At 63.7% G+C, this 196,837-nt stretch carries 192 protein-coding genes, 2 tRNA genes, 5 pseudogenes and 1 riboswitch; of the genes and pseudogenes, 89 read left to right on the top strand and 110 right to left on the bottom strand.

The annotated features are described in order from the left end of the window. Positions 1-270: pseudogene (locus IQ16_RS32270) on the bottom strand (IS110 family transposase); the annotation flags it as partial. Between the two features lie 160 nt (positions 271-430). On the opposite strand from IQ16_RS32270, the gene IQ16_RS32260 reads away from it, so the two are divergent. Then, a complete protein-coding gene (locus tag IQ16_RS32260; protein ID WP_018645159.1) occupies positions 431-781 on the top strand; it encodes a hypothetical protein in 351 nt (116 codons plus the stop codon). 197 nt (positions 782-978) lie between these two features. Here the strand turns inward: IQ16_RS32260 and IQ16_RS32255 are convergent, their stop codons facing one another. Together IQ16_RS32255 and IQ16_RS32250 are read right to left on the bottom strand one after the other, a co-directional pair. Further along, the gene (locus IQ16_RS32255; RefSeq protein ID WP_020607981.1) at positions 979-1,434 is read right to left on the bottom strand and encodes a hypothetical protein; all 456 of its coding nucleotides are present in this window, start codon (positions 1,432-1,434) and stop codon (positions 979-981) included. A 183-nt stretch (positions 1,435-1,617) separates the two neighbouring features. Next, a complete protein-coding gene (locus IQ16_RS32250; RefSeq protein ID WP_018645161.1) occupies positions 1,618-3,036 on the bottom strand; it encodes a TAXI family TRAP transporter solute-binding subunit in 1,419 nt (472 codons plus the stop codon). A 262-nt stretch (positions 3,037-3,298) separates the two neighbouring features. On the opposite strand from IQ16_RS32250, the pseudogene IQ16_RS32245 reads away from it, so the two are divergent. From IQ16_RS32245 to IQ16_RS32230, 4 genes and pseudogenes are all read left to right on the top strand, one after another. After that, positions 3,299-4,542, top strand: a pseudogene (locus IQ16_RS32245) (MFS transporter). 105 nt (positions 4,543-4,647) lie between these two features. Then, positions 4,648-5,841, top strand: coding sequence for a M20/M25/M40 family metallo-hydrolase (locus IQ16_RS32240; RefSeq protein WP_018645162.1), 1,194 nt, complete (start codon positions 4,648-4,650; stop codon positions 5,839-5,841). 120 nt (positions 5,842-5,961) lie between these two features. Further along, on the top strand, positions 5,962-7,050 hold the full coding sequence (locus tag IQ16_RS32235) for a mandelate racemase/muconate lactonizing enzyme family protein (RefSeq protein ID WP_026312329.1): 1,089 nt from the start codon (positions 5,962-5,964) through the stop codon (positions 7,048-7,050). A gap of 279 nt (positions 7,051-7,329) precedes the next feature. Beyond that, positions 7,330-8,478, top strand: a complete 1,149-nt coding sequence (locus tag IQ16_RS32230; RefSeq protein ID WP_018645164.1) for an amidohydrolase — start codon at positions 7,330-7,332, stop codon at positions 8,476-8,478. A 44-nt stretch (positions 8,479-8,522) separates the two neighbouring features. Here the strand turns inward: IQ16_RS32230 and IQ16_RS32225 are convergent, their stop codons facing one another. The 8 genes and pseudogenes from IQ16_RS32225 to IQ16_RS47540 all read right to left on the bottom strand — a co-directional run. Further along, positions 8,523-8,813 (bottom strand): hypothetical protein, encoded by a 291-nt coding sequence (locus tag IQ16_RS32225; protein WP_145831959.1) that lies wholly within the window; start codon positions 8,811-8,813, stop codon positions 8,523-8,525. A 124-nt stretch (positions 8,814-8,937) separates the two neighbouring features. Further along, positions 8,938-11,439 (bottom strand): two-component system VirA-like sensor kinase, encoded by a 2,502-nt coding sequence (locus IQ16_RS32220; RefSeq protein ID WP_145831958.1) that lies wholly within the window; start codon positions 11,437-11,439, stop codon positions 8,938-8,940. Then, positions 11,436-12,419, bottom strand: a complete 984-nt coding sequence (locus IQ16_RS32215; RefSeq protein WP_026312330.1) for a cytochrome-c peroxidase — start codon at positions 12,417-12,419, stop codon at positions 11,436-11,438. Before IQ16_RS32215 ends, IQ16_RS32220 begins: the two co-directional genes overlap by 4 nt. A gap of 42 nt (positions 12,420-12,461) precedes the next feature. Then, positions 12,462-12,629: a hypothetical protein gene (locus IQ16_RS45285; protein ID WP_158646955.1), complete on the bottom strand. Its 168-nt coding sequence runs from the start codon at positions 12,627-12,629 to the stop codon at positions 12,462-12,464. Next, positions 12,619-13,239, bottom strand: coding sequence for a DUF1127 domain-containing protein (locus IQ16_RS32210; protein ID WP_035667115.1), 621 nt, complete (start codon positions 13,237-13,239; stop codon positions 12,619-12,621). Before IQ16_RS32210 ends, IQ16_RS45285 begins: the two co-directional genes overlap by 11 nt. Positions 13,240-13,524: 285 nt before the next feature. Next, the gene (locus tag IQ16_RS32200; RefSeq protein WP_018645170.1) at positions 13,525-14,250 is read right to left on the bottom strand and encodes a response regulator; all 726 of its coding nucleotides are present in this window, start codon (positions 14,248-14,250) and stop codon (positions 13,525-13,527) included. A 425-nt stretch (positions 14,251-14,675) separates the two neighbouring features. After that, positions 14,676-14,882, bottom strand: coding sequence for a hypothetical protein (locus IQ16_RS46725; RefSeq protein WP_244635946.1), 207 nt, complete (start codon positions 14,880-14,882; stop codon positions 14,676-14,678). 269 nt (positions 14,883-15,151) lie between these two features. Continuing rightward, a pseudogene (locus IQ16_RS47540) lies at positions 15,152-15,343 on the bottom strand (c-type cytochrome); the annotation flags it as partial. A gap of 396 nt (positions 15,344-15,739) precedes the next feature. Here IQ16_RS47540 and IQ16_RS32190 point away from each other — a divergent pair. The 3 genes and pseudogenes from IQ16_RS32190 (at position 15,740) to IQ16_RS32180 (ending at position 19,074) form a co-directional block, all read left to right on the top strand. After that, complete coding sequence (locus tag IQ16_RS32190; protein ID WP_018645172.1) at positions 15,740-17,176, top strand: sodium:solute symporter family protein; 1,437 nt, start codon at positions 15,740-15,742, stop codon at positions 17,174-17,176. Continuing rightward, on the top strand, positions 17,173-18,387 hold the full coding sequence (locus tag IQ16_RS32185) for a sialidase family protein (RefSeq protein ID WP_208751651.1): 1,215 nt from the start codon (positions 17,173-17,175) through the stop codon (positions 18,385-18,387). Before IQ16_RS32190 ends, IQ16_RS32185 begins: the two co-directional genes overlap by 4 nt. Before the next feature lie 4 nt (positions 18,388-18,391). Continuing rightward, positions 18,392-19,074 (top strand): annotated as a pseudogene (locus IQ16_RS32180) (SDR family NAD(P)-dependent oxidoreductase). Here IQ16_RS32180 and IQ16_RS32175 read toward each other — a convergent pair. Further along, positions 19,071-20,255: an MFS transporter gene (locus tag IQ16_RS32175; protein WP_026312333.1), complete on the bottom strand. Its 1,185-nt coding sequence runs from the start codon at positions 20,253-20,255 to the stop codon at positions 19,071-19,073. The pseudogene IQ16_RS32180 and the gene IQ16_RS32175 sit on opposite strands and share 4 nt — an antisense overlap. Positions 20,256-20,279: 24 nt before the next feature. Beyond that, the gene (locus tag IQ16_RS32170; RefSeq protein WP_018645174.1) at positions 20,280-21,665 is read right to left on the bottom strand and encodes an FAD-binding oxidoreductase; all 1,386 of its coding nucleotides are present in this window, start codon (positions 21,663-21,665) and stop codon (positions 20,280-20,282) included. A 113-nt stretch (positions 21,666-21,778) separates the two neighbouring features. Between IQ16_RS32170 and IQ16_RS32165 the strand changes: the two genes are divergently transcribed. Beyond that, positions 21,779-23,362 carry a winged helix-turn-helix domain-containing tetratricopeptide repeat protein gene (locus IQ16_RS32165; RefSeq protein WP_018645175.1) on the top strand — a complete coding sequence of 528 codons (1,584 nt, stop codon included), beginning with the start codon at positions 21,779-21,781 and terminating at the stop codon, positions 23,360-23,362. Positions 23,363-23,550: 188 nt separating this feature from the next. On the opposite strand, the gene IQ16_RS32160 is transcribed toward IQ16_RS32165, so the two are convergent. From IQ16_RS32160 to IQ16_RS32100, 14 genes are all read right to left on the bottom strand, one after another. Then, positions 23,551-23,739, bottom strand: a complete 189-nt coding sequence (locus IQ16_RS32160) for a hypothetical protein (protein ID WP_018645176.1) — start codon at positions 23,737-23,739, stop codon at positions 23,551-23,553. Positions 23,740-23,789: 50 nt separating this feature from the next. Continuing rightward, positions 23,790-23,963, bottom strand: a complete 174-nt coding sequence (locus IQ16_RS45935) for a hypothetical protein (RefSeq protein WP_018645177.1) — start codon at positions 23,961-23,963, stop codon at positions 23,790-23,792. Positions 23,964-24,040: 77 nt separating this feature from the next. After that, on the bottom strand, positions 24,041-24,244 hold the full coding sequence (locus IQ16_RS32155; RefSeq protein ID WP_035667118.1) for a hypothetical protein: 204 nt from the start codon (positions 24,242-24,244) through the stop codon (positions 24,041-24,043). Positions 24,245-24,423: 179 nt separating this feature from the next. Then, positions 24,424-24,669: a hypothetical protein gene (locus IQ16_RS32150; RefSeq protein WP_018645179.1), complete on the bottom strand. Its 246-nt coding sequence runs from the start codon at positions 24,667-24,669 to the stop codon at positions 24,424-24,426. Between the two features lie 22 nt (positions 24,670-24,691). Then, positions 24,692-26,170 (bottom strand): radical SAM family RiPP maturation amino acid epimerase, encoded by a 1,479-nt coding sequence (locus tag IQ16_RS32145; RefSeq protein ID WP_018645180.1) that lies wholly within the window; start codon positions 26,168-26,170, stop codon positions 24,692-24,694. Between the two features lie 216 nt (positions 26,171-26,386). After that, a complete protein-coding gene (locus tag IQ16_RS32140; protein ID WP_018645181.1) occupies positions 26,387-26,950 on the bottom strand; it encodes a cyclic nucleotide-binding domain-containing protein in 564 nt (187 codons plus the stop codon). Positions 26,951-26,962: 12 nt separating this feature from the next. Then, positions 26,963-29,869, bottom strand: a complete 2,907-nt coding sequence (locus IQ16_RS32135; protein ID WP_018645182.1) for an NHLP bacteriocin export ABC transporter permease/ATPase subunit — start codon at positions 29,867-29,869, stop codon at positions 26,963-26,965. Then, positions 29,866-32,091, bottom strand: coding sequence for an NHLP family bacteriocin export ABC transporter peptidase/permease/ATPase subunit (locus tag IQ16_RS32130; RefSeq protein WP_018645183.1), 2,226 nt, complete (start codon positions 32,089-32,091; stop codon positions 29,866-29,868). The genes IQ16_RS32135 and IQ16_RS32130 overlap by 4 nt, the downstream gene beginning before the upstream one ends. A 12-nt stretch (positions 32,092-32,103) precedes the next feature. Beyond that, a complete protein-coding gene (locus IQ16_RS32125) occupies positions 32,104-33,372 on the bottom strand; it encodes an NHLP bacteriocin system secretion protein (protein ID WP_018645184.1) in 1,269 nt (422 codons plus the stop codon). A gap of 110 nt (positions 33,373-33,482) precedes the next feature. Beyond that, positions 33,483-33,671, bottom strand: coding sequence for a hypothetical protein (locus IQ16_RS32120; protein WP_018645185.1), 189 nt, complete (start codon positions 33,669-33,671; stop codon positions 33,483-33,485). A 290-nt stretch (positions 33,672-33,961) separates the two neighbouring features. Further along, positions 33,962-34,693 carry a sulfite exporter TauE/SafE family protein gene (locus IQ16_RS32115; RefSeq protein WP_018645186.1) on the bottom strand — a complete coding sequence of 244 codons (732 nt, stop codon included), beginning with the start codon at positions 34,691-34,693 and terminating at the stop codon, positions 33,962-33,964. Between the two features lie 551 nt (positions 34,694-35,244). Further along, positions 35,245-37,014 (bottom strand): hybrid sensor histidine kinase/response regulator, encoded by a 1,770-nt coding sequence (locus IQ16_RS32110; protein ID WP_035667120.1) that lies wholly within the window; start codon positions 37,012-37,014, stop codon positions 35,245-35,247. A gap of 155 nt (positions 37,015-37,169) precedes the next feature. Next, positions 37,170-37,820 (bottom strand): response regulator, encoded by a 651-nt coding sequence (locus IQ16_RS32105; RefSeq protein WP_026312337.1) that lies wholly within the window; start codon positions 37,818-37,820, stop codon positions 37,170-37,172. Positions 37,821-38,021: 201 nt separating this feature from the next. Then, complete coding sequence (locus tag IQ16_RS32100; RefSeq protein WP_026312338.1) at positions 38,022-39,092, bottom strand: lactonase family protein; 1,071 nt, start codon at positions 39,090-39,092, stop codon at positions 38,022-38,024. A gap of 301 nt (positions 39,093-39,393) precedes the next feature. Between IQ16_RS32100 and IQ16_RS32095 the strand changes: the two genes are divergently transcribed. The 3 genes from IQ16_RS32095 to acnA all read left to right on the top strand — a co-directional run bounded on the left by IQ16_RS32095 (position 39,394) and on the right by acnA (position 44,406). After that, entirely contained in the window at positions 39,394-40,278 is an 885-nt protein-coding gene (locus IQ16_RS32095) for a GntR family transcriptional regulator (RefSeq protein ID WP_145831966.1), read from the top strand. Between the two features lie 117 nt (positions 40,279-40,395). Continuing rightward, a complete protein-coding gene (locus tag IQ16_RS32090) occupies positions 40,396-41,715 on the top strand; it encodes an MFS transporter (RefSeq protein WP_018645192.1) in 1,320 nt (439 codons plus the stop codon). Between the two features lie 21 nt (positions 41,716-41,736). After that, positions 41,737-44,406, top strand: a complete 2,670-nt coding sequence (acnA, locus tag IQ16_RS32085; RefSeq protein ID WP_018645193.1) for an aconitate hydratase AcnA — start codon at positions 41,737-41,739, stop codon at positions 44,404-44,406. A gap of 76 nt (positions 44,407-44,482) precedes the next feature. Here the strand turns inward: acnA and IQ16_RS32080 are convergent, their stop codons facing one another. Further along, the gene (locus IQ16_RS32080) at positions 44,483-45,076 is read right to left on the bottom strand and encodes a TetR/AcrR family transcriptional regulator (protein ID WP_018645194.1); all 594 of its coding nucleotides are present in this window, start codon (positions 45,074-45,076) and stop codon (positions 44,483-44,485) included. Between the two features lie 121 nt (positions 45,077-45,197). On the opposite strand from IQ16_RS32080, the gene IQ16_RS46715 reads away from it, so the two are divergent. From IQ16_RS46715 to IQ16_RS32060, 3 genes are all read left to right on the top strand, one after another. Beyond that, the gene (locus IQ16_RS46715) at positions 45,198-46,763 is read left to right on the top strand and encodes an NAD(P)H-dependent oxidoreductase (protein WP_018645195.1); all 1,566 of its coding nucleotides are present in this window, start codon (positions 45,198-45,200) and stop codon (positions 46,761-46,763) included. Continuing rightward, a complete protein-coding gene (locus IQ16_RS32065; RefSeq protein ID WP_158646954.1) occupies positions 46,763-47,581 on the top strand; it encodes a DUF3108 domain-containing protein in 819 nt (272 codons plus the stop codon). The genes IQ16_RS46715 and IQ16_RS32065 overlap by 1 nt, the downstream gene beginning before the upstream one ends. An 86-nt stretch (positions 47,582-47,667) precedes the next feature. Next, on the top strand, positions 47,668-48,531 hold the full coding sequence (locus IQ16_RS32060; protein WP_018645197.1) for an oxidoreductase: 864 nt from the start codon (positions 47,668-47,670) through the stop codon (positions 48,529-48,531). 173 nt (positions 48,532-48,704) lie between these two features. Here the strand turns inward: IQ16_RS32060 and IQ16_RS32055 are convergent, their stop codons facing one another. Together IQ16_RS32055 and IQ16_RS32050 are read right to left on the bottom strand one after the other, a co-directional pair. Next, positions 48,705-48,926, bottom strand: a complete 222-nt coding sequence (locus IQ16_RS32055; protein ID WP_026312340.1) for a hypothetical protein — start codon at positions 48,924-48,926, stop codon at positions 48,705-48,707. A gap of 201 nt (positions 48,927-49,127) precedes the next feature. Next, positions 49,128-50,303, bottom strand: coding sequence for an OpgC family protein (locus IQ16_RS32050; RefSeq protein ID WP_018645200.1), 1,176 nt, complete (start codon positions 50,301-50,303; stop codon positions 49,128-49,130). A gap of 798 nt (positions 50,304-51,101) precedes the next feature. Here IQ16_RS32050 and IQ16_RS32040 point away from each other — a divergent pair. Next, positions 51,102-52,085 (top strand): helix-turn-helix transcriptional regulator, encoded by a 984-nt coding sequence (locus IQ16_RS32040; protein WP_018645201.1) that lies wholly within the window; start codon positions 51,102-51,104, stop codon positions 52,083-52,085. A 238-nt stretch (positions 52,086-52,323) separates the two neighbouring features. On the opposite strand, the gene IQ16_RS32035 is transcribed toward IQ16_RS32040, so the two are convergent. Continuing rightward, positions 52,324-52,722, bottom strand: coding sequence for a hypothetical protein (locus tag IQ16_RS32035; protein ID WP_018645202.1), 399 nt, complete (start codon positions 52,720-52,722; stop codon positions 52,324-52,326). A 15-nt stretch (positions 52,723-52,737) separates the two neighbouring features. Next, positions 52,738-52,938: a hypothetical protein gene (locus tag IQ16_RS46710; protein ID WP_026312341.1), complete on the bottom strand. Its 201-nt coding sequence runs from the start codon at positions 52,936-52,938 to the stop codon at positions 52,738-52,740. 372 nt (positions 52,939-53,310) lie between these two features. Here IQ16_RS46710 and IQ16_RS47685 point away from each other — a divergent pair, with 372 nt between their 5' ends. Both IQ16_RS47685 and IQ16_RS32015 read left to right on the top strand, forming a co-directional pair. Then, positions 53,311-53,868 (top strand): hypothetical protein, encoded by a 558-nt coding sequence (locus tag IQ16_RS47685; protein WP_430648220.1) that lies wholly within the window; start codon positions 53,311-53,313, stop codon positions 53,866-53,868. A 365-nt stretch (positions 53,869-54,233) separates the two neighbouring features. After that, the gene (locus IQ16_RS32015) at positions 54,234-54,434 is read left to right on the top strand and encodes a hypothetical protein (RefSeq protein ID WP_018645206.1); all 201 of its coding nucleotides are present in this window, start codon (positions 54,234-54,236) and stop codon (positions 54,432-54,434) included. On the opposite strand, the gene IQ16_RS32010 is transcribed toward IQ16_RS32015, so the two are convergent. Together IQ16_RS32010 and IQ16_RS32005 are read right to left on the bottom strand one after the other, a co-directional pair. Then, positions 54,431-55,600, bottom strand: a complete 1,170-nt coding sequence (locus IQ16_RS32010; RefSeq protein ID WP_018645207.1) for an NAD(P)/FAD-dependent oxidoreductase — start codon at positions 55,598-55,600, stop codon at positions 54,431-54,433. The two genes, IQ16_RS32015 and IQ16_RS32010, sit on opposite strands and share 4 nt — an antisense overlap. 92 nt (positions 55,601-55,692) lie before the next feature. Further along, complete coding sequence (locus IQ16_RS32005) at positions 55,693-57,198, bottom strand: FAD-dependent oxidoreductase (protein ID WP_018645208.1); 1,506 nt, start codon at positions 57,196-57,198, stop codon at positions 55,693-55,695. Between the two features lie 192 nt (positions 57,199-57,390). On the opposite strand from IQ16_RS32005, the gene IQ16_RS32000 reads away from it, so the two are divergent. Beyond that, positions 57,391-57,906, top strand: coding sequence for a YciE/YciF ferroxidase family protein (locus tag IQ16_RS32000; protein WP_018645209.1), 516 nt, complete (start codon positions 57,391-57,393; stop codon positions 57,904-57,906). Between the two features lie 78 nt (positions 57,907-57,984). Continuing rightward, the gene (locus IQ16_RS31995) at positions 57,985-58,500 is read left to right on the top strand and encodes an inorganic diphosphatase (protein WP_018645210.1); all 516 of its coding nucleotides are present in this window, start codon (positions 57,985-57,987) and stop codon (positions 58,498-58,500) included. Positions 58,501-58,723: 223 nt separating this feature from the next. On the opposite strand, the gene IQ16_RS31990 is transcribed toward IQ16_RS31995, so the two are convergent. Both IQ16_RS31990 and IQ16_RS31985 read right to left on the bottom strand, forming a co-directional pair. Then, a complete protein-coding gene (locus IQ16_RS31990) occupies positions 58,724-59,440 on the bottom strand; it encodes a hypothetical protein (RefSeq protein WP_018645211.1) in 717 nt (238 codons plus the stop codon). A gap of 510 nt (positions 59,441-59,950) precedes the next feature. Beyond that, the gene (locus tag IQ16_RS31985) at positions 59,951-60,799 is read right to left on the bottom strand and encodes an exopolysaccharide biosynthesis polyprenyl glycosylphosphotransferase (protein WP_080648112.1); all 849 of its coding nucleotides are present in this window, start codon (positions 60,797-60,799) and stop codon (positions 59,951-59,953) included. Positions 60,800-61,133: 334 nt separating this feature from the next. Here IQ16_RS31985 and IQ16_RS31980 point away from each other — a divergent pair, with 334 nt between their 5' ends. Then, complete coding sequence (locus IQ16_RS31980; protein WP_018645213.1) at positions 61,134-62,408, top strand: O-antigen ligase family protein; 1,275 nt, start codon at positions 61,134-61,136, stop codon at positions 62,406-62,408. A gap of 69 nt (positions 62,409-62,477) precedes the next feature. On the opposite strand, the gene IQ16_RS31975 is transcribed toward IQ16_RS31980, so the two are convergent. Together IQ16_RS31975 and IQ16_RS31970 are read right to left on the bottom strand one after the other, a co-directional pair. Then, positions 62,478-63,818: a glycosyltransferase family 4 protein gene (locus IQ16_RS31975; RefSeq protein WP_018645214.1), complete on the bottom strand. Its 1,341-nt coding sequence runs from the start codon at positions 63,816-63,818 to the stop codon at positions 62,478-62,480. After that, positions 63,815-64,480, bottom strand: a complete 666-nt coding sequence (locus IQ16_RS31970; protein WP_018645215.1) for a class I SAM-dependent methyltransferase — start codon at positions 64,478-64,480, stop codon at positions 63,815-63,817. The genes IQ16_RS31975 and IQ16_RS31970 overlap by 4 nt, the downstream gene beginning before the upstream one ends. Positions 64,481-64,866: 386 nt before the next feature. On the opposite strand from IQ16_RS31970, the gene IQ16_RS31965 reads away from it, so the two are divergent. Both IQ16_RS31965 and IQ16_RS31960 read left to right on the top strand, forming a co-directional pair. Further along, complete coding sequence (locus IQ16_RS31965) at positions 64,867-66,360, top strand: oligosaccharide flippase family protein (RefSeq protein WP_018645216.1); 1,494 nt, start codon at positions 64,867-64,869, stop codon at positions 66,358-66,360. A 116-nt stretch (positions 66,361-66,476) separates the two neighbouring features. Continuing rightward, a complete protein-coding gene (locus IQ16_RS31960) occupies positions 66,477-67,493 on the top strand; it encodes an acyltransferase family protein (protein WP_051123027.1) in 1,017 nt (338 codons plus the stop codon). 15 nt (positions 67,494-67,508) lie between these two features. Here IQ16_RS31960 and IQ16_RS31955 read toward each other — a convergent pair whose 3' ends face one another. The 3 genes from IQ16_RS31955 to IQ16_RS31945 all read right to left on the bottom strand — a co-directional run bounded on the left by IQ16_RS31955 (position 67,509) and on the right by IQ16_RS31945 (position 71,465). Then, on the bottom strand, positions 67,509-68,786 hold the full coding sequence (locus tag IQ16_RS31955; protein ID WP_018645219.1) for a polysaccharide biosynthesis/export family protein: 1,278 nt from the start codon (positions 68,784-68,786) through the stop codon (positions 67,509-67,511). Then, positions 68,783-70,387, bottom strand: a complete 1,605-nt coding sequence (locus tag IQ16_RS31950) for a nucleotide-binding protein (protein ID WP_158646953.1) — start codon at positions 70,385-70,387, stop codon at positions 68,783-68,785. The genes IQ16_RS31955 and IQ16_RS31950 overlap by 4 nt, the downstream gene beginning before the upstream one ends. Before the next feature lie 85 nt (positions 70,388-70,472). Next, complete coding sequence (locus IQ16_RS31945; RefSeq protein ID WP_145831956.1) at positions 70,473-71,465, bottom strand: hypothetical protein; 993 nt, start codon at positions 71,463-71,465, stop codon at positions 70,473-70,475. Positions 71,466-71,990: 525 nt separating this feature from the next. Here IQ16_RS31945 and IQ16_RS31940 point away from each other — a divergent pair. Both IQ16_RS31940 and IQ16_RS31935 read left to right on the top strand, forming a co-directional pair. Further along, a complete protein-coding gene (locus IQ16_RS31940) occupies positions 71,991-73,271 on the top strand; it encodes a WecB/TagA/CpsF family glycosyltransferase (protein WP_080648116.1) in 1,281 nt (426 codons plus the stop codon). A gap of 9 nt (positions 73,272-73,280) precedes the next feature. Then, entirely contained in the window at positions 73,281-74,501 is a 1,221-nt protein-coding gene (locus IQ16_RS31935; protein WP_080648117.1) for a glycosyltransferase family 2 protein, read from the top strand. 16 nt (positions 74,502-74,517) lie between these two features. Here the strand turns inward: IQ16_RS31935 and IQ16_RS31930 are convergent, their stop codons facing one another. Both IQ16_RS31930 and galE read right to left on the bottom strand, forming a co-directional pair. Beyond that, positions 74,518-75,456, bottom strand: coding sequence for a glycosyltransferase family 2 protein (locus tag IQ16_RS31930; protein WP_051123028.1), 939 nt, complete (start codon positions 75,454-75,456; stop codon positions 74,518-74,520). A 238-nt stretch (positions 75,457-75,694) separates the two neighbouring features. Further along, positions 75,695-76,771 carry a UDP-glucose 4-epimerase GalE gene (gene galE / locus IQ16_RS31925; protein ID WP_018645225.1) on the bottom strand — a complete coding sequence of 359 codons (1,077 nt, stop codon included), beginning with the start codon at positions 76,769-76,771 and terminating at the stop codon, positions 75,695-75,697. A gap of 546 nt (positions 76,772-77,317) precedes the next feature. Here galE and IQ16_RS31920 point away from each other — a divergent pair. Continuing rightward, positions 77,318-78,127 carry a LuxR C-terminal-related transcriptional regulator gene (locus IQ16_RS31920; RefSeq protein ID WP_244635944.1) on the top strand — a complete coding sequence of 270 codons (810 nt, stop codon included), beginning with the start codon at positions 77,318-77,320 and terminating at the stop codon, positions 78,125-78,127. Between the two features lie 121 nt (positions 78,128-78,248). On the opposite strand, the gene IQ16_RS45930 is transcribed toward IQ16_RS31920, so the two are convergent. The 5 genes from IQ16_RS45930 to IQ16_RS31895 all read right to left on the bottom strand — a co-directional run bounded on the left by IQ16_RS45930 (position 78,249) and on the right by IQ16_RS31895 (position 85,461). Beyond that, a complete protein-coding gene (locus tag IQ16_RS45930) occupies positions 78,249-78,425 on the bottom strand; it encodes a hypothetical protein (RefSeq protein ID WP_018645227.1) in 177 nt (58 codons plus the stop codon). 829 nt (positions 78,426-79,254) lie between these two features. Continuing rightward, positions 79,255-82,404: an efflux RND transporter permease subunit gene (locus IQ16_RS31910; protein WP_018648624.1), complete on the bottom strand. Its 3,150-nt coding sequence runs from the start codon at positions 82,402-82,404 to the stop codon at positions 79,255-79,257. Beyond that, entirely contained in the window at positions 82,401-83,477 is a 1,077-nt protein-coding gene (locus IQ16_RS31905) for an efflux RND transporter periplasmic adaptor subunit (protein WP_018648625.1), read from the bottom strand. Before IQ16_RS31905 ends, IQ16_RS31910 begins: the two co-directional genes overlap by 4 nt. Continuing rightward, positions 83,474-84,523, bottom strand: a complete 1,050-nt coding sequence (locus IQ16_RS31900) for an efflux RND transporter periplasmic adaptor subunit (RefSeq protein WP_018648626.1) — start codon at positions 84,521-84,523, stop codon at positions 83,474-83,476. The genes IQ16_RS31905 and IQ16_RS31900 overlap by 4 nt, the downstream gene beginning before the upstream one ends. 68 nt (positions 84,524-84,591) lie before the next feature. Beyond that, positions 84,592-85,461, bottom strand: coding sequence for an ATP-binding protein (locus IQ16_RS31895; RefSeq protein ID WP_244635942.1), 870 nt, complete (start codon positions 85,459-85,461; stop codon positions 84,592-84,594). Positions 85,462-85,552: 91 nt separating this feature from the next. Here IQ16_RS31895 and IQ16_RS31890 point away from each other — a divergent pair, with 91 nt between their 5' ends. Then, the gene (locus tag IQ16_RS31890; RefSeq protein WP_430648219.1) at positions 85,553-86,323 is read left to right on the top strand and encodes a TetR/AcrR family transcriptional regulator; all 771 of its coding nucleotides are present in this window, start codon (positions 85,553-85,555) and stop codon (positions 86,321-86,323) included. Between the two features lie 35 nt (positions 86,324-86,358). Here the strand turns inward: IQ16_RS31890 and IQ16_RS31885 are convergent, their stop codons facing one another. Genes IQ16_RS31885 through IQ16_RS31875 form a run of 3 tightly spaced genes read right to left on the bottom strand, consistent with a single transcriptional unit; the run spans position 86,359 to position 87,781 of the window. Beyond that, on the bottom strand, positions 86,359-87,003 hold the full coding sequence (locus IQ16_RS31885) for a TetR/AcrR family transcriptional regulator (protein ID WP_018648629.1): 645 nt from the start codon (positions 87,001-87,003) through the stop codon (positions 86,359-86,361). A gap of 8 nt (positions 87,004-87,011) precedes the next feature. Next, the gene (locus tag IQ16_RS31880) at positions 87,012-87,530 is read right to left on the bottom strand and encodes a hypothetical protein (RefSeq protein ID WP_018648630.1); all 519 of its coding nucleotides are present in this window, start codon (positions 87,528-87,530) and stop codon (positions 87,012-87,014) included. After that, positions 87,527-87,781 carry a hypothetical protein gene (locus IQ16_RS31875; RefSeq protein ID WP_018648631.1) on the bottom strand — a complete coding sequence of 85 codons (255 nt, stop codon included), beginning with the start codon at positions 87,779-87,781 and terminating at the stop codon, positions 87,527-87,529. Before IQ16_RS31875 ends, IQ16_RS31880 begins: the two co-directional genes overlap by 4 nt. Positions 87,782-87,933: 152 nt before the next feature. Here IQ16_RS31875 and IQ16_RS31870 point away from each other — a divergent pair, with 152 nt between their 5' ends. The 8 genes from IQ16_RS31870 to IQ16_RS31840 are packed head-to-tail and all read left to right on the top strand — an operon-like array spanning position 87,934 to position 92,368. Further along, positions 87,934-88,134, top strand: a complete 201-nt coding sequence (locus tag IQ16_RS31870) for a hypothetical protein (protein ID WP_018648632.1) — start codon at positions 87,934-87,936, stop codon at positions 88,132-88,134. After that, on the top strand, positions 88,131-88,286 hold the full coding sequence (locus IQ16_RS45925) for a hypothetical protein (RefSeq protein WP_018648633.1): 156 nt from the start codon (positions 88,131-88,133) through the stop codon (positions 88,284-88,286). The genes IQ16_RS31870 and IQ16_RS45925 overlap by 4 nt, the downstream gene beginning before the upstream one ends. Before the next feature lie 18 nt (positions 88,287-88,304). Beyond that, positions 88,305-88,523, top strand: coding sequence for a hypothetical protein (locus tag IQ16_RS31865; RefSeq protein WP_026312948.1), 219 nt, complete (start codon positions 88,305-88,307; stop codon positions 88,521-88,523). 58 nt (positions 88,524-88,581) lie between these two features. Continuing rightward, positions 88,582-88,863, top strand: coding sequence for a hypothetical protein (locus IQ16_RS31860; protein WP_018648635.1), 282 nt, complete (start codon positions 88,582-88,584; stop codon positions 88,861-88,863). After that, positions 88,860-89,486: a PepSY domain-containing protein gene (locus IQ16_RS31855; protein WP_244635940.1), complete on the top strand. Its 627-nt coding sequence runs from the start codon at positions 88,860-88,862 to the stop codon at positions 89,484-89,486. Before IQ16_RS31860 ends, IQ16_RS31855 begins: the two co-directional genes overlap by 4 nt. Positions 89,487-89,525: 39 nt before the next feature. Continuing rightward, a complete protein-coding gene (locus tag IQ16_RS31850) occupies positions 89,526-90,698 on the top strand; it encodes a DUF3734 domain-containing protein (protein WP_145831955.1) in 1,173 nt (390 codons plus the stop codon). A 29-nt stretch (positions 90,699-90,727) separates the two neighbouring features. Then, a complete protein-coding gene (locus IQ16_RS31845) occupies positions 90,728-91,519 on the top strand; it encodes an acetoacetate decarboxylase (RefSeq protein WP_018648638.1) in 792 nt (263 codons plus the stop codon). Between the two features lie 60 nt (positions 91,520-91,579). Then, positions 91,580-92,368, top strand: a complete 789-nt coding sequence (locus tag IQ16_RS31840) for a 3-hydroxybutyrate dehydrogenase (RefSeq protein WP_026312949.1) — start codon at positions 91,580-91,582, stop codon at positions 92,366-92,368. 502 nt (positions 92,369-92,870) lie between these two features. Here IQ16_RS31840 and IQ16_RS31835 read toward each other — a convergent pair. Further along, a tRNA-Gln gene (locus IQ16_RS31835) sits at positions 92,871-92,945 on the bottom strand. A gap of 261 nt (positions 92,946-93,206) precedes the next feature. Between IQ16_RS31835 and IQ16_RS31830 the strand changes: the two genes are divergently transcribed. Next, positions 93,207-94,985, top strand: a complete 1,779-nt coding sequence (locus IQ16_RS31830) for an acyl-CoA dehydrogenase family protein (RefSeq protein ID WP_018648641.1) — start codon at positions 93,207-93,209, stop codon at positions 94,983-94,985. Between the two features lie 94 nt (positions 94,986-95,079). Here IQ16_RS31830 and IQ16_RS31825 read toward each other — a convergent pair whose 3' ends face one another. Next, a complete protein-coding gene (locus tag IQ16_RS31825; RefSeq protein WP_020608168.1) occupies positions 95,080-96,318 on the bottom strand; it encodes an MFS transporter in 1,239 nt (412 codons plus the stop codon). Between the two features lie 306 nt (positions 96,319-96,624). Here IQ16_RS31825 and IQ16_RS31820 point away from each other — a divergent pair, with 306 nt between their 5' ends. The 8 genes from IQ16_RS31820 (at position 96,625) to IQ16_RS31785 (ending at position 105,806) form a co-directional block, all read left to right on the top strand. Further along, positions 96,625-97,383 carry an enoyl-CoA hydratase-related protein gene (locus IQ16_RS31820; protein WP_018648643.1) on the top strand — a complete coding sequence of 253 codons (759 nt, stop codon included), beginning with the start codon at positions 96,625-96,627 and terminating at the stop codon, positions 97,381-97,383. A gap of 273 nt (positions 97,384-97,656) precedes the next feature. After that, entirely contained in the window at positions 97,657-99,312 is a 1,656-nt protein-coding gene (locus IQ16_RS31815) for a bifunctional metallophosphatase/5'-nucleotidase (protein WP_018648644.1), read from the top strand. Between the two features lie 134 nt (positions 99,313-99,446). After that, positions 99,447-100,376 carry a histone deacetylase family protein gene (locus IQ16_RS31810; RefSeq protein WP_018648645.1) on the top strand — a complete coding sequence of 310 codons (930 nt, stop codon included), beginning with the start codon at positions 99,447-99,449 and terminating at the stop codon, positions 100,374-100,376. Between the two features lie 74 nt (positions 100,377-100,450). Then, positions 100,451-100,702 (top strand): exodeoxyribonuclease VII small subunit, encoded by a 252-nt coding sequence (locus tag IQ16_RS31805; protein ID WP_018648646.1) that lies wholly within the window; start codon positions 100,451-100,453, stop codon positions 100,700-100,702. A 584-nt stretch (positions 100,703-101,286) separates the two neighbouring features. Further along, a complete protein-coding gene (gene dxs, locus IQ16_RS31800) occupies positions 101,287-103,215 on the top strand; it encodes a 1-deoxy-D-xylulose-5-phosphate synthase (protein WP_026312950.1) in 1,929 nt (642 codons plus the stop codon). Positions 103,216-103,252: 37 nt separating this feature from the next. Next, positions 103,253-103,807 (top strand): nucleoside 2-deoxyribosyltransferase, encoded by a 555-nt coding sequence (locus tag IQ16_RS31795; protein ID WP_018648648.1) that lies wholly within the window; start codon positions 103,253-103,255, stop codon positions 103,805-103,807. A gap of 24 nt (positions 103,808-103,831) precedes the next feature. Further along, positions 103,832-104,566, top strand: coding sequence for a TlyA family RNA methyltransferase (locus IQ16_RS31790; RefSeq protein WP_018648649.1), 735 nt, complete (start codon positions 103,832-103,834; stop codon positions 104,564-104,566). Beyond that, positions 104,559-105,806, top strand: coding sequence for a class I SAM-dependent RNA methyltransferase (locus IQ16_RS31785; RefSeq protein ID WP_018648650.1), 1,248 nt, complete (start codon positions 104,559-104,561; stop codon positions 105,804-105,806). The genes IQ16_RS31790 and IQ16_RS31785 overlap by 8 nt, the downstream gene beginning before the upstream one ends. Positions 105,807-105,811: 5 nt before the next feature. Here the strand turns inward: IQ16_RS31785 and IQ16_RS31780 are convergent, their stop codons facing one another. Then, entirely contained in the window at positions 105,812-106,411 is a 600-nt protein-coding gene (locus tag IQ16_RS31780) for a hypothetical protein (RefSeq protein ID WP_026312951.1), read from the bottom strand. A gap of 221 nt (positions 106,412-106,632) precedes the next feature. Between IQ16_RS31780 and IQ16_RS31775 the strand changes: the two genes are divergently transcribed. After that, positions 106,633-107,691 (top strand): class I SAM-dependent methyltransferase, encoded by a 1,059-nt coding sequence (locus IQ16_RS31775; protein WP_035668628.1) that lies wholly within the window; start codon positions 106,633-106,635, stop codon positions 107,689-107,691. A gap of 30 nt (positions 107,692-107,721) precedes the next feature. Here IQ16_RS31775 and IQ16_RS31770 read toward each other — a convergent pair whose 3' ends face one another. Continuing rightward, positions 107,722-108,105 (bottom strand): bleomycin resistance protein, encoded by a 384-nt coding sequence (locus tag IQ16_RS31770; protein ID WP_018648653.1) that lies wholly within the window; start codon positions 108,103-108,105, stop codon positions 107,722-107,724. Positions 108,106-108,237: 132 nt separating this feature from the next. Here IQ16_RS31770 and IQ16_RS31765 point away from each other — a divergent pair, with 132 nt between their 5' ends. Then, positions 108,238-108,879 (top strand): carboxymuconolactone decarboxylase family protein, encoded by a 642-nt coding sequence (locus IQ16_RS31765; protein ID WP_244635939.1) that lies wholly within the window; start codon positions 108,238-108,240, stop codon positions 108,877-108,879. A 149-nt stretch (positions 108,880-109,028) separates the two neighbouring features. Further along, positions 109,029-109,802 carry an enoyl-CoA hydratase/isomerase family protein gene (locus IQ16_RS31760; protein WP_018648656.1) on the top strand — a complete coding sequence of 258 codons (774 nt, stop codon included), beginning with the start codon at positions 109,029-109,031 and terminating at the stop codon, positions 109,800-109,802. A 34-nt stretch (positions 109,803-109,836) separates the two neighbouring features. Here the strand turns inward: IQ16_RS31760 and IQ16_RS31755 are convergent, their stop codons facing one another. After that, entirely contained in the window at positions 109,837-110,472 is a 636-nt protein-coding gene (locus tag IQ16_RS31755) for a hypothetical protein (RefSeq protein ID WP_018648657.1), read from the bottom strand. Positions 110,473-110,643: 171 nt separating this feature from the next. Beyond that, positions 110,644-111,513, bottom strand: a complete 870-nt coding sequence (locus IQ16_RS31750) for a DUF1194 domain-containing protein (RefSeq protein WP_018648658.1) — start codon at positions 111,511-111,513, stop codon at positions 110,644-110,646. Between the two features lie 327 nt (positions 111,514-111,840). Further along, a riboswitch (Fluoride riboswitch) is annotated at positions 111,841-111,916 on the top strand. A gap of 52 nt (positions 111,917-111,968) precedes the next feature. On the opposite strand from IQ16_RS31750, the gene IQ16_RS31745 reads away from it, so the two are divergent. The 7 genes from IQ16_RS31745 to IQ16_RS31715 all read left to right on the top strand — a co-directional run bounded on the left by IQ16_RS31745 (position 111,969) and on the right by IQ16_RS31715 (position 117,228). Further along, positions 111,969-113,219: an MFS transporter gene (locus tag IQ16_RS31745; RefSeq protein ID WP_026312953.1), complete on the top strand. Its 1,251-nt coding sequence runs from the start codon at positions 111,969-111,971 to the stop codon at positions 113,217-113,219. Positions 113,220-113,235: 16 nt separating this feature from the next. After that, positions 113,236-113,625, top strand: a complete 390-nt coding sequence (crcB, locus tag IQ16_RS31740; RefSeq protein WP_026312954.1) for a fluoride efflux transporter CrcB — start codon at positions 113,236-113,238, stop codon at positions 113,623-113,625. Between the two features lie 6 nt (positions 113,626-113,631). Continuing rightward, complete coding sequence (gene crcB / locus IQ16_RS31735; protein ID WP_018648660.1) at positions 113,632-114,057, top strand: fluoride efflux transporter CrcB; 426 nt, start codon at positions 113,632-113,634, stop codon at positions 114,055-114,057. Between the two features lie 2 nt (positions 114,058-114,059). Then, the gene (locus IQ16_RS31730; protein WP_018648661.1) at positions 114,060-114,401 is read left to right on the top strand and encodes a DUF190 domain-containing protein; all 342 of its coding nucleotides are present in this window, start codon (positions 114,060-114,062) and stop codon (positions 114,399-114,401) included. Between the two features lie 45 nt (positions 114,402-114,446). Next, positions 114,447-114,752, top strand: a complete 306-nt coding sequence (gene clpS / locus IQ16_RS31725) for an ATP-dependent Clp protease adapter ClpS (protein ID WP_018648662.1) — start codon at positions 114,447-114,449, stop codon at positions 114,750-114,752. 125 nt (positions 114,753-114,877) lie between these two features. Then, positions 114,878-115,888 (top strand): ABC transporter substrate-binding protein, encoded by a 1,011-nt coding sequence (locus IQ16_RS31720; protein WP_018648663.1) that lies wholly within the window; start codon positions 114,878-114,880, stop codon positions 115,886-115,888. Positions 115,889-115,923: 35 nt separating this feature from the next. Further along, on the top strand, positions 115,924-117,228 hold the full coding sequence (locus IQ16_RS31715; protein ID WP_026312956.1) for an FAD-dependent oxidoreductase: 1,305 nt from the start codon (positions 115,924-115,926) through the stop codon (positions 117,226-117,228). Between the two features lie 72 nt (positions 117,229-117,300). Here IQ16_RS31715 and IQ16_RS31710 read toward each other — a convergent pair whose 3' ends face one another. The 4 genes from IQ16_RS31710 to fabI form a co-directional block, all read right to left on the bottom strand. Beyond that, entirely contained in the window at positions 117,301-118,491 is a 1,191-nt protein-coding gene (locus tag IQ16_RS31710) for an adenylate/guanylate cyclase domain-containing protein (protein WP_018648665.1), read from the bottom strand. Between the two features lie 79 nt (positions 118,492-118,570). Then, the gene (gene aroC / locus IQ16_RS31705; RefSeq protein ID WP_018648666.1) at positions 118,571-119,659 is read right to left on the bottom strand and encodes a chorismate synthase; all 1,089 of its coding nucleotides are present in this window, start codon (positions 119,657-119,659) and stop codon (positions 118,571-118,573) included. Positions 119,660-119,848: 189 nt separating this feature from the next. Then, positions 119,849-120,448: a histidine phosphatase family protein gene (locus tag IQ16_RS31695; protein WP_018648667.1), complete on the bottom strand. Its 600-nt coding sequence runs from the start codon at positions 120,446-120,448 to the stop codon at positions 119,849-119,851. Between the two features lie 12 nt (positions 120,449-120,460). After that, on the bottom strand, positions 120,461-121,276 hold the full coding sequence (gene fabI / locus IQ16_RS31690; RefSeq protein ID WP_018648668.1) for an enoyl-ACP reductase FabI: 816 nt from the start codon (positions 121,274-121,276) through the stop codon (positions 120,461-120,463). A gap of 172 nt (positions 121,277-121,448) precedes the next feature. Between fabI and IQ16_RS31685 the strand changes: the two genes are divergently transcribed. Beyond that, positions 121,449-121,937 carry a sigma-70 family RNA polymerase sigma factor gene (locus tag IQ16_RS31685; RefSeq protein WP_011085414.1) on the top strand — a complete coding sequence of 163 codons (489 nt, stop codon included), beginning with the start codon at positions 121,449-121,451 and terminating at the stop codon, positions 121,935-121,937. Positions 121,938-122,037: 100 nt separating this feature from the next. Next, positions 122,038-122,808, top strand: coding sequence for an anti-sigma factor family protein (locus tag IQ16_RS31680; protein WP_018648669.1), 771 nt, complete (start codon positions 122,038-122,040; stop codon positions 122,806-122,808). Between the two features lie 323 nt (positions 122,809-123,131). Here IQ16_RS31680 and IQ16_RS31675 read toward each other — a convergent pair whose 3' ends face one another. After that, the gene (locus IQ16_RS31675) at positions 123,132-124,094 is read right to left on the bottom strand and encodes a DnaJ C-terminal domain-containing protein (protein ID WP_018648670.1); all 963 of its coding nucleotides are present in this window, start codon (positions 124,092-124,094) and stop codon (positions 123,132-123,134) included. A gap of 108 nt (positions 124,095-124,202) precedes the next feature. Further along, positions 124,203-124,610 (bottom strand): RT0821/Lpp0805 family surface protein, encoded by a 408-nt coding sequence (locus tag IQ16_RS31670; RefSeq protein WP_018648671.1) that lies wholly within the window; start codon positions 124,608-124,610, stop codon positions 124,203-124,205. Between the two features lie 113 nt (positions 124,611-124,723). On the opposite strand from IQ16_RS31670, the gene pdxH reads away from it, so the two are divergent. The 3 genes from pdxH to IQ16_RS31655 all read left to right on the top strand — a co-directional run bounded on the left by pdxH (position 124,724) and on the right by IQ16_RS31655 (position 126,672). Further along, positions 124,724-125,365: a pyridoxamine 5'-phosphate oxidase gene (pdxH, locus tag IQ16_RS31665; RefSeq protein WP_018648672.1), complete on the top strand. Its 642-nt coding sequence runs from the start codon at positions 124,724-124,726 to the stop codon at positions 125,363-125,365. A 50-nt stretch (positions 125,366-125,415) separates the two neighbouring features. Beyond that, positions 125,416-126,168, top strand: a complete 753-nt coding sequence (locus tag IQ16_RS31660) for an SDR family NAD(P)-dependent oxidoreductase (protein WP_026312957.1) — start codon at positions 125,416-125,418, stop codon at positions 126,166-126,168. A gap of 213 nt (positions 126,169-126,381) precedes the next feature. Continuing rightward, on the top strand, positions 126,382-126,672 hold the full coding sequence (locus IQ16_RS31655) for a hypothetical protein (protein ID WP_018648674.1): 291 nt from the start codon (positions 126,382-126,384) through the stop codon (positions 126,670-126,672). 258 nt (positions 126,673-126,930) lie between these two features. Here the strand turns inward: IQ16_RS31655 and IQ16_RS31650 are convergent, their stop codons facing one another. Both IQ16_RS31650 and IQ16_RS31645 read right to left on the bottom strand, forming a co-directional pair. Next, positions 126,931-127,164, bottom strand: a complete 234-nt coding sequence (locus tag IQ16_RS31650; protein ID WP_080648185.1) for a hypothetical protein — start codon at positions 127,162-127,164, stop codon at positions 126,931-126,933. Between the two features lie 205 nt (positions 127,165-127,369). Continuing rightward, on the bottom strand, positions 127,370-128,347 hold the full coding sequence (locus tag IQ16_RS31645; RefSeq protein WP_018648677.1) for a magnesium transporter CorA family protein: 978 nt from the start codon (positions 128,345-128,347) through the stop codon (positions 127,370-127,372). A 327-nt stretch (positions 128,348-128,674) separates the two neighbouring features. Between IQ16_RS31645 and IQ16_RS31640 the strand changes: the two genes are divergently transcribed. Next, a complete protein-coding gene (locus IQ16_RS31640) occupies positions 128,675-129,361 on the top strand; it encodes a L,D-transpeptidase (protein WP_018648678.1) in 687 nt (228 codons plus the stop codon). Between the two features lie 36 nt (positions 129,362-129,397). Here the strand turns inward: IQ16_RS31640 and IQ16_RS31635 are convergent, their stop codons facing one another. After that, positions 129,398-130,480 (bottom strand): extensin family protein, encoded by a 1,083-nt coding sequence (locus IQ16_RS31635; RefSeq protein ID WP_018648679.1) that lies wholly within the window; start codon positions 130,478-130,480, stop codon positions 129,398-129,400. 65 nt (positions 130,481-130,545) lie between these two features. On the opposite strand from IQ16_RS31635, the gene IQ16_RS31630 reads away from it, so the two are divergent. Together IQ16_RS31630 and IQ16_RS31625 are read left to right on the top strand one after the other, a co-directional pair. Next, positions 130,546-132,174, top strand: a complete 1,629-nt coding sequence (locus tag IQ16_RS31630; RefSeq protein ID WP_018648680.1) for a fatty-acid--CoA ligase — start codon at positions 130,546-130,548, stop codon at positions 132,172-132,174. A 269-nt stretch (positions 132,175-132,443) separates the two neighbouring features. Next, on the top strand, positions 132,444-133,298 hold the full coding sequence (locus IQ16_RS31625) for a DUF1499 domain-containing protein (protein ID WP_018648681.1): 855 nt from the start codon (positions 132,444-132,446) through the stop codon (positions 133,296-133,298). 137 nt (positions 133,299-133,435) lie between these two features. On the opposite strand, the gene IQ16_RS31620 is transcribed toward IQ16_RS31625, so the two are convergent. From IQ16_RS31620 to IQ16_RS31605, 4 genes are all read right to left on the bottom strand, one after another. Next, the gene (locus IQ16_RS31620; protein WP_018648682.1) at positions 133,436-134,359 is read right to left on the bottom strand and encodes an MBL fold metallo-hydrolase; all 924 of its coding nucleotides are present in this window, start codon (positions 134,357-134,359) and stop codon (positions 133,436-133,438) included. Between the two features lie 166 nt (positions 134,360-134,525). Further along, positions 134,526-135,740, bottom strand: coding sequence for an acyl-CoA dehydrogenase (locus IQ16_RS31615; RefSeq protein ID WP_018648683.1), 1,215 nt, complete (start codon positions 135,738-135,740; stop codon positions 134,526-134,528). A gap of 131 nt (positions 135,741-135,871) precedes the next feature. Further along, on the bottom strand, positions 135,872-136,948 hold the full coding sequence (ribB, locus tag IQ16_RS31610) for a 3,4-dihydroxy-2-butanone-4-phosphate synthase (protein WP_018648684.1): 1,077 nt from the start codon (positions 136,946-136,948) through the stop codon (positions 135,872-135,874). 190 nt (positions 136,949-137,138) lie between these two features. Then, the gene (locus IQ16_RS31605) at positions 137,139-138,869 is read right to left on the bottom strand and encodes a cation:proton antiporter (RefSeq protein WP_018648685.1); all 1,731 of its coding nucleotides are present in this window, start codon (positions 138,867-138,869) and stop codon (positions 137,139-137,141) included. 67 nt (positions 138,870-138,936) lie between these two features. Between IQ16_RS31605 and IQ16_RS31600 the strand changes: the two genes are divergently transcribed. Together IQ16_RS31600 and IQ16_RS31595 are read left to right on the top strand one after the other, a co-directional pair. Continuing rightward, positions 138,937-139,464: a DUF3124 domain-containing protein gene (locus tag IQ16_RS31600; protein ID WP_018648686.1), complete on the top strand. Its 528-nt coding sequence runs from the start codon at positions 138,937-138,939 to the stop codon at positions 139,462-139,464. A gap of 86 nt (positions 139,465-139,550) precedes the next feature. Further along, positions 139,551-140,783, top strand: coding sequence for an aminotransferase-like domain-containing protein (locus tag IQ16_RS31595; protein ID WP_018648687.1), 1,233 nt, complete (start codon positions 139,551-139,553; stop codon positions 140,781-140,783). 8 nt (positions 140,784-140,791) lie between these two features. Here IQ16_RS31595 and IQ16_RS31590 read toward each other — a convergent pair whose 3' ends face one another. After that, positions 140,792-141,064: a helix-turn-helix domain-containing protein gene (locus IQ16_RS31590; protein WP_018648688.1), complete on the bottom strand. Its 273-nt coding sequence runs from the start codon at positions 141,062-141,064 to the stop codon at positions 140,792-140,794. Positions 141,065-141,221: 157 nt separating this feature from the next. Here IQ16_RS31590 and IQ16_RS31585 point away from each other — a divergent pair, with 157 nt between their 5' ends. Continuing rightward, positions 141,222-141,674 carry a hypothetical protein gene (locus IQ16_RS31585; RefSeq protein ID WP_018648689.1) on the top strand — a complete coding sequence of 151 codons (453 nt, stop codon included), beginning with the start codon at positions 141,222-141,224 and terminating at the stop codon, positions 141,672-141,674. A gap of 153 nt (positions 141,675-141,827) precedes the next feature. Further along, on the top strand, positions 141,828-142,058 hold the full coding sequence (locus tag IQ16_RS31580; protein ID WP_026312958.1) for a hypothetical protein: 231 nt from the start codon (positions 141,828-141,830) through the stop codon (positions 142,056-142,058). Between the two features lie 67 nt (positions 142,059-142,125). On the opposite strand, the gene IQ16_RS31575 is transcribed toward IQ16_RS31580, so the two are convergent. From IQ16_RS31575 to IQ16_RS31555, 5 genes are all read right to left on the bottom strand, one after another. After that, complete coding sequence (locus tag IQ16_RS31575; protein ID WP_018648691.1) at positions 142,126-142,944, bottom strand: aldo/keto reductase; 819 nt, start codon at positions 142,942-142,944, stop codon at positions 142,126-142,128. 147 nt (positions 142,945-143,091) lie between these two features. Continuing rightward, on the bottom strand, positions 143,092-144,666 hold the full coding sequence (locus IQ16_RS31570) for an alkaline phosphatase D family protein (RefSeq protein ID WP_018648692.1): 1,575 nt from the start codon (positions 144,664-144,666) through the stop codon (positions 143,092-143,094). Between the two features lie 261 nt (positions 144,667-144,927). Then, complete coding sequence (locus tag IQ16_RS31565) at positions 144,928-145,347, bottom strand: hypothetical protein (protein ID WP_018648693.1); 420 nt, start codon at positions 145,345-145,347, stop codon at positions 144,928-144,930. A gap of 108 nt (positions 145,348-145,455) precedes the next feature. Continuing rightward, complete coding sequence (locus IQ16_RS31560) at positions 145,456-146,457, bottom strand: NAD(P)H-dependent flavin oxidoreductase (RefSeq protein WP_018648694.1); 1,002 nt, start codon at positions 146,455-146,457, stop codon at positions 145,456-145,458. Positions 146,458-146,521: 64 nt separating this feature from the next. Then, entirely contained in the window at positions 146,522-147,259 is a 738-nt protein-coding gene (locus IQ16_RS31555; RefSeq protein ID WP_018648695.1) for an SDR family oxidoreductase, read from the bottom strand. A 161-nt stretch (positions 147,260-147,420) separates the two neighbouring features. On the opposite strand from IQ16_RS31555, the gene IQ16_RS31550 reads away from it, so the two are divergent. Further along, a complete protein-coding gene (locus IQ16_RS31550) occupies positions 147,421-147,885 on the top strand; it encodes a winged helix-turn-helix transcriptional regulator (RefSeq protein WP_018648696.1) in 465 nt (154 codons plus the stop codon). A gap of 183 nt (positions 147,886-148,068) precedes the next feature. On the opposite strand, the gene IQ16_RS31545 is transcribed toward IQ16_RS31550, so the two are convergent. From IQ16_RS31545 to IQ16_RS31535, 4 genes are all read right to left on the bottom strand, one after another. Then, the gene (locus tag IQ16_RS31545; RefSeq protein WP_018648697.1) at positions 148,069-149,682 is read right to left on the bottom strand and encodes a DHA2 family efflux MFS transporter permease subunit; all 1,614 of its coding nucleotides are present in this window, start codon (positions 149,680-149,682) and stop codon (positions 148,069-148,071) included. Further along, entirely contained in the window at positions 149,679-150,857 is a 1,179-nt protein-coding gene (locus tag IQ16_RS31540) for an HlyD family secretion protein (RefSeq protein WP_026312959.1), read from the bottom strand. Before IQ16_RS31540 ends, IQ16_RS31545 begins: the two co-directional genes overlap by 4 nt. A 193-nt stretch (positions 150,858-151,050) precedes the next feature. After that, on the bottom strand, positions 151,051-151,209 hold the full coding sequence (locus IQ16_RS45920) for a hypothetical protein (RefSeq protein ID WP_167526369.1): 159 nt from the start codon (positions 151,207-151,209) through the stop codon (positions 151,051-151,053). A gap of 23 nt (positions 151,210-151,232) precedes the next feature. Then, entirely contained in the window at positions 151,233-151,607 is a 375-nt protein-coding gene (locus IQ16_RS31535; RefSeq protein ID WP_018648700.1) for a PRC-barrel domain-containing protein, read from the bottom strand. A gap of 133 nt (positions 151,608-151,740) precedes the next feature. Here IQ16_RS31535 and IQ16_RS31530 point away from each other — a divergent pair. The 7 genes and pseudogenes from IQ16_RS31530 to IQ16_RS31500 all read left to right on the top strand — a co-directional run bounded on the left by IQ16_RS31530 (position 151,741) and on the right by IQ16_RS31500 (position 156,859). Beyond that, positions 151,741-153,529 (top strand): annotated as a pseudogene (locus IQ16_RS31530) (thiamine pyrophosphate-requiring protein). A gap of 3 nt (positions 153,530-153,532) precedes the next feature. Continuing rightward, positions 153,533-153,760, top strand: a complete 228-nt coding sequence (locus IQ16_RS31525) for a hypothetical protein (protein ID WP_018648705.1) — start codon at positions 153,533-153,535, stop codon at positions 153,758-153,760. Between the two features lie 80 nt (positions 153,761-153,840). Beyond that, the gene (locus tag IQ16_RS31520) at positions 153,841-154,392 is read left to right on the top strand and encodes a DUF4142 domain-containing protein (RefSeq protein ID WP_018648706.1); all 552 of its coding nucleotides are present in this window, start codon (positions 153,841-153,843) and stop codon (positions 154,390-154,392) included. Positions 154,393-154,495: 103 nt separating this feature from the next. Beyond that, positions 154,496-155,386, top strand: a complete 891-nt coding sequence (locus IQ16_RS31515) for an SDR family oxidoreductase (protein ID WP_018648707.1) — start codon at positions 154,496-154,498, stop codon at positions 155,384-155,386. Positions 155,387-155,457: 71 nt separating this feature from the next. After that, positions 155,458-156,033 (top strand): phosphatase PAP2 family protein, encoded by a 576-nt coding sequence (locus tag IQ16_RS31510; protein ID WP_018648708.1) that lies wholly within the window; start codon positions 155,458-155,460, stop codon positions 156,031-156,033. After that, positions 156,030-156,377: a DUF3147 family protein gene (locus IQ16_RS31505; RefSeq protein WP_018648709.1), complete on the top strand. Its 348-nt coding sequence runs from the start codon at positions 156,030-156,032 to the stop codon at positions 156,375-156,377. The genes IQ16_RS31510 and IQ16_RS31505 overlap by 4 nt, the downstream gene beginning before the upstream one ends. Next, positions 156,377-156,859 carry a DUF3147 family protein gene (locus IQ16_RS31500; RefSeq protein ID WP_018648710.1) on the top strand — a complete coding sequence of 161 codons (483 nt, stop codon included), beginning with the start codon at positions 156,377-156,379 and terminating at the stop codon, positions 156,857-156,859. Before IQ16_RS31505 ends, IQ16_RS31500 begins: the two co-directional genes overlap by 1 nt. A 148-nt stretch (positions 156,860-157,007) precedes the next feature. Here IQ16_RS31500 and IQ16_RS45915 read toward each other — a convergent pair whose 3' ends face one another. After that, positions 157,008-157,166: a hypothetical protein gene (locus IQ16_RS45915; RefSeq protein WP_018648711.1), complete on the bottom strand. Its 159-nt coding sequence runs from the start codon at positions 157,164-157,166 to the stop codon at positions 157,008-157,010. Between the two features lie 172 nt (positions 157,167-157,338). Here IQ16_RS45915 and IQ16_RS31490 point away from each other — a divergent pair, with 172 nt between their 5' ends. Beyond that, entirely contained in the window at positions 157,339-157,587 is a 249-nt protein-coding gene (locus IQ16_RS31490) for a hypothetical protein (RefSeq protein WP_018648712.1), read from the top strand. A gap of 159 nt (positions 157,588-157,746) precedes the next feature. On the opposite strand, the gene IQ16_RS31485 is transcribed toward IQ16_RS31490, so the two are convergent. The 3 genes from IQ16_RS31485 to IQ16_RS31480 form a co-directional block, all read right to left on the bottom strand. Next, a complete protein-coding gene (locus tag IQ16_RS31485; RefSeq protein ID WP_018648713.1) occupies positions 157,747-157,953 on the bottom strand; it encodes a hypothetical protein in 207 nt (68 codons plus the stop codon). Positions 157,954-158,033: 80 nt separating this feature from the next. Next, complete coding sequence (locus IQ16_RS47350; RefSeq protein WP_018648714.1) at positions 158,034-158,165, bottom strand: hypothetical protein; 132 nt, start codon at positions 158,163-158,165, stop codon at positions 158,034-158,036. 118 nt (positions 158,166-158,283) lie between these two features. Further along, positions 158,284-158,478, bottom strand: a complete 195-nt coding sequence (locus tag IQ16_RS31480; RefSeq protein WP_026312961.1) for a hypothetical protein — start codon at positions 158,476-158,478, stop codon at positions 158,284-158,286. A gap of 93 nt (positions 158,479-158,571) precedes the next feature. Between IQ16_RS31480 and IQ16_RS31475 the strand changes: the two genes are divergently transcribed. After that, positions 158,572-159,078 carry a DUF4142 domain-containing protein gene (locus IQ16_RS31475; RefSeq protein WP_018648716.1) on the top strand — a complete coding sequence of 169 codons (507 nt, stop codon included), beginning with the start codon at positions 158,572-158,574 and terminating at the stop codon, positions 159,076-159,078. Positions 159,079-159,084: 6 nt separating this feature from the next. Here the strand turns inward: IQ16_RS31475 and IQ16_RS31470 are convergent, their stop codons facing one another. Next, positions 159,085-159,384, bottom strand: a complete 300-nt coding sequence (locus tag IQ16_RS31470) for a hypothetical protein (RefSeq protein ID WP_018648717.1) — start codon at positions 159,382-159,384, stop codon at positions 159,085-159,087. 279 nt (positions 159,385-159,663) lie between these two features. Here IQ16_RS31470 and IQ16_RS31465 point away from each other — a divergent pair, with 279 nt between their 5' ends. After that, entirely contained in the window at positions 159,664-165,960 is a 6,297-nt protein-coding gene (locus IQ16_RS31465; RefSeq protein ID WP_018648718.1) for a HAMP domain-containing protein, read from the top strand. Positions 165,961-165,973: 13 nt separating this feature from the next. Then, entirely contained in the window at positions 165,974-167,464 is a 1,491-nt protein-coding gene (locus tag IQ16_RS31460; protein WP_018648719.1) for an HWE histidine kinase domain-containing protein, read from the top strand. Here the strand turns inward: IQ16_RS31460 and IQ16_RS31455 are convergent. Next, on the bottom strand, positions 167,461-167,682 hold the full coding sequence (locus IQ16_RS31455; RefSeq protein ID WP_026312963.1) for a hypothetical protein: 222 nt from the start codon (positions 167,680-167,682) through the stop codon (positions 167,461-167,463). The genes IQ16_RS31460 and IQ16_RS31455 overlap by 4 nt on opposite strands. Positions 167,683-167,821: 139 nt before the next feature. Between IQ16_RS31455 and IQ16_RS31450 the strand changes: the two genes are divergently transcribed. Further along, the gene (locus IQ16_RS31450) at positions 167,822-168,091 is read left to right on the top strand and encodes a hypothetical protein (RefSeq protein ID WP_018648721.1); all 270 of its coding nucleotides are present in this window, start codon (positions 167,822-167,824) and stop codon (positions 168,089-168,091) included. A gap of 95 nt (positions 168,092-168,186) precedes the next feature. Then, positions 168,187-168,414: a hypothetical protein gene (locus tag IQ16_RS31445; protein ID WP_018648722.1), complete on the top strand. Its 228-nt coding sequence runs from the start codon at positions 168,187-168,189 to the stop codon at positions 168,412-168,414. A gap of 120 nt (positions 168,415-168,534) precedes the next feature. Here IQ16_RS31445 and IQ16_RS45910 read toward each other — a convergent pair whose 3' ends face one another. Together IQ16_RS45910 and IQ16_RS31440 are read right to left on the bottom strand one after the other, a co-directional pair. Then, positions 168,535-168,711 carry a hypothetical protein gene (locus IQ16_RS45910; protein WP_018648723.1) on the bottom strand — a complete coding sequence of 59 codons (177 nt, stop codon included), beginning with the start codon at positions 168,709-168,711 and terminating at the stop codon, positions 168,535-168,537. Positions 168,712-168,729: 18 nt separating this feature from the next. Then, positions 168,730-168,951 carry a hypothetical protein gene (locus IQ16_RS31440; RefSeq protein ID WP_018648724.1) on the bottom strand — a complete coding sequence of 74 codons (222 nt, stop codon included), beginning with the start codon at positions 168,949-168,951 and terminating at the stop codon, positions 168,730-168,732. A gap of 115 nt (positions 168,952-169,066) precedes the next feature. Here IQ16_RS31440 and IQ16_RS31435 point away from each other — a divergent pair, with 115 nt between their 5' ends. Then, positions 169,067-169,261, top strand: a complete 195-nt coding sequence (locus IQ16_RS31435) for a DUF3072 domain-containing protein (protein ID WP_018648725.1) — start codon at positions 169,067-169,069, stop codon at positions 169,259-169,261. A gap of 90 nt (positions 169,262-169,351) precedes the next feature. Next, entirely contained in the window at positions 169,352-169,627 is a 276-nt protein-coding gene (locus IQ16_RS31430; RefSeq protein WP_018648726.1) for a DUF6496 domain-containing protein, read from the top strand. A gap of 12 nt (positions 169,628-169,639) precedes the next feature. Here the strand turns inward: IQ16_RS31430 and IQ16_RS31425 are convergent, their stop codons facing one another. Continuing rightward, complete coding sequence (locus IQ16_RS31425) at positions 169,640-170,002, bottom strand: hypothetical protein (protein WP_026312964.1); 363 nt, start codon at positions 170,000-170,002, stop codon at positions 169,640-169,642. A gap of 244 nt (positions 170,003-170,246) precedes the next feature. Beyond that, positions 170,247-171,788 (bottom strand): Do family serine endopeptidase, encoded by a 1,542-nt coding sequence (locus IQ16_RS31420; protein WP_026312965.1) that lies wholly within the window; start codon positions 171,786-171,788, stop codon positions 170,247-170,249. A 207-nt stretch (positions 171,789-171,995) separates the two neighbouring features. Between IQ16_RS31420 and IQ16_RS31415 the strand changes: the two genes are divergently transcribed. Next, complete coding sequence (locus tag IQ16_RS31415; RefSeq protein ID WP_018648729.1) at positions 171,996-172,832, top strand: universal stress protein; 837 nt, start codon at positions 171,996-171,998, stop codon at positions 172,830-172,832. 19 nt (positions 172,833-172,851) lie between these two features. On the opposite strand, the gene IQ16_RS31410 is transcribed toward IQ16_RS31415, so the two are convergent. The 9 genes from IQ16_RS31410 to IQ16_RS31370 all read right to left on the bottom strand — a co-directional run bounded on the left by IQ16_RS31410 (position 172,852) and on the right by IQ16_RS31370 (position 182,031). Further along, positions 172,852-173,046: a hypothetical protein gene (locus tag IQ16_RS31410; protein ID WP_018648730.1), complete on the bottom strand. Its 195-nt coding sequence runs from the start codon at positions 173,044-173,046 to the stop codon at positions 172,852-172,854. A gap of 241 nt (positions 173,047-173,287) precedes the next feature. Continuing rightward, positions 173,288-174,025, bottom strand: coding sequence for a ribulose-phosphate 3-epimerase (rpe, locus tag IQ16_RS31405; RefSeq protein ID WP_018648731.1), 738 nt, complete (start codon positions 174,023-174,025; stop codon positions 173,288-173,290). Then, positions 174,022-174,957 carry a CbbX protein gene (gene cbbX / locus IQ16_RS31400; RefSeq protein WP_018648732.1) on the bottom strand — a complete coding sequence of 312 codons (936 nt, stop codon included), beginning with the start codon at positions 174,955-174,957 and terminating at the stop codon, positions 174,022-174,024. The genes rpe and cbbX overlap by 4 nt, the downstream gene beginning before the upstream one ends. Positions 174,958-175,056: 99 nt before the next feature. After that, positions 175,057-175,464 carry a ribulose bisphosphate carboxylase small subunit gene (locus tag IQ16_RS31395; protein WP_018648733.1) on the bottom strand — a complete coding sequence of 136 codons (408 nt, stop codon included), beginning with the start codon at positions 175,462-175,464 and terminating at the stop codon, positions 175,057-175,059. Between the two features lie 12 nt (positions 175,465-175,476). Then, positions 175,477-176,937: a form I ribulose bisphosphate carboxylase large subunit gene (locus IQ16_RS31390; RefSeq protein ID WP_145831950.1), complete on the bottom strand. Its 1,461-nt coding sequence runs from the start codon at positions 176,935-176,937 to the stop codon at positions 175,477-175,479. Between the two features lie 34 nt (positions 176,938-176,971). After that, positions 176,972-178,057, bottom strand: coding sequence for a class II fructose-bisphosphate aldolase (fba, locus tag IQ16_RS31385; protein WP_018648735.1), 1,086 nt, complete (start codon positions 178,055-178,057; stop codon positions 176,972-176,974). A 12-nt stretch (positions 178,058-178,069) separates the two neighbouring features. After that, positions 178,070-180,088 (bottom strand): transketolase, encoded by a 2,019-nt coding sequence (gene tkt, locus IQ16_RS31380; RefSeq protein WP_018648736.1) that lies wholly within the window; start codon positions 180,086-180,088, stop codon positions 178,070-178,072. A gap of 16 nt (positions 180,089-180,104) precedes the next feature. Continuing rightward, positions 180,105-180,980, bottom strand: coding sequence for a phosphoribulokinase (locus tag IQ16_RS31375; RefSeq protein ID WP_018648737.1), 876 nt, complete (start codon positions 180,978-180,980; stop codon positions 180,105-180,107). Positions 180,981-180,993: 13 nt separating this feature from the next. After that, positions 180,994-182,031, bottom strand: a complete 1,038-nt coding sequence (locus IQ16_RS31370) for a class 1 fructose-bisphosphatase (protein ID WP_018648738.1) — start codon at positions 182,029-182,031, stop codon at positions 180,994-180,996. Between the two features lie 120 nt (positions 182,032-182,151). Between IQ16_RS31370 and IQ16_RS31365 the strand changes: the two genes are divergently transcribed. After that, a complete protein-coding gene (locus IQ16_RS31365) occupies positions 182,152-183,129 on the top strand; it encodes a LysR family transcriptional regulator (protein ID WP_018648739.1) in 978 nt (325 codons plus the stop codon). Between the two features lie 11 nt (positions 183,130-183,140). Here IQ16_RS31365 and IQ16_RS45275 read toward each other — a convergent pair whose 3' ends face one another. The 6 genes from IQ16_RS45275 to IQ16_RS31340 all read right to left on the bottom strand — a co-directional run bounded on the left by IQ16_RS45275 (position 183,141) and on the right by IQ16_RS31340 (position 187,594). Beyond that, entirely contained in the window at positions 183,141-183,296 is a 156-nt protein-coding gene (locus IQ16_RS45275) for a hypothetical protein (protein WP_158646951.1), read from the bottom strand. Positions 183,297-183,373: 77 nt separating this feature from the next. Further along, positions 183,374-183,583, bottom strand: coding sequence for a hypothetical protein (locus IQ16_RS31360; protein WP_018648741.1), 210 nt, complete (start codon positions 183,581-183,583; stop codon positions 183,374-183,376). A 138-nt stretch (positions 183,584-183,721) separates the two neighbouring features. Then, on the bottom strand, positions 183,722-184,141 hold the full coding sequence (locus IQ16_RS31355) for a hypothetical protein (protein WP_026312966.1): 420 nt from the start codon (positions 184,139-184,141) through the stop codon (positions 183,722-183,724). A gap of 158 nt (positions 184,142-184,299) precedes the next feature. Then, positions 184,300-185,493, bottom strand: a complete 1,194-nt coding sequence (locus IQ16_RS31350; protein ID WP_018648742.1) for an MFS transporter — start codon at positions 185,491-185,493, stop codon at positions 184,300-184,302. A gap of 52 nt (positions 185,494-185,545) precedes the next feature. Further along, positions 185,546-186,166 (bottom strand): TetR/AcrR family transcriptional regulator, encoded by a 621-nt coding sequence (locus IQ16_RS31345; protein ID WP_018648743.1) that lies wholly within the window; start codon positions 186,164-186,166, stop codon positions 185,546-185,548. 474 nt (positions 186,167-186,640) lie between these two features. Continuing rightward, on the bottom strand, positions 186,641-187,594 hold the full coding sequence (locus IQ16_RS31340) for an N-carbamoyl-D-amino-acid hydrolase (RefSeq protein ID WP_026312968.1): 954 nt from the start codon (positions 187,592-187,594) through the stop codon (positions 186,641-186,643). Between the two features lie 232 nt (positions 187,595-187,826). Between IQ16_RS31340 and IQ16_RS31335 the strand changes: the two genes are divergently transcribed. Beyond that, a complete protein-coding gene (locus IQ16_RS31335) occupies positions 187,827-188,051 on the top strand; it encodes a hypothetical protein (protein ID WP_018648745.1) in 225 nt (74 codons plus the stop codon). Positions 188,052-188,254: 203 nt separating this feature from the next. Continuing rightward, positions 188,255-188,581, top strand: coding sequence for a hypothetical protein (locus IQ16_RS31330; protein WP_018648747.1), 327 nt, complete (start codon positions 188,255-188,257; stop codon positions 188,579-188,581). Positions 188,582-188,615: 34 nt separating this feature from the next. On the opposite strand, the gene IQ16_RS31325 is transcribed toward IQ16_RS31330, so the two are convergent. The 4 genes from IQ16_RS31325 to IQ16_RS31310 form a co-directional block, all read right to left on the bottom strand. Further along, entirely contained in the window at positions 188,616-189,887 is a 1,272-nt protein-coding gene (locus IQ16_RS31325; protein WP_020608175.1) for an MFS transporter, read from the bottom strand. Positions 189,888-190,170: 283 nt separating this feature from the next. Next, the gene (locus tag IQ16_RS31320) at positions 190,171-191,529 is read right to left on the bottom strand and encodes a sigma-54-dependent transcriptional regulator (protein ID WP_018648749.1); all 1,359 of its coding nucleotides are present in this window, start codon (positions 191,527-191,529) and stop codon (positions 190,171-190,173) included. After that, positions 191,526-193,313, bottom strand: coding sequence for a sensor histidine kinase (locus IQ16_RS31315; RefSeq protein ID WP_035668642.1), 1,788 nt, complete (start codon positions 193,311-193,313; stop codon positions 191,526-191,528). The genes IQ16_RS31320 and IQ16_RS31315 overlap by 4 nt, the downstream gene beginning before the upstream one ends. Positions 193,314-193,581: 268 nt before the next feature. After that, a tRNA-Pro gene (locus IQ16_RS31310) sits at positions 193,582-193,658 on the bottom strand. 68 nt (positions 193,659-193,726) lie between these two features. On the opposite strand from IQ16_RS31310, the gene IQ16_RS31305 reads away from it, so the two are divergent. From IQ16_RS31305 to IQ16_RS31295, 3 genes are read left to right on the top strand one after another with little or no spacing between them, the layout of a single operon-like run. Next, positions 193,727-194,716 carry an L-threonylcarbamoyladenylate synthase gene (locus IQ16_RS31305; protein ID WP_026312969.1) on the top strand — a complete coding sequence of 330 codons (990 nt, stop codon included), beginning with the start codon at positions 193,727-193,729 and terminating at the stop codon, positions 194,714-194,716. A 15-nt stretch (positions 194,717-194,731) separates the two neighbouring features. Further along, a complete protein-coding gene (locus IQ16_RS31300) occupies positions 194,732-196,159 on the top strand; it encodes an FAD-binding oxidoreductase (RefSeq protein ID WP_018648751.1) in 1,428 nt (475 codons plus the stop codon). After that, positions 196,156-196,629 (top strand): GNAT family acetyltransferase, encoded by a 474-nt coding sequence (locus IQ16_RS31295; protein ID WP_244635936.1) that lies wholly within the window; start codon positions 196,156-196,158, stop codon positions 196,627-196,629. Before IQ16_RS31300 ends, IQ16_RS31295 begins: the two co-directional genes overlap by 4 nt. A gap of 35 nt (positions 196,630-196,664) precedes the next feature. Here IQ16_RS31295 and IQ16_RS31290 read toward each other — a convergent pair. Next, positions 196,665-196,837 (bottom strand): integrase core domain-containing protein (locus IQ16_RS31290; RefSeq protein WP_145831711.1); only part of this gene is annotated, 173 nt, incomplete at its 5' end.

Genomic DNA, 196,837 nt, shown 5'->3' with positions numbered 1-196,837 from the left:
TTTGCTATAAGGGCGGACATATTTGGCCGGCATCAACCTGGCATCGTGACCTAGCGATGCGAGTTTGCGGCTCAAATGATGTGCGCCGACGCAGGCTTCCATGCCGATCAGGCAAGGCTGCATATTGGCGAGCCGCGCCTCCACCTGGCCACGCGACCACTTTTGCCGCAGCACGATGGCGCCGCGCGTATCGTGGCCCACGACGTGGAACGAGTTTTTGCCGATATCGATGCCGATCACGGCGATCGCAGTACTGGGTGTCTGGGACATGGCGTGCTCCTTGTCTTGGCGCCCCTGGCCAGCTTATCGCTGGCGGGGCAGGAGCACGGCCGGACCATCCCATTAGCAGACCACGTCGGATTTCGCGAGCGTTGATCAATCAGCACAACCCGATATACGGTCGCAGTCAGTCGGCGGATGAAGAGGTGTCATGAACAGCCAGGAATTCGTTGAAGCCATCAAGCGCTATGTGGGGGATGCCGCAATCGAAGATACAGTAGCCCTCCTGAAGAACCCGCCGGGCAGAAACGTGCCACGGGAACAGCGCGTGCGCTCGGAATGGTACAAAAGCCTGCGAGCGGGAGACGCCGATAACGTCAATGGCGTAATTGCGACAGCGGTCCATCAAACGCTGTTCGGGCTTCTGGCGGTGCTCGACGGCGTGCGATCCGTCGACAACGAAGGGGGGCGCTTCGAGCTAACCTATGTTGGTTCGACGCGGGTTGTGCTCAATGACCAGCAGGCCATAAGTCTACACGATCTCTTAAACGCCTTGAATTGAGCTGCTCGGGGTGCCACGAGCATCGTATACTTTCTCGTATCGCTCAGGCGCAATGTCCACTTCTGGCCCGTTGCCGACCTCAGCCCAGAGCGCGGCGATGTCAGCTTCCGAGCGGCGATCCGACTGAGATCATGTTGGTCGCCGAAGGCAGCCTATGACCCTGAGTGGACTTGCGTTTGCGGCTGTATCGAGCCCCATCACCTACGTAGCCAAGAGAAGATGTCCGCTCCAATGAGTAGGTTGAGACCGGCCAGAGCGACAATGAAAGCAAGCATTATTACGATCGTTGCAAGAGCCACCTTGGCTCCAAGGCCGAATCTCCCTTCTTTTTTGATGCCGTAGCTTGCCGCCAGCCGTGTGATCATCAATGCCCAGAGCGGTACCCATGCGAGATTCGCCAATCCGTCTAAAAGTGGAGGAAAGCCAATCTGCGAATTAGCAAAACCATATGTGAAAAGTAACGCAGCCAAAAAGATATGCGCGACCAATGCGATCAGATAAGCCTGCCAAAAAAGGAGCCGCCGCTCGAAATATTTGATCATGCCTCCATAGATCAGAGGAAAGAACAACGAGCCTGCAAGGAAGCGCAAAATGGCGGGACTATCAGGATATGGCAGCATTGCGAGTATGAAGCGCTCGATCTGAAAATGCACTCAATAGTATGTTGTCGAAATAAGTAAATACTAAAGTTGTTCGGGGAAGAGTGGCGGCGCTCGAAGGACATGGGCGGTCGACGAGACCGCTTCTGGCCCAGACGCGACCTTCAACCGCCTCTGCTCTTTGTCCAGCTGTTGAGGCATGAGCAGACATCCGGAGCACGCAACTAGCCCGACGCCTCACCCTCGCGGCGCCGTTGCGGCGCCTCGAACGGTTTCGAAATTGGCGCGCTGCAGCGTGGCTCGTCTCTCCGCGATGGCATTGCTCAACAGCTCAAGCACCAGCCCAAATGCCGCGAGTTCTTCTTCCTCGATAGCGCCATCATCGTAGCATTCGAGCGTTTCACGGATGATCGCGTCGGCCTCGCGCTGCAGGGACAGAAGCTCCTGGTTGGAGTCCGCGGTTCGCGCGCTGGAAACCATGGTCAGGATTCGCTTGCGATGGCTGGTGTTTTCCTCCCTTTCGTCGCGATTCAAATAGCGACGAAGCCAGGCGATCGCCGAACCGATCCCGGAGAGAAGGAGGAGGCCGAACCAGAAGTAATCGCCATACCGGTCGAGGAAGGTGCGTTCATTGCCGTCGATCACCGCCGCCGCCCCCCGATGTACCGGCAGCTCGGTGTCCTTCTCGAGGTCCGGCTTGGTGATGTGGGCGGCACCCGGCACCTGCCTCGCGATCGCCTGACGAACGGCAAAGAGCTGCCGAAAAAACGCGGCCACCGTGGTTTCAGACAGGGTCTTTTTTGCCACGATGAGGTGACTGACGCTGACCGTCTCAACCTTGTCGCCCGGCCAGGCTGGATCCGCATTGAAGACGCTGGGCGGAATCTCCTCCGATTCATACCGGGGGTGCTTCAGGGCGATCGCTTCCGACGTCTCGATGGCGAGAAATTTCGGCTCGCCACGTGTGCGCGCCGTTGCAGCGACGGCGTCCGAAGTGATCTTGCTGTCGAGCGGCCCGACCGCCATGAATGCATCGAGGCTCGCATCGCGCGCCAGTTCCTCGATGCGGTCCGTGCCAAAGTGCGTCATCGCGACCTTGTCCGGCGCTACGCCGGAGCTGCTCAGGACCACCCGCAGCAAGGCGGCGTTCGCCGCGGTCCGCCCGATGACACCGACATGGCGTCCGGCGAGATCGGCGACTTCCTTGATTTTCGGCGAGTGCTTCCTTTTCGAGTTCTTGCCCGCAGGTCCGGACGGCGCCCAAAGCACAACGAAGTTCTTGCGCACGACCGCGACGGCCTGTGCCTCGGCGGGCATCTCCAGGTCGCCGCGGCCGACGGCCAGGTCGGCCTTGCCAGCGGCAAGCAGGGCAAGAGACTCTGCCGCGCCCTCGGTTTTGATCGGGGACAGCCGGACAGTTCGGCTCTCGCTGCCGAAGGCATCGGCCATCGCCTGGACGACCTTGTCATCGTCGCTGCCCGGCGGCCCGACGGCAATCCGGAGCATGTCCGGCCGCAACGCGTAATAGAGCGCACCCGTTGCGGCCCCAAAAACAAGAAATCCAACTGCGAGGGCCAGCAGTAGGGAATTGCTCCTTCTCCGCTCTCGGCGGGCCGCGTCACCGGTCGTCTGACTTGTACTCTCGGACGAAGACATTGCCGCTGCCGCAGATCAGGGCGCTTGCCGCTTCCAAGCATACCGCGTTTTCCCGAGAACAACGTCTTGGCTCCCCGCTTGGTTCACATTGGCTGAAGCCTGAAATCGCCGGGCAAGCCCCTGCCAGAACGATCCCCGGCCCGTTTCTGGACTGATCTGCCCTCACCTCTGGTCGGCTCTGCGTCGACGCGCACCTCCCGCTGTTGGCACGCGTCCTCCAATCGTGTAACCGCACCAAAAAGCTTGTCGGGACGGATGCTCAATGGGTGATTCCAGTGATAACGCGGGCGATGCCAGCCGCGCGCTGATCTTCGCGCTGGTCGCGCTCGCCTGCGGGCACATGCTCTCGACCTTGCTGCGCACGATTCCGGCCGTCAGCCTCGACCTGATGGCGGCGGATTTCCGCATCGAGCCGCAGGCGCTGGCGAGCCTGACCTCCGTTTATCATTTCGCCTTCGCGGCCTCGCAGATCCCGGTCGGCGCGGCGATGGACCGGTTCGGCGTCCGGCCGGTGTCGCTCGGCCTGCTGGCGGGAACCGTGTTCGGCGCGGTGGCCTCGGGGTTTGCGACGGGACCTGCGAGCTTTGCGGTCGGGCAGTTCATGCTGGGCGTCGCGACCTCGGGCATGCTGATGTGCCCGATGACGCTCGCGGCCAAGCAATTGTCCGCCGCGCGGTTCGGATTGTGGTCGGGCGCGATCCTGTCGATCGGCAATATCGGCATGCTGCTGTCGTCGAGCCCCCTCGCCTTCGTGATCGACAATTTCGGCTGGCGCGCCGGGTTCTGGATCTCAGCTCTCGGCGGCATTCTCGTCGCGCTCGCGGTGTTCGTGCTGGTGCCGAGCCAGCCGGCCGAGCACAAGGACGACTCCTCGCCGCTGTCGCAGATGATCGAGGTGGTCAGGCTCGGCCTATCGCGGCCGCTGCGCGGCGTGATCGCGCTGGCGCTGGTGTCGCTGGCGAGCACGCTGGTGCTCCGAGGCCTGTGGGGCGGGCCATGGCTGATGGAGATCAAGGGACTGACGCGGTCGAGGCCGGCAACCAGCTCGGTGCGTTCACGCTGGCGATGATCGTGGGCCCGTTGCTGGTCGGCATGATCGACCGCAGGCTCGGCCGCCGTCGCGAACTGGTTGCCGGTACGCACGCGGTCGCGGCGCTGCTGCTCGCGCTGATGGCACTGGGAGCGCCGCACTTTCCCGTTGCATGGCTGTTCGGCGTGACCGTCATGCCGCCGTCCTACGATCTGGCACTGTTCGTGCTGATCGGCCTCTTCACCTCCGCGCAGCCGCTGCTGTTCGGCATGTCCAGGCAGCTCGTCGACGCGCAGGTCGCAGGCAAGGCACTCGCGGCCGTCAACCTCGCGTTCTTTCTCGGCACCGCACTGATGCAGTCCGTCACCGGCGCGGTGGCGGCGCTCGCGGGGCTGCCGGCGGTGCTGCTGTTCATGGCGGCCGCGCTGGCGTTCGGCGTGCTGATCTTTTTGACTTATACCTCGTCGCATTCGTAGGATGGGTAGAGCGAAGCGAAACCCATCAGCAGCGTTCGTTGAGTTGATGGGTTTCGCTGCGCTCTACCCATCCTACGCATTCGCGCATCAAGGGAATTCCAGTCCATGCCTGTCGACCACAAAGCCGCCACCGATCGTCTCATGCGCTTCCTCGCCGTGGAGGGCGTCACCGGACAGGAGGCGGCGATCGGGCGTGAGCTCACCGCCGCGCTGAAGCAGGCCGGCGTGCCGGCAAAGGCGATCCGGCTCGACGATGCCAACACGCGCATTCCCGTGCCGACCGAGACCGGCAACCTCATCGTCGACCTGCCCGGCCGCGGCGCGCTGCACAACCAGCCGCGCATCATGTTCATGACCCACATGGACACGGTGCCGCTGTGCGCCGGCGCCAAGCCGAAGAAGTCCGGGCGCAAGATCGTCAACGAGGCCAGGACCGCGCTCGGCGGCGACAATCGCTGCGGCTGCGGCGTGCTGGTGACGCTGGCGGCAGAATTGGCAAAACAGAAGCTCGATCATCCGCCGATCACGCTGCTGTTCTGCGTGCGCGAGGAGAGCGGGCTCTATGGCGCGCGCCACGTCAAGCTGGACGAGCTCGGCTCGCCGGTGATGGCGTTCAACTATGACGGCGGCTCGGCCTCCAACGTCGTGATCGGCGCCGTCGGCGCCGACCGCTGGACCGTCGAGATCTTCGGCCGCGCCTCGCATGCGGGCGTCGCGCCCGAGCGCGGCATCTCCTCGACCATGATCATGGCCCTCGCGCTCGCCGAGGTGAAGGCCGGCGGCTGGTTCGGCAAGGTGGTGAAGGGCAAGCAGCAAGGCACCAGCAATGTCGGCCCCGTCACCGGCGGCGAAGGCCGCCCCGCGGGCGATGCCACCAACGTCGTCACCGACTACGTCCATGTGCGCGGCGAATGCCGCAGCCATGACGGAAAATTCTTCAAGGAGATCACCAAGGCCTACAAGGCCGCGTTCGAGAAGGCGGCCAAGAAGGTGACGAACGCACAAGGCAAGTCCGGCAAGGTCAAGTTCAAGGCCGAGACCGACTATTATCCGTTCCGCATGAAGGAGAACCTGCCGGTGGTGAAGCGCGCGATCGAGGCGGTGGCTGCGGTCGGCGGCACCCCGAACGTGCGCGCCGCCAATGGCGGCCTGGACGCCAACTGGATGGTCCGCCACGGCATTCCGACCGTGACCTTCGGCGCCGGCCAGAACGAGGCGCACACGGTCGACGAATGGATCAATCTCGACGAATACGACCGGGCGTGTGCGCTGGCGTTGCAGGTTGCGACGATGCGGTGAGAATGTGAGCGCGTAGGATGGGTAGAGCGTTAGCGAAACCCATCGCTACTTGCGAAGATGAAGATGATGGGTTTCGCTTCGCTCTACCCATCCTACAAGAAGAAAAAACAGGGAGGCCACATGGCGCGCATCGCAAGCATCGAGACCGGACTCTACCGGATCCCCCTCCCCGTCACGCTGTCGGACTCCACGCATGGCGAGATCGCGGCGTTCGAGCTGATCACCTGCCGCATCCGCGATGCCGACGGCGCTGAGGGCGTCGGCTACACTTATACGGTCGGGCGCAATGGCGGGGCTGTCGCCGACATCCTCGGACGCGAGATTCCGCCGCTGGTCGAAGGGCGCGAGGCCGACGATACCGAGGCGATCTGGCATCATGTCTGGTGGGCGCTGCATTACGGCGGGCGCGGCGGGCCGACCGTGCTGGCGCTCTCCGCGCTCGACATCGCGCTGTGGGATTTGAAGGCGCGGCGCGCGAAGCTGCCGCTGTTTCGCCTGCTCGGCGGGTTCGATGCACACGTGCCCTGCTATGCCGGCGGCATCGACCTCGATCTCTCGGTCGAGGCGCTGCTCAAGCAGACCGACGGCAATCTCGCGAAGGGGTTTCGCGCCATCAAGATGAAGGTCGGCCGGCCCGACCTGAAATCCGACGTGGGGCGCGTCGCCGCCATGCGACAGCATCTCGGCGACGGCTTTCCGCTGATGGCGGACGCCAACATGAAATGGACGGTCGAGGAAGCCATCCGCGCCGCCCGCGCGTTCGTTCCTTACGATCTCACCTGGCTCGAGGAGCCTGTTATCCCCGACGACGTCGCGGGCCATGCCCGCATCATGCAGGAGGGCTGTGTGCCGATCGCGGCGGGCGAGAATCTGCGCTCGCTGTGGGAGTTCAAGAACTACATCGCCAGTGGCGCGGTGTCCTATCCCGAGCCCGACGTCACCAATTGCGGCGGCGTCACCGCCTTCATGAAGATCGCAAGGCTGGCGGAGGCCTTCAACCTGCCCGTCACCAGCCACGGCGCGCACGACATCACTGTGCACCTGCTCGCGGCCTGTCCGAACCGGTCGTATCTCGAGGCGCATGGGTTTGGGCTGGACAAATATATCGAGCACCCGCTGGTGCTCGAGGACGGCAAGGCGCTGGCGCCGGACCGTCCGGGCCACGGCATCGGCTTCGACTGGAAGGGGCTGGCGAAGCTGGCGGCGTAGGAGTGGGCTCACCTCTCCCGCTTGCGGGAGAGGTCGCGCCGAGGGCGCGGGTGAGGGCTCTCTCCTCGTTCGGAATCCCTCCGCAGAGACACCCCCACCCCAGCCCTCCCCCGCAAGCGGGAGAGGGAGTGCACCTTCTTCGCGGCAGCTACCGAGACTCATTGCACGCCGAGCAACGCGCATTGCTGCACGCGGGGCATTCGCTGGCGCTTGATGCGGCGGCCCGATATTCGGCTATGCTGGCTGCAAGCCGGCCCTCCCAGCGAAAGATCCCCTGCCTTGACACCCGAACTGCACCAGAAACTGACCGCGTGGCGCCGGCATCTGCATGCCCACCCCGAACTGTCCCTCCAGGAGAAGGCGACCGCCGCCTTCGTGCAGGACAAGCTCACCGAGCTCGGCATTCCCTTCGAGGCTGATGTCGGCGGCCACGGCATCGTCGCGACCTTGACGCGCGGATCGGCGCAGGGCCGCGTCGGCCTGCGCGCCGACATGGATGCGCTGCCGATCACCGAGGACACCGGCCTGCCCTACGCCTCGAAGACGTCGGGCGTGATGCACGCCTGCGGCCATGACGGGCACACGGCTTCGCTGCTCGGCGCGGCGGCCCTGCTCGCCGCCGATACCGACTGGAGCGGCACGGTCCACTTCATCTTCCAGCCGGCCGAGGAAGGCTATGGCGGCGCGCGCACGATGGTCGCGGACGGGCTGCTCGAGCGCTTTCCGATGCAGCGGGTGTTCGGCTTTCACAACTGGCCGGGCCTTCAGGCCGGCAGCATCGCGGTCCATGACGGCGTCGTCATGGCCTCCGGCGGACGCGTCACCATCACCATCGAAGGCCATGCGGGACACGCCGGCATGCCGCATCTGACGCGCGATCCGGTGATGGCGGCGGGCCATCTGATCGTGGCGCTGCAATCGATCGTCTCGCGCAGCGTCGATCCGCTCGACACCGCGGTGCTCTCGCTGTGCACGATCGAGGGCGGCACGGCGCCGAACCAGATCGCGGGCAAAGTGGTGATCCGCGGCACGCTGCGGTTTCATCGCGAGGAGATCAAGGACACCATCCTGGGCGGGATCGAACGGACCTGCGCCGGCATTGCCACGAGCTTCGGCGTCAAGGTCTCGCCCGAGATCGTCATGGGCGTCGGCGTGGTGATCAACACGCCGGCCGAGGCCGATCTGGCGCGCCTCGCCGCGGAGAAGGTGCACGCGCCCGTTCGCCGCGACCTCGCACCGAGCATGGCCGGCGAGGACTTCGCCTTCTACCTCAAGCATCGGCCCGGCGCCTTCGTCTGGATCGGCAACGGCGAATTGCGCGACGGCGCCGAGCTGCACGGCCCGCGCTACGATTTCAACGACGCGATCCTTCCCGTCGCCTCCAGCTGGATGGCCGAGGTCGCCAAGACGGCGCTGAGCGCGAACTAGCATGCTAGGGCGGCGGGCCTGACGCTCGCCGCCCTCCCGCATGATCAACAGCCGCGACAGATGACCAGCTTGCGATCGATCTCCTCGTCGAGACGTCGCAGCTCGGCGTCGACGGGCAAGGCCTGCACAGGCGCGAGCAAGTCGCTGGGCCGCGGCTGCCGGTGTCCGACGGGAGCTTGCCGGAACAGGTCCGCGAACCTTGTCGGGGCGAGACTGCCGGGCGGGACGATCGTCGAGCGGGCGCCTGCGCGCGCGCCTTCTCCCGCCCTGAGGCTCGAAACCGGCCAGAACAACACCGTAGCTGCGACGATGGTCACACCAAGTCTGATCGACATCATTCTTCTCCTATCGCGGTGACATTTGCGAAGCCGCGCCTGTGCTGGATAGGAGATGCCGGCTACCCGGCCATGTCGCCGCGACGCTATCGCGTTACGGCTGAAACCGCCTGCGGATCATGCTTCAGGAAACTCCGGCTATTCGCCTCGATCTGCCGCCCGTCGCGGACGAGGCGAGGCTGCGCGCCAGCACGCCGGCAAGCTCCGCCGACACCAGCGGATGATGAACGAGCTCGGTGATGCCCGACGTCTCGAGCGAGGGCATCGCCAGATCGCGTGTCGAGGGCGCCGCCAGGATGATCGGCAGAGCCGGCGCGGCATCATGCAACGCCGCCGCGACATCGAGCGAGGAGCCTCCGGGCAGATGACATACCAGCGCCGCGTCGAAGCGGGCGTGCGCGGCCCGGCAGGCGGTGATGGCTTCCGCAAGCCTGGTGAAGCCGACGGGCTCATAACCCAGCGCCGCGAGGATCTCCTCATAGCGCAACAGGCGGTGGCGATCGGTGTCGATCACGAGCACGGTTTCGCCGGCGCCAAGGAGCGCCGGATCGGAGCCGTGTTGAGCCGGCTGCGGCTCGTCGGACTCGCCCGACGGCAGCCAGACGTCGAAACGCGTGCCGGCGCCCGGCCGGCTCCGCACCGCGATCGCGCCGCCATGTTGCTCGACGATCTCGCGCACCGTCGCGAGCCCAAGGCCGTTGCCGTCCGGGCGGGTGGTGAAGAACGGCTCGAAGATCCGCTCCAGCGTCGCCTCGTCCATGCCGGGACCGGGATCGGAGACGGAAATGACGATGAAGCGGCCAGGGCCGACGTCACTGCGCCCGACCGGCAGCGGACTTGCGAGATCGCATGTCTTGATGCGGAGCTCGATGCGGCCGGGCTCCTTCATCGCCTGCGCCGCGTTGTTGCAGAGATTCAGGATCACCTGCTGCAATTGGCCAGGCTCCCCGGTCACGACGGACGCTTCGGCCGTCTCGCTCACCTCGAGCCTGACATACGAAGGCAATGACGCGGCGAGCAGCGACCTGGTTTCGTCGATCAGGGTCTTGACGCACACGCTCTCCCGCCGGCCCTCGCCGCGGCGGCCGAAGCTGAGAATCTGCTCGACCAGCTCGCGCGCCCGCTCGCCGGCCCGGCGGATCTCGGCGAGGCTCGCGGCGGGCCGGCTTCCCGACGGTATCCGCGCGTCGGCCATTTCGGCGTAGCCGAGAATTGCACCGACGATGTTGTTGAAGTTGTGGGCGATGCCGCTGGCAAAGGTTCCGATGGTCTCCATGCGGCGCGCCTGCTGCAGGCTCGCCTGGAGGCGCTCCTTCTCACCCTCGAGCCGGGCCCGCCTGATCGCGTTGCGAATCGCATCGAAAGCCATGCGGAACAGCGAGACCTCGGACCAGTATCTGAGTGCGCCTCCATGCAGGGCGTCGAAGCCGAGAATGCCATCGCGGCTTTTCTGGGCCGACATGATGCAGAGCCAGCCGCTCACGCCGGCTTCGGCGAGCAGGTTCATCGCCTCGTGGGGATGCGATGCGCTCACCTTGGGGATGTAGACGATGCCGTCGTCGCCGCCGTCGGATCGCGACGCGAGGCTCAGCACCCGTTGCGGCCAGCCCTGTTCGAACCCGACGCCGTCGCGGGACCACCGATAGCTGTGCGTCGTCGCGCCGACCTCGCAGACAAAATAGGCACGGTCCGCGCCGATGCATCCGGCAAGCTGATGGAGCGCCATCTCGACATCCGCGGCGATCCGCTCGCTGCTGGAATTGATGAACAGCATCGAGATGTTGGCGATCACATGCTCGAACGCGGCGCGGCGGCGCAGCGTCATGGCCCGTTTGCGGAGCAGCATGCCGAAATAGATGATGCCGGAGAGCAGCAGCAGCGAGGTGATGTATTGCAGCAAACGCGTCTTGCGCGCCGAGGCGCGCGCGGCGTGCTGGCGTTTCAGGATGACCGCCAGCATGGCATCCTGCTCGCGGTTGCTGGAATCGGCGACGAGCGTCTTCAGGATGGTGTCGATATCGGGCAGCAGGTCATGCAGCATCTGACCGTGGGTCAGCAGCGCCCGGACCGAATCCTTCTCCGCCGGCGGCGGCTGCAATTGCGCCAGCTCTTCCAGGCGGTGCTCGACCTGGCGCGCAGCGGCGTCCGAGGTATCGAGCGTCAGGCGCAGCATGGCGGCCGCCAGCGCGGAGGCGGCCGTCACCAGCGGCCGGGAGTCCGATTCAGCCAGCTTGTCGCTGAACAGGCCGAAATAGGCAAAGGAGTTCTGCAGCAACGCATTCCTGCTCTTGAACCGCTCGATCAGGCTCTCCTGCCGGCCGGCCCGCGCCGACAGGACGTCGATGGCCCTCGTCTGCTCGGCGTCGAGGCCCGCCGTGTCGCGCAGCCGCGTCAAGGCATCGTCATAGGCATTCACCATCTGCACCAGCGCGTCGTAATTGCGCGACAGGCCGGCGCGCGCGGTGAGGACTTCCCTGGTCATCCCGCGTTCGAACCGGGTGAAATCCCCGAGCGCCTCCAGCTGGCTGTCATAACGCGCCGAATTGACGTTCAGCCCGTTCAACAAGAGCCAGGTGAGAAGCGCGAGCACGAACGCGACACTGACAACGGCAGGAGCTGATTTCATGGCGAGCCACCGACGGGCGCACCGCGCCAGGTCCCGGTCAGGCTGTTGAGGAAGGCGACGAGCGCCCTGGCCTGCCGGTCCGTCAGCGTTGCGTTCAACTGCGCCAGCGCCATCTTGCGAACCGCGTCCTCCAGCGTCGGCGCGCTTCCGTCATGAAAATAGGGGGCCGTCGTCGCGACGTTGCGCAGGCTCGGCACGCGCAGGATTTTCGGCTCGGGCGACGCCAGCGGGTGGAATATGCCGTGCCGCTCGAACAGATTGCCGCCGACGTTGACGCCCTGGTGGCAGGCCGAGCACCCCAGCGATTTGAACAGGCGGTAGCCGTCCAGTTCCTCGGCCGACAAGGCTGCGTCATCGCCCTCCAGCCAGCGATCGAACCTGCCGCCCGGCGTGAGCAGCGTGCGCTGATAGCTTGCGAGCGCGTCGACAACGTCGCGGCCATCGGGGCGCCGACCATAGGCCACCACGAAACGATCGCGCATGTCGGGATCGGCATCGAGCTTTGCGGAGATCTCCGCCGCGCTGCTGCCCATCGTGTGCCGGCTTTCCAGCGATGCCTTGATGTCAGCCTCGACGGTGCGGAATTTTCCTTCCCAGCTGAAACGAAAGCTGAGCGTCGAATTGAAGACGGTGAGCGTGTTGAGCGCGAGCTCCACCCCGTCGAGATCGACATCGTGCCGCCTCTGGCTCGCGCCGTTGGTCGCGACATCGTGGCAATACTGGCAGGAGCGGGAATTATCGTGCGAGAGCCGGCGATCGCCGAACAGCCTCTCGCCGAGCGCCGCCTTCAGCGGATCGACGGCGGGCGCCGGCGGAATCGGCGTGATCGGCTCGCCGCGGTCGAGCACCGGTGCCGGCGGCGACTGCGACGGCGCGGGCGTGACTTCCAGGCAGCACAGCAAGACCGCGCAGATCGCGATCACCCCGCCCCGATAGCCGGCGCCTGGCCCGGCTCCACGAAATCCATTCAATAGTCGCACTGCCAGTCATATGGGGGTGGAAGCGGAAGCGACGGCGTCCGCTCAACGGCTTTTGATGGAAGCGCGATGATTTCGTGAACGTGGCCATCGCCAGACGAGGGGACGCAGGCCGAACATGCCGGCCTTGAAGCCGTCCGACATCACCGAGCGGCAGGCAGCGTGGCACACGCCCAGCCCGGCGAAGGCGAGGTAGACCACGTCAGCAATCACGACAGTACCTCACCATCCGCTCGACGTCCGACCGGCCGCGGATGCCGAGATCGCGCAATGTCCGGTCGTCGAGTTCCGTCAAGGCCGCAACGGCCCTCCTGATCTCGCGCTCCCGGCGCAAATGCGCCAGCAGAACCGTCAGCGTTTCACCGGCCGACCGCAGCCAGCTCCAGCGCCGCTCCGGCTGCACGTCGGGCGGCAGGACGCGATCGAACTTGACGACGTTGCCGCTGCTGCAGGGTCCGCGCCCATCGCCGTCCGGCACCGGCTTCGCCGGCTCGTCGGCTTCCGGATACGGCTCCCACTCCCGCCGGGCCGCGAGGATTGCATGAACCGGCATGGAAGCGGACGGATGCAATGCGGCGCCATAGAGGGCAAACCCTTCCATGAAGGCAAAGGCCACCGACCGGAACAGGCTGACCTGCGAGCCCGGCGCTGCAGCTTGCAGCGTCGGGGGCGAACGGGTCTCCGCGTGGCCCAGCCTCGTGGTACGGTCAGGACCGAGACGAGCCATGCCGCGGCCATCGGACCAAGCGACCCGCCCCTGCCCGCCGGGCTCCGCGTCATCCGGCCGAACGGAACGGACCACACTGCGAGAATGCGTCTTCATCGTAAATCTCCCACACGCTGTTCGTGGGAGGCAATGTGCAAGGCCGGCGTTACAGCGAAATCACCGTCATCGGCAAAGGGGTTACAGTTGCAATCCGGCGGCCGCGCTTCTGCCTGAGCGTGACCTTTTCGGAAAGCCTCTGCGTCCTTTGCGCTGGCGCGCCCCTTCGGGTCCGGACCATGTTCTAAAGCGCGATGAGATCAGGATGAATCGCCATCGCGCTTTAGGTTATTGTTTGAGCATGATCTTTTCGGAAAACCGCTGCACACTTTTCCGGATCATGCTCTAGAACGGTTCTACGGGAACCGCGAAGACATAGCCGACGCCGCGCTCGGTCTGGATGACGCGCGGCGCACTCGGATCAGCCTCCAGCTTGCGCCGCAGCCGCAGCACCTGAACGTCGATGCTGCGATCGAAGATGTCCTCATGGATACGGGTCGCCTGAAGCAGATGCTCGCGGGTCAGCGGGCGTTGCGGCGCCTCGAGGAAGGCCAGCAACAGGGCATACTCCCCCTTGCTGAGCGCAACCGGCGCTTCGCTGGGATCGATGAGCTTGCGGCCGCGCCGCTCCAGCTTCCATCCGCCGAAGCGATAGCCCCCGCGCTCGGGGTCGCGGGCGCGCGCGGCCCGGCCCATCTCCTGTCGCCGCAACACCGCCCGGACACGCGCCAGCAGTTCCCGCAGCGAGAACGGCTTGATGATGTAGTCGTCGGCGCCGAGCTCGAGCCCGACGATGCGGTCGATCTCATCCGGGCGATGACCGGTCGTGATGATGACCGGCACGTCTGAATGCGAACGGATTTCCCGCAGCAGATCCAGACCGTCCTCTTGACCGAGGCGAAGGTCGAGAATGATCAGGCTGGGCTGACTGGCTTCGAGATAGTGATTCAGTTCAGACCTGCTGGACGCCGCCCTGGTCGGGACATTGTGTTCCTCCAGATATCTGATCACCATCTGTCGCAAGGTGGGATCGTCGTCGACGACGACGATGTGGCCAACATCTGCAAGCATACTTCTCTCTCAAAATCTGTCGTCACCAACAGAGTCGCATCATAAGATTTGCAATCACTCGAATAGTACAGGGGACTGCCAAAACCTCGCTGTGCGCGACGGCGTCCATAGCGCCTTGATGACGCTGTAACCCGGTATTTCTGCGGCCAAGTGCGCCGGATATCGCAGACGTGAAGCATTGTGATCCCAGCTAATGCTACTTTTGAGCGATTCCAGTATCCGCGCCTGCATGACTGTTCGCCGGTGACGAAGGGACTGTTCGGCGGTGACGACGGACCGCGTCGCTGACGGCGATGGCGTGCATCTTCCCGGTGCGCGGCGTCCCCTGCAGCCGCGCTGCCATGCGCTCGCGTGTTCAGCGTGCACATACGTCGCGAACGTGCAGCCGGGCGAGACCGGCCGCACCGATCATTCGCCGGGATGCGTCAGGAGCGGGTCAGACCCACGAGATACTGATAGATCGCAGCGAGCTCGTCGTCGTCCATCCGCCCGATCGGCCGCCACGGCATTTGCTCGCTGAGCCGGTGTCCGTTCGGATCGACACCCGTGCGCATGGTGGCGATGAACTGCGCCTGGCTCCACTCCCTGACGACACCGAGGTCGGGCCCGAGCGGCGGCAATTGTCCGGGCACGCCGCCCGCGAGATCCTTGCCGTGACATTCACGGCAATCCTGATAGGACAGCAGGTACCTGCCGTAACGGGCCGTCGGCCCTTCGGCGGCGCGATGATCACACCGGTGAACACCGGCTTGGCATCCGGCAGCAGTCCGGCGCCGAGCATTGCCAGACCCAGCAGGCTGAAGCGATCCGGAGGCTCCGGCGTCTGCACGCCGCTCGCGGGCAGGCTGCGGATATAGGCGATCACGGCATGGGTGTCCTCGTCACTGAGCCGGCCGGCATTGGTGAAGGACATGATCGCGAGCCATCGCCTGCGCGCGTCGACGCCATTGCGAATGGCGCGAAAGATCTGGCCGTCGGACCAATGCTTCAACGCTCCTGCAGGGGTCAGGTTCGCGGGCACGAAGGAGCCGATGGGAAGCGGGAGGTCCCTGCCGACGTCGCCGCCACCCGACAGCACGCCGCTGTTCGAGTGACATCCGGCGCAGAAGCTGTCGGCGACCGCCTCGTCGCTCCTCGCCCTGGGTCTTTATCTTCTGGTCGCGCGTCCCGCCGACCGTCGTCTGCAATCGCGGACGATCGATGCCGGCGCGGCAATCCGAAGCCCGACGCACTCCTGAGCCGTTCGACTGGCGGCGCATTCCCGGTTCCGGCAAGTCCCTGGTCTGCTCTCTGCAACCCTTTGAACATGCTGCGGCAATGCACTCCCAATGGGGCGCATCCGCCGCCATGCCCAGCCCGTGCGCTTGACGCATCGCGTCCGCGCAGGTCTAATGAGCTTATAGAACAATTGTTCGCATTCCGAACAACGCAAATCTGCGCAAGGCGGGCTCACAACACCGCATCCGCGTCACCCGAGGAAACGTCACCGATGCAAGCCATCCTCAATGGCGACAGCACGCTCATCGTCGCGATGATCGTCGTCTACATCGCATTCACATCCTGGCTCACGCTCAAGCTGCGCAGCCGGACCAGCGACCAGTTCATGACCGCCGCCCGCGCCATGCCGGCCGTGGTCGTCGGCGTGCTGATGATGTCCGAGTTCGTCGGCGCCAAGTCGACCGTCGGCACGGCGCAGGAAGCGTTCCAGTCCGGCATGGCGGCGGGGTGGGCCGTGCTCGGCGCCTCGATCGGCTTTCTGCTGTTCGGCCTGTTGATGGTGAAGAAGCTCTACAATTCCGGCGAATACACCATCTCCGCCGCGATCGCGCAGAAGTACGGCAAGTCGACCATGCTCACGGTGTCCGTGATCATGATCTACGCGCTGCTGCTGGTAAATGTCGGCAATTACGTCAGCGGCGCGGCCGCGATCGCGACAGCGCTGCATGTCAGCCTGCCGGTCGCGATGTGCATCATCGCGGTGGTCTCGACCTTCTACTACGTGTTCGGCGGATTGAAGGGCGTCGCCTGGGTGACGATCCTGCACAGCGCCTTCAAGGTCGTCGGCATCCTCATCATCTTCGCGGTCGCGATGTCGCTGACCGGTGGCATCGCGCCGATCCAGGCCAAGCTGCCGGCCTATTACTTCACCTGGGACGGCAAGATCGGCTTCACAACCATCTTCGCCTGGACCTTCGGCACGGTCGGCGCGATCTTCTCGACGCAGTTCATCGTGCAGGCGATCTCCTCGACCCCGAGCGCGGACGACGCCCGCAAGGCAACGTTCTATGCGGCGGCGTTCTGCCTGCCGCTGGGCTTCCTGCTCGCCCTGATCGGGGTCGCCGCGAAATATCTCTACCCCGACATGAACAGCCTCTACGCGCTTCCGGTGTTTCTGGAGAAGATGCCGCCGCTCGCCTCCGCCTTCGTGACGACCTCGCTGGTCGCCTCGATCTTCGTCAGCGTCTGCACCGTCGCGCTCGCGATCGCATCGCTGGTGGTGCGCGACTTCTACGTCCCCTATTGGAAGCCGACGCCGGAGCGCGAATTGAAGATGACGCGGGTGTTCTCGGTGGTGATCGGCATCGTGCCGCTGGTGTTCGTGTTCTTCATTCCGGAGATCCTGAAACTGTCGTTCTTCACGCGCGCTCTGCGGCTGTCGATCACCATCGTGGCGATGATGGGCTTCTACCTGCCGCTGTTTGCCAGCAACCGCGGCGCCACCGCCGGCCTGATCGGCGCGGCGGTTTCGACCACGGTCTGGTACATGCTCGGCAACCCCTTCGGCATCGACAACATGTACGTCGCGGCCGCAACGCCGCTGGTGGCGATGGCGATCGAGCGCATGGTGCTGGGTCGCGCTCCTGCCGCTAACCAGGCGCCGCAGGCGGCGCAACCCAATGCATTCGTGGAAAGGACTTCGACATGACCGTCGCGACCGAGATCGTGAGCTCCGACATCGAGATCGCCGCCGACGGCATCGTTCGCCAGGCCGCGGGCGATCCCGACCGGTTCGACGCCTTCATTCCCTCCCCTTGCGTGCAGAACCACGCCGCCAATCTGATGCCGCTCGCGAGCGGCGATCTCGCCTGCGTCTGGTTCGGCGGCACGCAGGAGGGCATGTCGGACATCTCGGTCTATTTTTCGCGCCTGCCCCGCGGCGCCACGCAATGGTCTCGGGCCGAAAAGCTGTCGGACGATGCGGGACGTTCGGAGCAGAACCCGGTGCTGTTTCCCGCCCCCGACGGCGCGCTGTGGCTGATGTGGACGGCGCAGCTTGCCGGCAACCAGGACACCGCCCTGATCCGCCGCCGCATCTCCCGCGACAATGGCAAGACATGGGGCCCGATCGAGACGCTGTTTCCCGAGCAGCGCGGCCGCGGCACCTTCATCCGCCAGCCGATCGTGGTGCTCGACAATGGCGACTGGCTGCTGCCCGTGTTCTACTGTCACAGCACGCCGGGCCGGAAGTGGAACGGCGACGAGGACACCAGCGCGGTGAAGATCTCGTCGGATGCCGGCAAGACCTGGCGCGATGTCGACGTGCCCGGCAGCCGCGGCTGCGTGCATATGAGCATCGCGCGGCTCGACGACGGCTCGCTGCTGGCGCTGTTCCGCAGCCGCTGGGCGGACAACATCTACCAGAGCAGGTCCTCCGATCACGACCGCACCTGGTCGGCGCCAACGCCGACCGTGCTTCCCAACAACAATTCCTCGATCCAGCTCACGCGGCTCGGCAACGGCCATCTCGCGCTCGTCTTCAACGATTCCAGCGCCAGGGACGCGACCGGGCGCCGCCTTTCGCTGTACGACGAGATCGAGGATGATCTGCCGCCGGTGCTCGCCGGCGACGGCAGCAAGGCAGACGGCCGCACCGCGTTCTGGGGCGCGCCGCGGGCGCCGATGACGCTGGCGGTCTCCGCCGATGGCGGACGGAGCTGGACCAGGCGCGATGTCGAGACCGGCGACGGCTATTGCATGACCAACAATTCGCGCGACCAGACCAATCGCGAGCTGTCGTACCCGTCCGTCAAACAGACCGCCGACGGCGCGATCCACATGGCCTTCACCTTCCATCGCCGCGCCATCAAATATGTCCGCGTGACCGAGCCATGGGTGACGCGCGCCGCACGGGGCTGAGGCCATGGACGAGAGGCCTCACGCGCTGGTGACGGGCGCAAGCTCGGGGATTGGTGCCGCGATCGTCGAGCAGCTGCTGCGCGACGGCTGGCGGGTCACCGGGATCAGCCGCCGCCTTGCGACGTTCGACCATCCGGCGTTCGATCATCTGTCGCTCGACCTCGACGATGTCGACGGCATTGCCGACGCCTTGGCAGGCATCGCGCCGACCGCGCTGGTTCATGCCGCGGGGCTGCTCAAGGTGGGTGCGCTCGGATCGCTCGACCATGACGACGGCGCGGCGATGTGGCGGCTGCATGTCGACGTCGCCGCGCGCCTCGCCGACGCACTGGCGCCGCGCCTGCCGGACGGCGGACGCATCGTCTTCATCGGCAGCCGCACCGCGTCGGGCGCCGCGGGCCGCGGGCAATATGCCGCGACCAAGGCGGCGCTGGTGGCGCTGGCGCGGTCCTGGGCGCTCGAGCTCGCGCCTCGCGGCATCACGGTCAACGTCGTCGCCCCTGCCGCAACCGAGACGCCGATGCTGAAGGATCCCTCGCGCGCCAATGTCACGCCGAGACTGCCGCCGATCGGTCGCTTCATTCGCCCGGAGGAAGTCGCCAGCGCCGTCGCCTTCCTGCTCTCTCGACGGAAGCGGCCGCCATCACCGGCCAGCAGCTCGTCATCTGCGGCGGCAGCTCGCTCTAAGTGGGAGCTCGAACGCTCCGGGCCGGCCGATAGCGGCCGGCAACGATACGGCGGAAGAGCCACAGGACAACGGGACAAGCCAGGAGCGCTGCGGCGCCGAAGTCGAGCGCGGCGCTCGCAGAGCCGAACGACGTCGAGAGCTTGCCTCCGATGGCCGGTCCGGCCAGCATGCCGGCGTAGAAGACCGTGTAGAATAGTCCCATTCCAATCGGCCGCATTGTCTGGTCGAGCACGCGCGCGGGCAGGCTCATGATCGGCCCGGCAGGCAGGCCGCAGAGGATTCCAAGCGCAACGATGATGGGAAGCACCATGCCGCTTCGCGACAGAAGCAGCGTCAGGACGGCGAAGGCAATGCAGCCCGTCACGAGGATGGCCTCGCCGCGCCTGGTCCGATCGGCGAGGAAGCCGCCGAGCGGAACCGAGAGGGCGGCGAGCCAGAGCACGATACTGACGGTCGATCCGGCCGCGGCACCGGACCAGCCCTGCTCGACAAGCATCGACGGACCGAAACTGAAGATCATCGCAAAGCCGATATTGTAGAGGCACCAGATCAAGCCAGCGGCAATCACGGCGCAGATCGTGTCGGCGGTCAGGCTGCCGCGCTCGCCGTCCGCCGCGACGGCCGTATCAGGCGCGCGATAGACCAAGGCGATGACGCCAAGCCCGATCAGGATCAGCCCTGCGACGGCAAGATTGACGGCATGGAGCCCGAGCTCTGTGCCGATTGCTGGCAGAAGCATCAGAGAGAGCGCGATGCCGGCCGGCCAGGAGTTGATGAAAATGGCCATCGCGGTGGCGATTTCCCGGCCGGCAAACCAGTCCGCAACCATCTTGGTCATCAGAACGTTCAGGAGAACACCGCCGATGCCGGCGGTCAGCCGGCCCGCGATCTGCACGCTCCATGACGTCGACGTGGTCATCAGCAGTTCACCGGCCAGCATCATCAGGAGCCCGGCGAGGACCGTCACCTTGTCGCCATAGCGGCGGCCGATCGCGCCGCCAGGCAGGGCAAGCGCGGTGCCCGGCGCAAAATAGAGCCCGATCAGAACGCCGATATCGGCCAGGCTCGCGCTCAGGCTTTGGCTAAGCTGTGGCGCGACGGCGGCGACGCTCTGGAACTGAAAGGCGATGGTGGCACGAGCGACGAACAGAGCAGCAAGAATGGTCCAGCGGCTTCGCATTTGGGGTCGCTCCGATGCCATCAATTATGTCGTCGGCGGGATATTCTGGTTCAAGCGGAAGAAATTGGTCGGGTCGTATTTGGCTTTGAGCGCGGCCAAGCGCGCATAATTCTCGCCATAGGCGTCGCGGACGCGATCCTCGCCCTCATCGCCGAGATTGTTGGCGTAGACGCCGCCGGTCGAATAGGGCCTGACGGCGCTCCACAGCTCGCGCGCCCAGCGCATGTTCGCATCGTCGTCGGCCGGATCGTCCCAGATCGCGACCGGAAAGCAGTCGAACGCTGCATCGCGGTTTGCGTAAGGCGAGTCGGATGCCGGAACCCGCGCGATTGCGCCGCCGACGTGCTGGAAGACCAACAGCGAGGAGGTATTGGGCGCTCTCGCATAGGCGTCGAGCAGCGCATCGACTGCGCCCGCACCGATCTCGCGCAGGAACTGCGCCTTCCAATAATACCGACGTCCCCGCGGAAACAGGGCATCGCCGCCCGACTGGATCTCGAGATAGGGCACAGTTGCGAGGCGCGTCTCGACGGGCGAGCCGAACTTGATGATCGGTGAAAGGGCTTGCTCGCCGTCAAGAAGCGAGCCGACATGGCAACCGGCGATACTGAAGAAACGCTCGCCCGACGGCAGCGTGACGAGGGCCGCATCGACGTTGACCTCGTCGGCAGCGTTTCTGGCGAATTCATCGTAGAATCGCATGGCCTCGCGCGCCTGATCGTAAGGATGAAGCGCCGACGCGACGAGCAATGACGTGCCGATGGAATGCAGTCGGTATTCGAACGCAGTCACGATGCCGAAATTGCCGCCGCCGCCTCGGAGGCCCCAGAACAGGTCGGAATGTTCGGTCGCGCTGGCCCTCAAGATCTTCCCTTCGGCTGTCACCACTTCAGCTGCGATCAGGTTGTCGCAGGTCAGCCCGTATTTTCGCCCGAGCTTGCCGAAGCCGCCGCCGAGCGTGAGCCCGGCGATGCCGGTGTCGCTGTTGACCCCCATGGTGGTCGCCAGACCGTGCGCCTGCGTGGCACGATCGAACTCGCCGAGATCGAGGCCTGCCTCTGCGCGCGCGGTGCGACGGACCGGATCGACGTCGATGCGTTTCATCCGCGACAGGTCGATGACCATGCCGCCATCACAGACCGAGAGACCAGCGACATTGTGGCCTCCGCTACGAACGGCCACCGGGAAACGGTGGGATCTCGCGAACGTCACGGCCTCAACCACATCCTGCGCATCCGCGCAGTAGGCGATCACGGCCGGCTTCTTGTCGATGGCGCCATTCCAGACCTTGCGCGCCTCGTCGTAGCCGGCGTCCCCCTTGAGGACCACCTTGCCTTTGAGCCGCAGCTGTAGGGCGGACCAGGGTTCGGCGTGCGATTGGCCCATCAGATCGCTGTCCGGCTGCTCCATCCGATTTGCTCCTCGCCGCTGATGCACTGCGATCATCTCACGGAGCGCCGGGTCGTTTCCTGAATCGAACCGGAAAAAGTTGCAAATTTCGCCAAAAATGGTGTCTCTAGGCCATGGCGACGATCTACGAGTTTGGTCCCTTTCGTCTCGAGACAGACGCCGGCACGCTGTTTCGCGACGCCGAACCGCTGGCTCTCGGCGGGCGAGCGGTCTCACTGCTTCGGCTGCTGCTGGAGCAGGCTGGAAAACCGGTTGCCAAGGACGCGCTGATGGAGGCGGCCTGGCCGGGGCTTGCTGTCGAGGAAAGCAATCTGACCGTACAGATCGCGGCGCTGCGCCGGACGTTCGCAGACTTCGAAGGCGGCAGTGGCTGGATCGAGACCCTGCCGCGCCGCGGTTACCGCTATGTCGGCCCGCCGGCAGCGGCCCTGTTCGATGGCAGCCGGCAAACGCTGCTCCCGTCTGCTCCCTCCGACAAACCGTCGATCGCCGTGCTGCCGTTCTCGAACCTGAGCGGCGATCCGGCACAGGATTACTTTTCCGACGGAGTCACGGAAGACGTCATTACGGAATTGTCGCGTTTCCGCTCGCTGTTCGTCGTGGCCCGCCATTCCAGCTTCGTCTACCGCGCACGGTCGTCCGACATCAGGGAGGTCGGCCGCCAACTCGGCGTACGCTATGTGGTGGAAGGGAGCGCACGCCGGATCGAGAAACGGGTGCGGGTGACCGTCCAGCTTCTGGACGCCGCGAGCGGCTTCTCCCTTTGGACGGAGCGCTACGACCGCGAGCTCGAAGACATCTTCGCCATCCAGGACGAAATCGTCGGCAGGATCGTCTCGGCGCTGCCCGGCCGCGTCGAGGACGCAGGCCGCGAGATCGCAAGGGGCAAACAGACCTCGAACATCACGGCCTATGATCTCGTCCTGTTGGGGAACGAGCGCTGGCGTCAGTTGACCGTGACGAGCATGGACGATGCGAGAGGTTGCTTCACAAGAGCCGTCGGGCTCGATCCAGCCTATGCCCGGGCTCACGCCAATATCGCCTGGACGATCGTCTGCGCCGCGTTCCTGGAATCACCCGCCGCGCCTTCGCTGGATGATGCGCGTCACGAGATCGAGATCGCGCTCGATCTCGATGAGAACGATGCCTGGTCGCACGGCGTCTTCGCCCAGCTTCTTTTCCTGCAAAACCGTGACCAGGAGGCCGAAACTCATTTCAAGCGGGCTCTGGCGCTGAACCCGAACGATGCCGACGTCGCCGCCGCCTTTGCCAACATCCTGGTCTATTGGGGACATTGGCGGGATGCGCTCGCATGGATCAGATCGGCCAAACGCCTCAACCCGTTTCCACCCAATATCTACCACTGGTATCACGCGCTGGCGCTCTATTCGGCGCGCGACTACGAACAGGCGATCAAGGTGCTCAGGGAGGCGCGATCGAGTGATCGCTGGTCCCACGCGCTCCTTGCAGCGTGCTACGCGCAAACCGATCGACCGAGTGAGGCGGACGTCGAGGTGCGTGCCTTCATTCGTGAGCGAGGTCTGGAATTGAGTGAGCGCGGTGAAGCGCTGCCGGTCAACACGCTCGAACTCGCCCGGACGCGCGCCGCCAGGTATCGAGACCCCGTCGACCGCGACCATTTCCTCGACGGCTTACGCAAGGCCGGCCTGAGTGACGGGCGCGCCGATGTCGCATAGCGGCGTGGAACGTCCTGAAACTCAGGTCACGTGTGCGCCGCCATTTGTTGATGGGCGGCCAACCCGTACTCACACAACGAACTGCTGAGCTGTCGCGCGATGCGCGCATTTTTCGGCGTAGCCCGTCCCGAAAATGAGCATCGTCGCACAATCATAGGGCTTAGCTGCGCTGCGGCCAGGTCCCAAGATTAGATCGTCTTGTTGTATGTGCTGCCGGTCATGACGGCCGGCCAAAGGCCGCCCGACACGTCGTCCAGCGCGCCATCGGCGACGGCATCCTTCTCCGGCGTCGAAGAGATGGTGTTCTGCACGGCGTCCGTGAGGCTCTCGCCGGGTACGGCGTCCTGTTTGGCGGTCGCGTCCTGCTTGCTCGTCATGTTCAATCTCCGTTTCCAGACAACTCCATGCAATTTTACGCGAACGCTTCTCAGCCGCCGTCGTTGCGCGGCGGCACGCGGCCGCCGGACACCTCGTCCAGCGAGCCGTCGCTGAGAGAATCCTTTTGTGACGAAATCCGGGACGGCTTGCTCTGATCGTTGTCCCCAAGGCTGTCGCGAGCTTCTGCCCCCACCTTCGAATGCGCATCCTGCTTGCTGGTCATGTTCAATCCACTTTCATCAATGTTGATTGCTAGCCGCTGTTACTTCAAGCCGCCGTTGGATTCAGGTGCTTTCCAGGTCAGCCCCCCTTGCCGTAGACGCTATTGGCGGCAGTCGCAGTGCTGCTGAACGGCCAAGTGCCGCCTGACACATCCTCCAGCGAGCTGTCGCCGAGTGCGTCAGAAGTCGCCGAGATTTGGGACGCCTGGTTCTGCGCGCTGTCCTTGAGGCCCTCGCCCGGTTCGGCTTGCGCGTTCGAATTGGTGTCCTGCCCGCCTGTCACATTCAATCTCCACCTTCGCAAATGCTGATCGGCTAGACCCTAGGTTGAAACCGTACGCTCAGCTCATTTCTGGAACATTTCGACAGGTACCAAAAATGGTTTCGTAGCCCCGTCTCTGGTCGCTCTCCACGCACTAAAGCGCAATCGCCCGAGACCTCCGCTCTGAACCCCTGGTCCAACTATCGCACCATCAATTTTCCGCCATTGACCAGCATCGCACCCGTAATCTCTTCAAGAGTCTCGTCGGTGAGCCCCCCGGACACATCCCCACCGCGAACGTCGTCGATATCCATCTCGGTGAATTCGAACCCCTTCATTTTCGCGAGGCCGATGATCTGCCTGGTGTCGCCACTGCGAATGATGGCTTCCGCGGATGCATCACCGGCAACGCTCATTAGAAATTTGGTCCATTGGTCGATTTTCATGATCTTCTCCGTGGCTTCCGGTTCAATTTGACAAAAGCCTGTCTGGTTCTCGCGGGTCCTCCTCCAGCACACCAAGATGGAATAGTTCTTCCAGCGTAGCCGTAGCCGTCTCTCGCGTGACGCCGCACTCCCGATCGAGAAGGGTTACAATGGCGCTTGCGTTGTGCCTTCCCGAAGCAATCAATTCTCCAAGCCGTGCCATTGAGGGCATGTCGGATGTATCTTCGAAACGTTGTCGCAAACGCCGTCCGATCAGAGCAAATCCCGTACTGATCGATTCGCATCGCAGATGGCTCGGAAAGCGCAGAACGGGCAAATCGCTTGCTGTCCTCGTCATGTGGCGAGACATCATATCTTCGACGATCCGCGCCACATCGCCGCCCGTCTCGAAGCTTGCCTCGTCGTAAACACGGTATCCCATCGGCCAGCGATGATCGGGCGCGCATGGGCTGACCAGCCTGATGGTGCGCTCCGTCAGGTTGAACTTGAAGCCAGACTCGCAGGACGGCGTGCTGATCACGGGCGGGCCGGGCTGATACTTGCGATACCTGGCCACGTTGTCACGGGCCCGGCCCGCAAAATTCACGTATCGAGCGTCCGTTGCTCCCTCGTTGCGCAGGCCGAACAGAACAGGAAGTGTCTCCTCCGGCGAGAAGGCGGCGTGAATCTTCGCAAGTGCGCCAACGCTCAGGACCGAAAAGCGCACCCGATAGGCCGGTGAGATCGCGAGCAGGCGCCTGGTGCGCTCGACATCTCGCGTTGGAATCGCCGTGCTTGTGAATGGCACGTCACCAAAGGCAGAGACGAAATCGGCGACGAAGCGTTCGTAATGTGGGTTGTCGAAAGGCTCCGTACCGCTATAGCAGATGGTCCGCCGGGCCGCTGGGCCGGCCAACACGCCGATAACCTCGAGGATTTCGCGCCAAAGCCGGGCGTGCTCAGGCGTGTACTGGAATACATCGTCGAGCTTTGGCGGCGACAACGAGCAGAACCAGCATCCGACAGAGCAACCGCGCGACAGTTCGAAGCTCGCCGGAATGTGCGGGTTGGGCGTAAGTGACACGCCGATCTCCAGGTTCGCCCGATAAATCTGGCGTTGACGCCAGCGGACAAAGCGCGGATCGGCCGGCTGGCCCGCAGCGCATGCATCCAGGAGATGTTTCGATCCTCGCCTTTGGAAGTCGCGGTACCGGACCCAAACTTGCAGAGAAGCAGATTCATCGCGGCCGGAATACTCCGGGTCCCATATCGGGCGCACGACCTCGGGATCGACTCGCAAACCGAATGTCGCGCCAACGCAGTCCGGGTTCTGGGCATAGGCGGACCTGAACTTCGGGTCCGCATGCCAGCGTTCCTCGAAACGCTTGATATCGCTGAACGGGGTGACGTCATCGGCCGCCGGAGGCTGCAGGCCGGCCAATTCAAACAGCTGCATCATCCTCTCGGACGTCTCGTCTGGCGCCTGAAAATCAGTTGGGATCAATACGGCCGAAGAGTTCATGAACACCGTCCGCCACTAAACGATCTACGCTTTCAGTTTATATGAACTAAACTATAAGATGCATGCGGGTAGTGGGAAAATGGTTTCTCGACGTTACTCTTTGGCTCATGCGCTTGAGCGTGAAAGGTACCGCTGCATTCATTTGCGGGCGATACGGCAGATGTCGTATTTCGTCGTCGGCAAGGGGGAAATCTCGAAAACGCCCAGCCTTCGACCTCAGGATCTGGCGTCTTTCATCGCGACGTGCTCGACAAGCTTGAGCAGACGGTCAAATCTCTCGCCCGCGATCGACACCTGGTCGAGCACCGCAGGATCAAGCTCGTCCTTCAAACGCGTCGTCTCGTCACCGAGACCGCTGTCCTGCTCACCGTAGGCCATCCGGCGCTCGGTGGCACGCAGGCGGTCCGACAGCAGGATGGCGAGCGCGCGATAAAAGCGGCTGGCGAAGGCGTTGTCGGCCGCGAGCTTGCGCAGCAGCATCTGCTTGTCCAGGAACAGTGCGACCGACTCGACCTTTGCCGCCACGGTCGCGGACGGTAGCGCTGAATCAACCAGCGACATCTCGCCGACGAAGTCGCCCGCACCGACCTGGGCGATCTCGCCGGCCCCGGCGACGCTGACGGCCATGCGCCCCTGCAGCACCAGGACGATCGCATCGGTTGCCACGCCTTCCTGGATCAGCACCTCCTGTTGCCTGATGCTCCGGCGGGCGCCGGCGCGGGCCATCCAGTCGATGTCGGAATCGTTCAGCACGCCGAAGATGAAAAGGACCTTGCGCATGATCGGTGCCCCCTAGACCAGTTGACGTTCCGCGAAATCCGCAAACAGGCCCGGCTGCGCCATCAGCTCGGCAAAGGTGCCGGTCTGCGCGATCCTGCCGCCGTCGAGCACGACGATGCGGTCCGCCGACTGAACCGTGCTGAGCCGGTGCGCGATGACGATGCGGGTCAGATTGAGCCGCGATATCGAATCGCTGACGATGGCCTGGGACTGGTTGTCGAGCGCGCTGGTGGCCTCGTCCATCAGCAGGAGCCGCGGCCGATGCGCGAGCGCCCGCGCGATCAGCAATCGCTGGCGCTGGCCGCCCGACAGCGTGCTGACGCCCTCCGCAACCAGGGTCTGCATGCCCATGGGCATGGCCTCGAGGTCGCGGTCGAGTCCCGCCAGCCGCGCGATCTCCCAGGCCTGGTCGATCGACAACTGGGCCGCGCCGCAGATGTTGTCATAGATGCTGCCAGAGGCGAGCCTGGAGTTCTGCAGGACGACGCCGACATCGCGGCGCAGCAGTCCAAGGTCGATGGTCTCGAGCGACTTGCCGTCGACGAAGATGACGCCGGACGCCGGCTTCTCGAATCCGAGCAGCAGCCGGAACAGCGTCGACTTCCCGCTGCCCGAGGGGCCGACAATGGCGAGATATTCGCCCTTGCGCACGCTGAGGCTGATATCGTCGAGGATCAGCGGTCCGCTGTCGCCGTAGCGGAACGAGACGTTGGCAAACTCGATCGCGCCGCTGATCTCCCCGACCGACTTGCGGTCGTCGCCGATCTCGGTCGCCGCCGCGATGATCGGCGTCAACCGCTCGATCCGGGGGATTGCGACCAGCAGCTCCCCGATCGCCGCCGCCCACTCGCCGATCGCAGCGAGCGCGAGGCCGAACGCCGCGTAAAACGCCAGGAACGTGCCGAGATCATGCTGCAGCCTGAGGCTCGACACGTTCTCGGCGAGGGCAAAGATGAGCAGCGTCGCCAGCGCGGGAAACGCCGCCTCGAGGCTCTTCTGGAGGTTTCCCAGCCGCTGCGAGGCGATGAAATTACGCTTCTGCTCGCAGAAGCGTTCGACCCAGATCGCGAGCGCGTGCATGGTCGCATTGGCGATCCGCAGTTTCCCGACGCCGGTGAGAAACTGCAGGACCAGTCCCTCCAGCCGCCCCTGCAGATAAAGGCTGGCGCGCTCCTTCGGCAGCCGGGCGAGGTTGATCGCCACCACCATGGCAACGCGCAGCCCTGCGAGGACAGCGGCGACCATGCCCAGCCTGAGATCGAGGTACAGCATCACGGCGAAGCTGAAGGCGCAGGAGATCAGCGCCAGAAAGCCGCGAACCGCCCGGCCGGTGACGATGCTGCGTACGGCTTCGATGCCGAGCGCCCGGTCCGCGAGATCGCCGACGGAGAAGTCACGGAAGAAGGCGGCCGGCATCCGCAACAGGCGGTCGACGATCGCCGACTGCAAGGCAAAGTCCAGCCGGCTCTCCAGCCGGAGCATGGCGATGCCCTGCATCAACTGAAACCCGCCTGACACCAGCGTGACGACAATGAGTGCGATGGTGCAGATCAGGACCTGGTCAGCCTCGGCGCGCGGGAGCACGGAATCGATCAGCAGCTTGACGACCAGCGGGCTCGCCAATGCGAGCAGGCCGAGGCAGAGGGCGGCAAGCGTGATCCGCAGGACATCGGCCCGGACGGTCGCGGCGACGAACGTCAGGAGATCGCGGATCCCCAGGGCGCGCGACGGCAGCGGGCGATAGAACATCATCGCCTCGGGGGCGAGTTCGGCGGCGATCGCGCGCGTCAGCTCGCGGCGCGCTCCGGTCGCGGGATCGACGATGATGTGGCGGCCGCCCGCCGCCGGCAATACAGCGACCGCCCGCCGCTCTTCGCCGAGGCATGCGACGAACGGGCCGGAGCTGTTGGTCCACCAGTCGGCCCGCAGCAACAGGCGTCGTGCGCGCACCTGCGAGGCCCGCGCGATCCGCATGGCGTCGGCGAGATCGTCGCGGCCGGTCAGCATGCCGGGCGGAGCCTTCAGCGAAATGCCCATGACGTCCGCGACCTCGCGGCAGGCGGTGAGCAGACCGCTCGCGCCGACCGCACCGGCCTGCAACGATCCCGGTCCGGCAGCGATGATGCCGGCGAGGCGGCTGACGATGCCGGTGGTCCGCAGCCGGCTGAGATCCGATCGCAGGCGCAGGCGCTCGGCCTCGGCACGAGCCTCCTCGTCGAGCTTGCGACACAGGCTCGTCATGACGCCTGCGTGAAATCGATCGAGCGCGGCCCAGATCTCGTCGAACGGAAACGCCGCGCTCTCCCGAACCTCCAGCGTCGCCTCCTCGCGGGCGACGATCCACGTTCCCGGCGGCATCGGAATGGGACATTCTCGCGCGCCATAGGACTCCGGCATCTCCATCACGCCGAAGGTGCCATGCACGATTTCGATCCAGCCGACATGCCGGCCGGCGAGCCGCAGAACGTTGCCGGATGCCAGGGCATGGCGCGAGCCGATCGCCGCCTGCTGCACGACCGCGCCCGGAGGAGACGTCGCGATGATGTCCGACACGCGCGCGGCCCAGGCGTCGATGGCGTTGCGATCGCCGAAACGGCCACGGTGGTCGATCACGATCTCGGTGTCGAGACCGCCGACCGCCACCACCGCCGCTGGTGCCCCGCTCGGATCGCTGATCGCGGGCAGGCCGAAAACCACGCCGCCCTGCTCGATCCGGAACAGATGGTGCCGCCGGCTCGGCTCGCCGTTTGCGCCCTGCCTGACGGCGAACAGGTCGACATAGCCGCGCACGACATGCAGGACGAGATCGACGTCGTCGACCGGCAACGGCCGGTGGCTCTCGAGCGCCACTGGCGTGGACGCCGTGATCCGGTGGCGAGGCACGGTTTCGAGCGACGGCGGCTGGTAGGCGCTGCTCATTCGCCCGACACCAGCTGGACATATTCACCGCCCTCGGCGAGCAGCTCCTGATGCGTGCCCCGCTGCACCACGCGTCCGTTGCTCATCACCAGGATCTCGTCACAGTCGCGGATCGTGCTGAGCCGGTGCGCGACGAAGATGCAGGTGCTTCCCCGGCGCCGGAGATTGTCGTCGATCGCCTTCTCGACGATCGGGTCCAGCGCCGAGGTCGCCTCGTCGAGGATCACCACGGAGGGATTGCCGGCCAGCGCGCGTGCGATCTCGAGCCGCTGCCGCTGGCCGCCGCTGAAATTCCTGCCATCCTCGGCGACGTGGCAATCGTAATTGCCGGCGCGGACCGCCACCCCCTCGTGGACCAGCGCATCCTTGAGCGCCCGGGACACGCCCGCCTCGGCCACGGTGTCGTCCCAGAGCGTGAGGTTGTCGCGGGCCGTGCCTTCGAACAGCAGGATCTCCTGATCGACATAGGCGACGGAGTTGGTGAAGATCTCCTGAGGGATCTCGGCCAGCGACCAGCCGTCGATGCGAATGTCGCCGGACCACGGCCGGTAGAGGCCGCTGATCAGCCGGCCGATGGTGGATTTGCCGCTGCCCGATCCGCCAACCAGCGCCACCCGGCGGCCGGGCTCGACGAGCAGCGAGAAATCCTCGATCAACGGCGGCTCGAGCGCGGAATAGCCGAACGAGACGTCCTTCAGCTCGACCCGTCCCGACAATTTCGCGGGCATGCGCGCAGGCGCGCGCTCGATCGGCACCAGCGGACGCGCGGGATAGTTGAAGACATCCTCGATCCGGAACAGATTGCCCTTGATCGCCAGGAAGGCCGAGGCCTGCTGCACAAGCGCGTTGACCGGCTCGACCAGGCTCGCGAGCAGCGCCTGCAGGGCAACGAGGCCGCCGATGGTCAGCGCGCCGTCGACGATGCGCAAGCCGCCGAAACCGAGCACGATCGCGGTGGTCAATCCGGTCAGGAAGATCGGGCAGACGTCGAGGAAGGTGGCGTGGACGCCGAGCTCGCGCTCGGCGTTCAGCACCTTGGCCTGAAACCCAGCCCAGCGCGCGAAGGCATCGTCTTCCAGGCCGCCGGCCTTGATCGTTTCGATGGTACGGATGATCTCGATGGTGCTGCCGTTCAGCTTGGCGCGCTCGATGACCAGCTTGCGGTTGAGATCCTCGCGCTGGCGGGCGACCAGCCTGAGGACGACGACGTTGAGCAGCGCCATGGCGATGCTGATCGTGGCCAACGGCGTGTCGTAGAACGCCATCGTGACGGCGATGAAGACGATCGAGATCAGGTTCAGCGCATTGGCAGCCACGCCGTTGGAAAGCAGCTGGGCGATCTGCTCGCTGGCGGCGATGCGGTTGGCGAGATCGCCCGAATGACGCTGGGTGAAGAACTCCATCGGCAGGGTCAGGACGTGCCACAGCAACTGGCTGACCATCGTCACCGTCAGCTTGGTCTGGATGCGCAGCAGCAGCGACTGTTGAAACGCCGTGATCAGCGCCCGCGCCGCGGCCGTGATCGCCATGCCGATCAGCAAGGGCGTGAACCAGCCCTCGACATGCCGGATCAGAACGTCATCGACGAAGATCTTCGCGAATGTCGGGACCAGGATGGTGGGCACCACGAGCGCCATGCTGAGCCCAACCAGCAGCAGCACCGCCCACAACGAATTCGCCAGCCGCCGTACCAGCAGCGGAAGAAAATCCGGCTCGCGCCCGCCCGGCTCGAATTCGGGTCCCGGCTCCATCGCCAGCACCACGCCGGTGAAGGCGGCGTCGAACTCGTCGTGACCGACCTTGCGGCGTCCCGTCGAGGGATCGTTGACATAGGCGTAGTTCGAATCCAGCCTCTCCAGCACCACGAAGTGGTTGAAGTTCCAATGGATGATCGACGGCATCGGCAACTCGTGGAGTGTTGCGGGCTCTTTCCTGAAGCCCTTAGCCGTCAATCCGAAGGCTCTCGCGGCCTTCAGAACGTTACTGGCCTTGCTGCCGTCGCGGGAGACGCCGCAAGCCTCGCGCAACTTTTCCAGCGGCACCCACCGACCGTGATAGGCCAGGATCATCGCAAGCGAGGCGGCGCCGCATTCCAGCGCTTCCATCTGGAATACCGTGGGCGTGACCCAGCGCCGCCGCCCTGGCAGCGGGATACGCCCGATCCAGTTGCCGAGGCGATCGAGGAGCGGCGGCTGGGCGTCGGTTTGGCGCGATGCGGTCATGTGCTGGCGATCCTAACCGCCGATTCCGCTCAGCCGCTTCATCAACGGGATCACCAGATCGATCGGCGGCTGCTCGCGCGTCGTGACTTCGGCGCGGGTCAGCGTTCCGCTCGAGAGCGGGATCGGTGGCCCCTTGCCCGAGGTCCAGCGATACCCGCTGAAGGTCGACGCATCGCGCGCCAGCGCGACCTTCGCCGCATAGGGCGCGCCGTCCTGCGAGAAGCGCTTGACCAACGCATCGTTGTGCAGGTCCGCAAGCATGCCTTGCGGCGTCACGGGGAAATCCGAGACCGCAACCACATTGCCGACGATCGCACCGTACTCCTCGCGCTTGATGGTGTTCGGCTCGATACGAACCTCCATGCCCGGCCTGATGGTCTTGCCGCGGTCCGCCGGCATGTAGACGGTTGCCTCCAGGACCTGCCCTGCGGTCTCGATCTCGATGACTGACGTGCCCACGGCAAGCACGGCGCCGCCGGACACCTTGAGCTCGACGACACGGCCGTCGGCGGGACTGAGGATCCGCGATCCCCGTTCCAGCTCGGCCCCAAGATGCTCGACCGTCCGCTTCGCATCGTTGATCTTGAACTCGGACAGCAGGCGGTCGCGCTCGCGCTGGCTCTGCAGATCCAGCCGCTGCGCATTGAGCTTGAGAATGTCGTTCCTGGCGTCGGTGATCCGCTCGCGCGCGTTGTTCAGCTCGACGCGACGGTCCTCGAGATATTTGCGCGTCACGATTCCGCTCGCCGCGGCAGGCTCGAGCTTGGCCACCTCGTCCGTGAGGTAGACCGAGCGCTTCTCGGCGGCGGCGATCACGTTGGCGAGGCCCGCTTCCTGAGCCGTGTAATTTGCAAGCTTGGCGTCGATCTCGCGCGAGATCGCACCGACGAGCTCGGCATGCTCGCGCTCGCGCTCGCGCAGCACGTCCCTCGCCTGCTGCAGCCGCTGCTCGGTCTCGGTCTGAGCGACGCGGGCGATCACCTGATCGCGGCGGACCGTGTCGCCGATGCCTATCTCGAGAGCGGCGAGCTTGCCGCTGACCGCGGATACCGCGTCGACCAGGCGACCGCCGCTGCTGAGCAAGATGCCGTCGCCGGACACGCGGGTCGGAATGCGGCCCAGCACGCTCCAGGCGATGAGCACGACAAGGCCGAGCGCCAGCGCCGCCGCGGCTACCCAGTCGAACGGGCGCGTCACGCCGACGACATGATCAAGCTGCTCGGGATTCGAAAGCCGCTCGATCGCCGCTTCCCGAAAGATTCGTTCCGTCCCCCGTTTCATACAGCCCCCCGCCAGCGCGGACCCCTGCTCCGCTGGATTTGGCAGGAATAGTTGCGCTTTTTCAAGCAGATCTTGCCGGCGACACCCGCCCGCGGGACCATCGGTCGTGGTCAGATGGTTTTATTGTATGTAGTGGAGCTCATAACGTATGGCCAAAGTCCGCCCGACACATCGTCCAGCGAGCCGTCGCCGAGTGCATCCTTCGCCGGCGTGGAGGCGATCTCGTTCTGCACAGCGTCCTTGAGACTCTCGCTGGGCTCCGCCTGCCCTTGCGAATTGGTGTCCTGCGTATTGCTCATATTCCATCTCCAGTTTCATCAATGCCAAGCTTCACAATGACGTTCCAACATTACGCTCGAGTCTTTTTCCAGAATATTTCGAGCGCTACGGAAAACCGTTTCGGCGGTTCACCTACTATCCATTCACGCAAATGCCCGAGACGAAATTCGCACCACGACCAGGCTTCATATCTTTATCTGCGTCGCTGGGCGATACGGCAGATGTCGTATTTTGTCGTCGGTCAGGAGGCCAATGTCGAAACGCCCTGCGCCGCCGCAGGTGGCGGCGCGGTGGATAACGAGGGCCCCGCCTAGATCACAAGGCAAAGTCCCGAAAACAGCAACAAGCCCAGGATAATTCGTTTGAAGGCTGCCTCGTTGACCCGTCCGAACAGCACGATGCCTACAGCCGTTCCCGCAGCCAAGGCGGGCAGAGAAATGCCAAAGTCGATCAAGACCTTCAATGAGAGGCTTTGGTGCGAAAGCATGAGAGCGAGGGCGAAAAGTTGCATGACGCCGATGTAGGGCTGAACCAGACCGCGCTGCTGATTTTTCGGGAGACCGTGGATGTCGCACCAGATCGCAGGAAGTGCCCCGGGCATCGCTGTCAAGCCGCCGACCAGCCCGCCACCAAATCCGACCAGCGCGTTCCTGCTCCGGCTGTCCATCTGACGCAAGTAGGCAGCCGTCGGCCGCACCAAGGCATATGCCGCGTAAAGCGATACGAGCGTTCCAAACCCAAGTCTGAAAACGCCTGTATCCACGTTCTGCAGGAGATAGATCGCGATCGGAATGCCCAATAGTCCACCAGCGATGAAAACCAGGCTGGTTTTCCATTGCATGCTCTTGCGTAGCGCATACAGATTGGCCGCTTGTACGGTGATGCTGCAGGCCATCATCAAAGGCACGGCTTCCATGGGCGGAAACACGTGCAGCAGGATGGCGCCGGCGACCGCCGAGAACGCAAATCCAGAAAGGCCGGAAACGAATGCACCTGCAAAAACCGCCCCGCTTAGCACCAAATAAACCGCTATGTCCGACATGGCATTGCTTTCTGGAAAACAACGTGAGGGCGTCTTGCTCACTCGCGTGACAACAGCCAATCCATCTAGTCGTAGTGGATCGCCATTGTTGCCGTTTCGGCGGGGCGAACACTCGGCGCGTGATGCAGCATGTCTCCTGCGACGACGTGCAAAATGCCGAAGCCCGCGAGGACAGCGATTGTCCACGCCTTGAGGGGCGACGATGGTCGCCGGGCGCGGCAGCTATCGGCAATTGCCATATCCAAATGACCTTCCTGTAACCGTTCGAAGCGAAGCTGCTCGTCTTGACAGGCTCTGTTGATGGCGCAGCCGTGCTCCCACCTGCCGGATTCAAGATCGGCGGGTGCGCAAACGCGTTCAATTGAGGAGAAAGATATCGCCGGGTTGATTCGCGAGCGATACGGCAGATGTCGTATTTCGGTGCCGGTCAGAAGGTTGATGTCGAAAAGGCCCAGCCTACTGCACGTGGCGGCACGGTGTGAGACCAGCGCCGCGACACAATCTCAACCGCAGCCGCATCATCGCCAATCTGGCGGCAGATGCACATGCTTTTAGCAGTCGCTATCGATTGATTGCTTGCGATCTACACAGGCTGCAATGATCGCTTCGTGCAATTGCTCGCCGGTGATCGGCTTGTGAAGAATACGATGACCGCTGGCGGTGGCTTCCTTGATCCGCGCCGGCGAGGTATCGCCGGTCACGATAACAGCAGGCAAGGACCGGCCGATATAGGCGCAAAGAGCCTCGATTGCGTCCTGGCCAGTCGCGCCATCTCCGAGGCGGTAGTCGGCGACGATCAGATCGACGGGCGCATCGCCGGCCGCCATCGCCTGTGCATGAATCCGCTGCACCTCGGCGGCAGATCGGCCGGCATAGACCCGATGTCCCTGCAGCGTGAGCAACTGCACCATGATATCGAGAACATCCCCCTCGTCTTCCACGACCATGATGCTGATGGTGATGTCTGCGGGTGGCGCGCGTTGATCGGGCGAGGGAGGCGCCACGGCACTGGCTTGCGGAACCATCACGGAAAACATCGAACCGCGGCCGACGATGGAGGCCAGCTTCAGCGGATGGTGCAGCAGTGCGGAAGTGCGGCGAACGATGGCGAGGCCGAGGCCAAGGCCTTGCGTGCGATCCCTCGCCGGGTTCTGCAACTGCACGAATTCCTCGAAGATCATCGCTTGCTGATCTGCGGGGATGCCGGGGCCGGTATCCCAAATCTGGATTTCCACCGCAGCACCGCGCCTGCGGCAACCGAGCAGGACGCCACCGGATCCCGTGTATCGAAAGGCGTTCGACAGCAGATTGCCCAGGACCCGCTTCAGCATCATGGGATCGCTGTCCACGTGAAGGCGGCTTTCAACGACCCGCCAGTCAAGGCCGCGATCCTTCGCCTCCGGGGCGAATTCGTTGCTGAGCTGGTTGAACAGCTGGGAGAGATTCACCGTCTCCTTCGCAACAGTGACGACGCCGGCATCGAGCCGGGAGATGTCGAGCAATCCGTTCAGAAGGGCGCTGAGGTTTCCGACGATGGACTTTGCCTTGCCGGCGAGATCGCGCGCATCGCCGGATTGGACGGCGCCGCGGCGACCCAGCGTCGCGAGCGTGGCGATCAGCAAACTCAAGGCGTGGATCGGCTGGCGCAGATCATGACTGGCGGCCGCGAGGAAGCGCGTTTTCGCATGATCGGCGGCTTGCGCGCGGTCGCGTTCTTCCTGGAGGTGGCCAACCAGCTCGACATTTTCCAAGCGCAACCTGATGGACTCACGCAGCATGCGGTGCGTCGTGCGGCAATAATAGAGATTGATGGCCACAAGCCCCGTAAGCAGGGCGAGATATGCGCCGGAATTATCACCTCCACTGACAACGGAGCGCACCATCACCGGCAGCACCGTTGCGATGATCGAGCCGACGAGAGCCGGCGGAAAGGCCGAGAGCGACGGAACCGTGCCGCAGACCAGACCGGTCAAGGCAACAATGGTGAATAAGAAAGGAGCGGGCTGTTCGGGAACGAACCCAACCCAGCCGAGCATTCCCCACAGCAGTCCCGACACGCAGGAAAACCCGGCCGCGAGCCACGCCCATCGCGACACGGACGCTGGCTCTCGATTCCGGCTGAAGAACCGGCGCGCCGCAAAGACGCGTATGGTGGTGAGCAGATAGAGCGCACCAAGCCATCCGACCAACCAACTCGGCGGTACGGTGCTCCTCATCACGTATGCCGCCGCCAGGGAGATGAGGACGTTGGAAGCCACTACTCCATAGGCATTGCGATACAGAAGCTCTACGAGCGCCTCGCGTATCTTGTCTTCCTGCATCGAAACTCTCCGCGCGCCGGCAAATGCGGCGGCTCCGCTCACAACTTTCACTGCGCTGGAGCGTGATGGCTTTTCCTGATCGTCATCCGGCCATGTCGCTTCATCTAAGCATGAAATAGTTCTGAAAACCGGCGCCCACTTTTCCGGATCATGCTCTAGCCCGCCGGAAGGCCGAGACGGACCGCGTAGGCGGTCAGTTCTGCACCATTGTGCAGGTCGAGCTTCCGCATAAGATTCTCGCGATGTTTTCTCGCGGTGAGCAGGCTGATGCCGAGACGGCTGGCGATGTCGCGGTTGGTGACGCCGTGAGGGATCATCGCCAGGATTTGCCGCTCACGTCTCGTCAGCGTGACCGGAGATATGATCGCGGCCGAGGGCTCCGGGATTTCGCTCGGGCCGTCGTGGTGGTCCACCGCAAAGCGAACCTCCTCCGCTACATAGGCATGGCCTTTTCTGATGGCATCGATCGCAGCGATGAGCTCGGATGGATCGCCGCTCTTGGTCAGATAGCCGTTTGCGCCCGCGGAAAAGGCTGCCCGAACGGAACGCGGCTCGATATTGGCGGTGAGGACAAGTACCCGCAGCTCCGGCCAAGCGGTTCTCAGGTGAGCTATGAATTGAAAGCCGCTCACACCCGGCATGCCGAGATCGAGGATGAGAAGATCGGCGGGGCTTTCGTTCAGCAGCCGGTGAACAGCCTCTGCGTCCGCTGCTTCTCCGCTGACAATGAGTTCGTCCACGGTCGACAGAAGCTGCTTCAGACCTTCCCGCATGATCGCGTGATCGTCAGCAATGATCGTCCGCACCGGTCCGCACCTGTGTTGCCCGTCAGTAACAGTATTAGGGTATCAATCAACTCCGATCAAGGATCGGGTCCACAAATCCATTTGCCGGATGTGATCGCCTGGGCAATTCTGCGGTGATCGTGCTACCCCCGGTTGTACGTGATGTGCGAGGCGTGGTGGCCGGTACGCGGCGAAGTGGCGGCGCTGCATCCTCGCAGCATCTTACCGGAAGAGAATGCAAACCGGGCTTCCCACCTGGACAGCTTGCTCCGTCGCAACCAGGCGGCCGCTGGCGCCGTCACGCTTGAACAACTTGATCGTGTCAGTGTCCTCGTTGGCCGCGAACAGGAATTCATCCGATGACGCCAGCGCGAAGAACCTCGGCGTCTTGCCACCACTCGGCGTCCAGCCAATGGGCGAAAGCCTGCCACTCGCCGGCTCGATCGCGAAGGCTGCGATGCTGTCATCGCCGCGATTGGACGCATAGACAAAGCGTCCGTCTGCCGACACCGTGATCTCTGCCGCCCGGCTATTTCCGGCGTAGGTGTCCGGCACCGCCGACACGATCTGGAACGGTGCAAGCGCGCCGGTTGCGGCATCGAAGTGATAGGCCGTGACGGACGAGTCCAGCTCGTTGACGACATAGGCGAACCGCCCGCCGGGGTGAAACGCCACGTGACGGGGACCCGCGCCTTCGCGCGTCGGCACCGGCTTGGTGGCCAGCACGAGCTTCCCTTTCTCGCCATCGATCCTGTAGGTGAAGACGAGATCGAGCCCCTTGTCGGGCACCACGATGAACGCACCCGAGGGGTCGAACTCGACCTGATGCGGCTTGGCAAAGGGCTGCTCGACGCGATGTGGCCCAATCTTGCCTTCCAGCTTGACGAGATCGATCACGGCTCCGAGCGAGCCGTCCTCGTTTCGCGGCAGCAGCGCAAGCGTGGAGGTGATGTGATTGGCCACCACCACGAACCGGTTGCTCGGGTCGATGGCGAGATGGACGGGATTCTTTCCTTCCGTGCTCTGGCGGTTGATCACCGTGAGCTTGCCGCTCGCAGGATCGATCGCCATCGCCGTAATGTCGCTGAGATCGCCATGTACTGTGTAGAGGAAGCGACGCGTCCGATCGAAGGCGAGGAACGACGGATTGACGAGGTCACCCAGCAGCTGGATGTGCTGCCAGGCGCCCGTTGCATTGTCCATCGCATAGACGTTGAGCCCGTCGCCGCGGGCGTTGCGTTCCTTCGTGGTGCGCGCCCCGACATAGACGAATGAGCGAGTGCCTTCGGGCATGCTGTCCTCCGGGTGAGACTTCGGTGTCTGAGATAATGCCGACGCGCCGGGCCATGCGGTCGTCAGGGCGCCGGCGGCGATGAGGCGCGCGAACATGCGCCGCGACAGGCGCGCGCCATCGATACGGAACGATCGCGCGCGATGCGCAACAGAATTTCCAGGCGTCACGGCTCCCTCGCATTATTGCTTTTTATTTTTTAAAACACAATTATGGACGAGACGCAAGAACCGCGCCCCGCTTGTGCCGGCCGCGCCGGTGCGCGACATCTCGTCAGGTCAGGAGCAACCCGAGTCGCCCCCCATGCCACGTCCCAATCTCGCGACCCAGATGACCGCACGGATCCTCGATTACATCCGCGCCAACGGCTTGCAGGCCGAGCAGCATCTGCCGAGCCAGACGCTGGCGGACGCGCTCCGGGTGTCGCGCGCCCCGATCAACGCGGCACTGCAAATCCTGGAAGAGATGAAGGTCGTCCGCTCCGAGCCCAATCGCGGCTTCTTTTTGGTCAAGAGCGCAGCCGAGCTTCCCGACCTGCCGGATGCGGAAGATGCCGAGCCGGAGCGCGAGGACGAGTGGTACTTTGCCATTGCCGAAGACCGGCTTGCCGGAAAGCTCCCGGACAAGGTCAGCGAGAACGAGCTGATGCGCCGCTATGGCCTCTCCCGCACGCGGCTCCTGAAGATTCTCACGAAAATCGCGGATGAAGGCTGGATCGAGCGCCTGCCCGGCAATGGCTGGGCCTTTGGCCCTCTTCTCACGTCGCGCGAAAGCTATCAGCAGGGCTATCAGTTGCGCGTCGCTCTTGAGCCGCAAGCCCTGCTGCTGCCGAGCTTCGAAATCGACCCGGCGGCATTCGCAGCGGCGCGCGAGCAGCAGCAATGGCTGCTCGACGGCGGCTACAAACGCGCCTCGCGCTCCGAGATATTCGCCGCCAACTCCGAGTTCCACGAAATGCTGGTCGGCTGTGCACGAAATCCGTTTTTCGTCGATGCGGTCAAGCGCGTGAACCGCCTGCGGCGGCTGGTGGAATACCGCATCACCTTGGACCGCAGCCGCCTTCCCATCCAGTGCCGCGAGCACATCAACATCCTGACATTGCTGGAAAAAGGCCTGCGGCAGGAGGCCTCGGACTTCCTTCGCGTGCACATCGAAGGCGCCGGCCTGATCAAGGTGCCGAAGGTCTAAACTCGACCGTATTGCATTTTATATTATAAAATGCATAACTGCCCGCAAGGCGCCCGCCTTTCGGGGAGGTTGGCGTTGCCCGACAAGCCCCACGGAAACGCAGCAAGGGAACGCCAAATGTCCGCAACCGCAGCGACGGTCGAGCAATCCACCATGCGCAAGGTGTTCTGGCGCATCGTGCCCTATTGCTTCGGCCTTTACGTCATCTCCTATCTCGACCGCGCCAATATCGGCTATGCGGCACTTCAGATGAACAAGGAGCTCGCGCTGTCGAGCGAGGCCTTCGGCTTTGCCGCCGGCATCTTCTTCATCGGCTATTTCCTGTTCGAGGTGCCGAGCAACGTCGCCCTCAACAAATACGGCGCGCGCATCTGGATCTCGCGGATCCTGATCAGCTGGGGCCTCGTGGCAACCGCGAGCGCTTTCGTGCAGAGCGCGATGCAGCTTTACGTCCTGCGCTTCCTGCTCGGCGTTGCCGAAGCCGGGTTCTTTCCCGGCATCATCATCTATCTGACCTACTGGTTCCGCGCCAAGGAGCAGGCGACGACGGTGGCGCTGTTCACGGCGGCCATTCCCGTATCGTACCTGATCGGCGCGCCGCTCAGCACCTGGATCATGGATCATGTGGGCGGCTTCGGCCTCAGCGGCTGGCGCTGGATGCTGCTACTGGAAGGCGGCCCCGCCGTCATTGCCGGCGTCATCAACTACTTCGTCATGACCGATCGCCCCGAGCAGGCCAAATGGCTCTCCAAGGAAGAGCGCGATTGGCTCAGCGAGGAGCTGCGCAAGGATCACGCCGCGAGAGGCAACGTGCAACATCTCGGAATCATTGCGGCGATCACCAATCCCAAGGTGCTGTTCCTGTCGGTGATCTACTTCATCTATCAGGTCGGCAATCTCGGCATCGGCCTGTGGATGCCGCAGATCATCAAGGGGCTGTCCGCATCGCTGACCAATTTCGAGGTCGGCCTTGTCGCGATGCTGCCTTACGCCTTCGCCACGGTCGCGATGGTGTTGTGGTCGCGCAATTCCGACCGCACCGGCGAGCGGCAGAAGCACTCGGCCATTCCGCTGCTGCTCGGCGCCGTGGCGCTCGCGCTCTCGGGACTGGTGGTTCAGCCGGCCATCGCGATGGCGCTGATCTCGCTATCGCTGGCCGGGATCTACGCCTTCAAGTCGCCGTTCTGGTCGCTGCCCGGCCTGTTTCTCACGCGCTCGACCGCCGCCGTCTCCATCGCGGCGATCAACTCGATCGGCAATCTCGGCGGCTTCGCCGGGCCCTACGCGATCGGTGCCATCAAGGACGCTACCGGCAGCACCTATGGCGGGCTTCTGCTCCTCAGCGCCCTGCTGTTCGTCTCGTTCTTGATGACCTGGTTCGCAAGGATGGAGAACCAGGGCAAGGCGCAGACGCAACCGGCCGAGCAACCTGCTTGACCGGACAGACAGGATACAGGGATGACTGAATTCGCGACGCTCGTCAGTGGCGCACGAGCCTATTGCATCGCCGATATCGCGACTGTTGCACGCGACGAGCTCCCTCGCCTGCCCGTGATCCTTCGCATCCTGCTCGAGAACGTGCTGCGCAACGGCCGTGAGGATCGGCAGGCGGCAATCGATGCCATCCTGGGCTGGCTCGCGCATGGCCGCAGCGACCGCGAGATCGCATTCCAGCCCTCGCGCGTCCTGATGCACGATACCACCTGCGGCCCGGCGCTGGTCGACATCGCGGGCCTGCGCGCATCGCTCGCGGAAGCGGGCGGCGATCCGAGGCGGCTCAATCCGGTGCTGCCGGTCGACGTCTCGACCGATCACTCGATCGGCGTCGACGTGTTCGCTCGCCCCGACGCGGTGAAGCTCAACATGGCGCATGAGATGAAGCGCAACGGCGAGCGGTATCGGTTCATGAAGTGGGCGAGCGCCGCGCTCGACAATGTCCGCATCCATCCGCCGGGCACCGGCATCATGCACACGCTCAACCTCGAGCGGCTTGCAAGCGTGGTCACGACGTTCGAGCGCGATGGGACGGCATGGGCTGTCCCGGACACGTTGATCGGTACCGACAGCCACACGCCGATGATCAACGGAATCGGCGTGCTGGCCTGGGGCGTTGGCGGACTGGAAGCCGAGAGCGTGATGTTCGGCATGCCGGTCACGATGCGCGTGCCCGACGTGGTCGGCGTCCGCCTCACGGGGCGGCTGCGCGAGGGTGTGCTTGCGACCGATCTTGCCCTCACCGTCACGGAGCGGCTGCGGCGGATCGATCTTGCGGATCGCTTCGTCGAATTCTATGGACCGGGCGTGTCGAGCCTCTCCGCCGGCGAGCGCGCCGTCGTCGCCAACATGACGCCGGAGTTCGGCGCCAATTCCGGCTACTTCCCCATCGATGCGCGCACGCTCGAATATCTGGCGCAAACGGGCCGCTCGCCTGCTCAGCTCGAGCTGATCGAGGCCTATGCACGTCGCCAGCGGCTCTGGCTCGATCCGGACGCGATGCCTCGCTACACCGAGACTGTCTCGATCGATCTCGGCGGGATCGAGATCAGCCTGGCCGGGCCCCGCCGACCGCAGGACCGTATTTCCGCCGGCAAGGCGGCCGACGCGCTGGCGCCTGTGCTGACGAACAAGGCCGGCACGCCCGTGCCGGATCGGTCCGACACGGATGAGCCGGCCGACGGCGCCGTGGCGATTGCCGCGATCACTAGCTGCACCAACACGTCGGATCCACGGCTCCTGATCGCCGCAGGGCTCGTTGCGCGCAAGGCGCGACGACTGGGACTGATACCTCCGGCATGGGTGAAGACGTCGCTTGCGCCGGGATCGCCCGCAGCAGAGTGCTATCTGCAACGTGCCGGCCTGCTCGCCGATCTGGAAGCGCTCGGCTTCGGCATTGTCGGCTATGGTTGCACGACCTGCATCGGCAATTCGGGACCGCTCGCGCCCGCCATGGCCAAGGCCATGCAGGCCCGCGAATTCGCTCCAGTCGCGGTGCTGTCAGGAAATCGCAATTTTCCCGGCCGCGTGCACGGCCAGATCGAACTTGCGTTCCTGGCATCGCCCCCGCTCGTGATTGCCTTTGCACTCGCCGGAGACGTTGGTCGCGACATCCTGCATGATCCCATCGCCCGCAATGCCGCCGGGTTAGACATCCGCCTCGCCGATATCTGGCCTACGGGCCAGGAGATCGACGAGGCCTTGACGCTGGCACAGAACGCCGGCGATTACGCGGATGCCTATGATGCAGCCGAAGCAAGCGCCGAGTGGGCGGCTTTCGAAGCTCCCGGCACAGCGCTATTTCCATGGAATGACGCGTCCACCTATATCCGGCGCCCGCCTTTTGCGGGGCTCGGTACCGGCACGCGGCTGGGTCGCTACCAGGCGGCGCCTTTGCTGGTGCTTGGAGACGACATCACCACCGATCATATCTCGCCAGCCGGCGCGATCGCGGCGGACAGTGAAGCGGCCGAGTATCTCGTCGCTCGCGGCGAGGACTCCCGCGACCTCAACGTTTTCGCCTCCCGCCGAGGCAATTGGGAGGTGATGCTCCGCGGACTGTTCACGAACAAGAGCGTGTGCAACCTGCTTGGCCCGAATATCGCTCCGGGAACAACGATTCACGCCGGCTCAGGCGAGCGTGTGTCTCTGCGGGGCGCGGCGGAGCGTTACGCAGACGAAGGCCGCTCCGTCGTCATCGTGGCCGGCGAGCGCTACGGTATGGGCTCCTCCCGCGATTGGGCCGCCAAGGGCGTTGCGCTGCTCGGTGTCCGTGCGGTCCTTGCCGTGAGCTTCGAGCGCATCCACCGCTCCAACCTGATCGGCATGGGAATCCTGCCGCTTCGCCTGCCTGCCGATCGTCGTCCGCAGGACCTGGACCTCCGGCCGGACGACGGCATCGAGATCGAGGCTCCGGCGGAGACGATCGCCCCACGCGCAATCGTCGCCGTGCGTATCCTGCGGAACGGCGTGGAAACCGGACGGTTTGTCGCGACGGCTGCGATCGAAACCAATCTGGAATGCGCAATTCTTCGTGCAGGCGGCTTGCTGCCGCTCATCCTGCGCAATGCCATGTCTCATTCCGGCAAGCGGGTCTGCATCGAGCGGCTTCTTGCGGATGGTATCGTCGGCTGAGTTTGTGTCCTCCCGACGAGCCTATCGAGGTCTCGGAATAACACGACGTCTCGTACGACGCGTGCTTGCGCAATTGCTAGAGCTCGGTCTCCAACGCGGAAAACATCTGTTTGATGAAGCTCGCGAGCGGCTTTTGACCTGCTTCGTCGCCCCATGCGTCAACGGAAAGACGCATCGCCCCGACAGAGGCCATCGCAACGACCTGGAGCGCCTTGCGTCGGCGCGCCTGCGGCCAGTGTTCGGATAGAGCTTCAAGAACCGCTTTCTCCATCAACAAGAACTTCGCCTGATTGCTCGCCCGAAGCTGCTCGGTCGAACGCAAAATGCGATCGATGGCCACGGCCTGTTCGGAGCTGAACTGCACCGCCAGCTTCAAGAAGGCGTTGCGCACGAGGTGAAGGGGGCGCTGGTCCGGCGATTCTGCAAGGATCGCCGCGCGGACGGCATCCGGCAATCCCTGCTGCCAGGCGAGGAGAATGTCTTCCTTCGACTTGAAATAATAGAAGAATGTTCGCGCAGATATGCCGGAAGCCGCCGCGATCGCTTCCAGCGTCGTCGCCTCATATCCATTGGCGATAAAGAGATTAAGCCCGGTTTCGGCAATGCGCTGCCGCGTCTCACGACGCTTCTGCTCGCGCCATCCCTCCGGAGCCGTCGATTCGTTTTCCATGGCATTTCGAATACCAAAAACCGCACCCCTTGTAAATTCGCAGTCACTGCAATATTTGAAATTACACAGACTGTAAATTTCCGGAAGCTCCATCGCGGGACCATTTGAAAGGACACGGACTATGAAACTTCTGCATGTCGACGCCAGCATCCTTGGCGATCATTCGGCCAGCCGGCGGCTCTCCGACTCCATCGTCAAGCGATTGACCGCTCTCAATCCCGCCACCGAGGTCATCCGCTACGATCTTGCGGCCGAGCCAATCGGGCATCTGACCGGTGCGGAGTTGCTGGCTCAGCGAGGCTCGACACCCGAGGATGTCGCCACAAAAGAGAACGCGGCGCGAAATGCGAAAGCTCTCGACGACTTCCTTGACGCCGATGTCGTCGTTGTCGGCGCGCCGATGTACAATTTCTCCCTGCCCTCGCAGCTCAAGGCTTGGCTCGATCGCGTGGCGGTCGCGGGCAAGACCTTCCGTTACACCCCCAACGGTGTCGAAGGGCTTGCAAAGGGCAAACGCGTGATCATCGCGTCCTCGCGCGGCAACTTCTATCGCGAGGGTCAGCCGGCCGCCGGGCTCGATCATCAGGAGAAGTATCTCAAAGGGTTCTTCACCTTCCTCGGCGTCAGCGACGTTACCGCGATCCGTGCGGAAGGTCTCGGCATCAGCCCCGGAAAGCCGCAATGCCGCCATGGCGGCAGCCTCGGCCGAGATCGAAAGCCTCGTGGCCTCACACTGATGCAGAACCGAGAGCCCGCCATGAAGAGAGTTCAGTACGATCGCTTCGGCGGTCCGGAACAAATGTATTTCGGCAACTACGTTCCGCCGCCGCTCGAACGCCACCAGGTGCGCGTCAAGGTGAAGGCAGTCGCCATCAATCCCCTCGACTGGAAGCTCCGTCAGGGTGCCATGAAACTGATCATCGGCAGAACGTTTCCGAAAGGGGTCGGGTCCGACTACGCCGGCACCGTTGAGGCGGTCGGCGATGGCGTGACGAACGTAAAATTTGGAGACGACGTCTTCGGCACGATGGACTTCAAGAACGCCGGCGCTTTTGCCGAGTCCATCGTGGTCGACTCCCGATATTTGACAAGAAAGCCGCCGCAGCTCTCTTTCGGCGAAGCTGCTTGCCTTCCGATCCCGGCGACGACGGCCTGGGCTGCAATCATCGACAAGGCACAAGCCCGCAGCGGATCGCGCCTATTCATCAACGGCTGTAGCGGAGCCGTCGGCACGTTCGCGGTGCAATTGGCGCTGGCGCGCGGCGCGACGGTGTCTGGCTCGTGTGGCAAGGCCGCCATGCCAAAGACCAGGGCCGCGGGCGTCGACCCGGTCTTCAATTACGCTGACAGCTCCTCCTACCGAAGCGCCGGGAAGTTCGATGCGATCTTCGATACGGCGGGAACGATGTCCGTGAGTGAAGGGCTTGCCATGCTCAACCGTGGAGGCGTGTTCGTCGACATCAATCCCACTCCAGGACGAGTCCTCCGTGGAATGCTGTCCGGACATTACAAGATGGCTTTCGCGACCATGGGAACCGAGCATCTCCCGGAGATCGCCCAGTTTGCGCATGAGGGTGTGTTGCGGCCGACGATCGGCCTCGAGAAGCCATTCAGCGAGGCCCTCACCGCGATTGCAAACGCGGAGTCCGGCTTTCGCGGGCCCGGCCGAATTGTCGTCGCGCTATGATGGCGAAGCGGCTCGCCTTGCCCGCCAAACGAAGCGCGTTCCGCGCGCTTCTGGTGGCATCAAGTCTGACAATCCAGATACCGGCATCGGATGCGGCCACGGTTCGCGCCAAATATTCCTTGTCGTATCTCGGAGTCCGGGTTGGCGAGCTCATGACGACAAGCAACATCGGTCCCACGAGCTACGAGGCCGATCTCACCGCGCATCTGAGCGGCATTGCAGCCGTCGCGAGGCCGTACCGTTTGAGCATGAAGGCTGATGGAACATTGAAGGACGGACTGATCCTGCCATCTTCCTTTTCGCTCAGCCAGGCTGGAGCTGAGACACGCACGATCCGCGTGGCATCAGCTGCCGGCAACATCACAGCTGCCGAAATCGACCCGCCAATCGAGATCGATGGTCCGAGAATTCCGCTGACGGAAGAGCACAGAAGGAACGTCGTCGATCCCCTCAGTGCACTCATCATGCCGGTGCGGCAGAACGGCGGAGATCTCGACCCCTCGACATGTAGACGGACCGTGCGCCTTTTCACGGGAGCGGCACGCTCGGACCTGGAGTTCGCTTATGCAGGATCGGAGCAGGTCAAGTCTCGCGCGTACAAGGGTCCCGTTACGGTTTGCTCGGTTCGCTACAAGCCGCTCGCAGGTCACAATCCGGACGCGACCACGACGAGGTTCATGATGTCCAACACGGGGATCAAGGTCCGGTTGGCTGCTTTGCAGGACATTCCCTATGCCCTGCTGATATCCGCGACGGTACCGCTGCCCCTGGGAACTGGCAGCGTCCAGCTCGATGAGTACAGCATCGACGGACGTTGACCCGCTGGGATCTGACAACGCCGGAATCCATCAAACGCAACGTTCGCGACGACTGCGTCGTCGGACAAATATCGAGAGAGTAAAAAATGCCATCAACCAAAACGACGAATTTCCTCATCGGCGGTGACACGACCGTCAACCGGATCGGCTTTGGCGCCATGCGCCTTTCTGCCAACGGATTCCGAGGACCAGCCCGAGATCCTGCCACGGGCCGCGCCGTGCTGCGTCGTGCCGTCGAACTTGGAGTCAACCTCATCGACACTGCCGCGTTCTATTACAGCAGCGACAAGACGGTTCGCGCGAACAGCCTGATCCGCGAAGCGCTTCATCCTTATCCGTCGGATCTGGTGATTGCGACCAAGGTGGGGCCCGTCTTCGGCGCGGATGGCAGCTTCCGAGCAGGCACCGGCGCCGAGATGCGACAACTGGTCGAGGAGAATCTTGAGACCCTCGGACTGGATCGGCTCGATATCGTCTATCTCCGCATCGGCGCGATGGCCCCGCCCCACGGAGAGTCCGTTGCTGAACGGTTCGAAGCTCTCGCTGCCCTGCGCGAAGAAGGGCTGATCCGTCACCTGGGTCTTAGCAATATCGACGAGGACCATCTGCAGGAGGCGCGCAAGATCGCCCCCGTTGTCGCCGTGCAGAACAACTTTCACATCGCCCAGCGCGGAGACGTTGCCCTCTTGAAGTCGTGCGAAGCCGAAAATGTCGCCTTCAGTCCCTTCTTCCCGCTTGGCGGCGGGACGACGAAAATTGACGATGATCGGCTCGCCCGGATCGCGGCCCGGCACAAGGCGACCACCAACCAGATCGCCTTGGCATGGCTGCTGGCTCTATCGCCGATGATGCTCGCGATCCCGGGCACCGGGTCCATGGCTCATCTGGAAGAAAACATGGGCGCCGGCGATATCTTCCTCACCGAGGAAGACCTTGCCGATCTCGCCTGATACAATCAGCGCGTCACATTCGGTCAATCCGCTCCGGTCGAGGCGGCTCAACCACCCCTCTTCCGGCTCGGCTGGCAGAGCTGTGCAGCAGCTCCCCAGCCGGGGAGGCATCGCGGCTCAACCGAACAAACGTCGCGATACCCGCCTGTTCGAGCATCGACGCGTTGAACCGTTCACTTCTGGCGGGCCGGCTGCTGTGCGTTGGCCTTGTTCGGATCCGACTTGTTCGCTTCGTGATGGCCGATCACGCAGCCGGCCGCAGCACCAAGCTTGCCGTGGCCGGCCATGTGGCCGGCGACACCCCCGACGATAGCTCCCTTGATGCATCCTTTCGCCTCGGCACCTCCGGAGGTCAGCCACGCGGGCGCGGCGTCGCGAGTTGGGCCTTCCTTCAGTTTTCCGATGAGAACCAAAGGTGAAGGCTGGCGCTTTACCGACATGTCAGACTTCTTTCGGGATCGCTCCAATATCTCAAGGACCTTGCCGGATCGCTCCAAGACGAACGCACTCTTTGCCAACGTCATGTAACTGTCCGCCAGCATCTGAAGCTGGTAGCGAAAATGCGAGTCAGAAGCCTCTTCGGCTGCTCTACCAGCTTAGCGAACCGGCGGAACTTTCCCGATCGACTGCGTCCCCGCTGACTTCCGTTCGCACTGGATGCCGACCGCGTTCAGTAACCGCGCGACGCCGATCATCGTCAGCACTCCGGCAACACTAACCACGATCTGCATCGCAAGCCCCCCCGAGAAATCGAGCAGCGTAAGCTGGCTGGCGAGCGCCAGAAGGACGCCGAGACAATAGATCGGCAGCGAATTCTCGCCACAGCACTTCGCGCAGCTCAGCACCGGCGTCGAAAGCCCCTCCCAATTCCGCGGAATGAATCGTAGCGCCACCATTGCAAGAGCCACAAAATGCAGCAGCCGTATCGGACTGAGATTCGATTTATCCAGTGGAAATGGCAGGTCCCTCAAAATTTGCGAGACCAGCGGCTCGATGCTCCAACTCTGTGCAAGGACCAGGCCGAAAACTAGATAGAGAACGGCCAGAACAAGCGTCAAGCGCGACATCACCCACGGCCGGAATTTCTCTCCCTCAATGACGCACCATGCGCCCAACACGATCAGAAACTGCCAAGCCAGCGGATTGAAGAACCAGACACCATTGGGCCAGGCGGGAACTCTCCAACCAAAGACGTGCACGACCGTGTAGAGCAACAAGGACACCCCAAGCGTGACGTTCGGCGCTCGCAGCAGCAGCCACAGCAGCGGCGCGAACAGCACGTGAAAAATCACAAAAACCGGCAAGATGTCAGTGTTGACAGGCCGGTATTGCAGGATTGCGGCGTGCGCAAGCGTCGCGCCCGGACGTTCGAGCAGAATTCGCGTATTGCTCCCGTCGGCGAGATCATCGCTGCCCGCAAGGTAGACCAGGATGGCGCAAGCGAGTGTAAGCAGCAGAAACGCCGCGTAGATGTCCCATCCCCGGCGCAGCGAACGGCCGATCATGCCGCTCCAGCCCTCGCGCTCACGCGCCCTGCCGTAGGCCAGCGCACAGGTCACGCCCGAGAGGAACATGAAGATCTCGGCGGCATCGCAGAAGCCGTAGTTGCGCGGTGTCAGCCAGCTCCCGATGTTATTGGGAACATGATCGAGAAAGATCCACCATAACGCGATCCCGCGGCAGACATCGATACGCACATCACGGCCGTCCGTTCTGAACTCCGGCGGAGTTTCGCCGAACAATCGCGTCGAGGTTTGAGTTCGATCGTCCATCTGTTGGCCCGCGCTCGCGCCTCATGGGGTCGACAACGCGCTCCAGCTACCCGATGGATGATGGAGACTCCTTCGCCGCCCGGCTACCCCTTCGAGCGCCAGGGTCGGGAGGATCATCGTCCTCCCAAGGCGCTGCCAGGATTTTGTCGTCAACGCCCCGTATCAAAAGCTGCTTTCGCATTTCGGTGAGGCGGGCCCGGCAGTACTCGCGATAAAGCATGTCGAGTATGGTGGACATGATCGAACCTCTTCCTGATCACCACGGTCGACGTCCCATGCGACAGATTTCGACCAGTTCATCGGCAGCCAAAAAGGAACAGTGCCGGGAAGTAATTTGGGTCCGACGAACCTTAAAGGTGATGCGGCGATCAAGGCACGATAGGAAATCGGATCAGAGGACAGTGTTGTTCTGCGGAACTTCTGCCCGCGGGGCCGATGAACCCGATCAGTCGCGAGCAGTGTAATAAAGTTGGATCTGGCCTTGCAGCCTGCCAGGGACGTTCAAACCGGATCCGATGGCAGCAATTTGAAATAGAGCCAATACAATCATCTTCCTTTAAAGGAGATATTTGCACGTGGCATTTGCAATCAAAAATTGCCGTAATTTTCTGGTCGCCACGTGATCCAGTTCACATCAGCATCAATCACAGGTGAATGAGACTAGCAGACAAATGAAGTAGCTTCTTGGAATCCTGCGTACCTGAGGAGACGGTCGGTGCGCGAATTGCAAAAGACGGATACCGGCAGCTGACCGCCGCAGCGTTTTGACCCAGTGGCTTATCAAGGCTGGAGGTCCCCATGTCTACGGACGCAGCCAATTTCGTATCGCATCGATTCTCGACGCGCGAGCATCCGGAGCGGATGCGACTTCCACTATGGCGCGAGAGGTTTGTGCGGGGAATAGTTCACGTCGATATCGAACCTCTAACGAACGTTCCGTTTCAAGCCGACGCAACATTGCAGGCGCTCCAGGGTCTACGCACGCTCGCACTGAAAGGCTCTCCCATGCGCTTCAAGCGCTTGCGGGCGAGCGTTGCTGACGGCGACGACTCGATCGGCCTCATCGTCTGCTTACCCGGCAAAAGTCGTTTGTCGCAGCGCGGCCGGGACATCGATCTTTTCGCGGGCGACGCAACCTCGATTCTGCATTCGGAGCCCGCTACCGTCACCTATATCGACGGAACGCTATTTGGTCTGGCGGTACCCCGCGAGGCGCTTGCGCAGCGCGTGACAGATATCGAGAGCCTCGCCATGCGCCCGATTCCTCAGCGAAATGAACCACTCCGCCTCCTCATGGCCTATCTGAAGTCAGCATTTAAGGAGGGGGCTCTGGCGGCCCCCAAGCTGCGTGATGCGGTCGTAGCCCACACCTGTGATCTTGTTGCGCTCGCGGTCAGCGAGTGCGCTCCCTTGGGCGACAGCGATACGAGTGCGGTCGTGACCGCGCGCCACAGCGCCGTACTCGACTACATCGCGGCACACTTTCAGAAGCCTGGGCTTAGCGTCGAGGAGGTCGCTCATCGCCAAGGCATTTCACCTCGGTATCTGCAGCGCCTGATGGCGTTATCAGGATCATCGTTCACCGGGCACGTGAATGAGCTACGTCTCCAACTTGCGTTCAAACTGTTAACCGAGGCGCGCGTCAGCGCGCAGCTAATTTCCGATATCGCGCTGGAGGTAGGCTTCTCGGATGTTTCGCATTTCAATCGCCTGTTCCGAGCTCGCTTCGGCGATTCGCCGCGTGGGGTTCGTTACGCCGGCAGGGATCACGGCCGAGCATAGAACTGACAGGCCCCGGGCACCCTGCGTCCTGAACGGCACTCTCGCCGGAGAAAAATGGCCCCCATTCAAATGCGAGGTGCTCGCGTGTAGTTTGGGCGGCGGAGCGGTCGCGGCTCGCTATACCGGGTGGATTCTGCTCGCGCCCTCCTCTCTTCGCCGCTGCCTGGTGTTAGGATGTGGTGCACAGGTCAGCGGCTAAGCCGCCGAGCTCCGCTGGCGGCTTTTCTTCAATTTCGTCTCAGGAGGCGTTCGCCCTCGCCCGTTCGCGCGCCTCGCGACGACGTTCGCGGCGCCTCATGGCACGATCGGCGGGCTGCCGCAGCGGAGGAACCGCCGCTGGCACTACCTCCTCGACCGAGGGCGCCTGGATCGGTTCCGGTGCCGCTAGACGGGATTCCATGAATTCCAGCACGGCCCGCCCCTTCGCGGTAATCTTCCAGCCGCCGCTTTCCCGGTCCACCAGCCCTTGGGAAAAGATGTCGAGGTCCGGCACGCGCGCAGCCAGTCGCCTGGTCCGATCGGCCCAATCCCGGCCGCTGGTCGCCAGGATTGCCATGTCGCGCTTGAGATCCTCCATCACGGCGAAGCCATCCGGATAGCTCACCAGGATCTTCAGCACCGTGACCTGGAAATTCACGCCCGCCTCGACCTATCAGCGCCACATCGTAGGCGCGTGTGAAAGGGCGTCCCGACCCACCTGCCTGAGCTCGTCGGGCGACACCTCGCCTCTGGTAGCCGCCTCCAAAATCTTCGAGGCGACATGGGTACGCGCTCCGATCTCGCAATGCGAAACGCTTTCACAGACTTCGTCGAGGACCGCGCGCAAAAGCGTGGTGGTTGCCGTATCAAACATGAATTGCCCCCAAAGCAGGGAAAGTCTCACTATAACCGCGTTCTCGCGCAATGCGATTCAAAAATGTTAACGATCGCCGGAGGTCGGTTAGTCTAGCCTTCTTTGGAAGACGTTGTGATTGTCGACGGCCCTGGAAGATCGGCTATTCACGGGCCTCCCGGCACAACCTTCAGAACTTCTCAAACTACATCGTTGACGTGTCCTACCATCACATAACGGCGATCGGCTTCGGCCCTGCACGAAGATCATCCGCCGGCGACCTGACAAGAAGCCGGCGAGTGCAGCATGGATCAGCTTCGGCAGATGGCGGCCAAGCGACCTTTGAAGTTCGGTGCGTAGCAGCGGGGCGGGCGAAGGCCTTGAAGAAGAGCTGTGAAAGAAATGAGGCCAGGACATCCTGTCGACGTCCTGGCCTCGCTGGTTCATTGCGGAACGTTCTCAGGATTGACCGCCTTTGCGCCCGGCTTCACTGGCTTTGTCGCGATCATTGGCGAAGTTGCCGGGATTGTCCGACGAGCTGCCGCCTTGCTGACCGGGCTTTTGTCCGCCCTGCGTCTGCTGACCCTGCTGGCCGCGGCTGTGCTCGCCACCCTTCTTGCCGGCTTCCGAGGCACGCTGCGGATCGTTGGCGAAATTTCCGGAGCCACCGCGCTGTTCGTCTGCCATCTGTTTTCTCCTTCATTGTTGCCCGGCCCATGGAGGCTAATCGCAACACCCGCGGCTCGTTCCTCGGACAAAGATGAAGGTTGGTCAGAGATTATTCGCCAGCATATTGCGTGTTGCCTGGCGCACGGCTTCGATGCCGCCAACATTCTTCATCAAGGCGATCTCGCCCTGTTGCTCATGTCGGATAGCGTGCGCCATCAGACGCAAGCGTGGATCGCCGGAAGAATGCCACTCATCTTCCGCCATCTGGACGGCCCCGCATGATGCAGGCTCATCAGATGGATAAAGACGGCGTCAAACGTCCCATCGTCCGCTTACCGCACCTCCGCCATTTGTGCCGTCGTCAAATAGCCCGGCATCGCCGCACGCTCCGCGCTGGAGCAGACCGGTTCCAAATCGACGGATCTTTCGCAATTTTCTGCGGGCTCTCGCGAAGAGCCGAGGGAGCGCTGGCGGCATGGCTGGCGCGGCTTGGCACATGCGGCGTCGCGTCCGGCGCACCAAAGATCACGACATCAGCACCTGAGAAGCTGTCCCGCCGTTGGGCTACAACGAACCGCGCGCCGCCATTTGCAGGAACGGATGGATGCCCAATACATTCATTGTGGGACACCTGGAGGAGGATCAAAATGGCGAGCGAAGACGCCTTGGACAAGGTGAAAGAGGTTTCGGAAGGCGTGCGCGAGACCGCCCGCACGGTCAGGCAACGCCTCGAAGAGGGACAACCGCCCGGTCAAGCGGTTGCCTTTCTGCGTGACGTGGTGCGCGACGCTCCGCTACCGTCGTTGCTCGTCGCCTTCATGCTGGGCTGCCTGATCGCGCGGCGTTAGCCGGGAATATCGCGGTCGATCGCAAGATCATCGAGCAGGGGCGAAGAGCCTCCGGCAAATAACGTGGCCAGCAATTCGGCCGCGAGAAAGCTGAAGGTGATGCCGTTGCCGCCATAGCCAAAGGCGGCGAAGATGTTCTTGCAGCCGGGTACCGTGCCGATCAGCGGCAAGCCGTCACGGGTGGTATCGAAGGCGCCCGACCAGCTGAAGGTCACGTGATCCGATGCATGCGGCCAAAGCACTTTCAGATAATCCTTGAGCGCCCTCACCTTTGCCGGTGTGGCGTCATCGCGAGCCCCCGGCTCGATCAGCGCATGACCATCCTCACCGCCAAGGATGATGCGGCCATCAGCGGTCGTCCGCGCATAATGATAGTTTCGGCTCGCCTCCCAGATTAGCGCCTGTTCGGGCCACAGATTGGCTGGCTGCCGCCGGGTCGCGATGGCCCAGCTGGAAGCCGGCTGCTGGGCCGTGGGCCTCACGATATCCGGCATTGCATAACCTGTCGCCAGCACCACACGACGCGCTTCGATTGAAAGTCCGCTCTCAAGGCCGACAGTTACGCCCGAGGCCATGCTGTCGTAGGCAACCGCGTTGGCCTTCAGAAGGCGGGCGTCCCGCTGGAGAGAGATATCGAGCAGACCATGTGTGAGCCGCACCGGATCGGCATCGGCCGCGTCCCTTGACAAAAGGGCGCCGGCCCGCGTGATGCCGAAGCGCTTCAGCAGCGCGCCATGGTCGAGAAACAGGGACGGCAGATCGGAGCGGCTCCTCAGCGCATATTCATCCTGAACAAGCTTCGGGCTGTCATCGACAGCGAGATAGAGCGAAACGCGTGGTCGCATCTGGCAGGCAATTCGATGATGGGCGACCAAGGAGATCAGACCTTTCGCGGCTTGGTGGCTGGCCCGATAGCAGCGGATTGCCTTCTCGAAGCCATAGAGCTGCGTGAGTTCAAATAGCGGGCGGTCGATTTCCCAGAGCAGCATCGCGGTGCTGGCGACCGTGCTACCGAGGCTCGGTATCTCGCGATCAATGATGACGACCTGGCGGCCTTGCCGTGTCAGGCGCTCGGCCACCAACGCGCCGGTTATGCCGGCGCCGATGATCAGAACCTCGCAACGAAAGCTGTCGGCAATAGGCTCAATCGACGGTGGCGGCAGCACGGCCCACGGCGCGCGCGGGCTGCGCAGATCATCCTGCTCAATGTCTTCGTCCTTGAAGATCGATCACTCCCAGGTATCCTGAACAGATCTCGCTAGACCATCAGCGGGCGCAACGCCGACACGGCCGGTGCATTGATCGGCTCCCCGTTGGGCGCGAAGATCGAGCCGTGGCACGGACAGTCCCAGCAGCTCTCAAAGCTGTTCCAGTGCAGATGGCAGCCAATATGGGTACAGCTTGCCGAATGCAAATGCAGTTCGCCAGCCTTGTCCTTAAAGGCGGCGATTTTCTCGAGCCCCCGGCGCAGGATGGCGCCCTCACCCGGCTCAAGCTCTTCAAGCGAGGCGATTTCACCCGGCGCCACATATTCCGCGAGGTTTTGCAGGATGGTGATGTTTTCGCGCAGAAAATTGCTCGCCGCTGCGAGAGGTTTGCGATCCGGCGCATAGACGGACTTCCAGGGATGATCCTCACCAAGAATGAGGGCCGTGTTCAGCATGGCACCCATCACACCATGCGTCAGACCCTGACCGGAGTCGCCCATCGCGAGATACACCTGTTCGCCGCCGGGCTCGCGGCCGATGAAGCCGGCATAATCGATCGTATCGAGAACCTGGCCTGACCAGCGGTGCGTGACCTTGCCAAGTGCCGGGATCAAGTCGCGCGCCCAGCTCTCCAGCCGGACAAAGCGCTCTTCGGCGTTATTTGCCTCGCCGCTCTTGTGGTCCTCGCCGCCGACCAGAACGAAATCATGATTGTCCGTCCCCGCTTGCAGCCGCACATAATGATAGGGATCTTCGGTGTCCCAGTAGAGCGCGTCGGGAAGTTCACCTCGCCCGATCGCAAAGGCAAGCACGTAGGTGCGGTACGGAGCGACCTTGGTATACAGCTGAAAGCGATCGGCGATTGATGCGTTGGTCGCGACCACGGCATGGTCCGCCGTGATTTGCCCGTGTGCGGTCCGCAGCGTGACGGCGCCGTCCCGCTCGGCAACGTCTTCGACCGGACTGTTGGCAAAGAAGCGGACGCCGTTCGTCTCGCACACCGCGGCAACGCCAGCCAGGTACTTCAGTGGATGGAAGGTGGCTTGCCGGGGATAACGAAGCACGTGGCGGTTTTCACATCCCTTGAGCGGAACGCCGACCAGCCGATGGACCGGCGCGCCCACTTCCTGCACCGCTTCCAGTTCCTGGTCGATGATATCAGGGGGCATGCCGTTGCCCTGAAAGAGGTAGCCATCAAGTCGCCGAAAGTCGCACGCGATGTTCTCGCTCGCCTGGATTTCCTCGATCCGGTCGACGGCCGCAGCCTGACTTTCGTAGAAGAGCTTGGCGTTCTCACCGCCGCGCAGCTTTCTAAATTCGCTCATCAGATCGTCGCAGAGCGGCGCCAAGTGTGCCGAGGTGCGCGCCGTCATACCGCTGGCGATACCTTTGCGGTCGATAACGATGACCGACCGACCGCGTTTGCAAAGCTCGTAGGCGGTCGAGAGCCCAGCAATTCCAGAGCCGACGACGGCAACATCGCAGTGGGCCTCGCCTTTGAGCTCACCCGCCTCCGGCAAAATCTCCGTATCCATCCATAATGAGGTGCTGACCATCCCGAGCTCCGCGCAATAAGGCGAAACGCCCGCCCAGTGCCGCAGTTCCTCCTGCGGTCGGCAGCGGCCTTCGCGCTGTTGCGTCCAGACAACCAATGGGGCGATCCGGCTGTATGGTCGTGAGGCACGGGGCGGCGAGGAACAAAGCCCGATCGGCGCCGTTCCATCGCTTTGAACTCGAGGAGCCGCGTCATGGGATTATTCACAAAAGACATCAAGTCGATGGATGATCTGCTGCTGCATGGGTTGCAGGACATCTATTATGCCGAGCAGCAGATCCTCAAGGCGTTGCCGAAAATGATCGACAAGGCCACCAACCGGGACCTGGTCACGGGCCTGAAGAACCACCTCGAAGAGACGAACAAGCAGGTCGAGCGTCTCGAAAAGGCCTTTGAGAAATTGAGCCAGTCGCCGAGCGGCACGCAATGTCCGGCCATCGACGGCATCATTAAGGAAGCGGATGAGACGGCTGGCGAGATCGAAGACAAGGCGGTACTGGATGCAGCGATCGTCGCAAACGCGCAGGCCGTCGAACATTACGAGATCTGCCGCTATGGCACCCTGATCGCCTGGGCTGAGGAGCTCGGACACGACGATATCGTGCGTTTCCTGAACACGAACCTGAACGAAGAGAAGGCGGCGAACACCAAGCTCAACACGGTGGCGTTGCGCAAAGGCGTCAACAAGAAGGCCTCCACCGCCGCCTGATTGCCACCTGCGGGTCTGGCGGATGATTGCGCCAGACCCGTTTCCTCTCGATGCCCCAATACGTAGGCGACCGTCGCCATGACCAATCTGACAAAACTGCCGAGCTGGGTTGACAAAGACAATATCTTTGCTGTCGTCGAGACGCCGCGCGGCAGCTCGTGCAAGCTCGATTTCGATCCCAAGCTCGGTGTCTTTGCCCTGGCGAAGCCGCTTATGGCGGGCCTGACCTATCCGTACGATTGGGGCTTCATTCCTTCGACCAAGGCTGAGGACGGCGACCCGCTGGACGTACTGATCCTACATGACGCGCAGACTTATCCGGGCGTCGTGCTGCGCTGTCGTCCGGTTGGGATTCTCGAAGTCGAGCAGAAGAAGAAGGGCAAGTCGGAGCGAAACGACCGCATTTTTGCTGTGCCCGACCGATCACCGCTCGAAACCAATCTCAAGGATATCCGCGATCTCCCTTCCCATGCGCGCGATGATCTTGAACAGTTCTTTCGTGCGACGAACGCGTTGGAAAACAAGGAGCTGAAGTTTCTTGGATGGCATGGCCCCAACCGAGCGACCAAGACCATCAAACGGCTGGCCCACTGAGCCGACAGACCGGGCGTCATTGGCAGACATTCGGGCCGTCACTGGGAGGGCCCAACTGGGTCAGGACCTCAGGGTCTTGGACCATCGCCCTTCATGGCAACGTCGCTGCGAACAGGATGAGTTCGGCAGTCGAAGAACTGGCCGCCGGGAATGAGATAGCCGCTTCGGACTTGGTGAGTGGCGGTCGAATCTATGTCATGCTTTTGGTTGCAAGCCTTCACGCCTACGGCGTCGAGATCAACCCACTTGCCGTAGCAACTATCCAACGATTGCCCCAGCGCACGATGGAGTCGATTCGCCCGATGCCCGGGACTTCATCGCCCCGCGCTGCCATTCGAATCCCATCGGGCCCTTCGAGCACGGCCGTTCCGGCGCGAACATCGAGGACTGCCCATCCCACAATAGTCGTCGGCCTTGTCTCGGGGACCGGCAGGAGGGGCCCCGTAGGCTGGACCGAGCCTGTTATCGACATGTCCGGCTCGAGAACATCCGGCAGTTGCGCAACACTCGATGCCTTGGCCAGAGGCTTCGGGCCAAGGCTTGAGGTGAACGTGGAGGATCCACCAATACCAGGCGGCGTTCGCGAGCTTGATGCTGATGCCGTCTTTCGGGTGCTTTCGACCTTGCTGACTGGCTTAATGCTCGGCATGCGGCGCGAAGCCGCTTCCATCGAAGCAATTGGATTGAGAGCCGAGATAGCTGCAGGAGCGAACAAAGCACCAGCCCAACCCAGTCCAACGCCGCCAGCCAACGCGACCAAGACGACCGAAAGAGTGCCTTTTGAACAATTGCCTTGCCGAAGGAGCGCCAGGACCTCATCTCGATCGGACGTCGAGAAATCCAATCGGTCAAGAGTGACAGGCCACATCGCGATCTCGCCAGTGTCGTGATCCGCGGCCGTCTCGATCCTCTCCAAGGTATTCGCATGGTGCAATTGCATGCTCGGGTCCCTTGTGGTCGCCAAATGATCATGCCGGGAACTAAACCAACCGTTAACGGCCGGTGCACTCAGCACAAAATAAGGGCGGGCAGCGCAAGGAGATCAAAGGCCATGATGTCTCGCGACGGGAGCTCTAACCAGAACGGTGGGGGTGCGGGGCGCGCATCTGCAGGTGCGGCGACAAGGCAACCATCTCCGTCGACGACACGAAGATTCCGCAGCGGCGACAGTTCCGAGCGTGAGACACGCCGCGCCTGGCTTTAATCTGCCACTCGTCGGCAACAATCTCGTCTTCAAGGCTGCTCCGACAACAATGTGGCCATTCGGGACCGCTTGACGGTAGCCTCCGAAAGTTGCGGACGTCCTTTTGTTCTCACCCGTGATGGAGCGGCAATCCGCGGTGTCGCCACGCCCGCAGTTGCGGGATAGGTGGGAATCCAGACGGTTCGTGCACGGCAAGGCACACCAAGCCACTACCTGCCTTCCCGACCGAAGCAGCCAACCTTAAGACTAATAGGCATTGCTGGGCCGCAGCAGCACTCTCACGGTCTTCAACATGATGACGATATCGAACCGCAGCGACCAGTGTCGGACGTACTGGAGATCTCGCTTGACGCGTCTTTCCATGGCAGCGATGTCTCGCGTCTCCCCCCTACATCCGTTGACTTGCGCCCAACCGGTGATCCCTGGCTTCACCGACTGTCGTTCCGCATATTCGGTTATCAATCTCGAATAGATCGCGTCATGAGCCAGTGCGTGGGGACGCGGCCCAACAAGGGACATGTCACCACGGAGCACATTGAGAAGTTGCGGCAGCTCGTCGATACTGGTCTTCCGAAGGACTCGTCCAACCCGCGTAACACGGGCATCGTTCGGACTAGCCTGTCGAACATCGTTCCCGTCCTCCAGACATGTCATCGTTCGAAACTTCCAGATTTGAAAGCGCTGACCATCGCGCCCACCGCGCCACTGACGGAAGAACACCGGACCGGGCCTATCCAGGGTTAACGCCATCGCGACGACAACGAAGACCGCGATCAACGCAATAATTGCGATCAAAGTAACCACAACGTCGAATATTCTCTTAGTTCTACAATTTGGATCACTCCACCTTGCCCGCGCTGCAGAAGGACTGGCGCGACTCGTTCGATCTTGTCTGACTCTGCTTTCTGAGCGCAGAGTAACGTCCGACCTCGCGGACCGCAGTTCGACAATTGAAACCAACCCAAGATCTTCGGCGACCGCCTCGATCGCACCCGCGCGATACACAATATCAACCGCGCGATCATCAGCCGCGCTATCGTCCACGAACGGCGCGCTGAGAGGCGCGCGAGAGCGATGAACACCGAGTTCTGGCATCGTGCTTCTCATTCGAGAGGCGATACCGAGTCCTGCTCCGGGAAAGCTATCCCCACTCTGTCGCCGAGTGAACTCTTCATGCAAAATTGCTGCGCGACCACCCGCTACAGTTGACCGTACCTCGTGTAGCCACGCGAATGCACGATACATACGGGCCGCAGGACTCGCCAGAATTCATCGGCGCTAAATCCGATGCGCTGTTGCCGATACTTTCGAGTGTTTGCGGGCCGGAGGCGACGCAGCGCCTAATGATGAATGCTGATCCGCCCATCAGGATATGCAGGGTCTTCGGACACCGTTCCGTGGACCCCCGATACCAGCCGGAGGAAATACTTTGACCGGTATCATCCTGGCCCTAACCGGCTTTCTGCTCTCCTTGACGCGTATTCTGGGTGTCCGCCAAATGATGCTGGCCGTCATGCTCGTTCGTCCCGCTTGTGACCGAGCCTTCGACTGGCTGAAAGCGGCATCCGAACAACAGACCGGGCCTGGTGCGGCGATCAACGCTCTGGTGATCGCAATTGCGATTGTCACCATCATTCATGTTCCTGGGATTGTCCTGTCGGCCCCCCTCCTGGCTTGGGCAAGTGTTCTTCTCACAGCCGCCGCGTCGCTCGTCCACGCTCCAGATCCAAGCGGCGGATTGCGAGACCTCCTGGCGTTGTTCACCTACGCAGCCGTGTTTACGCTTCCATATGCGCTCGTCAGAACCAAAAAGATGGCCACCCAATGCCTCGTCGTGGCGCTATGTTCGTCCGCCGTACCGTCGATCTTCGCATTGCTGGAACTGGCGATGCAGCCGGACATCTTGACCGGCGAGCAACGCCTGCAAAGCACGTTCACCCATCCGAATATTTACGCCTTCTACATTGTCAGCGTCGTGACCGTGATCCTCTATATGCTTTGTTCCGCAAACTTTACACTTTCTCCGATCAGGCGCCGCGCAGTTCTTGCCTACGCCGGCTTCCTGCTGTTTCTGTTGCTTCTCACGAAGGCTCGTAGCGCATGGCTCTCGATGGTGATCATCACGGCGGGATACGCAGTCTTGGTGGACAGACGCTGGCTTCTTGCGATTCTCTGTCTCCCTGTCCTGCTTCTTTTTCCTGCCGTTGGTGAACGTTTATCCGATCTGAAATCGGGCACGGTTGCAGTCGGCTTCGAGCAGCTCAACTCCCTGGCTTGGCGAGAAGTACTATGGAATGACACCCTTGAATGGTTGACGGCCAATCCACCGGGTCTCAATGGCTATGGGCTGAACTCGTATAAAGCCTACGTCCCCTTGTTCTTCTCCCGCGGCGATGGGGAGGTCAGAATCGGCCCCCACAATGCAATCCTGCAGATTTATTTCGAGATGGGTATGGCCGGCCTGGCGAGCTTCGGTCTTCTTTGGGGGACGGTGGTGCTCGAGGTATTGTCCACATGGAGCAGAGACTTTCGAGGCGCTCTGACGATGTCGTTGTTGTGCGCTGGATACATAGTCATGTGCTACTCTGACAATCTTCTCGATTACCTGCAATTCCAATGGTTCTTCTGGTTCATAATGGGCACTATTGCTGCTTCCGCACGACGAGCGGCTCACACATCGCAGGCACGGTTCGCAGTCGCCTGATCGATCATTTGCGGCCAGAGGGCGCAGTGCAGGCGGCGGTCTCGCGAGCGCATCGTACACTCTCGTTCGCTACCGCACCGCAGCTGAGAGAGGTCGATCCTCCGCAATCACGATATCGTTCTGTTGCGATACGCTCGTTGCAAACAGATCGGCCAGGCCCGCAGCCTCTCGGTCAACGTCGTGCAATGCGAGAACCCGTTCGCGTCCCTTCCGTCCCATCGCTTCCAGTTGCTCGCGCGGCGCCAGGAGACACTCCGTCATGGCCGCAGCGAGCGCCTCTGGTGCCCCCGCCGCGGCCAACCAACCGGTCTCGCGCGGGATGACCAGCTCCGGAATGCCGGCGATTTGCGTCGCCACCACCGGGCGTCGCAGCGCCATGGCCTCCATTATGACGATCGGAAGGTTTTCAGCGAGGCTTGAAACGACGAGCGCGCGAGCACCGATGATTTCGCGCCGTACATCAGCATTGTTCAGCCAGCCGCGCAGGCGTACGGTCCCGCTGAGCCCGAGAGCAGCGACCAGTATTTCAAATTCCTTGCGGCCTTCGCCATCACCAACGATGATCACCTCGAATTTGTGCCCATTGGCTGCCATGGCCGCGGCGGCCTTGATCAGAATATCGAGGCCCTTTTCGCGAGAGAACCGCGCGACGCAAACAAAGCGCGGCGCTTCGCAGCGCTCCACCTCGGACATGGCCTGAAACTGTTCGTCTATGCCACATCGGATTAGCTTGATTTTCCAGCAATCCGAGAGTTTACACCACCGATAAAGTTGAGCGCGCCCGTAGTAGCTCACCGCAACGACGAATGCAGCCGCCTCGATCTTGGCCTCCAGCGCTAGGAACTCCGGCTTGTCAAATTCGCCGCAGCCATGGACCGTGAAGCTATATGAAAGACCCGAGAGGTGGGACGCAATCAGCGCGAGCTCGGCGGGATTGGTTCCAAAATGCGCGTGAAGATGGGTCGCCCCCGCGTCGCGAGCAATGGAAGCGACGCCGCACGCTTCCACAAAATAGAATGCATGCAGCAAGGGCCCGCGATCACTCCTGCGCATCATGCGCAACGTCGTCAGCAGCGCCTTGCCGAAGCCGCGGGGCCGCAAGAGGAGCGATGAAATCGTGGCCCGAAGCAAGGCGAACGGGCGTTGCAGCAGATAGATCGTGCGCTTCTCCTCAGCTAGGTCACCGGGATCGACCAACTCCTTGCCACCCCTGGCGGCCACACGGACCACGGCGACTCCCAGACGTTCGAGCGCAAGAACCTCGCGCTTGATGAAAGTGTGGCTGATCGCCGGATATTGATTGATCAGGTAGAGGACAGTCGGCATGCGGTTCGAGACGCTGGGCGACGGCTTCTTCGACGGGCCCGATGTTAACTGCATGTTGAACTCCGCGTTGATCGAGTTGCTCATGTCGCCACGAGGCGCGGCCGACAGAGGCGGATTTCCCAGGACAGCCCCGACCGATGCCGAACCTGCACTTCATCGAGAATATGCACGCTACTGCGCGAGCGTAGCCATGCCCGTCGTGACTCCGGTGAGTCCCAAAGGGAGATGACAAGCCTTCCATTCTCTTTCAGGAACGCCGCAACCCGCCTCAGGATCCAGTCCGGCCGTTCGAAGTAATAAAGAACCTCGTTGAGGACTATCACGTCGAATTTGCGATCCGGCACAAACGTCGCGATATCCGTCGCGATGAATTTCGTGGACTCGTCCGTCCACCGAATCCTCGCCATCTCGATTGCGACAGTGGAAAAGTCAACGCCGACGTAATCGATAACTTCTACTGGTCGAAGCCAAGCACGCAGCAGGCCGATACCGCATCCGAGATCGAGCACGCTCGAGATGTCTCCAATGTGCCTGCAATATCCCGCGATCACCGCATAGCGTGCCATTTCCTCGAGATCGTTGAGATACTCCCATCGTCCGCAGGTATATTCTTCGTCCATGAGCCGCGGCGACACACGGCAGACGCCTGACGCGAGTTGCTTCGGAAGCGCCGCTTTGACCATGTCGCGAACGCCTTTGCGCAGTCGCGAGGGAAATACGCGCTGGATGACTTGAGGCGGCTGCATGTGGCGTTTCAGTCGTCCGATCGCTACCGAGGGCGTTGAACCGTAACACTCATCTCGCCGAGGCACACGCCTCGCTCAGCGGAAATACGGACTAGTTCCGATAGGTCATTGACCCCTCACCTCCAGCGCCGACTATCGTGCACAATGTGGCAGTGACCCGGGACCGGCTGTGGAGATGACGCACGCAAACTTTCCGAGCGCGGGTTGCGGCACGCTCGAAGAGACGCGATCGGCGAGGCTAAGGCGTTCGCTCGATGTGGCCCGGCAATTGCTCTATTCTTTTATCGGAGCTGTCCTCCATTTCAGACTTCGCAATCACTTTGCCGCGCCTCACCCGTCAAGCGGCTCAGTGAGTTTGCGAGAGGCAGGATGAGGGCACCTCGATCATGCGTCTGCGCGAGGCGATGCTCAGTTCAACGTTGCAGCAGAATACGACGGTGCTGGTCTACTTTGCGACCGGCGTCGTGATTGCGCACCTGCTCACGCCCCGGGAGGCAGGGTCTTACACCGTCGCAATAGCCGCCATTGGCGTGGTTACCGGACTCAAAGAGTCTGCGATCGGATCATATGTTGTCAGTGCGCCCGAACTTGACGATGACCTCTTGAAGACAGCCTATGGTTTAACGCTGACGATCGCCACTTGTCTAATGCTGCTATTCATCGGGCTAAGTGGTCCACTCGCGGACTTCTATCGCGATCCGGCTCTCGGCGAAACTTTGAGGATCGTGGCTATCGCGCAGCTTGGTCCGGCCTTCGCCTTTCCAGCGACCATGCGCCTGATGCGCGCGATGCGCTTCGGCGCCCTCCTCGTGGTCGGGATCACCGCGGCCATCTCGCAAAGCTTGGTCTCCATCACCCTTGCCGCACTCGGATACGGCGCAGCCGCGTTGGCATGGGGCTATTTCGCGGCTGCTCTCATCGCAGCATTGGCCACGTTCGCATTCCGGCCCGATGCCGTACGCCTTCGGCCGATGCTGAGAGGCACTCGACGTCTGCTTGCTTTCGCTAGCTGGACTTCGGCGGCACTCTTCGTCGGTTGCACCGCAACGTCTGCCCCGGAACTGCTGATCGGGCGCGCGCTGGGCCTCGCCGACGCCGCCCTGTTTGCTCGTGCCCAAAATCTGGTTTCTTTCGTTCGAAATGGGCTGGTCCTCGGCCTTGCCCGGCCGCTGCTTCCGAGCCTCGGCGACCGCGCAGGCAAGGGCATTAGTCTAGCGCCGATCTACCGTCGACTTGTTGAAACAATTACAGGCCTGGCGTGGCCCGTCTATGCGGTGCTCGCGATATGGTCCGAACCGCTTGTGCGAGCGATTTATGGCGCCGCTTGGACAACAGCCGGGACTTTGATGCTGCCTGTCGCCGTCGCTCACGCGCTCACACTGGCCGTTGCTCCCCAGTATGACATACTGGTCGTCAAACGCCGTCAACAGCTGCTTTTCACTTCCGAAGCCGCGATATGTGTATTCACGATAGTGACGGTTGCGATCGGCCTGACACTGGGACTCGGCGCCGCCGTCTGGAGCCTGGTTTTGAGCAGCATCTTTTTTGTAATCTGCTACTTCAGCGCTATCAAATCCGCGATCGGCGTTTTGCCAAGCTTACTGTTCGGGGCCTGGGGCCGAAGCTTGGCGGTCACTTTGGTCACCATGCCGGTCCCGCTCGCTTTTAGGCATCTAATTCCCGATCGGCCCGTCGAAATCATACTCGGCTTTATTGCATCCAGCATGGTGTCGGGACTGATCTGGGTAGCCGCAGTTTTCCTCGTGCGGCACGAATTGTCGCTTCACCTCGGCGGCCTCCGCCAGAGCCTCCTGTTTCCATCACGGCTGGGCACTTTTCCCCGATCATGGCCGCAGCCAAACCAAACCGAACGTGGTTGATCATGCGACCGCAAAGAGATCAACCACTCAACCGCGAACTTTCCGACGAATCCGACAGATCACGATTACGCCTGTTGCAGCCCAGACCCTCTGCAGGCCGCCGGCAGGCGTCAAAGATGAAGGCCCACGTTCCGGCCGAGCGAAATGCCGAACCGGTTGAGGGCATTCCGGCCCTCGATGGCCTTCGTGCAATCAGCATCCTGCTCGTCTTGGCAACGCATCTGCTTCCGCTCGGGCCCAAGTCTCTCAATCTGAATTCGACCGCCGGTCCCATGGGGATGAGCCTGTTCTTTGCCCTTTCTGGCTATCTGATCGTCAGCACACTTCGAACCGCCACGATCCTTGAATTCGTCGTAAAGCGGATCGCCCGTATCCTGCCACTCGCCTATCTCTATATTCTGCTGGTTGTCATCCTGTTCCGTTTAAACAAAGGGGCGCTTCTCTCCCACCTGAGCTTCATCATCAACTACAGACTGGACCAGATGCTGCCGGTCACCGAGCATCTATGGTCGCTTTGCGTCGAGGTTCATTTCTACGCGCTTGTGACAATCCTTACGGCTGCGGGCGGTCGGCGGGCACTGTTGCTCGTTTGGCCCTGCTGTGCCGCAATCACCGCGATCCGCATCGCGGAAGGCGCTCACATTGCCGTGGCAACGCATCTGCGCATTGACGAAATTCTTGTTGGTGCGTGCATTGCAACATTGCCGATAGTCCGTTTTGGCAGCTCCACCTATTCCCTCCTCGTCTGGATCCTGGCAGCGGGGGCCTGGGCCTCCACTTCACATCCGCAGGGCGAATGGCTGCAATACGTTCGACCCTACGCAACGGGCCTCCTGCTGTGGGCAACAATATCCCAGCCGCCCAATCGTCTGATGGCGATACTGGCCAGCCGGGGGCTTCGCTACGTTGCAGCTACCTCCTATGCGCTCTACGTGATCCATCCGCTGACGGCTCACGGATGGTGGAACGACGGAAGCATCTGGGAGCGATATCTGCTGAAAAGGCCTATCGGCGTCATCTTCACGGTGGTCGCGGCCCACATGTCGACCTTCTATTGGGAACGCGCATGGCTACAAACCACGCGGCGCTGGCTTCGTTCAAGGCGCGCACAGACGGCACAGTCCATAAGGTGACCGTGATCTTGCGTGTCACTTGTCCGGCTGTTCTCCGCTTTCGACCCGGGTCAGATTGATGGACCCGCTCAAATCATACAGTTTGGATCCGCCCATTGGGATCTTGACGATGTCGTTCGGCATTAACGGAGTGGTTTCTTCCGCTATCAGCGCTCGCGTCGTTTCGCCATCCTTTCGAATCAAAATGAAGCCGGACCGCTGCGTTTTCTCCGCGAGACGCTCGCGCGCCTCGGCCGGCGCGCTGATTTGCGCTTCAGTCAGCAGGTCTCCTGCCGTCCTGATCCGTGCCCGAACATCTGCGATCTCATCCCTGGTTTGTTGCAGATCACGTGTGTTGGAGCGGCTCCTCTCAAAAGTGCGTTCACGAAGCCGCTGCTCCGCCAGTGCAATATTTTCCTCAGCCCTCACGATCGCAGTCTGCATGTTCATTTTCTCGTTCGATATCTGCGCGGCCGCTCGTTCCAGATTGAACAGGGTCGGCATGAGCGCGAGCCCCCTCGCCGAGAGCGAGCGCATATCCCTCAATTGCGTTTGGATGGTGCCATCCTCCTGGCTCAATGCCTCGATCTGGCCGCGGAGTGAACGAATCTCCTGCTGATAGAGCGTCTTGACTTCTTCGAGCGCTGCCGTTTCCGAACGTATGGTGCCGTATTCGACGGCAAGGGCCGCTTGCTCGCTTTCCGCGATGGCTGCGATGGCCGGATTATCCTGCTGATCCCGCAATTCTGCAGGCAGAGAGATATCCTCGCGCCCCGCAATTACGGACGTCAGGCGAGCCTCCCGGGCCAGGAGACGATTCTGCTTCTGTACAAGCGTTCGGATATCGCCTTTGGCGAGGGCAATGTCGCGATCCAGCCGCAAAAGGCCGACTTCGGGTCTATAGTATCCGCCAGCGACGGTGATCGCCTGAATAACGGTAAGCCCCGGACGAAATGGGTACTCGCCGGGTCGCTGAACATCTCCGAGAATGGAGAATGGACGATACTGGATGATTTCAACTGCAGCGAAGGGCCGTTCCGCCTTCTCCGAGCGACGTTGCAGGCGGTCAGATATCTGCTGTGCGAGATCGTCGAGACGCAGACCTACAACGTTGACGTTTCCAATCAGCGGCAAGGAGACGACGCCGTCCGGCGTTATTATGTATTCCCCACTCAGATCGGGCCATTCCTGCACCTTGATTTTCAGTCGATCGGAGACTCCAAGCCGATACTCTTGTGCGACAGCAGATGTCACGGCACCCGTCATCGCGGCGCAAAGAAGCAACGTGATCGAACCGAATGTTCTCATGGTCATGGCACACTCTGATCGTTCCATTTCGGCCTCGACGCTCGACGAGCCGCCTGCTCCAGCGTCACGGAATCGAACGAACTCCACGGCGCCTTGTTGATAACAGTTCCACGAATTCTCTCGCGCATGGGTCCGAGGTCACGAAAAGCCTGTTCGAGCTGCCGCTCCGACGTGCGGTCCCATTCCACCACGATCAGGAAGTCCTCGACGATTTGGCCAGCGGAGCGCACGTCAGCGGGGGTTGCGAGTGGGGGTAGATCGATAACGATCCAATCGTAAAGGGGATCGTGACCGCCATTGATGAGTTCGACGAAACCGAGCCACAGCATGTCGAGACTGCAGACGGCTCCTCCACTTGGCAGGAAGTGCAAATTGTGACCGCTGTCTCCCTGGACCACGTCGACCAGATTGGCCTCGCCCCGGAGCAATTCATGGAGGCCTTTGCCCTTAGCCGGACGAACGCTCTTGGCAGAAACCGCCGCGCCGGGAGATGCGTCAACAAGAAGAACGCGCGAGCCATCGTGTGCGATCAACCTGGCCCAGCTCCGGGCAAGGAACGTCTTGCCCTCACCCGACCCAACCGAAGTGACGCCGACGAAATGAGGATTCCTCTCAGACCGTTCAAGGATCGCCAAGCGCGCGCGACGCAAGATCGACCCGCCCAAGACAGAGGCCAAATCAGCTCCTCCGCCATAGCGCGGGATAGTTCCGCCGCGCCTTCTTCGAGGCAGGTACCCGAAGCATTCAACGCCTGTAGCGGCAACGAGCTGCTCGGCGCTACACACGCGTCTACCAAATGATATCAACGCAAGCTGGATGGTCATGCCTAGAACACCGCCCAAGGCAGCCGCCAATCCCAACACGATGCCTAAGGCCGGTCCATCCCTTGAGTTCGGTGCCACCGCCTCGCTGATGATCCGAGCTGTCGGGCCCAACACCCTAATTCGCTCCCGTAATGCCGCGCTTGTCGTTACAACCGCGTTTGTGTCGTTCTGCTCCTGGACAAACGCTGCCGCCAGCTCGTTGGCAAGCCTGGCGGCATCCTCTGCGTTTAAGGCCCTTCCTTGAACAGAAATGACTTGGCTGGCACCGACGCGATTGACGCTCGTGTTGTATCTCACGAGCGCGGCCGCGGCTTGCCTTCGTGAGGACTCCCGATCGGAGGCAGATGTCAACCATGATGCAAAACGACGAATGGAGCCCGATTTTGGCAACACCTGCTCGATATTGTCCACCCCCATCCTGTCGATCACCCTGTCAAGGACTTTGCTGGCCTTCAACATCTCGATCGCGCTTTGAATGAGCGAGTTCTCGACAAGAACCTGCGTCACGACTGCGTCCGGCCCCGACAGTTGCAGCGTCGTATTCGAAATCAGCAGTTCGGAAGAGGCCGAGTACGCGGGAATTCGAACCAGGTCGTAAGACATACCCCCGACCAATCCTATAATGGAGCCGACCAGCACAGAGCGACGCATTCTCCGCTTTTGCTGGCGAACCTTGGTCAGGAGGATCCTGAGATCAACTCCATCGCGCCATGGCTCACCCATGGCTGATCGATCCTCGCCTGCATCGAAGACAGAACGTCTGCTGTTGGTCGAATCGAGCATCGATCGAAACTCCATTTGACATCTTCAAAAGTCCGCGTCGAGCGTGTCCCCGATATCTCGCGGAAGGGTCTCGCCTGGCACGGCACTATTGCTCATGCAGTGTCGCCTGGACGGCCTCCAACTTGTCCCAGGGAAACCCGCGAAGCCGGTTATTGCTGTCGGGATAGCACGATGCTTGGGCCTGCTCCGATGGACACCGCAGAATGCCGCCAGCGCCGAAGTATGGATGATCGGGCCCCGTCGCCAGCGGGTTCTCAGCGTAAAGCACCACTGTGCCAGCCGTGTCGCGCACCACCATTCCGTATCGCTGCACTGCGCGAGCCACCATACGCGCGTACGGATCCATGTCGATTTGATCGAGATTGAGGGTGTCAGGAAGACGGAACGTCGTTCCCTGAGGAATCGCGTTGGGATCGACCTCTCCGCCGTCCGTTCGCTGAGCTGGATGCGCCCACACCAATCGGCGCGTCTGCGGCAGGGCGACGTGAACCGCATGATCGATTGCGCCTTGGCGCTGCTCGGCAATCGTGATCAGACCCGAGAGCAAGGCTAGTCCCGTTGCGGTCGTGCCGAACTTGTAGCCTTGAACCGTCGTTGGAAAATAGCCGGGATTTCTTGCAAGGTCGTCGATCTTGCCTCCCCATGCGGCCCGCCACTCATCGACAGTTCGTCCGGTGGAATCAACGGTCTTGCGGCCGCTTTTTTCCATCACCCAGAACTCCCAGTACCGGCCTGTCGAAGGCTGATACACAATCGCTTCCTGATCGGTGCCCACTGATGGCTGGAAATGGTCGGGAAGCGGAACCTGTTCCCATTGCTGTTGAAGCGGCTCGAACCGCCATGCCGGATCATCAACTCGCTCCGCCCTGACACGAACCGTGGGCTGACCGGCGCCGACAACGTAGAGCGGGGGCGCATATCGATCAATGTTCACCGACGCGACACCGTAGTGCCTCGTGATCTGTCGCTGTAGATCAGCCACCCAGGCATCCGAATGGGCATCACGAGGAGCATCCGTCGCCAGTCGCCGGTGGACGTAGCTCTCGGCGGCGAATTCGCGATCCGGCACCATGATCAAGGATGGACGATCCTTTGACGTGGGCAGCGTCGCTCGGCTCCGACCTGCCATGCCCGCCAACGCGCAAGCGCAGACAGCGACAATGAGTAAAGCGCTTGCGAAGAAATAGAGGCGCGATGTTAGGCCATGCATGACCAGGCTCTCTCGACGCGACTTCCGTTGCCTCCGCCGGCGCGCAGTTGGGGCAATCATGCCGACTGGCCGAATAAGGGCAACCGGTCCAAATTGACTAGTTCGTTCGAAGATCGCTTAACGTGGCAACCGGCTCACCTCAACAGCTCACCCATTGTCCGGCTGATGCGTCAACGTAATAAGGCTAGTCGACATCGCTGTGAACTACTCACCATGTGTCGCTGTCATATCCGTGCGGGCACTTCTGCTTCAGCTGGCCTCGCCTACTCTAAAGAACCGAATTCGGATCCAACGCTCGTTTCGTAACCGAGAGCAGGTTCGGTGCGGCTGATCCGCACTTGGCCGACGGAATGGTTCGTGTTGTTCGGGGCGGGCTGCGATGTGCGAGGTAGCATGCCGATTGCCGTTCAGACCGGCGGGAGGGCAAGCCTTCATTCGCCAAGATCGCTTGAGCCCAACTTTTCGCGGCGGGCTTTTTGTATCCAGGGATTGTTATGCGATGTGGTGACAATCGAGGAGGTCACGCAAAAGGTTGCTGCGTCCATCAAGGCGGCCCGCAGTTGCAACATCGTCACGCCCAATGCGAACTTTCTGCGACTGGCACGGTCCGATCCGGACTTTAGAGATGCTGTGCTCGCCAGCGATCTTTCGATGATCGATGGAATGCCTCTTGTCTGGTTTGCACGCGCTCTCGGCATCTCCGTTCCCGATCGCGCATGCGGATCGGACCTGTTCGATTCATTGATGCGCCAAACCGACGAGCGATTTAACGCGTTCTTCCTTGGTGCAACCCATGACATCGGTCAGCGAGTTCGCCGGCGACTTAATGAGGGCACCTCTGGCGTACGGTGCGCCGGCGTTTACGCGCCCGGGTTCGGCTCCGTTGAATCAATGAGCGATCAGGGAATTCTCGACGTCATCAATGGAGCCGGTGCTGACTTACTGATCATCAGTATTGGAGCTCGGAAAGGCCTCCTATGGACCAGTCGTAACGAGGGTTCGCTTGCGCCGCCGATCATCTGCAACCTGGGCGCCACGGTCAATTTTGTCGCTGGAAGTATCACGCGTGCACCCATCTTCTTTAGGAAGCATGGCCTCGAATGGCTATGGCGGGTGAAGGAAGAACCGGCTCTTTGGACACGGTATGCTCAAGACCTCATGGTCCTGACCTCGGTGCTATTTGGTCACATTTTGCCTTGCCTCGCCGAATACCGCCTGCACAAACCCTCACCCGCACAACTCTCGGCCGCCTGCTTGCGACGTCGTCAACGGGACGCGACCTATACCATCGAGTTCATCGGCGCCTGGACCAACGACAACATCGCCCCGGTTCGCGAGGCTCTGTCGGAGGCTACACGAACGCAAGGCAATCTCGAGATTGATCTGAATGGCGTGACGTACGCAGACGCCGGCTTCCTCGGACAGATTCTCCTCGCATATGGATATCAACGACGAATGCGCAGAGGCTTCGTGCTTCGTGCATCCAGGAAGCCAATCCAAAGAATTCTGCGTCTGCATGGTTGCGGCTACCTGCTTCATGCCGGCGACAGCCAGATTGAACCTCGACAAACCGCGCGCCGGCTGCACCCGGCAGGCAAGGCAGCCGTCCGAAGGCTTTGGCAGTCGACTTTAGACGCCTGTGGCGCAGCCTGGATCAATCCTCACCGTCACTGAGATGTAGTCGTGCTTGCTGCAATTGTGACCTATACTCTTGGCTTTGCTGCCGCCGCTTTGGCTCTTGCCACTATCGCGTTCGCGATCCAGGCAGCCGCTGGGATCTTCTGGCGCGACCCTTCATACGTTCTGTCGTCGCGCCGCCCGACGATCGCGGTATTGATCCCAGCGCACAACGAAGAGCAGGATATCGAAGCAACTCTCCTTCGGAACAAGATACATTTGACGCGGAACGATCGCCTCCTGGTCGTGGCCGACAATTGTACCGATGCCACGGCGGCAATCGCTGCAGCTGCCGGTGCCGAGGTTCTGGTTCGAGACGAGCCATGGTGCTGTGGCAAGGGCTTTGCCCTCGCCGCCGGTCTTCGCTACTTGAACGCAACCCCCCCCGAAGTCATCGTATTCATCGATGCGGACTGCGAGATCAGCCCTCATGGCGTTGAGGTGCTGGCCCGAGCATGTGCCGCCGCAGACGCCCCGCTGCAATGCCTGGACTTCATGATTCCGAACCCTGACGGACCCGTTCCACCGCGCTTGGCGGAGTTCGCATGGCGCGTCAGGAACGATCTGCGGCCGCGCGGTTACGCACGGCTTGGCCTGCCTTACCATCTGCTCGGAACGGGCATGGCCCTGCCCTGGAGCATGGCAGAGCCCGAGCTTCTCGCAACCGGGCATCTGGCTGAGGACAAGTACCTTGGGCTGGAACTCGCGATAAAGGGATACGCTCCTCGGTTCTTCCCAGGAGTCCGCGTGACAAGCTACTTTCCCGACGCGCAACGCGCTCACGACCAGCAAAAGCAGCGCTGGATGCACGGGCATTTTGGGCTCATGAACAGCCACTTGCCGCGATTGCTGTATCACGGCCTCCGGCGGCGGGATATCGGCTTGTTGGCACTGGCTGCCGATCTCGCCGTCCCACCTCTCGGCCTGCTTGCTGTCGCCAACGTGGCTCTCGCAGTGCTGTGCTTCATCTGCATGATTGGTATCGGATCGACTGTTCCGCTTGGTCTTGCAGCCATCGACATGGTCCTCTTCTCGTTTCCTCTCTCAACGGCGTGGTACCTCTGCGGGCGCGATCTCATCGGCATGGAGGAAATCAAGCAAGTGCCACGGCACGTCGTGATGGTGCTTCGCTCTGCCGTGGATCTGGCCTGCGGTCACAAGACCAAGTGGCTCAGGGCTGATCGGTCGCAGACGACTGTTCGAGATACACACTATACTCATCGATAGCTGGATCGGTGGTCTCTCAGGCCTGTCGAGCGTGGGTTTGACCTAACCCAAAAAGGGTCTGTCCAAACGACGTAGTTCTGATCAAGCGCTTCAGAAATCGTTTTGGATCGTAGCGAGGCACGCATTCCCCGAGCAGGACTGCTCGAGCGTCGGCATACTGGCCGCTGTCAAGCAACTGGCGCGCATACTCAAGCATGAGGAAATTCGCATAACGTCTGCCGCTTTCGGCCAATCGAGGATCCAACTCGTCGCTTGCTATCAAGTCGTGCAGTCTCTGAGCCGAGAACGGCCGCACGACCGTGCCTGACGCACTGCAGCGCGTATGCGAGCGAGCGTCGTTGTAGGTCGCCGTAAGCTTGGCGGTGTAAAAAAATGCACCTTGGCAGGCAAGCCTGCACCACATATCGATATCTTCCCCCGTTGAGATTCCCTCAACGAACAGTCCGGCCGCGACCAACTTGTCCTTGAGAGCGATGATCGAGCTAGAGCTGATCGGATAGCCACCGCTGCGGAGCGCGAAGGAGAAGTAATCTTCTACTCTCTGGGCCACCAGCCTCGGATCAATCAATGGACAGCTGGCGCGACTTTGGAGCCGAACATTACTGAAAGCGGCAATCGCATCGCTGCCATCAATTGCCTTCAACAGGGTGGCAAGATGCTCGCATGACCACACATCGTCGGCATCAAGAAATGCGATCCACTTCCCGCGCGCGGCAGTCATTCCACGGTTTCGGGCTGCGGAAACCCCCGCATTCTCCTGCGCGATGAGAAATAGGCCCTCGAGGCCCGCGTTGTGAACCAGCTTGGCACCATCATCCGTCGATCCGTCGTCGACAACTATGATCTCGAAAGCGACATCCAGCTGACTCGCGGCCGAGGCAACCGTCCTCAAGATGAAGTCGGCCTTGTTGTACAAAGGAATTACGATAGATACCAACGGCGTCTGACGTGTCATCACCGAACCCACATGGCTCTACGTTGAAGCCTGTAACGAAAGCACCGCCTAGGCCACGTAAAACAACTCTTGGTACGTTAAGGCACGCCGCTGCCAGAACAAGCGGCAATGTCCTCCTCACGTCGCACTAGTTCTCAGGGACAAATTGCGCCGCGCGACGATCGGCCGCTCAGATCCTTCTACGCTTTTATGTACGCGAACAGGCGTCGGCCTTTCGAATACCTCAGGCGCGCACACCTCAGCCGTGACGGCGGAGATGCTTGGATCGCTCCCGGACCTTGGGGAGTTCGCTGCCAAGGTAACCGTCCGGATTCTGCAATTGCCAACGCCAATGGTCCGCGCACATCTGTTCCAACGATCGGATCGACTTCCAGCCCAAAGTCTCCATCGCAAAGGTCGGGTCGGCATAGCAGGCGGCGACATCGCCAGCCCGACGCTCCCTGACTTCATAGGGAACTGAACGCCCGCTCGCTGCTTCAAATGTACGAACGATGTCCAGAACGCTGCTGCCGTTTCCCGTGCCAAGATTGACCGTGAGCACACCAGGCTGTCTCAGGTGGCGCAAGGCGCTCAAATGCCCGGACGCGAGATCGACCACATGAATGAAGTCGCGGACTCCGGTGCCATCAGGCGTATCATAATCGTTTCCCCAGATCTGCAGCTTCTCTCGGCGTCCAATCGCCACCTGCGCCACAAACGGGAGCAGGTTGTTGGGAACGCCAAGCGGGGCTTCTCCGACGAGCCCGCTTTCGTGTGCGCCGACCGGATTGAAGTAGCGCAGATTGGCGATCCGCCAATCGTCGTCGGACCCGCAGAGATCCTTCAGCATCTCTTCGATAACGAGCTTTGTGCGGCCGTACGGATTGGTCGGACAGAGGGGATGGTTCTCGTCGAGCGGCAAGTATTTAGGTATCCCGTAAACGGTCGCGGACGAACTGAAGACGAGCGTCTTTACATTCGCCCTCTTCATTGCCGACACCAGCCGCATCGTTCCCAAAACGTTGTTCTCGTAATAGCTCAGGGGCCGTACGTTGGAATCGCCGACGGCCTTCAATCCTGCAAGGTGAATGACCGCGGTCACTCCGCAGGAGCGAAGGACATCGCAAATCACTTCTTCATGGCGGATATCGGCGTGCCGAAAGACGAGCGAACGCCCACAGATAGACTGCACCCGCTCGAGCGAGGCCTTGTTGCTGTTGGAGAGGTTGTCGAGCACGACGACGTCGAGCCCGGCGTCCAGCAATGCGATACAGACGTGGGCCCCGATGTAACCGGCACCTCCAGTCACCAAGACCATCTCGGACAGCTTCCGCATTCGCTCAACCGGCCTCCGTGCAATGCGACACCACGTTACTTGCAAGTCGCGCCCACGGGGCGTGGAGATTTTGGGCTTTATGAGCTACTTCTGATGGACTGCACGGGGTGAGTCCGCCCGAGATCTCCAAGCATCCGCTCGACATCAAGCTTCGAGCAGCCGTAAGGATAGATTGGATGTTGTGGATGATCCGTCTAGATCGGAAGTCGATCGGTCACGCAATGGTGGCAACTCGACGAGAACACCAGCGGCGGGGCAACACGACTTAAGATCGTTTGGCGCAGGCCGCGTAACCTTAGTGCGCTGTTAGGGCCGGACTTGGCAGTCCGAAAGGACTAGTTCGTTTGATTGGAACAATCTGCCCCATCTCACTTTATTCGTGGTCTTTGAACGAATTTAAGTGCTTTTAACTTAAGTTATTTGTGCCGCTCTAGCAACAGCCGACTGTGCCAGAGTCATTTTGGCAGAAGGAATTTATAGCGACGGCAGCAATCAGCAGTAGGAAGGCCGCGCGCATTCGTAGCTGGAAAGCTTGGTGAAAGACCGGTGACTAACCAGGTACCGAATATGTCGAGTGAGCCGATTGTTCCTACCTTTATTCTCCAGAGCGACGGCCTCTTCCGCGAGGGCCTCCGGCTCATCCTATCGAGGACTCGTTTTCGACCACAAGGATGCGAAGTAGAACTGAACGATCTTGCCGAAATCCCGTCCGACGGGCCGCTTCTGTTCATTGTCGGCGTTGGGCACAGGCACGATTCTCTCTGCAGAAGAATTCGAGCTCAGTATCCGTCCGCCCTTATTGTGGCTGTTGGCGACGAAAATAGCTCGGAGTGCTTATCTGATGCGCTCGACGATGGTGCAAATGGTGCGCTGTTCAATTCGATCACACCAAGCGGACTCGTGGGCGCGCTGCACGCGGTCGTCAGCGGGGTTCTTATCGTCGTCGACGCCCGTCTCGCGTCCTTGGATCTCCGGCCCAAGTCTGAAGAGCCAAGAACGGCTTCTGTCCACGACGACTTGCACGGTCACAATGATATCCACAATGACGCGCCGCTACATGCTCAAAATGGAACGGATCCCGGCAAGCTGTTTTCAGCGCGGGAAGTTGCAATCCTTGCGCGGATTGTTCGGGGAGATTCTAACAAACACGTTGCACGATTGTTCAGAATTGCCGAACCGACGGTCAAGGCGCATGTGAAGACTATCTTTCGGAAGATTGGAGCGAGCAATCGCACTCAGGCAGCATTCTGGGCGCTTAATCACCGAATTTTCGACAGCCTGGACGGTTTGCCAAGTGATGTTTCCGACTTGCTCTCGCCGGATGGCAACAATCCCGTTCAGCGTCGCGCCTGTTGAACCGTAAGCTGATGAATTATACGAACGGACTGAAGCGTGGTCCGAGCGAGGATTCGAGGGAGGCTACCGCTCTCTTCCTTTCCCCTCCTGAAGGCAAAAGTCGCGTCGGGTGATCTTCCTCCTACGCGGCGATGTCGAATGACGCAATCAAGGCACGCACGTCGTTTGCCAGATCACGGTAGTGTTGACCTGCACGCAGATACAGCTCGCGTTTACTTCCCTGCACTCGTTTGGCGATCAACTCGCATTCGGCAGCGAGGCTTTCAAAACGTTCCAGCTTAGCTTGGAAACCGATCATTGGACGCCCCTACTCTTTACAAAAAGGAAGGCGAAGATATTTGCCGGATTAGTTCATGGCGATCATTGTTATCGAATATAATCATGCCGGTCCAAACTCGCCGCGGCGTTCGATTTACGACGCAGACGAAAAGGCCGCAACGGCTGGCGCTAACGAAAGGAGATGATGTCGGTCAGTTTCGCTGTCCTGTTGGCATGACCAAGCAAATCATCCAGGGCGGCCCAGAAACGAAATCGGGCCGCGCAATAGCAACAGCCCGACCCACCGTGTGCTTAACGCGATCTGGATCCCGTCGTTACACAGTGAAGAGGAATCTTGAAAGAAACTAGGCTAATCGCAGACGCGATATCTGCGATGTCCTCTATAGGCATAATAGCAGTCACTACTCGAGTAGTAGCTGGAGCGCGCGCCGCCATAGGCGTATCCGGCGTAAGCGCCGGCCATGTATGCGCCGGCATATGATGCCGCACCATATCCATATCCGTGCGCTCCACCATAGCGATAGGCGCCGGCACCGCCGATGTTGACTGCCGTCGTCCGCGGTGCGTTCACGATGGTCGACCCGCCGCCGACAACTCGCGCGGCGAGATCCGCGCGCGGCCCAGCTGCCGGACCGAGCCGAGGCCCCGGGCCAGCGACAGGGCCGGGCTGAGGGGGACCTGCAAATGTTGGCGGATTCGCGGGCGCCATCGGAGGCGGCCCGGGCGGCGCCATCGGTGGCGGCGGCGGAAATTGCGCAAACGCAGTAGTGGGGACGAGCGGACTCGCTGCGACAGTCACAGCGACCGCAAAGGTTGATAGCGTCTTCGAAAGCATCGTCGTCTCCGTGCTAGATCTGGACCTCGAGCTCAGGCTCAGGTGCGTGGTGAGTGGCGGTCTGTTCGGCTGGCGCTTCCTGCGCATCAGCTTCGGGTTCATGGGCAGGCGATCCACTTGCACGGTCAGGACGGATTCTGAACCACGCCACATAGAGCGCCGGCAGAAACAGGAGCGTCAGGAGCGTGCCGACGATGATGCCGCCCATCATGGCATAGGCCATCGGGCCCCAGAAAATCTCGCGCGCGATTGGAATGAGCGCCAGACTTGCGGCGGCGGCCGTGAGCAGGATCGGCCGCATGCGGTGCTCGGTTGCTTCCACGACCGCATCCCAGGCCGGCCTCCCCTCCTTCTTTAGATCCTCGATCTGCACGATCAGGATCACGGAGTTTCGGACCAGGATGCCAATGAGGGCGAGCACGCCGAGGATCGCAACGAAGCCCAGCGGCGCCCCGCTCGGCAGCATGGCCATGACGACGCCGATCAGGGCGAGCGGCGCGACCGCGAACACCAGGAACAGGCGCGAAAAGCTCTGCAGCTGCACCATCAGCACGGTCGCCATGACGAACAGCATCAGCGGAACGACGGCGATGATCGGCCCTTGGCTCTTTGCACTCTCCTCCACCGAGCCGCCGATCTTGATCGCGTAGCCCGCGGGCAGCTGCTTTGCAAATTCCGCTATTTTCGGCGCCAGCTGGTCGACGACCGTTTTCGGCTGAACGTTGCTGACGACGGCGGCCTTCAGCGTGATCGTCGGAATCCGCGCGCGGCGCCAGATCGTGGGCTGCTCCAGCTCGTAGCGCAGATTGGCGACGGCCCCCAGCGGCACCGATTGGCCGCCGAGCCCGGTCATCTGCAGGTCGCGCAGCGTGTCGATCGAGGCGCGTTCCGGCGCGGTCGCTCGTCCCGTGACACTGACCAGATAGATGCTGTCACGCACCTGCGTGATCGGCGAGCCCTGGAGCACTGAGTTCAGGGTGGTGGCGATGTCTTCCGATGTCACGCCGAGCTGGCGCGCCTTGTCCTGGAGCACATCGACCTTGACGACGCGCGCCGGCTCCATCCAGTCGAACACCACGTTGCCGAGGTCAGGACTGCTGCGAATGACGCCTGCAAGCTTCTGCGAGAGGTCGCGGACCTCGGCGATGTCGGGGCCGCTCAGGCGGTATTGCACCGGACGTCCCACGGGAGGGCCGACCTCGAGCAGCTTGACGTAGGTGTCGGTGCCCGGGAACGTCTTCCTTAAGTAATCCTCGAACTGCGACTTGAGCTTGTCGCGCGCGGCGATGCCGCCTTTGGTCACGATCACCTGCTGGCCGAACCAGGTGTTGGCAGTCTGCAGGTCGAACGACAGCACGAAGCGCGGCGCACCGGTGCCGACAAAGGTGGACCAGTGCTCAACCGAAACATTGCCCTGCAGCTGCTCGCGCTCGAAGCGAGCCATCTGCGTATTGGTCTCGGTGATCGAAGCGTTTTGCGGCAGGTTCCAATCGATCACGAGCTCGGCACGGTCGGACGAGGGGAAGAACTGCTGTTGCACGAACTGCAAGCCGAACAGGGCGAGAAGGAAAGCGCCGGCCGTCACGGCGACAGTACTCCAGCGGTGACGCATGCAGAACAGCAGCAGGCGCGCGAACATCTGCGCCAGGCGGCCCTTCTGCTCGTGATGTCCTTTCATCCTGGCCGGCAGGATGGTGACGCCGAGAAGCGGCGTGAACAATACGGCCACGATCCAAGAGACGATCAGAGATACCGCGATCACCACGAACAAGGTGAAGGTGAACTCGCCGGCGTTGCTGCTGTTGAGCCCGATCGGGATGAAGCCGGCCACGGTGACAAGCGTTCCCGTCAGCATCGGAAATGCGGTCGACGTATAGACGTGGGTTGCCGCCTTTTCGAGGGGATCGCCGATCTCGAGCCGCGCCACCATCATCTCGACCGCGATCATGGCGTCGTCGACCAGCAGGCCAAGCGCGATGATCAGGGCGCCCAGCGAAATGCGTTGCAGCGAGATGCCGCAATAGGCCATCACGACGAAGGTGATCGCGAGCACGAGCGGAATAGCGATGGCGACCACGAGCCCCGCCCGCAAGCCCAGGCTCAGGAAGCTGATGCCGAGCACGATGATCACGGCCTCGAACAGCGCTTCGGTGAAGCCCGAAACGGCATGTTCGACCACGACCGGCTGGTCGGCAACGAGGTGGACACCGACGCCAATCGGAAGGTCGGCGATGATCCCAGTCATCTCCTCCTTCAGCGCCTCGCCGAACTGGAGCAGGTTGGCGCCGGACTTCATGCCGATCGCAAGCGCAATCGCGGGCTGACCGTTGTATCTGAACAACGTTGATGGCGGATCAGCGTAGCCGCGCGTGATGGTCGCAACATCGGTCAACGGGAAGAAGCGATCATTGATGCGGAGATTGACTGCCTTAAGGCTAGCCTCCGATGTGAACTGGCCATTCACACGGACGCTGATCCGCTCCGGCCCCTCCTGGAACACGCCGGAGGGCGCAACCGCATTCTGGCCCTGGAGCGAATTCATGATGGCGTGGACATCGAGGCCGAGCGCAGCGATCTTGCGGGTGGAGAATTCGAGATAAATGACCTCGTCCTGAGCACCGAGAATGTCGACCTTGCCGACATCGGGCACGGTCAGCACCTTGGCGCGGATGTCCTCGACCTGATCGCGGAGCTGTCGCTGGCTCAAGCCGTCGCTGGTGAAGGCATAGACGTTGCCGAAGACGTCACCGAAGCGGTCGTTGAAACCGGGTCCGATCACGCCTTGCGGGAAATCGCCCCTGATGTCTGCGATCATGTTGCGGACGCGCACCCAGGTCGGCTTGACATCGGCCGCCTTGGTCGAATCGCGCAAGTAGACGAAGACGGTGGTCTGACCCGCGACCGTCACGCTCTTGGTGTAGTCGAGCGATTCCAGCTCCTCCAGCTTCTTCTCGATCCGGTCGGTGACCTGGCGCGTCATCTCCTCGGGCGAGGCGCCCGGCCACTGCGCCTGGATCACCATGGTCTTGATGGTGAAGTCAGGATCCTCCTGTCGTCCCAGCTGGAGATATGCAAACAGGCCGGCCGCCATGAAGGCGATCATGAAATACCAGACGAGCGAGCGATGGCCGAGCGCCCAGTCGGAGAGGTTGAACGACTTCATGGCTCTTGATCCTGTTCGAAGCGGACGTGCTGTCCCGGCTTGAGGCTGTGAATTCCGGCGGTGACGACGCGGGTGCCTGCAGCAAGCCCGCCGGTGACGCGGATGCCCGCCGGTTCGGCGACACCATCGATCTTCTGCAGAGAGACGGTGCCGGCGGACTGATCGACCACCCAGACGAAATCGGCGCCGTCCTTGGCGAGCACAGCTGATGCGGGCAGGCGCAAGTCCTTGCTCTGGTCCTTGCCGAGCTTTGCCATGACGGTCGCGCCGAGACGGAAGCTTTCGGGCGGGTTGTCGAGCGCAATCCGGACGCGCCGCAGCCGTGTCACCGGATCGGCTTGCGGCGCGATTTCGCGAATCCTGCCTTCGACCTGAACGGCGGGAAGAAGCTGCAGACTGACGCTGAACGGAAGACCGGCTTCGAGGGGGACAGGGAGCTCTTCCCCGATATCGACGACCGCCTCCCGAATGTCCGGCCGCGCAACCGTCACCACGGTTTGACCGGGCGAGACCACCTGGCCGACCTCCGCGCCGACAGCGGTGACGACGCCGCCGAAGTCGGCCTTGATCTGGGCATAGCCGAGTTGCTCGATCGCCTTGGTCAGGTTCGCCTGCTCCTGCGCGACGCTTGCTTCGGCGCCGGCGCGGGCCTGTTCGGCATTGTCCAGCGTCTGCCTGGTGGTCGCATCGCTGGTGATGAGCGTGCGTTGCCGCTCCTCCGTGGCCTTGGCCGTCGCGAGCTGCGCCTCGGCCTTCGCAAGTTGAGCTTTCGCCGCGCGAACGGTGAGATCGAGTGCGGTGGGATCAATCGTCCCGATGATTTGTCCTTCGCTGACGATGTCGCCAACGTAGACCGGACGCGAAGTCAGCCGTCCGAGCACGCGAAAGCCAAGGTTGGTTTTATAGCGCGGCTCGACGACGCCGACGGCAACCGTGCTGTCACCGCTGTTCGGCTTGGCCACCATCGAGAGCACGGGGCGCATGGGCTCCGGCGCGTTCGTCTCCTGCTGACATCCGGTGAGCAACGAGGCCGCCGCGAGCGTGCCAGCGATCATCATGACCTGTCGCTTCATGACTGACCTCCCTCTTCAGTGACTGACTGGCCGACGCTCAGAAGCTTGCCGCCGTCGACGACGACGCGCTCGCCGGGCTCGAGGCCTCCCTTGATCAGCACCTGACCGGCTTCATAGGCGCCGACCGAGACGGGCTTCAGCGACGCTGTCTGCGTTTTCGGGTCGACGGTCCAGACGGCAGGCTTCCTGCCCGCGGCCACCAGCGCGCTCCAAGGCAAGGTGATCTCCTTCTGAGCTGTCGCCTTCACCGTTCCCGAGACGGCGCTGCCCAGCGTCATCGCAGCCGGCGGGTTCTCGATGGACACTTTGACGCGGATCGTGGAGCTCTTCGCGTCGATGGCCGGTGAAATCTCTCTGACCTCACCCGCTGCTGCCACGCCGGGATCGGAGACCAGCGCCAGCGTCACGCGGCGGCTGTCGGTCTGGCCAAGGAAGACGGATTCGTAGACCTCGAAGATGGCATCCCGCTCCCCGTCCTGAGCAAGCGAGAACACGGGTTGAGCAGCCGGAACGATCTGGCCGACCTCGAGATTTCGTGCGGTAATGAGACCGTCGGCTTCAGCGCGCAGGACGGTATTGCCAAGCGCATCCCGCGAAGTGCCAAGCTGCGCCTTGGCCGCTTCCAGCACGCCCTCTGCGGTTCGTAAACCTTCCTGGGCCTGGTCGTAAACGGTCCGGGTGGTGAAGCCGCTTGCGATCAGCGCTTTCTGCCGCTCGAACGTTGCCTTCGCCACGCGCAGTTGGGCTTCGGCCGAGGCCACTGCCGCTGTCGCAGCATCGACATCGGCCTGTTGCTCGGCCGGATCGAGCCGGGCGAGGACGTCGTCCTTGTTGACGTGAGCACCAACGTCCACGGTGCGAGCGATCACCCGTCCGCTGACGCGGAACGAAAGATCGGCACGGAAGCGCGCCTGGACCTCTCCCGTCAACGTGAGGGAGGCTTGCCGGTCGCGCGGCTGCACGATCGTGGTCCGGACTAGCGTTGCCCGTGTGGTCGTCTGCGCCGCGTGATCGTTGCAACCGGCCAGCGCAATGCTGACAAGCACGGCCGCTGCGACGCACTTCGCTGCATGTGGCGTTCGAAGAAGACGGATCGGATTGGGAGATCGGTTTGTCATGGCGCGTCCGTATGATGGGAAGGTGACAACAGCCCGCCCAGCGCATCGGCGGATTGGCGGGGGACGACCATTTCGCGTTCTTGTTGGCGCAGTAGTCCCGCAAAGGCATCTGTCTCAACGGTGGGCCCACGCTGATCGGCCTCTGCGCTTGCCGTGAGCACTGCTTCGTTCGAAGCGGTGGCTCTCGTGCGGCGCGGAGCCCTCATCTGGCGCGTTGCGATTGAACAGTTTGCGCCCCGTTCGCGCTCGGTCAGTGGGAACGAGAGGACAATCGAGGTGAATTCGGCGCCGAAACCCTGCTCGATCCGGCCGTCGAGCGCCCGCGCGATATCCCTGGCAATTCGCAATTCGCGGTCCGAAGTCTCCCGCGCGGGACGCGAGCCGTTGTCCAGGATCACGCAGTTCACCAGCGCACCGGTACGCGTCAGCTTGATCCTGATCTGCCCGGCCCGGGCGTCGAAACACGCGTGTCTTGCCGCGTGCATCACGAGCTCATGGACGATCAGCCCCAGATGCCAGCAGCGCTCCGGCTCAAGCGCGAGGGACTGGGTCGCGAATGCCAGCTGAATGTTCATCCGGTCCAGGAGTGCCCGGCGCATGCCACAGCCCAGCTTGCGAATGTAGGTCGCGGCGTGGATCAGCGTTTCACCCGCGGGCATGGCCAACGCACGATGCAGATCGGCGTAGCCATGCAGCAGCTCGACGACATCGCTGAGCGCGCACTTGGCTTCCGTCTCCTCGACCCGGATGGCGGCGGCGGAGACCAGGTCGATGGCGAAGGCAACGCCGTTGGTGACCCTGCGATTCAGCTCGCGTAGCAGCACGCCCTCCTGCAAGCCGGACGGGGCTGGGCTCAAAACAGTCACGACATTCTCCTCATTGGGCTCGGACGATCGGGGTAGAACGCTTCACCTGTGCGACCCCGATCGTTTGGGGGCGCTCGCCAAGCTCGGGAACGTGGGGCCTGACGAAATAATAAACTATACCGTATATTTTCTTTTTGTTGCCTTTCTTCGCGAGCCATGTCAAGTGGGAAAGCAACGCGCACAGACTCGTGATTTCGGAGGTTCAAGAATGAAGAAGACGAAGCGAGGCAGACCGCCCAAGGATCTTGCCGGCGACGCACAGGAGCGAATTCTCGATGCGGCCCAGCAGCTGTTTCTGGAGAAGGGCTACCGCAGCGCCAGCATCGACGACATTTCCGAGCTCGCTCCCGCGAGCAAGCCGACGATCTACGCCCACTTCCCCGGCAAGGAAGCGTTGTTCGCGGCGGTGGTGGCCCGCACCATCGACGGGTTGACGGACTTCGAGGGCTTCTCGCCCGAAGGCCGCACCATCGAGGACAAGTTGATGAGCCTCGGGACAGCCATTGTCGAAAGGGTGGTCGAGGAATCGCTGGGCATGGTGCGCGCGACGATCGCGGAATCGCAGCGGTTCCCCGAACTGAGCCGCAACGTTCACGACGCTGCGCGCGATCGCTCCCTGGCCGCGGTGTCTCAGCTGCTTGACGACGCCACGCAGAAGCTCGCTCGCACCCCGAGGGGCCCTTTCAGCGCCAAGCGAAGCCGCGCTACAGCGCAGATCTTTCTCGACCTCATTCTGCTGCCGATGCTGTTCCGGTCGCTCGTCGGCGAGACGCCGAAAGACCTGAAGAAGGAGCTTCCCGGCTTCGTGCGCGAGCGCGTCGGCTTTTTCCTGGCAGCCTGCGAGACGGACTGGTCGTACTAGCTGTCTTCTTTAGACGTGGCTTGGAAGCATTCGCATTAGCCGGCAGCCTTGAGCTGCACGTGAGCTGTCATCTCGGCCGGCTGCAGGAATGGCGTGCGACGCAAAGCGCCCGTACAAAATCTCAACATCTCGTCGAAGCTTGGCCGCAGCGTCGCGGCTCCGACCCGCGAAGGATTGAGATGGACATCCATGGCTTCCAGCAGGCAGCAGGTCAGCGCCATCGGACTGCCGCCCTGCAGTTCTCCGCGTGCTTGCCCAGCGCCGATGATCGGTCGCACCAGCCCTCGGATCCTGTCGTCGTAGGTGAGGACGACCGTCCAGTTCTGACGGACGGCCAGAGTTATCAGGTCTTGCAGTCGTCGATGCTTCGCCGGTCGACCTTCATTGCAGTCGGCGATGGCCTTCAGGATTGCGGCCAGGCGCCGTAACGCTGGCCCACTGGCGCGGGCCGCTTCAGCCGCCACACTGACTGTCTCCTCGAGCACCTCGGCCACCACAGCTTCCTCGATCGCCCGTCTTGAGGGAAAGAATCGATAGACGTTGGTTGAGGACATCGACAAGCTCCGCGCGATGTCGGCGACGGTGGTCTTGGTGTGGCCCATCTCGCCATAGAGATGGATGGCGGCCTGCACGATCTTGCGGCGGGCGCTCGTCATTCGGTCGTCAATCTGCTCGCGCATAACGTCTCTCAGTGCGCCGGAAGGTTCATCAGCTCGCGGCGGCAGGCTTCTCCGAAATCGCGCAAGGGATCCATTTCCTCGATGAATCTGGGGAGATCGACGAATGTGCGATTTGGCGAGAGATACGCTTCGATGATCAGGTGCCCGGCTCTCTCGGCGGCCTGAACGACGTCGTTGCTCGACAAGATCCGCATGCGTCCGACCAGCGTATAGAGGCTGACCAGTTGCGGGATTTCGGCCTGATCATTGACCAGGGCATCGGCATAGAGCCGCGACGCCTCCTCGATGAAGCTATGGTACAATTGTTCGCGCTTCGTGAACGAGCGGGCATGATGACGCTCGCGACGCCTTCGTCGTCCGCTAAACCATCCACTGACGATCGTCGAGACCGCACCGATCGCAGAGCCGCCGAAGGCAGCCAGGGCCGGTATGTACACCGTGCTCATAAGATCGCTCCTGTGTCCTGTTGCAGTGCGGATGTGGTTCAGGGCAGCGCCGGGCACATCAGCCGCAACTTCGCTCTTCATCTGCCCTTGCTTGATCCGGTGGATGCCTGCTCGAAGACTGCTTTACAGCCTTCGCTCAGATCCGACTTCCTTAGCCGCAGACAGGCTTCGACTCCCGATGGGTCGGGAATGTAGGCGCTGCACAGACGAAAGGCGTCGGGCGTGCAGGCCGCCCGCTGCTCCGGTGTCCCCCGGTTCTCCTGGGCAAAAGCTGCTGCGCTGCCAAGCGCGACTACGGCCGCTGCGAACAACGCCGGCATCGATTTCGTCATGTCAGATCCTTTCTCTGCTCGAGACTTCTGGTGAACCTGGCGGGGCCTCGCCCCTCGGTCTGCACACGCGCTTGTGACGCACTCGTCTTGACTCCGGCCGTGGCGCGTGATTTATATGAACTATACGGTGTATTTTATTAAGGAGACGCGGAATGTCAACACTGCTGTTCGCGTTGATGCGCGAAAATCCGTTGCCCGGCCTCGCCGCCGCATCGCTGAACGCGATTGTCGCCTTGTGCCTCGTGGCCCTGAGCCTCCTGCTTGGCATCACGATCGCGATGATCGCGTGGGCTCATACGCTCGCCACAGGCCAGAACAGCGCTGTTCGACTGGATCGGAGGGCGGTCGCATGACACCGGCCCTGCTGATCGCCCGCGACTGCATCATCTACTGGGTCAACATCTGGATCGCGCCGGTCGAATGCGTGTTCGACGTGATCGAGTCCGAACTCGCGCGCAGAGGCGTTGCGCCTGACGAAATCGACCGCCTCACGCGCACGGCGTGAAGGAGGACGGGACCCGAGATGCTGAACTTCATTGAAGTCTTTGATGGGATGGAAGTGAATCCGACCAGCGGCGAGGTCGTGTGGACTGGTAGGACCGGAACACGGGCAGCGCTCCAGCGTGACGGACTCACGATCGATCCGACGGCCGCAGCCTATTGTCCGACCGAATGGCTCGACGAGCGCGGCTATCTCGATGCCGAACGTGCGCGCCGGCATCCGCGCCCGTGGAGTATCTGACAATGATACGGACAGACGCCGTTTTCAGGAGCCGCACGTCATGAGCCGACGATCCGCCATGTTCATGCGCGCGAGCCGATCGACCGACGCCGCTCTTCCCTTGCGCGGCTATTTTCTGTCGGTCGGCGGCGCCCTGCTCTGCTTGCTTTGGGTGACCAGTTGGGTGCTCCCGGCCCAACTGCCAAGCCGCTTCGCGGAGCCGGATCCTGCGCGGCCTCCGATCCGCATCCACTCTGACGTGAAGGGGCCGGAGCGCGTCGTGATCGATACCAACCAGTCGCCGCCCACGCTCTCCGACAAGGAGATCTTTGTCGCTCACACGGCCCTCGCAGGCGATTGACCAACCAGACCGAGATTAATCCAATGTCGAAGCAGCATTTGTTTGCCCTGATCATGTGGTTCGCCACGCTCGCCGCGACTGCCGCCGTCGCCGACGTTCAAAAATCTGCGGATGCAGACAGCCGAAGCGCGAGCGCGCAGGGCCAGACCGAAGAGGCCGCGATCCAACGCGTGCTCACAGAGTTCCGCGCCACCCGCATCCCGCTCGGCCGGGCGATGACGATCGCAGAGCGCCTGCATGACGGCTCGAAGACGGCCGACATCAGCTTCGAGGTGGACGGCCCGCCCGTCTACCGCGTTCGCACGATCCGGAATGAGCACGTGTGGGAGAACGCCATCGACGCAAATACCGGAAGTATCACGGGCAAAGAGACGACGTCGTCGCTGAAGGAGCTCGATCGGGACGACCTCGCCAACATCGTCGCCTTGAAATGGATCAAGCCGGAATTGTCCGATGCCGTAGAGGTCGCCGAGAAAGCGGCAGCCGGCAGCGCGCTGGCCGGCGGACTGATCCGACAGGACGGCAAACTCAACTTCGTGATCGTCGTCGCCTCCGGGGACAATTTGAAAGAGGTGCTGCTCGAGCCTCCCGAGGTCGGAAAGCAAGACACCAGTCGCCATTAACACGAGCATGTTCATCAGCAACCAAAGAGCACACTCGCCATGAACTTCCAGCCTCGATCACAGTTCTCATCTGCACAACGGCAGCTTCCCTTCGAGTGCATAGCGCTGCTGTTGCAAGGCGGCGGTGCGCTCGGCGCCTATCAGGCCGGCGTCTATGAAGCCCTGGCCGAAGCCAGCATTCATCCCGACTGGGTTGCTGGCATCTCGATCGGAGCTATCAATGCCGCCATCATCGCCGGCAATCCGCCCGAGTCCCGTGTTGACCGCCTGCGCGATTTTTGGACCCAGGTCACCTCGACCGCGCCCTGGGATTGGTCCGGCAATCCTTTCCTGGATTGGACGCGGAGCGACAATACGCGCAACCTCATCAACCAGATGAGCGCCGGTCTTGCGGCCACGTGTGGCGCCACCGGATTCTTCTCCGCCCGTCCCGTCCTGCCCTGGCTGCAGCCCGGCGGAGCCAGCGATGCGACCAGCATCTATGACACGCGCGCGCTCAAGACCACGCTGGAGCGCCTGGTCGATTTCGATCGGCTAAATAGCGGGCTGACGCGCTTCAGCGCCGGCGCGGTCAACGTCAGAACCGGTAATTTCGTCTATTTCGACAACACGACCCATACGATCCGGCCGGAGCACATCATGGCGAGCGGCGCGCTGCCTCCGGGCTTTCCGGCGGTGGAGATCGAGGGCGAGCACTATTGGGACGGCGGTCTCGTCTCCAATACGCCGCTGCAATGGGTGATCGAATCTGATGCCCCGCAGGACATGCTCGCATTCCAGGTCGACCTCTGGAGCGCGCGCGGTCAACTTCCCCGCAACATGGCTGAGGTCGTCACGCGGCACAAGGAAATCCAGTATTCGAGCCGCACGCGCGCCAGCACCGACCAGTTCAAGCATGTGCAGCGCCTGCGGCGCGCACTCACGGATCTATTGAGGAGGCTGCCCGACGATCTCAGTCAGCATGAGACCGTGAAACTGCTCAGCACGGCGGTCTCGCGGAAAGTCTACAGCATCGTCCATCTGATCTATCGCGCACGTAATCACGAGGGGCACTCCAAGGATTACGAGTTCTCGCGCCTGTCGATGCAGGACCATTGGCAAGCCGGCTATCACGATGCACTGCGCACCCTGCGCCATCCCGAGGTGCTCGCTCGACCTTCGAGCCCCGACGGGGTCTTCACCTTCGATCTCGAACATGACGGCCGCGAGTAGCCCAATCTCATCGCCTGGAGAGAACGCAAATGCGCGAGACTGATGTGAAACAACGTGCTTTCGCCATGCCGCTGACCAGCCCGGCCTATCCGCCCGGGCCCTACCGGTTCGTCGATCGCGAATACCTGATCATCACCTACCGCACCGATCCGGCCAAGCTTCGAGCCGTCGTTCCGGGGCCGCTCGAGGTCGACGAGCGAGAAGCTCTCGTCAAATACGAGTTCATCCGGATGCCCGATTCCAACGGCTTTGGCGACTATACGGAAAGCGGACAGGTCATCCCCGTCTCCTTCCGCGGACGCAAGGGCGGCTATACCCATTGCATGTTCCTCAACGACGAAGGACCCATTGCGGGCGGACGCGAGCTATGGGGCTTTCCGAAGAAGCTCGCGCAGCCGACGTTGCGAACCGAGATCGACACGCTGATCGGCACGCTGGATTACGGCCCGCTCCGGGTCGCCACGGGGACGATGGGCTACAAGCACTGCGAGGCCGATCTGGCGAAGGTCAAGGCTGCGCTTAACGAGCCGAACTTCCTGCTCAAGATCATTCCGCACGTCGACGGCAGCCCGCGCGTCTGCGAGCTCGTTCAATATCATCTCGAGGACATCGTGCTGAAAGGTGCATGGACCGGGCCGGCGGCCCTGGACCTGACGCCACACGCCTTGGCGCCCGTCGCCGAACTGCCGGTTCTGGAGATCGTCTCAGCCGTCCACATCCGCGCCGACCTCACGCTCGGTCTCGGGACGGTGGTGCATGACTATCTGCACCAGCCGGCTCGCGGCTCGATTCGAGCCGGTGAGAGAGCTCTGGTCTTCTAAGTCAAAATGCGCGCCGCGCAGCTCGGTTCTGGTTGCTATGTTACAAGGAAAGTGCACGAGATGGGAATTCTGAACGGTAAGACGGCTGTCGTCACCGGCTCGACCAGCGGCATTGGCCTCGCCTGCGCCCAGGCCTTCGCCAAGGCGGGCGCCAATGTCGTGATGAATGGCATGGGCGCGCCCGCCGATATCGAGAATGAACGCGCTGCGATCGAGCGCGCTTTCGCGGTTAGGGCCATCTACTCGCCCGCGGACATGACGAAGCCGAACGAGGTTGCCGAGCTCATCGCTCTCGGCGAAGCGACGCTCGGCAGCGTTGACATCCTGGTCAATAATGCCGGCATCCAGCACGTTTCGCCGATCGAGGACTTTCCCGCCGAGAAGTGGGATGCGATCATCGCCATCAACCTGTCCGCCGCCTTCCATGCCATCCGCGCGGCGGTACCAGCCATGAAGAAGCGCGGCTGGGGCCGCATCATCACCACGGCCTCGGCGCATTCGCTGGTCGCCTCGCCCTTCAAATCGGCCTATGTCGCGGCCAAGCACGGCATCGCAGGACTCACCAAGACCGTGGCGCTGGAGCTCGCCCGGTCGAAGATCACCTGCAACTGCATTAGCCCCGGCTACGTCTGGACGCCGCTCGTGGAGAAGCAGATTCCGAACACGATGGCCGCCCGCCGCATGCGAAGAGATGAGGTGATCAGCGATGTCCTGCTCGCAGCGCAGCCGACCAAGGAGTTCGTCACTGTCGAGCAGGTCGCTTCGCTCGCCCTGTTCCTGTGCAGCGACGACGCCGCCCAGATCACGGGCGCCAACCTCTCGATGGATGGAGGCTGGACGGCTGCGTAGCCGCTTGCAATCACGGAGCTTTCAATCATCTCTCCTCTCAAGAAGTTAGCCGGTTCAACGTGACCAAGCGCCGCTTCCAGTGCGGAAGATAACCACCTGGCCAAGGCCCTGCGCGTATGCGAGGAGATCTTCAATGCGGATGTGCTGCCCTGCGATGCCGAGCTGATTGTCCCGAGCGACCTCTATGCAGCGATCGCTTCCGGTCCGTCGCGCCGGCAGGCGATGAAACGGCGAGGTGCGCAGGGCCGGGGAAAGGACCTGCGCCGCGAGATGCGGGTCCGACGGCCCGCCCTGCTCCATCGCCGACACGGCGGCGAGCGTCGGGATGGACAGCGTGTGGCTCTCGCCGAGCCTGGAAGCCGGTCCGCGCGCAGGCCCTTGTTAGCGACAGGCGCCAATTGTCACGGGTGTAGGCTAGCAGCGCGTCCAGCACGGTCGCTCACCGACATCAGCTCCCCAGCCAGGCCGGTTTCGCGAGCAATTTCAGGCTGGGCGGGCAATCTGGCTGGGGCGGGAGGGATCGAACCTCCGAATGGCGGAATCAAAATCCGCTGCCTTACCGCTTGGCTACGCCCCATCAGGCGACCTCGAGACGGCGGAAGAACCGGCTACCGCAGATTCCCTCGGGTCGCAGTCGGTCTATAGGGTGCGGCACGGCATTTCAACCGCCTGGAGGGGCAAAATACCACAGCCACGGGATCGGCGGCGCCACACTCTATATAATAGAGTCCGGGCGCAGGCGCTGTTCCGGAGCCGATCCGTTCAGCCTCGGGGCAGTTGAGACCGCCGGCATTTCATGGGAATACCGCGGCCAAGACCAGTCCCCGGGGAGTGAACCATGACCTACCGCGCGCCGATCTCTGACATGCTGCTGTCGCTCAACCATGGCGCCGGCCTGAAGGCGGCGGTGGAAGCCGGCCATTACGGCGATTTCGACGCCGACATTGCGGCCGCCGTGCTCGAGGAGGCCGGCAAGTTCGCAACCGACGTGCTGGCGCCGCTCAACAAGATCGGCGACGAGCACGGTATCAAGCTCGACGACGGCAAGGTCACGACCGCGCCGGGCTGGCCCGATGCCTACAAGCGCTGGACCGAGGGCGGCTGGAACGCGGTGTCGGGACCTGAGGATTTCGGCGGCCAGGGCCTGCCGATGGCGATCAACGCCGCCTGCACCGAGATCTGGAGCGCCGCCAACGTCGCCTTCGGCCTCTGCCCGCTGCTGACGGCCTCGGCGATCGAGGCGCTGGATGCGCACGGCAGCGACGAGCTGAAGACGATCTATCTCGAAAAGCTCGTCACCGGCGAATGGACCGGCACCATGCAGCTGACCGAGCCGCAGGCCGGCTCCGATGTCGGCGCGCTGCGCACCCGCGCCGAGAAGCAGCCCGACGGTACCTATCGCATCAAGGGGACGAAGATCTTCATCACCTATGGCGAGCACGACATGACCGACAACATCGTGCATTTCGTGCTGGCGCGCCTGCCGGACGCGCCCGCGGGGACCAAGGGGATCTCGCTCTTCCTCGTGCCGAAATTCATGGTCAATGCAGACGGCTCGCTCGGGAAGCGCAACGACATCTTTGCCAGCGGCGTCGAGCACAAGCTCGGCATGCATGCCTCGCCCACCTGCACCATGACCATGGGCGATCATGGCGGCGCGATCGGTTTCCTGATCGGCGAAGAGAACCAGGGCATGCGCTGCATGTTCACGATGATGAACCAGGCCCGCCTCGGCGTCGGCCTCGAGGGCGTCGGTGTCGCCGATCGCGCCTATCAGCAGGCGTTGTCCTATGCGCAGGAGCGCAAGCAGGGCCGCGCGGTCGGCAAGAAGGGCGAAGGCTCGGACGCGATCTTCGTCCATCCCGACGTCAAGCGCATGCTGATGCGGATGCGAGCACAGACCGCCGCCGCGCGCACCATCTGCTACGCCACCGCCGTCGCGCTCGACGTCTCCCTGCGCGCCAAGGATCCGAAGGTGCGCGCCGACGCCGCCGCGCGCGCGGCGCTGCTCACGCCGATGGCCAAGGGCTATTCCACCGACATCGGCAACGAGGTCGCCTATCTCGGGGTGCAGGTGCATGGCGGCATGGGCTTCATCGAGGAAACGGGCGCCGCGCAGCATTATCGCGACGCGCGTATCACCGCGATCTATGAGGGCACCAACGGCATCCAGGCGATCGACCTGGTCACGCGCAAGCTGGCGGCCAATGGCGGTGCTGCCGTGTGGGCGCTGCTCGACGAGCTCTCGGCCGTCGTGAAGCAGGTCGAAGCCTCCAACGATCCCGCCTTCGGCACCACCGGCACCAAGCTGCGCGAGGCGCTGGAGGCGTTGACGCGCACCAGCAAGTGGCTGCTGGAGCGCGTCACCTCGGCACCGAACGAGGCATTGGCCGGCGCGACGCCTTATCTGCAGCAGTTCGGCTCGACGCTCGGCGGCTGCATGCTGGCGTCCGAGGCGCTTGCCGCGAAAGCCGACGGCAATACCGACGCCGCGCGCTACGTCTCGCTCGCGCGTTTCTTCGCCGAGAACATCAGTGTGCAGGCCGGCGCGCTCGAGCGCACCGTGACGGAGAGTGCGGACTCGGTCGCGGCGGCGGATGCGGTGTTGCTGGGGTAAGTGAGGCCTGCGTAGCCCGGATGGAGCGTAGCGAAATCCGGGAAAGCTTCACCGCGGATACAATGGTCCCGGATTGCGCTGCGCTCCATCCGGGCTACGAAGCTGTGACATCGGCTCTTTTCCCCGGCCGCCACAGCACGATTCCCGCCGCCACCAGATCCAGCACCACACACATCGCAAACGCCGTCGTATAGGTGCCGGTAAAGCTGCGCACGAGGCCGACGATGCCCGGGCCGAAGGCGCTGACGACGCCGCTGATCGAGGTGCCCAATCCCATCGCGGCGGCAAAGGCGGCGGAGCCGAGCTCGCGCTGGATGATCAAAGGCGGGAACGTGATCATGTTGCCGATCGAGAAGCCGTAGACGGCGCAGCACGCCAGCAGCACGGTCGGATTCGTGCTTTGCAAAAGCACGAAGAGGGCGGCGGCCTGGCTCGTCATCGACGCCGCACAGGCAAGCCGCGGATCGAGCCGGTCGACGAACAGGCCGAGCGACAGGCGCCCGACCACCGCCATCGCGGCCATGATGGTCACCGCAAGGCCAGCATTGGCGCGACCGATCAGCGGTTCGAGGAACGTCACCTGGTGGATGATGAATCCCATCTGCGCCAGCAGCGCGATTGCGATCGGCAGCACCATGGTCCAGAACGCCGCATTGGCGAGCAGCGCCTTGCGCGACTGGGCCGGCGCGCCTGTGCCGGCACCGGATGGTCGTCCATCCGATGCCCGCGAGATTCCGGCAGGCCAACCGATGAAGCCGACGACCACCGGCAGCACCAGCACCACCATCACGATCGTTGCCGCCAGCATCGCCGAACGGAAGCCGATGCTGCCGGTCAGCGAGAGCAGCAGCGGAACGAGGATGATGCCGCCGCAGGTCGCGCCGTTGAAGGCGAGGCTGAGCGCAAGGCCGCGGCGCCGGTCGAACCAGGAATTCAGCAGGGTCGCGATCACCACGGTGCCCATCCCGGTCCATCCGACCGACATCAGCGCATAGGCGAGATAGAGCTGCCAGGGCGTCTGCATCAGCGCCAGCAGCACGGTCGAGGCGCCCAGCGCGGAAAGCCCGCACAGGATCAGCGAGCGCAGCCCGATGCGGGCAAGCAGATCGTCGGTGAAAATGACGAGGACGGAGGTCAACAGAAACGAGAAGGTGCTGGCCGTGGAGACCAGCGTGCCCGGCCAGCCATGGGCGCGCTGAAGCTCGGCGAGATAGACGCCCTGGCCGTAGAGGCCGAAGCCGAACATGAAGAAGGCCATCAGGAAGCAGGCCAGCACGACGCGCCAGCCACGGTAGGACAGCGAAGATTCGTCAACGCTCGTTGCGGCAACCATCAATCGCGCAGTCGGCCAAGTGGAACGGCAGAAGGCACGATCGTGCCTCACAACCACTGGTTTTTCAAACAAAACATTGTAGCCAATTGTTGCAATGCGCAATGGAGCGTGCAAGACAATACAACCGGCGCGACGCGCGGCGGCTCCCGGACGGAAGACAGTCATGACAGCGGTGTCATCCGCCGGTCTCACGGAATCGCTTTCGAAAAGGTCGCGCGGGCGGATTGGCACGCCTGCAAGATGATGTAGGCTGATGTTTGCGAGACTCGCCAAAGTCACGCGTCGCGGCGAGCCCAGGGGGTCCTTATGCCGAATGGCAATATCGTCGTCACCGAAGAGCGTGGAACGCGCGTGATCACGCTGCGCCGTCCGGGCAAGAAGAACGCGATCACCCAGGACATGTACCGGGAGATGAGCCACGCGATCGACACCGCGCAGAACAATCCCGATATCCGCTGCATGATCATCACCGGCGGCTCCGGCGTGTTCACCGCCGGCGATGATATCGACGATTTTCTCCATGCCGACACGGCGCGGCCGGAGACGCTGTCGAATGGCGCCAAGTTTCTCTATTCGCTCGCCCTCAACACCAAGCCGATCATCGCAGCCGTTGACGGTGCGTCGATCGGCATGGGCACCGTGATGCTGTTTCATTGCGACTACGTGCTCGCCTCGACAGCCGCGACGTTCTCCGCGCCCTACATCAAGCTCGGGCTCGTGCCGGTTGGCGCGGCCAGCCTCCTGATGCCGAACACGATGGGGTACCAGCGCGCCTTCGCGATGCTGGTGATGGGGCGGACCTTCACCGCCGCGGAAGCCGAAGCCGCGGGCTTCGTCAACAGCGTGGTCTCGCCGGGACACACGGAAGTCGAGGCGCGCAAGGTGGCGCGCGAGATCTGCCGGCTTCCGGCCGACGCAGTCGCGACCTCGCGCAAACTGCTGCGCACCCCGCCGGAGGGTTTGACCCGCCGCATCGACCAGGAGGCCCATCTGTTCGGCGAGCGGTTGAAATCGGACGACGCCGTGGCTGCGTTCAACGCGTTTGCGAACAGGAAGAAGCGGTGAGGTGTAGCGGCGCGGCTGTCACCCTCCCTCAAGGGGCGGGTGGGAGTGTGCGGCACGCGCGGGCTTCAACAAAAAGCCCCGTAGGGTGGGCAAAGGCGCCCTCGCGCCGTGCCCACCATCTATCCTCTAACCGCAACAGAAGCCGTGGGCACGCTTCGCTTTGCCCACCCTACGATAGTGCGGTCGGGACAGAATCCGTCATCCGGGAAGAAGGCCGGCACGCTCATGACAATGCTTCGTGAAATCTTCGCGTCGAACGACTAGTCTGGCTCCATGCAATACCGATCCATCCTTGCTGCACTCGCGCTGACCTGCGCCCTTCCCGCCTCTGCCCAGACCGCCGCCCCCGTCGAGCTGCGCATTCTCGCTATCAATGATTTCCACGGCAATCTGCGGCCGCCGCCCGGCGGCATCCGCATCAATGATCCCGAAGATAAGAGCAGGAAGGTGATGGTCGCTGCCGGCGGCGCCGAGTACATGGCGACGCTGGTCAAGCAGTTGCGCGAAGGGCACAAGAACACGATCTTCGTTGCCGCCGGCGATTTGATCGGGGCGAGCCCGTTCCTGTCGGCGATGTTCCACGACGAGCCCTCGATCGAGTCGCTCTCGATGATGGGGCTTGCGATCACCTCGGTCGGCAATCACGAATTCGACGAGGGCAAGACAGAGCTTTTGCGGATGCAGAACGGCGGCTGCCATCCGCTCGACGGCTGCCAGGGCCCGCATCCGTTCACGGGCGCCAAATTCCATTATCTCGCGGCCTCCACAATCGAGACCGCGACCGGCAAGACCGCGCTGCCGCCCTACGAGATCAGGGAGTTCGACGGCATCCCCGTCGCCTTCATCGGACTGACCCTGAAGGAGACCGCGGGCATCGTCTCGCCATCAGGCATTGCCGGGCTCGAATTCCGCGACGAGGCCGAGACGGTGAACGCGCTGGTGCCGCAACTGAAGGCGCGCGGCGTCGAAGCGATCGTGGTGCTGATCCACCAGGGCGGCGAGCCCTCGGGCGACTACAACGAATGCCCCGCCATTACGGGGCCCATCGTCGACATCGTGAAAAAATTCGATCGCGCGGTCGACGTCGTCGTCAGCGGCCACACCCACCGCGCCTATGTCTGCGATATCGACGGCCGGCTCGTCACCAGCGGCGACAAATACGGCACGCTGGTCACGGCGATCGACCTCAAGCTCGATCCTGTGACCCGCGACATCGTCGGCGCCAGGGGCGAGAACGTCATCGTCGCCAATGCCTCGCTCGCGAAGGACCCGGAACAGACCGCATTGATCGACGCCTATGACAAGCTGTCCGCGCCGATTGCCAACCGGCCGGCCGGATCGGTGACGCAGACGCTCTCGCGCGTTCCGAACGAGGCCGGCGAAAGCGCGCTCGGCGACATCATTGCGGATGCTCAGCTCGCAGCGACCAGGGACGCCAAGGATGGCGGCGCCGTCATCGCGCTCACCAATCCCGGCGGAATCCGCACCGATATCGTTCCGAAGGAGAACGGCGCGATAACGTTCGGCGATGTCTTCGCCAGCCAGCCGTTTCGCAATCGCCTCGTCACCATGACGCTGACCGGCAGCCAGCTCAAGGACATGCTGGAACAACAATGGCTCGATCCGAAGCGGCCGCGGATCCTGCAGGTGTCGAACGGGTTCAGCTACACCTGGGATAGCTCGAAGCCGTTCGGCGAGCGCGTGATGGCTGACAAGATGACGCTCAGCGGCAGGCCGATCGAGCAGGCCAGCGGCTACCGCGTCACCCTCAACGATTACCTCGCCGTCGGCGGCGACGGATTCACGGTCGCCAAGCAGGGCGCGGCGCCGCAATATGGCGGCTACGACGCCGATGCGCTGTTCGCCTTTTTCCGGGCGCACGGGCCGATTGGACCGCTGCCACTGAGCCGCATCCTGCGCGTGAATTGATCCGGATCAAACGGGCCGGAACGGGACAACCCTTTGCCATTCCCATCCAAGCGCATAGATTGGGTTTGGCATTGCGTTTTGGCGCCGGATGGGCCAAGCGACGTCAAGAGCCCATTCCCAGTGAGCCCGACCTGATGAGCACGCTTCTTCTTTCCCACAAGGCCTGCCTCGACCACGTCACGCCGCCGGGACACCCCGAACGGCCCGATCGCCTGCGCGCGGTGGAGGAAGCGCTGTCGCATGAGCGTTTCCAGTTCCTGGTTCGCGACCAGGCGCCGGAGGGCGATCTCGATCTCGTCACGCTGTGCCACAACGAGCATTACGTCACCGAGCTGCGCCACATCGCGCCGACCAGCGGCCAGGTCTATATCGACGGCGACACCTCGATGTCCCCGGGCACGTGGGAGGCGGTGATGCGCGGCGTCGGCGGTGCGGTGGCGGCGACCGAAGCCGTGATGAATGGCGAGCACCGCAACGCCTTCGTCGCGGTGCGCCCGCCCGGCCATCACGCCGAGATCGGCAAGCCGATGGGCTTCTGCTTCTTCGACAATGTCGCGATCGCCGCGCGCCATGCGCAGCGCAAATACGGCATCAAGCGCGCGGCCATCGTCGATTTTGACGTGCATCACGGCAACGGCACGCAGGACATCTTCTGGTCGGACCCGACCGTGATGTACTGCTCGACGCACCAGATGCCGCTGTTTCCGGGCACAGGTGCGAAGAGCGAGCGCGGCGACCACGACACCATCGTCAACGCGCCGCTGGCGTCAGAAGACGGCGGGCCGGAATTCCGTTCCGCATTCGAGAATCTGATCCTGCCGCAGCTCGAAAAATTCAGCCCCGAGCTGCTCATCATCTCGGCCGGCTTCGATGCGCATTACCGCGATCCGCTGGCGTCGCTGAACCTGCGCGCCGAAGACTACGCCTGGGTGACGCGCAAGCTGATGGACCTCGCCGACAAGTCTGCCGGGGGCCGCGTTGTTTCGGTGCTCGAGGGCGGCTATGACCTGCAAGGACTGAAAGAATCTGTTACGGCGCATGTCGGCGCCCTGATGGGCGCTTGAAAGCACTCGCCACATTAAGCCCGCAAAACCCGCCTTCACTGCAAGGCATGCGAACCGGGCAATCGGAAACGGATATGGCCGAAAACACCCAAATCGACGTCTCCAGGCTCACCTTCGAGCGCGCGATCGAGGAACTCGAAACGATCGTGAAGCGGCTCGAGGACGGCAAGGTGCCGCTCGAGGAATCCGTGACGATCTACGAGCGCGGCGAGGCCCTGAAGCGCCGCTGCGAGGAACTGTTGCGCCAAGCCGAGGCCCGCGTCGACAAGATCACCACCGATGCCAGCGGCCAGCCCACCGGAACCGCACCGCTCGACGTCCAGTAAGGCAGACGTCGAGCCCCCGTTCGGGCATCTGAAGCCTGCATTTTTTCATGATCGCACGCCGCTGGATTCCTCGGACGCGGCAGGCCGACCCGGGATGAGGATCTGGGAACCGTCTCCGGAGGGCCACCCGGCCCTCGAATCCGGCGAAAAAGCGGTTGCTTCCGCTCAAAAATACTGCCCCGGAACCGGGCAAGTCTGGAACCCCCCGCCGGCGCCGCGATTAACCACTCTGGCCCGGGGGTTGCACGTGCATGCCCGTAATCGGCCCAGCGGGTTGGCTTTGGCCCAAGCTTTGGTGTAAAGCTGCGCGGAGTGTGGCTTTTTGTAAGCCTTGCGTGGGCACTGATTACCAACGACAAGCGCTTCAAATTGCTAATGAAATTGGCTGGGACGGACGAAGCCGATCTAAGTGACAGGGATCACAGAGACTGAACCGGAGCGCACCTAAGCTCACCTAAGCTTGAAGACGGGGCCTTGCCCCATGCAGGTGGCTCCGACGGTTTAAGGACTCGCGCTGCGCCGATATTGTGCAAACCCATCGCGCACCGGAACGATCTTCCGGTGCTGACAAATTGGAAATCGCCGTGAACGCATACAGTAAGACGCCGCTTCTCGACACCATCCGGACGCCGGAAGACCTGCGCAAGCTTAAGATCGAGCAGGTTCGCCAGGTCGCCGACGAGCTGCGGCAGGAGACCATCGACGCCGTCTCGGTGACCGGCGGTCACTTCGGCGCGGGCCTCGGCGTGGTCGAGCTCACCACCGCGATCCATTATGTCTTCGATACGCCGCGCGACCGCCTGATCTGGGACGTCGGCCACCAGGCCTATCCGCACAAGATCCTCACCGGCCGGCGCGACCGCATTCGCACGCTGCGCACCGGCGGCGGCCTGTCCGGCTTCACCAAGCGCAGCGAGAGCGACTACGATCCGTTCGGCGCGGCGCATTCCTCGACCTCGATCTCCGCCGGCCTCGGCATGGCCGTGGCACGCGACCTCTCCGGCGGCAAGAACAACGTCATCGCCGTGATCGGTGACGGTGCGATGTCGGCCGGCATGGCCTATGAGGCCATGAACAATGCCGGTGCGATGAACTCGCGCCTGATCGTCATCCTCAACGACAACGACATGTCGATCGCGCCGCCAGTCGGCGCCATGAGCGCCTATCTGTCGCGGCTCTACTCCGGCAAGACCTATCGCACGCTGCGCGAGGCGGCCAAGCAGATCAACAAGCGCCTGCCCAAGATCATCGCCAACCGCGCCAACCGCGTCGAGGAATATTCGCGCGGCTTCATGATGGACGGCGGCACGCTGTTCGAGGAGCTCGGCTTCTATTACGTCGGCCCGATCGACGGCCATAACCTCGACCACCTCCTGCCCGTGCTGAAGAACGTGCGCGACATGGAGGAAGGCCCGATCCTGGTCCACGTCGTGACCCAGAAGGGCAAGGGCTACGGCCCGGCGGAAGCTTCCGCCGACAAGTACCATGCCGTCGTCAAGTTCGACGTCGCGACCGGCACGCAAGCCAAGGCCAAGCCGAATGCGCCGGCCTATCAGAACGTGTTCGGCGCGAGCCTCGTCAAGGAAGCGCAGAAGGACGACAAGATCGTCGCCATCACCGCGGCGATGCCGTCGGGCACTGGCGTCGACATCTTCAACAAGGCCTTCCCGGACCGCACCTTCGACGTCGGCATCGCCGAGCAGCACGCGGTGACCTTCGCCGCAGGTCTTGCCAGTGAAGGCTACAAGCCGTTCTGCGCGATCTACTCGACCTTCCTGCAACGCGGCTACGACCAGATCGTGCATGACGTCGCGATCCAGAACCTGCCCGTGCGCTTCGCCATCGACCGCGCCGGCCTCGTCGGCGCCGACGGCGCAACGCATGCCGGCTCGTTCGACAACGCCTATCTCGGCTGTCTGCCCAACATGGTGATCATGGCGGCGGCGGACGAAGCCGAGCTCGTGCACATGGTGGCGACGCAGGTCGCGATCAACGACCGCCCGAGCTCGCTGCGCTATCCGCGCGGCGAAGGCCGCGGCATCGAGATGCCCGAAGTCGGCATTCCGCTCGAGGTCGGCAAGGGCCGCATGATCCGCCAGGGCAGCAAGATCGCCCTGCTCTCCTTCGGCACGCGCCTCGCCGAATGCGAGAAGGCGGCCGACGAGCTCGCCGCGCACGGCCTGTCGACCACGATCGCGGATGCGCGCTTCATGAAGCCGCTCGACACCGAGCTGGTGCTCAAGCTCGCCCGCGACCACGAGATCCTGATCACGATCGAGGAAGGCTCGGTCGGCGGCTTCGGCTCGCATGTGGCGCAGTTCCTGACCGACCAGGGCGCGCTCGACAGCGGCATGGTCAAGTTCCGTTCGATGGTGCTGCCCGACGTGTTCCAGGACCACGACACGCCCGCCGCGATGTACGGCCGCGCCGGTCTCGACGCCAAGGGCATCGTCGCCAAGGTGTTCGAAGCGCTCGGCAAGGACGTGAAGGCCGAGACGGTCAAGCTCGCCTGAGGGCGAGCTTCGGCCTTCGGCGAAGCGATACACTCCCATGAAAATCTATCTGGCAGGTCCCGACGTGTTCCTGCCGGATGCCGTCGACATCGGCCGCCGCAAGGCTGTGATCTGTGCGGCGCACGGGCTTACCGGCCTTTATCCCCTCGACAACGCCATCGACCTCACCGCGCCCGACGCCTCGCGGCAGATCTTTTGTGGCAACGAGGCCATGATGGATGCGGCCGATGCCATCATCGCCAACCTTACCCCGTTCCGCGGCGCGGGCGCCGATCCCGGCACCGTCTACGAGCTTGGCTACATGGCCGGCCGCCGCAAATTCTGCCTGGCCTATTCCAACGATGGGGCCGTCTATGCCGACCGTGTCGGTCGCTTCATGGAGGTCACCTCCGAGGATGGGCGGCTGGTCGATGCCCAGGGGTTGACGGTCGAGGACTTCGGCCTCGTCGAGAATCTCATGATGATCCATGCGCTGGAGCTGCACGGCTGCCCGCTGGTGACGCCTGCCTCGATGCCCATCGACGTCTGGCACGATCTTGCCGCGTTCGAGACTTGCGTCCGGATGGCGGCCGCGCGATTGATCGCTAAATAAGCGCCAATCCTCGTTGGAGAGCCAATGTCCCCTGCCCGCAAGCGCGCGGATGTATTGCTGGTCGAGCGCGGCCTGTTCGAGAGCCGGGCACGGGCGCGCGCGGCGATCGAGGCCGGCCTCGTCACCGCCGACGACAAACCGGTTTCAAAACCGTCGGAGACCATCGGCGAGGACGCGGTGATCCAGGCCGAGCCCGCACACCCCTACGTCTCGCGCGGCGGCGTCAAGCTCGCCGGCGCGCTGGAGCGCTATCCCATCGAGATCGAGGACCATATCTGCCTCGATGTCGGTGCCTCCACCGGCGGCTTCACCGAAGTGCTGCTGGCCAACGGCGCGAGCCTGGTGTTCGCGGTCGATGTTGGCACCAGCCAGCTACATCCCTCGCTGCGCGGTCATCCCAAAATCGTATCGATGGAGGAGACCGATATCCGCGCCTATGACGGCAAGCGCCTGCCGGCCCGGCCCGATGTCGTCGTGATCGATGTCAGCTTCATCTCGCTCAAGAGCGTGCTGCCCGTGGCGCTGTCGCTTGCGGCCGCGCCCATGAGCCTGCTGGCGCTGATCAAGCCGCAATTCGAGGCTGACAGGAAGCACAACAAGAAGGGCATCATCCGCGACGCCGCCGTGCATCAGGCGATCTGCGACGACATCGCGGCGTTTGCAGCCTCGCTCGGCTGCACCGACATCGAGGTGTTTCCCTCCTCGATCGCGGGCGGCGACGGCAATATCGAATTCTTCCTGGGCGCGCGCCGTGGTTGAGCGCTTGACCATCGATCATGTCGGCCATCGCGGCGACGGCGTCTCGCTCACCACGGGCGATGCGGTTTATGTGCCCTACACACTTCGAGGCGAGACCGTCGAGGTCGATCACGTCGCGGGACACCATCCCGACCGCCGCAAGCTGCTGGCGGTGGACGTCGCCAGCCCCGAGCGCATCGAACCGTTCTGTCCGCATTTCGGGGTCTGCGGTGGCTGCGCCATCCAGCACTGGGCCGCGGAGCCTTATCACGCCTGGAAGCGCGGCACCGTGGTGGAGACGCTGGCGCAGGCCGGCCTCGATTGCAAGGTGGCGCCGCTGGTCGACGCCCATGGCGCGGGGCGCAGGCGCATCACGCTGCATGGCCGGTTCGGCACGCATGACGTCCTCAAGGTCGGCTTTTCCGCGACGAGCTCGCACGACGTCATCCCGATCCATCGCTGCCCGATCCTCGATCCCGCACTCGAGGGCGCGCTCGATGCCGCCTGGGCGATCGCAGAGCCGCTGACGTCCAAAATGCCCGTGACCAAGCCGCTCGACGTCCAGGTCACCGCCACCCTCAACGGGCTCGACGTCGACGTGCGCGGCTCCGGCCCGCTGCCGACGCCGCTCGTTACGGCATTGTCGCGCATCGCCGAGCAGCATCGCCTGGCGCGGCTGACACGGCATGGCGAGCTGGTGCTGCAGCGTCTCGCCCCGACCGTGCGAATGGGCCGCGCGGAAGTGACACTGCCGCCGGGCTCGTTCCTGCAAGCCACCGTCGCCGGCGAAGAGACGCTGGCCGCGCTGGTCGCAGAGCGCGTCGGCAAGGCCAAGGAGGTTCTCGACCTCTTCTGCGGCGTCGGACCGTTTGCATTGCGGCTCGCCGAGAAGGCGCGTGTCACCGCCTATGACAGCGATGCCGGTGCGATCGCCGCGCTCGCAAAGGCTGCGCGCACGCCCAGCCTGAAGCCGATCAAGGCCGAGCCGCGCGACCTGTTCCGCCGCCCCCTGGTGCCGCCGGAGCTGCGCGATTTCGATGCCGTGGTGTTCGATCCCCCGCGCCAGGGCGCGCAGGCGCAGGCGCTGAAGCTCGCCGCGAGCAAGGTTCCCGTCGTGGTGGCGGTGTCCTGCAACGTCGCGACCTTCGCCCGCGACGCGCGGCTCTTGATCGACGGCGGCTACAAGATCGAGAGCGTCGTGCCGGTCGACCAGTTCCGCCACACGCCGCATGTGGAATTGGTCGCGAAGTTCACGCGATAATTTTCTTAGCGCCGAAGTCCACTCAGCGCCGGTGACTCACCGGGCAGCATGTTCGACCTGATATCGCTGTCCATGCGGCTCGAGTCCTGCTGGATGAACCCGGCCCCGAACGACAGGCTGAGGTTGGAGGTCGGCTTGAACTCGACGCCGGCGAACCCGCTGTATCCCGGTGCTGTGCTGGATGTCAGCGGCGCAATCGAGCTGCCGATGCCGTTGCCATATTTCAGCGTGTCGAAACCGGCAAAGAACGTGACGGGCATGCCGCCCGCAGTCTTGGTGTTGTAGCCGAACTGCGTGCTGTCATAGGAGAGCGCGCTGAAATTACCGGCCAGGCCAGTCTGACTGAGGCCGCTCCAATTCAGGTTGCCACGCTGGCTGCCGACGAAGAAGCCGTTGGCAAAGTTGGCACGCCCGCCTGCGTCGGCGGCATTGAAGCTCGGAAAATTGCCGTAGGTGTCGGAGCTCTGGCCATCGCTGCCGCCATAGCCGAAGGCCCCACCCGGGATCCAATATCTCAGGGGTGCGACCTGCGCATGAGTGGGGGCTCCACCGAAGCAGAGCATCAAGAGAGTTGCAAGACCACAGGAACGTGCAAGGCTGGGCATTCAGGCGACCGTCAAAAAGTTCGTAAATTATACGCCCAGGAGCGTGCGAATACCAGCGACGCGGTGCCAGTGATGCCCTCATCCAGTTCCCGATCACCTCTTCCTGACGCGTTGAACCTCCTCCGCGTCGGATTGACCCATTTAAGGGACGCGCGCAAGCTCGCGCCCGCGCTTTGATTGCGCAGACCTTTGAAAATGCCCGTCATTGCATGGAGGCTATCATGGAGGTCAATTCCGACAGGTTGAATGCCTTTATGGGCAAGATGATCACCGAGGTGGGGGCGGCGATGAACGCCTCGCTGGTCCTGCTGGGCGACAAGCTCGGCCTCTACCGCGCCCTCGCCGCCAAGGGGCCGATGAACTCCGCCGAACTCGCCAGCGCCACCGGGACGACGGAGCGCTATGTCCGCGAATGGCTCTCGAGCCAGGCGGCATCCGGCTACATCGAATACGATACCACTTCAGGAAAATTCTCGATGCTGCCGGAGCAGGCGATGGCGCTTGCCGACCAGGACAGCCCGGTATTCCTCGGCGCGGTCGGCAATGTCATTGCCGCGGCGTTTCTCGACGAGCCGAAGATCACGGACGCGTTCAAGACCGGCAAGGGGGTCGGCTGGAACCGGCGCAGCGAGTGCCTGTTCTGCGGCACCGCCCGCTTCTTCCGCACCGGCTATATGCATCATCTGGTGCAGGAGTGGCTGCCTGCGCTCGACGGCGTCGTGGACAAGCTGAAGCGTGGTGCCAAGGTCGCCGATGTCGGCTGCGGACACGGCGTCTCGACGCGGCTGATGGCGGAAGCCTTCCCGAACTCGCGCTTCTACGGCTTCGACTATCACGAGGGCTCGATCGAGGCGGCGCGGAAGGGAGCCAACGAGGCCAAACTCGGCGACCGGGTCTCCTTCGCGGTTCACTCGGCCAAGTCCTATCCGGCCGAAGGCTACGATCTCGTCTGCTTCTTCGATTGCCTGCACGACATGGGCGATCCCGTCGGCGCCATCAGCCACGTGCGCGAGACCATGGCCAAGGACGGCACCTGCATGCTGGTCGAGCCGTTCGCAGGCGATCGCCTCGAAGACAATCTCAATCCGGTCGGCCGGGTCTACTATGCAGCCTCGACCATGATCTGCACGCCGGCCTCGCTCGATCAGGAGGTGGGCCTGGCGCTGGGTGCGCAGGCGGGCGAAGCGCGGCTGCGCAAGGTCGCGCGCGAAGGCGGCCTGTCGCGCTTCCGCCGCGCCGCCGAGACGCCGTTCAATCTGATCCTCGAGGCGCGGATCTGATTCAACGCCGGGCGCGCGCGGCCGACGATGTCAGGCCGCGGCGTCCGTCCCCATGCCGAAGGTGAGTTGGTTGCCGTCGGCATCGACGACGTCGAAATCGCGCATGCCGTAGTCGCGGTCCTCCGGCCGGTTGAGCAGCCTGGCGCCGCGCGCTGACACTTCGGCATAGAGCTGGTCGACATCCCGAACGAAAATGCAGAGACCGCCCTGCCCGGCTAATCGTTTCGTTCTGGATGCCGCGAGCAGATGCAGGCCGACCTCGTCGCGGCAAAGGCAGACATAGGACAGCGGCTGGCCGTATTCGAAGGTGACCTCGAAGCCGAGTACGTCGCGGTAAAAGGCGAGGCTGGCTGCGATGTCGGAGACGACGAATACGGTGGCGGCGCCGGCCATCATCGGATGTTCGTTGGTCATCAATCCTCCATCTCGCGAGCGATCTCCAGCGCGCAACCTAGCATGCGTGCCGAGGTCTTGCACGGGCCGAACCGCAACGTAAGCTGGCGGTCGAACAAGGCGGAGCGAGTCCGCCGGAATGGGAGGATGAAAATGAAATATCTGGGCCCGGCACTGGCCGCGCTGTTCACCGTGACGATATCGAGCGCCAGCCATGCCGCCGAACCGACCCGCTTCATACCGCTGAAGGCTGACGAGCTGACGCCGCCGCAGAAGGAATGGGCGGACGCGATCGCGGTGCCGCCGCGCAATGCCAAGTTCACCAACCCGCCCTATCGCGCCTATATCCGCAATCCCGAGCTCGCGCCAAAGCTCTCGGCGATGTCGGACTATCTGCGCTGGAATTCGTCACTGCCGGCGCGCCTCAGCGAGTTCGCGATCCTGATCACCGCAAGGCAGTGGACGGCGCAGTATGAATGGTTCGCGCATTATCCGCTGGCGATGAAGGCCGGCCTCGATCCTGCGGTCGCCAAGGACGTCGCCAACGGCGTGCGGCCAACGGCGATGAAGGACGACGAGGCCGCGCTCTACGATCTTGCGATGGCGCTCTATCGCGACAAGAAGGTGTCCGACGAGATCTATCGCGCCGCGCAGCAGAAATTCGGCGAGCGCGGCATCATGGATATCATCGGCCTGATCGGCTATTACGACCTGGTCTCGATGACGCTGATCACCATGCAGGCCGAAGCGCCGAACGACAGCGTGCCTCCGCTGCCGCCGCTGGCTGCGAAGTAGCGGCTCGCGCCACTCTTTCCAGTGCCGTCATTGCGAGCGTAGCGAAGCAATCCAGACTGGTTCTGCGGAAAGACCCTGGATTGCTTCGCTGCGCTCGCAATGACGATGTGGACGCAGCCACCGTTCATCTTGAACACGGAGATCCCCTTGTGACATCAGACACTCCCGTCACTTACGAACGCGTCGGCAACATCGCGCGCATCACGCTGCGCCGGCCACCCGTCAACGCGCTGAGCCTCGAGGTCATCCGTGCGGTGGTGGCGGCGCTCCGCCGCGCTGCCGACGATAGCGATGCGCGCGTTGTCGTGCTGGCGAGCGCGATCGCAAAACGCTTTTCGGCGGGGCTCGACCTCGACATCCTGCTTGGCAAATCAGGCGCCCAGATCCGCGAATTCCTTCAGGCGCTTTACATCGACCTCTACGACGCCCAGTACAGCCTCGGAAAGCCGTCGATCGCCGCGGTCGGAGGCGCTGCGCGCGGCGGCGGCATGACCATGGCGGTGTCATGCGATGTGGTGCTGGCCTCCGAGAGCGCGACGTTCGGCTATCCCGAGATCGATGTCGGGGTGATCCCCGCCATCCACTATGCGCATCTGCCGCGCATCGTCGGACGCCACCGCGCCTTCGAGCTGCTGTTCACCGGGCGCGTCTTCAGCGCCGCAGAAGCGCGCGAGCTCGGCGTGGTGAACCGTGTCGTCGCCGATGCCGAGCTCGAGGCGGAAACCGGGAGGCTCGCGGCGCAATTCGCGGCGAAATCGGCCGCGGTGCTGCGGATGGGCCGCGCCGCCTTCATGCGGCAGATCGATCTCGACTACCGGCGCAGCATTGCAAGTGCCGTGGACGATTTCTGCAACGTCGCGACCTCGGACGAGGCGCAGGAGGGCTTGAGGGCGTTCGTGGAGAAGCGGCCGCCGAACTGGTGAGGAGCGCCCTCCGCCCGCCGGGAGCGCGACGCGCTCAGGCGGTCTTGTCGACAGACGACGATGTATCCGCCGGCGGATATTTCGTCACGGGCACCATGAAGGACTTGGAGCCGACCTGGTAGATGACCTTGCCGTTCTTGCCGTCGTCGGTCGCGATCTGCGCCTGGCCGAACATGATGACGTTCTTGTAGACGTAGCCGGTGCCTTGGCGGGTGACGCCGTCGGTGGTGACGCTGACCTGCGCCTCCTTGCCGTTGACGGAGAGAACCTTGAAGCTCGCGCTCTTGCCGTTATCGCTGGAATAGCCGCCCCAGCTGCCCATCAGGCGGCTGTCGGACGCCGGCGGGTCCTGCTTCTCGAGATTGGCGGTCTGCTTGCCGGCACCGCCCACCGAGAACAACAGCACCATGTTCTTGCCGTCCTTGGTGCCGACCGTGACCCCGCCAAAGGTGATAAGCGAGCCCTGGACCTCGCCAAAGCCGCGCTCGGTGTGACCGTTATGGGTGTACTCGACCTGCGCCCGGGCACCGCGGATGTTCACGACCTTGAAGCTGACATCCTGGTTGTTGCCGACCCAATTGCCCTTCCACTCACCGAGCAGCCTGCTCTGGTGGAAGACCCGCTCGTTGGCAGGCGAGATCTGGCTGGTGCTCGAGGTGACGATGGCCATCGGGTTGCTCGGATACGGGTCTGACACCCCGCTCACGTTCACTTGCCGACCAGCCAGGAAGACGGCCGGAAACAAGCAGAAACAATCCGATTAGGCCCGCGCCCCGGTTAACGAGCGGTTAAATTCAACCGCCGGATGAGACGGGCAAAAAGTCTCACCCGGGGTGGGCATCTAGCGTCCCCAGCGGTCCGACCAGATCTTCTCGCCGATCAGGCAGTTGACGCGCGGCTCCTTGTCCTTGTCGGCAACGCGCACCACGGGGCGGTCCGGCGTGCGGCCGGCAACCTCCATCAGCAACTTGGTGCGGATCGCCTCCTTGAACTTGTCGCGGTCCTTGATCGCGATGACGAAGGAGCCGGGACCGCCGACGACGCAGTCCTCGTAATAGTAGTCGAGATTGTCGATATCCATGGTCGAATAGGACGGCTCCTTGACCATGATGGGCAGGCCGTTGATGACGATGCCCTTCTCGAGCGCGGCGTCGCGCGCCACCGTGACCGGGCTGCCATTGTTGTTGGGACCGTCGCCGGAGATGTCGATGACGCGGCGCAAGCCCCGATAGGGATCCTCGTCGAACAGCGGCATCGCGAAGGTGATTGCGCCGGAGATCGAGGTGCGCGAGGCGCGCCGGATCGGCGTCTTCATGATTTCGGCGGCGACCGCGTCCGCGGTCTCCGGTCCGTCGACCAGCCGCCAGGGAATGATGATCTTCTGGTCGGTGGAGGCGGCCCACTCGAAATAGGTCACCGCGATCCGCCCGTTCGGACCCATCTTCAGCGCCTGGAGAAACTCTTTCGACTGGATCGCCTGCGCGTAGCCTTCGCGCTGGATCGCCAGCTCGTCCATGTCCATGGAGTAGGACACGTCGACGGCGAGGATGAGCTCGACATCGACCGCCTGCGCATCCTTGTCGGCTGCCAGCCGCTGCGGCTCGCTCCTGGGCGGTTCAAACTTTGGCCCTGGTGCCGCTATGCCCGCGACGTCCCCCCCGGCAAGCACGCCGGCCACCAGCACAGCCCCGATCGAGAACAGCAAGCGCATCGCAGTCTCCCGTCGTATGATGCGATGGTGACATGCAATCGCCTTGCCGCAAAGTGCGAAGATCGCCTGCGCTTCACATTCGAGTTAGGAATTTGTGTGCGCTACGCAAAGCTGCCGCCGTGTTGCCGCGCTTGCGTCACCGGAACACGTGCGACCACAGGCTCCGTCATTCCGGGCGGCTCGAAGAGCCGAACCCGGAATCTCGAGATTCTCAGGCGCGCAAGAGCGCGCCAGGGTTCTCGCTTCGCGAGCCCCGGAATGACAGTGACGCGCGTGGAGACACGCACCCCGCCCACTTGTCCGGCGCGATTTCCATGCTAGGCTGGCCGCACAGATGGGGATGGAGTCCCCCGACAACCGCCCGGCGGCTTGACCGTAGTGGGCTGATGACTCCTGCTTGAGGTGGGGCAATCATTGAGCCTCCGCCTTTGGCGGGAGCATGGACAAACCCGCCGATGGCGGGTTTTTTGTTGCCTGAAAGCGAAAAAGGAGAAGGCGTGACGACGACTCCGAAGGCTGTGCGCAGGGGGCTGCCCAGGGGAATCTGGGTGCTCGGGTTCGTCTCGATGCTGATGGACATCTCCTCCGAGATGATCCACGCGCTGCTGCCGGTCTATCTCGTCACCGTGCTCGGGGCGTCCACGCTCACGGTTGGCTTCATCGAGGGCATTGCGGAGGCCACCGCCTCGATCACAAAGATCTTCTCCGGTGCGCTGTCGGACTGGCTCGGCCGCCGCAAGCTGCTCGCCGCGCTCGGCTACGGGCTCGCCGCGTTCACCAAGCCGCTGTTCCCGCTCGCGCCCAGCGTCGGATGGCTGGTGGCGGCGCGCTTCATCGACCGCGTCGGCAAGGGCATCCGCGGCGCGCCGCGCGATGCACTGATCGCCGATATCGCCCCTCGCGGCCTGCGCGGCGCGAGCTTCGGCCTGCGGCAATCGCTCGACACCATCGGCGCCTTCGTCGGGCCGCTCGTCGCGATCGGCCTGATGTGGTGGACGGCGGACAATTTTGCCCTCGTGTTCTGGTTCTCCGTGCTGCCGGCCTTCCTCTCGTTCGGCCTGATCGCCTTTGCCGTGAACGAGCCGGAGCCGGACCCGAGCCGGGAGTCCGCGAAGAACCCGCTCAACACCGCCGCGATGCGGCAGCTCGGATCGGTGTACTGGCGCGTCGTCGCGGTCGGCGTCGTGTTCACGCTCGCGCGCTTCAGCGAGGCCTTCCTGATCCTGCGCGCGCAGAACATCGGCCTCAATGCGATGTGGGTGCCGGCGGTGCTGGTGCTGATGAACATCGCCTACGCGCTCTCGGCCTATCCGGCCGGCGTGCTGTCGGACCGCATCAACCGCACCGGCCTGCTCGCGCTCGGCCTCGTCTTCCTCGCCGGCGCCGATCTCGCACTCGCACTGCTGCCGAACCTTGGCGGCCTCGCGCTCGGCGTCGTGCTGTGGGGACTGCATATGGGATTGACGCAAGGCCTGCTCTCGGCGCTCATCGCCGATGCCGCACCGCCCAGCCTGCGCGGCACCGCATTCGGCTATTTCAACCTGTTCACGGGCCTTGCGCTGCTGGCGGCGAGCGTGATCGCGGGCGCACTGTGGGATGCCTATGGCCCGGCCGGCACGTTCCTGGCCGGGCTCGGCTTCGCACTGGTGTCGCTCGCGGGGCTGCTCGCCATCGGCAACGGTCTCGCAACGGAGGGCAAGCAATGACGGGAGGCGGTTCATCGTGCTGAGTGGAGTGCTCGCGATCATGATCGGCAGCGTGCTGGGCGGCTGCGCGCGCTACTTCGTCTCCGGCGCAATCGCTCGGCGCCTGGGTGAGACGTTTCCGTGGGGCACCATGACCATCAACGTCACTGGCGCCTTCCTGATCGGCATTTTCGGCGCGCTGGCAACGCATCCGGACTCGGTCTTCGCCGCGCCCAACCCCTGGCTGTTCGCGGTGACCGGGTTCCTCGGCTGCTACACCACGGTGTCCTCGTTCAGCCTGCAAACGCTGACGCTCGCCCGCAACGGCGAGGCCCTGCATGCGCTCGGCAATGTCGTCTTCTCGGTCGGGCTGTGCCTCACCGCCGTGACTTGCGGCTTCCTGCTTGCCGATCGTCTGGGAGGCTAGAGGCTGATGGGCTCCCCTTCCACCGAACGCTGGCGCAGTGCGGTGCTCTATGCCTGGGTTTCCTTCGGCAGCATCCTTGGCGGACTGGCGCGCTATTTCGTGTCCCTTCTGCTCGACACCGGGCCCGCCTTCCCCACCGCGACGCTGTTCATCAATGCCACGGGCTCGCTGATCATCGGCTTCTACGCAACGTTGACCGGCCCTGATGGCCGTGTGCTGGCGCGGCCCGAGCACCGGCAATTCGTCATGACCGGGTTCTGCGGCGGCTACACCACCTTCTCGGCCTTCAGCCTGGAAACCTTTCGCCTGTTCCATGGCGGCATGAAATACACCGCGCTCGCCTATGTCGCGTCCTCCGTCGTCTGCTGGCTGGTGTCGGTGTGGGCCGGGCATATGCTGGCGAGCCGCTACAACCGCTTGAAAAGGAGCTGACCATGCAAATTCCCAATCAGGCAGTTTCGCTCCGCATCTTCATCGGCGAGAGCGACCATTATGACGGCAAACCGCTTTATGAAATGATCGTGATGAGGGCGCGCGAGCTGCACCTCGCCGGCGCCACCGTGCTGCGTGGTCCCATGGGATTCGGCAAGTCGAGCCGGCTGCACACCTCGAAAATCCTGCGCCTCTCGGAAGACCTGCCGCTGCTGATCGAGATCGTCGACAGCGAGGACAACATCAACGCATTCCTGCCCATCCTTGACAGCATGATGTCGAGCGGGCTGATCACCTTGGAGAAGGTGCAGGTCCTGCAATATGGTGAGAAGGCCGCGAGCTGATCGCTTCCGGCCGGAAACCCGAGCCCGCCGTGTCCAGGAGGCGGAATGAACGACACCGTCACCAAGCCGAAAACCAGGACCAAGACCAAGGTCGAGCGGCCGAAGCTGCACAAGGTCATCCTGATCAACGACGACTACACGCCGCGCGAATTCGTCACCATGGTGCTGAAGGCCGAATTCCGCATGACGGAGGATCAGGCCTACAAGGTGATGATCACCGCGCACAAGCTGGGCACCTGCGTGGTCGCCGTGTTCACCAAGGACGTCGCCGAGACCAAGGCCACCCGCGCCACCGACGCCGGCCGCGCCAAGGGCTATCCGCTGCTGTTCACGACCGAGCCGGAGGAGTAGGCCGCCCGCGCTTCCCGACTTTGCATTCCCGCCGGAGATCGCCGACAATGCCGCAAAATCGGCGCAGGCCGGACAACAAGCAAAGCAGGGAAACGACGGAAGTGGGCATATCAATAAGAAGCTTCGTGACAAGAGGCCGACTGGTCCTGACGCTGGCAACGATCACCTTCTTCGCCACTGGCACGGCGCAAGCGGCCGAACGAGTCCGCATCGGGCTGTTGAAGCTCTCCTCGGCAGCCCCGTTGTTCCTCGCCAAGGAGCGCGGCTATTTCGAGCATGAAGGGATCGAGGCTGATCTGAAATTCTTCGATGCCGCCGTGCCGATCGCGGTAGCCAGCGTCTCCGGCGATATCGACATCGGTTTCACCGGCTTCACGGCCGCGTTCTACAACCTCGCGGGCAAGGGCGGACTGAAGGTGGTTGCCGGCACGGCGCGCGAGGCACCCGGCTTCCAGAACACGGCCTACGTCGCCTCCAAGCGCGCCTATGATTCGGGCCTGAAGACGCTGAAGGACTTGCCCGGCCATTCCGTCGGCATCACGCAAGTCGGCTCGACTTTCCATTATTCGCTCGGCCTGATCGCCGACAAGCTGAAATTCGAAGTAACATCCGTCCGGGTCGTTCCACTGCAATCGCTGCCGAATGTCGCCGCGGCCATCAAGGGCGGCCAGCTCGACGCGGCACTCACCGCCGCGACCACGATCAGCCCGGTGGTCGCCTCCGGCGACGCGATCGTGCTCGGCTTCGTCGGCGACGAGACGCCCTGGATGCTCGGCTGCGTCGTGGCTTCGACCGCGACGATCGAGAAGAACCGCAAGCTGGTCGAGAAGGTGCTGGCCGTCTATCGTCGCGGCGCCGACGACTATGCGCGCGTGCTGTTGAAACGCGCTGCGGACGGCAAATTCGTCCGCAGCGAGGAAGGTGACGCGATGCTTGCGATCATCTCCAAATACACCGAGCAGAAGGTCGAGCAGCTCCGCATCGGGCTGTCGGTCGTCGATCCCGCGCTCGACAGCGCCGACATCGCCCGTCAGATCGCCTGGTTCAAACGCCAGAAGATGGTCGAACCCGATATCGATGCCGAAAAGATCATCGACAAATCCTTCGTCCCGGACCGGCCGACGGCGCCGAAATGACTGATGACAACGACAACAAGAACACGGAGCTACCCATGAGCGCGAGCGAAGTCACCGCGGGCACCAAAATCGTCCGGCGTGCCGCGAGCCAAAAGCCGTCGCGCGTCGTCGCCGACATCTGCGTAGTCGGCTCGGGTGCGGCCGGCATGTCGGCGGCGATCGAGGGCGCGCGTGCCGGGCGCAAGGTGGTGCTGGTCGACAGCTTGCCCGCGCTCGGCGGCCAGGCGGTCAACTCCATCATCGGCACGTTCTGCGGCCTGTTCTCGAACGGCAGCGACGGCTACCAGTTCACCCACGGCATCGCGGACGATCTGCTGGGCGACCTCGGTGCGCAGGAGAACGCGCTGTTCTACCGCCGCGGGCCGCACACCACCGTTGTCTATTACGACGAGGTCGCGCTCGGACGCTGGGTCGAGAAGGCGATGCTTGCCGCCGGCGTCACCGTGATCGTCGGCGCCGTCATGCGCAACGTCCGCGTCGCCGGCCGGCGCGTGACCGGGATCGATCTCTCCACCCGCTACGGTGACGTCGAGGTCGAGGCGAACGGCTTCGTTGACGCCTCCGGCGACGCCGCGCTGGTGTGGCAGGCGGGCTTTGCCTGCCGCGAGCCCGATGACGGCCCGATCTACGGCACGCAAATGCTGATCGTGGAGAATATCGACGAGAGCAAGGTGCCGAGCCGGGAGGAATTGCCGGCGCGCATGCGAGAGAAGGCCGGCGACTACGGCCTGTTGCGGCGCGAGGGCCTGTCCTTCGTCATTCCCGGACGCGGCGTTGCCGCCATGAACATGACCCATGTCGAGACGCCACTGGAGCCGCTGGAGGCGAGCCGCAAGGGCATCGAGGGCAAGGACCAGGCCGACCGCGCCTTCGCCTTCCTCAAGAACGAATTCCCCGCCTGCTTCGGCAAGGCGCGTATCCGCGCCTATGGCTTTCCCGGGATCCGCCAGACGCGCTGGATCGTCGGCCGCCAGCAATTGTCGGTCGACGACGTCCGCGCCGGCACCAAATTCGAAGACGCCATCGGCCGCACGGCGTGGCCAATCGAACTGCACGACCACGGCTCCGGCCATCACTGGCACGTCTTCGACAAGGACCACGTCCACTATGTGCCGTTCGGCAGCCTGACGCCGCAGGAAGCCGACAACATCGTCGCCGCCGGCCGCTGCATCGATGCCGACAAGGCGGCACTCTCCAGCGTTCGGGTGATGGGCCCCTGCATGGCGATGGGCGCTGCCGCTGCGCACGCGCTCGACCTCGCCGGCAGCGGCAGCGTGCATCAGATCGACATCGAAGCGCTGAAGTGGCGCGTGCGCGACAATCTGGAGCGGACGGACTGAGGCGCGCAGCAGCCAAGAGCGGTGAGTGTAGCTCTGCTCAGCCGACTGGCACGATCGTCGGTCTGAACGCCTTCACGCCATCACCACCGGCGTCTCTTCGCCGAGCCCGTAGACGCGCTGCGCCTTGGAGAAACCCGCGATCGGAAATTCGCCGAGCGCGCGCCAGTCGTGGCGGCAGGCATTGGCAAAGACTTCCGAGACCACGACGGTGCGCCCCAGCCGGCCGGCGATCTTCTCCAGTCGTGCCGCGAGATTGACGGCGGGGCCGATGCAGGTGAAGTCGAGCCGGTTGCCGCCGCCGATATTGCCATAGAGGATGTTGCCGACGTGCAGCGCAACGCCGAAGCGGAAGCGCTCGACGATGTCGCCGACCGGAAAGGCGAGCGCCTCGACGCTGGCGCGGGATTCGCGCGCAGCCTCCAGCACGCGCGTGCAGACATGGGCGGCATCGCCGACATATTCGTCGATCGGGAACACCGCGAGCAGGCCGTCGCCCATGAATTTCAGCACCTCGCCGCCATGGCCGCGGATCGCGGTGACCTGGCAATCGAAATACTGGTTGAGGATCTCGACCACGGTCTCTGCCGGCAGGCGGTCCGACAGCGCGGTGAAACCGCGCAGATCCGAGAGCCAGATCGCGGCCTGCATGGTGTCGTTGTGGCCGCGGCGGATCTGGCCGCCGAGGATGCGCGCGCCGGCGCGGTTGCCGACATAGGTGTCGAGCAGCATCTCGGCGGTGCGGCGCAGGCTGATGATCTCGGCGACGCGCGCGAGCGGCGTCACGATGGAGCGGATTGCCGCGACGTGGTCATCGCTGAACCCGCCGGGATGCCGTGTCACCCAGCTGGTCGCATGGACCGAGCCGTCGAGAAACGGCATGGGCACGGCGATATAGTCGGTCGCCCCTTCGGCCCGCATGTCGTCGAGAAACGGAAACCGCTCGTTGTCGCGACCGTCGATGCGTCCGCGGACCTCCAGCCCCTGCTCGAACACGATCCGCAGCGGGCTCTTGGCGAATTCGGGCGTCTCCAGGATCTCGAAATCGACGGAGCCGATCTCGACCTCCTCGCCCTGCCGCCAGATGAAGTTGCGGCCAAAGATCTCCGGATGCAGCGTGCGGATAAAGATGCCGAACCGCCACAGCGGCAGGCCGGCCTCGACCAGATGCTCGCAGACGTCGGCGATCATCTCGGCCGGGGTTCCGGACGACCTCGCGCCGTCGATCAGCCAGTCGGTGATACGGTGTAGCTCGGAGTTTTGCATGCCCGCATTTGCGGACGAAGTTGTGCAGACGTCAAGCTGCGCGGTGGGCTGGTACCGCGACACGAAGGCCCTACCGGCGCTAGCGGCCGACCTGCCCGCGATCCCGGATGAAATGATCGGCCAGCACGCAGGCCATCATGGCTTCGCCGACGGGGACGGCGCGGATGCCGACGCAGGGGTCGTGGCGGCCCTTGGTGAATATCTCGGTGTCGGCGCCCTTGCGGTCGACGGTGAGACGCGGCTGGAGGATCGACGAGGTCGGCTTCACCGCGAAACGCACCACGATCGGCTGTCCCGTGGAGATGCCGCCCAGAACGCCGCCGGCATGGTTGGAGAGGAAGCGCGTGCCGTCATTGCCGGTGCGCATCTCGTCGGCGTTCTCTTCGCCGGTGAGCTCGGCCGCGCCGAAGCCGGCGCCGATCTCGACGCCCTTCACCGCGTTGATGGTCATCATCGCGCCCGCGAGATCAGAATCGAGCTTGGCGTAGATCGGTGCGCCAAGACCTGCAGGCACGCCTTCGGCGACAATCTCGAGCACCGCGCCGATCGAGGAGCCGCTTTTGCGGATACCGTCGAGATAGGTCTCGAAGAACGCGGCCTTGTCCTTGTCCGGGCAGAAGAACGGATTTTTCGCAATCTCGTCCCAGTCCCACTTGTCGCGGTCGATCTTGTGCGGGCCGATCTGCACCAGCGCGCCGCGCACCTTCACGTCGGGCAGCACTTTTCGCGCGATGGCGCCGGCTGCGACCCGCATCGCGGTCTCGCGCGCCGAGGAGCGGCCGCCGCCGCGATAGTCGCGCAGGCCGTATTTCGCCTCATAGGTGAAGTCGGCGTGGCCCGGACGAAACTTGTCCTTGATCTCGGAATAGTCCTTCGAGCGCTGGTCGGTGTTCTCGATCAGGAGGCCGATCGGCGTGCCCGTCGTCACCTGCACGCCGGTTTCCGGATGCGCCATCACGCCGGACAGAATCTTGACCTGGTCCGGCTCCTGGCGCTGGGTGGTGAAGCGTGACTGGCCGGGACGGCGGCGGTCGAGATCCCGCTGGATGTCGGCCTCGGTGAGCGGGATCATCGGCGGGCAGCCGTCAACCACGCAGCCGATCGCCACCCCGTGGCTCTCGCCGAAGGTGGTGACGCGGAACATGTGGCCGAAGGTGTTGAAGGACATCCCGAACTGCCGCCTAGCGTTGACAAATTACATTGCGTGGTAGCGCGCAAGGCAGAACCGGTCAAACGATGTTCCCGTCATTCCGGGATGGTCCGCAGGACCAGACCCGGAATCTCGAGATTCTCAGGTGCGCAAGGGCGCACCGGAGTTCGGTGCTACGCACCGCCCCGGAATGACGGTGGGAGGGACTCAACTAAACTTCTCCAGCCGCCCGTCGCGGAACACGTAGACGGCGCCTTGCTCGATATAGAGCTCGGCGGCGCTGGCGGGGGTCTCCAGCCCCAGGGACACCATCAGGGTCCTGCAGGTCCCGCCATGGGCCACCGCGACCGTGTCGGTCCGGAGCTGGTCGTACCAGGCCCGCACGCGGACCTGCACGTCGGCATAGGTTTCCCCGCCCGCAGGCCCCACGGTCCATTTGTCGGCGAGGCGCCTTGCATAGATGTCTGGATCCTTCGCCTCGCTCTCGGCCAGCGTCAGCCCTTCCCAGGCGCCGTAGCCGATCTCGCGCAGACGATCGTCGAGCGTATAGCCGGCCACCGGCAGCTCGAGCTTGCCGCGCGCGAGTTCCATGGTCTGGCGCGCACGGCCGAGCGGGCTCGACACGTAAGGCAGCGCGGCCTTGTCGCGCCCGTCACGCCTGAACAGATCGGCCAAAACGCCGCCGGCCTGCACGGCCTGATTGCGGCCGCGCACATTCAGCGGAATGTCCCTGGTGCCCTGAAGCCGCCCGAGCGCATTCCACTCGGTCTCGCCGTGGCGAAGATAATAGATTGTAGGCCCGGGCATTGCAGATAAGAACTAGTCCTTCCCACCGAGCGAAATGTCCGGCGCGTCCGGGCGCTTCATTCCGAGCACGTGGTAGCCGGAATCGACGTGATGCACCTCGCCGGTGACGCCACGCGAGAGGTCGGAGAGGAAATACAGCGCGCTGCCGCCGACGTCTTCGGTGGACACGTTGCGCCGCATCGGCGCGTTGGTCTCGTTCCACTTCAGGATATAGCGGAAGTCGCCGATGCCGGACGCCGCCAGCGTCTTGATGGGACCTGCCGAGATCGCGTTGACGCGGATGTTCTTCTCGCCGAGATCGGCGGCGAGATAGCGCACGCTGGCTTCCAGCGCCGCTTTCGCCACGCCCATCACGTTGTAATGCGGCATCCACTTCTCGGCGCCGTAGTAAGAGAGCGTGATCAGCGAGCCGCCATCGGTCATCAGCTTCTCGGCGCGCTGCGCCACCGCCGTGAACGAATAGCAGGAGATCAGCATCGACTTCGAAAAATTCTCCTGCGTGGTGTCCACGTAGCGGCCGTCGAGCTGCTCGCCATAAGCGATCGCGTGCACCAGGAAGTCGATCTTGCCCCACTTCTCCTTCAGCACCGCGAAGACCGCGTCGATGGTCGCGGCGTCGGTGACGTCGCAATGGCCGAGCACGAGGCCGCCGATCTCGGCGGCAAGCGGCTCGACGCGCTTCTTCAGCGCATCGCCCTGATAGGTGAAGGCGAGCTCGGCGCCGGCGGCGTGGCATGCCTTGGCAATGCCCCAGGCGATCGAGCGGTTGTTGGCAACGCCGAGGATCACCCCGCGCTTGCCTTGCATCAGACCTGAATTCTGCGCCATTTTTGAACGTCCCGTCGAGCTCTCGTTGAGGTCTGGAGGTACACCAGCCCTCCCCTGCGGTACAGCCCTAATACGCGGCGTTAACGCTGTTTCGAGCGCCGGAATAGCCGTTCCATTCGGGTGTTATGATGATTGTGGCGCTTGCGCCGAACGGCAGGACATCAAAGACGGCATGAGTGCGTTTCGCCAGAGTGTGGAAGCCATGATCCCGGCGTTGCGCCGCTACGCCCGCGCGCTGACGCGCGATGCGGATGCGGCCGACGATCTGGTGCAGGACACGTTGGTGCGCGCGCTCCGTTCGGAGCGATTGTTTCTCGGAGGCGACGTCAGGAGCTGGCTCTATACGATCCTGACCAACCTCAACAAGAACCGGCGGCGCTCGCTGGCGAGGCGGCCGCAATTCATGCAGCTGACGGAGAACAACCCCGACGCCAGCGGGACCGAAGCCGAGGGCCGCGACATCGAGAAGGCGCTGGCAACGCTGGTCGAGGAGCAACGTTCGGTGCTGCTGCTGGTGATGCTGGAGGGCATGAGCTACCGCGAGGTCGCCGACATCCAGGGCGTGCCGATCGGCACCGTGATGTCGCGCCTGGCAAGGGCGAGAGCCCACGTGAAAGCTTCGCTGGAGGGTGAGCGCCCGGCGCTCAGGCGGGTGAAATGATGGCCGGGTTGATGCATCGCTTAGTATCCGCCCGCAGGGCGAAGCGGACGAAGTTGAGCCACGAAGGATTTTTTGGGCCGCAGAGCCAGAGACGACCGATATGAACGACCGCAACATTCCCATCACCGAGGACGAGCTCCACGCCTATGTCGACGGCGAGCTGCCGGCCGAGCGAAGCGCCGATGTCGAGGCCTGGCTTGCCGCCCACCCGGAGGACGCCGAGCGGGTGCAGTCCTGGCGGACCATGGCCGAGATGCTGCACGCGCGTTACGACTCGGTCGCCCAAGAGCCGGTGCCGGCACGGCTGGAGCTCGAGCGGCTGGAGCGCCGTCCCCGGCAATGGCTCTATGGCGCCGCCGCGGCTGTGCTGGTGGCCTTCGTCGCCGGCGGCACCGCCGGCTGGGTGGCGCATGGTGCAACCAACGCGCCTTCGACCTTCCAGAGCTTTACGGCGGATGCGCTCGACGCCCACCGCCTCTATGTCGTCGAGGTCCGTCACCCCGTCGAAGTCGGCGGCAACGAGCGCGATCATTTGCAGGCCTGGCTGACCAGGCGCTGCGGCTGGACCGTGTTCGCGCCGAATTTGGAGGCGAGCGGGCTGAAGCTGGTCGGCGGCCGGCTGCTGCCGGGGCCGAACGGGCCGGCGTCGTTCCTGATGTATGAGGGCGCCTCGGGCGAGCGGTACACGATCTACTCGGCCAAGACCGAGAATGGTGCGACGCAAATGCGCTATGCCAGGACGGACAAGGACGGCGCGCTGTTCTGGGCTGAGCGCGGCGTCGGCTATGTCGTCAGCGGCGGCGGTGATCGCGACCGGCTGACCAAGGTGGCGCAGGCCGTCTACGACCAAGCAGAGAAGAACGGCACCTAGACAACTGCACAGGCGCGGTGCCTCGATTCCGTCATTGAAAATTTGGAATCAAGACACGGGCGTGTCTCATTATCGCACCGGGTGTTCACGCGATTATGAGTAGCGTTCGATCCGCCGATCGACGCGGGCGGCCTCGATTGGGGTTTTTGGTACCGCGCTGGTCCCCCTCTCGAGGCCGCACCTTTTTATCGGCTGCCCCGCCGGACAGCCGACACGTCGAGCATGCGAGCCGAGAAGCGCTATCACGCCTCAGGCGTATGATGAGCATCATCTCGTGGACGATGCTTTCGGCTTCCAGGAAACCCCTTCAGTTCGATCGCGCCCTAACCGAGCCCGCTACGTGGATTGTAGGGGTGCTGGTCCCGCCACTTTTCCATCAATGCTTCAAGCTCGGCGTCGTTCCCGTCCGGTAGCATAATCCTGATGGTGACGAAGAGATCCCCGGTTCCGCCAGATTTCGGCAAGCCCTTACCTTTGAGACGGAAGGTTCGGCCGCTGGAGGTGTTTTTCGGGACCGAAAGCTCCACCGCATTGCCGAGGGTGGGCACGCGGACCTTGGCCCCGAGCACCGCCTCGTAGAGCGTGACCGGCAGGTCGATCCTGAGGTCCGCGCCCTCGACCTTGAAGAACGGGTGCGGCGCGATGCTGATGGTGATCAGGAGATCGCCGGGCGGATGGCCCTGGGCGCTCTCGCCCTGCCCCCGCAGCCGGATCTGCTGGCCCTCGGTGACGCCGGCCGGAATCTTGACGTTGAGCTCCTTGCCGGTCGGCAGCCGCACTCGCTTCTCGCCACCCTTGACGGACTCTTCCAGCGAAACGGACATGGCGACGTTGACGTCGAGATCGAGCCCGACCCCGCCGGTGTCGAATTCGAACTGGGCACCGCCGCCGGCCCCGGGTCGCGCACCGCGCATCCCGCCGCCGAACATGCTGTTGAGGATGTCCTCGAAGGCGCCGCCGCCTTGGCCGGGTCCGCCGCCGGAGCGGAAAGTATAGCTCTCGAATCCGCCGGGACCCGCGCGGCCGCGCGGCCCGCCGCCACCCGGAAAGCCCTGGAAGCGTGGCTTGCCGTCGGCGTCGATCTCACCGCGGTCGAACTGCTTGCGCTTGTCCTCGTCGCCGATGATCTCGTTCGCCGAGTTGATTTCGGAGAAGCGCTCGGCCGCCTTCGGATCGTCCTTGTTGCTGTCGGGATGGTGCTTCTTGGCAAGCTTGCGATAGGCGCTCTTGATCGCGGCAGCATTGGCGCTCCGCGGCACCCCCAAGACCTCATAGGGGTCGCGCATCCGTCACGTCTCCTTCAAGAATTCGAATTGTTCAAAGGGCTCCCCGCCCCACTCCGGGTGATGTGGGGAGAGAGTGGCATTTTTGCAACTAGGGGCGCGCGCCGATTCCTAGCTCCGCCACGGCTTTAGCGTATGAATCTCCCAACGGCCACGACTGCTTTGGCAACCGGCGCCCTGGAGCCAGCTTTCCGTGTTCCCGTTGACGTAGCTCGCCAGGAAATCTCGGCACTTGCGGCCATCCTCGGCGGCATAGGACTGCGCAATCGGCGTCACCGAGCCCCGTGCCCCTGTCTCCGGGTTCTCCCAGTGCTGGCTGGAATCCTTGTCGCCCTTGCTCAGCACGTCCGAGGCGGCGTTGCGGGCGAAGGCGAGATCGGTCTCTGTCGGCGCAGTGTCTTTCGCCGACCGCATGATCGAGCCGGTGAGGTCGCTGTCGTCGGCCTTGGCATAGGCACTCTTGTCACCGCGGGAGAAGCTGCAGCCGCCGGCACCCAGCCCGATCAGAATGATCGTCATGACAAGGCTGGACGGGCGGATCGCCGATAGGCCAACGCGTCCCCATGTCCTATATAGGGCGGTAGCGGACAACAACGCGTTTTGGGCCGCGGGACGCAACTCGGACTCCAGACATGACCGACACGACCTCGATGAAACACCAGACACCCTTAACATCCGGTGATTTCACCGCCGCCGACGAGCCTTTTGCGCTGTTCGATGCCTGGCTGAACGAGGCGATCAAGAGCGAACCGAACGATCCGAACGCCATGGCGCTCGCAACCGTCGATCCCGACGGGCTGCCGGATGTGCGCATGGTGCTGATGAAGGGCTTCGATACCGAGGGTTTTGTCTTCTACAGCCACATCGCCAGCCAGAAAGGCCGTGAACTCGCCGCAAATCCTAAGGCAGCGTTACTTTTTCACTGGAAGTCGCTGCGCCGTCAGGTCCGCATCCGCGGCAACGTGACGCCAGTCACCGATGCCGAGGCGGACGCCTATTTCGCGACGCGGCCGAAGCAGGCGCAGATCGGCGCCTGGGCGAGCAAGCAATCCGAAGCGCTGGAGAGCCGCTTCGCTTTCGAGCAAGCCATCGCGAAAGTGGCGGCCAGGTACGTCATCGGCGAAGTGCCGCGGCCGCCGGGCTGGAGCGGCTGGCGCATCACGCCGGTGCGCATCGAGTTCTGGCACGACCGCCCATTCCGTCTGCACGACCGCATCGAATTTCGTCGTGACGCCGCCGGCCAGCCATGGTCCAAGACGCGGATGTATCCTTGAGCCTTGTCCTGAGCCTTATCTCGAGCTTTGGGCCGACCTGAAAGATGTCCATGCCGCATTCGTCCAACCTGCCGCGTCGTACGCTGCTCCTGACCGGAGCGAGCCGCGGCATCGGCCACGCCACCGTGATCCGCTTCTCCTCGGCGGGCTGGCGCGTCATCACCTGCTCGCGGCATGCGTTTCCGGAGGATTGCCCGTGGGACGCGGGCCCTGAAGACCACATCCAGGTCGACCTCGGCGACCCCGAGGACACTGCACGCGCGATCAACGAGATCCGCAACCGGCTCGAAGGCGGCGCGCTGCATGCGCTGGTCAACAACGCCGCGATCTCGCCGAAGGGCCCCGGCGGCTCGCGGCTCGGCTCGGTCGACACCGATCTCGACACTTGGACGCATGTCTTCCACGTCAACTTCTTCGCACCGATCATGATCGCGCGCGGACTGATCGAGGAGCTGAAGGCGGCCAAGGGTTCGGTCGTGAACGTCACCTCAATCGCGGGCTCGCGCGTGCACCCCTTCGCGGGCGCTGCCTATGCCACCTCGAAGGCCGCGCTTGCTGCGCTGACGCGCGAGATGGCCTCCGACTTCGGCCGCGTCGGCGTGCGCGTCAATGCGATCGCGCCGGGCGAGATCGACACCTCGATCCTGTCGCCGGGCACCGAGAAGATCGTCGATCAGCAGATCCCGATGCACCGCCTCGGCACACCGGACGAAGTGGCCAAGATCATCTATGTGCTGTGCACGGACACCAGCTCGTACGTCAACGGCGCCGAGATCCACATCAACGGCGGCCAGCACGTGTAGGCGATGCTTCGCGGCGACTGGAGCGCTGCGCTACGTCCGGGCACGAGAGCGAAGTGTGATGCGCGCAGGCTCCACTCGTCATTGCGAGCGCAGCGAAGCAATCCTGCCGCCGCCGAAAGACGCTGGATTGCTTCGTCGCTTCGCTCCTCGCAATGACGGAGTAAGAGGCGGCAGCGTCGTTCTCCGATCTCGGCAGCTTTTGTAGGATCGACGATGAAGATCGCAATTAGGGAACCGGCCCCGTTCTTTTCGAACGGTGATGAAGACAGCTTCTTTCACTGGCTGAAATCCATTGATGCAGTGAAGGACTTTGTCGGAAGTCCAAGAGGCTTGGAGGTGACATTAGAAGACCCCGTCGAAGACCTCAGTCTTCGGGAGCTAGTTGGACTATTGACTCGGTACGGCCTCGACATGAAGTGCTTGCGGGGACTCCGCACGCAGCAGAACGAAGCATGGTTCGCAGACGAGCAGATGTATTGGCATAAGTCCGTATTCAAGGACTGATGGGCTTACGACAGCTCGCGAATGGGTAGAGTGCAGCAAACGCCATGATGAGGACGCATGAGCGACAACGTCGAGGTCGTGCTGCGTGATGCCGAAAGGCACTTGGCTCCCTTCAGCCACGACGGCGCGATCGCCGAGACCATCGTCTCGACGGCGCAGATCATACAGCGCTAGGTGATTTGCCACGAAAGGCGGAAAGCGAGGCGATCCAGACAACGCCGCCGCAAGACCTGGATCGCCCGCCCTTCCTTCCGTTCCTCAATCGACTCGAATCCGACGCGACCGATCGCGCAGCCTTGGAGCTGCAGCACTTGGAGCTGCGGCATTGAATGCAGTCGAGCAGTCGTCGTCGTTCTCGCCATCGAGCAGCGGAGCACCACAGTGCCGGCACAGGCGTGCCGACATCGACGACGCCTTGCCGCTCGCCAGGACCTGACGATAGTTCGCCAGATCGATGACGTTGCGGGGCGACGTTATGTGTTTTTCAACCATGGCTGTTCCTCGCGGCTACGCACTACTTATCGCAGACAAGTTTCGCGCAAACGTTCAGCCCACCGCTCAAATTTTACCGGAGGAATTGGGGCAGCAAACACGCATCACCGCGACGCCGCAAACCCGCTCTATTCTGCGACACGATGCGCCGTGTCTCTGCGACCAGCGTAAGGTCTCGGTAGCTATTTTCCGAGAGCGGACGAGATCACAGCCACTTCTTCCATTTGAAGATCCAGTACGGGACGATGGCGGCGATCAACATCATCACCAGCGCCATCGGATAGCCGTGCACCCATTCGAGTTCCGGCATTGCCTTGAAGTTCATGCCGTAGATCGAGGCGATCAGCGTCGGCGGCATCAGGACAACGGCCATGACCGAAAACAGCTTGATGATGTTGTTCTGCTCGAGATTGACGACACCGAGCATGGCGTCGAGCACGAAGGTGATCTTGTTGGAGAGATAGGAGGCATGGTCGGTCAGCGAGACGACGTCGCGCTGCATGGTCTTGAGCTGCTCGCGCATGTCCTTCGACCATTTGACGCCTTCCACCACCGCCGAGAGGAATGCGGCGACACGGCCGATCGAGACCAGGCTCTCGCGGACCTTGGAGGTCAAATCCCCCTTGCGGCCGATCGAGATCAGGATCTGGGAATATTGCTTGGCGTGACCGTGGCGCTCGCTTTCGGGCTCGAAGATGTCGTGCGAGACCTGGTCGATCTCGGCGCCGCAGCGCTCCAGAATGTCGGCGCAGCGGTCGATCACGGCATCCAGGAGTTCCATCAGCACCATCTCGCCGGTGATGGACGGCGTGCAGGAGCGGGCGAGCTTGGCCTCGACCAGCGCAAACGGCTTCGGCAGGTCGTAGCGCACCGTCACCAGGCGATGGTCGCCGAGAATGAAGGTCACCGCGGTGGTCCGGGGCATGTCGGTATCAGAGTGGCACATCAGCGTCGCGGTCATGTAGCGCGCGCCGTTCTCGATATAGAGCCGGCTGGAGATCTCGATCTCCTGCATATCTTCTCGGGTCGGGATGGCGATGCCCGCCAGCCGCTCCACGGCCTTGTCCTCGGCGGCTGAGGGGTTGACGAGGTCGATCCAGACCGCGTTCTCCGGCAGCACCGTCAGATCCTCGATCACCGCCTTCTTGAGGGAGGACTCGGAGGGAACAAACACCGAAAACATGAACAACTCCAGAGAACCTGCGACAGAATGACAGCCTTTAGCGCGATTCTGACAGGTTCACGATGACAACAACATTAACGGAGGGTTTGCATTTGTGGCGCTACTGTGGCGCGAAATCGACAGTTCGGACCTCCTTTGCCAAAAACCCCCCACAGCGTCGCAAAACTTGCGGCAGAAAAGCCACAGCTTGGGTCTCGCAGCGCGGGAAAAGGCCTTCAGCGCTGGAATTGTGGCAGATTTCAACGATAATGGGCTTAACGGAGTCGAGGAACTTGGGGCGGTAAGCTTGGGCCTTCCGCACGGTATTGTTTTGATTGGAACCAAATCATGTCGTCGCTGAAAGTTAAGTTGGGAATTTTGGCCGCGGGCCTGATGCTGTCGGGCTGCATGCAGGCCACGCATTTCGAGGCGACCGACACCAAGGCATTCAAGCCGAAGGACAAGGAACTCCTTGCCAAGGTCCGGTACGAGAACACCCCGGTCGCGGAGCCGTTCCGCCGCGCCATCGTCGAATATCACCGCAAGGAATCACCGGGCTCGATCGTGGTCGATTCCGACAATCACTATCTTTATTACGTGCAGGATGGCGGCAAGGCGATCCGTTACGGCATCACCGTCGGCGAAGAGGCCATGGCCTGGTCGGGCATCGCCAAGGTCGGCAGCAAGACCGAGTGGCCGGCCTGGCACCCCACCCCCGGCGAAATTTCGCGCCTGGGCGTGCCGACCTATGTCGCACCCGGCCCGGACAATCCGATGGGCTCTCGCGCGATTTACCTCTATTCCGGCGGGAAAGACACATTGTTCCGCATCCACGGCACCAACCAGCCGGAATATATCGGCGCCTCGATTTCGTCAGGCTGCATCCGCCTGACCAACGAGGACGCGATCGATCTCTATGATCGCGTCAAGGTCGGCACGATCGTGGTCGTGCTCGAGCCGAAGCACGGCGACTCGCCCTACAATTCCCGGCTGGCGCTCGGCGCCGGCGGAACCGGCCAGGCGGGCAGCTACTGATCGCCTCCTGACCTCTGACATCCAAAAGCGCCGGTCTTACCGGCGCTTTTTTGTTGCCGGCTTGTGCGACTGAGCCTTCTTCCCGGGTGCCGTCTTGTCCTCAGGCGCGGGGGATTTCTCCGCGGCCTCGTCATCAGCGCCTTCCTTTGCCCCGGGCTTGGCCGCGACCTCGCGCGGCGGCGCCTCCTCGGGACGCTCCGCCGGCAAGAGCGGCGCGACCTGCGGCAGGGGATCCCACACGTTCCACTGGCAAATCCGGTAATCGTTGCGCCGCTGCGCGAGATCGAGATGGATATGGTCCTCGTGGTACCAGTCCGAGCCCGGCCCGAGCACGGTGGAGAAGCGCGTACAGACCGAATGCAGCACGCGCTCGCGCACATCGCGCGACATGGTGCGGTCGGTGAGGCCGATCGACTGCCCATTGGCGAGCTTGATGGCGCGGACGTCGAGGGCGTTGGCCTTGCCGTGCTCGGACAGCATCGCGCCGGCGATGCGGTTGCGCCCCCGGCATTCGAAGCTGTCGAAATTGTCGAGATCGCTGATGGTCGTGCCGAGGCTCGCGGCCAGCGGCACCATGTCCTTGCGCACCCAGTCGGCGATCGCGGAGGCCATGGTACAGCGGAGGATCGCCGCCGGCTTCACCGTCACCTTGCGCTTGTCCGGCAGCACGATGGCCTCGAGCCGCACCAGATCCTCGCCGCCGCAGGCGCCGGGGCCGCGGATATCCGGGATGGAAGGTGCGATCGCGATCTCCTCGGTCAGCGCAAGGCGGCAGGCGGAGACCTGCTTCTCGGGCGGTCGCGCGGCTTCGGCGGGCCTGGTGTCCCCCGGCTTGTCCGGGGACGGCTTGCCCTCCACCTGCGGCGGGGCCTCGTCCGACGCTTTCGGGGCCTCCTCAGGGCGTGGTTTCGGGAGCGGGATCCTGGCGGAATGAACCTTCGCACGCGGCCGTGGTGCAGCAATGCCAAAGATATCCAGCGGGGAAGCATATTTTCGCGCCTCTGCCCGCTCCGTCAGCACAAGCGTCAGCCCCAGCGCGACGGTAACCATTGCCGCGCCGGCGGACATATAGCCGCGACAAGACCATTTGCGGCGAAAGTCCGGCAGGCTAAAATTCATGACAATTCATTGGCCCAACGCTGAGAGCAAAAACGCGCCCAGCGACTTCTCGGAGGAACGTCGGAATGCTTGGTTTGATGCAAGACTGGCCCCTGCTCTGCCACCGGATCATCGAACACGCCGCCAGGATTCATGGCAAGCAGGAGGTGGTCACACGATCGGTCGAGGGACCGATCCACCGCACCAACTATGCCGAGATCCACAAGCGCGCGCTCAAGGTCTCCCAGATGCTGGAGCGCGACGGCATCAAGCTCGGCGACCGCGTCGCTACGATCGCCTGGAACACCTGGCGCCATCTCGAGGTGTGGTACGGCATCATGGGCATCGGCGCCATCTGCCATACCGTCAATCCCCGCCTTTTCCCCGAGCAGATCGCCTGGATCATCAACCATGCGCAGGACCGCATCGTGATGACCGACATCACCTTCGTTCCGATCCTGGAGAAGATCGCCGACAAGCTGCCAAGCGTGGAGCGCTACATCGTGCTGACGGACAAGGCGCATATGCCGCAGACCACGCTGAAGAATGCGGTGGCCTACGAGGACTGGATTGCGCAGGCCGACGGCAAATTCAAATGGAAGGACTTTGACGAGAACACGGCGGCCGCGATGTGCTACACGTCGGGCACCACGGGCGACCCGAAGGGCGTGCTGTACTCGCATCGCTCCAATGTGCTGCACGCGCTGATGGCCAACAATGTCGATGCGCTCGGGACCAGCGCCTCTGAGACGATGCTGCCGGTGGTGCCGCTGTTCCACGCCAATAGCTGGGGCATCGCCTTCTCCGCGCCCTCGCAGGGCACCAAGCTGGTGATGCCCGGCGCCAAGCTCGACGGCGCCTCGGTCTACGAGCTGCTCTCGACCGAGAAGGTGACGCACACCGCCGGCGTGCCCACGGTCTGGCTGATGCTGCTCCAGCACATGACCGCCAACAATCTGAAGCTGCCGGAGCTGAAGATGGTGATCTGCGGCGGCTCGGCGATGCCGCGCTCGATGATCAAGGCCTTCCTCGACATGGGCTCGAGCGTCCGCCACGCCTGGGGCATGACCGAGATGAGCCCGATCGGCAGCGTCGCGGCCCTGAAGCCGCCGTTCCAGAACGCAACCGGCGATGCCAAGCTCGACGTCCTGCAGATGCAGGGCTATGCCCCCTTCGCCGTGCAGATGAAGATCACCGACGATGCCGGCAAGGAGCTGCCCTGGGACGGCAAGACTTTCGGCCGCCTCAAGGTCTCCGGGCCCGCCGTCGCCAAGGCCTATTACCGCGTCGACGCCAACATCCTCGACGAGGAAGGCTTCTTCGACACCGGCGACGTCTCGACCATCGACGAGGACGGCTATATGCGGATCACCGACCGCTCCAAGGACGTGATCAAGTCCGGCGGCGAGTGGATCTCCTCGATCGACCTCGAAAACCTCGCGGTCGGCCATCCGGCCGTGGCGGAAGCCGCCGTGATCGGCGTGTTCCACCCCAAATGGGACGAGCGGCCGCTCCTGATCGTGCAGCTCAAGCAGGGCCAGCAGGCGAGCCGCGAGGACATCCTGAAATTCATGGACGGCAAGATCGCCAAATGGTGGATGCCGGACGACGTCGCCTTCGTCGACGGCATCCCGCATACCGCGACCGGCAAGATCCTGAAGACGGCGCTGCGCGACCAGTTCAAGGATTACCGCTTCCCGAACGCGGCGGCGTGAGCCTTGGTGCCACCCTCCCCTGGAGGGGGAGGGTCGGCTCACATGGAGCGAAGCGCAATGTGAGACGGGGTGGGGTGATCTCTCCACGCGGGCACCGCCTCGGTGGAGAGACTGTCACCCCACCCCGCTCGCGCTGCGCGCGATCGACCCTCCCCCTCCAGGGGAGGGTGAACGACCCTTGAATTTGCCGCCGGGCCGTGGTCTCAACGGCCCATCGTCGCGCCAGATCGGCCGGCACCGCCTCCAAGACCCCGGCAGAGCTTCACCCGATGGCCCGCAGGTTTTCCGCTCCCTACCAGACGGAGCCCGTGTCCAGCCTCGCCAGCTGGGCGCGAAATCTCGCCGTGTTCGCGGTGGTGGCCGTCCTGGTATCGATCCTCGTCGTCCGCTTCGGCTTCCTGGAGCCGAAGCCGGCGCTCGTCACCTTCTTCGGGGGCCTCGCGATCGCCGGGCTCTCGATCCTGTTCGGGCTCGCGGGCTTCGCCGCGATCTGGCAGAACGGCTCGCGCGGCATGACGCGCATCCTGCTCGCGTTCCTGATCGATGGCGCGATCCTCGCCTACCCCGCCTATCTCGCCCTGCAATACCGCAAGCTGCCGGCGATCCACGACATCACCACCGACCCGATCGACCCGCCCCGCTTCGACGCTTTGGCGCGGCTGCGCGCCGGTGACGGCGCCAATACGGCCGTCTATGCCGGCCTCTATTCGGCCGAGCAGCAGCGCCATTTTTATCCTGATATCGAGCCGATCGAGCTCGAGATCCCGGTCGATCGCGCCTATGCGATCGCGCTGCAGCTGGTCAACAAGCGCAAATGGCTCGTCATCGACGAGCGCGCGCCGCAGCCGCCGCGCCGCATGGGTCGCATCGAGGCGGTGGCCCGCACGCCCATCATGGGCTTGCGCGAGGACATTTCCATCAGGGTCGTGCCCGACGGCGAGGATTCCCGCGTCGATATCCGCTCCGCCTCGCGCTATTTCGATAGCGATCTCGGCAGCAATGCCGCACGCGTGAAGAAATTCATCGAGGATCTCAACACCGCCGCCGATGCCGATGCGCTCAAGCCGGTGAAGAAGACGCCGGTGGTGCCGCCGAAGGCACCGGCGAAGACGGTGAAGAAATAGCCCTGGTGTCACTCCGGGGTGATGCGCAGCATCGAACTATGATGCGCAATTGCGCATCAGAGAATCCATTCATCCACCAACACTGCGGCCCGATGGATTCCGGGTTCGTGCTGGCGCGCGCCCCGGAATGACGAGGGCTAGGCGCCCGCCATCCGGTACGTCCCGGTGATCACGGGATCGCCGTCGGTTGCCACCACACCGCGGGCGACGAGATCTTCCAGATGCGCCAGCACGGAATAGCCGGCGGCCGTCGTCAGCCTCGGATCGATGCCGATATAGATCGCGCGCACCATGGTCGGGATGTCGGCCTCGCCCTTGGCGAGGCGGTGCAGGATCGAGGCCTCGCGCGCCTTGCGGTGGCGGATCAGGAAACGCACGAAGCGCGGGCCGTCCGGGATCTCGGGGCCGTGACCGGAGAAGTAGAGATCCTCCTCGCGCGCGGCGAGACGGTCGAGCGAGTCCATGTAGTCGATCATCGAGCCGTCGGGCGGCGCCACGATCGAGGTCGACCAGCCCATCACATGGTCGCCGACGAAATTGAATTTCCGCTCCGACCAGGCGAAGGCGAGGTGGTTGGCGGTGTGGCCGGGCGTCGCCACGGCCTCGAGGCGCCAGCCGTCGCCCTCGACAACGTCGCCATGGGCGATCCTGATGTCGGGCGCGAAATCGCGATCGACGCCGGATTCCGGATTGTGCTTCTCGCTCTCGAAGCGCGGGCGCGAGGCGCGGTGCGGGCCTTCGGCATAAACCGGCGCGCCGGTTGCCTGCTTGATCCGCGCGGTGTTCGGCGAATGGTCACGGTGGGTGTGGGTGACGAAGATATGCGTCACCGTCTCGCCGCGCACGGCCTCGAGCAGCGCCGCCGCATGCGCCGCATCATCAGGGCCGGGATCGATGATCGCGACGTTGCCGGTGCCGACGATGTAGCTGACTGTGCCGGTGAAGGTGAAGGGGCTCGGATTGTTACAGAGCACGCGCCGCACGCCGGGACGGACTTCCTCGACGACGCCAGGCTGAAGTGGAAAGTTGCGGTTGAACGGGACGTCGTCGTTGTCGGACATGGGACTTCCTGTACGTACCGCCACACTCTTCGTCATACCCCGCGAAGGCGGGGTATCCAGTACGCCGCGGCGTCTGTGGCGAAGGCGAGGTCTCTGGGATACTGGATCGCCCGCCTTCGCGGGCGATGACAGCGGAGCAAACTAGCCACAGCCGAAGAGCGCGGGCTCAGAAGAACGCCTGAATGCCCGTGATGGCGCGTCCCAGGATCAGGGCGTGGACGTCGTGGGTGCCCTCGTAGGTGTTGACCGTCTCGAGGTTATGGACGTGGCGCATCACGTGGTACTCGATCGAGATGCCGTTGCCGCCATGCATGTCGCGCGCGACGCGGGCGATGTCGAGCGCCTTGCCGCAATTGTTGCGCTTCATGATCGAGATCATCTCGGGCGCGAACTTGCCCTCGTCCATCAGGCGGCCGACGCGAAGCGAACCCTGCAGGCCGAGCGCGATTTCGGTCTCCATGTCGGCGAGCTTCTTCTGCACCAGCTGGGTCGCCGCCAGCGGCTTGCCGAACTGCTTGCGGTCGAGCGTGTACTGGCGGGCGCGATGCATGCAGTCCTCGGCCGCGCCGAGCGCGCCCCAGGAGATGCCGTAACGGGCGCGGTTGAGGCAGCCGAACGGGCCTTTCAGGCCGGAGACGTTGGGCAGCAGCGCATCTTCGGGAACCACGACCCCGTCCATCACGACCTCGCCGGTGATGGAGGCGCGAAGCGAGAGCTTGCCGCCGATCTTCGGCGCGGAGAGGCCCTTCATGCCCTTCTCCAGCACGAAACCGCGGATCTGGTTGTCGTGCGCCGCCGACTTGGCCCAGACCACGAACACGTCGGCGATCGGCGCGTTCGAGATCCACATCTTGCTGCCGGTCAGGCGATAGCCGTCCGAGACCTTCTCGGCGCGGGTCTTCATGCCGGCCGGATCGGAGCCGGCGTCCGGCTCGGTCAGGCCGAAGCAGCCGACCCACTCGCCGCTGGCGAGCTTCGGCAGGTACTTCTTGCGCTGGTTCTCATCGCCATAGGCGTAGATCGGATACATCACCAGCGAGGACTGCACCGAGTTCATCGAGCGATAGCCGGAATCGACCCGCTCGATCTCGCGCGCGACGAGGCCATAGGCGACGTAGCTCGCATTGGCGCAGCCATATTCCTCGGGCAGCGTGATGCCGATCAGGCCAAGCTCGCCCATCTCGTTGAAGATCTCGCGGTCCGTCGTCTCTTCCAGATAGGCCTTGGAGACGCGGGGCAGCAGCTTGTCCTGGGCATAGGCACGGGCGGTGTCGCGCACCATGCGCTCGTCTTCGGTCAGCTGTTCGTCGAGCAGGAACGGATCGTCCCACTGGAAAGAAGCCGCAGCCGGCTTGTCCTTGGCCTGAGGGCGCACGCTCATGAAACGTCCTTTCGCGTCTGGTTCCGTCTAGAAATTGCCCGACAAATTAAAGCGCCGCGGCAACAAGTGCAATTGCATCCTTGTTTCGGTCATTCCGGGTCACGCAACGCTGCGGACCCGGAAACGGCGTGTCAGGTCTCGAGCTGCTCGTTGGCGACGATCTCGATGCCGAAGCCCGACAGGCCCTTGTAGTCATGCACCGAGGAGGTGAGATGCCGGATCGAGGTGACGCCGAGATCGCGCAGGATCTGCGCGCCGACGCCGATTTCGCGCCACTGGCGGTTGCGGTCCGCCTCGGTCGAGGTCTCGTCCGGAAGCGGGGACACGGGCACTCCGGCAGCGCCGTCGCGCAAATAGACCAGCACGCCGCGGCCGGTCTTCTTGAAATGCTCGAGCACGGCGGCCATGCGCTTGTGGCCGGTGAAGGTGTCCTTGACGATGTTCGGCTTGTGGAAGCGCGTCAGCACGTTCTTGCCGTCGCCGACGCCGTTGTAGACGAAGGCGACGTGGGCGATGGAATCGAACGGCGAACGGTAGGCATAACCCTGCAAGGGGCCGATCGGGCTGTCGATGACGAAGGTCGAGACCCGCTCGATCAGCTTTTCGCGCGCCTGGCGGTAGGCGATCATGTCCGCGATGGTGACGTGCCTGAGCTTGTGCCTGGCGGCGAACTGCGCGACCTGCTCGCCCTTCATGACGCTGCCGTCGTCGTTCATCAGCTCGCTGATGACGCCGACCGGCGGCAGGCCGGAGAGCTTGCAGAGATCGACGGCGGCCTCGGTATGGCCGGAGCGCAGCAGCACGCCGCCATCCTTGGCGATCAGCGGGAAGATGTGGCCCGGCCGGGCGAAGTCATGCGCGCCGACATTGGGATTGGCGAGCGCCCGGCAGCACGAGGCGCGCTCCTCGGCCGAGATGCCGGTGCCGCCGTCGGGCTTGTAGTCGATCGAGACCGTGAACGCTGTGGTGTGCGCGGAATCGTTGTGGGCGACCATCGGATCGAGCCGCAGGCGGCGGGCGTCCTCGGTGGTCACGGGGGCGCAGACGATGCCGGAGGTATGGCGGATGATGAACGCCATCTTCTCGGCCGTGCAGAGCGAGGCGGCGACGATCAGATCGCCCTCGCCCTCGCGGTCCTCGTCGTCGGTGACGACGACGAGCTCGCCCCTGGCAAAGGCCTGCAAGACTTCCTGGACGGTATCGGGCATGTCCCAATCTCTATCGGTTATGGGGCCGGAGGCTTGCCGGACGCCTTAGCCGGACTTGGCTCCAAGCGCTAGTGTCCTGGACGCAACCGCATATGCCTGATGGCGGGCCGGCCCGCGAGCTTCAGGCTTGCACCGAAGATACCAGGGATATAGGCGCACCAAGCCCGGACGGAAGACGGCCGGGGCGCCGTCAGGGCAGCACCTCGCGCCGCTCGCCGAGCCGCAGATCGAGCTCGGCACGCTTGTCGGCGAGCAGGCCGGCCTGGGCGGCCTCGATCACGGTAAACAGCTCATGAGCATCGCTGAGCCGGGTCACGGTGACGTAGCTGGCGCCGGCCGCATAGAGCTCGCCCACATCGGACAACAGGTCGGCCGTGGCAACGATCATGGCAGTCGGATTGAGAGTACGGACGTGACGGACCAGCTTCTCGTTGCTGGCGCCCTTCAGAAGCGCGTCCGGCACGCTGAGGATGATCATCTCGGACTTGCCGACGCCGGCATGGAGCAGCGTGTCGGCGCTGCTGATGTCGCCATAGATCACGTGCAGGCCGCGTGACAGCAGCGTCTGGTACACATTGGGGTTGAAATCAACCACCGTGATCTGCTCCAGCAGCACCGGCGCCTGCCGCTCGATCTCCGCCAGCAGCGCGCTCGCCGCGCGGAAAAAGCCGAGGATGACGATGCGGCGGGCCTCGCCATGCCCGGCCTCATGGCTCTCCTCGGCGTGGCCGTTGCCGTGATCGAGATCGCGCAGGCCGATCCGCTTCAACGGGCCGATCGCCCGGCGGGTGATCTCGTCACTGCGGGTCATCACGAAGGTCGAGAGCACAGCCAGCACCACGAAGGCGAAGGAGGCCGCGTTCGCCGTCTCGGCTGCGATATGGTGGTCGGAGACGCCGGTCTGGATCACCACCAGCGAGAATTCGGAGATCTGCGCGAGGTTGAGCGCCGGCAGCAGGCTCGCGCGCAGCCCCTGCTTCATCAGGTAGAGCGGCGTAAAGGTGGAGACGAGCCGGCTCGCCACCGTGAACGCCGCGATCATCAGCGCCATACCGATCACCGAGAGGCCGGGCACCGGAATGGTCATGCCGAGCGCAACGAAGAACAGCGTGATGAAGAAGTCCCGCAGCGTGGTGACCTTGGCGGTGACGTCGAGCGCGTAAGGAAAGGTCGAAAGCGAGACGCCGGCAATCAGGGCGCCCATCTCGCGCGACAGCGACAGCCGCTCGGCGGTCTCGGCCACGAGGAAGCACCAGGCCAGCGCACCCAGCAGGATCAGCTCGGGACGGCGGGCGATCTGATGGAACAGGCGCGGCAGCACATAACGGCTGATCAGCAGGGCGGCGGCGACCAGCACCGCGACGCGGCCGATCGAGAGCAGGATGACGGTGACCTCGAGATTGGCAAGGCTCGGCTGCACCGCCAGGAACAGGATCGCGAAGATGTCCTGGAGCACCAGCACGCCGAGCGTGATTCGCCCCGGCAGCGTGTCGAGCTCGCGCTTCTCGTAGAGCACCTTGACGATGATGACCGTGCTCGACAGCGCGCAGGCGACGCAGAGATAGATCGCGTCGAAATGCCCGCCACCAAGCGACAGGCCGATGCCGATGAAGAACAGCACGCCGAGCAGGCAGCCGCCGAGGAGCTGGCCTCCCGCCGCGAACAGGATCACCTTTCCCGCCCGCACGATCTTCTTCAGGTCGATCTCCAGGCCGATCATGAAGAGCATGAAGATCAGGCCGAGCTCGGAGATGACGCTGATCGATTCCTGCGACTTGACCCAGCCGGCACCGAATGGACCTATGCAGAAGCCAGCGATAAGGTAGGCCAGGATCAGTGGTTGCCGCGAGAAATGGGCCAGCAGGCCCAGCATCCAGGCAAACAGGATACAGAGAGTGATGTCGCGAATAAGCTCATGCATGCCAAATTGGTCCGTTTTGCCGCACCCTAGTGACCGAGTGCAGCGCGGCAAGCGAGCAATTCGTCACATGCGGTTCGTGCTCTGGTTGATAGCCCTGCTGGGTCCATTCGCGTCCGTCTTGCCGGCCGCAGCGCAACCCAAGGTCAATATCGAGCAGAGTTTTGCCGATTCGCTCACTGCGCTGCCGAAGGAGGAACTCGCCGTCTCCGGCGGGTTCTACGTGCCGGCCTATTCCAGCGTTGCGATGAGCCAGGGCAAGCTGCGCGTCGATTTCTCGGTGACATTGAGCGTCCACAACGCCTCCGAGACGCAAGCCCTGGTGCTCAAACGCATCGCCTATTTCGACACCGCAGGCAAGCAGGTCGAGAGCTATCTGAAGGCGCCGGTGGCCTTGAGGCCCCTCGCCACCGTCTCGATCTTCATCCCGACCGACGACGTGCGCGGCGGCACAGGCGCCAATTTCATCGTCGACTGGGCCTCAACCGGCGAGATCGCCGAGCCGGCGGTCGAGGCCTTGATGGTTGGCGGCGTCGCCAATGCGCATTACGCTTTCATCAGCCAGGGACGTCCGACCCGGACGGTTGGAAAGAAATAAGACCGTCCGCCCCGGGCGGCCGCAAGACGTAAGGCCGCCGGCGCAACGCCGGCCGGCTCAACAAAAACAAGACGAGGAACGCTCCCATGACGTCCAGCTTCGATTTCGCCCCCCTGTTTCCCGCAGGGCTGCCGGCCCCGACTGCGCGCTGGACGGGCCTTGCCAAATACAGCTTTGTCGGGGGCAACAATGATTCCGAGCAAGTGCCGCTCGACGAATTGATCGAGGCGACCAACACGGTGCTGCGGCGCGAAGGCCGCTCGCTCGCCACTTACGGTCTGGCGCACGGCCCGCAGGGCTACCTTCCCTTGCGCGAATTCCTGGTGACAAAACTGAAGCGCGATGCCGGCATCAACTGCACGGTCGACGATCTCCTGATCGTCTCGGGATCACTCCAGGCACTGGACCTCGTCAACAACACGCTGCTGACGCGCGGCGACACCGTGATCTTCGAGCAGGACAGCTATCAAGGCTCGCTGACACGCCTGGCGCGGCTCGGCGTCAACGTCGTCGGCATTCCCCTCGACAGCGACGGCATGCGCATGGACGCGCTGGCGACGGCTCTGGCCGATCTGAAGAGCCGCGGCATCCGCCCGAAATACATCTACACCATCCCGACGGTGCAGAACCCAACCGGCAGCATCATGCCGGAGAGCCGCCGCGCGGAGCTAGTGCGGCTCGCGGCCGAATACGGCGTTCCGATCTTCGAGGACGATTGCTATGCCGACCTGGTCTGGTCGGGCCAGCGGCCGCCGGCGATCCACGCGATGAGCCCGAGCGGCGGGGTGATCCATATCGGCTCGTTCTCGAAATCGATCGCGCCGGCGCTGCGCGTCGGTTTCATCGTCGCGCCCTGGGGTGTGATGTCGCGGATGCTGTCACTGAAGACGGATGCCGGCTCGGGGGCGCTCGAGCAGATGGTGCTGGCGGCCTATTGCAAGCCGCATTTTTCGACCCACGTGCCGGCCCTGACCAAGGCGCTGCGCACCAAGCTCGACACGCTGATGGAAGCCCTGAACGAGCAGTTCGGCACGGCCGCCGAGTTCGAGGAGCCCAAGGGCGGCATCTTCCTCTGGGTGAAGCTGCCCGAGCAGGTCGATACGCTCAAACTCTATCAGGCTGCACTGGCCGCCGGCGTCTCGATCAATCCCGGACCGGAATGGTCGACCAACAAGAGCCATTCGAGCTCGCGCCTCAGGCTCTGCTTTGCAAGCCCCACGCATCAGCAGATCCGCGAAGGCGTCGCCGTGCTGGCCGAGGTCTGCCGCAGGGAGTTCGGCGTGCCGGCGCGCAGCGCCAATGTCGAGAAGCGGGCCTGAAGGGAGCGTCAGGCCGCCTGTGGTTGGCTGCTGTGGATCGCGGAGGCCAGCCGCAGCAGCAGGACGATCGAGACGTTACCCTTGCCGGCCTCGATCTGGGCGATGTAGCGCTCGGAAATCCCGGAGCGGCGGGCCAGCTCACGGCGCGACAAGTCGCAGCGGGTGCGCGAGGACCTCAGGCGATCGCCCAGCTCGGCCAGAAACGCGGTCTCCGAATAGGGCGGCACGGCGCAGCTCCCCGGCAGCACTTCGCCCGCAAAATCCATGACTTGATTCAGCATTGGTGTATCCACGTTCGCCTTCGGAGCTGCCATCCTACCCCCGCCACGGCCGGCCTCATTGACGCGGATCAAATTCGCGCGCGATCGGCAGCTGGCGTGGACGGCCGCGCCCGGGATGCTAAACTTTGGAATTCTTCGAGGCGGGGCTTTTCGGGACATGATGCGTTGTTTGAGCCGCTGGACCACGGCTGCATTGCTATGGGTTGCTTTCATACCCCTGGCGCGCGCGGATACGCTTGCGGCGACTGTCGAGCAATGGGGCCTGCTCGGCTCATGGGCGGTCGATTGCGCTGTCAGGCCAGACCGCGACAAAGGCGCGCTCCTGACCTACGAGATCCGGACGGACGGCCGGGTGATGTATCGGCGCAATTTCGGCGATGCCAGGGACGAGAACGAGGTCGTGTCCGCCACCGTCAATGCCGAAGGCGTGCTCACTGTGATGGTGTACTTCCCCTCGCTGCATCAGGCCCGCGAATTCGGGCTGCTGCTGGACAAGGACGGCAGCCTGCGCGCGATCTACAATCGCAGCGAGCGCGGCGAATACACGATCAGGGACGGCAAATACGTCGCCACGGGCGTGCCGACGCCCGTGCAGCAGCGCTGCGATTGAGCATTCCTTTTGAGCATGATCTTTCGGAAAGCCGCTCCACACTTTTCCAAACCATGCTCTGTCTGAACATCCGTTCAGAATTCTCCTGCGATTCCTCCGGAACGTTCACCCGAATGCGCAGTTTAAATGGGCATTCGATTGGAGGAGGACATCATGAAGAAGCTTGGTTATGTGGTTGCCGCTCTTGGCGTGCTCGCGATCGCAGCGCCGACGCTGGCGAGCGCGGAGACGGTGGTGATCAAGCGTGGTCATCACCACGGCCCGTACGCCGCGCGTGCCGAATACGGCATGCATCGTGACCACGGCTGGCATCGTGGCTGGCGTCATCATGGCGATCGGGTCGTCGTGATCAAGCGCAGCCATCGCCATCACCACTGGGACTAATGCGCAACGCAAACGTGGAAATGGCCCCTCACGGGGCCATTTCTTTGCGCTTACGACATGCGTTTGGCTAATCCCACGCCGGCGCAAAACCCGGATTGACGCAGCGCCTGTCCTTTGGGAGCGCCGCGATTTTCTTGCGGTCGGCCTCGTCGAGCGTGATCTTCAGCGCATCGAGATTGGCCTGCTGGCTCTCGCGGCGCGAGGCCTTCGGGATCGCGGCGACGCCGTCCTGGTCGAGCAGCCATTTCAGCGCGACTTGTGCCGCAGTCGCATTGTGTTTGTCGCCGATCTCGGCCAGCACCGGGTCCGACGCGATACGCCCCTGCGCCAGCGGGCAATAGGCGACCAGCGGGATCGACTTGGGCTTGAGATAGGCCAGCACCTTCGATTGATCGAGCATCGCGTGATATTCGATCTGGTTGCAGGCGATAGGCGCCTTGATGTCCTCGACCGCTGTTTTGAGCAGTGCGGTGGTGAAGTTGGCAACGCCGATCGCTCGCGTGCGTCCCTCCTCCTTCAGCTTCATCAAGGTCTCGAACACCGCGCCCCAGTTCGCGGATTTCGACGGCCAGTGCACGAGATAGAGATCGACATGATCGAGCCGCAGCTTCGTCAGGCTGGCGTCGAAGGCACGGCGGATCGCGTCGGGATTGAGGTTCTCGTGCCAGACCTTTGTCGTGACGTGCAGCTCGGCGCGCGGCAGGCGAGCTGCGGCAAGCGCGGCGCCGATCGCCTCTTCGTTGGCGTACATCTCGGCGGTGTCGATGTGGCGATAGCCGATCGCGAGCGCGCTCTCGACCGCCGCCCGGCAGGCATCGCCCTGCATGCGGAAGGTACCGAGGCCGAGCTTGGGCATGCTGATGCCCTGTGTCTTCAGATAATCCATGAACAGGCTCCTGACGTATTTCAACCCGCCGGATGCACGCGGCGATACCGCGTGAGCAGACTCTTCGGTGATGGAAAAGAGGTGGCGGGAACGGCCAGCATAGCGCGGACGACGCGGGGCGGCCAATCAAGATCGGGTTAGCGCACCTCAGGAGTGCTGCGCAACCACCGCCGGACGCGCCTGTGGCTGCGGCACGATGTCGACCGACCAGAGGTCGCGATTGTCGACGTCCTTCAGGGTCACGGTCATCACGCCGCTCGCGCCGTCGATGTCGACACGGCCGAAGAATTGCAGGCCGAAGCACGGCGCGAGATTCTCGCCCTGCGCCTCACTGCAACCGTTCTGGTACATCGCGACCGGACCAAAGGTGTTGTCGAGCTCGCCCGTACCCCAGGTGCCGGCATGCAGCGGGCCGGAGACGAACTCCCAGAACGGCTCAAAATCCTGGAACTGGGCCTTGCCCGGATCGTAATAATGCGCGGCCGTGTAGTGCATGTCGGCGGTGAGCCAGACGATGTTGCGGATGCCGTCGCGTTTGATGGAAGAGAGCAGATCGGCAATCTCGTGCTCGCGCCGGTCCGGTGGACCATCGCCGAGCGCGACCGCGTCGAGGCTGATGAGGCCGATCGGCAGATCGGCCGCGATCACCTTCCAGGTCGCGCGTGAGGCGGCGAGTTCTCGCTTCAGCCAGGCGAGCTGCTCGGCGCCGAGAATCCAGCCGCGGTGATCCTCGCCCTTGTTCCAGCTGTCGTCGCGATAGCTGCGCATGTCGATCATGAAGACGTCGAGCAGCGGGCCGTAGGCGATCTTACGATAGACCCGGCCCTGCCGCGCGCCGATGTCGCGGATCGGCATGAAGTCGAAAAATGCGCGGCGGGCGCGCGCGACCAGGCGCGTCGTGCCGTCGTCCTCGAAGCCCGCATCGTCGTAGCTGCCGGACGGCGACCAGTCGTTGGTGACCTCGTGATCGTCCCACTGGGCGAACATCGGCACGTTCGCGTGGAAGGCGCGAAAGTGCTCGTCGAGGTGGTTGTACCTGTAATTGCCACGGAACTGCACCAGCGTGTGCGCGACCTCGGCCTTTTCCTCCGTGACGATGTTGCGCCAGATCTGGCCGTTCGGCAGCTTCTGCTCGGAAGGAATCGTGCAGTCGGCGTAGATGTGATCGCCGGAATGGATGAAGAAATCAGGACGGTTGTCGAGCATGGTACGATAACTGCGGTAGCCGCCGCGCGCGACGTCGATGCCCCAGCCCTGTCCCGCGGTGTCGCCGGACCACAGGAACGAGATCGACCGGCCTGAGGCCGGCGCGGTGCGGAAATGGCCGGTGCGGCTTTCACCGGCGATACCCGTGGCGATGTCGTCGAAGCGGACGCGATAGAAGATGTCCTGCCCGGGCGGCAGATCATCCAGCAACAGTTTTGAGGTGAAATCTGCATCCGGCAGAGCGTCGCGCGAGGCCGACGCAATGATGGTCTTGAAGCTCTCTGTGGTCGAGCACTCCACATGCATCCGTGCGGCCCGATCCGCGCGCGCCCAGACCACGGCAGACCCATCCGAGACGTCGCCAGACTGGATGCCGCCCGCGATCTGGGGGCGGTCGGCGGTGCGGCTGATGCGGGGCGTTGCGAGCGTGCCGAGCGCGGCGACGGCGAGGCTTGAAGTCGAGCGGACCAGGAATTGCCGCCGGGTCCATGCGCGCGGGGCGCGGAGCGTTGCCATTCAGGAGACCTTCGTCGAATCGCGACGGAAGGTGCCTGCGCTCCTTGACTCCCAGCTTACGGTTTTTTGACTCCGCGCCTACGGTTTTGCGACGCGCGGATGACGGTGCGAGATGCAGCCGCGGCGGTGGTGCGCTTCCTCGCCCCGCTTGCGGGGAGAGAGTTGGACTCGCGGAGAGTCCCCCTCACCCGGATTGCATCTTCGATGCAATCCGACCTCTCCCCGCGGGCGGGGCGAGGTGAAGAGGGCGCGCTGTCGCGCCTACCGCTTCCAGTTGCAGATGCCGCCGGTACGGCACGGCCAAGTCTGAATGCGCGTGTCCATCGCCTGCGAGTCAAGCGGATTGCCGCGGCGATGCGCGAGCTTGGCGCGGGCGGCGCCACGGGGCTGCGTGCTCCTGGTATGCGCGACCTTCGGCTCGGGCGCATGCACGCGTTCGGCTGCGATCTTCTTCGGCACGTCCATCGGCTCGATCCGCGCCTGCGCCTCGTTGCCGCCCTTCGCCTCGAGCGCGACCGGTGCGAACTGCGTCTCGGGCCCGAGCCGCTTCGGCGACAGCACGGCCTTGGAGAGATCGAGACCGAAATATTCGTCAGGCTTGTAGTCGTCAGCGCGCGCGACACCGCCCCACGCGACAACGAGGGCAACGGCAACCGCCAAAGGAACGCTTTTCAGGACCACGGACGCCTCCTGAAATTGAATTATTAAGGGGTAATTTACCCCTATTTAGGAGGCGTCGCGCGCAATTCCAGCGGCCGGTTGCCGCCGTGGTTAAGAAGTTTGATGGTGTCAGGCGACTTTTCGCGTCGCACCCGTCCCATCCAGGAACCCCATCAGGCGGCCTCGGATGATGGTTTCCGCCTCGTCCATGATGCGATCGATGAGTTCCTTGCAGGAGGGGATGTCGTGGATGAGGCCGGCGACCATGCCGCAGCTCCAGGCACCCGCGTCCATCTGCCCGTCCAGCATGATCCTGGGATAGACGCCCGCGACCTGGTCGTGAATGTCGTCGATGGTGAGCTTGGCGCCTTTCTCGCGCTCGATCTCGAGCAGGCGATCGACATTGGCGTTCTTCAGCACGCGCTCGGTGTTGCGCAGAGCGCGCATGATCAGGCGCGTGTCGAGCTCGGTGGCCGCGACAAGCGCATTCTTCACGTTCTGATGCACCGGGGCTTCCTTGGTGGCGATGAAGCGCGTGCCCATGTTCATGCCGGCCGCGCCCAGCGACAGCGCGGCGACGAGGCTGCGTCCGTCGGCCATGCCGCCCGAGGCGACGAACGGGATCTTCAACTCCTCCGCCGCGCGCGGCAGCAGGATCATGTTGGGGATGTCGTCCTCGCCGGGATGGCCGCCGCACTCGAAGCCGTCGACGCTGACGGCGTCGCAGCCGATGCGTTCGGCCTTCAGCGAGTGGCGGACCGACGTGCATTTGTGGATCACCTTGATGCCGGCCGCTTTCAGCGCCGGCATGTATTGTTCGGGGCTGCGGCCCGCGGTCTCCACCGCCTTGATTCCGCCTTCGACGATGGCCGCAATATATTCCGGATAACGCGGCGCCGAGAAGGTCGGCAAGAAGGTGAGGTTCACGCCGAACGGCTTGTCGGTCATATCGCGGCAGCGCGCGATCTCCCTGGCCAGCAATTCCGGCGTCTTCTGTGTGAGACCCGTGATGATACCGAGCCCGCCGGCATTCGAGACTGCGGCCGCCAGCTCGGCAAAGCCGACGAAATGCATGCCGCCCTGGATGATGGGGTGCTCGATGCCGAACAGTTCGGTGATCGCGGTCTTCACGTAAGTTTCCTCCCGGATTTTCGGTTTGTGTTCGGATCAGTCTAGCCGGACTTCTGCGTCGCGGTCACCATTTCTCTCCGAACGGCCTGATCTCCATCTCGAAGGTCCAGGCGCTCTTCGGCTGCTGGTAGAGCTGCCAATACGCGTCCGCGACCGACCCCGGCGGCATCAGGAGATCGGGATTGTCGAGCGCGTTCGGCCCGAGCGCCTCGAGCCGGCGCTGCCGCACCCATTCGGTGTCGACGCCGGAATCGATGATGAGATGGGCCACGTGAATGTTCTTCGGCCCGAGCTCGCGCGCCATCGCCTGCGCCACCGCGCGCAGGCCGAACTTGGCGCTCGCGAAGGCGGCAAAGCCGCTGCCGCCGCGCAAAGAGGCCGTCGCACCGGTGAAGAAGATGTTGCCGCCGCCGCGCGACAGCATCAGCCGCGCCGCCTCTCGCCCGGCGAGGAAGCCGGAATAGCAGGCCATCTCCCACACTTTCCGGAACACGCGCTCGGTGGTGTCGAGGATCGGGAAATTGACGTTGGCCCCGACGTTGAAGATGCACACTTCAAGTGGCGCGTGCTTGTCGGCGTCCTCGAGGAACGAGATGACCTCATCCTCTTTGCGCGCATCGAGTGATCGCGCGTGGATCTCGCCGCCGGCGGCCTCGATGTCCTTCACCAGTGGCGCCAGCTTGTCGCCGTTGCGGCGGCCGGCGAAGATCGAAAACCCTTCCGCAGCGAATTTCTTGGCGATCTCGGAGCCGATGAAATCGCCGGCCCCGATCACGGCTGCTGTGGCGTTTCGCTTGGGCAAGGTCGCCTCCTCCGCTGAGCGTGTGATTGGATAGGAGGCTATAGTTCTAAAATAGAACTGTCAAATTTCTTAACTGGATGCTAGCCTGATCTGGAAATTTCGCTGATCGTTCAAGTCAGTTCCTTTTTCTGACTGACTAGCCCTGCGCCGGAGACCGGATCATGAAGTGGGATACGCTGGACGAGGAGCCGTGCTCGCTGTCCCGCACCATCGCGGTGGTCGGCGATCGGTGGACTCTGTTGATCCTCCGCGAATGCTTTTTGCGCGTGCGCCGGTTCGAGGCGTTTCAGTCCTCGCTCCAGATCACACGACACCTGCTCTCGGAGCGGCTGAAGAAGCTGGTGCGCTTCGGCATCCTGCGCCGCGTCCCCTATTCCGAGGCGCCCAAGCGCTACGAATACATCCTCACCCAGAAAGGCCTCGACCTCTACCCGATCATCATGGCCATGGTGCATTGGGGCGACACCCACATGGGCGACGAGCGCGGCCGCCCGCTGCTGCACGAGCACAAGAATTGCGGCAAGCTGTTCGACCCCGTGATGGTGTGCTCGGAATGCGGCGAGGTACTGCATGCCAAGCAGGTTCATGTGCATGCGGGTCCGGGGCAGAGGGAAGCGGTGGGGTGAGTTGAGACGCCAAGCTTAGCCCGCAAGTCCCGTCATCCTGAGGTGCTCACCCAGCGGCGCAGACGCGCCGTTGGGTGAGCCTCGAAGGATGAACGGCCGAGATGCAACCGGGCCGTCGTCCTTCGAGGGCCGCTGAAGAAGCGGCCACCTCAGGGTGACGGGGATACAGCACTAAGCATCCTCTCAATGCCCCCTTGCCGGCGCCCTCAAGTCGATCGGGCGCAACACTGCCGCCGTGGGGATCATCAGCACCGCGACGATCGCGAGCGTCCAGAACACGTCGATGTAGGCAAGCAAATCGACCTGCTGCTGCAGTGCTTTTCCGACCCATGCGACCGCCTGCGATGCGGCGTCACTCGCATTCGAGCCCTGCGCCTGGAAGTAGCGCGTCATCGCATCGATGGTCTGCTGGTAGCCGAGATCGGACGGCGCGGCGTGCTCGACGAGGCGGCTCTGATGGAATTGCTGGCGCTGCGCCAAGATCGTCTGCGCCAGTGCGACGCCCATGGAGCCGCCGAGGTTGCGGGCGACGTTGATCAGCGCGGAGGCCTGGTTGGTCTTGTCGGGCGGCACGCCGTCATAGGATGCAGTCGTCACCGGCAGGAACAGGAACGGCAGGCCCAGCGCGAGGAAGATGCGCGACAGTGCCGCGTAGCCATAGGTGATGTCGCCGGTCAGGCCGGTGAGATGCCACATCGAGAAGGCGACGATGGCAGCACCGAACATGATCAGGTATTTCGGCTGCACCGTGCTGACGAGGCGGCCGACCACCGGCATCAGCACCAGCGTCGCGACACCACCGGGTGACAAGGCAAGGCCGGCGAGCATGGCCGTGTAGTTCAGCTCGGTCTGAAGCAGTTGCGGCAGCAGCTGAGTCGTCGAGATCAGCACCGCGCCGGTTCCCAGCATCACCAGAAAGCAGGCGCCGAACTGGCGGCGACCGAGCAGGCGAATGTCGACAATGGGATCCTCGCGCGTCAGCTCCCACGGAATCAGCGCGAGCAGGCAGACGACGGCGAGCAGCGCGAAGACGACGATCATGGTCGATCCGAACCAGTCGTTGCGCTGGCCCTCGTCGAGCACGAATTCGAGCGAGCCGAGCCCGATCGCGACGAGCAGGAAGCCGATATAGTCGACGCGCAGACCCTTGCTCAGCAGCTTCTCCCTCTCCGCCTCCGCCCCCGACGGCTCCTTGATCAGCGTGCCGACCAGAAACAGCGAGAGCAGCCCCATCGGCACGTTGATCAGAAACACCCAGTGCCAGCTATAGGTGTCGGTGATCCAGCCGCCGAGCGTCGGGCCGATCACCGGCGCAACCACCACGGCGACGCCATAGATGGCAAAAGCCTGGCCGCGCTTGTGCGGCGGGAAGGAGTCGGCGAGGATCGCCTGCTCGCTGGTGGCCATGCCGCCGCCGCCGAGGCCCTGCAGGATGCGGAACAGCACCAGCGACTGCAAATTCCAGGCGAAGCCGCACAGAAGCGAGGCAACCGAGAACGTCGCCACGCACATCATGTAGAAGCGCTTGCGCCCGATCACGGTCGAGAGCCAGCCCGAGATCGACAGCACGATGGCATTGGCGACGAGATAGCTGGTGATGACGTAGGTGCTCTCGTCGATGCCCACCGCAAGCCCGCCGGCGATGTGCCGCAGCGCGACGTTGGCGATGGTGGTGTCGAGCACCTCCATGAAGGTCGCGATCGAGACCACGAAAGCGATCAGGTAGGGATTGTGCCCGCCGGCCGCCGAGCGCTCCGGTGACCAGCCGGACGCGCCACCTTGCAAGACGTCGCTCATCGCACCCTGGTCCAGGGCACGACCGACATGCCGGGACCGACGGGCAGATCGGCCGGCCAGTTGTCGACCATGATCTTCACAGGCACGCGCTGCACCACCTTGACGTAGTTGCCGGTGGCGTTCTCCGCAGGCAGCAGACTGAACGCGGTGCCCGAACCGGGCTGCACGGAGTCGACACGACCGGCCAGCTTGCGGCCCGGATAGGCGTCGATGCGGATCTCGACCGGCTGGCCGGGCCGCATGTCGTTGAGCTGGGTCTCCTTGTAGTTTGCGACGATCCAGACCTGGTCGGGAACGAACATCATCAGGCTTTGGCCCGCCGTGACGAAGGTGCCTCTGGCGCCCGAGAGCTTGACCACGCGGCCGGACTGCGCCGCGACGACGCTGGTGTATTGCAAATTCAGCTTGGCCTGATCGAGCTGCGCCTGCGACTGCTCGAGCTGCGCCTTGGCGCCTTCGAGCTGGGCTTGCAGCGTTTTGATCCCGAGCTGCGCGGCCGTCACCGCGGTCTTGGCACGTTCGGTATTGGCCTGCTGCGCCTGAAGATCGGAGCGAGTCTGCTGCTGGCGTTGCACCGTGCCGGCGCCCTTCTCGACTAGATCTTCCGCGCGCTTGAACTCTTCCTGCGAGAACTGGAGCTGGGCCTGGGCCTGTTCGAGCTGCGCCTGAGCCTGCTTGATCTGCTCTTGCTGCGAATCGATCTGCGCTTCGACATTGGCGATGTTGGCCCTAGAGGCCGCAACCTGCGCCGTGGCCTGGTCGACTGCGATGCGGTAATCGCGCTCGTCGATCTTGGCCAGCAGATCGCCCGCATTGACGTGCTGGTTGTCCGTGACCGGGATATCGGTCACGTAACCACCGACCTTGGAGGCCACGGAAAAGCTGCGCGCGGCCACGAAGGCGTCGTCCGTCGACTCATAGTGACGCACGTCAAGCCAGTAGAGCAGACCGCCGACGAGTGCGGCGATCAACACGATCGTGCCGACAGTGGCGAGCAGCCAGTGCGCGCGAAGCCGCTCGCGCGGCGATGGCGAATTCGCCGGCTTGCCCGACTGTTCCGTCGACTGACCTTTGGCTTCACTCCCCTGATCCGGAGAGTGCTTCGGAGCTTCCTCGGTCCGGGGCGGCAACGGCTGCTCCGCGCGCGCCCCACGCTCCCGGGTTTGAGCATCCACGGTGCACACCTTTCTCGGGATTGAGCGGCGCGGAACGGCAAAGCGAGCTTTCGCGCCGCCAGCCTAACCTTGGCACTGAGGCATGGTTCCGCAACCCGAGAGCGTCATCGCCATTCGTGATTGCAAGGAGTCAAATAACAAGCGCGGCACTCACCGTGCCGCGCTCGTCGCGAATGTCCCATAGGAAGAGCACTTAGTGCGTCTTCGTCTCGTGCCATTTCTCGAGATCGGGCTTCTCCTTGCCCGATCCCTGCTCCTTCTCCGGATTCCCCTTCCAGGGCTTGTCCGTCTGGGCGTGGGATCCCCAGTCAGTCTGCTGCCGGGGATCGTCGTTGGGCCGTTCCTTGCTCATCGGATCTCCTTCCGTGAACCGCCTTACGCGAAAGGAACACCGTAGTACGAGTTGATACCTCGAACGGCGGATTCATCGCTCCAGTTCCAATCGCTCCTCGCGCCGTATTTCGGCGCGCCTTCCAGTTCCTTGGCCGTGATGCCGGTGACGTAGCCGCCGAGCTCCGTGTCGTATTTCAGAGACTGCCAGGGCAAGGGATAGTGATCGTTGCCGAGGCCGAGAAATCCGCCGAACCCGAGCACGGCGTACGAAACCTTGCCGCTGATCTTGTCGATCATCACGCGCTCGATCGAACCGATCTTGTTGCGATCGGCACCGTAGACCGATGTTCCCTCGACCTTGTCACTGCCGATCAACCGACCCATCTCGCTGCGGTCCAGCTCGCCTTGATTCAACATTGCAATTCTCCACTCAGCCAATGTGAAAACCAACCGGACAGGCGTGCGATCGTTCCGGCTCATGTTCCTCCGGCAGGTCAGGAACATCGCAGAAAACCGGCGGTTCTCTGAGCTTCACAGAGGGCCATGCGCGATGTCCCAGACCGTTTCCGACTTCATCGTCCAGCGCCTGCATCGATGGGGCGTGCGCCATATCTTTGGTTATCCCGGCGACGGCATCAACGGCGTCTTCGGCGCGATGAACCGCGCGGAAGGCAAGATCGGCTTCGTGCAGGCGCGGCACGAAGAGATGGCGGCGTTCATGGCGACCGCATACGCGAAATTCTCGGGCCAGCTCGGCGTCTGCATCGCAACCTCGGGGCCCGGTGCCTCGCATCTCATCACCGGGCTCTACGATGCGCTGCTCGATCACCAGCCGGTGCTCGCAATCGTCGGCCAGCAGGCGCGCAACGCGCTCGGCGGGAGCTACCAGCAGGAACTCGATCTCGTTTCGATGTTCAAGGATGTCGCCGGCGCCTACGTCATGCAGGCATCTTCGCCTGCGCAAGTGCGCCATCTGGTTGATCGATCGGTGCGGACCGCGCTCGCCCGGCGGACCCCGACCGCGCTCATCCTGCCCAACGATCTCCAGGAAGAACCCTACGAAGGTCCGCCCCGTGCGCATGGCACGCTGCATTCCGGTGTCGGCTACAGTGCGCCGCGTGTCACGCCGCGCGAGGACGAACTCGACCGTGCCGCGGAGATGCTCAACGCCGGCAAGAAGGTCGCGATGCTCATCGGCGCTGGCGCGCTTCACGCCACCGACGAGGTGATCGCGGTTGCCGACCGTCTGTCAGCGGGCTGCGCCAAGGCCCTGCTCGGCAAGGCCGCGTTGCCCGACGATTTGCCGTGGGTCACGGGCTCGATCGGCCTGCTCGGTACCGAGCCCAGCTACAACATGATGACGGACTGCGACACGCTGCTGATGGTCGGCTCCGCCTTTCCCTATGCCGAATTCCTGCCGAAAGAAGGCAGCTGCCGCGGCGTGCAGATCGACATCGACGCTACCATGATGTCGATCCGCTTTCCGATGGAAGTCGGCCTCGTCGGCGATGCTGCCGAGACGCTTCGCGCGCTTTTGCCGCGACTCGCGCCGAAGACCGATGGTGCCTGGCGCGAGGGTATCGAGGACGACGTCGCCAGATGGTGGAAGACGCTGGACGATCGTGCGCATCAGCCGGCCGCGCCGGTCAATCCGCAACTCGTTGCCTGGGAGTTGTCCCCGCGCCTGCCCGACCGCGCCATCATCACCAGCGATTCCGGCTCCTGTGCCAACTGGTTCGCGCGGGACCTGAAGATGCGACGCGGCATGACGGCCTCGCTGTCCGGCGGCCTCGCCTCGATGGGCGCGGCAGTTCCTTATGCACTGGCCGCGAAATACGCCCATCCCCGACCGTCCCGTGATCGCGCTGGTCGGCGACGGCGCCATGCAGATGAACAACATGGCCGAGCTGATCACCGCGGCCAAATACTGGCGTTCATGGCGCGATCCCCGCCTCATCGTCTGCGTCTTCAACAACGAAGATCTCAACCAGGTCACATGGGAGCAGCGCATCATCAACGGCGATCCCAAGTTCGAAGCCTCGCAGCGCATTCCAAATGTGTCCTACTCGCGCTTTGCGGAGCTGATCGGGCTGCGCGGCATCTACGTCGACAGCCCGCAGCTGCTGGGCTCTGCCTGGGAGCAGGCGCTGGCGAGCGAGATGCCCGTGGTGCTGGAGGTGAAGACCGATCCCGAGGTGCCGCCACTGCCGCCGCACATCACCCTTCAGCAGGCCAAGAACTTCTCGCTGGCGCTGATGAAGGGCGATCCGAACGAAAGCAGCGTCATCAAGGGTGCAGCAAGGCAGGTGCTCGAGACGATCCTGCCCGGAAAGGAGTGAACCATGAGCGACTTTCGCGACATCCAGAACGGCGTCAACGACCCCGTCGACGGCGTCGACGTGAAACAGCACTTCAACGACAACAAGACGCCGCACGAGCGCGCACAGCGCCATGCGGACGTGCGCGCAGAGCCGTCGGCTGCGCCAGGCGAGCCGTTCCTGCCGGAAAGGCTGCGGCGCAAGCCGACGGATCCGATCAACCCGCGCACCGGCCGCCATCCGACGGATTAGGAACCTCGATCCCGATCCCGTGTTGATCGGCGCAACGTCGCGCGGCATGCGGCCGCGCCACCAATTCAGAGGACCGGACCATGAAGCGAACCGCCATTGCCCTTGCTTGCGTGCTTCTCGCAGGCCCTGCGCTCGCCCAGTCGCTCGGCGAGAAGACCGGCGTCAATTCGGCGCTCGGCGTCGCGCCCGCGACCGCCGACTTCGTCAAGGAAGTCGCCATCAGCGACATGTTCGAGATCGAGTCGAGCAAGCTCGCGGAGCAAAAGGGCAACGCGCAGGAGAAATCCTTCGCGCAGCAGATGGTGACCGACCACACCAAGACCAGCAGCGAACTCAAGGGTCTGGTCGGCAACGGCAAGGTCCAGGCGACGCTGCCGACGGCGCTCGACAGCTCGCACCAGAGCAAGCTCGACAAGCTCAAGGGCGCGAACGGCAAGGACTTCAGCTCCGACTACAATTCCTACCAAGTCAGCGCGCACGAAGACGCAGTGTCGCTGTTTGAGCGGTACGCCAAAGGCGGCGACAACGCCGAGCTGAAGGATTGGGCCGGCAAGACGCTGCCTGCGCTCAAGCACCATCTCCAGATGGCGAAGGAGCTCGGCAAGGCACCGAGCGTCGGCCAGTCGAAGTAATACCTCGAGGGCGCCAGCTCTGCCGCCGCCCTCTCGTTTTGCAACGATGCCTGGTCTCCGCACGTTGAGAGCGCAAAACCGCGGAGACCAGGAAACCCGCCCCATGGCCGAGCAAAAGTCGACAAATCCCGTCAGCCGCTACCCGAAACCGCCGTTCAAGAAGCAGTCGCAACCCTGGCCCGGCCTTGCCGGCAAGATGGAGCCGCGGCCGGACCATGGCGAGACCAGCTACAAGGGCTCCGGCCGCCTCGCCGGCCGCAAGGCCCTCATCACCGGCGGCGATTCCGGCATGGGCCGTGCCGCCGCGATCGCCTATGCACGCGAAGGCGCCGACGTCGCCATCAACTATGTCCCGAACGAAGAACCCGATGCACAGGACGTGATCGCGCTGATCAAGAAGGAGGGACGCATCGGGCTCGCCATCCCCGGCGACCTCCGCAACGAGGATTTCTGCAGGAAGCTGGTTGAGCAAGCCGTGCAGGGCCTCGGCGGCCTGGACATCGTCGTTTGCAACGCCGCACGGCAGCAGACCCGCGAGTCGATCCTCGACGTCTCGTCCGAGGACTTCGATGCGACGATGAAGACGAACATCTATGCCCCCTTCTGGATCATCAAGGCGGCGTTGCCGCACCTGAAGCCGGGCTCGTGCATCATCGGCACGACGTCCGAGCAGGCCTACGACCCGTCCCCGGAACTCTACGACTACGCGCAGACCAAGGCCGCGACGATGAACTACGTGAAATCGCTCGCCAAGCAGCTGGGTCCGAAGGGCATTCGCGTCAACGGCGTCGCACCCGGTCCGATCTGGACGCCGCTCCAGGTCTCCGGCGGCGCGACGATGGAGAAGCTCGAGAAGTTCGGCGGCATGACGCCGCTCGGCCGCCCCGGCCAGCCTGCCGAACTCGCTTCCATCTACGTGCAGCTTGCCGCAGCCGATGCGAGCTACGCGACCGGTCAGGTCTATGGCGCTGCAGGCGGATCGGGACAGCCCTAGCCGCAGGAACGATCATCGTCACCCAAGCTTTACAATCGTGTCATGGAGGACATTGCACCAACCGCGGACCGATGGCAGTCGTAACAGTCAAACCCACTCGGATCGATACAGCGATCGCGAATGAGATCGCCGACCACACCAATTCAGGGCTGGAGCAGGCAGCGCAGACGCTGACCTGGGCGGCCGACGAGCACGTGCTTCTGGCACTTGCCGCTGCAGGATGGCTCTACGCCCAATTGCGGCGTCCTGAGGCACGCCCCGCCGCCAATCACATTCTGGCAGTGACGTTGGTGACTGCCATGATTCCGCACGCGCTGAAATCCATATTCGACCAGACAAGACCTGACCGCATGACCGTTCGCGGTCATCGGAATGGCGTTCCCTTCTCCGGGCGAGCGCGGGATGCCTTCCCCTCCGGCCACGCCATGCACATGGGTGCACTCGCCTCGGCCGCAGGACTGCTGCCGACGGGTCCGCGCCGCACGGTACGCGTCATCACGGTTGCGCTTTCGCTGACGCGCGTCGTGCTGCTGGCGCACTGGGCAAGCGATGTGCTGGCAGGGTTCTCGCTCGGCGTTGTCGTCGAACGACTTCTCAGGCCGCTCACACTGACAAGGCGCCGGCACCAGAAGCGGGTGCAGCCATGACCGAATACATCGTGCGCTTCATCACCGGCGGGATGATCGTTTCAGCTTTCGCGATCCTTGGCGATATGCTGCGGCCAAAGAGTTTTGCCGGTCTACTCGGCGCCGCACCTTCAGTCGCACTCGCCACGCTCGCTATTGCGATCGTGCAGCATGGCAGACCTTATGCCGCAGCCGAAAGCTGGACCATGATTTACGGCGCGATCGCGCTTGCCTGCTACGGCGTCGCCGTGTGCCATCTGCTGATGCGGTTTCGTCTTGGGGCGCTGCCCGCCACCATTCTCGCCTTCGCGGTATGGCTGGTCGTCGCTTTCGGCCTGCTCGCAAGCTTCGGAGGTGCCGCCTGATGCTGGTCACGCTATCCCCATCAGCGCTGAAGCAGACGCGCTGGTACGAATACGCCATTCGCTTCGTGCTCGGCGGACTGGCGACAGTGCTGGCAGGCATCATGGGTGCGAGCTTCGGCACCTCCATAGGCGGGCTCTTCCTTGCCCTTCCCGCCATCTTCTGCGCCAGTGCAACGCTGATCGAAAGTCATGAGCGCCGGGCCAAGGAGAAGGCAGGTTTCGACGGCCGCCGGCGTGGGCAAGATGCCGCAGCGCTCGACGCCGCCGGCGCCGGCTTGGGAAGCATCGGCCTTGCTGCGTTCGCCGCCGTCTTCTACGTCACGGTCCCCCTGAGTAGCGTAGCGGCCTTCATCGCCGCCATCTTCGCCTGGGCCGTGGTTTCAGTCTCGGCGTGGTGGATGAGACGGAAATTTCGCACCGTCTCGCGTCGCCGGTCGTCCGAATCCTGGTCGCGATCAGCGCGGCGCCGAAGCGTCCCTTAGCTTCAGGAATTCAAACATCTCCGCGGCGGCATGAAGCTGCTCGATGCGCGCGGCAACGGACTCCCGCTGAACGCCGACCGGCAGGCTTGCAAGCTCATGCTCGAGCCGCCGCCTCTGCGCGTCGAGACGTTGTTCGAATGTGTGGGGTTCAGACCGTCTTCGCATCGTCCGTCCTCGGGGGTTGCAGGCCCGGGCTGTTGGCCCAGCGCTCGACTTGATCGATGACCTTCTGATGGCTCGGCCGCACCGGCTTGGGCGCTTCTGGCTCTTCGGAAAGCTTGCGGGGTAACCTGACCTCATCCGTCATGGCCAATCTCCCTTTGCAGGAGAATGCGCCAGCACGCGACTCGTTTCAATATAACTTATTGATTTTACTGGCTATTTCTACTAATTTGGCAAGTTCACCGACTCTTGTGGAACTGTCGTCAAGTTCGTTTGTTGAGCAAACTACTCAACTTACTCATTTTGCGTGATCGACCATGAAAGATCTTCGCGCCGAGCGCCTTCAGGTCATGCTCTCGCCGGAAGAGCTGGCCGCAGTTGACGATTTCCGGTTCAAGCACCGCATGCCGACACGCGCTGCAGCGGTCCGCGAGCTGCTCAAGTTTGGGCTGGCAGCAGTGGGCGTCGACGCGGCTGCCGGCGCGAAGTCGAGCAATTTCGGCGTGTTCGGCCGCGGGCCAGAAGGCCACACTCAAACCGACCCGGAAGGCGGCAAGGAAGATTGATCACAGGCCTCGCAAGGCAAAACGGCCCCGGCACGGTGGGTGCCAGGGCCGTCCTTGGAGATTGCTTCCGGCGCACCGGGGGCATGCCAACCGGAAGCAATCGGTCGACTCTTCGCGCGCAGATTCGTTCCTTGCGAGAACGCTCTAGCGGACCATCCTCTAGCCCGTCGGCGCGTCGCCGGAATCGTCCGGCATCACGCCGGAGCCCGGCGTCTTGTTCTTGTCGGTGAGGTCAGGATCACGCGTCGCCTCGCGCGACGGCGAGCCCTTCGGGTCCGTCTTGTGCACCGTCTGGGCGCGCTGCTTGTCGCGCGGCTGCTCCTCCGCGCGCTTGTCCTTGACGATGCCGTGGTCGGAATGGGCCATGATATGCTCCCGCTTCTCTCTTGATGTATCGAAGCGGCTACGCAGGTCAGCGCCGAATGTTCCGGGCGCGAGCAACAGTGCTAGCTATGCGCGGCATGAACCGCAGCGGACGCCTTCTCGAGCTGCACCTGCCGTACCGTCGTCACCGTCGCGAACGCGACCGAGACGCCAAAGGCGAGAATGAGTGAAAGAAGGGCAAGACGTGGAGCCATTGCGAAAACTCCTTCTGGAATCAAAATCCACGCGATCGACTGTTCCCGGATGATCCCGGATTGATCGCTTGCGTTCCGTGCGGCGTCTCACACGCGGATAAACGAAGACGTGAGCCGCCTATGCCTCCTCGTTTTGGGGGATGCGGACCGTCACGGGCGGGATTTCGCCATCGAGCCAGTCCTGCTCTCTTGCGAGCGCCGTCCAGGCATCCGCCATCCGCGAATAGCGCTTGTAGGCGGGTTGCCCTTCCGCGCGCTCTGCGAGCTGCAGGCAGTTCTCGGCGTTATCCCTGAAAAGGTCAGACTGTTTCATGGGAAAGACGTGGGGACGGAACTCCTGCATCGCAACTGCCCTTGCCGGATCTTAACGTGCGGGAACTTCGCACGGCACCGGTCATTGTCATGGATGCGAGTTCTTGTCACGATCATCCTGGTGTTCATTGGCAGCGCAGCGCTGGCCGACAGCACCGGCGAGCAAAGGCCTGATAACCGCGCGCCGACGGCCATTGACGTCATCAGCGGCCTCTACGCGTTCGGCCGCTTTCAGCAGAGCCTTCTGGAGAGCACCGACCTGAAGGGCAATGCGGAGGTGAAGAACCTTGCCGCCCTGCGCGTCGAGGAAGCTGCGAAACGCGACAAGACCCTCAAGGATATTCAGGCGGCGATCGGCGCCGAGCCCCGTATCCGCAAGACCGCGAGCGCCGGCCTCGCCGAGCCCGACAGCTCGGATGGACCGGCCTATGTCCGGACTTTCTATGCCGCGCAGATCCCTGAATATGAATCCACCATCGCCCTGCTCGAACGCTATCTGAAAGCCCCCGACAATGCGGCGCTTGCAGCGTTCGCGCGCGAACAGCTGCCCAGGCTGCGCTCGCAGGTCAAGGACGCCGGGCGCACCATGGCGGACAAGTAGCCGCCCTCACTTGTCGTTCGGATGTTGCTGCTGGCTTTCCGGTCGCACCGTGCGGTTGCTCTCCGGCATCTTGTCCCTGCCCGCATCCCCATTGTCGTCCTTGCCCCCCGAACTCGAAGTGCCGCTGCCGCTGCGGTTCGACCGGGTTGCGGTCCCCGTGGTCGGTGCATCCGCCTTTGGGGTGGCGGAGCTTGCGGCGGGATCGCCGGTCACAGACCCGCGGCCACTGGGTTCACTCTGCGCGAAGGCCGAACCGGCGAGCAATATGGTGACAGCGACCGCGGTGAATCCTGCTTTGATCTGCATCTGCTCTCTCCCTGTCCCCGCTAACCGGAAAGGTTGGCGCTCCGTTCCGAAGAGGCGCCAGCAGCAGCCCGCTCGACTTCCCGGAAAGCGCGAAATCTTTTCAGGAACCGAAATGGAACCAATGCCATCAACCGTCGTTATTTTGGCCGGGCTGAGCAGAGCAGGTTCCATTTTCCGGGCGCCGCAACCTTGGCGCTTGATTTCGAATTTGGCTGACGCTCTAGTTTGATCAATTGCGTCTTGCCGTAGATTCGGCCGACGCCTGCGGGGGAATCAAGTATGAGCGACCTCGATCCCGGAACTGCATCACGCTCCGGTCGTCGCGTCCCAAAACCCAAAACCAACGGAATGTCGGATCCGGACTCCCGGCCGGAATTGCTGCTCGCGCTGCAAGCGATGCGCAGCGGCGATTTCTCGGTGCGCATGAGCGGCGACTATCTCGGCATCGATGGCAAGATTGCCGACACTTTTAATGAAATCATCGCCGCCAACCAGCGCATGGCGCAGCAGCTGGAGCTGGTCGGCCAGGTGGTCGGGCGCGAGGGCAAGACCCGGCAGCGCGTGAAGTTCGGCCTCGCCTCCGGATCCTGGGCGGACATGGAAGGCTCCGTCAACACGCTGATCGACGACCTGTTGTGGCCGACCCGCGAGGTGACGCGGGCGGTTGCGGCGGTGGCGCAAGGCGACCTGCTGCAGACCGTCAAGCTCGACGTCGACGGCCGTCCGCTCCGCGGCGAATTCCTGCAGTCGGCGAACATCGTCAACACCATGATCAAGCAGCTCGGAGTGTTCACCTCCGAGGTGACGCGCGTGGCGCGCGAGGTCGGCACCGAGGGCAAGCTCGGCGGCCAGGCCCAGGTGCCGGAGGTGACCGGTGTCTGGAAGGATCTGACCGAGAGCGTCAACTCGATGGCGAACAACCTGACCAACCAGGTTCGCAACATCGCCGAGGTGACGATCGCGGTCGCCAACGGCGACTTGTCCAAGAAGATCACGGTCGACGTCCGCGGCGAGATCCTTCAGCTCAAGGAAGCCATCAACACGATGGTGGACCAGCTCCGCTCCTTCGCTTCCGAAGTGACGCGCGTGGCGCGCGAGGTCGGCACCGACGGTAAGCTCGGTGGTCAGGCGATCGTGCCTGGCGTCGCCGGCACCTGGAAGGACTTGACGGACTCCGTCAACGCGATGTGCGGTAACCTCACCGCGCAGGTCCGCAACATCGCCAACGTCACCACCGCCGTGGCGCGCGGCGACCTGTCGCGCAAGATCACGGTGGACGTGCGCGGCGAAATCCTGGAGCTGAAGGACACCATCAACACCATGGTGGACCAGCTCAACTCCTTCGCCTCGGAAGTGACGCGCGTCGCGCGCGAGGTCGGCACCGAAGGCAAGCTCGGCGGCCAGGCCCAGGTGCCCGGTGTCGCCGGCACCTGGAAGGACTTGACCGATAACGTCAACTTCATGGCGTCGAACCTGACCGCGCAGGTCCGCAACATCGCCGACGTCGCGACCGCCATCGCCGGCGGCGACCTGTCGAAGAAGATCACCGTGAACGTCTCGGGCGAGATCCTTCAGTTGAAGGAAACGCTCAACACCATGGTCGACCAGCTCAACGCCTTCGCCGGCGAGGTCACGCGCGTTGCGCGCGAGGTCGGCACCGAAGGGCGGCTCGGTGGTCAGGCCAACGTGCTCGGCGTCGCCGGCACCTGGAAGGATCTCACGGAGAGCGTCAACTCGATGGCGTCGAACCTGACCGCACAGGTTCGTAACATCGCCGAGGTGACGACGGCGGTCGCCGGCGGCGACTTGTCCAAGAAGATCACCGTGGACGTGCGCGGCGAGATCCTGGAGTTGAAGGACACCATCAATACCATGGTGGACCAGCTCAACGCCTTCGCCGGCGAAGTCACGCGCGTCGCGCGCGAGGTCGGCACTGAAGGCAAGCTCGGCGGCCAGGCGCAGGTGCGCGGCGTCGCCGGCACCTGGAAGGACCTGACGGACTCCGTCAACTCGATGGCCTCCAACCTGACCGGGCAGGTCCGTAACATCGCGGAAGTCGCCACCGCCGTCGCCAAGGGCGACCTGTCCAAGAAGATCACCGTGAACGTGTCGGGCGAAATCCTTCAGCTGAAGGAAACGCTCAACACCATGGTCGACCAGCTCAATGCCTTCGCCGGCGAAGTCACGCGCGTGGCGCGCGAGGTCGGCACCGAAGGCAAGCTCGGCGGCCAGGCCCAGGTCACGGGCGTGGCCGGCACCTGGAAGGACCTCACCGACAACGTCAACTCGATGGCCGGCAACCTCACCGCCCAGGTTCGCAACATCGCCGAGGTCGCAACCGCCATCGCCGGCGGCGACCTCTCCCGCAAGATCACGGTGGACGTCCGCGGCGAGATCCTTCAGCTCAAGGACACGCTGAACACGATGGTCGACCAGCTCAACCGCTTCGCGGGCGAGGTGACGCGCGTGGCGCGCGAGGTCGGCACCGAAGGCCGCCTCGGCGGCCAGGCCAACGTGCCCGGCGTCGCCGGCACCTGGAAGGACCTCACCGACAGCGTCAACTCGATGGCGGGCAACCTCACCGCGCAGGTCCGCAACATCGCCGAAGTGACCACCGCCGTGGCGCGCGGCGACTTGTCCCGCAAGATCACCGTGGACGTGAAGGGCGAGATCCTCGAGCTCAAGAACACCATCAACACCATGGTGGACCAGCTCAACGGCTTCGCCGGCGAAGTCACCCGCGTCGCGCGCGAGGTCGGCACCGAAGGCAAGCTCGGCGGTCAGGCCGAGGTGCCCGGCGTCGCCGGCACCTGGAAGGACCTCACCGACAACGTCAACTTCATGGCGTCGAACCTGACGGCTCAGGTCCGCAACATCGCCGAGGTCGCAACCGCGATTGCCGGCGGCGACCTCTCGAAGAAGATCACCGTGGACGTGCGCGGCGAGATCCTGCTGCTGAAGGATACGCTGAACACCATGGTCGAGCAGCTCCGCTCCTTCGCCGCCGAAGTGACGCGCGTCGCGCGCGAGGTCGGCACCGAGGGCCGGCTCGGCGGCCAGGCCGTCGTGCCTGGCGTCGGCGGCACCTGGAAGGACCTCACCGACAACGTCAACCTGCTCGCTGCGAACCTCACCACGCAGGTCCGCAACATCGCCGAAGTGACCACCGCCGTGGCGCGCGGCGACTTGTCCCGCAAGATCACCGTGGACGTGAAGGGCGAAATCCTCGAGCTGAAGAACACCATCAACACCATGGTGGACCAGCTCAACGCCTTCGCCGGCGAAGTCACGCGCGTCGCCCGTGAAGTCGGCACCGAGGGCGAGCTCGGCGGCCAGGCCCAGGTGCCCGGCGTCGCCGGCACCTGGAAGGATCTCACCGACACCGTGAACTTCATGGCGGCGAACCTGACCGAGCAGGTCCGCGGCATCGTCAAGGTGGTGACGGCAGTCGCCAACGGCGACCTCAAGCAGAACCTCACGGTGAAATCGAAGGGCGAGGTCGCCGCGCTCGCCGATACCATCAACAACATGACCGAAACGCTCGCGACTTTCGCCGATCAGGTGACGTCGGTGGCGCGCGAGGTGGGCGTCGAAGGGCGCCTCGGCGGCCAGGCCGACGTGCCGGGCGCTGCCGGCACCTGGAAGGACCTCACCGGCAACGTCAATCTGCTGGCCGCGAACCTCACCTCGCAGGTCCGCGCGATCGCGGAAGTGGCGACCGCCGTGACCAAGGGCGACCTGACGCGGTCGATCCAGGTCGATGCCCGCGGCGAAGTGGCCGAGCTGAAAGACAACATCAACACGATGATCACGAACCTCCGTCTGACGACGGACGTGAACACCGAGCAGGACTGGCTGAAGACCAACCTCGCGAAATTCACCAACATGCTGCAGGGCCAGCGCGACCTCGCCACCGTGGGCCGGTTGCTGCTGACCGAGCTGTCGCCGCTGGTGAACGCCCACACCGGCGTGATCTACCAGATCGAGAACGAGGACAATCCGCAGCTGCTGCTGCTCGCCTCCTATGCCGGCGACGGCATCTATCCCTATCAGCGCGTCCTGCAATTCGGCGAAGGCCTGATCGGCCAGTGCGCGCTCGACCGGCGGCCGCGCGTGGTCGCAGACATTCCGACGGACGTGGTGCCGATCAATTCCGCGCTGTTCCGGGTCGCCCCGAAGAACCTCGTGGTGCTGCCGGTGCTGTTCGAAGGCCAGGTCAAGGCGGTGATCGAGCTCGCCTCGCTCGCCTCCTTCACGACCTCGCAGATGACCTTCCTCGAACAGCTCACCGACTCCATCGGCATCGTGCTCAACTCGATCGAGGCGACGATGCAGACCGAAGGCCTGCTGAAGCAGTCGCAGCAGCTCGCCGGCGAGCTCCAGACCCAGCAGCGCGAATTGCAGCAGACCAACGACCAGCTCGAGCAGAAGGCGCAGCAGCTCGCCGAGCGCAACGTCGAGGTCGAGCGCAAGAACCAGGAGATCGAGCAGGCCCGCCGTGCGCTCGAGGAAAAGGCGACCGAGCTCGCGCTGACCTCGAAGTACAAATCCGAATTCCTCGCCAATATGAGCCACGAGCTGCGCACGCCGCTGAACTCGATCCTGATCCTCGGTCAGCAGCTCACCGACAATCCGGACGGCAACCTCACGGCCAAGCAGGTCGAGTTCGCCCGTACGATCCACGGCGCCGGCACCGACCTGCTCAACCTCATCAGCGACATTCTCGACCTCTCCAAGATCGAGTCCGGCACGGTGACGGTGGATGCCGAGGAGATCCTGACCGCCAACCTGCTCGAGACCGTCGGCCGGCCGTTCCGGCACGAGGCGGAGAACCGCGGCCTCTCGTTCAAGATCGACGTCGATCCGAACCTCGCGCGCAGCATCGTCACCGACTCCAAGCGCCTGCAGCAGGTTCTGAAGAACCTGCTCTCCAACGCCTTCAAGTTCACCGCCGAAGGCGAAGTGCGCCTGAAGGTCGAGGCCGCCCTCGGCGGCTGGGGAACCGATCACCCGGTGCTGAACTCCGCGCCGGCCGTGATCGCTTTCGAGGTGTCGGATACCGGCATCGGCATTCCCCTGGAGAAGCAGAAGCTGATCTTCGAGGCATTCCAGCAGGCCGACGCCGGCACCAGCCGTAAATATGGCGGCACCGGCCTTGGCCTTGCCATCAGCCGCGAGCTCGCGAGCCTGCTCGGCGGCGAAATCCATCTGCGCAGCGCGCCGGGCAAGGGCTCGACCTTCACGCTCTATCTGCCGCTGAAATATTCCGGGCCGACGCTGGCGCCGCGCGCCGCCCCGTCGCCGCAGCAATACAGCCAGCCCCCGGCGCTGCAGCCGGCCGCGCCGGAGCAGCAGCGCGTCATCGAGCAGCTGCCCGACGACCGTCTCAACCTCGAGCCCGGCGACAGCATCTTGCTGATCGTCGAGGACGACCCGCATTATGCGCGGGTGCTGGTCGACCTCGCGCGCGACAAGGGCTTCAAGGTGCTGGTCGCCGCGCGCGGCGCGGAGGCGCTGGAGCTTGCCAAGCAGTACCAGCCCCGCGCGGTCTCCCTCGACGTGTTCCTGCCCGACATGCTCGGCTGGACGGTGCTGAGCCAGCTCAAGCACAATCCGCTGACCCGCCACATCCCCGTGCAGATCATTACGCTCGACGAGGACCGCCAGCATGCGCTGGCGCGCGGCGCCTTCTCGTTCGTCAACAAGCCGACGACGACCGAAGGCGTCGCGGCGGCGCTGACGCAGATCAAGGAATATGCGCGGCCGCGGCGCAAGCGGCTCCTGATCGTCGAGGACAACGAGGCCGAGCAGCTCTCGATCCGCGAGCTGCTGCATCACGACGACATCGAGATCGTGGCGACCGACACCGGCGCCGGCGCACTCTCGATGCTGCGCGAAGCGCCCTGCGATTGCGTGGTGCTCGACCTCCGCCTACCCGACATGAGCGGCTTCGAGGTGCTGGACCAGATCCGCAACGACGAGGCGCTCTCGAACGTGCCGGTGGTGGTCTTCACCGGCCGCGAGCTTTCGGCGGAGGAAGACGCCGAGTTGCACACCATGGCGCGCAGCATCGTGGTCAAGGGCGTGGAATCGCCGGAACGTCTGCTCGACGAAACCGCGCTGTTCCTGCACCGCGTGATCACGGAACTTCCGGTCGAGAAGCAGCGCATGCTGGAGAAGCTGAACAGTTCCGACGAGGACCTGATCGGCAAGACCGCGCTGCTCGTCGACGACGACGCCCGCAACATCTTCGCGCTGTCGAGCGTGCTGGAACGGCGCGGCATGAAGGTGCTGACGGCGACCACAGGCAGCGAAGCCGTGACGCTGGTCGAATCCAATCCGGAAATCGCCATCGTGCTGATGGACATCATGATGCCGCAGATGGATGGCTATCAGACCATCGGCGTGATCCGCGAGAACCCGGCCTTCGCCCGCCTTCCGATCATCGCACTGACCGCCAAGGCGATGAAAGGCGACCGCGAGAAATGCCTGGAAGCCGGTGCCTCCGACTACCTCGCAAAACCCGTCAACACCGATCAATTGCTGCTTGCGATCCGCATGTGGCTGCACCGCTGAGCTGGATCCGCGAATGGACCACGAAAAGGTCAATATCCTCCTCGTCGACGACCAGCCGGCCAAGCTGCTCGCCTATGAGGTGATCTTGAAGGATCTCGGTGAGAACCTCGTGATCGCATCGTCCGGTCGCGAGGCGCTGGAGGTGCTGCTCAAGACCGAGATCGCGGTGATCCTGGTCGACGTCTGCATGCCCGAGCTCGACGGCTTCGAGCTCGCGGCGATGATCCGGGAACATCCGCGCTTCCAGAAGACCGCGATGATCTTCATCTCGGCCATTCAAGTGAGCGACATCGACCGGTTGCGCGGCTACGAGATGGGCGCGGTCGACTACGTGCCGGTGCCCGTGGTGCCGGAGGTGCTGCGCGCCAAGATCAAGGTGTTTTCCGAGCTCTACCGCAAGACCCGCGAGCTCGAACGGCTGAACCAGGAACTCGAGGACCGCGTCCGCGCGCGCACGGCGGAACTGGAGAACTCCACCGCCAAGCTGCGCGAGAGCGAGCAGCGCCGCAGCATGGCGATCGCCGCCGGCAAGATGGGATCCTGGGACTGGGACTGGATCAACGGCGACTGGATGTGGGACGAAGGCCAGTACCGCATTTTCGGCGTGACGCCGGAGACCTTCAACGTCACCTCGGCGAACATCCAGGCACTGCTGCACCCGGATGATGTCGACCGGTTCGGCCAGGCGATTGCTGCGTTCAATAGCGGCGCACGCGCCTATGAAGGGGAATTTCGCGTCAGCCGCCCCGACGGTGAAGTGCGCTGGTGCGTCGGCACAGCGGCCGCGACGGTGGATCAGGCCGGCCGCGTGGTGCGCGTGAGCGGCGTCACCGTTGACATCACCGAGCGCAAGCGTGCCGAGGAGCGGCAGAACCTGCTGGCACGGGAAGTCGATCATCGCGCCAAGAATGCGCTGGCGCTGGCGCAATCGATCGTGCGCCTCACCCGTGCCGACGAGGTCAAGGCCTATGTCAACGCCGTCGAGGGACGCATCAATGCGCTGGCGCGCGTGCACACGATCCTGTCGCTGTCGAGCTGGCAGGGCGCCGAGCTTTCCAAGCTGATCGACGAGGAGCTTGCACCCTATTCGCTCGGCGACCAGATCCGGTTGGCTGGTCCCGAGGTTCAGCTGGTCCCTGCGACGGCACAGACGCTGGCGCTGGCGCTGCACGAGCTCTTCACCAACTCCGCCAAATATGGCGCGCTCTCGACGCGATCGGGCCGGCTCTTGATCGGCTGGCAGGTCGAGGAAGACCACCTCACGCTGACCTGGGAGGAATCCGGCGGCCCGCTGGTGAGGACACCGAAATCTCGCGGTTTCGGTACGCGAAGCCTGCTTGCGAGCGTCGAGTCCCAGCTCGGTGGACGGGCACAATTCGATTGGCGGGCCGAGGGCCTGTTGTGCCGCCTGGACGTGCCGCTGACCCGCAAGACCCCTGCCTCGGTAACGCAAGGCAAGTTCGACGCCGACACCTCCCCCGAGCTGCAGCGCGCGTCGGGCTAACCGGACGCGGCGATTTTCGTACGCAGGATCGAGCGAGGCTCGTCGGCGACGCGTCCTTCGAGCCAGGCTTCCGTTTGCGCGAGATCGCGCAGCGCCGTCGCATAGCGGCGGGCTGCGCTTCGTTCCGCACCGCGCGGCAACATGCGCGCCTTGCGCAACATGTCGGCGGCCGCATTCCGATAGGCCAGCGAGCGATAGAGATAGACGACCTTACCCATATCGAGTGTCCCATGTTGATGGACTTCATCCTCGCAAGCCCGGCATGAACGCCGGATGAAGCGGCGGATGACAATTCCTTCATGCGAGTGGAACCGGCGATCATCGCGCGCGTTGCATGTGCAATCGAGGGTTGGTTCCATGCGTGCGAACAAGACACCCAAGAAGCCACCGAGCCTGCTCTCTCCCACTGGCGTCATCAAGCTCGTGACGCATGCGATGATGGGCGCAGCTCTCGGGCTCGCATTCGGTCTCGCGCTCACTCTGTCCAATCCGGCGGTCGCCAATCTGCTCAATCACGGCGGAAGCCAAGCGATCCTGGTCTTCGCCCTCACATTGGTGACGACGTTCGCAATCGGTGCGACGCTCACGGGCGTCGTGTTCATCATCGACGAGGACAAGGAATTTTGAAGCGCGCGTGAAAACGCGGGTCTACTTTGTCGGGAACTCCTGTGACCAACGGCAGTTGGCTGCCTGCGTCAATTTAACTCAGGGAGTTCCCGCACATGAAGACGACCAAGCTCGCTCTCGCCGTGATGTTGGCAAGCGGCCTCGCCGCTGCACCGTTTGCCGCGCAGGCCAAGTCGCATAAGGCGAAACATGAATCGTCGACCTCTCAGACGACTGGCGCCAACACGAAGACCAAGAGTCCCGATGCCTCCGGCCAGGGCGGCTCTGGCCCCGGCTCCGATCAGGGCGGCACGATGACCAAGGGCACAGGCACCGCCAAGTAAGGCGCAGTCGTGCATCGAAGGCCTCGCGTTCGCGGGGCCTTCTCGCTTTGGTTGTTCGATACGATCTCTCTCAAGCCACACGCTGGCAGACGCGTTAGCTGCGTCCGATGTCAACGATGTTCAGCTCGCCGCCTGCGTCTTCACGAGATGGTCGAGCTGCGCCCGCTTGCGCGCAATCAGGAGCTGGGCCGCGGCGTCGTCGAGACCATCGCGCTGCAATTGCCGGATCGCGGAGCCCAGTTCGAGAATCTCGGCGCGCAGTCTCAGGATCCGGTACGTGTCCGGGTCTTCCTCCATGACGCGCTCCCAAAGCTCTCAGCGGTGCGCGATCGTCCGCGCGGGATCTGCGGCTTTCTTCAGCGGACGAAGCCGTACACGATTGCGGACATCCGGCAGGACATCGCCACCGCCAGCAGCTCTCCATTCGCCGATCAACAGGTTGATTTTCCGGCGCAGGTCCATCTGCGCCAGGGCCTTTTCCGTGCAGTCGCGCCCCCGATCGACCAGGTCGCGCACGGATGCCTCAACGTTGGCCATCTCCAACCTCAAGGCGCTGATTTTACGTCGAATTTCATTAATTCTGTTGTCCATGGCTTGTTAGAACAAAATAAGAACATATAGTCAAGTCGCGATTTCAGAATGGAGAGCGGACATGCAGGTTCAGGGTAAATACGACGCCAAGGCGTTTCTCATGGAGCAAATGTCCCGGGCGCAGGGATTGAAGCTGAAGCGGCTGAGCGAAGAGGCGTATCAGCCTGCGCAATATGCGCGAGATCTGTCCTTCGCCGAAGCCGCGCGGCGCATCCAGGTGCTCGAAGCGGAGATCGAGCTCGCAAACTCATTCTAGCCTGCGTCATTCATCATCCGGAGCGTTGCCGACGCGCTTTCGGAACCATGCCTGTGTCGAGCGGTTTTCCCCGGCCAAGGGAGAAAACGCATGGCACGCAAGGCAAAGAAACGACGTTACTCACGCAGCTCCGGCAGCGATGTCGAAAGCGAAATGCGCCGCTACAAGAAGGGCACCGCGAAGAGCGGACGCGGTGGTCGCGGCGGACGCGTGAAGAGTCGCAAGCAGGCGATCGCGATTGGACTCTCGAAGGCCCGCAAGAAGGGCAAGAAAGTCCCGAAGAAAGCGTCCAAGCGAAAGACGTCCAAGAAGAAGACGGCCAAGAAAGCGGCAAAGAAATCGAAGCGCAAATCCAGCAAGCGGTGACGCTGACGCCCGTCAGATCATGCTGCCCGGCATGAAGCACCGAATCGAAATCCCGAACGCCGTCTTCACCGGCCAGACCATGGTGCGCCCCGCCCGGTTCGGTTCGGTGATGACGGCTTCATCCGGCACATCCACCCATTGACCGTCGAGACGCACGCGATAATGCCCGTCGTGCGATTCCCAATCGGGATCCGAGACGGCAAATCCATCGGCATCCGAGCAGCACGGGCCGAGATGGCTGCGCAGACTGTCGAACCAGGGCTTGAGCGGTGAATCCGCGTAGCGGCCGTCATCGCGCCCGAGGGCGCTTCCGGCCGACAGCACGAGCGGCGCCACGAGCAGCGCACGTCTCAGCGAGAGCTTCAATCGATCCATGTCGGCACCGATCAAATGCGAACACCGGCCGGTTCCACAAAACAGCCGGACGTTCGGAACTCCACCCCCTGCAGGTAATATGGACTCCAAAGTCTGACGAGCGAACGCGGCTTTTTCGGACGAATCCGTCACCAATACTGCCGTTAACGAGAATGTTATCGTCGACCTGTGGGTATCTTTCACGCCAGCACGAAAAAAGGCGGCCCGCGGGCCGCCTTTTGAATTGCCGTTCAAAACGAGAGGCTTACGCGAGCGGCACGGCGACGAACCGGGTCGCCTCCGCGCCCTTCACCTGAAGCAGCACGCTGTTCTTGCCGGACGATTTTGCCTGCGCCAATTCAGCGCGGACGTCACCGACATTGGCGACGGGCTTGCCGCCGACATTGAGGATGACGTCGCCGGTCTGGATGCCGCGCTGCGCTGCCGGCCCTTGCGGATCGACCTCGGTGACGACGACGCCCTTCTGGCCGGCGCCCTGCACCTCGCCTGCCGGCGCGAGGCTAAGCCCGAGGCGCGGCGTGCCCTTGTCCGGCTGCACCTTGCCCTCATCGGATTTACCGTTCGCCTGCCGCTCCTTCGGCAACTCGCCGAGTGTGAGCGTCACCGTCTTGCTTCCGCCCTTGTGGAAGACATCGAGCTTCACGGACGTGCCCGGTGCCAGCGTCGCGATGGTGCGGGCGAGATCGCGGGAGTCCTTGATCGCGGTGCCGTTGACGCCGGTGATGACGTCGCCCGCCTCGATCCCGGCCTTGGCTGCCGGGCTGCCGTCCTGCGGATTGTCGACGATCGCACCGCGTGCCTCCTTCAGGCCGAGACTGTCGGCGATGTCGGCGGTCACCGGCTGCACCTGCACGCCGAGCCAGCCGCGCGTCACAGCACCCTTGTCCTTCAACTGCGCGACGACGAGCTTTGCAGTCGTCGCCGGGATGTCGAAGCCGATACCGACCGAGCCGCCCGACGGCGAGAAGATCGCGGTGTTCACGCCGATCACGTTGCCGTTCATGTCGAAAGCCGGGCCGCCGGAATTGCCCTTGTTGATCGGCGCGTCGATCTGGATGAAATCGTCATAGGGCCCGTTGCCGATGTCGCGGCCACTGGCCGAGACGATGCCGGCGGTCACGGTGCCGCCGAGGCCGAAGGGATTGCCGACCGCGACCACCCAGTCGCCGATCCGCGGCTTCTGCTCGGCGAATTTGACGGAGGGGAAGTCCTTCTTGCCGTCAACCTTGATCAGCGCGAGATCGGTCTTCGGATCGGTGCCGACCACCTTCGCAGTGTAGGTCGTGCCGTCGTCCATGGTGACCTGCACGGACTCGGCGTGATCGACGACGTGATTGTTGGTCACGGCGTAACCGTCGGCGGAGATGAAGAAGCCGGAGCCTTCGCCGGTGACCATCTGGTGACGCTGGCGCGGCATGCCGTTCATGCCGCCCGGGCCGCGGAAGCCGAACTGCCGCGAGAACTGGTCGAACGGCGAGTCCTCGTCGGAATCCATCCGGTTCTGTTGCAGCATCGCGTTCTTGTCGTTGTCGCGGTCGATCTTGACCCGCACCGAGATCACGGCGGGCTTGACCTTGGCGACGAGGTCGGCGAAGCCCGGCGGGGTCGTAGCGCTTTCCGCGGCGTGCGCGGGCGAGACCAGAGAGGTCACGCCGAACTGCGTGAAACCGGGAGAGCCGGCCAGCACGGCCACGCCAAGCGCGGCCACGGTGCCGAGCAGCGCAAGCCGGCGCGGCCTCAGGATCTTCCCGGTCGTGGTGGTGTCGGAATTGACGCGATCGTTCATGTCGAAATGTCCATGTTGGGTCAGATGTCGCCTTGCCCCCAACATGGTCGTTGCCACCTTACGGCGTTCCGTCCACGTGATTAAATCTTGGCAAAGGTGTTACGGCCGGCCGACCAAAATCGCGGCGGCACGTTTGATGCAGCTCAAGGCCGCCCCACCGCGCAGTGGAAGACTGCGCTGTCGAACGATGTCGATCGGAGGCGCGCCATGTACAAAGACATTCTCGTCCATATCCCGACCGAGCGGCCGATGCGCGCCGTGATCGACGGCTCGATCTCGCTCGCGGCGCATCTTAACGCCCATCTCGACGCGGTCGCGGTCGGCTATGTCGCGAGCAGCGCAGCCTACGTCCTGGACGGCGGTGCCGCCGTGGCGGCCGTGTTCGAGCTGGAGCGCGAGCGCGCCCTGGAGCGGGCCGAGGCCGCGCTCGCGGTGTTCAAAAGCGAAGCGGCCAACGCCGGCATTTCCTGCACCTGCCACCCGCTCGGCGCGATCCCCGCGGATGCAGCCAACTCGCTCGGCGAAATGGCGCGGCTGCACGACCTCAGCATCGTGCTCCAGCCCGATCCGGCGCAGGGCTCGTTCGACAACGACGTGCCCGGCGAAATCCTGTTCCAGGCCGGCGGCCCGGTGCTGTTCCTGCCCTACACCTTCCGTGGCGCCTTCAAGGCGCGGCGGATCGGCATTTGCTGGGACGGCAGCCGCGTCGCCGCCCGCGCGATGCGCGACGCAGCACCATTCCTGGCGCGCGCCGAAGGGATCGTGCTCATCACGATCAACGAAGCCGACGCGGTGCCGGGCGAGGTGTCGGCCAGCAAACTGGCGAGGCATCTCGGCCGGCGGGGCCTGTCGACCCGCACGGTCGGCCTCTCAGCCGCCCGCTCCCAGATTCAGCCGACCATCCTGTCGCTGGCGGCCGACGAGAACCTCGATCTGCTGGTGATGGGCGGCTACGGCCATTCGCGGTGGCAGGAGCGCTTTCTCGGCGGCGTTACCCGCGCCATGCTGGAGGCCATGACGGTGCCGGCGTTGATGTCGCATTAGCGAAGCCGGCCCGACGCTCTCACGCCGCGACGGGGGCCTCTGCATCCTCGTCGCGTTGCGCATTGCACGCGTCGAAATGCGCCTTCAGCGCGACCTCGGCGAGATATTCGAAATGTTCGGCCTGGCCGAGGAGTTCCCAGTTTTGAAGCGGCCTGTAGGCGGCCTGCTGACGACAGAGGGACGCCAACGCCCGGTAGCGACGTACGTTCTCCATGAGACCCTCCCTCGCATTCACTGGGCTTATTGGGCCTGATTTGCGTCAGGCCGATGGCGTTTATGCAAAACATTTGCTGCGTGCAGAACGCGCTTAACCTAGATTAATTTTCGAGAAGCTCCGGTAAGATTTTTAGTTCCAAACGTCCGCGCGGATCTCTCGCCCCAATGCGCTAGGCGTAGAGGCGGCGCCTTGAGACAACCGGATTGGCGAAGCTTTCGATGCTTGCGCCTCCCATAGTCTACCGGACACGACCTCCTTCACTCACGCGCTTCGACTGCGCGGAACTATGTTGCAGCTTCGGACCCCATCCCGCCTCAGCAGCTGCGCGAATGGCGGCGATGTTGGCGGCATAATCGGCGCCGCCCTTGCCGCGGAACACGGCGGAGCCCGCCACCAGCGTATCGACACCGGCGGCGGCAACCGCGGCAGCATTGTCCCGCGTGATGCCGCCATCGACCTCGAGCCGGATCGGCCGGTCGCCGATCATGCTTCGAATGCGCCGGATCTTTTCCAGCTGGGATTCGAGGAAGGCCTGGCCGCCGAAGCCCGGATTGACCGTCATCACCAGCACAAGGTCGAGACGATCGAGCACATATTCGATCGTGCTCTCCGGTGTCGAGGGACATAGGCTGACGCCGGCCTTCTTGCCGAGCGCGCGGATCGCCTGGAGCGAGCGGTCGAGATGCGGCCCCGCTTCGGCGTGAACAGTGATGACGTCAGCGCCGGCCTTCGCGAACGCCTCGAGATAGGGATCGACCGGTGCGATCATGAGATGCACGTCGAAGACCTTCTTGGTCACCGGCCGGATCGCCCTGATGACGTCGGCCCCGAAGCTGATGTTCGGGACGAAATGTCCGTCCATGACATCGCAATGGATCCAGTCGGCGCCGGCCGCATCGATGGCCGCGATCTCTTCGCCGAGACGCGCGAAATCCGCAGCCAGGATCGAGGGCGCAATAAGGATCTCGCTGGTCATGCCTTCACGCTCCTTTCCGCGACCGGACCACCGCTGAAGACGCGGCTTGCAAGGACATCCGCCGGATCGATGGTCTCGAGGTCGGCGACATCGAGCATGCGGTTGAGGTCGGACACCAGGCGGTCGGCCTGCCGCAGGCGGATGCGATCGACCGCATTGCGGATCGAGCGGGCGTTGGAGAAGAACGGCTGGGTCCGGCGCAGGGCGATGTATTTCTCGAACGCCTCGCGTGCCGCTGCCGAGAAGCGATAGCCCCGCTCCTTCAGCATCAGCTCGGCAATGACGAGCAGCTCGGCCTCTGCATAGTCGGGGAAGTCGATGTGGTGCGCGATGCGCGAGCGGAAGCCGGGATTGGAGGCGAAGAAACTCGTCATCCGCTCGCCGTAACCGGCGAGGATCACGACCAAGTCCTCGCGCTGGTTTTCCATCACCTGGAGCAGGATCTCGATCGATTCCTGACCGTAGTCGCGCTCGTTGTCGGGACGATGCAGATAATAGGCCTCGTCGATGAACAGCACGCCGCCCATCGCCTTCTTCAGGATCTCCTTCGTCTTCGGCGCGGTGTGGCCGATATACTGGCCGACGAGGTCATCGCGCGTCACCGAGATCACCTGCCCCCGCCGCACGAAGCCGAGGCCGTGCAGGATCTTGGCCATGCGCAGCGCCACGGTTGTCTTGCCGGTGCCGGGATTGCCCGTGAACGACATGTGCAGCGTCGGCGGCGCGGCGGCAAGGCCTGCGCGCTGCCGGATGCGCTCGATCAGCAGCAGCGAGGCGATCTGGCGCACGCGATTCTTAACCGGCTTGAGCCCGATCAGCTCCTGATCGAGTTGTTGCAGCGTATCGGTGATCCCGGCCGCTTCGGCCTCCTTGCGGAGATCGAATTGGGTCTCGCTTGGATCGGTCGTCGTGGCATGGGGGACATCCAGCATAGCTACCCTCGAAGAAAAGAGCTTCGCCGCGGGGGAGCGGCGAAGCAGTGGTCCGCCAAGGAAACGGAGCAGGGAGTGCTCCGCGCGGAGGGAGAACGGTTACTGAGTGGCGTGGGCGGCGGGCTTCCGCATCGTGGTGTAGCGGATCGCGCGACCGCCAACTTCCTGCCGGACCAATTCGAATTCCGCTTCCTGCGGCGGACGGTTGACGAGGAAGGAGATGCGCACCGATTCCCAGCCATGACTGGAATCGAAGCCACTGATGCGGATGTAGCGGTCGCCATACACCCGGCGGCATTCGGCGAGCTCCATCATCACGCCGGCGGCGTCCTGGAGATCGAACATCGGCAGGCCCCACATCTCCCAATAGGTGTTGCGGGGATGCGGGTCGTCGGTGAACTCGATGTTCACCGCCCAGCCGTTGCTGAGGCAATACTGCACCTGCTTGGTGATCTGGTCGTCGGTCAGATCGGGCAGGAACGAGAAGCAGCCCTGTGTCAATTTCATTGTCAAAACTCCTCAGACGGTTTCCAGCGCCGTCGGCACGAAGTCCGGCGTGTCGGTGGATTGATAGTTGAAGGTGACGTCCTTCCAGACATCGAGCGCGGACTTCAGCGGCGTGCAGGTTTGCGCTGCCTTCGCCAGGATCTCCGGACCTTCGTGGACGTAGTCGCGGCCCTCATTGCGGGCGAGGATCATCGCTTCCAGCGCCACACGATTGGCGATCGCACCGGCCGCGATCCCCATGGGATGGCCGATGGTGCCGCCGCCGAACTGCAGCACGACGTCCTCTCCTAACAGATCGAGCAACTGATGCATCTGGCCGGCATGGATGCCGCCGGAGGCGACCGGCATCATCTTGTTCAGGCTCGCCCAGGACTGGTCGAAGAAGATGCCGTGCTCGAGCCTGGTCGGATTGAACTCCTCGCGGCAGACATCGTAATAGCCGCGCGTGGTGTTGGGATCGCCTTCGAGCTTGCCGACCACCGTGCCGGCATGGATGTGGTCGACGCCCGCAAGGCGCATCCATTTGGCGATGACGCGGAACGACACGCCATGGCTCTTCTGCCGCGTGTACGTCGAGTGACCGGCGCGATGCAAATGCAGGATCATGTCGTTGCGCCGCGCCCATTTGGCCATGGACTGAATCGCGGTGTAGCCGATCACGAGGTCGATCATGACGATGCAGGATCCGAGCTCCTTGGCGAACTCCGCGCGCTCGTACATGTCCTCCATCGTCCCCGCGGTGATATTTAGGTAGGTGCCTTTCACCTCGCCGGAGGCCGCCTGCGCGCGGTTCACCGCCTCCATGCAATAGAGGAAGCGATCGCGCCAATGCATGAAGGGCTGCGAGTTGATGTTCTCGTCGTCCTTGGTGAAGTCGAGTCCGCCCTTCAGCGCCTCGTAAACCACGCGGCCGTAGTTGCGGCCCGAGAGCCCGAGCTTCGGTTTCACCGTTGCGCCCAGCAGTGGCCGGCCGAACTTGTCGAGCCGCTCGCGCTCGACCACGATGCCGGTCGCCGGTCCCTGGAACGTCTTCACATAGGCGACGGGAAAGCGCATGTCCTCGAGGCGCAGCGCCTTCAGCGGCTTGAAGCCGAACACGTTGCCGATGATCGAGGCCGAAAGGTTGGCGATCGAACCTGGCTCGAACAGGTCGAGATCATAGGCGATGTAGGCGAAGTACGAGCCTGGCGTGCCCGGCACCGGATCGACCCGGTAGCATTTTGCGCGATACTTTTCCGCGGCTGTCAGGCGGTCGGTCCAGACCACCGTCCATGTCGCGGTCGAGGATTCGCCCGCGACGGCTGCTGACGCCTCGATCGGATCGACGCCCTCCTGCGGCGTAACGCGGAACAGGGCGATGACGTCGGTGTCCTTTGGCGTGTAGTCGGGCTCCCAATAGCCCATGCGCTTGTATTCCATCACGCCGGAGCGATAGCGCTCCTTGCCGCGGACTGTGCCGGTATGTGCGTTCATGTCTCTCTCCTGTTCTTTTCTCTGCTCTGATTGACTAGGCCGCCACGGACTCGCGGGCGTCGACGCGTGGATCGAGCTCGCCGGCGCGATAGCGGCGCGCCATCTCGCTCATCGGGACCACCTTGATCTTGCTGGCGTGGCCTGCGGTGCCGAACTGCTCGAAGCGCTCCCGGCAGAGTTCGCGCATCGCGTCCATCGCGGGCTTGAGGAATTTGCGCGGATCGAACTCCGAACGCGCTTGCGCCGCGACTTTCCGGAACACCGCGGTCATCGCGAGCCGGCAGTCGGTGTCGATATTGACCTTGCGCACGCCACTCTTAATGCCGCGGACGATTTCTTCCACCGGTACGCCCCAGGTCTGCGGCATCTCGCCACCGAACTGGTTGAACATGTCCTGGAGCGGCTGCGGCACCGAGGAGGAGCCGTGCATGACCAGATGCGTATTCGGCAGCCGGCGATGGATCTCCTCGACCACCCGCATCGCCAGGATGTCGCCGTCAGGCTTGCGGCTGAACTTGTAGGCGCCGTGCGAGGTGCCCATCGCGATCGCCAGCGCATCGACTTTCGTTGCACGGACGAAATCGACGGCCTGATCGGGATCGGTCAACAGCTGGTCGTGGCTGACCTTGCCCTCGACGCCATGACCATCCTCCTGTTCGCCGCCGCCATGCTCCAGCGAGCCGAGCACGCCGAGCTCGCCTTCGACGGAGGCCCCGACCCAATGGGCGAGATCGACGACGCGGCGCGTGATCGCGACGTTGTAGTCATAGTCAGCCGCGGTCTTGGCGTCGGCCTTGAGCGAGCCGTCCATCATGACCGACGTGAAACCGTGGGCGATGGCCGAGGCGCAGGTCGCTTCGTCATTGCCGTGGTCCTGGTGCATGCAGAGTGGAATGTCCGGATAGGTCCGCTCCAGCGCGTCGATCATGTGCGAGAGCATGAGATCGCCGGCATAGCTGCGCGCGCCGCGCGAGGCCTGGATGATGACGGGCGCGTCGACCTCGGCCGCCGCCTGCATGATCGCGATGCCCTGCTCCATGTTGTTGATGTTGAACGCCGGCACGGCGTAACCGTGGCTTGCGGCGTGATCGAGCAGTTGGCGAAGGGTGATACGGGCCAAGGGTCGTCCTCCTTATTGGCTCTTGCGGGCGATCGCCCGGCGGGCCGCTTCCGCAATGCTTTGCGGTGTGATGCCGAATTCGCGGTACAGCACCGGCGCCGGCGCCGAGGCGCCGAAACCGCGCATGCCGACAAATTCACCGTCGGCGCCGATCCAGCGATGCCAATCGCCGGCCACGGCTGCCTCGATGCCGACGCGCGGCGCAGTGCCGAGCACGGCTGCGCGATAATCCTCCGGCTGCTCCTCGAACAGTGCGAAGCAGGGCGCGGACACGACAGCTGCACGGACGTGTTCGGTCGCAAGCAGACGCGCAGCTTCCAGGGCGATCGACACTTCCGAGCCAGTCGCTATCAGCGTCACGTCGCGGCCGCCGTCAGGCGAAACGATGAGATAGGCGCCACGTGCGACGCGATTCCTGCCGCGAACATCGCTGCGGAAGGTCGGCAGCGCCTGCCGCGACAGGCACAGCACCGAGGGGCGATCTTCCGCTTCGAGCGCGCAGTCCCAGGCCTCCAGCGTTTCGACTGCATCGGCCGGGCGAAACACCAGCAGGTTGGGAATGACCCGCAGCGCCGCGAGATGCTCGACCGGCTGATGCGTCGGGCCATCCTCGCCGAGGCCGATGGAGTCGTGGGTCATCACATGGATGACGCGCAGCCGCATCAGGGCCGCAAGGCGGATCGCGGGCCGGCTGTAATCGGAGAACGCGAGGAACGTGCCGCCATAGGGGATGAAGCCGCCATGCAGCGCGAGGCCGTTCATCGCCGCAGCCATGCCGTGCTCGCGAATACCGTAATGGATGTAGTCGCCGGCAAACGCACCACTCTTGACCGGGGCCTGCGCCTTGGCATGCGTCAGGTTCGAATGGGTCAGGTCCGCGGAGCCGCCGACCAGACCGGGAATCGTTCCGGCGATGCCATCGAGCACTTGTTGCGAGGCCTGCCGCGTCGCGAGCTTCGGCCGCTCGCTGGCGAAGCGCTCGCGCAATTTCGCCGCGGCCAGTGCATAGGCGGCCGGCAGCGCCACGGCCTTGCCCTCGACGAACAGGTCACGCTGCTCTGGCGTCGCGTCTTCGTAGCGATCGAGCCAGGCGAGCCGATCGACCTGCCCGCGCTGCCCGATCATCCGCCAGGCCTTCTGGATCGTGACAGGCACCACGAAGGGCTGATAGTCCCAGCCAAGCGTGCGGCGCGCCGCGGTCGTCTGCTCGGTGCCGAGCGGCGCGCCGTGCGCCTTCTCGGTGCCCTGCCGATCAGGCGCGCCATAGCCGATGATGGTGCGGCAGGCGATCAACGACGGCTTTGCGGTCTCCCGCTCCTCCGCAATCGCCTGCGCAACGGCCTCGGGATCATGCCCGTCGACGCGGCGCACCGACCAGCCGGAGGCAGCGAAACGCGCGAGCTGATCGTCCGACGTTGCAAGGGAGGTTGGACCGTCGATGGAGATGCCGTTGTCATCGAACAGCACGATCAGCCGGCCGAGTCCGAGATGGCCTGCAAGCGAGATCGCCTCCTGGCTGATGCCCTCCATCAGGCAGCCATCGCCCGCGATGACATAGGTGTAGTGATCGACGAGCCCGTCGCCATGCCGCGCATTGGCCATGCGTTCGGCGAGCGCCATGCCGACCGCGGTCGCGATCCCCTGCCCCAGCGGTCCCGTCGTGGTCTCGACGCCCGGCGTGTGGCCGTATTCGGGATGGCCCGGCGTCTTCGAGCCCCATTGGCGGAACGCCTTGATGTCGTCGATGCTGACATCACCACCGGTCAGGTGCAGCAGTGCATAAAGCAGCATCGAGCCGTGGCCGGCCGAGAGGACAAAACGGTCGCGGTCCGGCCAGTTCGGATGCGCCGAGTCGAACTTGAGGAAGCGCGAGAACAGCACGGTTGCGACATCGGCCATGCCCATGGGCAGGCCGGGATGGCCCGACTGCGAGGTCTCGATGGCGTCGATCGCGAGGAAGCGGACGGCATTGGCGAGATCGTTGTGCGTGACCGCCGTGAGGTCGGCTTCGGCGTGGACGGAGATGTTCATCGGATTCTCTCCTCGTTCACTTCAGGCTGCGCTTGCGCTCGATCAGCTGCATGATCAGCGGCGTCAGGATGAGCTGCATCGCGAGATCGAGCTTCGCGCCGGGGCACACGATCGAGTTCGCGCGCGACATCCAGCTCTGTGGCAGCATCGACAGCAGATAGGGGAAGTCGATGCCGCGCGGGTTCTTGAAGCGGATCACGACCATCGATTCATCCGGCGTCGGGATCCAGCGCGCGATGAACGGATTCGAAGTATCGACCGTCGGAACGCGCTGGAAGTTGATGTCGGTCTCGGTGAATTGCGGGCAGATGTAGTGGATGTAATCGGGCATCCGCCGCAGGATGGTGTCAGTGACGGCCTCGGTCGAATAGCCCCGCGCGCTGCGGTCGCGGTGCAGCTTCTGGATCCATTCGAGATTGATGACGGGCACGACGCCGATCTTGAGATCGGCATAGCGCGCGACGTTGACTTTGTCGGTGACGACGGCACCGTGCAGGCCCTCATAAAACAGCAGGTCGGAGTTCTCCGGCAGTTGCTTCCAGTCGGTGAAGGTGCCGGGCGCCGCGCCATGCAGCGCCGATTCCTCGGCGTCGTGGACGTAGTGCCGCGTCGTCGCCGTGCCGGTCTCGCCATAGTCGCGGAAGGCGCGCTCCAGCTCCTCGAACAGATTGGTCTCGGGGCTGAAATGGCTGAAGTGCTTGTTGCCGCGCTCGGCCTCCTTCGCCATCTGCGTGCGCATCTCGGCGCGGTCATAGCGGTGGAAGGCGTCGCCTTCGATGTAGGCGGCGTTGACCTTCTCGCGGAAAAAGATCTGCTCGAACGTCTTCTTGACCGAGGTGGTGCCGGCACCGGAGGAGCCGGTGATCGAGATGATCGGGTGCTTCCTGGACATGCGTTCACCTCGCTCAGAGTCGGAAGAATCCGCGCCGCGCGAACAGCGGCGCCGAGACGCTGGCAACCAGCAGCGGATCGCAGTGCAGCTCCTCGACGCGCCGCACCTCGTTGCTCGAGCCCATGATCAGCGGCACGCGCTGGTGCAGGCTCTGCGCGGAGAGGTCGAGGATGCGCTCGCGCCCGGTCGAGGCCGAGCCGCCGGCCTGCTCGATGATCATCGCCATCGGGTGTGCCTCGTAGGTGAGGCGGAGGCGGCCGTCGCCATAGCCGGGCCGCGCATCGGAGGGATAGAGGAACACGCCGCCGCGGGTGAGGATGCGGTAGGCTTCCGCGACCAGCGAGCCGATCCAGCGCATGTTGAAATCGTGGTTCGCGGGCCCGTCGACGCCGGCAAGGCATTCGTCGATGAAGGCGCGCACCGGCGAATCCCAATGCCGGCGATTCGACATGTTGATCGCGAACTCCTCGCACGCCTCGGAGATCTGCACGGCGCTGCGCGCGAGGCGGAAGCAGCTCACCTTGCGGTCGAGCGTGAAGATGTCGACGCCATCGCCGAGCGTCAGCACCAGGGAGGTCTGCGGCCCGTAGGTGACGAAGCCGGCCGCGAGCTGCGCCGAGCCGCGCTGATGGAAGGCGAGCGTGAGATCATCGGGCGCGGGCAGGATCGAGAAGATCGTGCCGACCGTCATGTTGATGTCGATGTTGGAGGAGCCGTCGAGCGGATCAATCGCGACGCAGATGCGGCCGTCGCGGTCGCCGATCTGCGGCTCGCGCATCTCCTCCGACGCCAGCGCCGCGACCGGCAGCCTGCCGAGGCAGCGGCGCAGGATCGCATCGGCCTGCACGTCGAGATCACGCTGGACGTCGCCGTCGCTGTTGCGGCCCGTTGTCAGGCCCGATGCGTCCGCGAGATCGCCAGTGGCGATGAGGTCGGCGATCTCGATCGCCGCCGCCGCGATGGCATCGACCGCGGCCGCCACGGCCAGCGCGCGCGGTGCGGTCTCTGAATACCGTTGAAGGTGGTCGTCCAGCCTGAGTTGCCCGGTCATCTGCGTCCATCCCCTGGGCCGGCGCCGCATCCATTGCCCTCCACGCTGGAGGTCGGTGCGGTCAGTCCCGGCATCAGGAGATTGACAGGGGCGGCTTAATAAGGAAAATTTCTATTCATAATGAGCGCCAAAGAATTTTCTTATAATGGCTCCAGCCATGCGGCAGCCCAGCTCCGGCATCTGACGATCCGGCAGCTTCGCTCGCTTGCGGCGCTGTCGGCCAAGGGCAGCGTGACGGCGGCCTCCGGCCATCTCGGGCTGACGCAGCCGGCCGTGACCCAGCAGCTGCGGCAGCTTCAGGACCTCGCCGGCCTGCCGCTAGTGCAGCGGACCGGCGACGGCATGCTGCTGACCGAGGCGGGCAAGGAGGTGCTGGCGCTGGCCGAGCGGGTCGAAGCCGCGATCATGGATTGCCAGGGCGCGCTCGACCTGCTGGCGGGGCGGACCGGCGGCACGGTGCAGCTCGGCGCGGTCTCGACCGCGAAATATTTCGTGCCGCATGCCATCGCGGCGTTCTCGAAGCGGCATCCCAAGATCGAGATCAAGCTCACCATCGGCAATCGCGAGGAGATCCGCGAGGCCATGCACGGCTACGACCTCGATTTCGCGGTGATGGGTCGGCCACCGGCCGACGTCAGCGTCGACGTGCGTCAGCTCGGACGCAATCCGCACGTCATCGTCGCGCGCAAGGGGCACTGGCTGGAGAAGGATTCCGGCCTCAGCCTGACCGACCTCGTGCACGAGACCTTCCTCACCCGCGAGCCCGGCTCGGGCACGCGGACGCTGATGGAGGGCATGTTCCAGAGGTCGGATCTCGAGCCGATCATCGGCATGGAGATGAGCAGCAACGAGACCATCAAGCAGGCGGTGATCGCGGGGCTCGGCATCGCCTTCATCTCGGCCCACACGGTGGCGCATGAGCTCGCCGAGGGCCGGCTCATCGTGCTCGATGTCGCCGGCCTGCCGATCGTCCGCCAGTGGTACGTGATCCGCCGCAGCGACAAGGTGCTGCTGCCGCCGGCGCAGGCGATGTTCGATTTTCTTGGTTCCGAGGGGGCGAACTATCTGCCGGTCGTGCCCGAGCTTGGCGGGCCATAGCCCGCCGATGGCTATGCCATCAGCTTCATCGCGATCGTCGCCGCCAGAATGACGATGATCTGCAGCAGGCGCTCTGTGGTGAAGATGCGGTTGAAGGTGGTCATCGCGTGCCCCCCGGCCTCCCTGAAGGAGATCTCGATCGGGATGTTGCTAGCACAAGCGGGCATCGAGACAACTCCGTAGTCGTCCCGGGTCGCGCGCGCCCGGCCGGGCCGATCGCACCCCGCCCTGCGCGGGTGAACGATCAGGCCGCAAGCGGAGCGGCGTAGTCGATGCGCGCGGCGAAGTACGCTTCCAGCTCCGACAGCGCCCGCGCTTCCCACTCCCTCGCCTGCTCCAGCAGCGACCAGCTCTGGCCCGGGCGGAATGCAGCGGTCTGGCGATAGAGCGATGCGATGCCGCGATAGCGGCGCACGTTCTCCAAGATGGCGTGTCCGTTGATCTGGCCGTTCATGTCCAAAAACTCCCTCGTCATTCCCGGGGGAGAAATTGCGGCTAAATCTTTTTCGAAAAGTTAGCGGCGCTCGGCAAGCTCGCGCATGGTTGCCGGACTGTTGCGCGTGCGCAACGTACCCGCTCTCGCAACGCCGATTTATTGCGAATTCGTTGCCGCGCTCTTGCCCGAAGGCTTCAGCCCGCCGCGGCTGTTGATCATCATCGTCTTGCGGCACAGATCGGCAAGGCCGATCAGGAGCACGGCGAGCAGGCAGAACAGGTTGATGGAATCGGCGTTAGCGCTGGTCAGCGGGGTGAACTCGAAGAACGGCGGTATGAACGCCCACCACACCAGCGGAATGGTGAGCAGCGCGGCGAATGTCGCCGCCGGCACGCCCGCGACGAGCGCGAGCACGAACAGGCTGGGCACGAACGCGGCAAAATAAAGCTTTGCGCCGAGCGCGACGCAGATGCCCTGAAGCAGGGCCGACGCTGCGACCACGACGAGTCCCAGCAGAAACGCCTGCCACGACCATGACCGTACCCGCGGTACGCCAAACAGCCCCGCACGCCTCATCAGCCTCCCCCTGCCGCCCGTTAACCAGGTCCGATTGCGACGAAAGTACTACAACTGCAACCCATCCGCGAGATGGAAATTGCGGCACACACGGCATGGCAGGGCCGCATGTCCGCGGCTTGGTAAACACCGGCATCGATGTCCGCCCCGGCCGGCCGCTACTCGGTGGCCGCATAGAGCAGGCCCGCGACGGGCAGAGCGAGGCCAATGGCCGATGCGAGCATCCAGCCGCCTTGCGCGAAGGCCCAGGCGCCGACCGCGGAGCCGGCAGCGCCGGCCGCGAAGAACGTCGCCATGTAAAGGCCGTTGAGGCGGCTGCGATGCTCGTGCCCGAGCGCGAAGATGGCGCGGAAACCGAGCACGACGTTGCCCTGCACGCCGATATCGATGGCGATCGCGGCCACGACCAGGCCAGCGAGGTTCAGCATCGAGCCGGGCGCGCCGATATAGGTCGCGAGGAAGCCCGCGGCCGCGAGCAGCATCGCAACCAGCGTCGCGATGCGGCTATGGCCGCGATCGGCGAGCCGGCCCGCGATCGGGGCTGCAAACACGCCGGCAACGCCGGCCAGGGCGAACAACGCGATGCCGCGCTGGGAGAAGCCGAACGCGCCGGCGAGTTGAAGCGGCGCGACCGTCCAGAACAGGGTGAAGCAGCCGAACAGGCTGGCCTGGTAGAGCGCGCGGCGCCGGAGCAGCGGCGTGTGCAGGGCGAGGTGCGGCATCGACAGCAGCAGCGTGCCGTAATGCATGCGCACGACCGGCTTGCGCTTCGGCAGCGTCATCCACAGCACGGTGGCGAGCACGATCATAAGGGCGGCGGAGGCGAAGAACACTGCATGCCAGGACGAGGCCGCGGTGACGAAGCTCGACACCGGACGCGCCAACATGATGCCGAGCATCAGGCCGGTCGAGACGTTGCCGACGACCCGGCCGCGGATGGCCTCGGGCGCGAGATGCGCGGCATAGGGAATGATGATCTGCACCGCGACCGAGCCGAGGCCGATGAACAGCGCCGCGATCAGGAAGGGCAGCGCATGGATCGAAAACGCGGCGGCGAGCAGCGCCGCGGCGCCGAGCATGATGACCGAGCAGATCAGCGCGCGGTTCTCGACGAGATCGCCGAGCGGCACGATGAAGAGCAGCCCCACGCCATAGCCGATCTGGGTCATGGTCACGATCAGCCCTGCCGCCGCATGCGACAGGCCGAGCGCGGCGCTGATCGGGGCGATCAGCGGCTGCGCATAATAGATGTTGGCGGCGACCATGCCACAGGCCGCGGCAAGCACGAAGGTCAGGCGCTGCGACACCGCATCCGGCTCGGGCGCGGTCTCGATCGTGGCATTCATCGTCATTTACGTGGGTCTCCGATAATCGGGAACAATCATTCCCTAATAGAACCTGAATTCAGGCGAGCAGCTTCATCGCGACGCCGACGAGGCGGGGCCCGTCGAGCGGCAGGCGCGCCTTGCCGACGACGCGCATGCCCTGCGTGATGCAGATCATCAGCCGCGCGGTGTCGCCGGCATCGACATGGCCCGGAATCGAGCCGTCGGCGTGGCCCTCGTGGATGAGGCCGGCGATGAAATCTTCATTAGTCTTGAGCTGGGCCTCGACGCGTGCCCGGATCGCCGGATCGACCGCCGACAATTCCACCGCGCTTCCGACCACGAGGCAGCCGCGCCGCCCCTCGATGCCCTGGGAATGTTCGACATAGGACAGGAGCACGTTGCGCAGCCGCTCGCGGCCATTCTCCCCGCGCGCCGCGGCGCTGCGGGTCTGCTCCTGGCGCAAGCCGGTGTAACGCTCGAAGGCGGCGAGGAACACGGCATGCTTGTCGCGAAACGCCTTGTAGACGCTGCCGGTGGCAAGCCGCATCGCCGAGGTGAGATCGCCGATCGAGGTGGCGTGATAGCCGCGCTCGCGAAACACCCGAAGGGCGCGGTCGAGCGCGGTATCCATGTCGAACTCCCGGGGACGACCTGGCGGACGGACGCTGGCTTGCGATCGGCGGACGGCTTTTTGCATTGCGGCATAATAGGGAATGATCGTTTCCGAATAAAGACACGTGGTTGTGATTGGGTAGAAGTGCGGAGCGGCCGGTTTGCAGCCAGGGAAGCCGCCAACCCCGTCGCCCTTCGAGGCTTGCTCCACGGCGCGTGCGCCGCGGAGCGCGCACCTCAGAGTGACGGTCATGGAGTGCACTCACTGGTTCATCGTCATTGCGAGCGCAGCGAAGCAATCCAGAATCTCTCCGCGGAAAGACTCTGGATTGCTTCGCTGCGCTCGCAATGACGGAGTGTGTGGCAACGGCTTCGTCCTCGAAATACCGCCGTCATTCCCCGCGAAGGCGGGGAATCCAGTACGCCGTGGCCTTTCGGGTAGGCCACAACTGTCTCGGCGTACTGGATCGCCCGGTCAAGCCGGGCGATGACAGTGCCAAATGCCGGGCGAGCGGCCCCGGATTTCGCTGCGCTCATCCGGGCTACAAGAGAGAGCGCATCACCCCTTCACCGGCGTCCCGTCCGCCATGGTCGTCACGCCCTTGCGCTCCACGATCATCCCGTAGGCCCGCGGCTGGCGGTGAACGTCGAAATTGAACGTGGTGCGCTTGTAGGAACTGCAGAGATCGAGATCGCAGCGGGCGAGCGCGAGCTCGTCACCCTTGGTCGTGCAGCGCGCGATGATCTCGCCCGAGGGCGCGATGATGCAGCTGCCGCCGATGTGGTCGACGCCCTCCTCGACCCCGGCCTTGGCGACGCCGACCACGAAGGTGCCGTTCTGGTAGGCGCCGGACTGCATCACCAGGTGATTGTGGAACAGCGAGAGGTCGTCATGCTCCGGCGCGGGCGGATTGTGCACCGGCGTGTTGTAGCCGATCATCACCATCTCGACGCCCTGCAGGCCCATCACGCGATAGGTCTCGCTCCAGCGGCGGTCGTTGCAGATCGCCATTCCCATCATACCGCCGAATGCATCGGCGACGCCAAAGCCGCTGCCGGGCTCGAAATAGCGCTTCTCCAGATGCTGGAATTCGCGCCACGGCTCGTGCTCGGCATGGCCGGGCAGATGGACCTTGCGGTACTTCGCGACGATCGCGCCGCTCTTGTCGACGAGAATGGAGGTGTTGTAGCGCCTGACGATACCGGCCTCTGCCGTCAGCTCGGCATAGCCGAGGTAGAATCCGATGCCGAGCTCACTGGCGAGATCGAACAGGGCTCGCGTCTCCGGCCCCGGCATCTCGCGCTCGAAAAAGCTGTCGATCTCGGCCTGATCCTCGAAATACCAGCGCGGAAAGAAGGTGGTCAGCGCGAGCTCGGGATAGACGATCAGGTCGCAGCCATTGGCCTTTGCTTGGCGCATCAACGCGACCAGCCGCGCCACCACCTCGGTCCTGCTCTCACGCCGCGCAATCGGGCCGAGCTGGCCGGCCGCCACATTCACAAATCTCGCCACACGTCTGTCCTTCGTTCTTTCGGACGTGCGCTACCCGCGCCGTCGTGCGCGCACATGCAGATTCCGCGCCTGTGACGCGCGCCGCGCAAGAGCAAGTCGGCCCGGCCACCAATCGAGGAACTTCCGTTGCCAATCTGCAACGGTTCCCCACCGTCTGAAGCCGGACAAAAGAAACTCCCATTGCGGCCACGAACCGCTCTCACAACGCCGTGAGACGATCAGGGGAATAACGATGCGCGCACAACGCGTTTGGAAAGTGAATGGGGCCGCCAGCATCGGGCAGCTCCAATCCAGGCTGGACGACCTCAACAAGCGTCTCAGCCAGCTCGAAAACCAGAATCCGGAGAATTGGAAGCTCGAAGAGCTGAGATCGAGCGCGCTCAGCCTGTCGCGCGAGATCGACGACATCCGCTGCGCGGAGGCGACGGCGGCGCTGAGCGAACTGTTGCGGAAGTAGCCGGCCTGCCGATTCGCGCGTTGCGCAGGGAACCAACCTTGCTCGCCGTCATTTCCATGCTGAGCATGGAGCAAGATCATGACCAGGCACCTGACGCGAGCCCATCTCGCGCGCGGCGTGGCCGGCGCGGTATCCACGCTGATCCTGTGCGCGACGGCGGCCTTCACCATCGCGCGCCACTTCGCGCTGTGAGGGATGATCACATGACGTCGGACCCCGAGGAGTCGGTAAGGCTGCAGGGTTTTGGCGAGATGACGTTGCGCACCGCGATCGCGACGCTGATGTCGCTCGGCCCGCGCGAGCGATCGGAAGCCGCCATCTTCCGCATCCGCGACGGCGTCCAGCTCGCGCAAAGCGAGATCGCCGAACTCGCATCGAACTTCGACATTCCGCCGATGCCCGAAGTCAGGTCGCCAAGACTCGTCCCGGAGCAGCACTGGACGGACATCGTGCGCGGCATGGTGCGCGAGGCACCACTGCCGTCGCTGATGGTGGCATTCCTGCTGGGCGTGCTGGTGGCGCGGCGGTGAGGACGTCCACGCCGCCGGCACCAACGCCTAGGCCCTATTCGTGCCGATCCATTGCGGACATGGTCTTGGTGTCACGCATGGTCAGATAGACCAGCAGCGACACCGCGATGCAGCCGGTCAGATACCAGTAGAACCAGCTTTCGTGACCGATGGACTTGAACCAGAGCGCAATCGATTCCGCGGTGCCGCCGAAGATCGAGACGGTCAGCGCATAGGGCACCCCGACGCCGGTCGCCCGCACGCTGGTCGGAAACAATTCGGCTTTCACCACCGCATTGATCGCCGTGTAGCCCGACACGATCATCCAGGCAGCGGCGATGAGGAGGAAGGCCGAGAAGGCATCATGCGTCGCCTGGAGCGTCGTCAACAACGGAATGGTGAACAGCGTGCCGGACACGCCGAATCCGATCAGGAGCCATTTGCGCCCGATGCGGTCGGAGATCGCGCCGTAGATCGGCTGGAGCATCATCGCGAAGACGAGGCTTCCTGCCGTCACCATGGTGGTCTGGTCGTCGGTCAGCTTCACCGAGAGGCGAAGGAATTTCTGCATATAGGTGGTGTAGGTGTAGAAGGCCGCCGTGCCGCCCATGGTCAGCCCGACCACCAGCAGAAGCTCGCGCGGATAGTTCAGCAGCATGCGGATCGAGCTGGATTTCTTGACCGCCGCCTGGCTGCTCTTGAAGGCATCGGTCTCATGAAGGTTGCTGCGCATCAGCGCGGCCACGACCGCGAGCACGGCGCCGAACGCAAACGGCACGCGCCAGCCCCAGGCGCGGATCTCCTCGGTCGAGAGAAACACCTTCTGCAGCAGGAGCAGCACGAGGATGGCGCAGAGCTGACCGCCGATCAGCGTCACATACTGGAAGCTGGAATAGAAGCCGCGATTCTTCTCGTCCGCGACCTCGCTGAGATAGGTGGCGCTGGTGCCGTACTCGCCGCCGAGGCTCAGGCCCTGCAGGACGCGCGCAAGGCCGAGGATGACGGGAGCCGCCAGCCCGATCGAGGCGTAAGTCGGCGTCACCGCGATGATCAGCGACCCGAAGCACATCATCACGACGGACAGCGTCAGGGCGTTGCGCCGCCCGTAGCGATCGGCGAGATGGCCGAACAGCCAGCCGCCGAGGGGACGCACCAGGAAGCCCGCCGCAAACAGCAGGGCCGCGTTGAGTTGCTGCACCACTTCATCCCCGTCGGGGAAAAACGCCTTGGCGAAATAGAGCGAGAACGCCGCATAGGCGTAGAAATCGTACCACTCGACGAGATTGCCGACGGAGCCGACGAAGATCGCCCGCAACCGGCGCTTCATGTCGAGGCTATCCGCGCGCGTCTCCGTGACGGGTGCGCCGATGGTTTGAATTGAGGCTTCCTGTGAACTCACGACGTCCTCCGCAGATTTATTGGAAAACCGGATGGTTTCGGCGCTCCTTCAGCAACGGCTGTGCCAATCGCGAGCGGCGCGCGGAAACGCGGAGAATTGCCGGGAATTGCGCAGATTTTCGAGGAGGACGGCCTCGCGAGGGCCAAAACGTCGGCAGGAATCCGCCGACGCGAATGCCGACATCGGCGGATTTCCGCCGATCGCCGACGGCTCAGGAATCCTTGCGGCCGGGCCGAGCCAGGGCGTATTTCGCCATTTTCTCGTTCAGGGTCCGGCGCGGGACGCCGAGCTCCTCGGTGACGGCGGCAATCGACCAATCGTGCTCGCGCAAGGCGGCCTCGATCAGCGCGCGCTCATAGGCCGCAACGCGGTCGGCGAGCGTCCGCTGCGGCGCCCCCGGTTCGCCACGCCGCAGGATCTCGGCCACGCTGCGGCCGGTCGCCGCGAGCCCCAGCGCGTAGCGTTCGGCAACGTTCTTCAGCTCGCGCACATTGCCTGGCCAGTCATGGGCGAGCAGCGCATCGAGATCGTTCGCTCGCAGCGACGACATGGTGCGGCCCGCGCCCTTGGCGGCGGCGGCGGCGAAATGCTCGAACAGCAGCAGGACGTCGTTGCCGCGCTCGCGCAGCGGCGGCAGGTTGATCTCCGCTGCCGCGAGGCGGAAGTAGAGATCGGAACGGAAGCGCCCCTGGCGGCTTTCGGTCGCAAGATCACCCTTCGCCGCCGCGATGACGCGAACGTCGACCGGCAGGAGCTTGTTGGAGCCGACGCGCTCGATCGTACGCTCCTGGAGGGCGCGCAGGATCTTGGCCTGGAACGGCAGCGGCATGCTCTCGATCTCGTCGAGCAGGAGCGTGCCGCCGCTGGCGTGCTCGAACTTTCCGATGCGGGCGCCACGTGCCCCGGTGAAGGCGCCGGCCTCATGGCCGAACAATTCGCTCTCGAACAGCTCAGCCGGGATCGCGGCACAGTTCACGGCGACGAAGGGGGCCTTCGCACGCGGACCGAAATCGTGCAGGGCCCGCGCCACCACCTCCTTGCCGGTTCCGGTCTCGCCGGTGACGATCACGTCGCGATCGTGACGGGCCAGCTCGAGGATGCCGGCCCGCACAGCCACCATCGCCTTCGACAGCCCGACCAGGCGGGCATCGATCGCGCCGGGGGCGGCAAGGCGATCCGAGAGCTGGCGAAGCTGCAGCTTCAACTGCCGCCGCTCGATGGCGCGCGTCATGACGGCGGAGAGGAGCTCGGGATCATGAGGCTTCTGCAGGAAGTCGTAGGCGCCCTCGCGCATCGCAGCGACCGCCAGGGGCACATCGCCATGCGCGGTCAGCAGCACGACGGGAATGTCGGGATCGGCGCGGTGAACGTCGCGCATCAATTCCAGCCCGGATCGGTGCGGCATGCGAAAATCGGTCAGCACGGCATCGGGCGGGCTCTCTGTCACGAGGCGAACGGCCTCATCTGCGCCGGCGGCGGCCCGGACCGTGAAGCCGCCCAGCTCCAGCCATTGCCGCACCGAATTGCGGACGATCTCCTCGTCGTCGACGACGAGCACGGACCCGCTCATGCGTGCAATTCCTGATGTGGCGAGGCTAGCGCGACGTCCATGACCGGAATGACGACCTTGAAAGTCGAGCCCCTGCCCGGCGTGCTGTCCACCAGGATATCTCCTCCAAATTCCCTGACAATTCCGTACGAGATCGAGAGCCCGAGACCAAGCCCCTCGCCGATCTCCTTGGTCGTGAAGAACGGGTCGAACAGAGACTTGATATGCTCGGGTGCGATGCCCGCACCGGTGTCGCTGACCTCGATCACGGCGCTGTCGTCGTGGCGGTCGAGTGTGACCCCGAGGACCCGCCGTTCGCGATCGCGCATCGCATCGATCGCATTCGACAGGAGGTTGACGACGACCTGCTCGAGCCGGATCGGATTGGCGAGACCATGAAGCGGCTCGGCAGGCGCGGAGCGCACCACCTCGATATGCTCGTTGTCGATCCGGTATTGCAGCAGGCGGATCGCATTGTCGATGACGGGCGCGAGCGCGACGGCGCTGCGCGTGCCGGTCTCCTTCCGCGCGAACATCCTGAGGTGATCGATCAGCGCCATCATGCGCTCGGCGATCGAGGACATCAGGTCGAGATTGGCGGCGGCACGATCGACCTCGTTGCGGCGGAGCAGGACGCGGCTGCTCGCGACATAGGTGATCAGCGCCGCGAGCGGCTGGTTGATCTCGTGCGCGACGCCGGCGAGCGCCTGACCGAGGCTGGCAAGCTTGGCGCTCTGCACGAGGCTTTCCATGGTCCGGCGCAGCTCTTCCGTGCGCTCGGCCACGCGCCGCTCGAGCACGTCATGCGCATCGAGCTTCGCCCTGACGACCTGCCGCCGCTGATAGGCCACCAGCACGACCAGCAGAGAGGCGATCAGGGCGAAGACGCTCGCGATCGCGACGGTCGACGCATTGCGCCGAGCATCGGCGACGTCCGAGAACAGGAGCAGCCGCCAGCCCTGATCGTGCGGCCGGACCTGAAGGGCGTAGTCCCCGAGCTCGACATTGCCTCGGCCGCGCGCGCGACCGATCTGAACGCGTTCCCGGTCGCCTTTGGGCACGAAGACCGGAGCTGGGTCGATCGCCTGACCGAATTGCTGCGCGGCATTCAGTTCTGCGAGCCGCTGCGCGGGGATCGGAAGCAGCGGACGGTATTTCCAGTCCTCGCGGCTGGCGAGGAAGATCACGCCATTCTCATCCTCCATCGCGACGAGATCGCCAGCACTTGCCCAGTCCGCCTCGAGCGCACTGAGATCGATCTTGACCACGGCGACGCCGAGGGTTTTGCCGCCCTCCATGATCCGATGCGACAGGAAATAGCCGGGCTGTCCCGTGGTGGCGCCGACGGCGTAGTAATGGCCTTCGCCGGTTCGCATGGCGTCCATGAAATAGGCGCGGAACCCGTAATTGTGTCCGACGAAGCTCGAATCCAGATCGAAATTGCTTGCCGCGAGCGCAAGGCCGGTGCTGTCGAGAACATAGAGCTCGGCGGACCGGGCTCCCTGATTGAGCGATTTGAGGTAGCGGTTGGCGGCGGCGGTCGCCGATGCGTCATGGGGGTCTCGATAGAGCTCGCGGATGGGATCGGCGAGCGACAGAACCGCCGGCAAATAGCGATAGCGCGCAACAGTCGCATCGAAGGTGCTGGCAATCAGTGCAAGCCGGTCATTGGCCTCCCGCTCCATGCGCGCAAAGGCGGCATCCAGCGCGAGGACGTAGGCCAGCCAGCCCGCCGCCGCGATGGCCGCAAGCGCGGCCATGCCGATCAGCACGTATCGCGGCAGGGCTGGACGGGGGCGTTGCATCGGGGCTCCGGATCGAGGCGATATCGCTAGGTAGCACAGGCAGGGCCTGTGGCGCGGCTGCGAACACGAGGGGGCTCCGGCGGATCGCCGAGCCGGCCACTCGGCCGCCTTGCACCCTGATCGCCTTGCGGAGCCATGCCGCATCGGCAAGCGGCCCTGCCGACCCAAATCGGCCGTGGACCCGTCCCGAAAATCGTTGCAAAAAGGCGCTCCGAGGCGCCGGCGGCCGGTCCGCCAAGTCTCTGGAAAACGTCGACTTTTGGAAGAATGGTCGGAGTGGCAGGATTCGAACCTGCGACCCCTGCGTCCCGAACGCAGTGCTCTACCGGGCTGAGCCACACTCCGACAAGAAGGCGGCTTATAGCGTCGGGTTTGGCGCACCGCAAGCGGCCGAGATGAGGAATTTTGTCCCTGTGAAAACGGGTCTTGAAACGCTGATTTTACCGGCCGGCGAGGCCGCCGCCGGGGCCGCCGCCCGGACGCTCGCGGCCGGCGGGCTGGTCGCGTTCCCGACCGAGACGGTCTACGGGCTCGGCGCGGACGCCGCCAATGCCAGTGCGGTCGCCCATATCTACGGCGCCAAGGGCCGGCCCGCCTTCAATCCGCTGATCGCCCATGTCGCGGACATCGCCGCTGCGCGCCGGATCGGCCGGTTCGACGCCCGCGCGCTGAAGCTTGCGGAGGCATTCTGGCCGGGGCCGCTGACCCTGGTGGTGCCGAAGACGGACGACTGTCCGGTGGCGGATCTCGCCACCGCAGGTCTCGACACCGTCGCGATCCGCATTCCCGCCCACCCGGTGGCGCAGGCGATCCTGCGCGCCTTTGGCGGAGCGGTGGTGGCGCCGTCCGCCAACATCTCCGGCCACGTCTCGCCGACGCTGGCCGCCCATGTTGAAAGCGACCTTGCGGGGCGGATCGACCTCATCGTCGACGGCGGGCCGGTCGACGTCGGCGTCGAATCGACGATTGTCGGCTGCTTCGATGCGCCGATGCTGCTTCGGCCCGGAGGATTGTCGCGTGAGCGGATCGAGGCGGTGCTCGGCGCAGCCCTGGCGCGACCGCCTGTGGAGGCCGGCAGCGACGACAGCCAGCCGCTGGCGCCGGGCATGCTGGCCTCGCATTACGCGCCGCGCGCCAATGTGCGGCTCCGCGCGCAGGACGTTGCGCCTGATGAAGCGCTGCTCGCGTTCGGACCTTCGCGCCTGCCCGGCATTGATGCTGCCGCGGCTGTCATGAATTTGTCGCCCGCCGGTGATCTCGATGAAGCCGCCGCCAATCTGTTCGGCTATCTTCGCAGCCTGGATGCGAAGGCGCCGAAGGCGATCGCCGTCATGTCGATCCCCGAGGAAGGGCTGGGCGAAGCGATCAATGACCGACTGCGGCGCGCTGCGGTGGCACGATAAGAGCGAAGAGACGAGATGAACATCAACAAAACTGCCCCACCTCCGCTCGCGCCCGAGCTGATCGAACAATTCCGCAAGATCGTCGGCGAGCGCCACGCCATCACCGATGCGACCGACATCGAGCCTTACGTCACCGAGGAGCGCAATTTGTTCCACGGCCGCTCGCCGCTGGTGCTGCGCCCGGGCTCGACCGCGGAAGTCGCCGCGATCTGCAAGCTCGCCTCTGAACACAGGATTGCGCTGGTGCCGCAGGGCGGCAACACCGGGCTCGTCGGCGGCCAGACGCCGCACAATGGCGAGGTGGTGGTGTCGCTGCGGCGCCTCGACAAGATCCGCGAGGTCGACACCGCCTCCAACACCATGACCTGCGAGGCCGGCGTGGTGCTGCAAATCGCGCAGCAGAAGGCGTCCGACGTCGACCGGCTGTTTCCGCTGTCGCTCGGCGCCGAAGGCAGCTGCACCATCGGCGGGAATTTGTCGACTAACGCCGGCGGCACCGCCGCGCTCGCCTATGGTGTCGCGCGCGAGATGGCGCTGGGGCTGGAAGTGGTTCTCGCCGACGGGCGCGTACTCAACGTGCTGTCGAAGCTGAAGAAGGACAACACCGGCTACAATCTGCACAACCTCTTCATCGGTGCGGAAGGCACGCTCGGCATCATCACGGCGGCGACGCTAAAGCTGTTTCCGAAGCCGCGGGCGGTCGAGACCGCCTATGTCGGACTGAAATCGCCGGCGGCGGCCTTGAAGCTGCTGACGATCGCGCAAGGCGAAGCCGCCAACGCGCTGACGAGCTTTGAATTGCTGTCGGAGATGGCGGTCGATTTCTCGGTCCGCCACGGCATCGACGTGCGCGATCCGCTTGCCGAGAAGCATCCCTGGTACGTGCTGATGGAATTGTCCTCTCCCGGCGACGATGCCCGCACGCCGCTGGAGACGATCCTCGGCCGCGCCATGGAGGAGGAGATCGTCGACGACGCCGTGATCGCGGCCAGCCTCGCCCAGCGCAACAATTTCTGGAAGCTGCGCGAGGAAATGTCGGCGGCGCAGAAGCCTGAGGGCGGCTCGATCAAGCACGACATCTCCGTGCCCGTCGCCGCCGTGCCTGCCTTCATCGCGGAGGCCGATGCCGCCGTCGTCAAGCTGATCCCCGGCGCGCGGCCGGTGCCGTTCGGCCATCTCGGCGACGGCAATCTGCACTACAATATCAGCCAGCCGATCGGCGCCAACACGGCCGATTATCTGGCGCGCTGGCACGAGATGAACGCTGTGGTGTTCGAGATCGTGCTGCGCATGGGCGGCTCGATCTCGGCCGAGCATGGCATCGGCGTGCTCAAGCGCGACGAGCTGCCCGAGGTGAAGGACAAGACCGCGATCGAGCTGATGCGGTCGATCAAGGCGATGCTCGATCCGCTCGGCATCATGAATCCGGGGAAGGTGCTGTGAGCGTGTCTCTTACCATCGATGCAATTAAGGAAGCCGACGTCGAGAAGGTCGTCGCGCTGTGGCAGCGCTGCGGCCTGACGCGGCCCTGGAACGACCCGCATGCCGACATCGCGCTGGCGCGGCGGCGGGAGAATTCGACTGTGCTGGTCGGCCGCGAGGCCGGCGGGATCGTCGCGACCGTCATGGTCGGCCATGACGGCCATCGCGGCTGGGTCTATTATGTTGCGGTCGATCCTGACAGCCAGAAGCGCGGCTATGGACGCGTGGTCATGGCTGCAGCGGAGGACTGGCTGCGCGCGGCTGGAATCTCGAAGCTGCAGCTCCTGGTCCGGCGCGAGAACGCGCAAGCCAATGCATTCAGAGCTGGCCCCGGTTGTTTGGACAGCGCCCCGCTGGATTTAAGTGGATTCCTGCCGGGTTATGCTGAACGCGGGGCTTTACGATTTTGTCGTTGCGTCGGGAGGGCGTAGCCCGACCAGAGCGACGACAAAATCGTCGGCGACGGTCATGCGGCCATCACCATAGCTTGCGTGCCGAAGTAAGCCTCGTCGGGCGTGCGCCCGTCAAGGCTCGAGTGAGGGCGTCCCTGATTGTAGAAGGCCAGATACTTGGCAATTGACGCTCGCGCCTCGGACACGCTGTCGTAGGCGCGGAGATAAACTTCTTCGTATTTGACCG

It is taken from the genome of Bradyrhizobium huanghuaihaiense, from assembly GCF_007830635.1.
In the GTDB taxonomy this organism is placed as follows: Bacteria; Pseudomonadota; Alphaproteobacteria; order Rhizobiales; family Xanthobacteraceae; genus Bradyrhizobium; species Bradyrhizobium huanghuaihaiense.
This window is presented reverse-complemented; position numbering and strand designations above follow the sequence as displayed.

Bases quoted from the DNA above. Each gene is read 5' to 3' on its own strand.
- IQ16_RS32260 (WP_018645159.1), top strand. From the start codon at position 431: ATGAACAGCCAGGAATTCGTTGAAGCCATCAAGCGCTATGTGGGGGAT.
- IQ16_RS32250 (WP_018645161.1), bottom strand. From the start codon at position 3,036: ATGTCTTCGTCCGAGAGTACAAGTCAGACGACCGGTGACGCGGCCCGC.
- IQ16_RS32240 (WP_018645162.1), top strand. From the start codon at position 4,648: ATGCCTGTCGACCACAAAGCCGCCACCGATCGTCTCATGCGCTTCCTC.
- IQ16_RS32235 (WP_026312329.1), top strand. From the start codon at position 5,962: ATGGCGCGCATCGCAAGCATCGAGACCGGACTCTACCGGATCCCCCTC.
- IQ16_RS32225 (WP_145831959.1), bottom strand. From the start codon at position 8,813: ATGTCGATCAGACTTGGTGTGACCATCGTCGCAGCTACGGTGTTGTTC.
- IQ16_RS32220 (WP_145831958.1), bottom strand. From the start codon at position 11,439: ATGAAATCAGCTCCTGCCGTTGTCAGTGTCGCGTTCGTGCTCGCGCTT.
- IQ16_RS32210 (WP_035667115.1), bottom strand. From the start codon at position 13,239: ATGAAGACGCATTCTCGCAGTGTGGTCCGTTCCGTTCGGCCGGATGAC.
- IQ16_RS32200 (WP_018645170.1), bottom strand. From the start codon at position 14,250: ATGCTTGCAGATGTTGGCCACATCGTCGTCGTCGACGACGATCCCACC.
- IQ16_RS32190 (WP_018645172.1), top strand. From the start codon at position 15,740: ATGCAAGCCATCCTCAATGGCGACAGCACGCTCATCGTCGCGATGATC.
- IQ16_RS32185 (WP_208751651.1), top strand. From the start codon at position 17,173: ATGACCGTCGCGACCGAGATCGTGAGCTCCGACATCGAGATCGCCGCC.
- IQ16_RS32175 (WP_026312333.1), bottom strand. From the start codon at position 20,255: ATGCGAAGCCGCTGGACCATTCTTGCTGCTCTGTTCGTCGCTCGTGCC.
- IQ16_RS32170 (WP_018645174.1), bottom strand. From the start codon at position 21,665: ATGGAGCAGCCGGACAGCGATCTGATGGGCCAATCGCACGCCGAACCC.
- IQ16_RS32165 (WP_018645175.1), top strand. From the start codon at position 21,779: ATGGCGACGATCTACGAGTTTGGTCCCTTTCGTCTCGAGACAGACGCC.
- IQ16_RS32160 (WP_018645176.1), bottom strand. From the start codon at position 23,739: ATGACGAGCAAGCAGGACGCGACCGCCAAACAGGACGCCGTACCCGGC.
- IQ16_RS45935 (WP_018645177.1), bottom strand. From the start codon at position 23,963: ATGACCAGCAAGCAGGATGCGCATTCGAAGGTGGGGGCAGAAGCTCGC.
- IQ16_RS32150 (WP_018645179.1), bottom strand. From the start codon at position 24,669: ATGAAAATCGACCAATGGACCAAATTTCTAATGAGCGTTGCCGGTGAT.
- IQ16_RS32145 (WP_018645180.1), bottom strand. From the start codon at position 26,170: ATGAACTCTTCGGCCGTATTGATCCCAACTGATTTTCAGGCGCCAGAC.
- IQ16_RS32140 (WP_018645181.1), bottom strand. From the start codon at position 26,950: ATGCGCAAGGTCCTTTTCATCTTCGGCGTGCTGAACGATTCCGACATC.
- IQ16_RS32135 (WP_018645182.1), bottom strand. From the start codon at position 29,869: ATGAGCAGCGCCTACCAGCCGCCGTCGCTCGAAACCGTGCCTCGCCAC.
- IQ16_RS32130 (WP_018645183.1), bottom strand. From the start codon at position 32,091: ATGACCGCATCGCGCCAAACCGACGCCCAGCCGCCGCTCCTCGATCGC.
- IQ16_RS32125 (WP_018645184.1), bottom strand. From the start codon at position 33,372: ATGAAACGGGGGACGGAACGAATCTTTCGGGAAGCGGCGATCGAGCGG.
- IQ16_RS32120 (WP_018645185.1), bottom strand. From the start codon at position 33,671: ATGAGCAATACGCAGGACACCAATTCGCAAGGGCAGGCGGAGCCCAGC.
- IQ16_RS32115 (WP_018645186.1), bottom strand. From the start codon at position 34,693: ATGTCGGACATAGCGGTTTATTTGGTGCTAAGCGGGGCGGTTTTTGCA.
- IQ16_RS32110 (WP_035667120.1), bottom strand. From the start codon at position 37,014: ATGCAGGAAGACAAGATACGCGAGGCGCTCGTAGAGCTTCTGTATCGC.
- IQ16_RS32100 (WP_026312338.1), bottom strand. From the start codon at position 39,092: ATGCCCGAAGGCACTCGCTCATTCGTCTATGTCGGGGCGCGCACCACG.
- IQ16_RS32095 (WP_145831966.1), top strand. From the start codon at position 39,394: ATGCCACGTCCCAATCTCGCGACCCAGATGACCGCACGGATCCTCGAT.
- IQ16_RS32090 (WP_018645192.1), top strand. From the start codon at position 40,396: ATGTCCGCAACCGCAGCGACGGTCGAGCAATCCACCATGCGCAAGGTG.
- acnA (WP_018645193.1), top strand. From the start codon at position 41,737: ATGACTGAATTCGCGACGCTCGTCAGTGGCGCACGAGCCTATTGCATC.
- IQ16_RS32080 (WP_018645194.1), bottom strand. From the start codon at position 45,076: ATGGAAAACGAATCGACGGCTCCGGAGGGATGGCGCGAGCAGAAGCGT.
- IQ16_RS46715 (WP_018645195.1), top strand. From the start codon at position 45,198: ATGAAACTTCTGCATGTCGACGCCAGCATCCTTGGCGATCATTCGGCC.
- IQ16_RS32065 (WP_158646954.1), top strand. From the start codon at position 46,763: ATGGCGAAGCGGCTCGCCTTGCCCGCCAAACGAAGCGCGTTCCGCGCG.
- IQ16_RS32060 (WP_018645197.1), top strand. From the start codon at position 47,668: ATGCCATCAACCAAAACGACGAATTTCCTCATCGGCGGTGACACGACC.
- IQ16_RS32050 (WP_018645200.1), bottom strand. From the start codon at position 50,303: ATGGACGATCGAACTCAAACCTCGACGCGATTGTTCGGCGAAACTCCG.
- IQ16_RS32040 (WP_018645201.1), top strand. From the start codon at position 51,102: ATGTCTACGGACGCAGCCAATTTCGTATCGCATCGATTCTCGACGCGC.
- IQ16_RS46710 (WP_026312341.1), bottom strand. From the start codon at position 52,938: ATGTTTGATACGGCAACCACCACGCTTTTGCGCGCGGTCCTCGACGAA.
- IQ16_RS32015 (WP_018645206.1), top strand. From the start codon at position 54,234: ATGGCGAGCGAAGACGCCTTGGACAAGGTGAAAGAGGTTTCGGAAGGC.
- IQ16_RS32005 (WP_018645208.1), bottom strand. From the start codon at position 57,198: ATGGTCAGCACCTCATTATGGATGGATACGGAGATTTTGCCGGAGGCG.
- IQ16_RS32000 (WP_018645209.1), top strand. From the start codon at position 57,391: ATGGGATTATTCACAAAAGACATCAAGTCGATGGATGATCTGCTGCTG.
- IQ16_RS31995 (WP_018645210.1), top strand. From the start codon at position 57,985: ATGACCAATCTGACAAAACTGCCGAGCTGGGTTGACAAAGACAATATC.
- IQ16_RS31990 (WP_018645211.1), bottom strand. From the start codon at position 59,440: ATGCAATTGCACCATGCGAATACCTTGGAGAGGATCGAGACGGCCGCG.
- IQ16_RS31985 (WP_080648112.1), bottom strand. From the start codon at position 60,799: ATGCCAGAACTCGGTGTTCATCGCTCTCGCGCGCCTCTCAGCGCGCCG.
- IQ16_RS31975 (WP_018645214.1), bottom strand. From the start codon at position 63,818: ATGAGCAACTCGATCAACGCGGAGTTCAACATGCAGTTAACATCGGGC.
- IQ16_RS31970 (WP_018645215.1), bottom strand. From the start codon at position 64,480: ATGCAGCCGCCTCAAGTCATCCAGCGCGTATTTCCCTCGCGACTGCGC.
- IQ16_RS31965 (WP_018645216.1), top strand. From the start codon at position 64,867: ATGCGTCTGCGCGAGGCGATGCTCAGTTCAACGTTGCAGCAGAATACG.
- IQ16_RS31960 (WP_051123027.1), top strand. From the start codon at position 66,477: ATGAAGGCCCACGTTCCGGCCGAGCGAAATGCCGAACCGGTTGAGGGC.
- IQ16_RS31955 (WP_018645219.1), bottom strand. From the start codon at position 68,786: ATGACCATGAGAACATTCGGTTCGATCACGTTGCTTCTTTGCGCCGCG.
- IQ16_RS31950 (WP_158646953.1), bottom strand. From the start codon at position 70,387: ATGCTCGATTCGACCAACAGCAGACGTTCTGTCTTCGATGCAGGCGAG.
- IQ16_RS31940 (WP_080648116.1), top strand. From the start codon at position 71,991: ATGCCGATTGCCGTTCAGACCGGCGGGAGGGCAAGCCTTCATTCGCCA.
- IQ16_RS31930 (WP_051123028.1), bottom strand. From the start codon at position 75,456: ATGACACGTCAGACGCCGTTGGTATCTATCGTAATTCCTTTGTACAAC.
- galE (WP_018645225.1), bottom strand. From the start codon at position 76,771: ATGCGGAAGCTGTCCGAGATGGTCTTGGTGACTGGAGGTGCCGGTTAC.
- IQ16_RS45930 (WP_018645227.1), bottom strand. From the start codon at position 78,425: ATGATCGGTTTCCAAGCTAAGCTGGAACGTTTTGAAAGCCTCGCTGCC.
- IQ16_RS31910 (WP_018648624.1), bottom strand. From the start codon at position 82,404: ATGAAGTCGTTCAACCTCTCCGACTGGGCGCTCGGCCATCGCTCGCTC.
- IQ16_RS31905 (WP_018648625.1), bottom strand. From the start codon at position 83,477: ATGAAGCGACAGGTCATGATGATCGCTGGCACGCTCGCGGCGGCCTCG.
- IQ16_RS31885 (WP_018648629.1), bottom strand. From the start codon at position 87,003: ATGCGCGAGCAGATTGACGACCGAATGACGAGCGCCCGCCGCAAGATC.
- IQ16_RS31880 (WP_018648630.1), bottom strand. From the start codon at position 87,530: ATGAAGAGCGAAGTTGCGGCTGATGTGCCCGGCGCTGCCCTGAACCAC.
- IQ16_RS31875 (WP_018648631.1), bottom strand. From the start codon at position 87,781: ATGACGAAATCGATGCCGGCGTTGTTCGCAGCGGCCGTAGTCGCGCTT.
- IQ16_RS31870 (WP_018648632.1), top strand. From the start codon at position 87,934: ATGTCAACACTGCTGTTCGCGTTGATGCGCGAAAATCCGTTGCCCGGC.
- IQ16_RS45925 (WP_018648633.1), top strand. From the start codon at position 88,131: ATGACACCGGCCCTGCTGATCGCCCGCGACTGCATCATCTACTGGGTC.
- IQ16_RS31865 (WP_026312948.1), top strand. From the start codon at position 88,305: ATGCTGAACTTCATTGAAGTCTTTGATGGGATGGAAGTGAATCCGACC.
- IQ16_RS31860 (WP_018648635.1), top strand. From the start codon at position 88,582: ATGTTCATGCGCGCGAGCCGATCGACCGACGCCGCTCTTCCCTTGCGC.
- IQ16_RS31850 (WP_145831955.1), top strand. From the start codon at position 89,526: ATGAACTTCCAGCCTCGATCACAGTTCTCATCTGCACAACGGCAGCTT.
- IQ16_RS31845 (WP_018648638.1), top strand. From the start codon at position 90,728: ATGCGCGAGACTGATGTGAAACAACGTGCTTTCGCCATGCCGCTGACC.
- IQ16_RS31840 (WP_026312949.1), top strand. From the start codon at position 91,580: ATGGGAATTCTGAACGGTAAGACGGCTGTCGTCACCGGCTCGACCAGC.
- IQ16_RS31830 (WP_018648641.1), top strand. From the start codon at position 93,207: ATGACCTACCGCGCGCCGATCTCTGACATGCTGCTGTCGCTCAACCAT.
- IQ16_RS31825 (WP_020608168.1), bottom strand. From the start codon at position 96,318: ATGGTTGCCGCAACGAGCGTTGACGAATCTTCGCTGTCCTACCGTGGC.
- IQ16_RS31820 (WP_018648643.1), top strand. From the start codon at position 96,625: ATGCCGAATGGCAATATCGTCGTCACCGAAGAGCGTGGAACGCGCGTG.
- IQ16_RS31815 (WP_018648644.1), top strand. From the start codon at position 97,657: ATGCAATACCGATCCATCCTTGCTGCACTCGCGCTGACCTGCGCCCTT.
- IQ16_RS31810 (WP_018648645.1), top strand. From the start codon at position 99,447: ATGAGCACGCTTCTTCTTTCCCACAAGGCCTGCCTCGACCACGTCACG.
- IQ16_RS31805 (WP_018648646.1), top strand. From the start codon at position 100,451: ATGGCCGAAAACACCCAAATCGACGTCTCCAGGCTCACCTTCGAGCGC.
- IQ16_RS31795 (WP_018648648.1), top strand. From the start codon at position 103,253: ATGAAAATCTATCTGGCAGGTCCCGACGTGTTCCTGCCGGATGCCGTC.
- IQ16_RS31790 (WP_018648649.1), top strand. From the start codon at position 103,832: ATGTCCCCTGCCCGCAAGCGCGCGGATGTATTGCTGGTCGAGCGCGGC.
- IQ16_RS31780 (WP_026312951.1), bottom strand. From the start codon at position 106,411: ATGCCCAGCCTTGCACGTTCCTGTGGTCTTGCAACTCTCTTGATGCTC.
- IQ16_RS31775 (WP_035668628.1), top strand. From the start codon at position 106,633: ATGGAGGTCAATTCCGACAGGTTGAATGCCTTTATGGGCAAGATGATC.
- IQ16_RS31770 (WP_018648653.1), bottom strand. From the start codon at position 108,105: ATGACCAACGAACATCCGATGATGGCCGGCGCCGCCACCGTATTCGTC.
- IQ16_RS31765 (WP_244635939.1), top strand. From the start codon at position 108,238: ATGAAATATCTGGGCCCGGCACTGGCCGCGCTGTTCACCGTGACGATA.
- IQ16_RS31755 (WP_018648657.1), bottom strand. From the start codon at position 110,472: ATGGCCATCGTCACCTCGAGCACCAGCCAGATCTCGCCTGCCAACGAG.
- IQ16_RS31750 (WP_018648658.1), bottom strand. From the start codon at position 111,513: ATGCGCTTGCTGTTCTCGATCGGGGCTGTGCTGGTGGCCGGCGTGCTT.
- IQ16_RS31745 (WP_026312953.1), top strand. From the start codon at position 111,969: ATGGCGGGTTTTTTGTTGCCTGAAAGCGAAAAAGGAGAAGGCGTGACG.
- crcB (WP_018648660.1), top strand. From the start codon at position 113,632: ATGGGCTCCCCTTCCACCGAACGCTGGCGCAGTGCGGTGCTCTATGCC.
- IQ16_RS31730 (WP_018648661.1), top strand. From the start codon at position 114,060: ATGCAAATTCCCAATCAGGCAGTTTCGCTCCGCATCTTCATCGGCGAG.
- clpS (WP_018648662.1), top strand. From the start codon at position 114,447: ATGAACGACACCGTCACCAAGCCGAAAACCAGGACCAAGACCAAGGTC.
- IQ16_RS31715 (WP_026312956.1), top strand. From the start codon at position 115,924: ATGAGCGCGAGCGAAGTCACCGCGGGCACCAAAATCGTCCGGCGTGCC.
- IQ16_RS31710 (WP_018648665.1), bottom strand. From the start codon at position 118,491: ATGCAAAACTCCGAGCTACACCGTATCACCGACTGGCTGATCGACGGC.
- aroC (WP_018648666.1), bottom strand. From the start codon at position 119,659: ATGTCCTTCAACACCTTCGGCCACATGTTCCGCGTCACCACCTTCGGC.
- IQ16_RS31695 (WP_018648667.1), bottom strand. From the start codon at position 120,448: ATGCCCGGGCCTACAATCTATTATCTTCGCCACGGCGAGACCGAGTGG.
- fabI (WP_018648668.1), bottom strand. From the start codon at position 121,276: ATGGCGCAGAATTCAGGTCTGATGCAAGGCAAGCGCGGGGTGATCCTC.
- IQ16_RS31685 (WP_011085414.1), top strand. From the start codon at position 121,449: ATGAGTGCGTTTCGCCAGAGTGTGGAAGCCATGATCCCGGCGTTGCGC.
- IQ16_RS31680 (WP_018648669.1), top strand. From the start codon at position 122,038: ATGAACGACCGCAACATTCCCATCACCGAGGACGAGCTCCACGCCTAT.
- IQ16_RS31675 (WP_018648670.1), bottom strand. From the start codon at position 124,094: ATGCGCGACCCCTATGAGGTCTTGGGGGTGCCGCGGAGCGCCAATGCT.
- IQ16_RS31670 (WP_018648671.1), bottom strand. From the start codon at position 124,610: ATGACGATCATTCTGATCGGGCTGGGTGCCGGCGGCTGCAGCTTCTCC.
- pdxH (WP_018648672.1), top strand. From the start codon at position 124,724: ATGACCGACACGACCTCGATGAAACACCAGACACCCTTAACATCCGGT.
- IQ16_RS31660 (WP_026312957.1), top strand. From the start codon at position 125,416: ATGCCGCATTCGTCCAACCTGCCGCGTCGTACGCTGCTCCTGACCGGA.
- IQ16_RS31655 (WP_018648674.1), top strand. From the start codon at position 126,382: ATGAAGATCGCAATTAGGGAACCGGCCCCGTTCTTTTCGAACGGTGAT.
- IQ16_RS31650 (WP_080648185.1), bottom strand. From the start codon at position 127,164: ATGGTTGAAAAACACATAACGTCGCCCCGCAACGTCATCGATCTGGCG.
- IQ16_RS31645 (WP_018648677.1), bottom strand. From the start codon at position 128,347: ATGTTTTCGGTGTTTGTTCCCTCCGAGTCCTCCCTCAAGAAGGCGGTG.
- IQ16_RS31640 (WP_018648678.1), top strand. From the start codon at position 128,675: ATGTCGTCGCTGAAAGTTAAGTTGGGAATTTTGGCCGCGGGCCTGATG.
- IQ16_RS31635 (WP_018648679.1), bottom strand. From the start codon at position 130,480: ATGAATTTTAGCCTGCCGGACTTTCGCCGCAAATGGTCTTGTCGCGGC.
- IQ16_RS31630 (WP_018648680.1), top strand. From the start codon at position 130,546: ATGCTTGGTTTGATGCAAGACTGGCCCCTGCTCTGCCACCGGATCATC.
- IQ16_RS31625 (WP_018648681.1), top strand. From the start codon at position 132,444: ATGGCCCGCAGGTTTTCCGCTCCCTACCAGACGGAGCCCGTGTCCAGC.
- IQ16_RS31620 (WP_018648682.1), bottom strand. From the start codon at position 134,359: ATGTCCGACAACGACGACGTCCCGTTCAACCGCAACTTTCCACTTCAG.
- IQ16_RS31615 (WP_018648683.1), bottom strand. From the start codon at position 135,740: ATGAGCGTGCGCCCTCAGGCCAAGGACAAGCCGGCTGCGGCTTCTTTC.
- ribB (WP_018648684.1), bottom strand. From the start codon at position 136,948: ATGCCCGATACCGTCCAGGAAGTCTTGCAGGCCTTTGCCAGGGGCGAG.
- IQ16_RS31605 (WP_018648685.1), bottom strand. From the start codon at position 138,869: ATGCATGAGCTTATTCGCGACATCACTCTCTGTATCCTGTTTGCCTGG.
- IQ16_RS31600 (WP_018648686.1), top strand. From the start codon at position 138,937: ATGCGGTTCGTGCTCTGGTTGATAGCCCTGCTGGGTCCATTCGCGTCC.
- IQ16_RS31595 (WP_018648687.1), top strand. From the start codon at position 139,551: ATGACGTCCAGCTTCGATTTCGCCCCCCTGTTTCCCGCAGGGCTGCCG.
- IQ16_RS31590 (WP_018648688.1), bottom strand. From the start codon at position 141,064: ATGCTGAATCAAGTCATGGATTTTGCGGGCGAAGTGCTGCCGGGGAGC.
- IQ16_RS31585 (WP_018648689.1), top strand. From the start codon at position 141,222: ATGATGCGTTGTTTGAGCCGCTGGACCACGGCTGCATTGCTATGGGTT.
- IQ16_RS31580 (WP_026312958.1), top strand. From the start codon at position 141,828: ATGAAGAAGCTTGGTTATGTGGTTGCCGCTCTTGGCGTGCTCGCGATC.
- IQ16_RS31575 (WP_018648691.1), bottom strand. From the start codon at position 142,944: ATGGATTATCTGAAGACACAGGGCATCAGCATGCCCAAGCTCGGCCTC.
- IQ16_RS31570 (WP_018648692.1), bottom strand. From the start codon at position 144,666: ATGGCAACGCTCCGCGCCCCGCGCGCATGGACCCGGCGGCAATTCCTG.
- IQ16_RS31550 (WP_018648696.1), top strand. From the start codon at position 147,421: ATGAAGTGGGATACGCTGGACGAGGAGCCGTGCTCGCTGTCCCGCACC.
- IQ16_RS31545 (WP_018648697.1), bottom strand. From the start codon at position 149,682: ATGAGCGACGTCTTGCAAGGTGGCGCGTCCGGCTGGTCACCGGAGCGC.
- IQ16_RS45920 (WP_167526369.1), bottom strand. From the start codon at position 151,209: ATGAGCAAGGAACGGCCCAACGACGATCCCCGGCAGCAGACTGACTGG.
- IQ16_RS31535 (WP_018648700.1), bottom strand. From the start codon at position 151,607: ATGTTGAATCAAGGCGAGCTGGACCGCAGCGAGATGGGTCGGTTGATC.
- IQ16_RS31525 (WP_018648705.1), top strand. From the start codon at position 153,533: ATGAGCGACTTTCGCGACATCCAGAACGGCGTCAACGACCCCGTCGAC.
- IQ16_RS31520 (WP_018648706.1), top strand. From the start codon at position 153,841: ATGAAGCGAACCGCCATTGCCCTTGCTTGCGTGCTTCTCGCAGGCCCT.
- IQ16_RS31515 (WP_018648707.1), top strand. From the start codon at position 154,496: ATGGCCGAGCAAAAGTCGACAAATCCCGTCAGCCGCTACCCGAAACCG.
- IQ16_RS31510 (WP_018648708.1), top strand. From the start codon at position 155,458: ATGGCAGTCGTAACAGTCAAACCCACTCGGATCGATACAGCGATCGCG.
- IQ16_RS31505 (WP_018648709.1), top strand. From the start codon at position 156,030: ATGACCGAATACATCGTGCGCTTCATCACCGGCGGGATGATCGTTTCA.
- IQ16_RS31500 (WP_018648710.1), top strand. From the start codon at position 156,377: ATGCTGGTCACGCTATCCCCATCAGCGCTGAAGCAGACGCGCTGGTAC.
- IQ16_RS45915 (WP_018648711.1), bottom strand. From the start codon at position 157,166: ATGACGGATGAGGTCAGGTTACCCCGCAAGCTTTCCGAAGAGCCAGAA.
- IQ16_RS31490 (WP_018648712.1), top strand. From the start codon at position 157,339: ATGAAAGATCTTCGCGCCGAGCGCCTTCAGGTCATGCTCTCGCCGGAA.
- IQ16_RS31485 (WP_018648713.1), bottom strand. From the start codon at position 157,953: ATGGCCCATTCCGACCACGGCATCGTCAAGGACAAGCGCGCGGAGGAG.
- IQ16_RS47350 (WP_018648714.1), bottom strand. From the start codon at position 158,165: ATGGCTCCACGTCTTGCCCTTCTTTCACTCATTCTCGCCTTTGGCGTC.
- IQ16_RS31480 (WP_026312961.1), bottom strand. From the start codon at position 158,478: ATGAAACAGTCTGACCTTTTCAGGGATAACGCCGAGAACTGCCTGCAG.
- IQ16_RS31475 (WP_018648716.1), top strand. From the start codon at position 158,572: ATGCGAGTTCTTGTCACGATCATCCTGGTGTTCATTGGCAGCGCAGCG.
- IQ16_RS31470 (WP_018648717.1), bottom strand. From the start codon at position 159,384: ATGCAGATCAAAGCAGGATTCACCGCGGTCGCTGTCACCATATTGCTC.
- IQ16_RS31465 (WP_018648718.1), top strand. From the start codon at position 159,664: ATGAGCGACCTCGATCCCGGAACTGCATCACGCTCCGGTCGTCGCGTC.
- IQ16_RS31460 (WP_018648719.1), top strand. From the start codon at position 165,974: ATGGACCACGAAAAGGTCAATATCCTCCTCGTCGACGACCAGCCGGCC.
- IQ16_RS31455 (WP_026312963.1), bottom strand. From the start codon at position 167,682: ATGGGTAAGGTCGTCTATCTCTATCGCTCGCTGGCCTATCGGAATGCG.
- IQ16_RS31450 (WP_018648721.1), top strand. From the start codon at position 167,822: ATGCGTGCGAACAAGACACCCAAGAAGCCACCGAGCCTGCTCTCTCCC.
- IQ16_RS31445 (WP_018648722.1), top strand. From the start codon at position 168,187: ATGAAGACGACCAAGCTCGCTCTCGCCGTGATGTTGGCAAGCGGCCTC.
- IQ16_RS45910 (WP_018648723.1), bottom strand. From the start codon at position 168,711: ATGGAGGAAGACCCGGACACGTACCGGATCCTGAGACTGCGCGCCGAG.
- IQ16_RS31440 (WP_018648724.1), bottom strand. From the start codon at position 168,951: ATGGCCAACGTTGAGGCATCCGTGCGCGACCTGGTCGATCGGGGGCGC.
- IQ16_RS31435 (WP_018648725.1), top strand. From the start codon at position 169,067: ATGCAGGTTCAGGGTAAATACGACGCCAAGGCGTTTCTCATGGAGCAA.
- IQ16_RS31430 (WP_018648726.1), top strand. From the start codon at position 169,352: ATGGCACGCAAGGCAAAGAAACGACGTTACTCACGCAGCTCCGGCAGC.
- IQ16_RS31425 (WP_026312964.1), bottom strand. From the start codon at position 170,002: ATGGATCGATTGAAGCTCTCGCTGAGACGTGCGCTGCTCGTGGCGCCG.
- IQ16_RS31420 (WP_026312965.1), bottom strand. From the start codon at position 171,788: ATGAACGATCGCGTCAATTCCGACACCACCACGACCGGGAAGATCCTG.
- IQ16_RS31415 (WP_018648729.1), top strand. From the start codon at position 171,996: ATGTACAAAGACATTCTCGTCCATATCCCGACCGAGCGGCCGATGCGC.
- IQ16_RS31410 (WP_018648730.1), bottom strand. From the start codon at position 173,046: ATGGAGAACGTACGTCGCTACCGGGCGTTGGCGTCCCTCTGTCGTCAG.
- rpe (WP_018648731.1), bottom strand. From the start codon at position 174,025: ATGACCAGCGAGATCCTTATTGCGCCCTCGATCCTGGCTGCGGATTTC.
- cbbX (WP_018648732.1), bottom strand. From the start codon at position 174,957: ATGCTGGATGTCCCCCATGCCACGACGACCGATCCAAGCGAGACCCAA.
- IQ16_RS31395 (WP_018648733.1), bottom strand. From the start codon at position 175,464: ATGAAATTGACACAGGGCTGCTTCTCGTTCCTGCCCGATCTGACCGAC.
- IQ16_RS31390 (WP_145831950.1), bottom strand. From the start codon at position 176,937: ATGAACGCACATACCGGCACAGTCCGCGGCAAGGAGCGCTATCGCTCC.
- tkt (WP_018648736.1), bottom strand. From the start codon at position 180,088: ATGAACATCTCCGTCCACGCCGAAGCCGACCTCACGGCGGTCACGCAC.
- IQ16_RS31375 (WP_018648737.1), bottom strand. From the start codon at position 180,980: ATGTCCAGGAAGCACCCGATCATCTCGATCACCGGCTCCTCCGGTGCC.
- IQ16_RS31370 (WP_018648738.1), bottom strand. From the start codon at position 182,031: ATGACCGGGCAACTCAGGCTGGACGACCACCTTCAACGGTATTCAGAG.
- IQ16_RS31365 (WP_018648739.1), top strand. From the start codon at position 182,152: ATGAGCGCCAAAGAATTTTCTTATAATGGCTCCAGCCATGCGGCAGCC.
- IQ16_RS45275 (WP_158646951.1), bottom strand. From the start codon at position 183,296: ATGCCCGCTTGTGCTAGCAACATCCCGATCGAGATCTCCTTCAGGGAG.
- IQ16_RS31360 (WP_018648741.1), bottom strand. From the start codon at position 183,583: ATGAACGGCCAGATCAACGGACACGCCATCTTGGAGAACGTGCGCCGC.
- IQ16_RS31355 (WP_026312966.1), bottom strand. From the start codon at position 184,141: ATGAGGCGTGCGGGGCTGTTTGGCGTACCGCGGGTACGGTCATGGTCG.
- IQ16_RS31350 (WP_018648742.1), bottom strand. From the start codon at position 185,493: ATGACGATGAATGCCACGATCGAGACCGCGCCCGAGCCGGATGCGGTG.
- IQ16_RS31345 (WP_018648743.1), bottom strand. From the start codon at position 186,166: ATGCAAAAAGCCGTCCGCCGATCGCAAGCCAGCGTCCGTCCGCCAGGT.
- IQ16_RS31335 (WP_018648745.1), top strand. From the start codon at position 187,827: ATGCGCGCACAACGCGTTTGGAAAGTGAATGGGGCCGCCAGCATCGGG.
- IQ16_RS31330 (WP_018648747.1), top strand. From the start codon at position 188,255: ATGACGTCGGACCCCGAGGAGTCGGTAAGGCTGCAGGGTTTTGGCGAG.
- IQ16_RS31325 (WP_020608175.1), bottom strand. From the start codon at position 189,887: ATGAAGCGCCGGTTGCGGGCGATCTTCGTCGGCTCCGTCGGCAATCTC.
- IQ16_RS31320 (WP_018648749.1), bottom strand. From the start codon at position 191,529: ATGAGCGGGTCCGTGCTCGTCGTCGACGACGAGGAGATCGTCCGCAAT.
- IQ16_RS31315 (WP_035668642.1), bottom strand. From the start codon at position 193,313: ATGCAACGCCCCCGTCCAGCCCTGCCGCGATACGTGCTGATCGGCATG.
- IQ16_RS31300 (WP_018648751.1), top strand. From the start codon at position 194,732: ATGAACATCAACAAAACTGCCCCACCTCCGCTCGCGCCCGAGCTGATC.